Source organism: Endozoicomonas sp. 8E (assembly GCF_032883915.1).
Classification (GTDB): Bacteria; Pseudomonadota; Gammaproteobacteria; order Pseudomonadales; family Endozoicomonadaceae; genus Endozoicomonas_A.
Window position 1 is genome coordinate 5,795,573 of record NZ_CP120717.1, and the last position, 230,686, is coordinate 6,026,258.

The following is a 230,686-nucleotide window of genomic DNA, read 5'->3' on the forward strand; positions in this document are numbered from 1 at the left end:
ATGATGTGATGATCATCCATGGCGATGGCACGTTGAAAATCATTGAACTATGGATGGATAGCTGATTGTTTGCTGTCACTCAAGAGCCCAGACCCACATTATTCTTCTGCAACACCTGCTCAGCACGATAGCTGGAACGGACCAGGGCACCGGCTACGACTTCAACAAAACCTCTTTCCAGGCCCCATTGACGATACTTCTCAAACTCTTGTGGGGTCACGTAGCGCTCAATGGGTAAATGGTTTTTGGTGGGCTGAAGATACTGCCCCAGGGTCAGGATATCGCAATCAATGGCCCTGAGATCATTCATAGTCTCGATGATCTCTTCCTCGGTCTCGCCCAGGCCCAGCATCAAACTGGTTTTGGTGAGTACGTCAGGGCGATATTTTTTGGAGTGGGCCAGAACATTGAGCGTCTGTTCGTAGCTGGCACGCGGGTCACGAACAGGATGTGTCAGTCGTTTAACGGTTTCAACATTTTGGGCAAAAACGGCAATACCACTGTCGACCACCGTTTCAACATCAGCCAGAACACCGAGAAAATCCGGTGTCAGTGCTTCAACGTCGGTTTCAGGATTGACTTCCTTTACGCGTTTTACGACGGCGGCATAGTGACCGGCACCGCCATCTTCCAGATCATCACGGTTAACAGAGGTCAGAACCAGGTATTTCAGGTTCATCAGTTTTACGCTGTTGGCCGTATGGTCTGGCTCATCTTTATCCAGCCAGCCTTTGGGGTTACCAGTATTCACCGCACAGAAGCGACAGGCACGGGTACAGACATCGCCCATCAGCATGATAGTGGCGGTACCGGAACTCCAGCATTCATTAATGTTGGGGCACATGGCTTCTTCACAAACGGTACTCAGCTTGTGCTCATGAACCGTCCCTTGGACTTCTTTGAACTTACTGCCGTACCTGGGCTTGATTCTCAACCACTCCGGCTTGCGCATAAAAGGCTGAACCGCTTCCTCGGAGCGATTGCTGGCTTTGATGCCATTCTTAATGGCGGTAATGCCTTTTTCATTGACGAATTTCTCGCCACTCTGAATAGTAACAGCCGGAATCTGGACGGTTGGAATCAGGTTGCTATCGGTCATAGAGTCCCAGTCATATTGGTCAGTTGTACCGGTTTGTGAAGCCGTTCGTTCACTCACTTGAATTTGAAGACAGATTGCTCAGGCCTCTTGAGCCAGATCAGACTCTGTTGCTTCCTTTACTGTGTGAGCCTCATTATACCCAAGTTCCTTCATAAGGCACTCAAGTAAGCGATTGCTCACTTCATCCCATTGTACAGGATTTTGAAATTCCCTGAGCTGGGCGACCTGTAGATCCTTGTAACCGCAGGGGTTGATACGGGTAAAAGGCTCCAGATCCATATCCAGATTGAAACTCAGTCCATGGTAACTTTTCATCTGCCTGAATCGCAGCCCCAGGGCGGCAATTTTTGCCCCATCAATGTAAACGCCGGGAGCATCCGGCCTGGCGCAGGATTCAATACCATAGCTTGACAGTACTTTGATGATGGCCTTCTCAATAGCTGAAACCACCTGCCTGGGACCACTGCCTGAGCGGCGAACATCCATCAGCAGGTAGACCACCAGCTGACCCGGACCGTGATAAGTGACCTGGCCTCCACGGTCCACCTGGACCACAGGAATATCTCCGGGTGCCAGAACATGTTCAGGCTTGCCGGCCTGACCCTGAGTAAAGACAGGATCATGCTCGACAAACCAGAACTCATCAACCGTCTGCTCATCTCTGCGTTCGGTGAACGCTTTCATAGCCTCGAACACTGGCTCATAAGGCCGCCTGCCCAGGTAGCGGATGTTCAGTTTCATCAAAGTACCATTTGCACCCGGCCGGTCGCTTTCAGAGCTTCGAAGATCGCTTTCAGCTGAGGTTCTCCGGTGGCCCGAATAGTCACCATAACAGAAGTGTATTTGCCAGTTCGACTTTCTTTCAGCCGGAAGTTACCATCGTAATCCGAGGCATGCTGCTTGACGATAGCGCAGACAGCTTCCTGAAAATCCACAGCTGCATTACCCACAATACGGATCTCGTAATCGCAGGGAAATTCAATTTTTGGCGCTTCTTGATCGGTCATTTTTTACACTGATGATAAATGAAAGACCTTCAGATTCAGCGAGCCTGAAGGTATGGGTATTTCACTCACTGCTGCCACTGAATGTTCAGGACAGTCCTTTAAAGAACAGCACGATACTATCCCACAGACGTTTGAAGAAGCCACCACGCTCTATTGCAGTCTCTGCTCTGAGAGGGACTTCTTTAATAATCTCATCATCGATAGTCACTTTCAGTGTACCCAGCTGCTGGCCAGCTTCAACAGGTGCTTCAACAATTGGATCGATATCCAGAGTCGCTTTCAGCTTCTTACCCGTATGTCTGGGTACTGTGACAATCAGATCCTTGTCGATGGCGACGTCTACCTGATCCTGAGTACCTTTCCAGACCGGCACAGTTTCAAGTGTTACGCCACCTTTTTTAACATCCACATTTTCGAAGAAACGGAAACCATAGGTCAGCAGTTTCTGCGCCTCCGCAGCACGCTGCTTCTCACCTCTGGCACCCAGGATAACTGTAATCAGACGACGCCCATCGCGCTTTGCGGTTGCCGCCAGACCAAAACCACTGGCCTCAATATGCCCCGTTTTCAGACCATCAACATTAGGGTTAGTCCATAACAAACGGTTTCGGTTAGGCTGACGACGCAATGGCTTACCGGTTTTTTTGTTGGTACCGTATTGATAATACTTCTGAGCATAAAGCTCATAATACTCAGGGTAATCCTTGACGATATGACGAGACAATATCGCAAGATCCATTGCGGTGGAATAATGATCAGGCGCAGGCCAGCCCGATGCATTGACAAAATTGGAGTTAATCATTCCCAGTCGCCCGGCCGTATTGTTCATCAGCTCGGCAAAGGCGTCTTCGCTGCCAGCAATATGTTCAGCGATGGCGACACTGGCGTCGTTACCGGAGACGATGATAATACCTTTCAACAGCTCCTGTACCGGAACCCGCTCACCCACCTCAATGAACATGGTTGAGCCGCCCATTTTCCAGGCTTTTTCGCTGATCACCACTTCATCATCACGATGAATATTGCCAGACGCCAGCTCAACCTCGGCAATGTAAGCGGTCATCATTTTGGTCAGGCTGGCAGGGTGAACAGGGTCATCAGCATTCTCGGAGGCCAAGATCTCTCCGCTGTCGGCATCCATCAATACAAAGCTGTCGGCAGCAATCTTGGGTGCAGCGGGAATCAGGGCAGCGGCTTTAGCCTGAGCTGCGCCGGTGGCCAGAATAAATAGCATGGACACCCATCCGGCTAACCTTTTCAATCGCTCACGGTTGGCCCGGACAGGATTTAATCGTTTGATCATTATAGAAATTAGCTCTGAAATTCACTGTTGTCGGCCATTATAATGTTACCGACTAACGAGTTTAAGAGAAGCATTGAAAATAGAATGTAATGTGTTCATTGCCTGGTCAGTGAAAGTCTGTCAGGCCACGAGAGAATATCGGTCTGGCCGACAAAAAAAGACTGGCTCAAACTACTTCCCGGAAGCCTCAATAACCTCTTCGTAAATCAGGTAAGGCACGTCAAAATCGCCCTCATCCAGCTTCTCAAGGAGTTCTTCAAGATGCTCGATCGTCTGCACCGGCCCAATCCTGACGCGGTAAAAAGGATCTGGCTCCTCTTCCCCTTTCACCACTCTGATATCACTGCCTATGGTCTCAGCCACCTGCCGACGCAATATCTGGGCATAGTGATAATTCTTTAGCGCAGCCAGTTGTACGAAGAGCAGTTGATTATTACCACCCTCAGTAAGTGCTTCATTGCCTTTGGCGGCAGCAAGAGATCTGACATCTATCCCCTCTACCAGCACATCAGTGACTCCTTTATTAGCGAACCCCAGCTTGAGGGCAGCAGCATAGGAGAGGTCTATAATACGATCGCCGTGGAATGGTCCACGATCATTGACCCGAAGTACAACCGACTTGCCATTGTGACTGTTAGTGACCTTGACATAGGAAGGCAGGGGCAAAGTCTTGTGCGCCGCAGTCATACCGTAAAGATCGTAAACTTCACCGTTAGCTGTCTGCTTACCATGAAACTTGGTGCCATACCATGAGGCCTTGCCCTTTTCCTGATAGCCTTTGGCACTCTTCATAGGGGTATAGGTCACGTCATTGAGTTCATAAGGAGAATGCTTGAACCGACCATCATGGGCGACAGGGATAGCATCAGGAATCTGACTGACATCCCTTTTCTCGGTAGGAGGCCCGTCCTCAACGGTGACACAACCGTTTAACAGGAGAAGGGTCAGTCCCAAAAGGCTCCCTGCTACAGATCTTGCTCTGATTATCGATTTCATAGGATATGGTGCTTTAACGTTACCCTGCCTGAGGCCAGGAGCCTGAACGAATATCCGCGAGGCAAAAAAGAAAACCGCTTTTATGACCCAAGCATAAAAACGGTACCTTCATTAATGAACAGGTAGGCTCAGACTATTCAGACTGCTTTCCTGCCAATGTCTTCGCAGACTTTGATGCTGATGTTATATAGCCCGTTTTTACATCTCTTGCTAGCTGATAAACGGCCATTGCATAAAGCTTGCTGCGGTTATAGGTCGTAATGACATAAAAATTATGCATCCCCAGCCAGTACTCCGGCCCCTTATCCCCTTCAAGCTTGATGGCAGCTGCCTTGGCAGTCTCTGGTAAAAGGGCTTCAGGATGCCAGCCAGAACCTTCCAGCTGCTTTAGAGTTTTTTGCGGCCTGACAGAATCAGACACCGCTTTCTCATATTTGGTTCCGGTAACCTTCGCTTTACTGACGATAGGCTTGCCAACTTTCCAGCCATTTTCTCGCAGATAGTTAGCAACGCTGGCAATTGCATCTTCTTCATGCTTCCAGATGTTGGACTGACCATCGCCGGTATAATCTACCGCATAAGCCCTGTAACTGGAGGGCATAAACTGGGGTATACCCATGGCTCCAGCGTAAGAGCCGGTCAGATCTGAAGCATCCAGCTCCTGCTCACGGGTCAGAATCAGAAACTCCTTCAGCTGCTGAGTGAAAAACTTGCTGCGCGGAGGGTAATCAAAACTCAGGGTAGAAAGAGCATCGAGAACCTTAAACCCACCGGTCTGACGGCCATAGTATGTTTCTACACCGATAATGGCCACAATCACATCCGCTGGCACACCATACTCTTTTTCAACTCTGGAGAGCGTTTTCTCGTGAGCCTCCCAGAAATCCACACCAAGGTCTACTCGCTCCGGAGTCATAAAAATCTTTCGGTAATCTTTCCACTCCAGACGTTTCTCAGCAGGTCTGCTGATCAACTCAAGTACTCTTTCAGACTTGCTTGCCTTACCCAGAATGTCTTGCAGTTCCTTACGGGAAAACTGTTCGTTCTTCACCAGATCATCGATGAACGCCTTCACCTCCGGTTGAAGTGCATAGTCAGGCTGACTATCGACTGCCTTTTCAGTACCGGCAGCCGTTACCGATCCTGAAAGAAGACAGCCGCTCAATAATACGCCTGCAGCCATGAGTCGAAATGGCGGCAGTCCTAAAAATTCTTTTACCATTCTTAAGGCCATAAACCCTCCCTGCTACTACTCAAGTGAATGCCGTTAGCTGATATAACTTCATACGGGATAGTGCCTACTCTACAGCAGTCATGAAGAGACAACTAGCATACCGGCCCTGTTTAAGTTAAATGTTGTTTTGCCAATGCAGAAAAACTGATCTATGAAGCTCTCCTGTGAGATTGAAAGGATCTTAAGATATCGTTCCCGGCGGCAGGGACTCACCGGAGAGTCTTCCTGCTTGTCGGAGTCTGATAAGGGAGAAAGAGTTTTGTGAAGGACATTGATCTGATCGGCAGTAGTCGTTGCCCGCAGGGTGTCCTTAAACTGAATGGGCTGCATGACAAACATTCCAGATCATACGAACAACGGGTCGACCCTCATTATAGCTCATGCAGACAGCATCTAAAGTCAACAGAGCCAGCGAGCCTGCATAATAAATCTTTCTGGAGATAACGTACGGATAAAAGCTCTCTCTTTGATTATCGGCTTTGCCCCAGAAATGTTTTATGAGTATGTATCGACATCAACAGACCAAAGCCAGCCATCAGGGTAGCCAGCGAGGTTCCCCCCCGACTCACCAGAGGCAGAGGTACCCCGACCACGGGGAGCAGGCCGCTCACCATACCAATATTAACGAAGATGTAGACAAAAAACGTCAATGTAATACTACCTGCGAGCAGTCTGCCAAACAGAGTCTGAGCCTTCAGCGTTATAAACAGACCTCGACCAATAATCAGCGCATATAATGCCAGAAGAACCAGGCATCCCATCAGGCCAAACTCTTCTGCCAGTACTGCAATAATAAAATCAGTATGACTTTCTGGCAGAAAATCCAGATGCGACTGAGTTCCCAAAAGCCAGCCTTTCCCGTATAGCCCACCCGACCCTATGGCAATTTTTGACTGGATAATATTCCAGCCTGCACCCCATGGATCACTCTGGGGATTGAGAAAGGTCAATACCCGCTGCTTCTGATAATTGAGCATGACAAAATGCCAGAAGCCCCAGATAGAAGGAACAGCCAGCATAATGGCAGAAAAAATCAGCCGCTTCCTCAACCCGGCCAGTAATAATATAAACAGGCCTGAAGCACCAATCAGCAGAGAGGTTCCCAGATCGGGCTGTCTGGCAATCAACACGACCGGAATACCTATCAGAATCAGTACCACCGCAATATCCCTTATAGAAGGCGGCAACTGTCGTTTAGAAAGATAGCTCGCCACCACAATCGGCATAATCAGCTTAATGATTTCTGAGGGCTGAAATCGTATAAAAGGCAATTGAATCCAACGCTGCGCGCCCTTGGAATGAATGCCCATAAACAGCACAGCGATCAAGAGAATGACTCCACCGATATATATCCACGGTGACAACCGCATCAGCAGTCGGGGTGAAACCTGGGCAATGATGATCATTCCAACAAAACCAATGAGCATATAGACAGCCTGTCGAATAACAATGCTCATATCCTGTCCACTGGCACTATACAGAACGAACAGACCAGCTCCACAGACAATGACCACAAACCCTATCAGCATAAAGTCGATATGCAGGCGCTCTGACCAGTCCGGCACCCTGTGAAAGCCCTGTCCTTCATTCAGCTGGCGAACAAAATCCTGGCCGGTCATTGTGCGGTCCTCTTGTTTTCAGCACTGGCTTTCTCCTGTTCGGCCCTGGCGAGTTTGGGAAGCAGATAAAAGTCCATCACCTCCCGTGCTACGTTGGCAGCACCATTGTTGTTCTCCAATACCACAGCCATTGCTATCTGGGGATCTTCAACAGGCGCAAAGGCCACAAAAAGACTATGGTCCCGCTCGAACTCCTTGAGTTTCTCAGCATCATATTCTTCACCCTGAGGAATACTGACCACCTGGGCAGTACCTGTTTTTCCTGCCATTCGATACTTCAGGCCACGACCAATTCGCCAGTAAGCCGTGCCCCGATTGTAACTGACCACTTTTTCCATAGCATCGATGACCAAACCCCAATGCTGGTCGTCCAACTCAATATCCTCTCCCCATTCAGGGCTTTGCAACTCCGGAATGTCTTCCTTCACCAGTCGGGGCTCCACATGTTTCCCCCGGTTGGCAATCAGGGTAACCAGTTCGGCTAATTGCATGGGAGTCGTCAGCATGTAGCCCTGACCAATAATGGCAATAACCGTTTCCCCGGGATACCAGGGCTGACCATAAGCGCCCCGTTTCCACTCTGTTGAAGGCAGCAAACCTGCTCTTTCTTCATGAATATCAATACCGCTGCTGCGCCCCATCCCGAACTGGCTGAGAAAATCATGGAGGCGATCAATCCCCATTTTTTCAGCGACCTTGTAGAAGAAAGTATCGTTGGAACGCAGGATTGCCCGATTCAGATCAATCCAGCCGTCACCCTTACGGTTCCAGTTCCGGAAACGGTGCTCACTGCCCGGGAGTTGGAACCAGCCTTTGTCATAGATTTTGTCATTCTTATCCACCACGTTATTGTCCAGCAGGCCAAGAGCAACCAGTGGCTTGATCGTGGAAGCCGGTGGATACTCACCCAATGTCGCACGATTATAGAGCGGCTTTTCGATATCCGTATTCAGATCATTGAAAGTAGCGTAATCGATTCCGGTCACAAACAGATTGGGATCGAACGCCGGATTACTGACCATGGCCATCACACCACCGGTCTTGGGATCCAGAGCCACCACGGACCCCCTTCTTCCCTGCATTGCCTTAATAGCTGCATTTTGCAGATCGGTATCAATAAACAGCTGCAAATCTTTACCTGGGATCGGATTGACCCGGCTCAGAACCCTGGTCACCCTACCACGGGCATTGACTTCAACTTCCTGATAGCCTGGCTTACCTAACAATACAGGCTCATAAAAACGTTCCAGACCGATCTTACCGACAGTGTATGTGCCGGTATAAAGAGCCGGATCGAGGTTTTTTAACTCACGCTCGTTGATTCGCCCCACATAACCGACGCTATGAGCAAAAGCATCGCTTTCAGGGTATTCACGAACCAGTTCGGCATTAATCTCGACACCCGGCAGGCGAAACTGGTTTACTGCAATCAGCGCAACCTGCTCGTCGTTCAGGCGAAATTTGAGGGGGACCGATTCAAAAGGCCTGCGTCGATTTATCTGCTGCATAAAACGACTGCGTTCAGTCTCGGTAACATTAATTAATCGGGCAATATCATCGAGCAGCTGATCAAGATCTTCTACACGCTCCCGAACAATAGCCAGCGTCTGACTGGAGCGGTTGGTTGCCAGCAATCGGTCATTTCGGTCATAGATCAGTCCCCGAACCGGAGGCACTGTCTGTAAAAGAACACGGTTTTCTTCAGACTGGGTGGCCAATTCATCGTATTGAACCACCTGCAGATAGAAAAGTCTGGAAATCAGCACCATGACCAACAGGATCGTGAAGACCAGCGCTAACCAGACCCGAATGCTGACAATCCGTTGCTCTGCTTTGTGGTCCTTTAAGGTATTCACCGGCATCTGTATAACTGTCTATTTATGATAGGGGTGATTCTTGAGGATACTCCAGGCACGATAGACCTGTTCAGCAACAACTACCCTGACCAGGGGGTGAGGTAACGTCAATGGCGACAGCGACCATCGGAGATCAGCCCGGGCCATCACACTGGGATGAAGCCCTTCTGGCCCTCCGACCATCAGGCTGACATTACGGCCAGAATGCATCCACCCTCCTATATTGTCCGCCAGTTTCTCCGTCGACCAGGGTTTCCCTGTGATTTCCATGGTCAGTATCAAGTCACCCTGCCCGGCTGCCGCCAGCATTTGTCCGGCTTCTTTTTGCTGCAGGCGACTGATGTCAGCTCCCTTGCTGCGCCGATTCAGCGGAATCTCAATCAGATCCAGTTTTAGCTCAGACCCCAGACGACGACTGTACTCCCTGTAGCCTTCATCAACCCACGCTGGCATTTTCGAGCCAACGGAGATCAGACGAACACGCATCAGGACTGCTCGGTAGCCTGCTGTTCCTCGCTGGCCTCCCAGAGGCGTTCAAGATCATAGAATGCACGGGTAGCTGGCATCATAACATGCACTACAACATCACCCATGTCGACCAAAACCCATTCGGATTTTTCCTGACCTTCTGTACCCAGTGGACGGACACCATTTTTCTTGCACTTGTCAATTACATTGTCTGCCACAGACTTCACATGACGGTTGGAAGTACCGCTGGCGATAATCATGTAATCAGTCACGCTGGTCAGCCCAGAAACGTCAAGAGAGGTAATGTCGCTACCTTTCATCTCTTCAATAGCATCAACGACCAGTTGCTTCAGTTGTTCAGATTGCATATATCTCTTTAGAACTCGATAAAAACCAAAAGCCCGAACATGAATTGTACAGGCTTTTGTCATAATTGTTTGCTGATTAAGTACCTAAGTACCTAACCAGTGATTATTATGTACCATCATTAACCGCCACCTTGAGTGATGGCAATTCGTTATTTCCGGATATGACCATCGCCTAATACTACATATTTCCGGGATGTCAGCCCCTCCAGCCCCACAGGACCACGGGCATGAATTTTGTCCGTTGAAATACCAATCTCAGCGCCCAACCCATACTCAAAGCCGTCCGCAAACCGTGTAGAGGCATTGATCATAACAGAGCTGGAGTCCACTCTTCTCAGGAAGTCCCGGCCCCGGGTATAACTCTCGGTGATGATCGAATCGGTATGGTGAGAGCCATAGCGATTAATATGCTCGATAGCTTCATTCATATCAGCGACCAATTTAATGGATAGCACCGGTGCCAGATACTCTGTCTGCCAGTCTTCTTCGGTGGCAGCCAAAGCATCCGGAACCCTGGCACAAACCTCCGGACAGCCTCTCAGTTCAACCCCCAATTTCTGGTAGCGCTGAGCCAGTTCCGGCAGCATATCGGCAGCAACGCCTCTGTTTATCAGCAGGGTCTCCATGGCATTGCATACACCATAGCGGTGAGTTTTGGCATTCACAGCAATGGCCAGTGCTTTCTCCCGATCTGCCAGATCATCAATATAAACATGGCAAATGCCATCCAGATGTTTGATAACAGGCACCCTGGCATCACGACTGATGCGTTCAATCAGGCCTTTGCCACCCCTTGGAACGATGACATCTACATGTTCAGGCATACTGATCAGAGTTCCCACTGCTTCTCGGTCAGTGGTCTCTACCACCTGAACCGCTGCTTCTGGCAAGCCAGCCGATGCCAAACCCTTCTGAATGCACTGGGCAATCGCCTTGTTAGAAGCAATTGACTCACTGCCTCCGCGTAGAATCACAGCATTACCGGATTTCAGACAGAGACTGGCAGCCTCAATGGTTACGTTGGGTCGAGATTCATAGATAATGCCTATAACCCCCAAAGGGACTCGCATTTTACCCACCTGAATGCCACTGGGAACATATTTGAGGTCATCAATCGTACCCACTGGATCAGGCAACGAAGCCACCTGGTTCAGATTCTCGATCATGGTATCAATGCGGGCATCGGTCAGTTCCAGGCGATCCAGCAATGCTGCATCCAGCCCTCGCCCCCGTCCGTTTTCCAGGTCCACAGCGTTAGCTTCACGCAGTAGCGGTCGAGTTGCTTCCAGCTCAGTAGCGATCGCCAGCAGGGCCCTGTTTTTCACGCCCGTATCGGCTTTGGCTACTTCGGCACTGGCTTCCCGGGCCTTTTTGCCCAGTTCATGCATGTACTCTGTTACCTGTTCAGTCACTGCGTGCTCCTTGTTCACCCGACAGAAATCCAGAACATTGTTCAAGGCAGTCACAACATTCGGCTCAACCAGACTTTCCGATTTAGCAAAACAGCTGTTAACCGAACACAACCGTTTTTGTTCAGCCGGGCATTATAACCTGCCGACGGTTATACAGGAATGATGCTATGCCTGCATAGTGCCCCTGGACAGCAAACTTTCTGAACTTTACCCGTTTCACCTTAAAGCGTCGCCCGATAGCATAGCCTTTGCTGCTGGATGCGATCGAAGCAGCTTTAATCCTGAATGCAAATTGATTGGAATCAGGATGCTACGTGATCCGCTGGCAGCCTGTCGGACTTAAGCGTCCGTAGCGAGGATTGCAAGAAATTGAGGATAAAAATCTCTGTTTCTGAGGAGAATAGCGAGCTATTTGACGAAGAAACAGGTAACTATCTATGGATTCGGACCCCCCCCGATGGCAGTTACTATTGCAAACCGTCGTATGTTTCCCCCTTGGTCGGCGGTTATATTTATTTATGTTTCAAAGATGACTGCAGTTATTATGAAGTTCTTTCGTACAGTTGCCCCATCGAAGGTTCATATTATCCTCTGACTCACCCATCATTTGGCTGCCACTTAAGAGATGAGGCGGGGAGAGTCAGGCAATCGGCATTGTAAACTCAAAAATAGTGCCGCCCTCAGGGTGACGATTGAACGTCAATCGACCACCATGGGATTGAATAATCGAGTGGCAAACTGTCAGACCGATCCCCATACCATCTGACTTGGTGGTGTAGAAAGGCGTGAACAGTTTTTCTTCTGCGTCAGCAGCCAACCCATAACCCCGGTCAATGACGGATACCTTGACGAACTGATCATCGATCTGCTCTGCCTTAACCCAGACACCTATATCGCGGGTGTCCTGATCTCTCATGGCTTCCATACCATTGCGAATCAGGTTCAAAGCTACCTGCTGAATCTGCACCGGGTCCACTTTCACCTCTGGCAGGTCCTGGGCCACCTCAGTATGAATTTCCATACTGTTATTTCGAGCATCCACCTCAGCCAGCTTGACAGTATCGCTAATCAGCTTGATCGGATCGACACAACCCAGAACGTGATCAGGCTTTTTAACAAATGAGCGAATCCGGGCAATGATCTCACCGGCACGGCGGGCCTGGATATTAATTTTGTCCATAGCCTCATAAAGCGAATCGTAAATATCGTCGTCTTTATGTTCCAACCTGACCATCATGCGCTTGGCTACCTGAGCGTAGTTGGAAATTGCGGTCAGAGGCTGGTTCACTTCATGGGCAAAACCTGCGGCCATCTCCCCCATGATACTCAAACGGGAAACATGGGTCAGTTTTTCCTTCTGGGTTTCCAGTTCGTCCAGAGCCTTCTGCAACGCTGCCTGTCCACGCTTTTTGCTGCTGATGTCAGTAAAGACCACCACGGCACCACTGGGTTGCCCCTCTTCCATAATGGGAGTGCATGAATAACTGACCGGGAATGATGAACCTTCTTTATGCCAGAAGAGTGCATCGTCCACCCTTATGCTGACCCCTTTACTCAATGCCTCCTGAATGGGAGCCAGATGCAGACTGCGTGCTTCCTCTCCCGCTTCATCCAGCATCAGTTCAATCAGGCTACGATTGATGAGGGTGTCCATTGGCCAGCCCGTCATAATGGAGGCAGCTGCATTGGCAAAGGTGATTCGCCCCCAGCTGTCCAACCCGAAGATACCTTCGTTCATGCTTTCCAGAATACGGGCCTTGTCAGCTTCAAGCTGTCGATTGCGGGCAGAAAGCGCCCGCTCCAGTCGATGTATCTTGAGCTGGGTTTCTACCCGGGCAATCACTTCTTCTGCCTGAAAAGGTTTGGAGATAAAGTCAACGGCACCGGTTTCCAAACCCCGAACCTTGTCCTTGGTGTCATCAAGGGCTGATAGAAAAATCACGGTAATATTGCTGGTAGCCGGATCTTCTTTCAGCTGACGGCACACTTCATAGCCGTCCATGCCTGGCATCATGATATCCAGTAAAACCAGCGCTGGCTTGGCCTTGTGGGCAATCCTCACAGCACTTTCACCGTTTTTCGCAATAAGAAGCTTGTAGCCTCGTCCACTGAGGGTCTGCAGCAGCACCTGCAAGTTGGTAGGGTTGTCATCCACCAGGAGAATGCGTTCTACATCATCAACCGTTTCCGGAGGAGTGTCTGCCACGTACATAGTTTTCGCCAATTCGTTATTTACAGCTGGAAAAAGCATAGTCGAAGAAGTGAGCCATTCTGACAGAATTTGCCCTGCAGGGCATGGGATCTTTACATATTTTACGACGGTCCTTTTCGTGTTTTATGGCGCTCAACCAGGAGCGCTGATCGAGAATAGCGACCCAGTATCGAGAACGCTAAAGTCCGGCAGCTTCCCATGGCAATCAAATCTATTCACTTTATTTTCTGGAGGACTGAGTTCATCGTCCTGGTCCAGATCAGCAGGCTTGCGTTTTCGACCTTTTCTTTTGTGATCCGACAGGGCTCCAGCGCTCTTGAAGACCTTCCCGCATGGCCGCTGCTGACCATCCTGCTCGCCCACGATCACTTTACAGGCTCGTTGCCCGGAGTGTTCTCCTCTTTTGTGAACCGCCAGGGCTATAGCATTCTTGCAGATTTTCTCACATGGCTGCAGCTGACCATCCTCCCCGGCCACAATCACTTTACAGGCTTTATGCAAGGAGTGTTTTTTTCTTTTGTGATCTATCCGGGTTTTAGCATTTTTGAAGAGTCCCCCGCATGGCCGCTGCTGACCATCCTCCCCGAATACGATCACTTCACAGGCTCGTCGCCCTCGGTGGTATTTACTTTTGTGATCTGACAGGGCTTTAGCATTCCTGCAAAGCTTTCCGCATGGCCGCTGCTGGCCGTCCTCCCCGACTTCGGTCAGGTCACAGATTTTTTGCCCGGTGTGGGATACGACTTTGTGATTCGTCAGGGCTCCAGTACTCTTGAAGACCTTCCCGCATGGTCGCTGCTGGCCATCCTCCCCGACCACGATCAGTTCACAGGTTTTTTGACCACTGTGGTATTTGCTTTTGTGATTCGCCAGAGCTCCGGCATTCTTAAAGCCCCTCCAGCATGGCCGCTGCTGGCCGTCCTTCCCGACCACGATCAGCTCACAGGTTTTTTGACCGCTGTGGTATTTGCTTTTGTGATTCGCCAGAGCTCCGGCTCTCTTAAAGCCCCTCCAGCATGGCCGCTGCTGACCGTCCTTCCCGACCACGATCAGTTCACAGGTTTTTTGACCGCTGTCGGTTTTAGCTTCTGCTGCACCTGTCCGGAAAAGATGAGATTGGTTCTGATCCAACTGGGATGACTTAGAGGTGGTTTGTTCTGTTTCTGAAGGGTTAAGCGTAAAGGCAAGCTCGTCTTCTTTGAGAGGACACTGTAAATCGAGCGACCCATTAATGACCGCAAAATCATCAACAATGGAAGACAAATACCCGATCATTGGCGCATCACCATTCAGTGACTCATTAGCGTCAATGGCATTCTGGATTGAGTCTGCAAGATGACCATCAATGCCATCAAATGGTGACTCAGAATCGAATGGGAGCTGAATGTCAGAAAGATCATTCAATGTTTTGAAAAGAGGGTTTTGATCGGACTCCCTGGCATATGCGGGATCAAAATGCCTCATGCAACTTGAACAGTATCCAGTAGCCACGTGAACGCATGGGCTTCCCGGGGGATTCTGGGGCCATTCAGCAGGCTCACTGCTACCGGATATGGGGGACAATTGACAAAAGCCATGACAGGGATGGACGAAACAATTTAAACCCAAAGTGTGCAGGTGTTGCTGATTGCCTCCATTTCCGCCGCTATAGTCATTATTCAGTCGGCTAATAAAGGAGCTCATAGGCGGCAGGGTGGTTTTTGGGGCTGGCTGGCTGGATGATTCTGAAGACTGATATTGTGGTGAGTTCTCTCCAGAGCCAAACACTGCGGTGATGATTGCAAACCGGTGTCCCCACCGTGTCAACATAGATGTCGCCTGTTGTTCAATCGGGTTAAACAGCCGTGTATCAGGCTTCCAATAGTTTTTTAAAAGCCTGGCAACAGCGACAGGTACTTCCAAAGGCAGCCATAAATAAGACTCGGCGCTCATGTTGGTCACTTTTGTGGTAACGAACAGTTCGTAAGCAATCAGCAGATTCGAAGCGTAAAGCCATTGCCACGAAATCGACCCAATGATGGTCTTCTCTATTCCATAACCAGGAGCCCTATGTCGTTTTTTATCAGATGGCAAATCTGATTCTGCATGGTCGTTTACGTGGTCAATATCTGATGGGTTGCCCGACAACGTATGCCAGTCACGTTTTATAGTAAAGTTTTGTTTTGGCGAGCCTGCATCCCGTTCAAGCTCGACAATAAAACGTCTTGTCAACGATGCGGCCTGAGAGATGACAGACAACGACAGCAGCAGTAACAGCAGTGCCACAAAGAGTGAGTGTTTAATAATTCTATCCTTGCATTCCGGTTTACAGAGAGGAAGGATAGATCAAGAAAACAAGCCTGTTTTCTGTCAAAACGCTCAAAAATCATACTCCCGGCGGCAGAAGGGAAAACTGATAATGCCACTCGTTGGAGTACTCGTTCCATCACTGCTGTCAGCGGTGGCAGTGAAGCCAGCGTTCGACCAACCTGGAAGGCAAATGGCCTCTTGAAGAGACATTCAAAGTCTCTTTCTTACCTGATCAACTTGTCAGGTCGCTGATAACCTGACCAAAAAGGCGGCTGCCAGGACGTTGAAAGGTATTAGTCCGCCAGCTTCTCCTGGTAATCACACTTATTCACTTTATTTCCCGGAGGACTGAGTTCCTCGTCCAGATCAGCAGGCTTGCGTTTTCGATCTCTTCTTTTGTGATCCGACAGGGCTTTAGTGTTCTTGCAGACTTTTCTGCATGGCCGCTGCTGATTATCCGCCCCTAACACAGTCACTTCACAGGTTTGTTGCCCTCGGTGGTATCTACCTCTGTGGCTCGATAGAGCTCCAGCATTCCTACAGACCTTCCCGCATGGTCGCTGCTGGCCATCCTCAGCAAAAATGATCACTTTACAGGTTTGTTGCCCTCTGTGTTTTTTATTTTTGTGATCCGACAGGGCTTTAGCATTCTTGCAGAGCTTCCCGCATGGCCGCTGCTGGCCATCCTCCCCGAACGCGATCACTTTACAGGTTTGTTGCCCCCTGTGGTATTTACTTTTGTGGTCCGACAGAGCTTGCGCACTCTTACAGACCTTCCCGCATGGCCTCTGCTGACCTTCCTTGGCAAACACGATCACTTCACAGGTTTGTTGCTCGCCGTGGTGTCTACTCTTATGATTCAAAAGGGCTTGAGCATTTCCGAAGGCTCTCCCGCATGACCGCTCCTGACCATCCTCACCGACCACGATCACTTCACAGGCTTGTTGCCCGCTGTGGTATTTACTTTTGTGATCCGACAGGGCTTTAGCGTTCTTGTAGGCCTTCCTGCATGGCCGCCGCTGACCATCCTCCCCGACCACGATCACTGCACAGACTCGTTGCCCGGAGTGTGCTGTTCTTTTGTGATACCTCAGGGCTTCGGCATTCTTGCAGAGCTCCACGCATGACCGCTCCTGGCCGTCCTCCCCGACTAAGGTCACTCCACAGTTTTTTTGACCACTGCTTGCTTTAGCTTGAGCTGCGCCTGTCCGGGAAAGATGAGGTTGGCTCTGATCCAATTGGGATGACTTAGAGGTGGTTTGTTGTGTTTCTGAAGGGTTAGGCGCAAAGGCAAGCTCGTCTTCTTTGAGAAGACGCTGTAGATCAAGTGACCCATGAATGACCGCAAAATCATCAACAATGGAAGACAAATGCCCGAGCATTGGCACATCACCATTGAGTGACTCAGTAGCGTCAATGGCATTCTGGATTAAGTCTGTAAAGTGACCATCAATGTCATCAAATTGTGGATCAGAATCGAATGGAAGCTGAATGTCAGAAAAATCATTGAATGTTTTGAAAAGGGGGGGTTGACGGGACTCCATAGCTTTTGCAGGATCAAAATGCCCCATGCAACCTGAGCAGTGTCCGGTAGCCAGGTGAGGGCATGAGCTTTTCAGGGTATTCAGGGGCCATTCAGCGGGCTCACTGCTACCAGATAAGGGGTGCAATTGACAAAAACCATAACAGGGATGGACGAAACAATTTAAACCCAAAGTGTGCCGATGTACCTGATCGCCTCCGTTGCCACCGCTATAGTCATTATTCAGGGGGCTAATGAAAGAGCTTATAGACGGCAGGGTGGCTTTTGATGCTAGCTGGCCGGATGATTCTGACGACTGATATTGCGGTGAGTTGTCTCCGGAGCCAAACACTGCAGTGATGGTTGCAAACGGGTGATCCCCCTCTGTCATTATAGATGTCACCTGTTGTTCAATCGTGCTAAACAGCCGTGCATCGAGGTTCCAGTAGCTTTTTAAAAACCAGGCAACAGCAACAAGCACTTCTAAAGGAAGCGATAAAAAAGGGGTGATGATCCTGGTTGACGCTTTTGTGGTGACGCTCAGTTCGTAAACAATAAGCAAATTCGTAACGTAAAGCCATTGCCACGAAATCGACTCAATGATGGCTTTTTCTATTCCATAACCAAGTGACCAATGTCGTTTTTTATAAGGAGGAAAATCTGGTTGTTCATAGTCGTTTATGTGGACAATATCTGATGGGGTGCCCAACAACGTATGCAACTCAGGTTTTATAGGAATGCTTCGTTTTTGAGAGCCTGCATTCTCTTCAAGCTCGACAATAAAACATCTTGTCAACGACCCGGCCTGACAGGTGACAGACAACGACAGTAGCAGTGACAGCAGTGCCGCAAAGGGTGAGTGCTTGATAATTCTATCTCTGCATTCCGGTTTACAGAGAGGAAGGATAGATCAAGAAAATAAACATGCTTTCTGTCAAAACGCTCAAAAATCGTACTCCTATGTCCCCTGTGAGTCTAACCGAGAATAGCGCGCCCGGGCGATCCCGTATCGAGGACGCTTAAGTCTGATAATTTCCCGGGGCGTTGACAGATATCAGTCCGTCACCTCCCCTGGTAATCACACTTATTCACTTTACCTGCAGGAGGACTGAGTTCATCGTCCTCGCCCACAGCAGGCTTGCGTTTTCGATCTCTTCTTTCTTTGTGATACGACAGAGTTTGAGTTTTTTCGCAGACCGTCCCGGACGACCGTTGCTGGCCATCCTCGATTACGGTTAGGTTACATTGTTGTTGCTTGCTGTGGGCGATTCTTTTGTGAGACGACAGGGCTTGAGCATTCTTGCAGACTTTTCCACATGGCTGCTGACCATTCGTCCCGACCACAGTCACATCACAGGTTTTTTGCCCGGTGTGACATTTACTTTTGTGATTCGACAGGGCTTCCGCATTCTTGTAGACCCTCCTGCATGGTCGCTGCTGGCCATCCTCCTCGATAACGGTTGAGTCACAGGTTTGTTGTCCGGTGTGGCATGTGCCTTTATGTCTCGACAGGGCTCTAGCATTCTTGCAGAGCTGCCCGCATGGTCGCTGCCGACCATCCTCCCCAACCACACTCAATTTACAGGGTTCTTGTCTGCTGTGGTATTTAATCTTGTGATATATCAGCGCTCTGACATTCTTGCAGAGCTGCCCGCATGATCGCTGCTGACCATCCTCCCCGATCACGTTAACTTTGCAGGCTTCTTGCCCGCTGTGGAATTTACTTTTGTGGTCCGACAGGGCTCCAGCACTCTTACAGACCTTCCCACATGGTCGCTGCTGGCCATCCTCCACGAACATGATCACTTCACAGGTTTGTGGCCCGGAGTGTTCTCCTCTTCTGTGATTGGACAGGGCTTTAGCACTCTTGCAGAGCTTCCCACATGACCGCTGCCGACCATCGTTTCCGACCACGACTTCTTTACAGACTCGTTGCCCGCTGTGGCATTTACTTTTGTGGTCCCTGAAGGATACAGCATTCTTGCAGACCTTCCCGCATGGTCGCTGCTGACCATCCTCCCCGAACACGGTCACTTCACAGACTCGTTGCCCGCTGTGGTATTTACTTTTGTGGTCCGACAGGGCTCCAGCACTCTTACAGACCTTCCCACACGATCGCTGCAGGCCATCCTCCCCAAACATGATCACTTCACAGGTTTTTTGCCCGGCGTGGTATTTGCTTTTATGAACCGTCAGGACCCTGGCATTCTTGCAAAACTTTCCGCACGGCCGCTTCTGTCCATCCTTCCCGACTTCGGTCAGGTCACAGACTTTTTGCCCGGTATGGTATGTGTCTTTGTGATTCGTCAGGACTCCAGGACTCTTAAAGGCCTTCCTGCATGGGCGCTGCTGGCCGTCCTCACCGACCTCGGTCACCTCACAGTTTTTTTGATCACTGTCGGCTTTAGCTTGTGCTGCGCCAGTCCGGGAAAAATGAGATTGTCTCTGATCCAATCGGGATGACTTAGAGGTGGTTTGTTGTGTTTCTGAATGTTTAAGCGTAAAGGCAGTCTCGTCTTCTTTAAGAAGACGCTGCAGATCAAGTGACCCGTTGATGACCGAAAAATCTTCAGCAATGGCAGACAAATGCCCGAGCATTGGTACATCATCAACGAGTGATTCAGTAGCGTCAATGGCATTCAGGATTGAGTCTGCGAGCTGACCATCAATGCCATCAAATAGTGGCTCAGATTCGAACGGGAGCTGAATGCCAGAAAGATCATGCAATGTATCGAAAAAAAGGTTTTGACGGGACTCCGTAGCATATGCAGGATCAAAATGCTTCATGCAACTTGAGCAGTGTCCGGTAGCCAGGTGAACGCATGAGCTTTCCAGGGTATTCAGTGGCCATTCAGCGGGCTCGCTGCTCTCGGACAAGGGGTTCAATTGACAAAAGCCATGACAGGGATGAACGAAACAATTTAAACCCAAAGTATGCAGGTGTTGCTGATCGCCTCCGTTTCCGCCGCTATAGTCATTATTCAGGGGTCTGATAATAGAGCTTATAGGCAGCAGGGTGGCTTTTGAGGCTTGCTGGCTGGATGATTCTGACGACTGATATTGTGGTGGGCTCTCTCCAGAGCCAAACACTGCAGTGATGGTTGCAAACCGATGCCCCCACTGTGTCAACATAGATGTCGCCTGTTGTTCAATCGGGCTAAACAGCCGTGTATCGGGCTTCCAGTAGTTTTTAAAAAGCCAGGCGACAGCGACAGGCACTTCCAAAGGCAGCCATAAATAAGGGTCGGCGCTCATGGGGGCCACTTTTGTGGTAACGAACAGTTCGTAAGCAATCAGCAGATTCGAAGCGTAAAGCCATTGCCACGAAATCGACTCAATGATGGTCTTTTCTATTCCATAACCAGGTAACCTATGTCGTTTTTTATCAGGTGGCAAATCTGGTTCTGCATAGTCGTTTATGTGGGCAATATCTGGTGGGTTGCCCGACAACGTATGCCAGTCACGTTTTATAGTAAAGTTTTGTTTTGGCGAGCCTGCATCCCGTTCAAGCTCGACAATAAAACGTCTTGTCAACGATCCTGCCTGACAGATGACAGACAACGACAGTAGCAGTGACAGCAGTGCCGCAAAGAGTGAGTGTTTAATAATTCTATCCTTGCATTCCGGTTTACAGAGAGGAAGGATAGATCAAGAAAATAAACATATTTTCTGTCAAAACGCTCAAAAATCATGCTACCAGTTGCAGAAGGTAGGCCCGATACTGCTACTCGTTGGTGTACTCGTTTCATGAATGCTGTCAGGACGTTGACAGGTATCAGTCCGTCAGTTTCTCCTGATAATCACACTTATTCATTTTATCCGCTGAAGGACCTGGTTCATCGCCCTCGTCGAGATCAGCAGGCTTGCGTTTTCGATCTCTTCTTTTGTGATACGACAGGGCTTGAGGGTTTTTGCATACCGTCCCGGACGGCCGTTGCTGGCCATCCTCAATTACAGTTAAGTTACGGTTTTGTTGCTTGCCGTGGACGTTTATTTTGTGATTCGACAGGGCTTTGGCACTCTTGCAGACTTTCCCACATGACCGCCGCTGAAAATCCTTCCCAACCACGATCACTTTACAGGTTTGTTGCCCGCTGTGGTACGTACTTTTGTGATCCGACAGGGCTTTAACACTCTTGCAGACTTTCCCGCATGGCCGCTGCTGAAAACCCTCCCCAACCACGATCACTTTGCAGGTTTGTTGCCCGCTGTGGTATCTACTTTTGTGGTTCGACAGGACTCCAACATTCTTACAGACCGTCCCGCATGGGCGCTGCTGGCCAACCTCCCCGAACACGATCACTTCACAGGTTTGTGGCCCGGAGTGTTCTCCTCTTCTGTGATTGGACAGGGCTTTAGCACTCTTGCAGAGCTTCCCACATGGCCGCTGCCGACCATCGTTTCCGACCACGACCTCTTTACAAACTCGTTGCCTGCCGTGGCATTTACTTTTGTGGTCCGTTAAGGATACAGAATTCTTGCAGACCTTCCCGCATGGTCGCTGCTGGCCATCTTCCCCGAACACGGTCACTTCACAGAATCGTTGCCCGCTGTGGTATTTACTTTTGTGGTCCGACATGGCTCCAGCACTCTTACAGACCTTCCCACACGGTCGCTGCAGGCCATCGTCCCCGAAGGTGATCAATTCACAGGTTTGTGGCCCGGAGTGTTCTCCTCTGATGTGATTGAACAGGGCTTGAACATTCTTGCAGAGCTTCCCGCATGGTCGCTGCCAACCATCGCTCCCAACCACGATCACTTTACAGACTCGTTGCCCTCTGTGGTATTTACTTTTATGGTCCGTCAAGGCTATAGAATTCTTACAGATCTTCCCGCACGTTCGCTGCTGGCCATCATCCCCAAACAAGATCACTTCACAGACTCGTTGCCCGCTGTGGTATTTACTTTTGTGGTCCGTCAAGGCTACAGAATTCTTACAGATCTTCCCGCATGGTCGCTGTTCGTCATCCTCCCCATATATGATCACTTCGCAGGTTTTTTGCCCGCTGTGGTATTTGTTTTTATGAGCCGTCAGGGCCCTGGCATTCTTGCAAAACTTTCCGCACGGCCGCTTCTGGCCATCCTTCCCGACTTCGGTCAGATCACAGACTTTTTGCCCGGTATGGTTGTCTTTGTGATTCCTCAGGACTCCAGGACTCTTAAAGGCCTTCCTGCATGGGTGCTGCTGGCCGTCCTTACCGGCCTCGATCACCTCACAATTTTTTTGATCACTGTCGGCTTTAGCTTGTGCTGCGCCTGTCCGGGAAAAATGAGGTTGGCTCTGATCCAATCGGGATGACCTAGAGGTGGTTTGTTGTGTTTCTGAATGTTTAAGCGTAAAGGCAATCTCGTCTTCTTTAAGAAGACGCTGCAGATCAAGTGACCCGTTAATGACCGAAAAATCTTCAGTAATGGCAAACAAATGCCCGAGCATTGGCACATCACTATCGAGTGACTCAGTAGCGCCAATGGCATTCTGGATTAAGTCTGTAAGGTCATCATCAATGCCATAAAATTGTGAGTCAGAATCGAATGGAAGCTGAATGTCAGAAAAATCATTGAATGTTTTGCAAAGAGGGTTTTGACCGGACTCCATAGCATTTGCAGGATCAAAATTCCTCATGCAACTTGAGCAGTGTCCGGTAGCCAGGTGAACGCATGAATTTTTCAGGGTATTCAGGGGCCATTCAGCGGGCTCACTGCTCTCGGACAAGGGGTGCAATTGACAAAATCCATGACAGGGATGAATGAAACAATTTAAACCCAAAGTGTGCAGGTGTTGCTGATCGCCTCCGTTTCCGCCGCTATAGTCATTATTCAGGGGTCTGATAATAGAGCTTATAGGCAGCAGGGTGGCTTTTGAGGCTGGCTGGCTGGATGATTCTGACGACTGGTATTGCGGTGAATTCTCTCCGGAACCAAACACTGCAGTGATGGTTGCAAACGGGTGATTCCCCTCTGTCATTATAGATGTCACCTGTTGTTCAATCGTGCCAAAAAGCCGTTTATCGGGATTCCAATAGTTTTTTAAAAACCAGACAACAGCGACAAGTACTTCTAAAGGAAGCCATAAATAAAGAGTTGCGATCCTGGGTCCCACTTTTGTGGTCACGAACAGTTCGTAAGCAATCAGCAGATTGCCAGCGTAAAGCCATTGCCACGAAATCGACTCAATGATGGTCTTTTCTATTCCATAATCATGTGACCTATGTCGTTTTTTATCAGTTACCAAATCTGGTTCTACGTAGTCGTTTATATAGGCAATATCTGACAGGTTGCCCGACAACGTACGCCAGTCATGTTTTATAGAAAAGTTTTGTTTTGGGGAACCTGTATCCTGTTCAAGCTCCACAATAAAACGTCTTGTTAACGATCCTGCCTGACAGATGACAGACAACGACAGTAGCAGTGACAGCAGTGCCGCAAAGGGTGAGTGCTTAATAATTCTATCTCTGCATTCCGGTTTACAGAGAGGAAGGATAGATCAAGAAAATAAACACGTTTTCTGTCAAAGCGCTCAAAAATCATACTCCTGTGCTCCCGGGGCGTTGACAGGTATCAGTCCGCCAGCTTCCGCCCTGCTAATCACACTTGTTCACTTTATCTGCTGGCGGACTGAGTTCATCGTCCTCGCCCGCAGCAGGCTTGCGTTTTCGATCTCTTCTTTTGTGATACGACAGGGTTTGAGTTTTTTTGCAGACCGCCCCGGACGACCATTGTTGGCCATGCTCGATTACGGTCAGGTTACAGTGTTGTTGGTTGCTATGGGCGCTTCTTTTGTGATACAACATGGCTCTGACATTCTTGCAGAGTTTCCCGCATGGTCGCTGCTGACCATCCTCCCCAACCACGATCACTTTACAGCTTTGTTGCCCGCTGTGGTATCTACTCTTGTGTTCCGACAAGGCTAAAGCACTCTTACAGACCTTCTTGCATGGTCGCTGCTGACCATCCTTCCCGAAAAGGATCACTTCACAGGTTTGTTGCCTGGAGTGTTCTCCTCTTTTGTGATCCGTCAGAGCAACACCACTCTTAAAGACCTTCCCGCATGGTCGCTGCTGGCCACCCTCCCCAAACATGATCACTTCACAGGTTTGTTGCCCTCTGTGGTATTTGCTTTTGTGATTCGACAGGGCTTTAGCATGTTTGCAGAGCTTCCCGCACGGCCGCCGCTGACCATCCTCCCCGAACACGATCACTTCACAGGTCTGTTGCACGCTATGGTATCTGCTTTTGTGATTCGACAAGGCTGAAGAATTCTTAAAGACCTCCCCGCATGGCCGCAACTGACCCTCCTCCCCAACCACGATCGCTTTACAGGTTTGTTGCCCACTGTGGTATTTATTTTTGTGGTCCTTTAGGGCTTTCGTATTCTTTTGGACCTTACCGCATGGTCGCTGCTGGCCATCTTCCCCGAACACAGTCACTTTACAGGTTTGTTGCCCTCTGTGGTATTCACTTTTGTGGCTCGACAGGGCTCCAGCATTCTTACAGACCTTCCCGCATGGTCGCTGCTGGCCATCCTGCCCAACCACAATCACCTCACAGGTTTTTTGCCCGGTGTGGCATGTGCCTTTGTGATTCGACAGGGCTATGACATTCTTGCAGAGCTGCCCGCATGGCCGCTGCTGACCATCCTCCCCGAACACGATCAATTTACAGGTTTGTTGCCCACTGTGGTATTTATTTTTGTGGTCCTTTAGGGCTTTCCTATTCTTTAGGGCCTTACCGCATGGTCGCTGCTGGCCGTCTTCCCCGAACACAGTCACTTTACAGGTTTGTTGCCCTCTGTGGTATTCACTTTTGTGGCTCGACAGGGCTCTAGCATTCTTACAGACCTTCCAGCATGGCCGCTGCTGGCCGTCCTCCCCGACCACGGTCAACTCACAGACTTTTTGACTACTGTCGGCTTTAGCTTGTACTGCGCCTGTTCGGGAAAGATGAGGTTGGCGATCCAATTGGGATAATTTGGAGGTGCTTTGAAGTGTCTCTGAAGGGTTAAGCGTAAAGGTAGGCTCGTCTTCTTTGAGAAGACGCTGTAAATCGGGTGACCCATTAACGATCGAAAAATCATCAGCATTGGAAGACAAATGCTCGAGCATTGGCACATCATCATCGAGTGACTCAGTAGCGTCAATGGCATTCTGGATTAAGCCTGTAAGGTGACCATCAATGTCATCAAATGGTGGTACAGACTCGAACGGGAGCTGAATGTCAGAAAGATCATGCAATGTATTGAAAAAAGGGTTTTGATGGGACTCCGAAGCATATGCAGGATCAAAATGTTTCATGCAACTTGAGCAGTGTCCAGTGGCCAGGTGAACACATGAGATTTTCAGGGTATTCAGGGGCCATTCAGTGGACTCGCTGCTCTCGAACAAGGGTTTCAATTGACAAAATCCATGACAGGGATGAATGAAACAATTTAAACCCAAAGTATGCAGCTGTTGCTGATCGCCTCCGTTTCCACCGCTATAGTCATTATTCCGGGGGCTGATAAAAGAGCTTATAGACGCCAGGGTGGCTTTTGAGGCTGGCTGGCCGGATGATTCTGACGACTGATATTGCGGTGAGTTCTCTGTGGAGCCAAACACTGCAGTGATGGTTGCAAACCGGTGATCCCCCTCTGTCATTATAGAGTTCACCTGTTGTTCAATCGTGCCAAACAGCCGTGTATCGGGATTCCAATAGTTTTTTAAAAACCAGGCAACAGCGACAAGCACTTCTAAAGGAAGCGATAAATAAGGGGTGGTGATCCTGGTTGCCACTTTTGTGGTCACGGTCAGTTCGTAAGCAATAAGTAGATTCGTAGCGCAAAGCCATTGCCACGAACTCGACTCAATGATGGTCTTTTCTATTCCATAACCAGGTGATCCATGTCGTTTTTTATAAGGTGGCAAACCTGGTTGTTCATAGTCGTTTATGTGGGCAATATCTGATGGGTTGCCCGACAACGTACGCCAGTCACGTTTTAAAGAAAAGTTTTGTTTTGAGGAGCCTGCATCCCGTTCAAGCTCGACAATAAAACGTCTTGTCAAGGATCCGGCCTGACAGATGACAGACAACGACAGTAGCAGTAACAGCGGTACCACAAAGAGCGAGTGCTTAATAATTCTATCTCTGCATTCCGGTTTACAGAGAGGAAGGATAGATCAAGAAAATAAGCATGTTTCTGTCAAAACGTTCAAAAATGATACTCCTGGCTGCAAAAGGTAAAACCGATAATGCCACTCGTTGGAGTACTCGTTCCATGACTGCTGTCAGCGACGTAAGTGAAGCCAGTTTTCGACGAATCTGGAAGGCAAATGGCTTCTTGCAGAGACGTTCAAATTCTCTTTCTTATCAGGTCGCTGATAACCTGGCCGAAAAGGCAGCTGCCAGGACGTTGACAGCTATCAGTCCGTCAACTTTTCCTGGTAATCACACTTACTCACTTTATCTGCTGGAGGACTTGTTTCATCGTCCTTGTCTACATCAGCAGGCTTGCGTTTTCGATCTCTTCTTTTGCGATCCGACAGGACTTGAGGTTTTCTGCAGACCGCCATGAACTGCCGTTGCCGGGCATCCTCGATTACGGTTAGATTACTGTTTTGTTGCACTCTATGCGCGTTTTTTTTGTGATACGACATGGCTCTGGCATTCTTGCAGACTTTCCCGCATGGCTGCTGCTGACCATCCGCCCCGACCACGGTCACTTTACAGGTTTGTTGCCCTCTGTGGTATTCACTTTTGTGGTTCGACAGGGCTCCAGCATTCTTACAGACCTTCCCGCATGGTCGCTGCTGACCATCCTCCCCAAAGATGATCACTGCACAGGTTTTTTGCCCGCTGTGGCATGTACTTTTGTGATATATCAGGACTTTAGCATTCTTGCAGAGCTTCCCGCATGGCCGCTGCTGACCATCCTCCCCGAACACGATCACTCTACAGGTTTGTTGCCCGCTGTGGTATTTACTTTTGTGGTCCCAGAAGGCTTTGATACTCTTAAGGACCTTACCGCATTGTCGCTGCTGGCCGTCCTCCCCAAAAATGATCACTTCGCAGATTTTTTGCCGGGAGTGTTCACTTCTTTTATGATTCGTGAGGGCTTTAGCATTCTTGCAGAGCTTCGCGCATGACCGCTGCTGACCATCCTCTGCGAACACGATCACTTCACAGGTTTGTTGCCCTCTGTGATATCTACTTTTGTGATCCGACAGGGCTTTGGCATTCTTGTAAAGCTTCCCGCATGGCCTTTGCTGGCCGTCCTCTCCGACTTCGGTCAGGACACAGACTTTTGGCCCGCTGTGGCATGTACTTTTGTGATCCGCCAGGGATCCAGCATTCTTGTAGACAATCCCACATGGCCGCTGCTGGCCGTCCTCCCCGACCACGGTCACCTCACAGACTTTTTGCCCGGTGTGGTATTTACTTTTGTGGTCCGACAAGGCAAAAGCACTCTTACAGACCTTCCGGCATGGTCGCTGCTGGCCATCCTCCCCAACAATGATCACTTCGCAGGTTTGTTGCCCGGAGTGTTTGCCTCTTTTATGATTCGACAGGGTTTTAGCATTCTTGCAGAGCTTCCCGCATGGCCGTTGCTGACCATCCTCCCCAACCACCATCACTTTGCAGGTTTGTTGCCTGCTGTGGTATTTACTTTTATGATTCGCCGAGGCTCCATCACTCTCAGAGACCTTCCCGCATGGCCGCTGCTGGCCATCCTCCCCGGCCACGGTCGACTCACAGGCTTCTTGAGCGCTGTCGGCTTTAGCCTTTGCTGCGCCTGTCCGGGAGCGATGAGGTTGGCTCTGATCCAATTGCGATGACTTAGAGGTGGTTTGTTGTATTTCTGAAGGGGTAAGCGTAAAGGCAAGCTCGTCTTCTTTGAGAAGACACGGTAGATCGAGTGACCCACTAATGACCGCAAAATCATCAGCAATGGTAGAAAAATGCCCGACCATTGACGCATTATCATTGAGTGAGCCGTTAGCTTCGATGGTATTCTGGACTGCGTTTGTCAGGTGGACGTCAATGCCATCAAATTGTGATTCAGAATCGAATGGGAGCTGAATGTCAGAAAGATCATTCAATGTCTTGAAAAGAGGGTTTTGACGAGACTCCGCAGCATATGCAGGATAAAAATGCCTCATGCAACTTGAGCAGTGTCCAGAAGCCAAGTGAACACATGAGCTTTCCGGGGTACTCAGTGGCCATTCAGCGGGCTTACTGCTATCGGATAGAGGGTGCAATTGACAAAAGCCATGACAGGGATGGATGAAACAATTTAAACCCAAAGTGTGCAGGTATTGCTGATGGCCTCCGTTACCGCCGTTATAGTCATTATACAGTAGGCTAATAAAAGAGCTTATAGTCGGCAGGGTGCCTTTTGGGGCTGGCTGGCTGGACGATTCCGACGACTGGAATTGTGGTGCGTTCTCTCCGGAGCCAGACATTGCGGTGATGGTTGCAAACGGATGGTCCCCCTGTGTCAACCTTGATGCCGCCTGTTGCTCAATCGGGCTAAACAGCTGTTTATTGGGGTTCCAATAGTTTTTTAAAAGACAAGCAACAGTGACAAGCACTTCTAAAGGAAGCCATAAATAAGTGGTGGCGATCATGGGCGCTACTTTTGTTGTCACGGCCAGTTCGTAAGCAATCTGCAGATTTGTAGCGTAAAGCCATTGCCACGAAATCGACTCAATGATGGTCTTTTCTATTCCATGATCATTTGCACTATGTCGTTTTTTATCAGATGGCAAATCTGGTTCTACATAGTCGTTTATGTGGGCAATATCTAATGGGTTGCCCGACAACGTATGCCAGTTACGTTTTATAGAAAAGTTTTGTTTTGGGGAGCCTGCATCCCGTTCAAGCTCCACAATAAAACGTCTTGTTAATGATCCTGCCTGACAGATGACAGACAACGACAGTAGCAGTAACAACAGTGCCGCAAAGAGTGAGTGCTTAATAATTATATCCCTGCATTCAGGTATACAGAGAGGAAGGATAGATCAAGAAAATAAACATGTTTTCTGTCAAAACGCTCAAACTCCTATGCCCCCGGCAGCCTGTCGGACTTAAGACTGCCCTACGCGGCAACTGCTCCTGCATTGCTCTGGCTCCTGTATCGATGCATTCGTGCGGTTGCGATAAATCGGTTTAAAAATCCCTGCTCCCTCGTCAAATAGCTTGCTATTCTCCTCGGAATCAGAAATTCTTATCCTCAATTTCTCACAATCCTTGCTTCGGACGCTTAAGTCCGACAGGCTGCTAGGAGCGGGCCGCTATTCGTGCTTCAATAGCCTTTTAATCATTAAGCCTGTGATATTGGAATCCAAGTATGAAAATACTGGTCATCGGTCAAACCGGCCAGGTCGGCCATGAAGTCTGTGAAAGACTGACAGAGAAAGGTATTCCCTGGTACGCACCGGACAGAAAGGAACTGGACTTGTCCAGACCCGATCAGATTCAGAGCTGTCTCAACCGCCACCAGCCAGATCTGGTCATCAATGCTGCAGCCTATAACAATCCGGTCAAGGCCGAGAATGAGCCTTCCCGCTGTTTCAGTATCAACAGAGACGCCGTTGCAGAATTGGCAGACTGCTGCCAGCGTCAGGGCATTATTCTTTTCCAGCTATCAAGTTACAGGGTATTTGACGGTACCAAGCAGGAACCATATAACGAAAAAGATCCCACCAACCCGATCGGTGTTCTAGGTAACAGCAGGCTTCAGGCGGAGCAACAAATCCGTGAACGGTGTGAGCGACATATTATTCTGCGCCTGTCGTGGATCATCAGTGAGCGTCGTCCCAACATGCTCAGAAGACTGACAGAGCAGATTCTGGTTAACAGTGAAGTGTATGTTACTCCGGATCAGCTGGGCTGCCCGACACCGGCTGACGATGCAGCCCGGATCATTATCGCCATGGTTCAACAACTCGATTGCGGCGCCCAGGCCTGGGGCACTTACCACTACTCCACCACTGAATCGGTTTCTGAAAGCAACTTCGCAGAAATTCTTATTGCTGAGGCTTCCCAGCATCGCGACCTGAGCGTCCGAAAGCTGATCATGGCCAACATCGAATCCAGGGAAGGCATCAAACCCCCCGCCAATGGCACCCTGTCTTCCAATAAGGTGCTGAACACTTTTGGCGTACATGCCCGCCCATGGAGAAGTGCTGTGGCCCGTATTGTTCGTGAAGTATGTGAGCTGAGATCTTATCCACCGTAAACGACGGGGGATAGAAAAATAGCACAAGAGGCTTGCCCTGCAAGCCGGGCTTGCTGGTTTCAAAGTTGGTAGACACCTACTACATCGGTTACAAGATCGTATCGTTCGATTTGAGCAAGAACATCCAGTAGGTTGTTAAAGGTAATCCGGCCTTTCATTCTTTTCCATTTTTTCATCATTGCCTTTGCCTTATCATCAAACCTGTCGTTTTCAGCATCAATATCTCTTAGATGTTTTTCACTAAGAACACCGGTATTTTTGGCAAATTTTTGCCAATCTATGCCCAGTTTAGAACCAATACTCAGGAGTTCATCCTCTGCTACGGTAGAATCCAAAGTTAGATGTGCGGTGGCGTATGCAACGGTTTGGGTTGACGGAACAGTTTCGGGATCTGATAGCTCATTAGATAGCTCATTAGATAGTTCTCTGGGAACCATACCAAAGATCAAAAACATACTATGTATAAATTTGTCTTTTTTTTCAGGCTCAGCAGCTTCCAGAAGCTTAACAAGCTGTTCGTTGGCTTTAATGCTAAAGTTTTCTAAAAGCTCAAGTTGCTCACTGGGTACACCTTCAGCAAAACTGACATGCTCAGGAAACATATCTCTTAAACGTTGTCCGTGCATTGATCTTATAAGAACCATTGCAGTAAACATAGCTTCAGCATTTATAAAATCTCCAGATTCATTGACAGTAACTCTTAACCCCATAGAACGAAGTGTTTCACTGGGAAATCTACCTAAATATTTCCTGTTATATCGAGTAATAAAAGAATGTTCACCACAACTCCCACAGCCCCACATAATAATTCCTGATAAGTTCTCATAATCCATATCCGTATCCGGAAGACCAAAACCATACTTAGCATAAACATCTCTGGCTAATTTATTTAACATTGCTATTGTTGTAAATCTTGATGGGACTTTTTCATCGTTTAGCCACAAACTCGCTTCAAAAAATATGTCAAAGATAAAATTAATTAATTCTGCTTTCTCTTTCTGATCTAATTCGGAATAAAAAACTTTACCCGGGTCATCAGAAGCCAAAAGATTATTAGTCGTCAAGTGGTCCAGCAATTCGCTTCTGAATTGTTTCCAACTGGTTTCGTTCTCAAACTCATCCCTGTTAACAGCAAGTGCTTTGACAATTCTTGTCACCTCAACAAAATCTTCAATTCCCTGGGATTTTGCCAATTCAGCGACTTCTGAAATAACGTGGTAAAGAGACATACTGCCATTTAAAAATTCAACCCATTTCGAATGAAATTTACTTAGCGCATTGTTATCTGATGCAAAACTTTGCGTTAAAAGTCTATATAGTTCCGGGAGCTTATAGTTATCATTAGTGCGAAAACAATCACGTCTCTGCCTTCCATTTGAATTCAACGTTTTGAACCATTCAAATACTTGGATTGCTGAAGGATCAGCCTCTTCTGTGCCTGACACAAGTTCTTCACTGTCTTGTCCTGTTGCAGCAGACAGCTCTTCAGTCGATTCCTGCTCAGCGACAATGTTTCCTGACCCAGGTACTTCCTTATCTTGTCCTGTTGCAGAGAGCTGCTCTTTAGTCGGTTCCTGCTCAAGTTCACTGGATTCACGATCCAGACATTCTTTGCATTTATCGAAGGCGAGTACAGGTTTATTACAAATCTGGCATAAACCATTGTCTGATGACCCACCTGACCCATCATCTCCATCACTATCACTTCCTCTGCGGCTGCCTTGACTTTGATGACCAGAATCTCGTTGAGACTGGGCGTAAGAGGGTGGTCCAACGTTGGCGGTTTGCTTTCCAGCCTGAGTAGTTCCTCCGGAATGGCCGATCCCTGTAGGCACGTAGCCCGGAAAAACGGACACGCTGAGTAATTGTTTGGGACTGAAAATGAGCGCTTGCTGAGCATAACGACGGTAGTCTTCTGTTTTTAGCGGTTGTGCCAGGTTACTGTTCAGGTAATGATCAAATACGGCCTCCGGATTATCGGGATTTCTGGACAATGCCAGAAAAAACCCTGAACTCCTTTCAAGATTTGCACCTCTTATTTTATCCCAAAGTTCCCGCGAAATAATGATTGCCTGCTCATTCCAACCCTGCTTTATTTTGAGCACAATCCGGGTATCCCAAATCTGTTTTTTTACGGCCTGCCCGTCAGTGCCGGGTATCAGTATCATTCTGCTGACATGCTCACTGGTCCATTCAAAGGAGTAAAGAGGGCCCATCCCACTGCCCGGCCTTTTTTTGAATAAATCGTCTAAATCATCGCTGCCGCCAACACCGCCACCACCAGAGCTTGTATAGGGTTTGTTGTTATCGGCAGTATCAGGAACTCCGGGTATGCCACTGAAACGGCTGCTGACGTCCGAATTACCAGGCCCATTTTTTACAGCTTTTTTATTGCGGTAAAAAATATCGACAAATGATGTTTTTTTGTCAGCTGACGTATTACTGCCTGATGACGAAGGTAAAGCAGCGCTTTCTGAAAAAATACCGCTGCATTCCGGTTCTATAACCCATCCATTCTCGTTATCTTCAATGGTCAAAACCAACGCTTGATGACCAGCCGGTAGACGCCATCTGACTGAGTACTCATGCTGCCAGCGACCACTGTCGGGTGTCGATGCAACCCGTATCACGCTTCCATTTTGTATATCTGGCATACCCTGACCCGTTACAGGCTTTTTAATGACCGGGGGGGTGGGATAATTTCCTGTCAACAATGCGGGGGGCGTCCTGAAACAAAAATTAAATTGATCGCCCGGTTGACTATCAAGGATGACATAAATCTGATTGTTCGCCAGTTCAGAAACTGTTTTAACGTTCTCGTCAACCGCCTTGCGATCATAAGTAAGAAGGAGGGGCGGTTTGTTATCTCTAAACGATAGTTTATTAATCTCCCCCGATGTCTCAGTGACTTTGGAGAAGCTTCCCCAACCTGACCATTTCAACAGGCTGCTATAAAAAGCACAGTGACCAGAAAGCGGCAAAATGACAGACAAGATGAATAAAAAAAATAGGCGAACCATAGTCAGAGACTTCGCATTTTTCATGATGGAATTTTCCAGAAGATTTTATTGTTAAGGCATAAAAGTAGACCTTAAATTTGAATTTTTTAAATTTATTTCTGAAGCTCTGGTGTGTGATGAGGCTCACCTTTATTTGCCTCGTTGAGAGGTAAATCCTGTTGAAAAGTCACTCTCAGGGCATTAACCTTGATGAGGGTACTCCCTTTTGCACCGGGAAAGAGTTTGAACCTTATGGAGCTGTTTCTTCAAGAAACAAAAACTTTCATTCACTGGCTGGATCAGGGTACTGCCTCTCTGATGCCTGGCGGTCAGATCAGTACGGGCAAAACCATTCTTATCAATAAAGTGCTTAACAGCCGCGACAACTTTACGGACACCTGTCCCCACTTTGACTTTGGTATCACCAATCCAAAGCAAGGTGAATTCTTCGCCATTGCCCTGGCAAGGATTATTCGGACGGCTCTGAAAGTAGAAGTACACTCGTTTCACCTTCAATATCAGTTTTACCCTATCCCCAAAGCAAGAAAAACAGAAAAGCAGAAACTAAAAGAGCTGAACTACAGGACACTCCAGTCAAAATCACGATCCATTGATATTAAAACATTAATGGAAATCCCCGAGACAGATTAATGAGTTCCTATTTAATACGCTCAAGGAGTTCGAAATGCCACGCCCACTCTATCCAGCAACCCTGACAGCCAAACACCAGCTCAGCCAGAACACCGTACAACTGGACTTCAGGGTAGAAGCCGGTTTTGACTATCAGCCCGGACAATTTGTGCAATTACACCTCTCCTTTAAGGGGCAGGACTACAAAAGAAGTTACAGCATTGCCAATTCACCCGAGTCTTTCCAAAGCTCTCAACAGCTTGAGATAGCCATCAGCTTTGTTAAAGGGGGGGTTGCCTCTTCTCTGTTCAGCGAAGCAGAACCGGGTCTGGAACTGTCCATCGGTGGGCCTTTCGGCGTGCTCACCGCGCCGGAACACTTTGATGGGCGAATCGTACTGGCCGGTACCGGTACAGGTCTTGCCCCATATCGGGCCATGATACCTGCTCTGAAAAAGCTGGTCGGTGAAGGCACCCGGATTCTGATTATGATGGGTGTAAGAGACAGGGCCGATATGATTTACGAGCAGGATTTTCGTGATCTTGCTGCCTTATCCGAATCCATAGAATACAGGGCCTGTTATAGCAGGGAAAAGTCACTGAATTCCTCCGCCAACGAATACCCGGGTTACCTTCAGAATCAGTTTCCACAACTGAATCTTTCTCCCGAAAAAGACCTGGTTTACCTGTGTGGCAACCCTGCCATGATTGACGATGCTTCCGCAGAACTGAAAGAGCTGGGCTTTGGACCAAGACAGGTCAAACGTGAAAAGTATGTCTTTTCAAGTTAATCCTTCTTGAGACTGAGCCGGCAGGCTTCCTGTTTAGTTCCTGAGAACCGTTCGTCATCTTTTACCTGCAGCACCAATAAGTTAATACACACTCACTTAAAACCTGTGTATGATGAAGCTGCACCCCATTGAAACACAACGACAATCGTCAAGATTCAATTGCGGGTGAAACAATATAAAAATAATAAAAAAGGTAACTCCATGTCGAAACGGCTACTCAAGCTGCTGGTTCTTCACCTGGCATTGTCTCTCTTCCCTCTCCATTCCTTCGCATCCATACAGCCACTGTTTCAGTTCGCTGCGGGATTGCTGAATAATGGAAAGTTTCCAGAGTCTGACCGCTACACTACCGATGATGATATTGTCATTCTGACCAATGATGGCATAGAACTGACCGCTAATATCTTTGTACCCACCCAACTCACCGGGTCTGCACCCGCTATCGTATTTATTAACAGTTGGGGGATGAATGAGTACCAGTACCTGCAACAGGCTGCAGCACTGGCTGAACGAGGATATATTGTTCTTAGCTATTCTACCCGGGGCTTTGGCGAGTCTACCGGACAAATTGACACGGCTGGTCCTAAAGACATTGCCGACTACAGCCAGGTCATTGACTTTCTACTGAATAACTACCCTGTAAAACCCAATGCTGTTGGTACTGCGGGTATCTCTTACGGCTCAGGTATCAGCCTGATCGGAGCCGCTCAAGACGAACGGGTTAAAGCCGTTGCCGCCATGAGCAGCTGGGGAAGCTTGCTGGAAGCACTCTACGGCAATCAAACCCCCAGACTGGCCTGGGGAGAACTGCTCACTTTGTTGTCTGACCTCCGAGGCACCCCGGATCCTATCATTGCTAAAAACTGGGACATCATTAAAAACCAGAAGCTGGATCAGTTACCTGCCGTTATCGAGTGGGCAGATGAAAGGTCCCCTATCAGCTACGTCGAGCAACTGAATCAGAATAATACTGCCGTCTATTTTGCCAAAGCTTATGGCGATAACCTTTTCCAGGCAAACTCTCTGCTTGAGATGTATAGCCAGCTAAGCACTGCCAAATATATGGATCTGCTGACCGGAACCCATGCAACGGCGGAGCTGCTGCCTCCGCTGTTGGGCATTGGTGAAGACAGAGTCTGGAACAATGTCTACCAATGGTTCGACCTTCATCTGAAGGGAGAAAGTAATGAACTGAGTCAGGCCAGTCCGTTGCAGATGAAAGTGAAGTTCGAAGACAGGTATGAAGGGTTCGACGATTTTCCAATAAAAGAAGCTTTGGCGCAGAAGTTCTATCTTCACCCAAGGTCTGCATTTGATAACGGCGATTTGGAAACCTATCCCTATAAACCACCGTTCTGGATATCAAAAGACAACACTATCAACTCCTGGACGGGTACTTTATTCAGTACCCAGATTCCTGTTCTTTCACAACTTCTGGAACAGCTTGAAGTCCCGGTCGTCACTAACATTTATGCCGCATCCGATTTCAGAGGCATTTATTTCAACACCGATAAGCTCCAGAAAGTCATGAAAATAAGAGGTAATCCGGTCGTTAACCTTGTCGTACAACCACATTATGACAAGGCACAACTGGTGGGCTATCTCTATGACATGGACAGTTTGGGCAATGCAAGATTGATCACCCACGGTGTATCAACCTTGCCTCAGGCCGAATCCGGACAAAAAATCGAAATGTCCTTCGAGCTGGTCACCACAGCTTACGATGTACCGGAAGGGCACCGAGTTGTGTTGGCTATAGATACTATGGACCCTCAGTATAAGAGACCTACAAGCGACAATTACTTTATTGATTTCGAGTTCAGTCGCCAGAAGCAATCAACACTCACGATTCCAGCCCTTCAGACAAACTGAACCTACACAATTTCTTCTTCTGAACATCACTGCCCGGAACCATTCCGGGCAGTTTCTATCAGGATATTCGAGGCTTGAGGATTTTCTCGTTAAAGTAAACTCTCTCTGCAGCCACCGCCGCACTGAACCAGATACTTCCTAACAGCAAACCTGCCAGAACATCTCCAAACCAGTGGGCTTCAAGCACAAGTCTGGAGAGTGCTACCATCAGGGCAATCATCATGGCACAACTGTATGCACTGAACTTAACAATGCCTCTCTTGGCAGCCACCAGGTATAAGGTCACCAGCAGCCAGACAAAGGTAGCTTGAGTTGTATGCCCGGAAGGGAAGGAAAACTGATCCAGACCATCAAAGTCAGCTGGTCTGGGTTTATCAATCCCCCACTTCATCAACCAGAGTGTTGCCTCCATACCCGCCAGACAAGCTGACATAATCAACAATTTTTTATAGCGCCTGCACCAGAGAAAGTAGACAGCGCACAACACCAGGGGCATCCAGAGAATAAGGGCACTTCCCAGCCAGGTCACCAGACCCGATATATATTCAACTATCGGTACAGAAATACTGGCAATAAACGAGTGCATCCTGGCATTGTGGTCATCAAACTGACCACTGACGTCCATTACAGTCAGAAGTAATAAGCTGATATGCGCCATCACAACGAAGCTCACCGGTAACAGCAGTATCAACTTTTTCCTGCAGAACCTGCGATCCAGAATCAGCCCCAGATAAGCAATCAGCAACGAAACAAGGGTTAAACCGACTAACAGATAATAAAAAGATTGCGGCACGTCCAGCTTCAGGGCAGCACCGGTCAGATAGCCCGGCATGGTGTAGGCTACCGCCCAGGGCGCCGTCGAGAGCAGGTTGATGATATAAAAACGCAGGGGAGACATATCCATCATCCCGGCAACGGCTGGAATCACCGGACGGATAGGGCCTATAAAACGCCCCAGAGCAACACTGAGGCCACCGTATCGTTCAAAAAAGCGTTCGCCTTTTTCCAGCCAACCGGGATGCGTTGAAAATGGCCAGCAATTCCGAATTCGACCATGTAAATGATGACCCACCTGAAAGCTGATACCATCTCCCAGGGCCGCGCCCACAAAAGCCCAGGCCAACATGGGCAAGGGTTCCATCAACCCACTGCCAGCCAGAACCCCAAGGGCAAACAGCAGGGCAACGCCAGGAATGAGAAAACCGATGGCCACCAGCGATTCTACAAATGCAGCCAATGCTATAATCGGGCCCAGCCAGTACCCGTGATGGTGAAGCCATTCATGTACTGCTACAAAGCTATCCGATTCCACAAAAAGCCTCTTTCAGAGTCATCATTTTTGGCCAGAAGCCGCTACTCTCCTGCAAAGCAAGAAGGCTTATAACCCTACCTGAATTCATTGATGTAAAATACTCCCATCATAGCCACAAGAAATACCACGCAATACAATATTGAGAGCAGAGCCATGACACCGGAACGTTACAAGAAATTTAAAGACCTTCTGGATCGACGCCAGCCCGACCTGACGGTACTTACCGATCAGGTTCATAAACCCCATAACCTGTCAGCTATTATCCGAACCTGCGATGCCGTGGGCATTCCCGATATTCATCTCAGCCAGCCAAAAATGGGCTATCGAAATTTCCGCGGCAGGACTGTTGGCAGCCACAAATATGTCAATGTTCATCATCACAGCAGTGTAGAAGAAGGTATATCACAACTGAAAGCCAGCGGCTTTAAAGTTTATGCTGCGCATTTTTCCGACACTGCAATCCCCTATTCAGAAGTTGATTACACTTCACCTGTAGCCGTTATGATGGGCGCTGAGAAAAAAGGGATCAGCACCAAGGCAGCAGAGCTTGCTGACCAACACATTATTATTCCCATGCAGGGTATTGTGGCTTCTTTCAACGTCTCGGTAGCAGCAGCGGTCATCCTGGTTGAAGCTCAAAGACAGCGTCTGTTGAAGGGAATGTATGATAAACCCAGCCTGCCTCCCGAAATCTACACCCCAACCCTGTTTCGCTGGGGATACCCCGAACTGGCTCGATATTGTGACCTGCGGGGGCTAAAATATCCGCAAATGGATGACAACGGGCAGCTTATAGACCCATCTTCCTGGTATACCCGGGTACGGACTGATACCTGAGTCCCCAGGCAGCTTCTGCCCATTGAAACCAGTCTCTTTCATTGAGCTGACATTGCTTGCCAAACATACCGTAAATGCCTTAGTTTCAAACATTGAAACTCCCCATAAGCAGTCCTTGTACTCATTATTCACTCTTACTTTAAAAACAGAGGCTTCATGATCCCCCGCATAGCTTCCCGCATCAGGCAACTCAACCGCACTGCCTCCTTGCCCTTGAGAGGATTACTGGCCGCGGCTGCATTCATACCTTCACTGGCTATGGCAGCAGATAGCGCGGTTTTCCTGCAATATCATCACGTCAGTGACAAGACCCCGGCTATCACCAGCATTACGCCAGAGATGTTCAGGCAACATCTGGATTACCTGGATAAGAATGACTTTAACGTAGCCCCCATAGAGGCCACCACCAAAGCCATACAAAATGGCAACTCAGTACCCGATAAAACGGTAGTGATCACTTTCGATGATGCTTATAAGAACATCTACGAAAATGCTTTCCCGATGCTGAAAGAAAAGGGCTGGCCTTTTACCATTTTTGTCAGCACCCAGCCAGTAGACAGTGGCTTTGGCAACTTCCTGACCTGGCAGCAGATTCAGGAGATGACCCGCTCAGGCGCGACCATCGCCAACCACACCGTCAACCACCCTCATATGCCGGAAAAGCAACCCGGAGAATCTGATCAGGCCTGGCTCAAGCGTTCCAGAAAAGAGATCACTGAAACCGAACAACGCATCAGGAAAGAAACCGGTCAGAATGTGAAAATGCTGGCCTGGCCTTTCGGTGAGACAGACCCGCAACTGAGAAAGATGATCAAGGAGATTGGCTATATTGGATTTGGTCAGCAGTCTGGTGCCGTTGGCCCATTGTCAGACTTTACCCGTCTGCCCCGCTTCCCTATGTCCGGAAGTTATTCCGATATGAGTGGTTTCAGAACCAAAGTTAACAGCAGACCCCTGCCAGTGACGCAACAGGAACCCGATACCGCCATCATCGATCCGAAAAACCTGACACCCTCTTTAACCCTTACTCTGGCGGATGGCAGCTATCAGAAACAGCAACTCAATTGTTATGTCTCCGGACAGGGCAAAGTAGAGCTGAAATGGCTCGATGAAAAGAAAACCCGATTCACAACTCAGGCAAAATCGCCACTGCCGGTTGGTCGCAGTCGCTATAACTGCACGGCGCCTTCGATGGATGGAAGTCATTATTACTGGTTTTCTCACCAATGGCTTCGCTTTACGGAAGATGGAAAAGCCATTGATTAGAGTCACGTAATCGGAGTTTACTGCCTTCTGACAGAGAGTGATTCAAATGCTTAATCCGATTCAGCCATTCTGATATAACTGAACGGCTGAAACGGGATTAAGTGAATATTAAAGTGAGTCTCTTGGTAATAGCAGCCTTTGAGGTCTTTTTTCTACAAACTCATTGAGTACTCTACATTTCATCATTCAAAAAAATGAATGACTGGGAGGCTGACCTAGAATAGCACCCGTCCAGGCGACCCCGTAGCGAGGACGACTGTATGGATGCAGGAGCTAGAGCAACAAAGGAGCAATTCCCGCGTAGGACAGTCTATTCTCGGTCAGGCTCCTAGTTTATATAGGATGGCGTGAGAGACTCTGAAACAGGTGTTTTTTGAAGCTTACACTGCCGAATACTGTCTTGAATTTCTTTTTGCTTACCACTCAGTATTTCACATAAGATATTCATCACAATTCGTGAAATATCAGATGTCGAGCTTATACAAGAAACAATTAAAAGTCGCATACCTTCGGAAATTTTACATCCGCTGAAAAGACATATTGCATCGTAAAGGTCCAAATTTTTAATGAGCTCCATCCACGACGGAGCTAATAGAATTTTACCTGCAGTGTCGACAGATGTTGAGTCAACAACTCCTCCCTCAATAAAAAACACAATTCCATCTTTCCTTTGGCCTGCAATAGACCACTGTTCTCCTGTCCATGGTTCAATATCACAATTATAAAATACTACAGATTGAACAAGATCAATTTCAAATCTATCAATTGGAGAATATGAAAGCAAACCAGATAATGGTACTCCCTTTATAATAAACCATTGGCTATCGTGGCGAATTATATCTTCCTGCAAACAATTTGATAACCCATCAACCCACACTGTTTCTGGAACAAAAGAGAAATCGATATGGCTAACTTTATCAGCTATATCATTAGTTACCAGCACTACAGCTCTTTTCATACCCTCTAGATCCTGAATTGCCTCAACAAGATTTACTTCTTCCGGACAACTTAAATAGTTTAAAATAATTAAAAGCGGCACATCATATTTGAAAACATCTTTTAAGTTAATTGCTACCACACCTTGCACATTTAAAAGAAAAAAAACTGTTACTGCAATAAAAATTTTTTCAATCAAGTTCATAGCATAACACTTATAAAAACATCTCAATTTTAAGGCTGCCCGCACTACTACATGGTATATTCTCAATAATATCTATCCCAGGTCTTACATTAATCCTCATTCCTTTGGTAATAGGCGAAGTGAATAATCTATGCATTCACGGTTCATAAACCTCGTTACAAAATCCAACTTTAAAAAAATACCAAAACTTCCTTCTGGTGCTGTATATAAAAAAAGAGTCCAACTGTATAACCAGTGAACTGAAATCTGATCGGAGAAAGTAGATTCAACAAAGAGCAACGAAAGTATCAATACAACTATTTTATTCATCATCGAACTCTCCAAAATTTTTTGTTTTTACAGCTACACGTATATAGCAGAATTGGTTTGACACACCTACTTATTTAAAAATTGTTTACATTTTTTCGGGGAAAGATCACCAGCAACGAATAAATCCCCTGCTCGCAGCATCAAATTTCATCAAACATTTTTTGGAGATTCAGCCGGAGAAATGCAATAACCGCAATCAACCACTGAAAGGCAATATGCCCGACCTGAAAGCGCCAGGATGAAAACCTCTAAAGGGGTCATTCAGGGCAATAGTACCACCCCGCTGGGCGACACCCGCAATGTGCTGGACTCAGTCATTATCTCAACAGACAGTGGCTTCCACAACAGGGCTAATCTTCAGAAGTCAATGGATCGGGGCATGAGTATTTCAAATGCTCACTCTGATTTAAACGCTCTGATATAACCGCAAAAGAATGAAATAAATATTAAATTGAGTCTCTTGGAGATAGAAGCCTTTGAGGTGGTTTTTCTACAGACTCGTCAGCTGACACAACAGGACAAAACCTCTGCAGCAAGAAAAACAAAGGACTAAACTATTGCATACTTACAAACGACCAAGTAATTATATTTCTGACAGACTGCTTATATTAGTATATTCTTAACAGTAAAATTCAAGTCAAATAGTTGAAAATACTATGAAAACTTTTACTACAGTTTTTATTTCATTTATATTAACTATTCCACCTCCTTTTGTCTTTGCGATCAAAATAAGTAAAGAAACTATAGAGCAAGGACGACAGATTATAGACGACATTGACAGCGAAGGAAGTCAATTTCTAGAACTGGCTGAAAGAGTTCAAGCCATCATAACAAGTTATGGCCCCCAGTCCGCTTTCATCATCATTCCTCACTTAGTACCCATGAACAAATCTATAGAGAGAATTGTATCATCGCTATCAATTAGACAAGCTTATTTAATCTCACTTAGAACAACAGTCGAGAATGATCCTGAATGGAAATTCAAGAAGGCTCTTAAGGCGAAGTCATTACCAACTGGAACGCCAGGACAATCAATAGCAATAGCTAGTTTGGGCAGCGTTGCTGACCGCTCAATGGGCGCAGGTATTTTAGCTTTTTTGCAAGAGCAGAACGATGAGCGCATAACCGAATTAGCCCAAAAGGTAGACAAAGATAGTTCTGAATTTATACAGAAAGCCTTATCATACCAGACATTAAACAACAGTCTAAAAGAATATATTGACCAAAACGGCATAGATGACGTATTAATGATTTGGAATTATCTGGAAGAAATAAATAAGCTATTGAATGAATTAATTACTCTTACAAAGTCTTTCCCAATCAGCTTTAAATTATTTTTAGAACAAGCTTTTACTCATTTCAGTAGTTCCTGATTTTAATAAGCTGATGGATAAACCAGCTTAATTGGGTAGCGGAGGTTTCTAAGCTCCTGCCCCCACATTTCTGCGGCATGCAGTTCTGCACCGGACGATTTATCGAGGATGGTGAAGCCTGATCCGTAAGTCTTTCAGAGAAACAAGCCCAAGGTTTGCAAGAACAGTGTCGCTTAAATCAGAGGGCCTTGAAATCGATGGCTCGCGCCTTTGCAGACAGACTGCCTCCGCATAATCCCTCGCGAGATTGCACTTGCGTTATGCTAGTGGTTATTATCGATGGCAATATCCGATGCTGGTTTACCCACGGGGGACTTGCACCCCATAAGTTCATGCCTATGCTGGGCGTACTACTTTCCTCTTATCTCCACTGGGTGTTAAGAGAGGTATCTTGGGAAACATTATGAACATTAAGCCCTGGCTGACAATCAGCCTGTTCTCTGCTGTCCTGCTGGCCGGATGCGACCTGTCCGGGAACAAAAGCCCTGAATTTCGTCCGGTTGAAATGACTCCAAGGTTGGAAGCTGCGAAAAATAAGGCTCTGGTTCTGTGTTCCGGATGCCATGGCCCAGACGGCATAGGCACTGCTGACATGAACCCTAATCTGGCCTGTCAGAAGAAAGTCTATATGGTGAAACAGCTGAATGATTATCGGAATGGACTGCGTGGCAATCATATACCCATGATCAACATCGCCAGGATGCTGACCGGGGAAGAGGTCGATGCCATCAGTGAATGGTACTCGCTGCAAAGATGCCCAATCGATACTTTTTAAGCACCCGATGTTAGCCAAACTGACCGAGCCGTCAGTGAACCCTCTATTCAACCTATGTCATACTGCCTGTCGTGAAAAACCAACCCGCTCATGGATTATCAAGGAGGTATGCCATGGCTTACGGAACAGAAACGAATTATTCAGCGCCACCTGCGCTTCAGGATCATGAGTTCACCGGTGGAATAAATGATCATCTGGCGAATCAAACTGCCAATGCCCTGGTTAAAACTGGAGGTATAGCTCTTGAGCAAGTGGGCGCCAGAGCCAAAAGAACCTTTATGGGGCTGTCTGTGAACAGTATCAAAACACTAACCTTCATAAAGGACAAGATCAAGTCCATTGGAACGTCCAGAGTCTGGAAAAGCATCAAGCAGTACTCTGTACGCATCAATGAAGCCTGGGGAACCTTCGCCCGATGGGGAATGGGTGGTGCATTGGCGGGAGGCATCCTCTTTGGATCAACCGTAGGTGCTGCCTTCAGCATGGGTCTGGGTAGTGCGGTTGGGCTTTATTACGCCACCAGCACCTGGTCAAACGTTGCCAGACAACAGGAACAGGCCGACCAGGATGCCGTCAAACTGCACAGGTATCAGGATCTGTTTGGAGATATTAAACCTGATGAGCCTTACAAGCTGACAGCAGAAAATTTTCACAATTAAGAGAACAATAGACTGCTTTTGGTATGGCGTGGCATTTTGCCAATGCCACGCCTTGTGCTTCAAAAGCGAGCTCTCGAAAGGCAATGATGAACTTTCTCCCCGTTGACTATCAGAACCATAAGATAAAACGGAGGAGATTATAAGAGGGCTCAGTGCCGCCTTTTTTTATAAGACTGCCTCGATCACCCGATCTTAAAAGAACCCGCTTTACTTTGACCGAATCCAACCGATCTACACTGAAGATAGGAAAACACACAAGCTAAGGAAGTCCCATGAACGATGATACCGTCAAAAAACTGGCCCTGATGATTGCTGCTAACTGTACCCGAAATTCTGTTCTGGAGGAGGCTGAAAAAACCAGGGCTATCTCAGAAGAACAGATGGCAAAGTTTAATCATCAGATGTCCAACCGCATCTATACCTTTCTGACCTACCTTCTTAATAAACCGGCAGAAGAATATTCGGTCATGATTGCAGAACTTTCAAAAAACTACCCTGAAGCCTGGGCACTGCCCGATCTGGATCAGAGCCTGATCAATGCGGTAGCGAAATCTTCTTTGCCATCTTTACCACATTGAGTCAAAAACTGATCTATGCTGAGGTGCTTTAACTGGGTCCATCAATGGTCATGAACTTCAGCTCCTATCAACGCTATAAGCTCCAGCTATCAGGGCTTTTACTGACACTCTTCCTGACAGCCAAGACTCTGGCTGCTGATCCGGCATTAAGCCAGCAGCAGCTTGATACACTGTCAGCTCTGCTCTCTGAAACGGGCACTCCCCACAAGAAAGAGTTTAACTCCATGGTCGAAGCCACTCAGCAGTGGCGGAGAAAACCCGGCCAAGAGCGCTGGGAAGTGGCAGACCTGAATTTTTCTGCCGAACAGAAAAAAAAGGTTAGGAAGTATCTGGCAGCCCTGGGCCTAATCAATCAGCTCAAGCCCAACAAGAAACAGTTTGATTACGCTCTGCTGCTGGGTGCAACAGCACCACGAATGAAAAGTCGTTTTCAGCATCTGATCACACTCTGGAAGGAAGGCGTTCGGTTCGACCGGATCATTTTTTTATCCGGAGAGCGCCCCATTAACGACGACATCGACATGACAGAAGAACTGGTTTCTGAAGTGATTGGTAAAGAGGCTTCCAGGGATAAAAAACAAAAAGCACGTCCTACAACAGAAAAAGAGGCTGCCAGAATGGTCTATATGTCCACTGAAATGCCTGATGACATGCAAAATATCCCTGTTGAATTCTTCTCATCAAGCCGCACCTGGCGGGTGGATAGATGGCAACGGGGCAACACAAGAGACAGTTTCAAAAGCTGGGCAAAAAGCAACCCCAGACCCGGCTCTGCCCTGATCGTTTCGAACCAGCCGCATCTTCTTTATCAGCAGGAGGTCATCCGGCAGGAATTACCCCAGGGCTTCATCACCGAGGGAACGGCCCAACAAGCAGATCCTGACAGTCAAATCATCATGACCCTGGATGCCTTGGCCCTCTGGCTTCACAACCTGCAAATCAGAACCGCTCAGAAAGCAGGCCAGCAGGCTGACAGGTTATAGTCTAAATCACTCTTCTGCCCGGCCGAAAAATTCTATTACGGCTTTAGTAAGTACCTGGCCAGTTGGTTTTGCATATTCTGGCGAGTGGATTTTTTCATCCTTCAAGGCGCAACGACGGGCGCGTAGCCATAGCTACGCAACCAGAGTTGGAACGCAGAAGGATGGAAAAAGCCGCCGTCCAGAATATGCGAAACCAACTGGTTAGGTACTTAATGTTTTAACACCTGCCTTTTCCCATTCTGACTGATTCCATGGAAGGACTCTATGCAGCAACATACCCCCACCTCTGACAGCACGCTTCTGGACCAAGGCACAGTCATTAACCCTCTGAAACTGTCGGGCTTAGCCACTTTAATGGACGAAGTCGGTATCTCTCACTCAAATTCCCTCGACTCTCTGATCTGTGCTTCGCAACAGTGGCGCAGACACCCCGGCCAGGAACGCTGGGAGATGCAGGATCTGCCCCTGACAGCAGACCAGCATCTGGCAGTTATGGGTCACCTTAAAGCACTCAACTTCGTTCAGGAGTTACTCCCATCCTCTACAAACTATGAATACTCCTTATTCCTGGGGGCAACGGTTCCCGGAATGGAGCGAAGACTTAATCATCTCGCCAGACTCTGGCTAGAGGGTGTTCGGTTTAACAAAATTGTTTTTCTGGTAGGACAACGTCCACTGAAAGAGGGTATCGATAATATTGACAGTCTTATTGCCAACAGTATTGGTGAACAGGCCCGGGGAAAAGGTGCCAGAACCGCCCGCCCCATCACAGAGACAGAAGGCGCCATGCAACTGTTTGCCACCATGAAACTTCCCGGGGAGATGAAAAAGCTGCCAGTAGAGTTTGTTGACTCTCCCAGAGTCTGGAAACAGAATCACTGGCAGAGAGCCAACACGCGGGACACCCTGATTGAGTGGATGAAAGCAGTACCGGCTCCCGGCAGGACACTGGTTGTTTCTGACCAGCCCCATGCCCACTATCAACTGGAAGTGGTGAAACAGGAGCTTCCTGAAGCCTTCCAGCCTGAAGTAACCGCTCAGACTGCGGATGAAGGAACCCGGATAATACTTTATCTGGACGCACTGGCTCTCTGGCTTCACAATCTGCAGTCGCGAATTAACTAGTTAATATACGACTCCCCCCACCCGGGCATCAGTGTCTGCTCGATGTCCAGCTGGCTTAATATCCTGGCCACCACAAAATCCACCAGATCTTCCATGGTTTCAGGTTTGTTATAAAATCCAGGTGAGGCAGGCAAAATGACTGCCCCCATTCGGGTCAACTTGAGCATATTCTCAAGGTGAATCTCCGAATACGGCGCTTCTCTGGGCACCAGAACCAGCTTTCTGCGCTCTTTTAAAGCCACATCCGCTGCTCTCTCAATCAGATTATTACTGGCTCCATAGGCTATAGACGACAATGTGCCCGAGCTGCAGGGGCAGACCACCATTTTACTGGCAGCACCACTGCCAGAGGCTACGGGCGACATCCATTCTTCATGGCCCAATAATTTGATCTGACCGGCTCTGGCTTTGCAGTAATCAATCAAGGCAGCCTCTGCTTCCCGGTCGCCGTCAGGCAGATGAAGAGAGGTTTCAGTTTCAATTACCACTTTTGCGGCTCTTGAAATCATGCAAAAAACCTCTGCCCCAGAAGCAACAAGACACTGCATCAACCTGAGTCCGTACTGGGCCCCGGAAGCCCCGGTAATAGCAAGAGTAATTCTCTCAGCCAATGTATTAACCTTTTTTTGACGCTGCTGCATTATTAAGTTTCACCAGCAGACGCTGATGAATTCCCTCAAAGCCACCATTACTCATGATGACCAGATGATCACCCTCCTCAGAAGTTTCAATCAGGTAGTCGATGATCTCTTCAGTAGACGACATTACACGGGTAGATACAGGACTTTTATCAATAAACCCATCCTGCAACCACTCGATATTTGTGGGCTGAAACCAGATGACTTCAGACGCATTCTTGACACAGTCCGACAAGGCACCGCCATGAATGCCCATTTTCATGGTATTGGAGCGTGGCTCGATTATCGCCCGAATACGGTCATTCTGATGCCGGGCACGTAAGCCATTCAAAGTGGTTTCAATCGCCGTAGGGTGATGGGCGAAGTCATCATACACTTTGATGCCTTCTATATCAGCCAGCAATTCCATTCTGCGTTTGACCCCCTTGAAGAGGCTTAGAGCTTCACAAGCCAGAGCAGGCAATACCCCAACGTGCCGGGCAGCGGCTATAGCCGCCAGACCGTTGGCAACGTTATGATCACCTGTCTGCGACCAGTTGACCTGGCCAACCACCTTGCCCTGATAGATGACATCAAAAACACTGCCATCCGCTTCAATCAGGTGGGTCGTCCACTCAACTCCCAACTGCTCCTGTTGCGACCAGCAACCCATCTCCAGAACCCGGTTCAGGGCTTCGCAGTTCGCCGGAGATATAATTCGGCCATCACCCGGTATCGTTCTGACCAGATGGTGAAACTGCTTCTGGATTGCGGCAAGGTTTTCGAAGATATCAGCGTGATCAAATTCAAGGTTATTCAGAATGGCTGTGCGGGGATGATAGTGGACAAACTTGGAACGTTTATCGAAGAAGGCCGTATCGTACTCATCCGCTTCGACCACAAAAAACGGGGTCTTCCCCATTCTTGCCGAAATACCAAAGTTAGCCGGGATGCCACCAATCAGAAAACCCGGCGACATGCCTGCATATTCCAGAATCCAGGCCAACATGCTGCCGGTTGTGGTTTTGCCGTGAGTACCAGCGGCTGCCATCACCCATTTGTCTTTCAGAATGTGCTCGGCAAAAAACTGGGGACCCGAGGTATAAGCAAGCCCCTTGTTCAAGACGTGCTCCACAATCGGGTTCCCCCGGCTCATGGCATTCCCTATCACGACCAGATCAGGCTCATCGTCCAGGTGTTCGATATGGTAGCCCTGCATCAGCTGAATACCCTCAGCTTCCAGCTGTGTGCTCATGGGGGGATAGACATGTTCATCGGAACCACTGACCCTGATACCAATATCCCTGGCCAGAAGGGCGAGGCTTCCCATAAATGTACCGCAGATTCCCAGAATATGTATGCGCATACCATCCTTACTCATCGTCGGTCGCTGGCGGCTCTTCAAGGCCGCAAACGGTTCTGAAAACGTATGGCCAATGAGAAGTCATTCTGGCCGTGGACTTAAGACTCTTTCCTTACCTTTTTACAGAAAAAATTCCGCTAAATAAACGGACAAACAGTCTTGTTTTAAGTATTATGCGAATCGAAACCCGCTAAACCATAGAACAACAGAAACATACAAAGCCAAGATTACTATTCAGCGAGAGCTACTCAGGATGTCAATCAAACATGCATTTTATGCACAGTCAGGGGGCGTAACAGCAGTTATCAATGCCAGTGCCTGCGCCGTTATCGAGACCGCACGTCGCTATCCGAACCAAATTGGTAAGGTCTATGCGGGTTATAACGGCATTCTGGGAGCGCTGAGGGAAGAACTGATCGACACCAGTCAGGAATCCCATGAGACCATCGGGGCGCTTCACCGGACCCCCGGAGGTGCATTTGGATCATGCCGTTATAAACTCAAATCCTTCGAAGAGAGTGAAGCAGAATACCGCCGACTGATTGAAGTGTTTCAGGCACACAATATCGGCTACTTCTTCTATAACGGCGGTAACGATTCCATGGATACGGCGCTGAAGGTGTCTCAGCTCAGTGAAAACATGGGTTACCCCATCACCTGCATTGGCATTCCCAAAACCATCGATAATGATCTGGCGGTAACCGACAACTGCCCCGGGTTTGGTTCAGCCGCCAAATACCTTGCAGTTTCCACCAAAGAGGCCAGCCATGATATTGCCTCCATGTGCGATACCTCAACGAAGGTGTTTGTCATGGAAGTGATGGGCCGCCATGCCGGCTGGCTGGCAGCGGCCGCCGGACTGGCAGCTCGTCAGAATGGAGATCCTCCTCATATTATTGTGTTCCCGGAAACGCCACTGAATAAAGAAAAGTTTCTGGCCAAGGTCAAGAAAACCGTCGATGAAGAAGGTTACTGTGTCATTGTGGCCTCTGAAGGCGCCAAATACGCTGATGGCAGCTTTGTATCTGCCTCAACCACGGTCATTGACTCTTTTGGTCATCACCAGCTCGGTGGTGTGGCACCGGCACTGTGCACCATGATCAAGCGGGAGCACGGCTTCAAATACCACTATGCGGTGGCAGACTACCTGCAGCGTTCAGCCAGACATATTGCCTCCAGAGTGGATGTTGAACAGGCTTATGCCGTGGGTAAAGCAGCGGTTGAACTGGCGGTCACTGGCAAAAATGCCGTAATGCCCTGTATCACCCGCGAGTCCAATGCACCCTACCGCTGGTCTATCGGTGAAGTACAGCTGGAAGAAGTGGCCAACTTCGAAAAGAAAATGCCCATGGAGTTCATTGATGAGGAAGGCTTTGGCATTACCCCGGTCTGCCGGGAATACCTTGAGCCGCTGATTGAAGGTGAAGAATACCCGCCTTACCTCAATGGTCTGCCAAGATTCGCCAAGCTGAGAAAAATCATGGTTGAGAAAAAACTCAACAACACTTTTGATAGCTGAATCGAACACGCTCGGACAGGAAATCATGATATGTGGTGACCTGTCCCATGACACTTCTCCAGACGCCAAAACCTATTCTCAGCTACCCCTTGCATTCTGTTGGAGCACTATGACAAGTTTCACAACGACAGGGAAAAACATCAGGCAGCCGGAACTGGTCTGAAGGGCAATCTATCGAAGTTGTGGCAAAGGTTCTGTGCTGCGTTGAGTCGGAGCCAACCCAAGCCTGAAGCCCCATCAGGCAAGCAAAACAGACACGACCTGCTAGTCTGTGGCATTGAGATTGAGGGCTCGGGATGGCCGTGGTGCACGCGGACTTTCATAAATCCTCATCGTCTGATGCAGCACAGAAGGATGTATCATGGTCACAGGCCTGCTAGTGTGAACCAGCATAACCCAGCCTCAGAAAAGCAAAAAGAAGTCGGTAGCGATTAATAATCTGACGCTCGCCTTTTGCTCTTAACTCGTTCCCACGCTTTGCCCTCGTTCTCACACTTTCAGAGGGTGTCGCAAAACTCCAACAACTCGTTCCCACGCTCTGAAGTCGTCATTCCCCCGAAGGCGGGAATCCAGCACCAACAGTGGGTCTCTGCCTTCACAGGGATGACAAGGCCAGGGAGGGCGCCGGGCAGTATGGTTCTGGTGGTGAGTCAGTGTGGATTCCCGCCTTCGCGGGAATGACGAGAATGAAGCCGTGAATGACGGGAGTCAACTCGTTCTCACGCTGAAGAGAGTTTTGCGACACCCTCTTTCAGGCCCTGTAGGTAACAGCGTGGGAATGCATAAGCCCCTTCAGTAAAAAACAATAATCGTTTTGATAGGTACACAAAGCTATCCACCCACCACCGAATGGCTCGTGATTACTCGCTTCGGCCTCGCCAAAGGATACCGCAGCGCTTCAAAGAATTTTCTCGGACTACACTTGGCCTCGCAAGATTGATTGCAGAATATTTAAACCAGGATGCAAGAATAAATGATCAAACACCCACTCCCTGCAGTGCTGCTGTTGCTGCTATCATTACCGGTCACCTGCCAGGCTCAAATGCTGACAAAACGCTATATTGTCGAGCTGCAACAGAATACAGGCTCTCAAGACAAAAGCTTTCCTATCCAACAGCATTATCCACACACATTGCCTAACGACCCTACAATCATTGCCAAAACAAACGACTATGCAGAGTCAAATTACCCGACAAATAACATACCATTTGGACCCGGCGGTTACGGACTAAAAACAGGCATTATTGAGTCGATTTCGTGGAATTTGCTTTACGCTTCCCATCTGCTGGTTGCCTACGAACTGACCCTGACGACCAAGGACACTTATCTAAACTCCAACATTTATTCATGGCTACCCTTTATCGTTATCGGACCGCTTTTAAACAGCTATTGGAATCCCGACTCCCCCATGTTTAACACGATTGGACAACAAGAATTGAGTCAGGATTATCCGTTTGTGATCAACACCATGACGCACAGCCCCGGAGACAACCCACAGCAAGGCCAGCCATCAACATCATCCGATCAGCAAGCCCCACAAGCCACTAACAAACGCATAGGCTATTTCACTCCTCTTCTGTATTCTAACTCTGGCAATGGTAACGAAGACCCTGAAAAAGACTCACACACTTTAGGTTTAATTTGTTTCGTCCATCCCTGTCGTGGCATTTGTCGATTCCGACCATCATCCGACAGTGAAGAGCTGGCTGAAGCAGATGAGGATTGCCCTATATGCTTTGAAAAATTTAGCAATGCGACTATTACTCCCTGTTGCTCGAAGCAAATTGACACACACTGTTTACGAAGGATGTTTCTGACCACTCCAAGTTGGTCAATGAAAACCTGCCCACTTTGCAGAGCAGACATGAATTTTTTAGCACAATCACCAGGTTTTGCTGTAAACGAACAGGCACACCATAACTTACCAACATGTGATGTGCTCATAACCGGCAGGGATGGCCAGCAGCGCCGATGCGGGAAAATCTGCAGAAACGTCAGAGCACTTTCGGCTCACAGGCGCAGATACCACTACGAACAAGAAACCTGTGACGTGACCATAATCAGGCAGGATGGCCAGCAACAGCCATGCGGAAAAGTCTGCAGGAATGCCAGAGAACTGAGGAGGCATCAAAGAATAGACCACTCCGGGCAACAAACCTGTGACTTGACCATAATCAGGCAGGATGGCCAGCCAGGGCCATGCGGGAAAGTCTGCAGAAATATCAGAGCCCTGACGAGGCACCGAGTAATGGACCACTCCGGACAACAAACCTGTGATGTGACCATAACCAGGCAGGATGGCCTGCCAAGACCATGCGGAAAAGTCTGCACGAATGTCAGAGCCATGCTGCATCACAAAAGAAGAAAGCACAGTGCCACGAACCGGTGACGCAACCGTGGCCGGAGGGGGACGGCCAGCAGCGACCCTGTGGGTCCCGGCGTGGGAACGCCTGAGCCCTTCTTATAAAAGACATAAGTCGCATAAAAGATACACAGGATCTATCACCGAATGGCTCCTGATTAGGCTCCCTCGGCTTGCCAGAGGATAGCGCAGTGCTGCAATGAATTTTTCTGGTCTACACTCGGTCTCGCAAGATTACTAGCAGAACATGTAAACCGGGATGTAAGAATAAATGAACAAACAGTCACTCTATATGACACTGCTTTTACTGCTGTCGCTATCTGCCATCTGCCATGCCCAACGATCGACACGACATTTTGTTGTCAAACTTGAACAGAATACAGGTTCTCCAGACAAAAGCTTTTCTATTCAACAGCATTACCAGAATACATTGCCGAACAACCCTTCAATCATTGCCAAAATAAACAACTATGAAGAGTCAGATGCCCCGGCCAATAACATACCACCCGGACCCGGCTGTTACGGACTAAAAACAGGCATTATTGAGTCGATTTCGTGGAATTTGCTTTACGCTTCCCATCTGCTGGTTGCATACGAACTGACCCTGACTAGCAAAGACGCCTATCTAAACTCCAACATTTATTCATGGCTACCCTTTATCGTTGTCGGCTCGCTTTTAAACAGCTATTGGAATCCCGACTCCCTCATGTTTAACACGATTGGACAACAAGAACTGAGTCAGGATTATCCGTTTTTGATCAACACCATGACGCTCAGCTCCGAAGATAACCAACAGCAAGGCCAGCTATCCGCATCATCCGGTCAGCAGGCCTCAGGAACAACCACCCGAGTTACGGGTTCTTTCACCAGCTCACTGGACTCATGCTCTGGCGAAGGTAACGGAGACCCTGAACAACACCAGCACACTTACGGTTTGGATTGTTACGTCGATTCCTGTAACGGCGTCTGTCGATTCCGACCACCGCCCGATAGCCAAGAGCTGGCTGAAGCAGGTGAGAATTGCCCTATATGCTTTGATAAATTTAGCAAGGCAATGGTTACTCCCTGTTGTTCGCAGAAAATTGACACACACTGTTTACGAAGGGTGTTTCTGAACGCTCCACGATGGTCAACAAAAACCTGCCCATTTTGCAGAGCAGACATGAATTTTTTAGCACGATCGCCGGATTTAGCATTAAGCGTAGAGACACAGCAAGACTTACCAGCTCATTATAACGAGCCCCCGGGTATCCGTTCCTCAAGAACAGCCTTTATCGCTCTCACTGAGAGAGCATTCGGGCCAAGAACCTCTAACGAGGCCGAAATCGGCGGGGATGGCCAGCAACGGCGATGCGGGAGGGTCTGCAAGAATGCCGAAGCCCTGTCATACTACAAAAGCAAATATCACACAGGGCAAAAAGCCTGCGAACTGTCCGTGATCAGCAGAGATGGCCAGTCGCGGCCATGCTTGAAGGTATGCAAAAATGTCCAAGCTCTGGCATACCACAAAGTCAAGTGCCACAGCAGACAGAAAACCCGTGACGTAACCGATGTCGGGAAGGATGGACAGCAACGTCCACGCGAGAAGGTCTGCAGAAAGACCAGAGCCCCGGTGGAGCACAAAAGAGAACATCGAAATCGCTAGCCTGATCAACGCGTTCCCTCGCTTTTAGGCCTTTTGGATCACAGCGTCGGAATGCACAGGCCCTTTCACTAAAAGACATTAATCGTCTAAAAAGATGCTCAAAGCCAACCATCTATCACAGAATGGCTCTTAATTTCACCCACCGGGCTCGCCAAAGAATGCCGAAGTGCTGCAATGAATTTTTCTGGTCTACACTTGGTCTCGCAAGATTACTTGCAGAACATGTAAACCGGGATGTAAGAATAAATGAACAAACAGTCACTCTATATGACACTGCTTTTGCTGCTGTCACTGTCTGCCATCTGCCATGCCCAACGATCGACACAACATTTTGTTGTCAAACTTGAACAGAATACAGGTTCTCCAGACAAAAGCTTTTCTATCCAACAGCATTACCAGAATACATTGCCGAACAACCCTTCAATCATTGCCAAAATAAACAACTATGCAGGGTCAGATGCCCCGGCAAATAACATACCACCCCGACCCGGCGGTTACGGACTAAAAACAGGCATTATTGAGTCGATTTCGTGGAATTTGCTTTACGCTTCCCATCTGCTGGTTGCCTACGAACTGACCCTGACGACCAAGGACACTTATCTAAACTCCAACATTTATTCATGGCTACCCTTTATCGTTGTCGGATCGCTTTTAAGCAGCTATTGGAATCCCGACTCCCCCATGTTTAACACGATTGGACAACAAGAATTGAGTCAGGATTATCCGTTTGTGATCAACACCATGACGCACAGCTTCGGAAATAACCCACAACAAGGCCAGCCATCTGCATCATCCGGTCAGCAGACCACGGGAACAACCACCCAACTTGCAGGTACTCACATCAGCCCTCTGGATTCCGGCGCTGGCGACGGTAACGGAGACCCTGAACAACATCGACATACTTACGGTTTAAATTGTTTCGTCGATTCCTGTAATGGCGTTTGTCGATTCCGACCACCATCCGATAGCAGAGAGCCAGCTGAAGCAGACGAGGAGTGCCCTATATGCTATGAAAAGTTTAGCGATACAATGGTTACTCCCTGTTGTTCGCAGAAAATTGACACGCACTGTTTACAAAGGACGTTTCAGAACGCTCCAAGATGGTCAATGAAAACCTGCCCACTTTGCAGAGCAAACATGAATTTGTTAGCACAATCGCCGGATTTTGCTGTAAGCGAAGAGGGACAGCAGGACTTACCAGATCTTTATAACCAACCCTGGGGTTTTCGTTTGGCCCCTTTCGTTTTCACCGGGATAGCAGACAGTCTAACATGTGACAATGTCATAGTTGGCGAGGATGGCCAGCCACGACCATGCGGGAGGCACTGCAGGAATAGAAGAGCCTTGGCAGAACACGTAAGAGAGTACCACTCTGGGCAACAAACCTGTGAACTGACCGTGATCGGCGAGAATGGCCAGCAAAGGCCATGCAGCAGGATCTTCCGGAGTGCCAGAACCCTGAGTTTTCACAAGAGGATACACCACCGACGGCAATGAACCTGTGACACGACCACGCCCTGGGCGCGCAGCAGCCAGCGATAGAGTTTTTTTAACAGAAGGTCTTTGATAGAAAACACGCTTGTTTTCCTGGTCTACACTTCTTCGCTTTAAATCAGAATGTAAGAAAAAAGTGATTATAAACCCAATTTTTACGGCCCTGCTGTTACTCTTGTTGTTATCTGTCACCTGCCGGGCTCAAGCATTAACAGAACGTTATATTGTCGAGCTTCAACAAAATACAGATTCTCCAGACAAAAGCTTTTCTATCGAGCAGCTTGCCCAGAGTAGATTGCCGGGCGACCCTTCAATCATTGCCAAAATAAATAACTATGAAGGGTCAGATTCCCCAGCAAATAACATACCACCCGGACCCGGCGGTTACTTGTTAAAAACGACCATTATTGAGTCGATTTCGTGGCATCTGCTCTACGCTACCAACCTGCTGTTTGTTTACGAACTGATCCTGACCAGCCACATCACCTCACAAGGCTCCAAAACTTATTCGCAGCTACCTTTAGAAGCGTTTATCGCCGTCGGCTCGCTTTTAAACAGCTATTGGAACCCCGACTCGCCGATGTTCAACCCGATTGGACAACAAGAGTCGAATAAAGATTATCCGTTTGTGATCAACACTATGACACTCAGCCCCGGAGATAACCAACAACAAGGCCAACCGTCAGAATCATCCACCCAGCAAGCCTCAGGGACAACGTCACGGCTTAGAGGCACTATCAGCAGCCGCCAGCATTCTGACTCTGGTGGCGGTGACGAAGAACCTCAACATCACCGGCATACTCTGGGTTTAAATTGTTTCACAGACAACTGTAATGGCGTTTGTAAATTCCGACAATCTGGAGCAAGACCAAAAACAAGGTCAAGGCTCTATAAGGACTCAGATCCACAGAGCTTACCTTCTGAAAAAGTCGGGTTCTCCTTTTCGCTTACTCAGACAACTTCACCTTCCCCGGCAGGGTCTTCAGAAACACAACCAACAACAGCACAAACGACGGAATTATCCCAACCGGGTCAGAGCCAGGCTCATCTTTCCCAAACAGACACAGTAAAAGCTCCGTCAGTTTTCCGAAAAGGATACTTCAGCAGTCAAAAAACCTGTGACATGCCCACGAAACGGACGAGAAGCCGACTGAGACCATGGGGGAGAGTCTGTAAGAGTTCTCACTCCTTGTCGGTGCAAATAAGTGAGCATCACAGCCGCAGGGAAAGCCCGCAGGAAGCCCTGGCCAGTATAACGCCCCCGCCCGTATCGAGGCTGTGGAAAAAATTCTGCGCTGCTTTGGGTCGGAACCAACCTGATTTTCCCCAAACAGGCACCGTAAAAGCTCCGTCAGGTAACCAAAAAAGATACAGGACCGGATCGGAAACCTGTGACTTACCCGTAGATCAACGTCCGAGGCCATGCAGACGTCTTTGCAAGAATGCTCGTCAGCTGAACAAGCAAGCAAGAATAGCGCACCTTCGGATGCCTGTTGGTGCAAACCGGGGACTCAGTCCTCCTGAAGTAAATCAAAATCATCCAACCCCAAAAAGAGGAAGAGGATAGGGGTTAATACATGGCTCAGTTTTGCTCGCTACTTTTACGACACTCGGGCCACCAAACGATACAGCCATGTTTCAAAGAATTATTAACAGGCTGTCTGTGACAGGAAAACACGACAATTTTCTTGGTCTACACTTCTTCCTCCCATCAAACCAGGATGTAAGAATAAAATGATTAAGAAGCCTCTATTTGCGGCACTGCTGTTGTTGTCTGTCACCTGCCGGGCTCAGGTATTAACAGAACGTTATATTGTTGAGATTCAACAAAATACTGGCTCTCCAGACGAAAGCTTTTCTATCAAACAGCATGATCTGCATAAATTACTGCTCCCCCCTGCAACCATTGCTAACACCAACGGCCATCCAGTCCGGGATTTCCCGGTAAATGACACGGCATTTGGGCTCAGCGTTCACGGGCTGAAAACGGTCATTATTGAGTCGATTTCGTGGCATTTGCTTTACAGCACGCCTCTGCTGGTTGCTTACGAACTGTTCCTGACTACCCACGACACCTCTCAAAGCCCCAAAATTTATTCGCGACTAGCTGTGGAAGCGTTTATCGCTGTCGGCTGGCTTTTAAACAGTTATTGGAACCCCGACTCATCGATGTTTAACACGATTGGAGAACTGCAGGCGAGTCAGGATTATCCGTTCGCGATCAACACTATGATGCTCAGCCCCGCAGATAACCAACAGCATGACCTGCGGTCAAAATCATCCAGCCAGCAAGCTTCAGGGACGGGCACCCGGCTTATGGGCACTTTCACCAGCCACGAGCATTATGCCTCTTGCGGCCGTAAAAGAGACCCTGAACTAAACCAACACACTTTTGGTTTAAATTGTTTCGCAGATGACTGTAATGGCGTTTGTCAATTCCGACAGGCAGGAGCAAGACCGGGAAAGAGGTCAAGGCTCAATAAGGACTTCGACCGACAGCCCCCTTGCAATGAGTTACCGTCACCCTTCCCGCCAGGAACTTCAGAAACACAAGAAATAACAACACATACTACAAAATCATCCCAATTGGGTCAGAGCCAACCTCATTTTTCCAAAACAGGCACAATACAAACCCTGTCAGAAGACCAAGGTCTAACGGATTATGACCCTCCGTCGGATGACGATCCCCTGTCCGATGACGACCTCATTTCAGATGACGATCCTCTGCCCGATGACGACCCCATTTCGAATGATGATCCCCTTTCAGATGAAGAACCTCTGTCGGATGATGATGAACCCCTGTCGGATGATGATGAACCCCTGTCGGATGACGAGAGCGATTACTTCATTGAACCACCAACCTGTGACATAGTATTGGGCAGGAGGGACGGCCAGTGGGAGATATGCGGGAAGGTCTGCGAGCCTTTTGAATCCCTGTCGGAACACAAAAGCACTCACCGAAGACGCCAGCCTTTTGATATGGACGAGTAGGATAACCTCAGTCCTAATATGACACCTACTCTATCGAGACTCTCTTTTTTCATAAGGTGGTCTACCCTTCTTCTCTGTAAACAGGAATGCAAGTATAGAATCATTAATCACTCACTCGTTACAGCACAGCTATTGCTGCTACTGTTGTCTCTAATCTGCCAGGCCGAACCGTGGACAGGACGTTTTACCGTTGAACTTGAACAGAATGAATACTTTCCAAACCAAAGCTTTTCTATAAAGTGTGGCCAGCCTGCAGTGTCCGGAAAGCCATCAGGCATTGCCAGCGCAGACGCCTGTTTCGGATCAGCTTCGCCGTCTGATGACAAACGACACAAACCTGAGTGTAACGGGATAACAACGATCCTTATCGATTCGATTTCGTCGCAATGGTTTTATTCTACTAACCTGCTGGTTGCTTACGAACTGACCCTGACCACTAAAGATGCCGCTCTGAGTGCTAACCCCTATTCATGGCTACCTTTAGAAACGTTTGTCGCTGTCGGCTGGCTTTTAAAAAGTTATTGGAGCCCCGGTTCACCCCTGTTAAACACGATGGAACAACAGGGGCCATCTATGTTGTCACAGGTAGATAACGGGTTTTCAGTCATTACTGTGATGTTTAACTCTGGACATAACCAACAACAAGGCCAACCATCAGAATCATCCCGCCAACAAGCCCCTGCAGCCAACAACCAGCCCACTGGCTCTTTCGCAAGGCCACTGCATTCCGACTTTGGCGGCGGTAGCCAGAGCCCTGAACAAAACCAGCATACTTTGAGTTTAAATTGTTTCGTCCATCCCTGTTATGGCGTTTGTAAATTCCGACAAACATCCGAAAGCGCCGAGGCTGCTGAATGGCAGCTGAACATCCTGGAAAGTTTGACAAGCTACACTGAAAAAACACCCAAACAAAGCTCATGCCCTCATTTGGCCGGTGGATACTGCTTTAGTTGCATGGATCATTTTGATCCTGTAGATCCGGAACAAACCAAGCCTTTCAAAACAATTAATGATCTTGCTGACGTTCAATTCCAATGCAATTCTGGTCAACTATTTCAAGCGTATGGCTCTGATAGCAACCCAGACAATAGCTGCGATACAATAAGATCAATGAGCACAGTAGCAGTCTGCATAAAGCCCCCTGCCGAGTCACTCAACCTTCAAAGTCTTTCCGAAGAAGCGGGGATTCCCTATACGGTGAACCAGACAGGCATACCACAAGAGAGGGTAACGCCTGAGAACGCTCTATCCGGAATAACACATTGCTATCAAGCCCTCTCCTGTGACGTCAAAATGGTCGGGGAAGATGGGCAGCGGCTATGCGGGAGGCTTTTCAAGAATGCTCAAACCCTGTCAAATCACAAAAATAGATGCCACACCGGACAAAAAAGCTGTACTGCAACTATCGTCGGTAATGATGGCCTGCAACAGCCATGCGGGAGGCTATTCAAAAATGTTCAAGCTCTGTCAACTCACAAACAGAGATACCATACCGGACAAAAAAACTGTAATAAAACTGTCGTCGGGAATGATGGCAATCAGCATCCATGCGGGATGGCCTTCAAGAATGCTCAAGCCCTGGCGGATCACAAAAGACTAGTGCATACCGGACAACGAATTTGTAACGTAATCCTGGTCAGGGAGGATGGCCTGCAGCAACCATGCGGAAGGGTCTGCAAGAATTCCAGAGCCCTGTCGGATCATAGAAGCGTATACCACACCAGCCAAAGAGCCTGCAGTATCATAGTGTTCGGAGAAGATGGCCTTCAGCGGCCATGCGGAAAGCTCTGCAGGAATAATAAATCTCTGTCAGATCACAAAAGAAGTGTCCATAGCGGGCAAAAAACCTGTGATGTGATAGAAATCGGAGAAGATGGACGGTCGTCGCCATGCGGAAAAATTTGCACGAGTGCCAAAACCCTGGAGGATCACAGAAGAAAACATCGAAAACGCAAGCCTGCCAGTGTGGTCCGGAACAAACCTCAGACCTCAAAAAGTTATATTGAATAAGTAAAAATCTGATCTACCTCCCGCCCTTTCGAGGCTCTTGCAAAACTCTGGTTCCCATGCTCAGGAGGGTGGTCTACTCTTCCTCACTGTACACCAGAAAGCAAGGATAGAATTATTACTCACTCACTCTTTGCGACACCTCTGCTACTTATGCTGATGTTGCCTGTCGTCTGCCAGGCCGAAGCGTCAACAAGACGTTTTATTTTCGAGCTTGCACAGGATGCAAGCTCTTCAAACCAGATTTTTTCTATACAGCGTGAACTGCCTGTATTACCGATCAAAAGGTTAGACATTGTCGATACAAACGACTACACATGGTCAGATTTACCATCGAATGAAAAACGACAGAGACATGACGATTACGGGTTTAAAGCGACCACCATTGAATCGTTTTCATGGCAATGGCTTTACACCACGAATCTGCTGGCTGCTTATGGACTGATCCTGGCCAGAAAGGATAACCCTTTACCTTATTCATGGGTACTGGTGGAATCGGTTATCGCTGTTGGATGGCTTTTAAAGAGCTATTGGAACTCGTATTCACCACTGTTTAACCCAATTGGACAAAAAGAGGCAAGTCAGGAATACACCTTTACGATCATCACTATGATGTCCGGCTCTGAACACGCGCAACATCAGGGCCAACCTTCAGAATCATCGGGGCAGCAAGCTCCACAGGTCACCACTCATCCTATAGGTTATTTCACTGCTTCTCTTAATTCTGAGTTTGGCGACGGTAACCAGGAGCCTCAAGAAGACTTACATACTTTGGGTTTACATTGTTTCGTCCGCCCCTGTCGTGGCGTTTGTACATTGCGACCATCATCCCTTGTTAGTGAGCCCGCTGAATCGCCGCTGAACTCCATAGAAAGTTCGACAGGCGACCAGAAATTCTCAATAACAGCAGAAGCTGTCTCTACAATTGACCCTGCCTGGCCACTCGATGATGGTGACTTGATTATAATCAATGGGCTACTCAATCTTCGTGATCAAAGTCCTTTCAAAGGAACCGTTACTTCCCGTGCGCTCACTCATTGCCAACAAGCCCTCTCGAATCGAAAAGACAACACCGGACAGTATACCTGTGACGCCACCGTGGTCGCTGAGGATGATCAGCAGCGACCATGCGGAAAGGTTTCCAAGAATGCATCATCTCTAGCGGTTCACAAAAGCAAATACCACACAGGGCAACAAACCTGTGCCGAAAAAGTGTTCCGGGAGGATGGCCAGCTGCAGTCATGCGGGAAGGTCTTCAAGAATGCTCGTGCCTTGTGGAATCACAAAGAAAGATGCCACACCGGACAGCAAGCTTGTGACATGATCGAAGTCGGGGAAGATGGTCAGCAGCGGCCATGCGGGAAGGTCTGCAAGAATTCTCAAGCTCTGTCGAATCACAAATACAATTACCACAGCGGGCAACAAATCTGCAATGTAAAAATACTCAAAGAGGATGGCCAACAGCGGCTATGCGGGAAGATCTGCAAGAATGTCCAAGTCCTTTCGGATCATAAAAGAAGAGCCCACACCGGTAAACAAACATGTGACTTGATCATGATCAGGGAGGATGGTCAACCGCGGCCGTGCGGAACAGTCTGCAGGAGTTCCAGAAATCTGACGGATCACAAAAGAAGAAAGCACACCGGGCAACAAACCTGTAACCTAATAGTATTCGGGAAGGGACGTCGGCAGGGGCCATGCGGAAAGGTCTGCAAGGGTGTTCAAGCCCTATCGGATCACAAAAGAGTACATCGAAAGCGCAAGCCTGCGGACGTGGACCAGAACGATAACCTCGGTCCTCAAGAAAAAAATAAATCACTAATGCTCTGAATCCGCCCTTTCATGTAGTGATCTATCCTTTCTCTCTGAAGACCAGAAGGCAGGGATAGAACTATTAAACACTCACTCTTTTCAGCGCTGCTATTGCACATACTGTCGTTATCTGTCGTTTGTCAGACAGGACTATATACAGGACATCACATTGTAAAGTTTCAAAAAAATACAGATTCCCCTAATCAGAGCTTTTCTGTAAAGCCTGACCTGAATAGATTCCAGGGAACCTCTTCAGTCATTTCCCATATAAACGGCTATACAGAATCCGATTGGCCGCCTGACAACAAACGACAAAACTCGTTCAGTCACAAGATAAAAACGAACCTTATTCATTCGATTTCATGGCAGTTGCTTTCCACCATTCACTTGCTGTTCGCTTACCAACTGATCCTGACCACCAAAGACGCCTCACCAGGCCCGGCCCCTCTTTCATGGCTTCCCTCAGAACTGATTATCGATGTCGGTTGGCTTTTAAAAGGCTGCTGGAAACCCGATTTAGCAATTTTTAACCCAATGGAACAACTTAATCTGATCGAACGACAAGAGGCGAGTCAGGATCACACATTTACGGCTATTACCCTGATGTTTAGCTCTGGACATAGCCCGCAACAATACCCTCCATCAGCATCATACGGCCAACAAGTCCCACAAGTCACTACCCGGACTACCGGCTCTTTTCCCTCCTCTCAGTATTCTGGCTCTGGCAGCGGTGGGGAAGATCCTGAACAACACCGGCATACTTTGGGCTTAAATTGTTTCATCTATCCCTGTCATGGCTTTTGTCAATTTCGATCATCATTCGATAACCGGGGGTCAGATGAATGGCCTCTGAATTCCGTAGAAAGATCATGCCCCCATCTGGCTAACGGATATTGCTTTAGTTGCATGGATCGTTTTGATTCTGAAAACGCTACACATTCCCGACAAAGCTTATCTTTCGGAACATTGAATGATTCCACTCATCGCCAACACGACTCTGATCATCTATCTGTACCAAAGGACTATGACATTGACAGCAATCCAGCCAATAGCTGCAACCCTTCAGAATCAGAGAGTAAAGTGGGCAGCAAAACAACTTACCCTGCTGTACAACAAACCTGCGACGTGACTGTAGTCGGAAAATATGGCCAGCTAAATCAGTACAGGAAGGCCCGCAAAAATGCTCAAAATCTGTTATCCCACAAAAGGAACATCCACAGCGGGCAAAGAACCTGTTTCATGACAGTGGTCGGGGAAGACGGCCAACAGCGGTCATGCGGCAAGGTCTGCAGAAATGCTCAATCTCTTTCAACTCACAGAAGCAGATATCATTCCGGGCAAAAAACCTGCGGACTGACTACGTACGGGGAGGATGGCCAGCAGCGGCCATGCGGGATGATCTGCAAGAATATGCAGGCCCTCATTGTTCACAAAAACAACTGCCACACCGAGCGAAAAATCTGCAACGTAACAGTGGTCGGGAAGGATGGCCAAAAACAGCCATGCGGGAGGGTCTGCAGTACTGCCCAATCTCTGTGGGGTCATAAGAGCAGATACCATACCGGGCAAAAAACCTGTGAAGAGATCGTGGTCCGAGAGGATGGTCAGCAGAAGCCATGTGGGAAAGTCTGCAGGAATACTCAAGCCCAGTTGGATCACAAAAAAAATGTCCACACCGGACCAAAAATCTGTGATGTGACCGTGAACTGGAAAGATGGTCAGCAGCAGCCATGCAGGAAAGTCTGCAAGAATGTTCAAGCCCTGGTGGACCACAAAAGAAAAGTCCATACCAGACAACAAACCTGTAACATGACAGTGATCGGAAAGAATGGTCTGCAGCAGCCATGTGGAAAAGTATCCAGAAATGCCATGGCTCTGTCGATACACAAAAGCAAATTCCACAGCGGGCAAAAAACCTGTGAAGTAACCATAGTCGGGGAAGATGACCAACCGCGACCATGCAGGACGGTCTGCAAAAATGCAAGCGCCCTCTCATATCACAAAATCAAAGTCCATAGTGGGCAAAAAGTCTGTCATGCGATGCTGGTCGGAAAAGATGATCCACAACAACCATGTGGAAAGATGGGCAGGAATACCAGAGCGCTGACTGATAACAAAAGAGCACATCGAAAACGCAAGCCTGATAGCACATAACTTCAAACCTTAATCTAAACAACACCTTTATGAGGAAGACACAAAAACAATCCTATTTTCTTGATATATCCTTCGTCTCTGTCAGTCATAAGGCAAGGCTAGAATTATCAAACACTTACTCTTTACGACACTGTTGTTGGCGCTTTTGTTGTCTGTTATTTGTCAAGCCGATGCGTTGACAAGACGTTTTATTGTCGAACTCGGACAGGATGCAGGCTTGCCAAATCAGAACTTTTCTATAAATTCTGACCGGCAGACATTGTCTGGCAACCCGACAGACATTGATCTTGAAAACGGCTACGCAGCCTCAGATTCGCCGCCTGATGACAAACGACACAGATCTTATAGTTACAGAGTAAAAACGCCACTTACTGAGTCGATTTCGTGGCAATTGCCTGACATCAGGAATCTTCTGGTTGCTTACGAACTGATCCTGACCGTCAACCCCAAACCTCTTAGACCCAACCCTTATTCCGGACTACCTGTCGAAGTGGGTATCGCTCTCGGCTGGCTTTTCAAAAGCTATTGGAACCCCGACTCAATGCTTTTTAATCCTACTAGACAACATTTTTTATCTATATTGAAACAGGGGAAAAACCTGTTCCAGATCGTCACTGTGATGTATGGCTCTGGATATGACCCAGCAAAATACCCGTCATCAGAATCATCCGGACAACAAACCCCGAGAACCCATACCCACACTAAAGGCACTTTCACTAGCCTCTTGAATCATGGGTATAGCGACGGTGACGAAGGCCCTGAACAAGAACAACATACATTGGGTTTAAATTGTTTCGTCTACCCATGCCGTGGCGTTTGTAGATTCAGATCATCATTTGATAGCAGAGAGCCCGCTGAAAAGGCTTTGAATTCCGAAGAAAGATCGACAGGCGACAAAGGAGAAACACCCGGACAAAGTTCATGCTCTCATTTAGCCAATGGATACTGTTTTAGTTGTCTGGATCACTCTTATTCTCTAAACATTGCTTGTTCGCAACAAAACACACGTCCAGAAACAAGGGATTATTTTCCTGGCATACAAACCCAATACACTTCCAGCCAGCTATCAGAGCCACAGAACCATGACATTGATAACAACGCTTCAAACGATGTCGCCATTGACAAGGTCGTCTTAGATCAGGCCGACTTTAATTTTATAAGTACACTAGCCGCCTTTAAAACTGTCGCTAACGAGCCACTCGGTGATGAAGTAACAATGCCTGTTAATTTGTCTTCAATCACTGATAATTTTGCGGTCATGGATGAGTCAGTCAGTCCTGAAAGTCTACCCGAAGAAATCGGGATTTCCTTTACACCAACCCAGACGGGTACAGTACAAACTTCTTCAGTATCTGACAATGTCCTGCTCGAAACGGCACATTTTCAACAAGAAGCTCAGTCGATTCACAAAAGCAAATACCACAACTGGCAAGTCTGTGACTACAAAACAGCTGGAAAGGATGGCCAGTCGCGACTCTGCGGAACAGTCTGCAAGAATGCCAAGGCCCTGACGTGTCACAAGAGCAGATATCACAGCGGGAAAAAAATCTGTGACATAATCGTGGTCGGGGAGGATGGCCAGCAAAGGCCATGCTGGAAAGCCTGCAAGAATGCTAAAGCTCTGTCGGATCACAGGAAAAGAGACCACACCGGACCACAAATCTGTCAGGTGACTGTCGTCGGGGAGGATGGCCAGCAGCGGCCGTGCGGGAAGTCCTGCAAGAATGTTCCGGCCCTGTTGACTCACAAAAGCGCATACCACAACGGCCAGCAACGAATCTGTAACATGATCGTGGTCGGGAAGGATGGCCAGCGAAGGCCATGCTTGAAAGCCTGCATGCATGCTAAAGCTCTGTCGGATCACAGGAACAGATACCACACCGGACCACAAATCTGTGAGGTGACTGTCGTCGGGGAGGATGGCCAGCAGCGGCCATGCGGGAAGGCCTGCAAGAATATTCTTGCCCTGTACACTCACAAAAGCGGATACCACACCGGCGAGCCAATCTGTGATGTATCCGTGTTCGGGGAAGATGGCCAGCGTCGGCCATGCGGGAAGGTCTGCAATAGTGCCGCGGCCCTGGCACGCCACAAAAACAAATGCCACACCGGGACAAGAACCTGTAACATGCCCGTGATTGGGGAAGATGGCCAGAAAAGGCCATGCGGAAAGGTCTGTAAGAATAAACTTGTATTTGCGTATCACAAAACCGCATACCACTGCGTGCAGCCAACCTGTGACGTAATCGTAATCGGGGAAGATAGCCAGCAACGACCATGCGGGATGGTCTGTAAGAATGTTCGATGTCTGTCATCTCACAAAAGCAGATATCACGGCGGGCAACAAACCTGTGATGTGGTAATCGTCTCAGAGGATGGTCAGACGCAGTCCTGTGGGACAGTCTGCCCTCATCCTTTAGCCCTTTGGAATCACAAAAAAAGAAATCACTGCGAACAAAAAAACTGTAACCTGACCGTGATCGGGAAAGATGGCCGGCAGCAGCCATGCGGGAAGGTCTTTAAGAATGCTCAATATCTGTCATCTCACAAAGGCAGATACCACGGAGGGGAGAAAACCTGTGACGTGCCAGTCGTCTCAGAGGATGGCCAGACGCAGCCTTGCAGGACGGTCTGCATCAATGCTCAAGCCCTGAAGAATCACAAAAGAAGAGATCACGGGGAGAAACAAACCTGTTACCTGACATTAGTCGGAGAAGATGGCCAGAAAAGGCCATGCGGGGTGGTCTGCAAGAATGCTTCATCCATGTCTGATCACATGAGAAGACATCGAAAACGCCAACATGTTGATGTGAACCAGAACGATGAACACCGTCCTTGAACTGACATCGACCCTTTCATGAGGTGATCTATCCTTCCTCCTTTAAACAGATAAGGATAGAATTATTAAACATTCACTCTTTGCTGTAACGCTTTTACTGCTGCTGTCATTATCTGTCTTCAGTCAGACCGAGCCTGGAACAGGACGTTTTATTGTCAGAATTGAAGTAACAGCAAGTTATCAAAAACAAAACTTTTCTATAAAGCCTTACCGTCGTGCATTGTCGAGCTCACCGTCAGACATTGCCAACACAATCAGCTTCACAGGACCAGATTCGCTGCTTGATGACAAAGGAGACAGACTGGGTTCTTACGGAGTAAAAACGCCCGTTATCGAATCATTTTCCTGGCAACTGCTTTACCTCACGAATCTACTGGTTTCTTTCGAGCTGATCCAGACCACCAAAGACGTCCTTCAAATCCCTGATTCTTATCTATGCCTACCTGTAGAAATAGTTATCGCTGTCAGTTGGCTTTTAAAAGGCTGTTGGCCCCCTGATTCACGATTGTTTAACCCGATTAAACCACTGATCGAACAACAAGAAGCGAGTCAAAACCAACCGTTTATGATCACCATTGTGATGATTGGCCCCAGACAGCAACAACAGAGCCAGCCATCAGATTCAACCTGCCAAGAGTCTGCAGGAACAACCATTCATTATAAAGGCTCCTTCACTCCTCCCATAAATTCTGGCTCTGGTGATGGTGAAGAAGATCCTCAACAACACTCACATACTTTCGGTTTCAATTGTTTCGCCTATCCCTGTCATGGTATTTGTCTATTCCGACCATCATCCGATAGTGGCGAACCAGATGAATGGCTAGTGAATTCCATAGAAAGATCATGCCCCCATTTGGCTGGTGGATATTGCTTTAGTTGCATAGATCATTTTCATTCTCAAAACACCACAGATTCCCGGGAAAGCTCGCCTTTCGGAACACCGGATGATCTTTTTGACATTCAGCGTCAATATGACTTTGATCTGCTATTTAAGCTGCCGTCACACGACACTGGCAGCCACTTTGCCAATATCTGCAACCCTGAACAATCAGCAAGTGCAGGGGACGCTCATACGACTCCTGACGACGGGCAAAAAACCTGCAACGCATTCGTAGTGGGGAAAGATGGCCAGCTGCGGCCATGCAGGAAGGTCTGCAAGAATGCTAAAACTCTGTCATCTCACAAAGCCAACGTGCACAATGGGCAAAGAACCTGCGAGCTAACAGTGGTCGGAAAAGATGGCCAGCAGCAGCCATGCGGGAAGGTCCTCAAAAATGCTCAATCTCTTTCATCCCACAAAAACAGATACCACTCCGGACATAAAACCTGTGACGTATACGTGATCGGTGAGGATGGCCAGAAACGGCCATGCGGGACGAACTGCAAGAACGCTCAGGCCCTGACGGTTCACAAAAAAAAACACCACACAGGACAACAAGCCTGTAGCGTGATCGAGGAGGGGATGGATAAACAGCTGCAAAAATACGGGTCGATCTGCCTGAATGCCCAGACCCTGCAGATTCACAAAAGCAATTACCACACCGGGCAAAAAACTTGTGACGTATCCATGGTTGGGGAGGACGGTCAGAAGCGACCATGCGGTAAGATCTTCAAGAATCATCGAGACCTGTGGGATCACAAAAAAAAAGATCACTCCGGGCAACAAACCTGTGACTTGACAGTGCACGGGGAGAATAGACAGCCGCGGCCATGCGGAAAAGTCTGTAAGAATGCCAAAGCCCTGACGGACCACAAAAGCAGAGGCCATAGCGGACAACAAACCTGTGCCATAAATGTGATCGGGGAAGATGGTCAACCTCGTCCATGTGGGACGGCCTGCAAGAATGCGCGTGTCCTCAGATATCACAAATTAAGCGCCCACACCAGCCAACAAACCTGTGAAGTGAACCTAGTCGGGGAGAATGGTGAGCCACGGCCATGCGGAAAAGTCTGCAAGAATGCCAAAGCTCTGACGGATCACAAAAGAAGACATCGGAAACGCAAACGTGCTGATGTGGATCAGGAGGATAAACTCCATCCCCGAACTGATACCCATCCTTTCATAAAATGATCTATCCTCCCCGTCAGTAGAGAACAATGCAAGGATAGAGTTTCACTCTTTTCAGCACCGCTTTCGCTGCTACTCTTGTCTGTCAGCTGCCGGGCAGTCACTCATAAATTGCCCATAAAGCGGTTATGATGACCCAGCTTCGCCGCCTGATGAAAAACGACACAAATTGGGCATCAACGGGCTTTCTGTAAACCAGAATACAGGGATAGAATTATTAAACACTCCCTCTTTGCAATACTTCTATTGCTTTTGCTGTCGTTATCCTTCGTCTGCCAGGCCAGACCCTTGACAAGATATTTTATTGTCGAGCTTGGCCAGGATGCAGATTTTCCAGACCAGACCTTCTCTATAAAGCGTACGCAGAACTCACTGCCCGGCAACCCGTCAGTGATTACCGAAACAAACGGCCATGAAGAATCAGATTCGTTGCCTGATCACAAGAGACACAGTTCGAGAGGTTTCCGGATAAAAACCACCCTTATTGAGTCAGTTTCATGGCAGTTGCTTTACGTCACAAACCTGCTGTCTGCTTACGCACTGATCCTGAACATCGAAGACGCTCCACTGTGCCCAACCCCTTATTCGTGTTTACCTTTAGAAGTGATTGTCGCTGTCAGTTGGCTCTTAAAAAGCTATTGGTATCACGATTCAACGCTGTTTAGGCCAATTGAACAACTGGCGACGTTTGCAACCATCACAGCGATGTTCGGCTCAGGATCTAGCCTGCCACAATGCCAGCCATCAGGATCATCCGGTCAGCAAGCCTCAAATTTAGCTCCTCAGTTTACAGACTATTCCACCAGCTTCCATTATTCTGGCTCTGGCCGACGATAAGGGAGATCCTCAACAACACATGCATACTATGGGTTTAAATTGTTACGTGTATCCCTGTCAAGGTGTTTGTACATAGCGGGTATCTTCCGGTAGCAGAGATTCAGTTGAATGGCTGCTGAATTTCGAAACAAGTGCAACAGGCTACACAGGAGCAATATCCGGACAAAGCTCATGCCCTCATTTGAACAGTGGACACGACTATAGTTGCGTAAGTCATTTTAAGCCTCTAAACGCTAGAGATACCCAACAAAGGTCGCTTATCGAGCTATGGAACAATCTTACTTGCATTCAACCCCTATTCGACTCTGAACAACTCTCGGAGGCAACTACATATGACGTTGATGACAGCCCGTCCAAGCCAGCCGATGCCAATTGTCTTCTCGAAGAAATCGGCATTTCCATTACGCTTAACCATTCAGAAACACAACCAAAAACCACCGAATCGTGCCAATTGGGTCAGCCCCAACCTTACCTTTCTGAGACAGACGCATTACAGGTCCCGTTAGCAAGCAACGACACTACCTATAACCTCACCGTTGTCGAGGAGAATGGCCAGTCGCGACCATGCGGGGCGGTCTGCAAGAATCCCAAGGCTCCGGCTTGTTACAAAAGCAGATACCACAACAGGCGACAAACCTGTAGCATGATCGTGGACGGGCAGGATGGCCACCAACGGCCGTGAGGAAAATTCTTCAAGAATGCGCAATCTCTCTACTCTCAAAAAAAGCAGAATCCACAAAGGGCAAAAAAAAATTCGTGACATACCCATGGGAAGATGATGATCAGCAGCCGAGCAGAATTTGCAATAAGTAACTGGTTAGGTATTTAATAACAATATTCTGTGAGATCATGTTCTGTGGATCAGAAAAAAACACATCAGAAGCACAAGTCTGTTGATGCAAGTCAGGACGATGACTTCGATTCTCAAGAAGGCAAAGTAAACACAGTAAAGTGAATAAGTAACGATCTGATACTCATCCTTTCAAACACATTTATTTTCTTGATCTATCCTTCATCTCTGTAAACCATAATACATTGACAGAATTATTAAACACTCACTCTTTACAACACTGCTGTTGTTACTTTCGCTGTCTGTCGTCTGTCAGGCCAAACCTTTGACAAGACGTTTTATTGTCGAACTTGGACAAGATGCAGGCTTTCCAAACCAGAGCTTTTCTATAAAGCTTAAGCTGAACACGTTGCCGGGCAACCCGTCAGTCATTGCTGAAAAAAACAGCTATGGAAGACAAGATTCGCCGCCTGATAATAATCGACAAGAATCATTCGGTTACGAAATAAAAACGAGCATCATTCAGTCAAGTTCCTGGCAGTTACTTTACGCTACTTACCTTCTGGTTGCGTTCGAACCGATCCTTACCACCAAAGACGCCCCTCTATGCGCCACCCCTTATTCATGGCTACTTGTAGAAGTGGTCTTCGCTTTCAACTGGCTTCTAAAGAACTATTGGAATCGCGACTTATTGCAGTTTAATCGGGTTGAACAACCAGCGACGTATACAACCATCACTGCGATGTTTAGCCCGACACACAATCCATCACAAACTCAACAATCAGAATCATCATGCCAGGAACCCTCAAAGGCAACTACCCACTCCACAGACTATTTCAATAGACTCCTGTATTCTGGCTCTGGCAACGGTAACGGAGACCCTAAACGACATCTGCATACTATGGCTTTCAGTTGCTATGTCTATCCTTGTCATGGTGTTTGTAAATACAGTCCATCATACGGAACGACACCCGAACAAAGCTCATGCCCTCATCTGACCAGTGAATACTGCTATAGTTGCGTAAGTCATATTAAACCTGTTAACGCTACAGATATCGAACAAGAATCGCTTTTCGAACGATGGAATGATCATTCTTACATTCAACCCCTATTCGATTTTGACCAACTATCCGAGCCAGATCTGCATGACATTGATGTCAACCCAACAGAAACACTCGACCACGAATTACCAATGCCCGGGAGTTTGCTGTCTGGCATCGTTAATTTCGCAAACACTAATCGGCCAATCTATGTAAATAGTTTTCTCGAAGATGTCAGTATTCCTATTAGGCTTAATCATTCAGAAACACAACAAAAAACTACCGAATCATCCCAATTGAATCAGAACCAACCTCATCTTTCTGAGACAAACGCACTACAGTTGCCGCCAGCAATTAAAGACCACACTGGGCAGGTGGCTTGTAGCGTGACCGTGGATGAGGAGGGTAGCCGACCGCGACCATGCGGTGTAGTCTGCAAAAATGCCATTGCCCTGAGAAATCACAAAAGCAGATGCCACACTGGGCAAAAAACCTGTCACGTAACAGTGGTTGGCCAAGATGGCCTGAAGCGGCCTTGCGGGACGGTCTACAAGAATGCTCAATCCCTGTCGTCCCATAAAAGGAGAGCCCACAACCAGCAGAAAAAAACCTGTGAACTGGGCGTGATCGGGAAGGATGGTCTGCCACGGCCATGCGGGAAAGTCTGCAAAAATGCGCCATCTCTGGCGGTTCACAAAAGCAGATACCATACCGGGCAACAAATCTGTGATGCCGCCCTGGTCGGGGAGGATGGCCAACAGTGGACATGCGGGATGATCTGCAAGAATGCTCAAACCTTGTCGGATCACAGAAAAAGAGACCATAGTGTGCAAAAAACCTGTGGCACAATAGTGGTCGAGGACAATGGCCTGCGGCATATATGCGGCAAAACCTACAAAAATCCTTATGCCCTGTCGGCTCACAAAAGAAAAGATCACTGCGAGCAAAAAACCTGTTATGTGACAGTAATCGGACAGGATGGCCTGTCGCGGAGATGCGGGTTGGTCTGCAGCAATGCACGGACCCTGTCACATCACAAAAGAACACATCGAAAACACAACACTTTTAATATCAGTGACGACAAGTAACTCAGCCCCTGATCTGACACTCACCCTTTCATAAGGTTGTGCCCGTTACAGCCTTAGTTTTTTAATAGAGTTTTTTTAACATAAGGTCTTTGACAGAAAAACACTCTTATTTTCTTGATCTATCCTTCCTCTCTGTAACCCGTAAAACAAGGATAGAATTATTAAACACGCATCCCTTGCAACCCTGCATTTGCTGGTATTGTTCTTATCTGTCTTCTGTCAGGCTGAAGCATTGACAAGACATTTTATTGCCGTGCTTGAACTGGATACAGGTTTTCCAAATCAGAACTTTTCTATGAAGAATAACCCGCGTACTTTGTCAGGCAGTCCAACAGACATTGACGACATACCCAGCTATGCAGGATCTGATTCGCCGCATGATCACAAACGACACAAATCTGGTGGTTATAAAGCAAAAACGATAATCATTGAGTCGACTTCGTGGCAATGGCCTTACATCACTCATCTGCTGGTTGCTTTCGAACTGATCCAGACCAGCAGAGACATCCCTCTAAGCTCACACAGTTATTCATGGCTACCTGTAGAAGCGTTTATCACGGTCGGTTGGCTTTTAAAAAGCTATTGGAACCATGGTTCACCACTGTTTAAGCCAATTGAACAACAAGAGGCGACATCTTTGCTGACACAGGGGGATCAGTCCTTTGCGATCACGACTATGATGTCTGGCTCTGGACATAACCAACAACAAGGCCAGCCATCAGCATCATCTGTCCAGCAAGCTTCACATTATTCCACTCAGCCTACAAACTATTTCACTGGTCTCATGTATTTTGACTCAAGCGGGGGTAGGGGGGGCTCTGGACTACACTCACACACCTTTGGTCTAAATTGTTTCGTCCATCCATGTCGTGGCGTTTGTCAATTGCGATCATTATCCTATCACCACTTATATTCTTTATACGGTTTGACTGGTTTATCCGACTCGTCCGATTCGTCTGACTCGTCCGATTCGTCTGACTCGTCCGATTCGTCCGATTTATCCGATTCATCCGACTTATCCGATAGCGAAGAGCTGAATCCCGAAGAAAGTTCGACAGGGCACGCAGAATATAATTGCAACTATATGTACGGAGCCCTCTTAAACGAGGTCGCATCAGACTCAGTAGATGCAGAGAAGACCGATAGAGTTGGCCCTGCCGGGCAAAAAATCTGTAACTTATCAGTGACCGGGAAGGATGGTCAGAAGCAGCCATGTGGGTCAGTCTTCAAGAATGCTCGATCACTGTCTTCACACAAAAGCAGATACCACAGCGGCCAAAAAATCTGTAGTCTAACCGTGTTTGAGGCGAATAACCGGCCGCGACCATGTGGGAAGCTCTGCAAGAATGCTAAAGCCCTGTCGGATCACAAAGGAAAATTCCACTCCGGACAGAGAATCTGTAAAGTGATCATTGTCGGGAAGGATAGTCAAAAGCAGCCATGCGGGGTAGTCCTCAAAAATGCTCAATCACTGTCTTCACACAAAAGCAGATACCACAGCGGCCAAAAAATCTGCAGTCTAACCGTGTTTGAGCCGAATAACCGTCCGCGACCATGTGGGAAGCTCTGCAAGAATGCTAAAGCTCTGTCAGATCACAAAGGAAAATACCACACCGGGCAAAGAACCTGTAACTCAAAATTGATCAGGGAGGATGGTCGGCAGAAACTGTGCCAGATGAACTTCAGAAATTCCAGAGTCCTGTTGGATCACAAAAGCAGATACCACTCAGCGCAAAAAAACTGTGACTTCACTGTGTTCGCAGAGGATGGCCAGCCACGACCATGCGGGAGGATCTGCATGAATACCAGAGCCCTGTTGGATCACAAAAGAAAAGACCACACTGGACAAAAAACCTGCGACGTGACATTGGTCGGGGAGGATGGCCAGCCGCGATCATGCGGGAGGGTCTATAAGAATGCTAAAGCCCTGTCGGATCACAAAAGCAAAAGCCACAGCAAGCAAAAAATCTGTGACGTAATCATTTTCTCAGAGCACAGCCAGCCTCGACCCTGCGGGAAGGTCTGCAAGACTTCTCAGGTCCTGTCAGCTCACAAAACCAGAGTCCACAGCGGGCAACGAACCTGTGACCGGACCGTGATCGGTGAAGATACTCGTCCACGCCCATGCGGGGCGGTCTGCAAGAGTTCCAAAGCCCTATCGGATCACAAAAGACAAGAGCACAGCGGGCAACAAACCTGTGACGTGGCCGTGATCGAAGAGGATGGCCGGCAGCAACTGTGCGGGAAGATTTACAAGAGTCCTCAAGCCCTGTCGAATCACAAAAGAACACATCGAAAACGCAAGTCCGTTGATGTGGAACAAGACCAGGACCTCCGTTTTCAAGAAGTTAAAGTGCATAAGTAACAGTCTGATAATCGACCTGTCATAAACACACTTATTTTCTTGATCTATCCTTTGTCACTGTACGCCGGAACGCAAGGATAGAATTATTAAACACTTACTCTTTACGGCACTGCTGTTACTGCCGCTGTCTGTCATCTGCCAGCCCAAACCGTTAACAAGACGCTTTGTTATCGAGCTTGAACAGAATGCAGATTTTTCAAACCAGAACTTTTTTATAAAGCTTGACCGACAAACATTGTCAGACAACTACTCAGACTTTGATGATACAAACGGCTATACAGAACCCGGTTCACTGCCTGATAACAAACGACACAAACCTGACATTTACGGAATGAAAGGAACCCTGATTGAGTCGATTTCCCGGCAATGGCTAAACGCTACGAATCTGCTGGTTGCTTATGAACTGATCCTGACTACCAAAAACATCTTTCAATGCCCAGCCCTTTATTCATGGCTACCTCTGGAAGCAGTTATCACTGTTGGCTGGCTTTTAAAAAACTATTGGAACCCCGACTCACAGTTGTTTAACAACACTAAACAACAAGAGGCGAGTCCAAATCACCCGTTTGCCATCACCACTCTGATGACTGGCTATGAACAGAACCAACCTCAATATCAGTCACCACAATCATCGGGGCAACATACCCCACGGGCCAGTACCCATATTACAGGCTATTTCACCAGCCTTCTTTATTCTGACTCTGGCAGCGGTAATGAAGACCCTGAACAACACCTGCATACTTTGGGTTTAAATTGTTTTATCTATCCCTGTAACGGTGTTTGTCGATTTCGACAATCCTCCGATCCATCCAATAGCGTAAACGGGGTCGCCTCAGACTCAATGATTGCAAGGACAGCCGATACAACTACCCCTGTCGGACAAGAAACCTGCAACGTGATCCTGATCGGAGCTGATGGCCAGCTGCGACAATGTGGGAAGGCTTTAAAGAATAAAAAATCACTTTGGTCTCACAAAAGCAAATACCATACCGGGCAAACAACCTGTGACGTGACAGTAGTCAGCAAGGATGACCAGCCGCAGCCATGCGGAATAGTCTGCAGTAATGCCAAAAAATTGGCATCTCACAAAAAGAGAGTCCATAGCGGGCAACAAATCTGTAATGCGACCGTGGTCAGGAAGGATAGTCAGCCGCAACCATGTGGGAAAATCTGCAAGAGTCCTAAAGCCCTGTCGGAGCACAAAAGCAAAGTCCACAGTGGGCAACGAACCTGTGCTGCGACCGTTATCGGGAAAGATGGCCAGAAGAGACCGTGTGGGAAGATCTGCAAGAGTGCGCAGAGCCTGTCGGATCACAAAAGCAAATACCACACCGGGCAAAAAGCCTGTAACCTGACAGTAATCGGTGAGGATGGCCAGCTAAGGCTGTGCGGATTGGTCTGCAAGAATGCTCAAAACCTTTGGGCTCACAAAAGGTATGTCCACACCAGACAGCAAACCTGTGGTGCCAACGTGGTTGGGGAAGATGGCCAGCTGCACCGATGCGGTAAGGTCTGCAAGAGTTCCAGAGCCCTGTCGAATCACAAAAACGCATACCACACCGGGCAAAAAACCTGTGACGTAAAAGTCGCCGGGGAGGACGGCCAGCCACGGCGATGTGGAGAGGTCTGTCAGAATGCTAAAGCTCTGTCGAATCACAAACGCAACTTACACACCAGTCAACGAAGTTGTGATGTGAGCGTGGTTGGGGAGGACGGCAAGCAGCGGAGATGCGGGAAGGTCTTCAAGAATGCACAATCACTGTCAACTCACAAAAGCGCCATCCATTCCGGACGACAAGCCTGTGAAATAACCATAATCGGAGAGGATGGCCAGCCAAGGCCGTGCGGGACTCTCTGTAAGACTGCTAAGGCCCTGTCAAATCACAAAAGAACAGCTCACACGAGACGACAAACCTGTGACTTGGCTATGACCGGGAAGAATGGCCGGCTGCAGCCTTGCGGGAAGGTCTTCAAGAATGCACAATCACTGTCAACTCACAAAAGCGCCATCCATTCCGGACGACAAACCTGTGAAATAATCATAATCGGAGAGGATGGCCAACCAAGGCCATGCTGGAAAATCTGCAAGAGTCTCAAAGCCTTGTCGTATCACAGAAGAAGCTTGCACAGCGAGCAACAAGTCTGTAATGAAACCGTGGTCGGCGAGGATGGCCAGCCAAGGCCATGCGGGAAAGTCTGCAAGAATATTCCAGCCCTATCGGATCACAAACTCAGATACCACAGCAGGGAAAAAACCTGCAAGGAGACCGTGGTCGGGTTAGATGGTCAACCCCGGCCGTGCGGGAAGGTCTGCAAGAATGTCAAAGCCCTGTCGGACCACAAAAGAAAACACCGTAAACGCAAGCCAGTTAATGTGAACCGGGACAATGAACTCACTCCTTGAACTGATAAACGCCCTCCTAATGGGAAAGGTAAAACAACACACTTATTTTCTTGATCTATCCTTCCTCTCAGTAAATCAGAAGACAGGGATAGAATTATTAAACACTCACTCTTTGCAGCACTGCTGTTACTGTCGTTGTCTGTCATTTGTCAGGCTAAACCGTTAACAAGACGCTTTGTTATCGAGCTTGAACAGAATGCAGATTTTTCAAACCAGAATTTTTTTATAAAGCTTGACCGACGAACATTGTCAGACAACCCGTTGCCTGACAACAAACGACATAAACATTACATTTACGGGATGAAAACCACCCTGATTGATTCGATTTCGTGGCAATGGCTACACGCTACAAATCTGCTGGTTGCTTATGAACTGATCCTGACCCCCAAAGACACCTTTCAATGCCCAACCCTTTATTCATCGCTACCTCTGGAAGCGGTTATCACTATCGTCTGGCTTTTAAAAAACTATTGGAACCCCTACTCACCGCTGTTTAACCCAATTGAACATCAAGAGGCGAGTCAGAAGCACCCGTTTGCCATCACTACTCTGATGCCCGGCTCTGAACAGAACCCACCTCAATATCAGCCCTCACAATCATCGGGTCAGCATACCCCACAGGCAACTGCTCATATTACAGGCTATTTCACCAGCCTTCTGTATTCTGACTCTGGCAGCGGTAATGAAGACCCTGAACAACACCTGCATACTTTGGGTTTAAATTGTTTTATCTATCCCTGTAACGGTGTTTGTCGATTTCGACAATCTTCCGATCCGTCCAATAGCGTAAACGGGGTCGCCTCAGACTCAATGATTGCAAGGACAGCCGATACAACTACCCCTGTCGGACAAGCAACCTGCAACGTGATCCTGATCGGAAATGCTGGCCAGCTGCAAAAATGTGGGAAGGTTATAAAGAATAAAAAAGCACTACGTTATCACATAAAAAAATACCATACCGGGCAAAAAACCTGTGACATAACATCATTAGGAGAAGATGACCGGCCGCGCCCCTGTGGAAAGGTCTTCAGAAGTGCTCAAGCCTTATATGAACATAAAAGCAAAGTCCACAGTGGAAAAAAAACCTGTGACGTAACAGAAGTAGCGGAGGATGGCCAGCTAAGGCTATGCGGATTGGTCTGCAAGAATTCTCAAAGCCTGTCTAATCACAAAAGGTACGTCCACACCAGACAACAAACTTGTGATGCCAATGTGGTTGGGGAGTATGGCCGGCTATACCCATGCGGGAAGCTCTGCAAGAATGCTAAAGCCCTGTCGAATCACAAAAACCAATATCACACCGGGCAAAAAACCTGTGACGTAAAAGTCGTCGGGGAAGATGGCCAGCCACGGCCATGTGGAGTGGTCTGTCAGAATGCTAAAATTCTGTGGAATCACAAAGCCAGATACCACAGCAAGGAAAAAATCTGCAAGGAGACCGTGGTCGGGTTAGATGGTCAACCGCGGCCGTGCGGGAAGGTCTGCAAGGGTGTCACAGCCCTGTCGGACCACAAAAGAAAACACCGTAAACGCAAGGCTGTTAATGTGAACCAGGACAATGGCCTCACTCCTTGAACTGATAACCGCCCTCTTAATGGGAAAGGCAAACAAACACACTTATTTTCTTGATCTATCCTTCCTCTCTGTAAACCAGAAGGCAGGGATAGAATTATTAAACACTCACTCTTTGCGGCACTGCTGTTACTGTCGTTGTCTGTCATTTGCCAGGCTGAACCGTTAACAAGACACTTTGTTATCGAGCTTGAACAGAATGCAGAGTTTTCAAACCAGAACTTTTTTATAAAGCTTGACCGGCGAACATTGTCAGGCAACCCCTCTGGCTTTGACGATACAAACGGCTATAAAGAACCCGGTTCACCGCCTGATATCAAACGACACATACCTTTCATTTACGGGATGAAAACGACCCTGATTGAGTCGATTTCGTGGCAATGGCTACACGCTACGAATCTGCTGGTTGCTTATGAACTGATCCTGACCACCAAAGACACCTTTCAATGCCCAACCCTTTATTCACGGCTACCTCTGGAAGCGGTTATCACTATCGGCTGGCTTTTAAAAAACTATTGGGACCCCTACTCACCGCTGTTTAACCCAATTGAACATCAAGAGGCGAGTCAAAATCACCTGTTTGCCATCACCACTCTGATGCCTGGCTCTGCTCAGAACCAACCTCAATATCAGCCATCACAATCATCGGGTCAGCATACCCCACAGGCAACTGCTCATATTACAGGCTATTTCACCAGCCTTCTTTATTCTGACTCTGGCAGCGGTAATGAAGACCCTGAACAATACCTGCATACTTTGAGTTTAAATTGTTTTATCTATCCCTGTAGCGGAGTTTGTCGATTCCGACAATCTTCCGACTCATCCAATAACGTGAACGGGGTCGCCTCAGACGGGGTCGCCTCAGACACAATAGTTGCAAGGGTAACCGATACAGCTCCCCCTGTCAGACGGACAACCTGCAATGTGATCCTGATCGGAGATGATGGCCTGCGACAATGCGGATTCGTCTGCAAGAATGCCAGAGCCCTGTCGAGTCACAAAAGGTACGTTCACACCAGGCAACAAACCTGTGTTACCAACGTGCTTGGGGAGGATGGCAAACTGCACAGATGCGGGAAAGTCTGCAACAATGCTCAAGCCCTGTCGAATCACAAAAACCAATATCACACCGGGCAAAAAACCTGTCTCGTAAGAGTAGTCGGGGAGGATAGTCAGCTAAAGCCATGCGGAACAGTCTGTAAGAATATTCCAGCCCTGTCGTATCACAAAAACAAATGCCACACCGGGCAAAAAACCTGTCACGTAACAGTAGTCGGGGAGGACGGTCGGCCTCGGCCATGTGGCATGGTCTGCCGGAATAAAGAAGTCCTGTCGAATCACAAAAGGTACGCCCACACCGGGCAAAAAACCTGTTATACCAACGTGGTTGGTGAGGATGGCCAGCTGTACCCATGCGGGAAGGTGTGCAAGAATGCTCACGCTCTGTCGAATCACAATAACCAATATCACACTGGGCAAAAAACCTGTTATGTGAGAGTCGTCGGGAAGGATGGCCAGCCACGGCCATGTGGAATAGTCTGTAAGAATGCTAAAGCTCTGTCGAATCACAAAGGCAACTTCCACACCGGTCAACAACGCTGTAATACTAGCGTAATTGGGGAGGACGGCCAGCAGCGGCCATGCGGGAAGGTCTTCAGGAGTGCTCACTCTCTGTCGTCTCATAAAAGCAACACCCACACCGGGCAAAAAGCCTGTGACTTAACCGTGCTTGGAGAGGATGAACAGCCACAACCATGCGGGGCTCTCTGTAAGAGTGGACAGGCCCTTTCGGATCACAAAAGAATGGTTCACTCGAGAGAAAAAACCTGTGACTTGCCTATCCTCGGGGAGAATGGCCAGCCACAGCCTTGCGGGAAGGTCCTCAGGAATGCACAAGCCCTTTCGAGTCACAAAAGGTACCTCCACACCAGGCAACAAACCTGTTATGCCAGGGTAGTTGGGGAGGATGGCCAGCTGTCCCCATGCGGTAAGGTCTGCAAGAATGCTCAAGCCCTGTCGAATCACAAAAACCAATATCACAGCGGGCAAAAAACCTGTGATTTCAGAGTCGTCGGGAAGGATGGCCAGCAGCGGCCATGCGGTAAGGTCTGCAAGAATGCTCAAGCCCTGTCGAATCACAAAAACCAATATCACAGTGGGCAAAAAGCCTGTGACGTAAGTGTCGTCAAAGAGGATGGCCAGCCGCGACCGTGTGGAATGGTCTACGATAATGTCAAAAAACTGGTATCTCACAAAAAAAGAGTCCACAGCAGGCAACAAACCTGTTATACGACACTCGTCGGGGAGGATGGCCAACAGCGTACATGCGGTAAGATCTGCAAGAATGCTCAAGCCCTGTCGAATCACAAAAACCAATATCATACCGGGCAAAAAGCCTGTGACGTAAGGGTCGTCGGAGAGGATGGCCAGCTGCGACCATGTGGAATGGTCTGCAATAATGCCAAAAAATTGTCATATCACAAAAGTACTGACCACGGCGGGCAACGAGCCTGTTATGCTACCATGGTCGGGGAGGATGGCCAGCTGCGTCCATGCGGTAAGGTCTACAAAAGTGCTCAAGTTCTGTCGGTGCACAAAAGTACAGTGCACTCCGGACAAAAAACCTGTAACCAAACAGTAGTCGGGGAGGATCGCCAACCACGGCCTTGCGGAGTGGTCTGCCATAATGCTAAAGCCCTTTCAAATCACAAAAGAAGGCATCGAAAGCGCAAACCTGTTGATGTGAACCAGGTCAATGACCTCTCTCCTTGAACTGAGAATCGCCCTTAATGGGAAAGACAAAAAAACACACTTATTTTCTTGATCTATCCTTCCTCTCTGTATACCAGAAGGCAAGGATAGATTTATTAAACATTCACTCTTTGTGGCACTGTTGTTGCTGTCGTTGTCTGTCATCTGTCAGGCTAAACCCTTGACAAGATGCCTTGTTATCGAGCCTGAACAGAATGCAGATTTTTCAAACCAGAATTTTTTTATAAAGCTTGACCGACGAACATTGTCAGGCAACCCGTCGGACATTGCCGACACAAACGGTTATACAGAACCCGACTCACCGCCTGATAAAAAACGACTCAAACATTACAGTTACGGGATGAAAACGACCCTGATTGAGTCGATTTCATGGCTACCTCTGGAAGCGGTTATCACTGTCGGCTGGCTTTTAAAAAACTATTGGAACCCGGACTCACAGTTGTTTAATCCCATTAAACTACAAGAGGCGAGTCCTAATCACCCGTTTGCCATCACCACCCTAACGCCTGGTTCTGAACAGGACCAACCACAATTTCAGCCATCACAATCATCGGGTCAGCACGCCACACAGGCGACTGCTCATATTACAGGCTATTACACCAGCCTTCTGCATTCTGACTCTGGCAGCGGTAATGAAGACCCTGAACAATACCTGCATACTTTGAGTCTAAATTGTTTTATCTATCCCTGTAACGATGTTTGTCGATTCCGACAATCTTCCGATCCACACAATAGCGGAGCGCCAGTTTGTGAGAAAAGTTCGACAGACAACCCTGGACCCCCCCCCGTATCAGACTCATACCCTCATTTGGCCAATACACACTGCTTTGGTTGTATGTCTGTAGACGGGGTCGCCTCAAACTCTTCGGTTGCAGGAGCAGCCGATACAACGCCCCCTACCGGACAGGCAACCTGCAGCGTGATCCAGGTCGGAGATGATGGTCAGGTGCGGCAATGCAGCAAGGTATTCAAGAATAAACGGAAGCTATCGCTTCACAAAGGCAAATACCATACCGGGCAAAAAACCTGTAACGTTATATTATTCGGAGAAGATGACCAGCCGCGACCCTGTGGTAAGGTCTACAAAAGCGGTCAAGCCTTGTCTGAACATAAAAGCAAAGTCCACAGTGGAAAAAAAACCTGTGACTTGACCGTGCCCGGTGAGGACCGGCAACCAAAACCATGCGGGACGATCTGCAAGAGTGCTCAGGCCCTGTCCTATCACAAAGGAATAGCTCACACCGGACAACAAAGCTGTGACTTGACCATGCTCTGTGAGGATGGCCAACGGAGACCGTGCGGGAGAACCTACAAGAGTCCAAAAACCCTCTTTGATCACAAAGCCAAATACCACACCGGGCAAAAAACCTGTGAGGTGACAAAAATCGGTGAGGATTGCCAACCAAGGCCATGCGGATTGGTCTTCAAGAATTCCAGAGCCCTGTCACATCACAAAAGGAGCGTCCACACCAGGCAACAAACCTGTGATGCCAACCTGATTGGTGAAGATGGCCTGCTGCATCCATGCGGGAAGGTCTGCAAGAATGTTCAAGCCCTGTCAAATCACAAATACAAATACCACAGCGGGCAAAAAATCTGTAACGTAAGAGTCGTCGGGGAGGATGGCCAGCCACGGCCATGTGGGATGGTCTGCCAGAATGCTAAAGTCCTGTCGACTCACAAAAGTAACTTCCACAATGGGCAACGAAGCTGTGATGCGAACGTGCTTGGGCAGGATGGCCAGCAGCGAACATGCGGGAAGGTCTTCAGGAGTGCTCAATCTCTGTCGGTTCATAAAAGCAGCATCCACACCGGGCAAAAAATCTGTGACTTGACTGTGCCCGGGGAGGACGAGCAACCAAAACCATGCGGGACGGTCTGCAAGAGTGCTCAGGCCCTGTCGGATCACAAAAGAATAGCTCACACCGGACAACAGAGCTGTAACTTGACCATGCTCTTTGAGGATGGCCAGCCGAGGCCGTGTGGGAAGACTTACAAGAGTGCAAAAGCCCTCTTGGATCACAAAACCAAATATCACAGCGGGCAAAAAACCTGTATAGAAATCGTGATCGGGGTGGATGGTCAGCCATGGCCGTGCGGGAAGCCCTGCAAGACTGCTCAAGCCCTGTCGGATCACAAAGCCAGACACCACACCGGGAAAAAAACCTGTAAGGAGGCCGTGGTCGGGGTGGATGGCCAACTGCAGTCGTGCGGGAAGATCTGCAAGAGTCTCAGAGCCCTGACGGATCACAAAAGAACACATCGAAAACGCAAACCTGTTAATGTGAATCAGGACAATGACCTCACTCCTTGAACTGATAACCGCCTCTGATGGTAAAGACAAAAAAACATACTTATTTTCTTGATCTATCCTTCCTCTCTGTATACCAGAAGGCAAGGATAGATTTATTAAACACTCACTCTTTATGGCACTGATGTTGCTGTCATTGTCTTTCATCTGCCAGGCTAAACCATTAACAAGATGCTTTGTTATCGAGCTTGGACAGAATGTCGATTTTTCAAACCAGAACTGTTTTATAAAGCTTGACCGACGAACATTGTCAGGCAACCCGTCTGACATTGCCGACACAACGGGTTATACAGAACCATACTCACCGCCTGATAAAAGACGACACAAACCTTACTATTACGGAATGAATACGACCCTGATTGAGTCGACTTCCTGGCAATGGCTATACGCTACGAATCTGCTGGTTGCTTATGAACCGATCCTGACCACCAAAGACACCTTTCAATGCCCACCCCTTTATTCATGGCTACCTCTGGAAGCGGTTATCACTGTTGGCTGGCTTTTAAAAAACTATTGGAACCCCTACTCACCACTGTTTAACCCAATTGAACATCAAGAGGCGAGTCCAAATCACCCGTTTGCGATCACCACTCTGATGACTGGCTCTGAACAGGACCAACCACAATATCAGCCATCACAATCATCGGGTCAGCCCCCCCGACAGACCACTACTCATATTACAGGCTATTCCACTAGCCTTCTGTATTCTGACTCTGGCAGCGGTAATAAAGACCCTGAACAACACCCGCATACTTTGAATTTAAATTGTTTTATCTATCCCTGTAGCGGAGTTTGTCGATTCCGACAATCTTCTGATCCATCCAATAGCGTAAACGGGGTCACCTCAGACTCAATGGCAGCAGGGGCAGCCAATACAAATCCACCGGTCGGACAAGCAACCTGTAACGTGATCCTGATCGGAGAGGGTGGCCAGCTGTACTCATGTGGGAAGGTCTGTAACAGTGCTCAAGCCCTGTCGTGTCACAAATACAAATACCACAGCGGGCAAAAAACCTGTGACGCAAGAGTCGTCGGGGAGGATGGCCAGCTGCACCCGTGCAGGAAGGTCTGTAAGAATGGTCAAGCCCTGTCGAATCACAAGCACAAATATCATACCGGGCAAAAAACCTGTGACTTAAGAGTCGTCAGGGAAGATGGCCAGCCACATCCATGCGGGACAGTTTGCAAGAATATTCAAGCCCTGTCGTATCACAAAAAAAATACCACACTGGGCAAAAAACCTGTGACGTAAAAGTAGTTGGGAAGGGGGGCCTGCTGCATCCATGCGGGAAGGTTTGCAAGAATGCTCATTCCCTGTCGAGTCACAAAAGCCAATATCATACAGGGCAAAAAACCTGTGACGTGAGAGTCGTCGGGGAGGATGGCCAGCCACGGCTGTGCGGAACAGTCTTCAAGAATATTCCAGCCCTGTCGTATCACAAAAGCAAATACCACAGCGAGCAAAAAACCTGTGACGTGAGAGTCTTCAGTGAGGATGGCCAGCCAAAGCCATGCGGGACAGTCTGCAAGAATATTCCAGCCCTGTCGTATCACAAAAGCAAACACCACAGCGGGCAAAAAAACTGTAAGGAAACCGTGATCGGGGTGGAGGGCTTACCGCAGTCGTGTGGGAAGATCTGCAAGAGTGTCAAAGCACTGTCAGATCACAAAAGAATACATCGAAAACGCAAGCCTGTTGATTGGAACCGGAACGATGACCTCACTCCTTGAACTGCCTCCCTTTGATGAGGAAGCCAAAATAACACACTTATTTTCTTGATCTATCCTTCCTCTTTGTAAACCATAAAGCAAGGATAGAATTATTAAACACTCACTCTTTGCGGTACTGCTGTTACTGTCGCTGTCTGTCATCTGCCAGGCTAAATCGTTGACAAGAGGCTTTGTTATCGAGCTTGAACAGAATGCAGATTTTTCAAACCAGAATTTTTTTATAAAGCTTGACCAACGAACAATGTCAGGCAACCCGTCTGACATTGCCGATACAAACGGCTATACGGAACCTGATTCACCCCCTGATAAAAAACGACATAAACCTGACAATAACGGGATGAAAACCACCCTGATTGAGGCGATTTCCTGGCAATGGCTATACGCTACGAATCTGCTGGTTGCTTATGAGCTGATCCTGACCACCAAAAACACCTCGCTATGCCCAGCCCTTTATTCATGGCTACCTCTGGAAGCGGTTATCACTGTCGGCTGGCTTTTAAAAAACTATTGGAACCCCGACTCACAGTTGTTTAACCCCACTAAACAACAAGAGGCAATCCCTAATCACCCGTTTGCCATCACCACTCTGATGCCTGGCTCTGAACAGGAGCAACCACAATTTCAGCGATCACAATCATCGGGTCAGCATACCCCGCAGGCGACTACTCATATTACAGGCTATTACATCAGCCTTCCGTATTCTGACTCTGGCAGCGGTAATGAAGGCCCTGAACAACACCTGCATACTTTGAATTTAAATTGTTTTATCTATCCCTGTAACGGTGTCTGTCGATTTCGACAATCTTCCGATACATCCAATAGCGGAGCGCCAGTTTGTGAAAACAGTTCGACAGACAACACTGGATCACCCTCCGTATCAGACTCATACCCCCATTTAGCCAATACACACCGCTTTGGTTGTATTTCAGTAGACGGGCTCGCGTCAAACTCTATGGTTGCAGGGGCAGCCGATACAATGCCCCCTACCGGACAGGCAACTTGTAGCGTGATCCAGGTCGGAGATGATGGTCAGGTACGACAATGCAAGAAGGTATTCAATAATAAACGGAAACTGTCGCTTCACAAGGACAAATGCCATACCGGGCAAAAAACCTGTGACTTAACATCAATCGGAGAGGATGGCCAGCCAAGATCCTGTGGGAAGGTCTACAAAAGTGCTCAAGCCTTGTCGAATCACAAAAACCAATATCACACCGGGCAAAAAATCTGTAACGTAACAGAAGTAGGGAAGGATGGCCTACAGCGACCATGCGGGAAGGTCTGCAAGAATACTCAAGCCCTGTCGGCTCACAAAAGCAAATACCACACCGGGCAAAAAGCCTGTGACATAACAGTAGTCGGTGAGGATGGCCAGCCCGAGCCATGCGGATTGGTCTGCAAGAATTCCATAGCCCTGTCGAGTCACAAAAGGTGCGTCCACACCAGACAGCAAACCTGTGACGCCAACCTGGTTGGGGTGGATGGCCTGCTGCATCCATGCGGGAAGGTCTGCAAGAATGCTCAAGCCCTGTCGAATCACAAAAGCAATTACCACACCGGGAAAAAAACCTGTGGCATGACTGTGCTCGGAAAGGATGGTCAGTTGCGGACATGCGGGAAGGTCTTCAAAAATGTATCATTACTGTCGTCTCACAAAAGCAGCGTCCACACTGAGCAAAAAACCTGCGAAGTTACTGTGATTGGGAAGAATGGCCAGCCTCTGCCATGCGGGACAGTCTGCAAGAATGCCAAAGCCCTGTCGAATCACAAAAACAATTATCACACCGGGCAACAAACCTGTGAATTCATCTCAGTCGGGGAGGATAACCAGCAGCGGCCGTGCGGTAGGATCTTCAGCAGTATTGCATCACTGTCGGTTCACAAAAGTAAATATCACAGCAAGCAAGAAACCTGTGACTTAAAGGTGCTCGGCAAGGATGATCCGCTGCGACCATGCGGGAAGGGCTGCAAGGATACTCAAGCCCTGTCGAAGCACAAAAGAAGACATCGAAAACGCAAGTCTCTTGATGCGGACCGGAACGATTACCTGACACTTTGAACTGAAACCCGCCCTTTCATGGGGAAAACACAAAAACATACTTATTTGCTTGATCTATCCTTGCTCTTTGTAAACCTGAATACAAGGATAGAATTATTAAACACTCACTCTTTGCAGCGCTGCTGATACTATCGCTGTCCGTCACCTGCCAGGCTAAAACTTTGACGAGACGTTATATTGTCGAGTATGAACAGAATGCAGATTTTCCAAACCAGAACTTTTTTATAAAGCTTGACCGAAATGCATTGTCAGGCAACACATCAGACATTGTCGACACAAACGGCTATGCAGAACCCTATTCACAGCCCGATGACAAACGACACATGACTTATAGCTACAGATTGAAAACGTTCTTCATTGAGTCAATTTCGTGGCAGTGGCTTTATGCTAAGAATCTGCTGGTTGCCTATGAATTGTTCCTGACCACCAGTGACATCCCTTTAAGCTCAAACCCTTATTCATGGATATCTGTAGCAACAGTTATCGCTGTGGGTTGGCTTTTAAAAAGCGATTGGAATCCCTATTCATCCCTTTTTAACCCGATTAAACCACAAGAAGCGAGTCAGAATCCCCCGTTTGCAATTTCTGCTATGATGGCTGGCTCTGAACATGCTCCGCAACAAGGCCAGCCATCAGAATCATCCGGCCAAAAGCCCCCACACACCCCCACTCAAATTAAAGGCTATTTCTTCAGCCTCCTTTATTCTGACTCTGACGACGGTAACGAAGACCCTGAACAACACTCGCATACTTTAGGTTTAAATTGTTATATCTCCCCCTGTAATAGTGTTTGTCAATTCCGACAATCTTCCAATCCATACAATAGCGGTGCGTTGATTTTTGAAGAAAGTTCGACAGACCACACAAAGACAAACCCAGAACCAGACTCATGTCCCAGTTCGGCAAATACACACCACTATCGTTATAAATTTGAAGACGGGGTCGCCATAGACGGGGTCGCCATAGACGGAGTCGCCACAGATGGGGTTGTTCTGAACCCAATGGGAGCAGGGGCAGCGGACCCAACTCACCTTGCAGGGCAAGCAAAGTGCAATGCAATAATACCAGGGAAGGATGGCCAGCAACGACAATGTGGGAAAGTCTGCAAAAATGCCAGAGCTCTAGCATCTCACAGAAGCAAATACCATAGCGGAAAAAAAACCTGTAACTATACAGTAACCGGCGAAGATGGCCGACCTCAGCCATGCGGATTGCTCTGCCAGGATAACAGAACCCTGTATAATCATAAAAACACCGTTCATATCGGGCAAAAAACCTGTGGTGTGACAGTGGTCGGGGAGGATGGTCAGCAGCGACCATGTGGGAAAGTCAGCAAGAATGCTCAAGCCCTGTCATCTCACAAAAGCGCATACCATACCGGGCAAAAAATCTGTGATTTGACCGTGCTCTGGAAAGATGGCCAGCTGCGACCATGCGGTCAGGTTTTCAAGGCTTCACGATCACTGTCGTTTCACAAAAACAGCGTCCATAGCGAGAAAAAAATCTGCAAATTTACAGTGATTGGAGATAATGGCCAGTCGCGACCATGCGGAACTGTATCCAAGAATGCTGAAGCCCTATGGAGTCACAAAAACAATTACCATACCGGGGAAAAAACCTGTGGCATGACTGTCCTCGGGGAGGATGGTCAGCAGCAGGCATGCGGGAAGGTCTTCAAAAATTTAGCATCACTGTCGTCTCATAAAAGCGGCGCCCACACCGGCAAAAAAACCTGCCTGACAGTGGTCGAGAAGGCTGGCCTGCTGCGCCCATGCGGAAAAGTCTGCAATAGTGCACGAGCCCTCTCATCTCACAAAAGCAACTGCCACTCAGGGCAAAAAACCTGTGAACTGACCCTGGTCGATAAGGATGGCCAGCCGCAACCATGCGGAAAGGTCTGCAATAGTGCGCGAGTCCTCTCATCTCACAAAAGCAACTACCACTCAGGGCAAAAAACCTGTGAACTGACCCTGGTTGATAAGGCTGGCCAGCCGCAACCATGCGGAAAGGTCTGCAAAAATGCTCAAGCCTTGTCGAATCACAAAAAAATACATCGAAAACGCAAATCTGTTAATGTGAATCTGGACGATCGCCCTTGATCTGAAACCCGCCCTTTCATATGGAAGACACAAAAGCACTCTTATTTTCTTGACCTATCCTTCCTCTCTGTAAACCAGAAGAGAAGGATAGCACTATTAAACACTCACTCTTTGTAACACTGCTGTTGCTATCGTTGTCTGTCATCTGCCAGGCTGAACCGTTGACAGGACGTTTTATCGTTAAGCTTGAACTAGATGCAGATTCTTCAAACCAGAACTTTTCTATAGTGCGTGAACGGCCTGCATTATCGGGCCCCCCATCAGACATCGTCAACAGAAACAGTAATGAAAAACCAGATTCAGCGTCAGATGACAAACACCACAGACCTGACAGTTACAATTTGAAAACGCCCCTCATTGAGCCGGTTTCATGGCAATGGTTTTACACGACGAATCTACTGCTTGCTTATAAACTGACCCTGACCAGTAAAGACAGCTCTCTATACCCAACCCCTTATTCATGGCTACCTTTAGAACTGGTTATGTTTGCAATCAGCACTATGATGCCTGGCACTGAACATGCTCCTCAACGAGGCCATTCATCAGAATCATTCCACAAGCCCCCCCCACAGCTCCCCAAACATATTAGAGGCTATTTCTTCAGCCTCCTTTATTCTGACTCTGACGACGGTAACGAAGACCCTGAACAACACTCGCATACTTTAGGTTTAAATTGTTATATCTCCCCCTGTAATGGTGTTTGTCAATTCCGACAATCTTCCAATCCATACAATAGTGGTAAGTTGACTTTTGAAGAAGGTTCGATAGACCAAACACACGCAAACCCCGAACCAAACTCATGCCCCCATTCGGCAAAGAGACACTGCTATCGTTGCAATTTTGTAGACGGGGTCGCCTCAGACGGGGTTGTCCTGAACTCAATGGGAGCAGGGGCAACTTATACAACTCACCTTGACGGGCAAACAAACTGCAATGCATTAGTATTAGCTGAGGATGGCCAGCTGCGAGAATGCGGGAAAGTCTACAAAAATGCTAAAGCCCTGTCGTCTCACAAAAGCAATTACCATACCGGACAAAGAACCTGTAACCTGACAGTGGTCGGGGAGGATGGCCTGCCGCGGCCATGCGGCTTGCTCTGCCAGAATGCCAGAGCCTTTTACAATCACAAAAACACCTTTCATACCGCGCAAAAAACCTGTGATGAGATCGTGGTCGGGGAGGCTGGCCGACGCCCATGCGGGAAAGTCTGCAAGAATAATCAAGCCCTGTCATCTCACAAAAGCACATGCCATAGCGGACAAAAAACTTGTGACTTGACCGTGCTCCGGAAAGATGGCCATCTGCAACCATGCGGGAAAGTTTTCAAAAGTGCACGTTCACTGTCGACTCATAAAAGCGGCTTTCACACCAGGCAAAAAAACTGCGAAGTTCTGATGATCGGGAAAGATAGACAGCCACGGCCATGCGGTAGTGTCTGCAAGAATGCTCAGGCCCTGTCAAATCACAAAATAAGGCACCACACCGGGCAAAAAAGCTGTCAAGTAACCGTGGTCGGGAATGACAGCCTGCCAAGGCCTTGCGGAAAGGTATTCAGTAATGCTATATCTCTGTGGGCTCATAAAAAAAGCATCCACAGCGGACAAAGAATCTGTGACTTGACTGTGCCCGGGTTGGATAGCCAGCGGCGGCCATGCGGGAAGATTTACGAGAATAGTCAAGCCCTGATGGATCACAAAAAAAAAACTCACAAGAGGCCACAAACCTGTGGGCTTAGTGTACTCGGGGAGGATGGCCAGCTGCAGCCATGCGGGAAGATTTTCAAAAATGCACGATCACTGTCGACTCACAAAAGCAGCGTCCACACCGAGCATAAAACCTGTAAAGCCAGAATGATCGGGGAGAATGGTCAGTGGCAGCCATGCGGGAGAGTCTGCAGGAATGCTAAAGCCCTATTTAATCACAAAAACAATCACCACACTGTCCAACAAACCTGTAAGGAAACCGTGATCGGGGACGACGGCAAGAGACGGCCATGCGGGAAGGTCTGCAAGAGTACTAGAACACTATCAGATCATAAAAGAAGACATCAAAAACGCAAGCTTGTTAATATGGAGCGGGACGATGAACTCCCCCCTTGAACTTAAACCCACCCTTTAATGAGCAAGGCACAAAAGCACACTTATTTTTTGATCTATCCTTCCTCTCTGTGTACAGAAGGCAAGGATAGAAATATTAAACTCTCACTCTACGCAGCACTGCTCTTACTGTCTTTGTCTGTTATCTGTCAGGCTAAACCGTCGGTTAGACGTTTTATTGTCGAGGTTGGACAGAATTCTGATTTTTCAAGCCAATGCTTTTCTATAAAAAATGACAGACTTACATTGTCAGATAACTTGTCAGACATTGCTGAAACAAATTGCCATGAAGAACCCAATTCATCACCTTATGTAAAACGACACAAACTTGACAGCTACGAGTTGAAAACGCCCCTCATTGAGTCCATTTCGTGCCAATGGCTATACGCTACGAATCTGCTGGTTGCTTATGAACTGATCCTGAACAACAAAGCCCCCCCTATAAACTTAAATCCTTATTTATGGCTGCCTTTAGAAGCGGTTATCACTATCGGTTGGCTTTTAAAAAACTATTGGAAACTCGATTCACCGCTGTATAACCCCATTGAACAACAAGAGGCGAGTCAATCCCTCCCGTTTGCAATCACTGCTATGATGCCCGGCTCTGAACACACCTCGCAGCAAGGCCAGCCATCAGAATCATCCGGCCAGCTTAACCCACAGGCTACCACTAAAATTACAGGCTATTTTAGCAGCCTCCTGTATTCTGACTCTGACTCTGCCGACGGTAACGGAGGCCCTCAACAACACTCACATACCTTGTGTTTAAATTGTTATGTCTATCCTTGTCATGGTCTTTGTCAATTCAAAAAATCTTCCTGTTCGTACAATAGCGGAACGCCGGATTGTGAAGAAAATTCGGCAGGCTACGCAGAAGCTACTCCCGGACAAAGCTCGTACTCTCCTCTGGCCAATAGACACTATCATAATTACAACTCTTTAGACGGGGTCGCCTTAGACGGGGTCGCCTCAGACGGGGTCGCCTCAGACGGGGTCGCCTTTGACTCAATGGTTACAGGGGCAGCCGATGCCACCAGCCCTGCCCAGCAGGCAACTTGCAATGTGATAGTCTTCGGAGAGGATGGTCTGCTCCGACAGTGCGGAAAGGTTTACAAGAATAAAAAAATTCTTTTGTCTCACAAAAGCGGATACCACACCGGGCAAAAAGCCTGTGACGCAATAGTGACTGGGGAGGATAACGAGCCGCGGCTATGCGGAGCGTCCTACCAGAATGCCAAAACTCTGTGGTATCACAAAAGCGTTGCCCACAGTGGGCAACAGACCTGTGTCTTAAGCATGATAGGGGAAAATGGCCAGCAGCGGCCATGTGGGAAAATCTGCGAGAGTATTCGATCTCTGACGGTTCATAAAAGCAGATACCACACCGGACAAAAAACCTGTTGCGTAAACGTTATCTGTGAGGATGGCCAGCAGCGGCCATGTGGAAAGGTATGCATCAATACTGCTGCCCTGATGCATCACAAATCAAAAGAGCATTGCAGGCAACAAACCTGTAGCGTAGCCGTGATCGGGGATGATGGCCAGCTGCAGCCGTGCGGAAGAGTATGCAAGAGTGGTCGATCCCTGTCATCTCACAAAAGCAACGTCCATTCAGGGGAAAAAAACTGTGACATGATAGTGGTTGCTGAGAATGGCCAGAAGCGAGCATGCGGAAAAGTCTGCAAGAATGCTCAAGCCCTCTCGGAGCACAAAAGCAGCAACCACTCCGAGCGGAAAACCTGTGACGTGACCGTGGCTGGAGAGGATGGTCAACAGTGGGCATGCGAGAAGGTCTGCAACAGTGCCAAAGCCCTCCGGGAGCACAAAAGAATATTCCACACCGGGCGACAAACCTGCGACATACCAGTAGTGGGAAAGGATGGTCAGTCACGGCCGTGTGGGAAGGTCTACAACAATGCCAGAGCCATAATGGATCACAGAAGAAGAGTCCACACCGAGAAAAAAAGCTGTGACTCAACAGTAGTCGCAGAGGATGGTCAGCTGCGGCAATGCGGCAAGGTCTGCAAGAATGCTCATGCTCTCTCGCAGCACAAAAGAAGACATCGAAAACGCAAGCCTCTTAATGTGGGCCAGGAAGATGACCTCAGTCCTTTAACTGACACGCACCGTCATGAAGAGATAAAAACACATTTATTTTTTTAATCTATCCTTCATCTCTGTAAACCTGAACACAAGGATAGACTTATTAAATCCTCACTCTTTGCAGCACTTCTGCTAATGTCTTTACTTGCCATCTGCCAGGCCAAACCGTTGACAAGACGTTTTATTGTCGAGTTTGAACAAAATGCAGGTTTTCCAAACCGGAACTTTTCTATAAAGATTGACCGACACACATTGTCGGAAAACCCATCAAATACTGTCGAAATAAACGACTGTCCAGAACCTGATTTACCATCAAATGATATACGACAAAAAACTTACAGTTGCAGAGTAAAAACAACCCTGATTGATTCGATTTCGTGGCAATGGCTTTATACGATAAATCTGCTGGTTGTTTATGAACTGATCCTGACTAGAAGAGACATCTCTTCAAGCTCCAATCTTTATTCATGGGTATCTCCAGAAGCAGTTATCGCTGTCAGCTGGCTTTTAAAAAGCGACTGGAACCCCGATTCATCGCTGTTTAACGCGATTGAAACACAAAAAGCAGTAACTATGTTGACACTGTTGGGTCACCCATTTGCAACCATCACCGCGATGTATGGTTCTGGAAATAGCCAACAACAATCCCGGCCATCAGTATCACCGGGACAGAAAGCACGAAAGACAACAACCCACCGTAAAGGCTCTCTCAATAGCCTCATGATTACAGACTGTGGCGACGGTGATAAATCTCCTCAACGACACCTGCATACTTTAGGTTTAAATTGCTTCATCCATCCCTGTTATGGCGTTTGTCAATTACGACAATTATCCAATAGCAGAGGGTCCGCTGAGTTAGAATACCAGCAGCCCAATGAGTCGTTAACGACTCCGGTGGCGGTGGCAGAAATAAAAATCTACCAATCAGGAGAAACACCCCGACAGGGCTCATGCCCTCATCTGGTTGTTGGATACTGCTTTAGTTGCATGCCCCATTTTAATTTTTTAGACGCTAAAGATTCCCACCAAAACTCACCTTTGGGAACATTGGGTAAAGGTTCAGTCTGTGAAACAGACTCTGCCGGGCAGGCAACCTGTGACGTGATACTGATCGGGAAGGATGGCCAGCAACAACCATGCAGGAAGGTCTTAAAGAATGCCAAATACCTGCAAAAGCATAAAAGAAGCATCCACACCGGACCACAAACCTGCAAGGTAACAATGGTCGCTGAGGATGGTCAGGAGAGATATTGTGGGAAGCTCTGCAAGCATCTTCAAGCTTTGTGGGATCACAAAAGGAGAGACCACTTCAGACCAAAAATCTGCAACGCAAAAGTAGTCACAGCGGTTGGTCAGCAGCAACAGTGTGGGGAAGTCTGCAAGAATGCACGAGCCCTGCTGGATCACATGAAGGTCGAGCACACATGGAAACAAACCTGTAACGAAACCGTTGCCGGAAGGGGTGGCAAGCAGCGGCCATGCGGAAAGACCTTCATCAAAAAAAATGCCCTGTGGCATCACAGAAAAAGACAGCACAGCGGGCAACAGACCTGCAACGTGACCATGATCGGGGGAGATGGCAGACTGCGGCCATGCGGAAAGGTCTGCAAGAGTGTTCAAGCCATGTCCTCTCACAAAAGCAGATACCACGGCTTGCAACGAACCTGTGACGTAACCGTGACCGGGGAGGACGGTCAGCCGTGCCTGTGTGGCGTGGTCTGCAAGAGTGCTAACGCCCTCTCGGATCACAAAAGAAACGAACACACCGGGCAACAAACCTGTGACGCAATCGTGGTCGGGAAGGATGGCCAGAAACGGCCATGTGAGAAGGTCTTCAAGAGTCTTCAAGCTTTTTCGGTTCACAAAAGCAAGTACCACACCGGGCAAAAAATCTGTGACGCAACCGTGATCGGGAAGGATGGTCGGTCGCAGCCATGCAGGAAGACTTGCAAGCATCTTCAGGCACTGTGTTATCACAAAAGAAAAAACCACAGCGGACAACAAACCTTTGACGCAACCTTGATTGAGGAGTACGGCCAGCAGCGGGCGGGCGGGAATGTCTGCAGCAATGCCGCAGCCCCCTTGAACCACAAAAGAAGTCATCGAAAACGCAAGCTTCTTGTGGGCCAGGGCGATGACCTCCTTTCTCAAGAAAGTAAAGTGAAGAAGTAGCTATCTGTTACTTGCCCTTTCAAAAACACATTTATTTTCTTGATCTACCCTTCCTCTCTGTAAATCATAAGGCAAGGATAGAATTATAAAATACTCACGCTCTGCAACACTGCTGTTACTGATATTGTCGTTGTCTGTCTTCTGCCTGGCGAAATCGTTGAAAAAACGTTTTGTGGTCGAGCTTAAACAAAATAAAGATTCTACAAACCCGGGCTTTTCTGTAAAACGTGATCTGGGCATATCGCAGAACAGGCCGTCAGATATTGCCGAAACAAACGGCTATGCCGAACCCGATTTGTCAGTGGATAACTAACAGCACAAACCTGACTGTTACGAGTTGAAAACAACCCTCACTGAGTCGATTTCGTGGCAATGGCTTTGTGCGACGAATCTGCTGGTTGTATATTCTTGATCTATCTTTCATCTCGGTAAACCAGGAATGCAAGGATAGTACTATTAGACTCTCGCGCTTAACAGAAATGCTGCTGCTAATGCTGTTGTCGCCTGTCTTCTGTCAGGCAGAACCGTTGACAAAACGTTTTATTTTCGAGCTTAAAGACAATACAGCTTCTTCAGACCAGAACTTTTCTATAATACGTGACTTGGATACATTGCTGAACAACCCGACTGATATTGTCGAAACAAGCGGCTGTGCAGAACGTGATTTGCCATTGGATAACAAACGACACAGAACTTACAGTTACGATGTGAAAACAACCTTCATTGAGTCGATTTTCTGGCAATGGCTTTACGTGACGAATCTGCTGGTCGCTTTTGAACTGTTCCTGACCACCAAAGACGCCTCTCCAGACTCCAATCCTAATTCATGGCTACTTTTAGACGCAGTTATTGCTGCAGGTTGGCTTTTTAAAAGCGATTGGAGCCCTGATTCGGCACTTTTTAACCCTATTGGACAACAGGCGGCATCTAAGTTGAAACGGGTGGATCTTTCGCTTGCGATCACCACCATGATGCCTGGCTCTGAACATGGCCCACAAAGAGGCCAACCACCTGAATCTTCCGACCAACAAACCCCACAGGCCATCAGCTGCGCTACAGGCTATTTCACTCATCTCTTTTGTTCTAACTCTGGCGACGGTAACGAAAGCCCTCAACAACACTCACATACTTTGGGTTTAAATTGTTTTGTCTATCCCTGTAATGCCGTTTGTCAATTCCGAAAATCTTCAGATTCATCCGATAGCGCAGCGCTGGAATGTGAAGGAAGTTCGACAGACTACACAGGAGCCATACCCGGACAAAGCACATACTCCCATCTGACCAATGCACAGTGTAATAGCTGCAACTCTGAAGACGGGGTCGCCTTAGACGGGGTCGCCCCTGACTTATTGGCTACAGGGGCAGCCCATAGAACGAAACCTGCCGGGCAAAAAGCCTGCAACCTGGTCTTGATCGGTGAGGATGGCCAACTGCTGCAATGCGGAAAGGTCTTCAAGAACACACAATCTCTGTCGTCTCATAAAAGCACATATCATACCGGGCAAAAAACCTGTGACGTATGTGTGGTCGCGGAAGATGGCCAGCTGCGAACATGCGGGAAAATCTTACGGAACGTCAAAAGCCTTAATTATCACAAAAAGAGATACCACACCAAGCAAGAAACCTGTGATGTGACTCTGGTTGGAGTGGATGGCCAGCAGCGGCTGTGCGGGAAAGTCTGCAAGAGTGCTCTGTCTCTGACGGTTCATAAAAGCACAGTCCACACCGGGCAAAAAACCTGTAGCGTAGCTGTGGTCGGGGAGGGTGGCCAACAGCGGCCATGCGGGAAGATCTGCAAGAATGCTCAAGCCCTGTACGATCACAAAAAAAGCAACCACAGCGGGCAAAAAAACTGTAACGTAACTGTGGTCGGGGTGGATGGACAGCAACGATCATGTGGAAAGGTTTGCAAGAGTGCCAGAACCCTGACAATTCACAAAAGCAAAGACCACAGCGAGGAACGAGCCTGTAACAGGACCGTGGTCACGGAAGATGGCCAGCAGCTGACATGTGGTAAGATCTGCAAGAATCTTCAAACTCTGTCTTATCACAAAAGAAAAGACCACACTGGACGACAGACCTGCAACGCAATCGTGATTGGAGAGGATGGCCAGTCGCGGCCATGCGGTATGACCTGCAAGAATGTTGTAAACATGGAAGCTCACAGAAGAAGCTTCCATACCAGGCAACAAACCTGTGACGTGGCAGTCATCGGCCAACCGCAGCCCTGCAGTAAGGTCTGCAGGAATGCTCGAGCCCTGTCTGATCACAAAAGCAAATTCCACACTGGGCAACAAACCTGTACTGTGGCAGTAGTTGGGAAGGATGGTCAGCAGCAGCCATGTGGGACGGTCTTTAAGAATACTCATGCCCTTTGGGATCACAAAAGCAGAATCCACAGCGGGCAAAAAACCTGTGACTTAAGCGTGATCGGAGAAGATGGCCAGCAGCTGCCATGCGGGAAAGTCTACAAAAATGCCGAGGCCCTGAGGAGTCACAAAAAAATCCATCGAAAACGCAAATCTGTTGATGTGGTTCGCGATAGTGACCCCAGACCTTAAACTGACACCCGCAACTCATGAAGAAGATACAAAAACACCTTTATATTCTTGATCTATCCTTCTCCTTTGTAAACCAGGAGGCAAGGATAGAATTATTAAACTCTCACGCTTTGCAACGCTGCTGTTGCTGATACTGTCATTATCTGTCTTCTGTCAGACCGAACCGTTGACAGAACGTTTTATTGCCGGAACAAACGACCGTACAGTGTCCGATTTGCCATTGGATGACAAACGACACAGACCTTTCAATTACGGGATAAAAATAAACTTCATTGACTCGATTTCGTGGCAATGGCTTTACGCGGTGAATCTGCTGGTTACTTATCAACTGATCCTGACCAGCAAAGACGCCTCTTTAAGCTCCAATCTTTATCCATGGCTATCTGCAGAAGCGATTATCGTTGTCGGTTGGCTTTTAAAAAGCAATCGGTGCCCTGATTCAGCGCTGTTTAAGCCTCTTGAACAACAGGCGACATTTATGTTGACAGAGGTTAATCTCTCGTTTGCGATCAACACTATGATGCCTGGCTCTGAAAATAACCCACAACAAGGTTTATCATCAGAATCGCCCGGCCAGCAAGCCCCTCAAGCCATCAACTGCCCTGTAGGCTATTTCGCTCGTCTCTTTTATTCAGACTCTGGGGACGGTAACGAAAACCCTCAACAACAGTCACATACTTTGGGTTTAAATTGTTTCGTCTATCCCTGTAATGGCTTTTGTCAATTCCGAAGTTCTTTAGATTCATCCGTTAGCTTAGCGCTGGAATATGGAGAAAGTTCAGCAGACCACACAAGAGCAAACCCCGGACAAACTTCATACCCCGATTTGGCTAATACACAATGTTATCGTTGGAACTCTTCAGACGGGGTCGCTATAGACTCACTGGCTGCAGGGACAGCCCATACAACGAAACCTCTCGGGCGAAATGCCTGCAACGTGATCGTTGTCCGGCAGGATGGCCAGCAACTGCCGTGCGGGAAGGTCTTCAAGAGTGTTAAATCTCTGTCAGTTCATAAAAGCTCATACCACACCGGGCAAAAAGACTGTAACGTAACTGTGGTCGGGGAGAATGACCAGCTGCGACCATGCGGAAGGCTCTTCCAGAACGCCAAGAGCCTGTATTATCACAAAAAGCGATACCACACCGAGCAAACAAACTGTGATGTAACCGTGGTTGGGGAAGATGGCCAGCAGCGTTTCTGTGGGGAGGTCTGCAAGAGTGCTCAATCTCTGTGGACCCATAAAAGCATACACCACACAGGGCAAAAATCCTGTGACGTAACTGTGATCGGAGAGAATGGCCAGCTGCAACCGTGCGGGCAAGTCCTTCAGAACGCCAGATGCCTGATTTATCACAAAAAGAGATATCACGGCGTACAACAAAACTGTGACGTGGCAGTAATCAGGGAAGATGGCCAGCAGTGGCCATGTGGGACGTTCTGTAAGAATGCTCAAGCCCTATCGGTTCATAAAAGCAGATACCACACCGGGCAACAAACCTGTAACAAGGCGGTAGCCGGGGAGGGTGGTCAGCAGCGGCCATGCGGAAAGGTCTTGAATAGTATCCAAGCCCTGTGGGAGCACAAAAGCAAAATCCACAGCGGGCAAAAAACCTGTGACCTGAACATGGTTGGAGAGGATGGTCAGCAAAGACCATGCGGAACGGTTTGCAAGAATGCCAAAGCCTTGGCGAATCACAAAAGAAGAGGCCACCGCAGGCAAAAAAACCGCTACGAGACAGTGGTCAGGGAAGATGGTCAGCAGCAATCATGCAGGAAGGTCTGCAAGAATATTCATGGCCTGTCGAGTCACAATAGAAGACATCGAAAACGCAGGCTTTTTAATATGGACCTGGACGATGACCCCAATCCTTGAAATGAAACCGGCTCTTTCATGAAAAAGACGAAAAAACACTTATTTTCTTGATCTATCTTTCGTTTCTGTATGACGGAAGGCAAGGATAGAATTATTAAACACTCACTTTTTGCAACACTGCTGTCACTGTCGTTGTCTGTCATCTGCCAGACTAAACCGTTGACAAGAACTTTTATTGCCGAGCTTGAGCAAAATTCAGATTTTCCAAAGCAGAAATTTTCTATAACAAAAGATTGCCGTACATTGTTGGACAACCCATCAGACATTGTCGACATAAACGGCTATCCAGAACCTGATTCGCCGACGAATGACAAACGATACAGCACATTCAGTTACACGCTGAAAACAACCTTCATTGAGCCGATTTCGTGGCAATGGCCTTACGCCACGAATCTGCTGGTAGCTTTTGAACTGATCCTGACCACCAGAGACGCCTCTCCAGTCTACAACACTTATTCATGGCTACCTGTAGAAGCGTTTATCGCTGTCGGCTGGCTTTTAAAAAGCGACTGGAACCCTGATTCACCGCTGCTCAATTCTTTTAGACGACAGTATTTATCTATGTTGTCGCAGGGAGATCACCTGTCTGCGATCACCACTATGATGCCTGGCTCTGAACGTGATCAATCACAAGCAAAGCCCTCAGAATCATCCATCCAACAAGCCCCACAAATCACAACCTACCCTATAGGCTATTTCACCAGTCTTCTGTATTCTGACTTTGATGACGGTAACGAAGCCCCTCAACAACACTCACATACTTTGGGTTTAAATTGTTTCGTCCATCCCTGTAATGATGTTTGTCAATTCGGAAAACCTTCAGATTCATCCGGTAGCGGAGCGCTGGAATATCAAGAAAGTTCGGCAGACCACACAGGCGCACCACCCGAACAAAGCTCATACCCCCATCAGACCAATGCACAGTTTGATAGCTGCGCCTCTACAAAAGGGGTCGCCTTAGACGGGGTGATCATAGACAGGCTCGCCCTTAACTCAAAGGGTACTGATGTAGCCGATACAATTAATCCACCCCGGCAAACAATCTGCAGAGAGTTATTAGTCGGGAAGGATTCTCAACCGCGGCAATGCGGGAAGGCCTTTAAGAATGAAAGATTACTTTCATCTCACAAAAGCGGATACCATACCGGGCAAAAAACCTGTGAGCTAACCCTGGCTGGGGAGGACGGACAACGGCGGTCATGCGGGAAGGTCTGCAAGACTGCTCAAGCCCTGTACTATCACAAAAAAAGCGTCCACAGCGAGCAAAAAACCTGTGGCTTTAGTATGGTCGGAGAGGATGGCCAGAAGCAGGTATGCGCCATAGTCTGCAAGAATGTTCAATCTCTTGCGAATCACAAAAAGCAAAAACACTGCGGGGAACAAACCTGTAGAGTAACCGTAGTCACAGAGGATGGCCTGCAGCAACCATGCGGGAAGATCTACAAGAATTTTCAGGCTCTGTTTTATCACAAAAGAAAAGAGCACACCGGTATACAGACCTGTAACATAACCGTGGTTGGAGAGGATGGCCAGTCGCGGGCATGCGCTATGACCTACAAGAATGTCGCAGCCTTTGGGACTCACAGGAGCATCTACCATACCGGGCAACAAACCTGTGACGAGACATTAGTCGGGAAGGATGTTCAGCAAAGGCCATGCGGGACGGTCTGCAAGAATGCTCTAGCCCTCCGGATTCACAAAAGCAAAGTCCACAGCGGGCAAAAAACTTGTGATATGGCAGTGGTCGGAAAGGATGGTCAGCAGCGGTCATGTGGGAGAGTTTTTAAGAGTGCCCATACCCTGTGGGATCACAAAAGCAAAATGCACAGCGGGCAAAAAACCTGTGACGCAACGGTGGTCGGGGAGGATGGACAGCAAAGAGCATGCGGAACGGTTTGCAATAATGCCAGAGCCCTGACAAACCACAAAAGAAGAGACCATAGCGGGCCAAAAGCCTGTGAAGTGACAGTGGTCGGGAAGGATAGTCAGAAGCGGTTGTGCGGGAAGATCTGCGAAAATGTCCAAGCCCTGTCGAATCACAAAAGAATTCATCGAAAACGCAATCCTGCTGATGTGGATCGGGAAGATGAGCTCAATCCTTGAGCTGAAACCCGCTACTAAAAAAAACACAAAATCCTTTATATTCTTGATCTCTCCTTTCTCTCTGTGACCAGAAGACAAGGATAGAATTATTAAACTCTCACGCTTTGCAACAATGCTGTTGTTTATGCTGTCGTTGTCTGTTTTCTGTCAGATAGAACCGTTGACAAAGCAATTCATTGTCGAACTTAAACAGAATACAGGTTCCTCAAACCAGAGATTTTCTATAAAACCTGACCTGAACACATTGCTGAACAACCCGTCAGATATTGCCGAAACTTACGGCTATGAAGGATCCGGTTTGCCATCGGGTGAAAAACGACACAAACCTGACAGTTACGGATTCAAAACAACCTTCATTGAGTCGATTTCGTGGCAATGGCTTTGCACCACGAATCTGCTGGTTGCTTATCGACTGATTCTGACCACCAAAGGCACCCTTTTAAGCTCCAAGCTTTATTAATGGGTACCTTTAGAAGCGGTTATCGCTGTGGATTGGCTTTTAAAGAACTATTGGAACCCCGATTCACCGCTGCTTAATCCTCTTGAACAACAGACCTCACCTGTGCTGACACGGGGAGTTCACCCTTTTGCGATCATCACTATGATGTCTGGCTCTGAACGAAGCCAACCGCAAGGCCAGCTATCAAAATCATCCGGCAAACAAGCCCTGCAAACCACCACCTGCCCAAAAGCCTATTTCACTCATCTTCTTTATCCTGACCCTGGTGACGGTGCCCCCTATACAACACTCACATACTTTAGGTTTAAATTGTTCTATCTATCCCTGTTATGGCGTTTGTCAATTCCGACAATCTTCCCACTCATCCGATAGCGGAGCATTCAACTCAGGAGAGAGCTCAACAGACTCCCCAGAGTCAACAACCGAACCGAACTGTGCTCCTACTTGTTCGATAGATACCTCCATAGCTGTAAATCTGAAGATAAGGCCAGCTGAAACTTGGGTGCAGCTGCCGCCGATACAGTTACTCCTGCCGGACAAGCAACCTGCAACTTGATCACGTTCTGCAGATGTGGCCAGCTAATGCAATGCGGGAGGATCTTCAAGAATAAAAAAACACTGCTCTCTCACAAAAGTAACTATCACGCCGGGCGAAGAACCTGTAACGTCACTATGGTCGGGGAAGATGGCCTACAACGGCCGTGCATAGTTGTTAGGAAGGATGATCTGCCGCGACCATGCGCAAAGGCTTACTCGAATACTAAAGCCTTATCAACTCATAAAAGCGGACACCATACCGGGTAACGAACCTGTGACTTTACCTTAGTCGGGGAAGATGGCCGGTTGCGATCATGCGGGGCGGTCTGCAAAAATGCCCTGCCCCTGTCGAAGCACAGAAAGATCCATCGAAAACGCAAGCCTTTTGATGTGAATTTAGACCATGACCTTAATCCTTGAACGGAAAACTGCGCTTTCATGAGGAAGTTACAAAAACACACTTATATTCTTGATCTATCTTTCCTTTCTGTATGACAAGAGGCAAGAATAGAATTATTAAACACTCACTCTTTGTAGTACTGATGCTGCTGTCTTTATCTGTCATCATCCGGGCCAATCCATTAACAAGACGATTTATTGTCGAGCTTGAACACAATACAGATTCTCCAAACCAGAACTTTTCTATAAAGCCTGACTGGCATATTTTGTCAGACAACCTGTCAGACATTGCCGAAAAAAAAGACTATACAGAGACCGCTTTGTCATCAGATGACAAACGACACAGACCTAACGACTACGGGGTAACAACGCCCTTTATTGGATCGATTTCGTGGCAATGGCTTTACGCGACAAATCTCCTGGTTGCTTACGAACTTATCCTGACCACCGGAAACAACCGTGAAAGCTCCCACCATTGTTCATGGGTACCTGTAGAAGCGGCTATCGCTGTCGGTCAGCTTTTAAAAAGCTATTGGAACCCGTATTCACCGCTGTTTAATCCGATTGAACCAAGAGAGACGAGTGAAAACCACACGTTTGCAATCACCACTATGATGCATGGTTCTATAGATGACCAACAACAAGGCCAGCCATCGAAATCATCAGGCCAGCAAGCCCCACAAGTAACTACCCATTCTGCAGGCTCGTTCAATCATTTCCTTTATTCTGACTCTGGTGAAGGTAACCAAAGCCCACAGCAACACTCACATACCTTGGGTTTGAATTGTTTCGTCCATCCCTGCAACGGCCTTTGTCAATTTCTACAACCTTCCGATTCATCCGATAGCGGAGCAATCAAATCAGTAAAAATCTCGAAAGACTACACAGGAGCCACACCCAAACCAAGATCATGTCCCCATTTAGACAATAGACACTGCTATAGTTGTAATTCTGCAAATGGGGTCGCCTCAAACCCGCTGGCTGCAGGAACAGCCAATACAGCTCCCGCACCAGCAGGGCTAGCAACCTGCAACGTGATAGTGTTCAGGGAAGGTGGCCAGTTAATACAATGCGGGAAGATCTGCAAGACTAAGAGATCACTGTCCTCTCACAAAAGCAACTACCACACCGGGCAAAAAACCTGTTACATGACCATGGTCGGGGAAGATGGCCTGCAGCGATCATGCGGGAGGATCTGCAAGAATGCTCAAACTCTGTCGGATCACAAAAAAAGCGTCCATACCGGACAACAAATCTGTGACGTAACCCTGGTTAGAGAGGATGGCCAGTCTCGCCAATGTGGAGCGGTCCGCAAAAGCGCTAAAGCCCTGTCGGATCACAAAAGCAAATACCATACGGGACAGAGAACCTGTGAAGTAAAAATGGTCGGGGAGGATGGCATTCAGCGAATATGCGGGATGGTTTGCAAGAGTGCTCAGAACCTGTTGGATCACAAAAGAAGAAACCACACCGGGCAAAAAATCTGTGACGCGACCGTGGTCGGGGAGAATGGTCAGCAATGCCGATGCGGAAAGGTCTGCAAGAGTGCTAAAGCCTTGGTAAATCACAAAAGAGTAGACCACAGCGGACAAAAAACTTGTGACGAGACCGTGGTCGGAAAGGATGGTCAGCAGCGGCCATGTGGGACAACCTGCAAGAATGCTGCAGCTCTTTCGACTCACAAAAGCAGTTTCCACAGAGGGCAAAAAACCTGTGACCTGACCGTGGTCGGGGAGGATGGTCAGCAGCTGCGATGCGGGACAACCTTAAAGAATGCTAAAGCCCTGTACGCTCACAAAAGAGCACATCGAAAACGCAAGCCTGTTGATGAGAATTGAGACGATGACCTTCATCCTTGAATGGACACCTGCCCTTTTAGAGGGTGTCGCAAAACTCTCTCCAACGTGCGAACGAGTTGACTCTCGTCATTCCCGACTTCATTCTCGTCATTCCCGACTTCATTCTCGTCATTCCCGACTTCATTCTCGTCATTCCCGACTTCATTCTCGTCATTCCCGCGAAGGCGGGAATCCACACTGATTCACCACCAGAACCATACTGCCCGGCGCCCCCTGGCCTTGTCATCCCCGAGAAGGCAGAGATCCACCGTTGGCGCTGAATTCCCGCCTTCGCGGGAATGACGACCTCAGAGCATGGGAACGAGCTATTGGAGTTTTGCGACACCCTCTTTATGAGGAAGACACAAAAACAATTGTCTTGATCTATCCTTCCTCTCTGTATTCCAGAAGACAGGGATAGAATTATTAAACACTCACTCTGTGCAACACTGCTGTTGATATCGTTGTCTGTTATCTGTCATGCCAAACCATCTACAGAACGATTTATTGTCGAGCTTGAACAGAATGCTTATTTTACAAACGAGAGCATTTCTATAAGGTCTGCCTACCACACTCTGTTGGACAACCTGTCAGCAGTTTATAAACGACAAAGAACTGACAGTTACGAGGTCAAAACGCCCCTTATTGAATCGATTTCGTGGCAATCTTTTTACGCCACGAATCTGCTGGTTGCTTATGAACTCATCCTTACCCCCAGAGACACCCGTCCGGGCTCCCACCACTGTTCCTGGATACCTATAGAAGTGGTTATCGCTATCGGCCAGCTTTTAAAAAACTATTGGAACCCGGATTTACCATTGTTTAACCCGGCTGGACAACAAGAGTCGAGTGAAAATCACACGTTTGCGATCACTACAGCGTTGCCCGATGCTAGAAATGACCAACAACAAGGCCAGCCATCAGAATCATCCGACCAGCAATCCCGGCAAGTCCCCCCCCACCCTATAGGCTATTCCAACCATCTCCTTTATTCTGATTCTGGTGACGGAAACGAAGGCCCTCAACAATACTCACATACTATGGGTTTAAATTGTTTCGTCCTTCCCTGTCATGGCGTTTGTCAATTCCGACAATCTTGCGACTCTTCCGGTAGCGGAGCACTCAACTCAGTAGCAAGCTCGGCAGACTCCACAGGAGCAACAGCCGAGCCTGGATCATGCCCCTATTTGACCAGCAGACACTGTTATAGTTGCAACTCTGTAGCCGGGGTCGCCTCATACTCAATGGCTACCGGGGCAGTCGATTTAACGCCCCCTGCAGGGCAAGCAAACTGCAATGTTGTAGTGTTTAGCGAAGGTGGTCAGATACGGCAATGCGGGAAGGTCTGCAAGAATGAAAAAGCACTGTCCAGTCATAAAAGAAACTACCACTGCGGGCAACAAATCTGTAACCTGACCCTGGTCAGTGAAGATGGCCAGCAACAGCAATGCGGAAAGGTCTGCAAGACTGTTAAAGCCCTGTCGAATCACAAATACAAAAAACACAGCGGACAAAAAACCTGTGAAGTAAAAATGGTCGGGGAGGATGGCCAGCAGCGGTCATGCGCAAGAATCTTCAGGAACGCTGAATCTCTGTCGAATCACAAATGCAAAAAACACAGCGGACTAAAAACCTGTGAAGTAAAAATGGTCGGGGAGGATGGCCAGCAGCAGTCGTGCGGAACAATCTTCAGGAACGCTCAATCTCTGTCGAATCATAAACGCATCGTCCACGGCGGGCAAAAAATCTGTGACTGGAAAGTACTCGGTGAGAATGGCAAGCTGCGGCCATGCGGGCAGGTCTGCAATAATGTTCTAAATCTGTCGAATCACAAAAGAAAGGCTCACTCGGGGCAAAAAATCTGTGACGTAACCGTGCTTGGGAAGGATAGCCAGCAGCGGCCATGCGGAAAGGTCCTCAAGAACGCAGGATCACTGTCGACTCACAAAAGCCTCATCCACAGCGGGTATAGAACCTGTGATGTAAAAGTAGCTGAGGAGGATGGCATTCAGCGACTATGCGGTTCGATCTGCAGTAATACTCGAGCCCTCTTGAGTCACAAAAGCAAAGTCCACAGCGGGCAAAAAACCTGTAACGTGGTCATAAACGGGAAGGATGGCCAACGACGGCGATGTGGGATGACCTGCAAGAATCATTCAGTCCTGTGGGATCATAAAAGAAGAGACCACTTCGGGCAAAAAACCTGCAGCATGACCGTGACCGGGAAAGATGGTCAGCAGGGACCTTCTGGAAAGGTCTGCAAAAATGCCATAGACCTGTCAAATCACAAAAGAACACATCGAAAACGCAAGCCTGTTGATGTGAATTAAAACGATGACCTTAATCCTTGATAGGACACTCGCCCTTTCACAAGGAGAATACAAAAACACACTTATTGTCTTGATCTATCCTTTCTCTCTGTACCCCAGAAGGCAAGGATAGAATTATTAAATGTTCACTTTTTGCAGCACTGCTGTTGCTGTCGTTGTCCATCATTTGCCAGGCCAGGCCATTGACAAGACGATTTATTGTCGAGCTTGAACAGAATGCTGATTTTCCTGACCAGCACTTTTCTATAAAACATGACTGGCATACATTGTCGGACAGCCCTTCAGACATTGTCGACAAACAAGGCTGTGCAGAGCACGGCTTGCCATCGCATAAAAAACGACATAAATCTTACAGTTGCGCAGTAAAAACCACCTTCATTGAGTCGATTTCGTGGCAATGGCTTTACACTACGAATCTGTTGATTGCTTATGAACTGATCCTGACCATCAAAAACAACTCTCCACACCCAAACCCTTATTCATGGCTGCCTCTAGAAGCAGTTATCACCGTCAGCTGGCTTTTAAAAAGCTATTGGAACCCCAATTCGCCGCTGTTTAACCTGATTGAACAAAAAAAGGCAATGCAAGAACACCCCTTTGCGATCACCACTATGATGGCTGGCTCTGAACATGACCCACAACAAACAACACCATCAGAATCGTCCGGCCAGTCAGTCCCACAGGCCATCACCTTCCCTAAAGGCTATTTCACTCAACTTCTTTATTCTGACTCTGCCGATGGTAACGAAAACCCTCAACAACACTCACATACTTTGGGTCTGAATTGTTTCCTCCACCCCTGTAATGACGTTTGCCAATTCCGACAATCTTCGGATTCATCTCCTGGCGAAGTGCTGGATTGTGAAAAAAGTTCAGCAGACCACACAGGAGCAACACCAGAACAGGGCTCATGCTCTCATTTGGCAAGTACACACTGTTATCGTTGCAACTCTAAAGACGGGCTTGCCTCAGTCTCAGAAGATACAGGGGAAGCCCATACAACTGACACTGCCGGGCAAACAACCTGCAACGTGATAGTGCCCGGGAAGAATGGCCAACAACGACCATGCGGGAAAGTCTGCAAGAATGCTCGAGCCCTGTCGGTTCACAAAAGAAAAATACACTCCGGGCAACAAACCTGTAATGAGACCGTGGCCGGGAAAGATGGCCAGCTGCGGCCATGTGGGAAGGTCTACAAGTGTGCTAAAGCCCTGTCGGGACACAAAGCCAAATACCACACCGGGCAAAAAACCTGTGTCGTAATAGTAGTCAGGGAGGATGGCCAGAAGCACCCGTGCGGGAAGATCTACAAGTGTGCTCAAGCACTGTCGGATCACAAAGCCAAATACCACACCGGGCAAAAAACCTGTGTCTTGACAGTAGTCAGGGAGGATGGTCAACCACGGCCATGCGGGAGGGTCTGCAAGAATTCTCAAGCCCTGATGGATCACAAAAGAAAAGTTCACACCGGACAACAAACCTGTGACGTGACCGTGGTCACGGAACATGGCCAGCAGCGACCGTGCGGGAAGGTCTGCAAGAATGCTCAATCTCTTTCGAGTCACAAAAGCAAAGTCCACAGCGGGCAACAAACCTGTGACTTGATCGAGGTCGGGAAGGATGGTGAGCAGCAGGCATGCGGCAAGGTATTCAAGAATACTAACTCTCTGTCAACTCACAAAACTATATACCACACCGGGCAAAAAACCTGCAGCATGACCGTGATCGGGGAAGATGGCCAGCAACGACCGTGTCGGAAGGTCTGCAAAAATGCCATAGACCTGTCAAATCACAAAAGAACACATCGAAAACGCAGGCCTGTTGATGTGAATTAAAACGATGACCTTAATCCTTGATAGGACACTCGCCCTTTCACAAGGAGAATACAAAAACAGACTTATTGTCTTGATCTATCCTTCCTCTCTGTGTACCAGAAGGAAAGGATAGAATTATTAAATGTTCACTTTTTGCAGCACTGCTGTTGCTGTCGCTGTCCTTCATTTGCCAGGCCAAGCCATTGGTAAGACGTTTTATTGTCGAGCTTGAACAGAATGCTGATTTTCCTGACCAGCACTTTTCTATAAAACGTGACTGGAGTACATTGTCGGGCAACCCGTCAGACATTGTCGACAAAAACGACTATGCAGAGCCGGGTTTGCCATCGCATAACAAACGACATAAACCTGACAGTTATGGAGTGAAAACCACCTTCATTGAATCGATTTCGTGGCAATGGCTCTACACCACGAACCTACTGATTGCTTATGAACTGATCCTGACCACCAAAGACAGCTCTCTCTGCCAAAACGCTTTTTCATGTCTGTCTTTAGAAGCAGTTATCACTGTCAGCTGGCTTTTAAAAAGCTATTGGAACCCCAATTCGCCGCTGTTTAACCTGATTGAACAAAAAAAGGCAATGCAAGAACACCCCTTTGCGATCACCACTATGATGGCTGGCTCTGAACATGACCCACAACAAACCACACCATCAGAATCGTCCGGCCAGTCAGTCCCACAGGCCATCACCTTCCCTAAAGGCTATTTCACTCAACTTCTTTATTCTGACTCTGCCGATGGTAACGAAAACCCTCAACAACACTCACATACTTTGGGTCTGAATTGTTTCCTCCACCCCTGTAATGACGTTTGCCAATTCCGACAATCTTTGGATTCATCTCCTGGCGAAGTGCTGGATTGTGAAAAAAGTTCAGCAGACCACACAGGAGCAACACCAGAACAGAGCTCATGCTCTCATTTGGCAAGTACACACTGTTATCGTTGCAACTCTAAAGACGGGCTTGCCTTAGCCTCAGAGGATACAGTGGTAGACCATTCAACTGGCACTGCCGGACAAACAGCCTGCAAATTGATAGTGCTCGGGAAGAATGGACGACAGCAACCATGCGGGAAGGTCTGCAAGAATGAAAAAGTACTTTCATCTCACAAAAGCCAATACCATACCGGACAAAGAACCTGTGTCATGACAGTCGTCAGGGATAATGGCCAACAGCTGCTATGCAGGAAGGTCTTCAAGACTGCTCAAGCCCTGTCGGTTCACAAAAGAAAAATACACTCCGGGCAACAAACCTGTAATGAGACCGTGGCCGGGAAAGATGGCCAGCTGCGCCCATGTGGGAAGGTCTACAAGTGTGCTCGAGCCCTGTCGGATCACAAATCCAAATATCACACAGGGCAAAAAACCTGTGTGGTAACAATAGTCAGGGAGGATGGCCAGCCACAGCCGTGTGGGAATGTCTGCAAGAATGCTCACGCCCTGTCGGTTCACAAAAGAAAAATACACTCCGGGCAACAAATCTGTAATGAGACCGTGGTCGGGAAAGATGGCCAGCTTCGGCCATGCGGGAAGGTCTGCACGTGTGCTGAAGCCCTGTCGGGACACAAAGCCAAATACCACACGGGGCAAAAAACCTGTGTCGTGACAGTAGTCACGGAGGATGGTCAGCCACAGCCATGCGGGAAGGTCTGCAGGAATGCTCACGCCCTGACGATTCACAAAAGAACAATCCACTCCGGGCAACAAACCTGTAGCCTGACCGTGGCCGGGAAGGATGGCCAGCTGCGGCTATGTGGAAAAGTCTACAAGAGTGCTCAAAGACTGTCGGATCACAAAGCCAAATACCACACCGGGCTAAAAACTTGTCTAATGACAAAAGCCTGCGAGGATGGCCAAAAGCGACCATGCGGGAAGGTCTGCGAGACTGCCCAAGCCCTGTTGGATCACAAAAGAAAAGCGCACACCGGGCAACAAACCTGTAACGTGCCCGTGGTCGGGGAGGATAGCCTGCTGCGGCCGTGCGGGAGGGTCTACAATAATGCCCAAAATCTGTCGGATCACAAAAGAGTAGCCCACACCGGGCAAAAGATCTGTGACGTGATCCTGATCGGAGATGATGGCCAGCGGCAGACATGCGGCAGGGTCTTCAGTAATGCTAAATATCTGTCTTCTCACAAAACCAAATACCACTCCAGGCAAAAAACCTGTAACCTGCCCGTGATCGGGGATGATGGCCTGCAGCGACTTTGTGGGAAGGCATGCAAAAATGCCATAGAGCTGACGAATCACAAAAGAACACATCGAAAACGCAAGCCTGTCGATGTGAATTGAGACGATGATCTAAATCCTTGACAGGACACTCGCCCTTTCACGAGTAAGATACAAAAACACACCTATTTTCTTGATCTATCCTTCCTCTCTGTATACCGGAAGGCAGAGATAGAATTATTAAACACTCTCTCTTTGCAGCACTGCTGTTGCTGTCGTTGTCGGTCATTTGCCAGGCCAGGCCATTGGTAAAACGTTTCATTGTTGAGCTTGAACAGAATGCTGATTTTCCTGACCAGCACTTTTCTATAAAACGTGACTTGAGTACACTGTCGTACATCCTGTCAGACATTGTCGAAAAAAACGACTATACAGAGCCGGTTTTTCCATCGCATATCAAACGACACAAACCTGACAGTTACGGAGTAAAAACCACCCTCATTGACTCAATTTCGTGGCAATGGCTTTACACCACGAACCTACTGATTGCTTATGAACTAATCCTGACCACCAAAGGCAACTCTCTATGCCCAACCCTTTATTCATGGCTGCCTTTAGAAGCGGTTATCACTGTCAGTTGGCTTTTAAAAAGCTATTGGAACCCTGGTTCACCGCTGTTTAACCCGTTTGAACAAAAAAAGAAGATTCAAGATCACCCGTTTGCGATCACCACTATGATGGCTGGCTCTGAACAAACTCCACAACAAGCACCTCCATCAGAATCCTCCGGCCAGCCAGTCCAACAAGCCATCACTTTCCCCAAAGGCTATTTTACTCAACTTCTTTATTCTGACTCTGCCGACGGTGACGAAAACCCTCAACAACACTCACATACTTTGGGTCTGAATTGTTTCGTCCATCCCTGTAATGACGTTTGCCAATTCCGACAATCTTCGGATTCATCCGATAACGGAGCGTTGGCAACACACGGACAAAGTTCATGCCCCTGTTTGACCAATGCACACTGTTATTGTTCTACAAATGGAGCCCCCTCGGACGGGTTCGCTTCAGACTCAATAGTTACAGGGGCCGCAGATAACCCCCCTCCTGCCAGGCAGACAATCTGTAACGTGATCATGATCGGAGATGATGGCCAGCTGCAGCAATGCGGGAGGGTTTTCAAGAATGAAAAAAGTATGTCATGTCACAAAAGCTTAAACCATCGTGGGCAAAAAACCTGTGTCGTAAAAGTATTCAGTGAGGATGGCCAACAGCGGCCATGCGGGACGGTCTGCAAGACTGCACAAGCCCTGTCGGATCACAAAAGAAAAGTTCACACCGGACAACAAACCTGCAATGTGACCGTGATCAGGGAGGATGGCCAGGAGCGGCCATGCGGGAAACTCTGCAAGAGTGCTCAGTCTCTCTCGCTTCATAAATCCAGACACCACTACGGGCAAAAAACCTGCGACGTAATCCTGGTCGGAGAGGATGGCCAGCAGCGACCTTGCGGAACGGTCTGCAAGAATGTCGACACTCTACGGTATCACAAAAATAACATTCACATCGGGCAACAAACCTGTGACGTTATGATGGTCGTGGAGGATGGCGAGCGACAGCCATGCGGAAAGGTTTTCAAGAATGCCTATACCCTGTCAGCTCACAAAAAAAGAAAGCACAGCGAGCAAAAAGCCTGTGATGTGATCGTGACCGATGAGGATGGTCAGGAGCGACCGTGCAGGAAGGTCTGCAAGAGTGTCAGCGTTCTACAGGAGCACAAAAGACGCACTCACATCGGGCAACAAACCTGTGACGTTATGATGGTCGGGGAGGATGGCGAGCGACGGCCATGCGAAAAGGTTTTCAAGAATGCCTATACCCTGTCAGCTCACAAAAAAAGAAAGCACAGCGAGCAAAAAGCCTGTGATGTGATCGTGACCGATGAGGATGGTCAGGAGCGGCCGTGCAGGAAAGTCTGCAAGAGTGTCAGCCTTCTACAGGAGCACAAAAGACGCACTCACATCGGACAACAAACCTGTGACGTTATGATGGTCGGGGAGGATGGTGAGCGACGGCCATGCGAAAAGGTTTGCAAGAATGCCTATACCCTGTCAGCTCACAAAAAAAGAAAACACAGCGAGCAAAAAGCCTGTGATGTGATCGTGACCGATGAGGATGGTCAGGAGCGGCCCATGCGGGATTCTCTGCAAGAATTATAAAACTTTGCCGGTCCACAAAAGAAGCTTCCACTCCCGGGAACAAAACTGTGACGTGACCGTGGTCGGGGAGAATGGCCAAACTCGGCCATGCGGTAGGGTCTGCAAGAATATTTCAGCCCTGTCGGACCATAAAAGAAGGGACAACTCCGAGCATAAAACCTGTAACCTGCCCGTGATCGGGGATGATGGCCTGCAGCGACTTTGTGGGAAGGTTTGCAAAAGTGCCTTAGACCTGTCGAATCAAAAAAGAATACATCGGAAACGCAAGCCTGTTGATGTGAATTGAGGCAGTGACCTTAATCCTTAAGCAGACACTCACCCTTCTCCGAGCAATATACAAAAACACACTTATTTTCTTGATCTATCCTTCCTCTCTGTATACAGGAAGGCAGAGATAGAATTATTAAACACTCTCTCTTTGCAGCACTGCTGTTGCTGTCGTTGTCCGTCATTTGCCAGGCCAAGCCATTGACAAGACGTTTTATTGTCGAGCTTGAGCAGAATGCTGATTTTCCTAAACAGCACTTTTCTATAAAAAATGACTTGCGTATATCGTCGGGCCCCCTGTCAGACATTGTCGACTTACTCGGCTGTGCAGAGCCCGGTTTGCCATCGCATAACAAACGACATAAACCTGACAGTTACGCAGTGAAAACCACCTTCATTGACTCGATTTCGTGGCAATGGCTCTACACCACGAACCTACTGATTACTTATGAACTGATCCTGACCACCAAATGCACCTCTCTACGCCCAACCCTTTATTCATGGCAGCCTTTGGAAGCGGTTATCACTGTCAGTTGGCTTTTAAAAAGCTATTGGAATCCCAGTTCACCGCTGTTTAGCCCGTTTGGACAAAAAAAGAAGATTCAAGATCACCCGTTTGCGATCACCATTATGATGGCTGGCTCTGAACAAGCTCCAAAACAAGCACCACCATCAGAATCGTCCGGCCAGCCAAGCCCACAGGCCACCACCTTCCCCAAAGGCTATTTTACTCAACTTCTTTATTCTGACTCTGCCGACGGTGGCGAAAACCCTCAACAACACTCACATACTTTGGGTCTGAATTGTTTCGTCCATCCCTGTAATGACGTTTGCCAATTCCGACAATCTTCGGATTCATCCGGTAGTGGAACGCTGGCAACACCCGGACAAAGTTCATGCCCCTGTTTGACCAATACACACTGTTGTTGTTCTACAAATGGAGCCCCCTCGGACGGGTTCGCCTCAGACTCAATAGTTACAGGGGCCGCAGATAAAACGCCTCCTGCCAGGCAGACGACCTGTAACGTGATCATGATCGGAGATGATGGCCAGCTGCAGCAATGCGGAAGAGTTTTCAAGAATGAAAAAAGTATGTCATGTCACAAAAGCTTATACCATAGCGGAAAAAAAACCTGTGTCATAAAAGTAGTCAGGGAGAATGGCCAACAGCGAACATGCGGGAAGGTCTGCAAAAGTGCACAAGCCCTGTCGGATCACAAAAGAAAAGTACACACCGGAGAACAAACCTGCAACGTGACCGTGATCGGGGAGGATGGCCAGGAGCGGCCATGCGGGAAGACCAGCAAGAATGCTCAGGCCTTGTTGTCTCATAAAGGAAGATACCACTGCGGGCAAAAAACCTGTGACAAGATTGTGAGCGGGGAGGATGACCGGCAACGGCCATGCGGAAAGGTCTTTAAAAATGCTTTAGCCCTGTTTAATCACAAAAACAGGGACCACACCGGACAAATAACCTGTGACGAGATCGTGATCGGGAAAGATGGCCAGCAACGACTATGCGGAAAGCTCTTCAAGAACCTTCAAGCTCTGACAAATCACAAAAGAACCCATACCGGGCAAAAAACCTGCGTGGTGACAGTGATCGGGAAAAATGGTCAGCGGCGGCCATGCGGAAGGGTCTACAAGAATGAAAAAGCACTTTCATCTCACAAAAGCCAATACCATACCGGACAAAAAACCTGTGTCAAAACAGTAGTCAGGAAGGATGGCCAGAAGCACCCATGCGGAACGGTCTGCAAGAATGCTATGGCCCTGACGCTTCACAAAAGAATACGCCACTCCGGACAACAAACCTGTAAACTGACCGTGACCGGAAAAGATGGCCAGCTGTGGCCATGCAGGAAGGTCTGCAAGAATGCTCACGCCCTGACGTTTCACAAAAGAACACTCCACTGTGTGCAACTAGCCTGTGACATGACCTTGACCGGGAAGGATGGCCAGCTGCAGCCATGTGGAAAGGTCTACAAGAGTGAGCAAGCCCTAGAGAATCACAAAAAAAAAGTTCACACCGGGCAAGGAGCCTGCAAAGTGACCGTGATCGGGGAGGATGGCATTGAACAACCATGCGGTTCGGTCTGCATGAGTGCTCAAGCCCTTCTGGATCACATAAGCAAAGTCCATAGTGGACTAAAAATCTGTGACGTGATCGAGGCAGGAGAAGGTGGCCAGCAGGTATGCGGCAGGGTATTCAGTTATGCTAAATCTCTGTCATCTCACAAAACCAAATGCCACTCCGGACAAAAAACCTGTATCCAGGTCATAGTCGGGAAGGATGGCCAGCGACGACCATGCGGTAAGGTGTGCAAGAATATTTCAACCCTGGCGGACCATAAAAGAAGAGACCACTCCGGGCAAAAAACCTGTAACCTGCCCGCAGTCGGGAAAGATGGCCAGCAGCGACTTTGCGGGAAGGTCTGCAAAAGTGCCTTAGACCTGTCGAATCACAAAAGAATACATCGAAAACGCAAGCCTGTTGATGTGAATTGAGACAATGATCTTGATTCCTGAACGGACACTCACCCTTTCATGAGGAAAATACAAAAACACACTTATTTTCTTGATCTATCCTTCCTCCCTGTATTCCGGAAGGCAAGGATAGAATTATTAAACGCTCACTCTGTTCTGTACTGCTGTTGCTGTGGGCATCTGTCATTTGCCAGGCCAAGCCATTGACAAGACGTTTTATTGTCGAACTTGAACAAAATGCTGATTTTTCTAACCTGAACTTTTCTATAAAACATGACTGCCGTACATTGTCGGGCAGCCCATCAGAAATTGTCTACAAACACAGCTATTCAGAGCCCAGTTTACCATCAGATAACAAACGACATAAACCTTACAGTTATGGCGTGAAAACCACCTCAATTGAGTCGATTACGTGGCAATGGCTGTACACTACGAATCTGCTGATTGCTTGTGAACTGACCCTGATCACCAAAAGCCCCCCTCCGCGCTCAATCTCTTATTCATGGCCGCCTGTAGAAGCGTTTATCACTGTCAGTTGGCTTCTAAAGAGCTATTGGAACCCCGATTCACCACTGTTTTATCCGATTGAACAAAAAAAGGCGACTCTAAATCAACCACTTGCCATCATCACTATGATGGCTGGCTCTGAAGATATCTCACAACAAGCCCCACCATCAGAATCGTCCGGCCAACCATTCCCGCGGGCTATCACCATCCCTTCAGGCTATTTCACTCAGTTCCCCTATTCAGACTCTGGCGACGGTAACGAAAACCCTCAACAACACCCACATACCCTGGGTCTAAATTGTTTCGTCTATCCCTGTCATGGCATTTGTAGATACGGGTTATCATCCACTGGCAGAGAACTCAGAGAATCGCCGCTGAATTCCCTGGAACATTCGGCAGGCCACTCAGGGCCAGTTAGTTACGATGTGCCAGACTCCGGACAACTGCCTCTCAGCACTGATGATCTGGTTGCAATCAATGGGTTACTCAATCTGCATGGTTTGGGCCTTCACAAAGCAACCGGAATTTCCTGTGCGCTCCCCCCTGTCACTCCCCCAACAGGGACTTCTGAAACAGGGCAAACATCAGGATCAGCCCAATGCGGCCAGAGCCTGCCTCGTCTTTCCCCTACAGGCGCAACAGACAACAGTGGGCAACGAGCCTGTGACCCAACCCTGGTCGGGGCAGATGACCAGCAACGAGCGTGCGGGAAGGTCTGCAAAGATAAAACAGCGCTGATCTCTCACAAAAGAAGCTACCACACCGGGCAAAAAAACTGTGACGAGACCTTGGTCGGTGAAGATGGCCTGCAGCGGTCATGCGGAAAGGTCTGCAAAACGGCTAAAGCCCTTACGGAACACAAAAGCAAATACCACAGCGGACGAAAAATCTGTGAAGTTAAAGTGGTCGGGGAGGATGGCCAGCAGATACCTTGCGGGAAGATCTTCGTCTGTGCTCAATATCTGTACACTCATAAAAGCAGCATCCACGCCAGGCAAAAAAGCTGTGACTTGAAGGTGCTCGGGGAGGATGGCCAGCTGCGGCAATGCGGGAATGTCTGCAAGAATGGTCTAGTCTTGGCGAATCACAAAAGAAAAGCACACTCCGGGCAAAAAACCTGTGACATCTTTTTGGTCTCAGAGGACGGCCAGCAGCGACCATGTGGGAAGACCTGCAAGAATTCTCAAATCCTGTCAAATCACAAAAGGAAAGACCACACAGGCCAACAAATCTGTAGCGCGACAGTGGTCGGGAAGGACGGTCAGCCGCAACCATGCAGAAAGGTCTGCCTGAATACTAAAGCCTTGTCAGATCACAAAAGCAGATACCACAGCGGACAACGAACCTGTGACTTGCTCCTGATCGGGGAGGATGGCCAACAACAGCTATGCGGGCAGGCCTGTATGAATGCTCAAGCCCTGTCGGATCACAAAAAGAAGCATCGAAAGCGTAAGCCAGTGGATGTGGACCAAGACAATGACCTCGTTCTCAAGAAGAAAAAGTGAATATCTAGCGATCTGGTACTCGCTTGTGCAACACACACTTATTTTCTTGATCTATCCTTGCTCTCTGAAAACCAGAAGGCAAGAACAAAATTATTAAACACTCACTCTTTGCAGCACTAATGCTGTTGTTGTCGTTGTCTGTCATTTGCCAGGCTTGGCCAATGACTGGATGGTTTATTGTCGAGCATGGACAGAATGCTGATTTTCCTAATCAGAACTTTTCTATACAGCATGACCAACGTACATTGTCGGGCAACCCGTCAGATATCGACGACAAAAACGTTTACGCAAGGTCCGATTTGCCATCAGATAAAAAACGACATAACCCTTTTAATTACGAGGTGAATACGATCCTCATTGAGTCAATTTCGTGGCAATGGCTTTACGCCACGAATTTTCTGATCGCTTATGAACGGACCCAGACCACCAGAGACACCTCTCCAAGCTCAAAACTTTATTCAAGGCCACTTCTAGAAGCGGTTGTCGCTGTCGGCTGGCTTTTAAACAGCTATTGGAATCCCGACTCACCGTTATTTAACCCAATTGAACGACGGTCGGCATTTATGTTGACACAAGAGGATCACCCGTTTGCGCCCATCGCTGTGATGTTTGGCTCCGGATATGACCAGCAACGCCAACAGCCAACAGCATCTTCCGACCGGCAAGCCTCAAAGGCCAGCCTTCGTTCTGGAGGCTCTTTCAGCAGTCCTGTGAATACCGACTATGGCGACAGTGACGATAAAGGAGGCCCTGAAAAACACTTACATACCCTGGATTTTCATTGTTTCATCTATCCCTGTCATGGCGTTTGTCGATTCCGGCCATTGTCTGATAGCAGAGGAACTGCTGAATGGGCACTGGATTTCCAGAATAGCTTATCTATGGACGGAGCTGCCAATACAAATGACGCTGCTGAGTCACTCGATGATGATATGGCAAGGTTCTGGAACTTGTCATCCACCTCGAGGGATTTTGAGGTTATTAATGGGGTGTTCGATCCACAGTGCCTTCTCGAAGATCGCAAGCTTTTTATTCCGCCTAATCATTCAGAAACACAACCAACAACCACTGAATCATCCCAATTGGATCAGAGCCAACATCATCTTTCCGAGACAGGCACAGTACAAGCCACAGCCCATATCGGGCAGAAAGTCTGTGACGCAATAATAATCGGAAAAGATGGCCAGCAGCGGCTATGCGGGAAAATTTGCAAGAATGCTCGTGCCCGGTCATCTCACAAAAGCAAACTACACACTGGGCAAAAAACCTGTCAAGTGACCGTGATCACAGAAGATGGCCAGCCGCGACCGTGCGGGATAATCTGCAAGAATAATCAGAGCCTTATGAATCACAAAAGAAGTAGGCACAGCGAACAACAAAACTGTAAGTTGACGGTAGTCGGGAAGGATGGCAAGCAGCAGCCATGCGGTAGGCTCTTCAAAAGTGCCAGAGCTATGTCGGATCACAAAACAAGATTCCACGGCGGACAAAAAACATGCAACGTGATCATGATTGGGGAGGATGGCCAGCAGCGTCCATGCGGAAAAGTCTGCATCAATGTTAATACCCTGCGGCATCACAAAGGCAAATACCACGGCAGGCAACGAACCTGTGACATGACTGTGATTGGGGATGATGGCCAACCGCGCCCATGCGGAGCAGTCTGCAAGAGTGCTCAAGCTCTGTCTGAGCACAAAAGAATACATCGAAAACGCAAACCTGTTGTGGTTCAGAACGATGATTTACATTCTCAAGAAGGTAAAGTTAAGAAGTAACAATCTGATATTCGCTCGTGCAAAAACACACATATTCTCTTGATCTATCCTTCCTCTCTGTAGACCTGAAGGCAGGGATAGAATTATTAAACACTCACGCTTTTCAGCACTGCTGTTACTATTATTGTCTTTGTCTGCCATCTGCCAGGCCAAATCGTTGACAAGGCGTTTTATTGTCGAGTTTGTAGAGGATGCTGCGTTTACCGGGCAGAGCCTTTTTACAAAGCCTGAGCATCATACATTGTCGGGTAACTCGTCAGACATTGCCGACAAAAACGGTAATATTGAGCCCTGTTTCTCATCAGATAAAAAACGACAGAAAACTTGCAGTTACGGGGTTAAAACGCCCCTTATTGAATCGATTTCATGGCAATGGCTTTATGCCACAAATCTGCTGGTTGTTTTTGAACTGATCCTGACCACCAAAGATGCCCCTCCGGGTTTCAACCTTTATTCATCATTACCTCTGGAAGCGGTTATAGCTGTCGGATGGCTTTTAAACAACTATTGGAACCCTTGGTCATCCTTGTTCAACCCGTGTGAACAACAGGAGGCGAGTCAAAATCACCTGTTTTCGATCATCACTATGACGCCTGGTTCTGAACACAATCCATCACAATATCAGACATCACAATATCAACCTTCACAAGCATCCGGCCAACAGGCTCCAAAAGCCCCCCCCTATCCTGAAGGGTCTTTTACCAGCCCCTCGCATTCTGGCTTCGGTGACGATAACGAGGACCCCCAACCACATCGACATACATTGGGTTTAAATTGTTTCGTGAATCCCTGTAATGGCGTTTGTCGATTCCGGCCATCATTCGATAATGCACATTCATTAAGTGCAGGAGCCGCCTGTACTTTACAAACCCGGCAACTCACGATGCCTGGGCATTTGCCTGTCACTACCGATGATTTGCTCATAATCAATGGGTTAATCAATCTGGGTAGTCATGGTCTTGCCGAAAAAAAACCGTTTTCCGTTTCACTTACTCATTGCATTCCCCCAGCAGGAGCTTCGGAAGCACAACAAACAACGGCATCAACCCAATGGAATCAAAACCTGATTCATCCTCCCCGGGCAGCCCTGGCAACACCTGATAAGATTATATTTACCACGTCAGACCATAAAGACTCTCAGACGGACGCCATTGAATGGGCAGAGGCTTCGTCTTCGGGCTGTCTTCCCTATACAGGCGCTAACCATTGCCGACAAGCCCTTTTGGATCAAAAAAGAAGATACCACTCCGGGCAACAAACCTGTGTCGACAAAGTGCTTGGGGACAATGGTCGGCAACGACTATGTGGAAGAGTCTGCAACAGTATCAAAGCCCTGTCAGATCACAAAAGAAGACACCACACCGGGCCTCGAACCTGTGGCGAGACAGTGCTCGGCGAGGATAGCCAACCGCAACTATGTGGAAGGGTCTGCAACAGCATCAAAGCCCTGTCAGATCACAAAAGAAGACATCACACCGGACAACAAACCTGTGGCGAGACAGTGCTCGGGAAGGATGGCCAACCGCAACTATGTGGAAAGGTCTGCAACAATATCAAAGCCCTCTCAGATCACAAAAGAAGACACCACTGCGAACAAAAAACCTGCGGCGAGACGGTGCTCGGGGAGGATGGCCAACCTTGTCAATGCGGGAAGGTCTTCAAAAGTAGTCAAATCCTGGCGGACCACAAAAGAAGAATACACTCCAGACAACAAACCTGTCTTGCCCCTGGTCGGGGAGGATGGACTGCAGAGGCCATGCGAGACAATCTGCAAAAATGTTGCTGCTCTGTCGACTCACAAAAGCAGTGTCCACAGCGGACAAAAAACCTCTGACCTGAAGATGGTCGGGAAGGATGGTCGACAGCGGCTGTACAGGAAAATCTGCAAGAATGCTCAAGCTCTGAGGGATCACAGAAGAACACATCGAAAGCACAACCCTGTTGATGAGAGCCGGGACGATGACTTCAGCCCTTGAACAGAGACCTGCCCTTTCATGAGAAAGACACGAGAACACGCCTATTTCCTTGATCTATCCTTCCTGTCTGTACACAAGAAGGGCAGGGACAGAATTATTAAACACTCAATCTTTGCAGCACTGCTATTACTGTCATTGTCTTTCATCTGTCAGGCCAAATCGTTGACAAGACATTTTATTATCGAGCTTGAACAGAATACAGATTTTCCAAACCAGAACTTCTCTATAAAGACTGACCGGCAAACACTGTCGGGCAACCCGTCAGACATTGCCGACACATACTGCTATGCAGAACCTGTTTTGCCATCAGATGACAAACGACACAGACTTGACAGTTACGGGATGAAAACGCCCCTCATTGAGTCGACTTCGTGGCAATGGCTCTTCGCCACGAACCTGTTGGCTGCTTACGAAATGATCCTGACTATCAAAGACGCTCCTCTGTACCCCACTCTTTATTCATGGCTACCTGCAGGAGCGGTTGTCGCTGATGCCTGGCTTTTAAAAAGCTATTGGAACTCTGACTCACTGCTGTTTAACCCAATTAAACAAAAAGAGGCGAGTCAAAATCACAGACTTGCGATCATCACTATGATGCCCGGTTCTGAATACAATCCATCACAATATCAGTCATCACAATATCAGCGATCACAATCATCCGGCCAACAAACCACAGAAGCCACCAGCCAGCTCACAGGAGCTTATAATAACCCCCTGCATTCTGGCTCTGGCGACGGTAACGAAGACTCTCAACCACATCGACATACTTTGGGGTTAAATTGTTTCGTCAATCCCTGTCATGGCATTTGTCGATTCCGACACTCATCCGATAGCAGAGAGTCCGCTGAATGGCCGCTAAAGCCCGAAGAAAGCTTACCTATGGACGAGGTCGCCTATACAACTGACATTGCCGGGTCATTCAGAAATGATTTGACTCACCCGGGGAGCATGCTTTGGAGCATGAGTGATTTTGAGGACATTAATGCACTGTTCGATCCACAATGTCTTCTCGAAGAAGAAGATATTTTCGTTAAGCTTAACCATTCAGAAACACAACCAACAACCATTGAATCATTCCGACTTGATATGAGCCAACATACTCTCTGCGAGACTGATCTTTACAAGACAGCCACAACACAAGTCACAACCAACAGCGAGCAAAAGGTCTGTGACACAATAGTAATCAGAGAAGATGGTCAGCCGCGGCCCTGCGGGGCAGTCTGCAAGAATAGTTATGTCCTCTCGAACCACCGTAGAAGAATCCACAGTGGTCAAAAAGTCTGTCACGTCACTGTGATCGGCGAAGATGGTCAGCAGCAGCCATGCGGGACAGTCTGCAAGAATGCTCAAGCCCTGACGGATCACAAAAGAAAAAAGCATACCGGGCAACAAACCTGCCAATTAACTGTGGTCGGGGAAAATGGTCGACAGCAGCCATGCGGGAGGGTCTGCAGCAGTGCCAGAGCGCTATCGGATCACAAAAGAAATTCCCACACCGGAAAAAAAACCTGCGACTTTACAGTCTTTAGGGAGGATGGCCAGCCGGAACTATGCGGAAAGGTCTGCAAGAATGCCAGTATGCTGTCGGACCACAAAAGAAGAAGACACAGCGGACAACAAACCTGCGCCGTGACCGTAGTTGGAGAAGATGGTCAACAGCGGCCATGCGGGAGGGTCTTCAAGAATCTTTCGGTTCTGAGCAATCACAAAAGGGGCCTCCACTCCGGTCCAAAAACCTGTGCAGATAACGTGATCGGAGAGGATGGTCAGCCGCAGCCTTGCGGGAAAGGCTGCAAGAGTCTTCAAGCCCTGGCATCTCATAGAAGCAGATACCACAACAGCCAACATACCTGTACTGCAACCCTGGTCGGCGAAGATGATCAACTGCGACCATGCGGATTGGTCTTTAGCAGTGTCAGAACCCTGTCGAACCACAAAAAAAAAGTTCACAGCGGGCAAAAAACCTGTGGCGTAGCCGAAATCGGAAACAATGGCCAGCACCGGTCATGCAGTAAGACCTTCAATAATGCTCGAGCCCTGACGAACCACAGAAGAAAAATCCACAGCGGACAAAAAACCTGTCGCGTGAAAGTAGTCGGAGAGGATGGCCAGCAACGGCCATGCGGGAAAACCTGCAGGAGTGCTCAAGACCTTTCGGATCACAAAAGAAGAAACCACACCGGGCAACAAACCTGCGACCTGACCGTGGTCGGGGAGGATGGTCAGCAATGGCTATGCGGAAAGGTCTGCAACAATGCCATAGCCCTGGTCAGTCACAGAAGAATAAGCCACAGCGGAAAACAAACCTGTGACGTGACCGTGGTTGGGGAGGATGGTCAACAGCGGCGATGCGGGACAACCTGCAAGAGTGCTGCACTTCTTTCGAATCACAAAAGCAATCTCCACAGCGGGCAAAAAACCTGTGACGTAACCGTGATCGGGGAGGATGGTCAGCAGCGACAATGCGGAAGAATCTGCAAGCATGCCAGAGCCCTTTACGGTCACAAAAGAACACATCGAAAACGCAAGGCTGTCGATATTGAACCGGACGATGATGTCACTCCTTGAACGGACCCCCGCCCTTTCATGAGCAAAACACAAAAACACACTTATTTTCTTGATCTATCCTTCCTCTCTTTAAACCAGAAGGCAGGGATAGAATTATTAAACACTCACTCTTGGCAGCACTGTTGCTGTCGTTGTCTGTCATTTCTCAGGCCAAAACGTTGACAAGACACTTTATTGTCAAGCTTGAACAGAATGCAGATTTTCCAAACCTGAACTTTTTTATAAGGCCAGACTGGCCTGCATCGTCGAGCAAAGCCTCAGACATTGCCGACACAAACGGCTACCCGGTACACGATTTGCCATCGGATAACAAACGACATAGGACTGACAGTTACGAGGTAAAAACGCCCCTCATTGATTCGATTTCGTGGCAATGGTTTTATACGACGACTCTTATGGTTGCTTGCGAACTGATTCTGACTACGAAAGACTTCCTTCCAGTCTCCAAGCGTTATTCATCATTACCTCCAGAAGCAGTTATAGCTTTCGGTTGGCTTTTAAAAAGCTATTGGAACCGCGTTTCAACGCTGTTTAAGCCGATTGAGCAACAAAAGACGGGTCAGAGTCACCCATTTGCGATCATCACTATGATACCCGCTTCTGAACATCCCTCTCCCCAATATCAGTCATTACAACCATCCAGACAGCCAGCGCAGGAAGCCAGCATACAACGAACAGGCTCTTTCACCAGCCCGTTGCGCTCCGACTCTGGCGAAGGTAACGAAGATCCTCAACCACATCGACATACTTTGGATTTAAATTGTTTCGTCTATCCCTGTCATGGTATTTGTCGACTCCGACCATCATCCGATAATGCTCATTCGTTTAGTGCTGGGGCCGCCCACACTGACCCTCGCCAACCACTTAATGATGATGTAATAAGGCATGAGCATTTACCTGTTGACGATTTGATTATAATCAACGGGCTACTCAATCTGGGTAATCATAAACTTGTCGAAAAAACCGGGATTTCCTCTACGCTTCCCTGTCTCCCCTCCCCGACAGCACCCGGTAAGGCTATATCCACGACATCAAACGATTACACTTCTCAAACGGGCACACTTGAATGGGCAGAGGCTAGCCATTCCCAACAAGCCGGGTCGAAGCAAAAGGGAAAAAACCACACCGGGTATCAAACCTGTTTAGAGACAGTGGTTGGCAGAGAGGGCCTTCAGCAGCCATGCGGGAAGTCCTGCAAAACTGCCAAAAGCCTGTCGTCTCACAAAAGCAGATACCACAGCGGGCAAAAAACCTGTTACGTGCCCATAAGCGGGAAAGATTGTCAGCAATGGCCATGCGGGAAGGTCTGCAAAAATGCTCAAAACCTGATAGATCACAAAAGAAGAGAACACACCGGACAACAAACCTGTACCATAACCGTGGTCGGGGAATATGGCCAGCAATGGCCATGCGGGAGGATCTGCAAGAATGCTCAAACCCTGATGGATCACAAAAGAAGACACCACACCGAGCAAAAAACCTGTGACATGACCGTGGTCGGGGAAGGTGGCCTGCAGCGTCGATGCGGGAGGCTCTGCAAGAATTCCAAAGATCTGTCGGATCACAAAAGAAGATACCACACCGGGCAACAAGTCTGTTTCGAGAAAGTGCCCGCAGAGAATGGCCAGCTGCGGCCATGCGGGATGGTCTACAAGAATGCACAATCTCTAGCCACCCACAGAAGCCAATACCACACCGGGCAACAAACCTGTCGCGCAACCGTGGTCGCGGAAGATGGCCAGTCATGGCCATGCGCAAGGGTCTTCAAGAATGCTCAAGCCCTGGCGCATCATAAATATAGAGAGCATAGCGGGCAAAAAGCCTGTGTCGTGAAGGTGGAAGGGAAAGATGGTCAGCAGCGAATATGCGGGAAGGTTTGCAAGAATGCAGGTGCCTTGCAGGATCACAAAAGCAGATATCACAGCGGACAAAAAATCTGTGATGTGACCGTGGTCGGGGTGGATGGTCAGCAGCGGCCATGCGAGAGGGTCTGCAAGAGTTCTAAAGACCTGGCATATCACAAAAAAAGACTACATCGAAAACGCAAGCCTGTTGACGTGGATCAGGACAATAGCCCCTGATCTGACCTATACCCTCTCGAGGCTGCCGCAAAAGTGCTGCGCTTCACTGATAGTGCGTTTAAAAAGTGGCCCAAAATGCTCGTTTACTTGCTCTAAGCTGCGCTTTTTCACTATTTTTCACCCTATCTCGGCTTTGCTCACTACTTTTGTGACAGTTTCTCTCATGAGGTGATCTATCCTTCCTCACTGTAAACCAGAACGCAAAGATAGAATTATTAAAGACTATCTCTTTACAGCGCTCCTATTGCTGTTACTTTCGTTCCCTATCACCTGTCAAGCCAAGCCGTTGACAAGACGTTTTATTGTTGAACATGAACAAAATGCAGATTTTACAAACCAGAACTTTTCTATAAAGTCCGGCCAGCATAGATTGTCAGTCAGACCGACAGCCACTGCCCACACACACAGCCATACTGAACCCAATTTGCCATCGCATAACAAACGACACAGAACTGACACTTATGGTCTGAAAACATCCCTCATTGAGTCAATTTCGTGGCAATGGCTTTATGCGACAAATCTACTGGTTACTCACGAAGTGATCCTCACCACCAGAGACATGCCACTAAGCTCAAGCCATTATTCATGGCTGCCTTTTGAAGTGGTTATTGCTGTTGGTTGGCTTTTAAAAAACTATTGGAACCCGGATTCACTGCTGTTTAACCCGACAGAACAACAAGATGTGAGTCAAAATCATCCCTTTGCTATCACCGCCATGATGACTGCCTCTGAACATAACCCACCACAATATCAGCCAACAGAATCAAACGGCCAGCAAGCTCCAGGAGCCAACAGCCAACTTACAGGCTCTTTCATCAACCCCGTGCATTCTGACTCTGGCGACGGTAAAGAAGACCCTCAAGCACATCGACATACTTTGGATTTAAATTGTTTCGTCTATCCGTGTCACGGCATTTGTCGATTCCGATCATCATCCGATAATGCACATTCAATAAGTGCAGAGGCCACCTGTACTGATTCTGCCCAGCAACTGAATGATGATGTGGCAATGCCTGGGCATTCGCCTGTCAAGTCTGACGATTTGGTCATAATCAATTGGCTAATCAATCTGGGTAATCATGGCCTTGTTGAAGCACCCGGTAAGGTTATATTAACGAGATCAAATCCTAAAACCTCTAAAACGGGCGCAGTTAAATGCTCAGGGGCTTCACCTACGGGCTATCTTGCTTTTGATGGGGCTTCCCATTGCGGAAAAACCAGGTTGAATCAAAAAAGAGAAGACCGCGCCGGGCAAATAACCTGTGTCGAGACATTGCTACTGGAGGATGGCCAGCAACGATTATGTTGGAAGGTCTGCAAGAATGCTCAGACTCTCGCGGATCACAAAAGCAAAAACCACACCGGGCAACAAACCTGTGACGTGTCTGTGGTCAGCAAGGATAATAAGCAGCGGACATGCGGATTGATCTGCAAGAGTGTTCAAAACCTGTTATATCACAAAAGGAGAGACCACACCGGACAACAAACTTGTGATATGACCGTGATCGCGGAGGATGGCCAGCTGCGGCCATGCGGGATGGTTTTGAAGAATGCTCCACTTCTATCAGCTCACAAAAACGGATATCACACGAGGCAAAGAATCTGTGGCGAAACAGTGGTTTTGGAGGATAGCGAGCAGCGGCCATGCGGGAAGCTCTGCAAGAATACTATAGCCCTGACGGAACACAAAAGAAGAGAACACAGTGGACAAAAAACTTGTTATATAACCGTGGTTGGGAAGGATGGTCAACAACGTCAATGCGGGAAAATCTGCAAAAGTGCTGCCGCTCTGTCGACTCACAAAAGCAGTATCCATAGCGGGCAAAAAACCTGTTACGAGACTCTGAACGGGAAAGATGGCCAGCAGCGGCCATGTGGGAAAGTCTTTAGTAATGCCGGAGCCCTTTATGAACACAAAAGAGTTCATCGAAAACGCAAGCCTGTTAATTTGGACCAGAACGATGATATCTGCCCTTGAACTGACACCCGCCCTTTCATGAGGTGATCTATCCTTCCTCTCTGTACACCAGAAGGCAAGGATAGAATTATTAAACCCTCATTCTCTGCAACATTGTTATTGCTGTTATTGTCGTTGACTGCCATCAGCCAGGCAAAATCGTTGACAAAACGTTTTATTGTCGAGCTTAAACAGAGTGCGGATTTTACAAACCAGAACTTTTCTATGGCGTCTGACCGGCACACATTGTCGGACGAACCGTCAGACATTGCCGATACAAACGACTACGCAAAACCTGATTTGCCATCGAATGACAAACAACACAGACCTGACAGTTCTGGGTTGAAAGCCACTCTCATTGAGTCGATTTCATGGCAATGGCTATACGCCACGAATCTGCTGGTTACTCACGAACTGATCCTGACCATCAACGAGGCTCCCCTACACTCTAATGCGTATTCATGGCTAGCTGCTGAAGCGGTTATTGTTATCTGGATTTTAAAAAACTTCTGGAACCCCGACTCACCGTTTTTTAACCCAAAGGGACAACAAGAGGCGAGTCAAAACCACCCGATTGCAATCATCACCAAGAAGCCAGGCTCTGAAAACAACCCGGTCCAATATCGGACATCACAACCATCCGGCCAGCAAGCGCCAGCAGCCTCCACCCAGGGTAAAGATGCTTTCACCAGTCTGCTACATTCCAGCTCTGGTGACGGTAACGGAGACCCTCAAGCACATCGACATACTTTGGGTTTAAATTGTTTTATCTACCCCTGTCATGGCATTTGTCGATTCGGACCATCGTCCGATAATGCGTATCCAATAAGAACAGGAGGCACCTATGCTAGCCTTGCCCAGCCACCCAACCATAGTGTGACAATACCCGGGCACTTGCCTGTCAGCAGTGACGATGTGGTCATAATCAATGGGTTACTCAATCTGGATAATCATGGCCTTGTCGAAAAAACCTGGATTTCCTGTACGCTTCCCCATTTCACACCTCCAACAGGAACCTTAAAAACACAACAAACAATAGAGTTATTCCAATGGGGGCAAAGCCCAACTCATCTTTCCCGGACAGCTGCTGTACCATCCCCGACAGCGTCCGGTAAGGTCATATTCACGACACCAAACCATAGAGCCTCACAAACGCGCACTCTTGAATCGACAGGGGCTACCTATAACCGACAAGTCAGGTTGAAACACAAAAGAAGCAATCTGGACGGGCAACAAGCCTGTAATGCGATCATGTTCGGGGAAGGCGGCCTTAAGCAACCATGCGGGAAGTCCTACAAGAGTCCCGGGGACTTGTCAGTTCACAAAAGCAAAGTCCACACCGGGAAAAAAACCTGTCACACGAGCGTAATCAGGAAGGATGGCCAGCAGCGGCCCTGTGGAACCGTCTGCAAGAATGCTCAATCTCTGGCGCATCATAAGAGCAAAGAACACACAGGGCAACAAATCTGTAATGCGATCGTAGTCGGGAAAGGTGGCCTGCAGCAACCATGCGGGAAGACCTGCAAGAGTGCCAGAAACCTGTCGATTCACAAAAGCAAATACCACACCGGGCAAAAAACCTGTTACCTGAGCGTAATCGGGAAGGATGGCCAACAGCAGCCATGTGGAGCCGTCTGCAAGAATGCTCAGGCCCTGTCCCATCATAAGAGCAAAGACCACAGCGGACAACAAACTTGTGAAGTGACTGTGATCAGCGAGGATGGCCAGCCGCGACCATGCGGAGTGGTCTGCAAGAGTACTCAAAGTCTGATTTATCACAGACGAAGAGACCACAGCGGACAACAAACCTGTGATGTGACCGTGATTGGGGAGGATGACCAGCTGCGACCGTGCGGGATGGTCTTCAAGAATGCTCCAAATCTGGCGGCTCACAGAAGCAGATTTCACACAGGGCAAAAAATCTGTGACATAACATTGGTCTCAGAGGATGGCACTCAGCGGCCATGCGGGACGGCCTGCCAAAGTGCCAGAGCTCTGATAAATCACAAAAGAAGAAGCCACAGTGTACAAAGAGCCTGCTACATGACCGTGGTCAGGAAGGATGGTCAGCAGCTGAGATGCGGGAAAATCTGCAAAAATGCTGCAGCTTTGTCGACTCACAAAAGCAGTGTCCACAGCGGGCAAAAAACTTGTTACGTGACCGTGGTCGGGGAAGATGGCCAGCAGCGGCCATGTGGCAAGGTCTGTAGTAATGCTGGAGTCCTGTATGATCACAGAAGAAAACATCTAAAACGCAAACCTGTCGATGTGGGAACAAAACGATAAACTCAGTCTCTGAAATAATACCCGCCCTTAGATGTGATGATCTATTCTTCCTCTGCGTAAACCGGAAAGCAAGTATAGAATTATTAAACATTACCTCTTTATAGCATTGCTGTTACTGTCGTTGTCTGTCACCTGTCAGGCAAAAACGTTGACACGACTTTTTATTGTCGAGTTTGAGCAGAATGCAGACTTTCCAAACCAGAACGTTTCTGTAAAGCCTGGCCAGCTTAGATTGTCGGGAAAACCATCAAACATTGCCAACAAAAACGGCTACGCAGAACCTCGTTTCCCATCGGATAAAAAACGACACAGACCTTACAGTTACGGGGTAAAAACGATCCCCATTGAATCAATTTCGTGGCAATGGCTTTATGCCACGAATCTGCTGATTGCATACGAACTGATACTGACTACCAAAGATGACCTTCTATACCCAAGCCCATACTTATGGCTACCTATAGAAGCGGTTGTCGCCGCAGTCTGGCTTTTAAAAAGCTATTGGAATCCGAATTCACCGTTGTTTAACACGATTGAACAACAGGCGGCATCTATATTCACACAGGAGGATTACCCTTTTGCGACCATCACCATGATGTTTGGCTCCGGACATGACCAGCAACAATACCTGCCATCAGCATCTTCTGACCGGCAGGCCCCACAGGCCACCATCCATTCTGGAGGCTCTTTCAGTAGTCCTATGAATACTGACCATGATGATGGTAAGGGAGGCTCTCAAAAACACTCACATACCCTGGATTTAGATTGTTTCATCTATCCCTGTCGTGGCGTTTGCCGATTCCGGCCATTATCTGATGGCACAGAGCCTGCTGCACCGGCAATGTATTTCCAGAAGCGCTCATCTATGGCCGAAGCCGCCAATACAAATGATGCTACCGAGTCACTCAATGATGATATGGCAAGCTTCTGGAACTTGTCATCCATCATGAGTGATTTTGAGGACATTAATTGGAAGTTCGATCCAGAGTGTCTTCTCGAAGATGATGAGGTTTTCATTCCGCTTAATTATTCAGAAACACAACCAAAAACCACTGGATCATCCCAATTGGATCAAAGCAAATCTCTTCTCTACAAGACAGCCACAGCAGAAGCTCCAGCTCACAGAAGGGATAAATACTGTGATGCAACAATCACGGGGGAGGACGGCCGGCCTCAGCAGTGCCGGACGATTTGTAAGAATGCTCTTACCCTGTCGGATCACAAAAAAAGAAAACACAGCGGACAACAAACCTGTAGCGCGATCTTAACCGGAGAGGGTGGTCAACAGCGGCCATGCGGGAAGATCTGCAAGGATCTTTCAGCCCTGAGCTGCCACAAAAGAAGCGTCCACACCGAACCCAAGTCCTGTGACGAGTCAATACTCGGGGAGGATGGTCAACCGCGTTCATGCGGAAAATTATGCAAGAATCTTCAAGCCCTGGCATCTCACAGAAGCAGATACCACAAAGGGCAACGAGCCTGTAACACGATCATGATCGGCGAGAATGGCCAACCGCGATCATGTGGAGTGTTCTGCAGCAATGTTTACACCCTGTCGCATCACAAAAAAAAATATCACACCGAGCCACAAACCTGTGATATGACCGTGATCGGGGAAGCTGGTCAGAAGCGACCATGCGGAAAGACCTGCAAGAGTGCTGAAGCCCTGATGGATCACAAAAGAATCATCCACAGTGGTCGAAAAACCTGTAATGTCACTGTGGCCGGGAAAGATGACCAGTCGAAGCCATGCGGGAAGGTCTGCAAGAATATTGAAGCCCTGTCGTATCACAAACGAAGATACCATACCGGGACACAAACCTGTATCGAGCCTGTGGTTAGAAAAGATGACCAGTCGAAGCCATGCGGGAAGGTCTGCAAGAATACTGAAGCCCTGTCGTATCACAAACGAAGATACCATACCGGGCCACAAACCTGTATCGAGCCTGTGGTTAGAAAAGATGGCCAGCCGCAGCCATGCAGGAAGGTCTGCAATAATGTTATAGCCCTGTCCTATCACAAAAAAAGAGAGCACACCGGGCCACAAACCTGTTTCGAGTCTGTCATCGAGGAGGATGGCCAGACGCGGCGATGCGGGGCAGTCTGCGAGAATGCTAAAGCCCTGTCGAATCACAAAAAAAGACATCGAAAACGCAAACCTGTTAATGTAGGCTGGAATGATAACCTCAGTCCTTGAATGAATACCCACGCTTTCATGAGTTGATCTATCCTTCCTCTCTGTAAACCAGAAGGCAAGGATAGAATTATTAAACATTCAATCTTTGCAGCACTGCTATTGCTGCTGATGTTGTTGTCTGTCATCTGTCAGGCCAAATCGCTGACAAGACGATTTATTGTCGAGCTTGAACAGAATTCAGATTTTCCAAACCAGAGCTTTTCTATAAAGTCTGGCTGGCATACATTGTCGGGCACCCCGTCAGGCATTGTCGACACAAACGGCTACGCATGGCCCGATTTGCCATCAGATTACAAACGACACAGACTTTTCAGTTACGGAGTTAAAACATCCCTCATTGACTCGATTTCGTGGCAATGGCTTTACGTCACTAACCTGCTGGTTGGTTACGAACTGATCCTGACCGCCAAGCATAGCACTCTATTCTTCAACACTTATTCATGGCTACCTTTAGAAGTGGTCGTTGCTGCCTTTTTTTTAAAAAGTTATTGGAATCCCGAATCACCCTTCTTTAATCCTATTAAACGACAATCGGATTGTATTTTGACACAGGGGGATCACCCATTTGCGACCATTGTAATGACCTTTGGCTCCGGACATGACCAGCAACAATACCCGCTATCAGCAGCGTCCGACCAGCAAACCCCGGAAACCAACAGCCGACCCCGGGGCCCTTTCACCAGCCCCCTGAATAATGACTACGGTAGCGGTGACGGAGGCTCTCAACAACACTCACACACATTGGATTTACATTGTTTCGTCTACCCCTGTCATGGCGTTTGTCGACTCCGATCATCATCCGGCAGCAGAGAGCCGGGTGAATGTTGGCTGAACTCCGAAGAAAGCGCCTCTGTAGGCCAGATCGCCTATAAAACAGACGCCGCAGGATCACACAATAATGACAGGGCAAGTTGCGAAAGCTTGCCCTCCACTACGAATGATTTTGAGGCCATTAATACGGCGTTCGATCCGGAGTATCTTCTCGAAGAAGACGAGATGTTCATTGCGCTTAACCATTCAGAAACAAAACCAACCACGACTGAATCAGCCCAATTGGATCAGAGCCAACATCATTTTTCCGGCACAGGCAGAATACAAGCCACAACCCACAGCAATCAAAAAGTCTGTGATGCAACAGCAATCGGAGACGATGGTCAGCCGGGACCATACGGGAAAGTCTGTAATAGTGCTCATGCCCTGACAGACCTCAAAAGAAACGCCCACAGCGGAATAAAAACCTGCAACTTGATAGTCATCAGGGAGAATGGCAAGCCGGGGTTATGCGGGGCGGTCTGCAAGAGTGCCGGTGCCTTGTCGGATCACAAAAGAAGAAGACACAGCGGGCAACAAACCTGTGACGAGCCCCTGGTCGGGGAGGATGGTCAACAGCGGCCATGCGGGAAGATTTGCAAGAATCTTTCAGTCCTGCTCAGTCACACAAATAGCGTGCACTGCAAGCCAAGAACCTGTGAAGAGATCTTGGTCGACAAGTTTGGGCAACCGCGACCGTGCGGGAAAGTTTGCAAGAATCTTCAATCCCTGTCATCTCACAAAAGCAGATACCACAGCGGGCAACAAACCTGTAACGTGACCGTGGTCGACGAGGATGGCCAGCGGCAGTCATGCGGGGGGATCTACAAAAACTTCAGTAGTCTGACGGATCACAAAAGAAGAGATCACAGCGGACAACGAACCTGTAATGCGACCGAGGTCAGCGAGGATGGCCAGCCGATATCATGCGGGATGGTCTGCAGCAGTCTCAGAACACTATTGAAGCACAAAAAAAGCTACCACAGTCGGCAACAAACCTGTGACTTGATCGTAGTCGGGAAGAATGGCCAGTGGCTGCGATGCGGGAGGGCCTGCAAGAATGCTGATGCCCTGTCGAGTCACAAAAGCAAATACCACACCGGGCAAAAGATCTGTGACCTGTCCGTAGTCGGGCAGGATGGCCAGCAGCGGCCATGTGGGACGGTCTTTGATAATGCAAATGCCCTGTCGTATCACAAAAGAAGACATCGAAAACGCAAACCTGTTGATGTGGACCAGGACCATGACTAAGTTAGAATACAAGGATGGAAGGGGTAAACACTCACTCTTTACAACACTATTGCTACTTTTACTGTCGTTGTCTTTCATCTGCCAGGCCAAAGCTTTGACAAGACCTTTTGTTGTCGAGCTTGAACAGAATGCAGATTTTCCAAACCAGACATTTTCTATAAAACCTGACCAACACACATTGTCGGGCAATCCCTTAGGCATTGTTGGCACAGGCTACTACTCGGAACCCGGTTTACGATCGGATAACAAACGACGCAGACCTGTCAGTTATGGAATGAAAACGACCCTCATTGAGTCGATTTCCTGGCAATGGCTTTACACCACGAATCTGCTGGTTGCTTACGAACTGATTCTGACCACTAAAGAACCCCCCCTATCCTGTTTATGGGTACCTGTAGAAGTTGTTATCGCTGTCGGTTGGCTTTTAAAAAGCTATTGGAACCCCGATTCACCCATGTTTGAGCCGATTGAACGACAAGGGGCGAGTCAAAGTGAACCGTTGATGATCACCACTATGATGCCCGGCCCTGGACAACACACACCACACTATCAGTCATCAGAATTATCTGACCAGCAAGCGCCAAAAGCCATCACCCAACGAACAGGCGCTTTCAACAGCCCGCAGCATTCTGGCTCTGGTAACGGTAAAGGTAACGAAGACCCTCAACCAAACCGACATACTTTGGGTTTAAATTGTTTCGTCTATCCCTGTCATGGCATTTGTCGACTCCGACCATCATCCGATAATGCATATCCACCGATTGCAGAGGCCAGTTATACTGATTCTGCCCAGCCACTCAATCATTATGTGTCAATGCATGGGCATTTACCTGACAACAATGACGATTTGGTCATAATCAGTGGGTTACTCAATCTGGGTAGTCATGGCCTTGTGGAAAAAACCGGGATTGCCTTTGCCCTTTCCCAATTCAAACTCTCAGCAGGATCGTCCCAGTGGGATCAAGGCTCAATTCATCCTTCCCTGGCAGCAACAATTCAGGCTCCGACAGCTCATGATAAGGTTATATTCACGGCATCAAACCAGAACACCTCTCAAACGGACACACCTGAATGGGCAGGGGCTTCACCTTCGGGCTGTCGTCCTTTCAGAGGGACGGCCCATTGCCGACAAGTCAGGTCGACTAAGAGAAGAGAAAACCATACCGTGAGACGAACCTGTCTCGAGAGAGTACTCGGGACGGATGGTCAGCAACGGCCATGCGGAATGGTCTATAAGAATGCTCAAGCTCTGGCGGGTCACAAAAGAAGAAACCACACTGGACGACAAATCTGTGATTTGATCGTGGAAGGGGAGGATGGCCAGTTACGGCCATGCGGGACTGTCTGCAAGAATGTTCAAACTCTGTTGGGTCACAAAAAGAGAAACCACAGCGGGCAACAAATCTGTGACGTGATCGTGATGGGAGAAGGTGACCTGAAGCAGCCATGCGGGACACCCTGGAGGAGTACCAAGGCACTGTCGGATCACAAAAGAAGAGACCACACCGGCCAACAAACCTGTGGCGTGACCGTGCCCGGTGAGGATGGTCGTCAGCGGCCATGCGGGAAGGTCTGCAAGAATGCTCAATCTTTATCCGCCCACAAAAGCCAATACCACACCGGGCAGCAGATCTGTGACTTCATCCTGGTCGGGGAAGATGGCCAGCAACAACCGTGCGGGAGGGTCTGCAAGCACTCTCGAGGCCTGACAGATCATAAAAAAAGGGGCCACAGCCGGCAACAAACCTGTGAATTTAAAGTGGTCGGAAAAGATGGCCAGCTGCGGCCATGCGGGGTAGTCTGCAAGAATGCTGCAGTTATGTCGACTCATAAAAGCAGTATTCACAGCGGGCAAAAAATCTGTGACCTGACCGTGTTCGGGGAGGATGGTCAGCAGTCGCTATGCGGGAAAATCTGCAGGAATGCTGCGTCTCTCTGGTCTCACAAAAGCACTCGCCACAGCGGACAAAAAACCTGTAATCTGACCGTGGTCACAGAGGATGGTCAGCAGCGTCGATGCGCAAAAATCTGCAAGAACGCCAAAGCCCTGTCTAAGCACAAAAGACTGCATCAAAAGCGCAAGTCTGTTGACGTGGACCAGAGCGATAGCCTCAATCCTTGAACTGACAAACGCCCTTCCATGAAGTGATCTATCCTTCCTCTCTGTGAACCGCAAGGCAAGGATAGAGTTATTAAGCACCCTCTCTTTGCAGCACTGCTATTGCTTTTACTGTCTTTGTCTGTCACCTGTCAGGCCAGACCGTGGACAAGACATTTGATTGTCAAGCTTGAACAAAATGCAGACTTTCCAAACCAGAACTTTTATATAAAACCCGGTCGGCATACATTGTCGGGCAAACCGTCAGATATCAACGACAAAAACGGTCCTGCAGAGCCCGGTCTCAGGGTGCCCCTTCCCCTCATTGAATCGCTTTCCTGGCGATGGCTTTACGCAACGAATCTGCGGGTTGCTTACGAACTGATCCTGACCACCGGAGACAACTCTCCGGGCTCAAACTCTTATTCATGGCTACCTGCAGAAGCGGTGCTCGCTTCTGTCTGGCTTTTAAAAAGCTATTGGAATCCCAACTCATCGTTGCTTAACCCGATTGAAAAAGGGGCAGCACTTATATTGACACAGCAAGATCACCCGTTTGCAATCATCACTATGATGTTTGGCTCCACAAATGACCAGCGACAATGCCTGCCTTCAGCATCACCCAACCAGCAAGCCCCGCAGGCCCACCCCCATTCTGAAGGTTCTTTCACCAGCCCCCTGAATAATGACTACGGTGGCGGTAACGGAGGCTCTCAACAACACTCACACACATTGGATTTATATTGTTTTGTCAATCCCTGTCATGGCGTTTGTCAATTCCGACCCGGTAGCAGAGGACCGAATGAATGGTCGCTGGATTGCGAAAAAAACTCATCTATAGGCCGGGTCGCCGACATGACTGACGCCGCTGGCTCAAGCAATGATGACTGGGCAAAGTTCCGGAGCTTGCCTTTCAGCATTGGTGATTTTGAGGTCATTAATGGTACGTTAGATTCACAATGCCTTCTCAAACTAGACGAGATTTTCAGTAGGTTTAACCATTCAGAAACACAACCAGCAACCACTGAATCATACCAATCGGAACAGAGTCTGGATCATCTTTCAGAGACAGGCTCAATACAACCCAAAGCCGTCAGAGAGCAAACCTGTCACCTGACAGTGGTCTGGGAGAACGGCCAGCAGCAGCCATGCGGGACGGTCTGCAAAAATGCCCTGGCCCTGAGCTATCACAGAAATAAAGACCACAGCGGGCAAAAAACCTGCGACTTAACCGTGGTCACTGAGGATGGCCAGCCTCGGTCATGCGGAGTGGATTGCAAAAATATTCGAGCCCTGTCATTTCACAAAGCCAGATACCACAACAGGCAACGAATCTGTGACGTAACCAGGGTCGCAGAGGATGGCAGGCTGCGGCCTTGTGGGAAGGCCTACAAGAATTCTAAAGCCCTATCGGATCACAAAAGAAAATACCACATCGGGCAGCAAACCTGTGACATCACCTCTATTGGGGAAGATGGACAGCCACGGCCCTGCAAGACGGTCTGCAAAAACCCTCAAGCCCTGGCAGATCACAAAAGAACAAAGCACAGTGGGCAAAAAACCTGCGACCTAACCGTGGTTGACAAGGATGGCCAGCAGCGAGCATGCGGGCTAGCCTGCAAAAATGCCAAATCCCTGTCAGATCACAGAAGAAGAAAGCACAGGATGCAACCAGCATGCCGCGTGATTGTAGTCGGGGAGGATGGTCAGCAGCGGCAATGCGGGAATCTCTACAGGGATGCTCGAGCCCTGTCAGAGCACAAAAGATTACATCGAAAACGCAAGCCTCTTGAAGCCGACCAGGATTAACAGAAGCTCTTTGATAGAAAAATACACTTATTTTCTTGATCTATCCTTCCTCATTGCATATCAGAATCCAAGGATAGAATTATTAAACACTTATTCTTTGCGGCAACGCTGTTGCTGCTTTCGTTTTCTGCCTTCTGTCAGACTGAACTGTTGAAAAGTCGATTTATTGTCGAGCTTGAACAGCATGAAAGTTTTCCAAACCAGCGCTTTTCTATAAAGCCGGACCGTTTCACATTGCTGGGCAACCCGTCAGATATTACCGACACAAAAAACTATGCAGGATCAGATTCGATGCCTGATAAAAAACGACACAGATTAAGCGGTTACGAAATAAAAATAACCACCATTCAGTCGATCTCGTGGCAGTGGATTTACACCACTAACCTGATGGCTGCATACGAACTGATCCTCACTACTAACGATGCGTCTCCAGACAGCAGCCCTTATTCATGGCTACCTGTAGAAGTGGTTTTCACTGTCGGTTGGCTTCTAAAAAGCTATTGGAAACCGGACTCATCGTTGTTTAACCCAATTGAACTACAGGCGCCATCTATCTTGGAAGAGCAGGATCAGCCGTTTACGATTATCAATACAATGTTTGACTCTGGGCATGACCAACAACAGGTCCAGCCTTCAGAATCATCTGGTCAACAAGCCCCAAAAGCTACCATCCAGACTACCGGCTATTTCGCTCATCGCCCCTACTCTGACTCTGACGACGGTGACGGAAACCCACCACAGTACTCACACACTATGGGTTTAAACTGTTTCGTCCATCCCTGTCACGGTGTTTGTCGATTCCAACCAACATCCGAAAGCAGAGAAGCTGCTGAATGGCTGCTGAATTTCAAAGAAAGTTCGAAAGGTTGCACAGAAGTGATATTCGGACAAAGCCCAAGCACTCCTTATGGCATTAATGACAAACCGACAAATAACTGTAACCCGAAACAATCAGGGCGTGCAGAAGCAGCACATACTGACCCTGCCGGGTCACTCAATCACGATGTGCCAATACCCGGGCATTTGCCTCTCACCGCTGAAGATTGGGTTATAGTCAATGGATTACTCAATCTGAGTTGTCACAGTTTTCGCGTAAAAACAGGGATTTCCTTTATTCGTGAACATTTCCGCCCCCCAATGGAGACTTCAGAAACACAAAAAACAACGGAGGGATTAACCCAATTCGCTCATAACCCACTTCATTTTTCCCGGAAAGGCACAGTGCAAGCCAAAAACCACATAAGGCAAAAAAGCTGTAAAGCAATAGTGATCGGGAAGGATGGCCAGCAGCGATTGTGCGGAAAGGTCTGCTGGAGTGCCGCAGCTTTATCGGTTCACAAAAGCAGTTACCACAGCGGGGAAAAAATCTGCCTTAAGACCGTGATCGCAGAGGATGGCCAGCTAAGACAATGCGGTAAGGTCTGCAAGCATAATAATGCCTTGTCAGATCACAGGAGAAGAGACCACACTGGGCAACAAACCTGTGAAGTAACCGTGGTTGGGGAAGATGGCCAGCAGCAGCCATGTGGAAAAGTCTGCAAAAATGCTCAAGCCCTGACGGATCACAAAAGCGGTTACCACACCGGACAAAGAACCTGCAACGCTACCATGGTTGGGGAGGATGGCCAGCCTCAGCTATGCGGGAAGATCCTCAAGAATACTATTGCCCTGATGCATCATAAAGAACACTTTCACAGCAGAAAAAAAATCTGTGACCTAACCGTGATCGGTGAGGATGGTCTGCTTCGGCCATGCGGAATGGTCCTCATTAATGCTCGATACCTGAAGAATCACAAAAAAAGGGTCCACACCGGACAACAAACCTGCGACGAGCCCCTGATCGGAGAGGATGGTCAGCAGCGACCATGCGGGAAAGCCTGCAAGAATGTTGAAGCCTTGCGGCAGCACAAAAGAAAACATCGAAAACGCAAGCCTGTTGATACGAATCTGGATTAACAAGAGCTCTTTGGCGGAAAAACAAACTTATTTTCTTGATCTATCCTTCCTCTTTGTAAACCAGAATCCAAGGATAGAATTATTAAATATTCACTCTTTTCGACACCGTTGTTTCTACTATCTATTTCCGTCGTCTGTCAGGCTGAACCGTTGACAAGTCGTTTTATTGTCGAGTTTGAACAGAATGGAGGTTTTCCAGACCAGAGTTTTTCTATAACGCCTTACACCTCTTCAGATATTGCCGACACAAACGGCTACACAGGATCATCTTCGCTGCCTGATGAAAAGCGACACTGGTCAGGCATTTACGGGGTAAAGCCAACTCTCATTGAGTCTATTTCGTGGCAATGGGTTTACACCACTAACCTGCTGATTGCTTACGAACTGATCCTCACCACTCAAGACACTCCTCTGAGAGCCAACCCCTATACATGGCTACCTGTAGAGGCCGTTTTCGCTGTCGGTTTGCTTTTAAAAAACTACTGGAGCCCCAACTCACCGTTGTTTAAACCGGTTGAGCAACAGGCGGCATCTATGTTGAGACACTGGGATCAGCCGTTTGCAAGCATGATTACAATGTTTGGCTCCGGACATAACCAGCAACAAGGCCAGCATTCAGAATCATCCAGCCAGCAAGCCCCAAAGGCCACCACCCAGCCTGGAGGCTATTTCATTAATCACCTCTATTCTGTCTCTGGCGAAGGTAAAAGAAACCCTCAGCAAGAATCTCACACTTTAGGTCTAAATTGTTTCGTAGATCCCTGTCGAGGCATTTGTCAATTCCGACCATCAGCCAGCAGCAGAAGGCTTGCTGAATCACCATTGAATTTAGAAAAAAGTTCAACAGGTCCCACAGGAGCAATACCCGGACAAAGCTCATGCCCTCCTTTGGCGATTAAACACGGTCTCAGTTGCACAGGCTATTATGATTCTGTCAACACTACAGAGCCACAAAAAAAACCGCCTGCAAAAACATTAAATGATCGCTTTTCTTTTCAATTCCAATGCACTTCTGGTCAAACCTTTCTGCCTCAGACGCATCAGGCTCAGCCCCATGATGTTAAAGACAACCCGACAAACAGCAGCAACCATGCCCTCTCGATGAATGCAGGGAAAGCACAGTCTAACTCTGACCAGCCACTCCATGATAATGCGCCAAGGCATAAGTGTTTGTCTATCACTGATGATGATTTGGTTATAGTCAATGGTTTACTCAATCTGCGTGATCATAGTCTTCTCAAAAAAACCAGGAATTCCTGTGCCCGTAAGCCTTTCAGACGTCCAGCGGGGGCGTCAAAAACACAACAAATAACAGGATCTCCCCAATTGGATCATAACCCACCTCATATTTCCCGGACAGGCAGAGAACAAGTCACAAACCTCAGCGGGCAGAAAATTTGTAACGCAACAGTGGTCACAAAGAATGGCCTGCAGCAACCATGCTGGAAGGTCTGCATGAATACTTCTGCCCTTTCGATTCACAAAAGCAAATACCACACCGGGCAAAAAAACTGTATCGATACCGTAATCGGAGTGGATGGTCAACCGCAGCCATGCGGAAGAGTCTTCAAGCATGCTAATGCTCTTTCAGATCACAGAAGAAGAGAACACACTAAACAAAAAACCTGCGCTGAGGTAGTGGCTGGAGAAGATGGCCAAACGCAGTCATGCGGGAAGATCTTCAAAAATACTTATGCCCTGACGCATCACAAAAGAACTCTCCACAGCGGGCAAAAAACCTGTCCCGTGGCAGTGATTGGTGAAGACGGCCAGCTGCGGCCGTGCGGAAGAATCTTCAAGAATGCTGAATCTCTGTCATCTCACAAATGCAAATACCATACCGGACAAAAGACCTGTGACGTGACTGTGTTCGGGAAGGATAACCAACAGCAGCCATGCGGATCCGTTTTTAACAGTCTTCAAGCCCTCTCCGATCACAGAAGAAGGAACCACAGTAGCAAAAAAATCTGCGACGAAACCATAATCGGGAAGGATGGCACGCGGCAGCAATGCTGGACGATCTGCCAGAATGCTAAAGCCTTCTCGGATCATAAAAGAAGACACCGAAAGCGCAAGCCTGCTGATGTGGACCAGAAAGAGGACCTCAGTCTTCAAAAAGGCAAAGTATTTAAGTAACAATCTGGTTCTGACACTCGCTATTTGATGAAGTTAGCGATTTTACCGGAGCAGACCGGGTCTGCTCGTTCAGATAAGGAAGGCCTTCTTGCGGTGATCTTCAACGTGTTCCCAAGCTGGAACCAGAGCTTTACGACCCCTTCAATCATGGGTGTGGTCTATCCTTCCTTTCTGCAAACCAGAAGGCAAGGATAGAAATATCAAACTTTCACTCTTAGGTGCACTGCTGTCGCTGCTGGTGATGTTGCCTGTCGCCTGTCATACCGAACCTCTGACAAGCCGTCTTATTTTGGAGTTTGAACAGAATGAAGGTTTTCCAAACCGGAGCTTTTCAATAAAGCGTGACCTGCATACACTGAGGGGCAACCCGTCGGACATTGCCCACGCAATTGCCCACACAATCGGCTATGCAAGATCAGATTCATCGCCTGATGAGAAACGCTACAGAACCGGCGGTTACCGGGTAAAAACAACCATCACTGAGCCGGTTTCATGGCAATGGCTTTACGCCACTCGTCTTCTGGTTGCTTACGAATTGATCCTGACCACAAAAGAGGCCCCTCTGTGCGCTACCTCTTATTCGCGGCTGCCCATAGAAGCCGTTTTCGCTGTTGTTTGGCTATTAACAAACTATTGGAACCTGAACTCGCTGCTGTTTAATCCGATTGAACAACAAGTGGCATCTATGTTGACACAGGGGAATCAACCATTTGTGAGCATCACCACAATGTTTGGCTCTGGAGGCACCCAACAAATCCAGCCTTCAGAATCATCTGGCCAGCAAGTTCCAGAAGCCACTACCCACCCTACAGATTTATTGACTGGCCGCCCCTATTCTGGCTCTGGTTCTGGCGATGGTAACAAAGACCCTCAACAACACTCACATACTCTGGGTTTAAATTGTTTCTTCTATCCCTGCAATGGCGTTTGTCAATTCCGAACATCTTCTGATAGCTCAGAGCCCGCTGAATGGCCGCTGAATTTTGAAGAAAGCCTGACAGGCCAAACAAGAGCAATACCCAAACAAAGCTCATGCCCCCATTTGGCCAACGGATACTGCTTTAGTTGTTTGGATCACTTTGATTTTCTAAATCCTGCAAACGCTGAAATCTCGCCGTCAGAAATAGTAGATGATCCCTCTGACATTCCGACCCAATGCCCTTATGGCCTGTCTTCCACCACTAATGATTTTGCGGTCATTAATGGGCCACTCAATCTAAAGAATCTTCGCGAAAAAATCGGAATTTCCATCAAGCTTACCCGAACAGACAGAGCACAAGCCCCGGTAGCACCCGAGAATGCCATATTCGGCACGGCACATTGCCAACAAACCCTGTCGGATGACCAAAGAAGCATCCTCAAGGAGCAAATCTGTAATGAAACAGTGGTCGGGAAAGACGGCCGACAGCGACCATGTGGGAGCGTCTGCAAGCATGCCAGGTCTCTGGCATGTCACAAAAGCAAATACCACACCGGGCAAAAAACCTGTAAGGTCACCATTGTCGGAGAGGGCGGCCGGCGTCGAACATGTGGGAGGGTTTTCGAGCATGCTCAAGCTTTATTTGACCACAGAGCAAATGACCACAGTAAGCAACAAAACTGTGACGTGATCGTGGTCGGGAAAGATGGGCAGCAGCGGCCGTGCGGGGCAACCTGCAAGAATGCCAAAACCCTGTGGTATCACAAAAGCAAAAGCCACTCAGGACAACAAGTCTGCGATTTAATGGTAATCGGGGAGGATGGCCAGCTGCAACCATGCAAGAAGGTCTTCTCCAGTGAAAGAAGTCTGACGAATCACAAAAGCGCCTATCACACCAGGCAAAAGGTCTGTCTCGAAACCGTGATCGGGAAGGATGGCCAGCCGGGGCCATGCGGCATAGTCTGCAAGAATTCTCAAGCTTTCTCGGATCACAAAAGACTCGCCCATACCGGGCAAAAAACCTGTAATGCAATCGTGATTGGAAAGGATGGGCAGCCAGGGCCATGCGGAAAGGTCTACAAAAATGCCAAAGCCCTGACCAGTCACAAAAGCCATACCCACAGCGGACAAAAAACCTGTGGCGTAATCGTGGTCGGGGAGGACAATCGGCAGCGGCCATGCGGGAAGGTCCTGAAGAATAGTGAAGCTCTTTCGAATCACAAAAGAAAAGACCACGCCGGACAACAAATCTGTGACCTGATGATGATTGGGAAGGATGGCCAACAGCGACCATGCGGGATTATCTGCAAAAATGCTAAAATACTTTCGGAGCATAGAAGCAGGCATCGAAAACGCAAACCTGTCGACGCGGATCAGAATTAAAAAAGGTGTGTGAGAGCAAAACACGCTAATTTTCTTGATCTCCCCTTCCTTTCTGTAAATCAGAACGCAAGGATAGAATAATTGAACATTCACTCTTTGCTCTAACGCTGTTGCTGGTACTTTCGTTGTCTGTCGTCTGTCAGGCCGACCCCTTGGCCAGACGCTTTACTGTGGAGTTCGGACAGGATGCAGATTTTCCAAACCACAGTTTTTCTATAAAGCGAAACCTTAGCATATTGCCAGATAACTCTCCGGTCATGGCCGACACTAAAGGCTATTCAGAACCCGATTTGCCATCGGATAACAAACGACACAAACATGACAGACACGGCGTAAAAACGACCGACATTAAGTCGATTTCCTGGCAATGGCTTTATGCGTCGAATCTGCTGATTGCTTATGAAGTGATCCTGATCACCAGAACACTCTCTGTACGCTGACACTTATTCACGGATACCTGTAGAAAAGGTTTTCGCTGTCGCTTGGCTTTTAAAAAGCTATTGGAATCCAAATTCACCGATATTTAGCCTGATTAAACAACAGACGACATCTATTTTGACAGAAAGAGATGTCGTCTGTTTGCAATCACCAACATACTGCACAGCTCAGAAGATAACCTGCAACCAGGTCAGCCCTCAGAATCATGTGGCCAGCAGGCCCTGAAAGTCGCCCCCCAGCCTGGAGGCTCTTCCACCAACCCCTTGCTTTCTGGCTCTGGGGACGGTAACAGAGACTCTCAACAAAACGCACATAGTTTAGCTTTAAATTGTTTCGTCCCCCCCTGTCATGGCGTTTGTAAATTAAGACCCTTACCCGAGAATACACAGACAGTGATTGCAGGTGCAGAAGCTACTGACTGTTTTTAACCCTGACGGGCGAGCCAATGAACATGCATCAATGCCCGGGAATTTGCCTGCCAACACCGATGATTGGATTATAATCGAAGGGCTGCTTGATCTGGGTGGTCATGGTCTTCCAGAAGCATTCGGGATTTTCTGTAAGCTAACCCATTCCCTCTCCTCAATGTTGACTTCTGAAACACGAAAGACAACAACAAGATCACCCTATTCGGGTCGTAGCCCATCTCATCTTTCCCCGGCAGTTGAAGCACAAAACCAGCCTGACGCCAAAAGCAGACTCCATACCGGGCAGCGAACCCGTGACATGACAGTGATCGGGCAGGATGGTCGGCAGCGACCATGCGGGAGAATCTGCAAGAATGACAAGGTCCTGTCAGATCACAAAAGAAGAGTCATACTGGGCAAAAAACCTGTGATATAACAGTAATCGGTAAGGATGGCGAGCAGCATCCATGTGGAACAGTCTGCAATAATGCTGACGCTATGTCTAAGCACAAAAGAAGACATCGAAAACGCAAGCCTGTTGATACAAACCAGGACGATGGCTTCAGCTCTCAAAAAGACTAAGTGAATAAGTAAAGGGTTTTGCCCATTGCAGCCTCTCGTCTATGACAAAGGTCTTTGATAGAAAAGCACACTTATCTTCATAACCTATCCTTCCTCTCTGAATAGCAGAGTGCAAGGATAGAGTTATTAAACGCTCACTTTTTCCAGCATCGCTATTGCTGCTGGTTTCATTTTCTTTCGTCTGTCAGGCTGAAGAGTCAACGAGGTACTTTGTTGTCGAGCTTGGACAGAATGCAAATTTTCCAAACCGAAGCTCTTCTATAAAGTGTGCCAGACACGCATTGTCAGAAAAACCATCAAACGCTGTCGACACAAGCGGCAATGCAGGATCAGATTTGTCGCCTTACGACAAGCGACAGAAACCTGACAATTACGGGGTCAAAACAACTTTTCTTGAATCGATCTCTGGGCAATGGCTCCACACTACCAAGCTGCTTGTTGCTTACGAACTGATCTTCACTACCAAGGGTCCCACCCTCAGTGCTATAACTTCTTCATGGCTGCTCATAGAAGTGGTTGTCGCTGTCGCCCGGCTTTTAAAAAACTATTGGGCCCCCTATTCATCGCTGTTTAACCCGATTGAACAACAGGCGACTCAGAGACATCCGTGTGCGGCCATCACTATAGTATTTGGCTCTGGAGACGAGCAACAACAATACCAGCCATCAGAATCATCCTGCCGGAAAGCCCGTGAGACAACTACCCACTATAGAGGCTCTTGCGCTGGCCACCTGAACAATGATTATGAAGACGGTAATGAAGGTCTTCAGCCAAACCTGCATACTTTGGGTTTAAATTGTTTCGTCTCTACCTGTCGCGGCATTTGTCGATTCAGATCATCATTCGATAGCAGAGGGCCAAATGAATGGCCGCTCAACTCCATAGAAAGTTCGATAAACCATAGATGGGAAACGTCCTTAACGGGCGCGTGCCATCATTTGGCCAATGGACACTGTTTCAGTTGCATAGGCCATTTTAATCCTGAAGACAGTGCAGATTCTCAACAAAACTCAGCTTTCGAAGATTTCAATGGTATCCTTGACATTCAACTCTCGGGCGATTCTGGCCAACAGCTTCATTCACTGTCATATCAGCCACAGACGCATAACATTGATAGCAACCCGATCGACAGCTGCAACTATGCAGACTGGGTCTCCTCAGACGGAGTCGCATGCACAATAAATTCAGAGGCAGCCGATACAACTGAACCTGCCAGACAGGCAATCTGTAACCTGACAGTGGCCGGAGAGGATGCCCAACAACAAACCTACGGAGCGATCCGCAAGTATACCCGAGCCCCGGATTCTCACATAAAAATTGTCTACACCGAACAACAAACTTGCGGCGAAACAGTGATCGGACAAAATGGTCAACAGCTGCCATGCGGGAAGATCTACCAGAATACTATAGCCCTGCTTAATCACAAAAAAAGTGTCCACACCGGGCGAAGAAACTGTTACGTGACGGTGGTTGGGAAGGATGGCCAGCAGCAACCATGCGGGAGAGCCTTCAAGAATGCTCGATCTCTGTGGTCTCACAAAAGCAAGACCCACAGCCGACAACAAAGCTGTAAGGTAACCGTGGTCGGGAACGACGGTCGACCGCAATCATGCGGGAGGGTCTGCAGTAATACTAAATCCTTGTTGGATCACAAAAGAACTGCTCACACCGGTCAACAAACCTGTAACGTGGCTGTCATCGGAAAGGATGGCCAGCGGCAGGCATGTGGAAAAGTCTGCAAGAATGCTCAAGCCCTGTCGGTTCATAAAAGCTGCTATCACAGCGGGCAAAAAACCTGTGACGTAAACGTGGTCGGGAAGGATGGTCTGCAACGTCCATGCGGAAGTGTCTGCAAGAATGCCAAAGCCCTGCAGATCCACAAAGGCAAGTATCACACCAGGCAAAAAACCTGCAACTTGATCATAGTCGGGAAGAATGGCCAACCGAGGCCTTGCCGGGTAGTCTGCAAGAATGCTGGATCACTGGCGTCTCACAAAAGCAGCTTCCACACTGGACAACAAACCTGTCACTTAACATTGGTCGGGGAGGATGGCCAGCAGCAGCCATGCGGGGTGGTCTGCCACAATGCTCGAGCCCTGGCGTCTCACAAAAGAAGATACCACGGCAAACAAAAAACCTGTAACGAAGCCTTGGTCGGGGAGGATGGCCAGCCGCAACCATGCGCAAAGGTCTGCATGAATGACATAGCCCTGTCTAATCACAAAAGAAGAGAGCATACCGGGCAACAAACCTGTGACGTGAGCGTTGTCGGGCAAAATGGTCGGCGGCGACCATGTGGGAAAGTTTGCAAGAATGCTGGTGCCCTGGCGTCTCACAAAAGCAGCCTCCACACCGGGAAACAGACCTGTCGCTTGACATTGGTCGGGAAGAGTGGTCAGCCGCATTCCTGCGGGAAGGTCTGCAAGACTGCTAAAGCCCTGTCAGATCACAGAAGAACACACCATAGCGGGCAACAAATCTGCAACATCATAGTGGTCGGGGAGGATGGCCAGCGCCGGGCATGCGGAAAGGTCTGCAAGAGTGCTACGACTTCGGCGTATCATAAAAGAACACATAGAAAACGCAAAACAGCTAAAGGCGCACAGGAGGATGCCTCAGCCCTCAAAAAGTAAAGTGAATAAATAACGATCTGAGATCAGCACTTTTATTCAGTTTTCCCTGTAACCCCCTGATTTATACCAGAAGATCTTCGACCGAAAAACAGGCTTATTTCATAATCTATCCTTTCCTCCTGTAACCCGGAAAGCAAGGATAGAATTATTAAACATTCACCCTTTGCAGCACCGCTGTTCTTACTATTGTCGTTTTCTTTCGTCTGTAAGGCCGAACCTTTGACAGGACGTTTTATTGTCGCGCTTGAAGTGAATACAGACTCTCAAGAACAGATCTTTTCTGTAAAGCCTGACCGGAATACATTACCGGGCCCGCCAGACATCGACCATGCAAGTAGCTACGCAGTATCAGATTCGCCCCCTGATAACAAACGATACAGACCTGACAATGACACGATAAAAACAACTCTCATGGAGTCGACTTCGTGGCAATCGCTTTATGCCACGAACCCGCTGGTTGCTTATGAACTGATCCTGACCGCCAGGGGCGCCACTGTGGTTGCCACCCTTTATTCATGGCTACCCGCCGAAGGAGCTATCGCTGTCGGCTGGCTTTTAAAAAACTATTGGAAGCCCGATTCATGGCTCTTTAACCCAATGAAGCAACAAGAGATAAATCAGGATCACCCGTTTGTCATCACCACTATGATGCACGGCTCGAGACATGACCAGCAACAACGACAGCCGTCAGAGTCATCCCGCCATCAAGCCCCAAAAGCCACTACCCGTCCTGAAGGCTGTGCCTCCAGCCTCCTGCATTCTGAATCTGGCGACGATAACGGAGACCCACAACAACACTCACATACTTTGGGCTTAAATTGTTTCGTCTATCCCTGTCATGGCGTTTGTAGATTCCGACCATCATCTGATTCATCCGATAGTAGAACGTCGGACTGTGAGGCAGACCATACGAGAGAATTAGCCGAAGAAAGCTCATGCCCTCATTTGGCCAATAGACACTGCTATCGTTGCCAGTTAGTGATCGGGGTCGCCTCAGACGGGATCGCTTCAGACTCAGTGGGCGCTGATACAGCCAATAAAACTCAGCCCAATGTGACAGCAAACTGCAACGTAATAGAGATCGATGAAAATGGCCAGCTGCGCCAGTGCGGGAAGTTCTACAAGAAAGTCCAAACCCTGTCGGCTCACAAAAGAAGATACCACACCGAAGAACAGGCCTGTGAAACGACTGTGGTCGGACAAAATGGCCAGCCGCGGCCTTGCGGGGCAGTCTGCAAGAATGCTGGAGCCCTGATGGTTCACAAAAGCAGCGTCCACACTGGACAACAAACCTGTCACTTAACATTAGTCGCCGAGGATGGCCAGCTGCGCCAATGTGGGAAGCTCTACAAGAATGCCGGAGCCCTGTCAGCTCACAAAAGAAGAGAGCATACCGGACAACAAACCTGTCACTTAACATTGGTCGGCGAGGATGGCCAGCAACAGCCATGTGGAGTGGTCTGCCGCAATGCTCGGGCCCTGACGTCTCACAAAAGAAGATATCACACCGGACAAAAAGTCTGCGATCTAAGAGTGGTCACAGAGAATGGCCAACTACGATCATGTGGGACGGTCTGCAAGAGCGCTCAAGCCCTCTCGGTGCACAAAAGATTTACTCACACCAGTCAACAAGTCTGCGATACAACCGTGGTCACAGAGGATGGCCAGCAGCGGCCATGCGAAAAGGTCTGCAAGAATGCTAAAACCTTGTCAGAGCACAAAAGCAAGTACCACACCGGGCAAAAAACCTGTGACGTAAACGTGGTCGGGGAGGATGGCCAGCAGCGGCCATGCGAAAAGGTCTGCAAGAATGCTAAAACCCTGTCAGAGCACAAAAGCAAGTACCACACCGGGCAAAAAACCTGTGATGTAAACGTGGTCGGGGAGGATGGCCAGCAGCAGCCATGCGGAAAGGTCTGCAAGAATGCTCAAACTTTGTCAGAGCACAAAAGCAATTACCACACCGGGCAAAAAACCTGTAACGTAAACGTGGTCGGGGAGGATGGCCAGCAGCAGCCATGCGGAAAGGTCTGCAAGAGCGCTCGAGCCCTGACGTCTCACAAAAGAAGATATCACACCGAACAAAAAGTCTGCGATCCAAGAGTGGTCACAGAGGATCGCCAACAGCGGTCATGTGGAACCATCTGCAAGGATTCTCAGGCCCTGTTTCATCACAAGAACAGACATCACACAGGGCAACAAACCTGTCAAAAGACTGTGTTCGGGGAGGATGGCCAGCATCGGACATGCGGGAAGCTCTGCAAGAATAGTACAGTTATGGCATATCACAAAAAAACACACAGAAAACGCAAACCAACTGAAGGAGAACAGAACGCTGCGCCAGCCCTCAAAAAGTAAAGTGAATAAATAACAATCTGAGATCAACACTTTTATTCAGTTTTCTCAGTAATGCTTTGGTTTATTGCAGAAGATCTTCGATTGAAAAACATGCTTATTTCATAATCTATCCTTTCTCTCCTGTAACCCGGAAAGCAAGGATAGAATTATTAAACATTCACCCTTTGCAGCACCGCTGTTCTTACTATTTTTGTTTTCTGTCGTCTGTAGGGCCGAACCTTTGACAGAACATTTTATTATCGCGCTTGAGGAGAATACAGGTTCTCAAAAGCAGATCTTTTCTGCAAAGCCTGACCAGCTCAGGTTACCGGGCCCGTCAGACATCGACCATGCAATTAGCTGCGTAATATCAGATCCGCCCCCTGATAATAAACGACACAGATCTGACAATTACAGGATAAAAAAATCTCTCATTGAGTTGATTTACTGGCCAGGGCTTTATGCCACTAACCTTCTGGTTGCTTATGAACTGATCCTGACTGCCAGAGAAGTCACTCTGAGTGCCACTCCTTATTCATCGCTACCCGCCGGAGGAGCTATCGCTGTCGGCTGGCTTTTAAAAAACTATTGGAACCCCGAGTCACCACTGTTTAACCCGATTAAGCAACAAGAGATAAATCAGGATCACCCTTTTGTCATCACCAATGTGATACCCGGCCCAGGACATGACCAGCAACAACGCCAGCCGTCAGAACCATCCCGCCATCAAGCCCCAAAAGCCGCTACCCGTCCTGCAGGCTATGTCACCAGACTCCCGCATTCTGAATCTGCCGACGGTGACGGAGACCCACAACAAAACTCACATACTTTGGGTTTAAATTGTTTCATCTATCCCTGTCATGGCGCTTGTAGATTCCGATCATCATCCGATTCACCCGATAGCGTAACGTCGGATTGTGAGGCAGACTACACGGAAGAAATAGCCGAACAAAGCTCATACCCCCATTTGGCCAATAGACACTGCTATCATTGCCAGTTAATGGTCGGGGTCGCCTCAGACTCAGTGGGTGCTGATGCAGCCGATAATACTCAGCCCATCCGGCAAGCAATCTGTAACCTGATAGGGTTCGATGAGTATGGCCAGCTGCGCCAATGTGGGAAGCTCTACAAAAATGCCCAAGCCCTTGCGTCTCACAAAAGAAGATACCACACCGGGCAACAAACCTGTGACGCGATTGTGATCGTGCATAATGGCCAGCCGCGGCCTTGCGGGGCAGTCTGTAAGAACGCTGGAGCCCTGATGGTTCACAAAAGCAGCGTCCACACTGGACAACAAACCTGTCACTTAACATTAGTCGGGGAGGATGGCCAGCTGCGCCAATGTGGGAAGCTCTACAAGAATTCCGCAGCCCTGTCGGCTCACAAAAGAACAGAGCATACCGGGCAACAAACCTGTCACTTAACATTGGTCGGCGAGGATGGCCAACAACAGCCATGCGGAGTGGTCTGCCGCAATGCTCGAGCCCTGGCGTCTCACAAAAGAAGATATCACACCGGACAAAAAGTCTGCGATGTAAGAGTCGTCACAGAGGATGGCCAACTGCGCTCATGTGGGACGGTCTGCAAGAGCGCTCAAGACCTCTCGATGCACAAAAGATTTACTCACACCGGTCAACAAGTCTGCGATACAACCGTGGTCACAGAGGATGGCCAGCAGCGGCCTTGCGAAAAGGTCTGCAAGAATGCTAAAACCTTGTCAGAGCACAAAAGCAATTATCATACCGGGCAAAAAACCTGTGACGTAAACGTGGTCGGGAAGGATGGCCAGCAGCAGCCATGCGGAAAGGTCTGCAAGAGCGCTCGAGCCCTCTCGTCGCACAAAGGCAGATTCCACACAGGGCAAAAAACTTGTCACGTAAACGTGGTCTGGGCGGATGGCCAGCAGCGGCCATGCGAAAAGGTCTGCAAGAATGCTAAAACCTTGTCAGAGCACAAAAGCAATTATCATACCGGGCAAAGAACCTGTGACGTAAACGTGGTCGGGAAGGATGGCCAGCAGCAGCCATGCGGAAAGGTCTGCAAGAGCGCTCGAGCCCTCTCGTCGCACAAAGGCAGATTCCACACAGGGCAAAAAACTTGTCACGTAAACGTGGTCTGGGAGGATGGCCAGCAGCAGCCATGCGGGAGAGTCTGCAAGTCACTCAGAGCTCTATCGGATCACAAAAGAAGACACCATAGCGGGCAAAAAACCTGCAATACAAAAGTGGTCACAGAGGATGGCCAGCATCGGATATGCGGGAAGGTCTGCAAGAATGCCAGGGCTATGGATTCTCACAAAAGAACACATAGAAAACGCAGACCAGCCGAAGGAGAACGGGGCGGTGCCTCAACCCTGAAAAGGTAAAGTAAATAAAGACCTGAGATCAGCACTTTTATTCAGTTTTCACAGTAACCCCCTGGTTTATAGCAGAAGATCTTCGACCGAAAAACATGCTTATTTCATAATCTATCCTTTCCCTCCTGTAACCCGCAAAGCAAGGATAGAATTATTAAACATTCACCCTTTGCAGCACCGCTGTTCTTACTATTGTCGTTTTCTGTCGTCTGTAAGGCCGAACCTTTGACAGAACGTTTTATTATCGCGCTTGAGGAGAATACAGGTTCTCAAAAGCAGATCTTTTCTGAAAAGCCTGACCAGCTCAGGTTACCGGGCCCGTCAGACATCGACCATGCAATTAGCTGCGTAATATCAGATCCGCCCCCTGATAATAAACGACACATATCTAATAATTACAGAATAAAAAAATCTCTCATTGAGTTGATTTACTGGCCAGGGCTTTATGCCACTAACCTTCTGGTTGCTTATGAACTGATCCTGACTGCCAGAGACGTCACTCTGAGTGCCACTCCTTATTTATTGCTACCTGTCGAAGGAGCTATTGCTGTCGGTTGGCTTTTAAAAAACTATTGGAACCCCGATTCATGGCTTTTCAACCCGATTAAGCAACAAGAGATAAATCAGGATCACCCGTTTGTCATCACCACTATGATGCGCGGCTCGGGACATGACCAGCAACAACGTCAGCCGTCAGAATCATCCCGCCATCAAGCCCCAAAAACCACCACCTGTCCTACAGGCTATGTCTCCAGCCTCCTGCATTCTGAATCTGGCGACAGTAACGGAGACCCACAACAACACTCACATACTATGGGCTTAAATTGTTTCGTCTATCCCTGTCATGGCGTTTGTAGATTCCGATCATCACCCGATTCATCCGATAGCAAAACGTCGGATTGTGAGGCAGACCACACGAGAGAAACAGCCGAACAAGGCTCATTCCCCCAATGGGTCAATAGATACAGCTATCGTTGCCAGTTAGTGGTCGGGGTCGCCTCAGACGGGGTCGCCTCAGGCTCAATGGGTACTGATACAGCTGATAAAACTCAGCCCACCGGGTTGGTAATCTGTAACCTGATAGAAGTCGATGAGGATGGCCAGCTGCGCCAATGTGGGAAGTTCTACAAGAATGCCCGGGGCCTCTGGACTCACAAAAGAAGATACCACACCGGACAACAAACCTGTGACGCGACTGTGATCGGGCAGAATGGCCAACCGCGGCCTTGTCGGGTAGTCTGCAAGAATGCTGGAGCCCTGTCGTCTCACAAAAGCAGCTTCCACACTGGACAACGAACCTGTCACTTAACATTGGTCGGCACTGATGGCCAGCAGCTGCCATGCGGGACGGTCTGCAAGACCGCAAAAGCCCTGTCGGATCACAGAAGAAGACACCACTCAGAGCAAAAAGCCTGTAACCTGACGGTGGTTAGGGAGGATGGTCAGCAGCGGACATGCGAAAAGATCTGCAAGAGCGCCAAAGCCCTGTCGTATCACAAAAGAAGAGAGCACACCGGGCAACAAACCTGTGACGTGACCGAGGTCGGACAGAATGGTCAGCCACGGCCCTGCGGGAAAGCCTGCAAGAATGCTGTAGCCCTGTCGTCTCACAAGAGAAGATACCATACAGGGCAAAAAACCTGTAATTTAATGATGTTCCGGGAGGATGGCCAACAGCAGCCATGTGGAACCATCTGCAAAAATGCCCAAGCCCGGTTGCATCACATGAGCAGAGACCACACCGGGCAACAAACCTGTCAAGTGACTATAGTCGGGAATGATGGCCAGCAGCGGACATGCGGAAAGGTCTGCAAGAATTCTCAAGCCTTGTCGGAGCACAAAAGCAGTTACCATACCGGGCAAAAAACCTGTGCCCTAACCGTGGTCGGGGAGGATGGTCAGCCGCGACCATGCGAAACCGTCTGCAAGAATGCCAAAGCCTTGTCGGATCACAAAAGAATATACCACACCGGGCAACAAACCTGCGACGCGACCTTGTTCGGGGAGGATGGCCGCCCGCGATCATGCGCAATGGTCAGCAAGAATGTTAAAGCCTTATCGAATCACAAAAGAACATTCCACACCGGGCCACAAAACTGTGACGTCACTGTGGTCGGACAGAATGGTCAGTCACGGCCCTGCGGGAAAGTCTGCAAGAATGCTGTAGCCCTCACGTCTCACAAAAGAAGCTTCCACACTAAACAACGAAACTGTCACTTAACCTTCGTCGGGAAGGGTGGCCAACAGCGGCCATGCGGAGTGGTTTTCAATAATGCTAAAGCCCTGGCTAACCACAAAAGAATACATCGTAAGCGCAAGTCTGTTGATGTGGACCAGGACGATGATCCTCAGTCCTCCAAAAAGTAAAGCAAGAAATTAACGATCTTTAACAGAAAGTATTTGACAGAAAAGCACTCTTATTTTCTTGATCTATCCTTCCTCTCTGTAAACCGGAATGCAAGGATAGAATTATTAAAGACTCACTCTTTGCGGCACTGCTGTTGCCGCTAATGTTGTTGCCCTTCACCAGCCAGGCGGAACCGTTGACGGAGCGTTTTATTGTCGAGCTTCAACAGGATGCAGGTTTTCCAAACCAGAGCTTTTCAATAAAGACAGACCGGCGTCTATTGTCCGTTAACCCGTCAGTCATTGCCTACATAAACGGCGATGCAGGACCAGATTTACCTCCTTATTATAAACGACAGAAGAATATCAGTTACGAGGTAATAACACCCCTCATTGAGTCGATTTACTGGCAGTTACTTTACTCCACGAATCTGCTGGTTGCCTTCGAGCTGATCTTTACCACCAGAGACACCTCTCCCAACCCCGCTCCTTATTCATGGCTACCGGTAGAAACGGTTGTTGCTGTCGGTTGGCTTTTAAAAAGCTATTGGACCCCCGATTCACCGCCGCTGAATCTGGTTCAACAACAAGAGATAAGTCAGGATCACCCGTTTGTAATTACTGCTATGATGCCTGGCTCTGAACATAACCAACAACAAGATCAACCATCAGGTTCATCGGACCAGCCCCCCGAAACACCCTTCAACCCTCTAAGCTATTTCATTAGACTTTTTTATTTCAGCTCCGGCGAAGGTAACGGAGACCCTCAACAACAGTCGCATACTTTGGGTTTAGATTGTTTCGTCCATCCCTGTAATGGCGTTTGTATATTCCGGCCACCTTCCGAAAGTCTGGCAAGCCCTGCAGGATCTGAACCCGGACAAAACTCATGCCCTCATTTGACCAATAATCACTGCTATCGTTGCATCAGGCATTCTGACCCTGAAATCGAAACATCGAATCCCCCCCTTGCCATTCAGCTCCAATCCGCTTCTGGCCAGCAATCTCACATATATACCATTAATAACAGACCGGCCAATAGGTGCAACGTAATAGTGTTAAACAGTGATGGCCACCTGCAACCTTGCGGAAAGGTCTACAAGACAGCACAATCCCTGTCGGAACATAAAAGAGGTATTCACAGCAAGCAACAAACCTGTGAAGTAACCGTGGTTGGGGAGGATGGTCAGCGGCGGCCATGCGGCTTGGTTTGCAGAAATTCCAGAGCCCTGTCATCTCATAAACTCAGGCACCACACCGAGCAACCAGTCTGTGACATAACAGTGGTCACAAAGGATGGCCAGCAGCGACCATGCGGGATGGTCTGCAAGAATCCTAAAGCCTTCTGGGATCACAAAAGAAGACTCCACACCGGGAAAAAAGCCTGTGACGCAATCGTGGTCGGAAAAGATGGTCGGCCAAGGCCATGCGGGAGGGTCTGTAAAAATATCAGCTCCCTTTCGGATCACAAAGGCAGGCAGCACAGCGGGCAAAAAGCCTGTGACGTAAACATGGTCACAGAGAATGGTCAGCAGCAACCATGCGGGAAGATCTGCAAGAGTGCTGGAGCCCTGTCGGAACACAAAAAAAGAAACCACAATCGACCAAGAATCTGTGACGAGCACATTGTTGGAGAAGATCCGGAGTCGCAACCATGCGGGAAAATCTTCATTAGCGCTCAAGCACTGTGGTTTCACAAAAGAAAAGACCACACCGGGGAACAAACCTGTAACTCTACGATGGTCGCAAAGGATGGCCAGCAGCGGCGATGCGGGAAGGTCTACCGGAATATTAAATCCCTATCTGAGCACAAAAGTAGATATCATCAAAAACGCAAGCTTGTTGATCTGGAGCAGCATGATGACCTCAGCCCTCCAAAAGGTAAAGCAAGTAACGATCTTTGACAGGAGGCTTTTGACAGAAAAACACGCTTATTCTTGATCTATCCTTCCTCTCTGTAGACCAGAATGCAAGGATAGAATGATTAAACACTCACTTTTTGTAGCATCACTATTACTGCTACATTCGCTGTTTGCCATCGGTCAAGCCGATCCGTTGACAAGACGTTTTATTTTCGAGTCTCAACAGGATTCAGGTTTTCCAATAAACAAAGACCGGAGATTATCGGGTAACCCGTCAGTCATTGCCGACACAAGTCGCTATACAGGACAATATTTACCATCTTATTATAAACGACAAAAACATTATGAGGTAAAAGTAACCTTCATTGAGTCGATTTCCCGGCAGTTGCTTTACGCCACGAATCTGCTGGTTGCCTTCGAAGTGATCCTGACCTCCAGAGATGCCCATCTGAGCTCCGCCCCTTATTCATGGCTACCGGTAGAGACGATTGTCGCTTTCGGCTGGATTTTAAAAAGCTATTGGAACCCAGATTCAGCGCTGCTTAATCTGATTCGACAACAAGAGATAAGTCAGGATCCCCCGTTTGTGATTACTACTATGATGCCTGGCTCCGGAAATAACCAACAGCAAGGTCAACCTTCAGGATCATCGGGCCTGCAGACCCCCGCAGCCCCCGGCCATCCGATAGGCTATTTCACCAGCCTTCTGTATTCCGAATCTGGCGAAGGTAACAGGAACCCTCAACAACAGCAACATACTCTCGGTTTAGATTGTTTCGTCGACCCCTGTTATGGCGTTTGTAAATTTCGATCACCCTTTGAAAGCATGACAAATCTTGCAGAAGCAACACCCGAACAAAACTCATGTACCTATGTGGCCAATACACACTACTATCTTTGCATCAGGCATTCTGATCCTATAAACGAAACATCGAATGATTCCCCTGCCATTACACTCCAATGCTTATCTTGCGAACTATCCCGGGCACATGGCATTGATGGCAATCCAACCAATAGCTGCAACTCTGAAGGAGTCGCCTCAAACTCAACGGGTGCAGGCACAACCGATATAAGAGCTTCTGCCGAGCAAGCAACCTGCAGTGCGATAGTGGTCGGGGAAGATGATCATCTGCAACAATCCGGGAAAGCCTTTCAAAGTGCTAAAGCCCTGTCGAATCAGAAAAGAAGAATCCATACAAGGCAAAAAAACTGTGAGGTGACCGCGGTCAGGGAGAATAGCCAGCAACAGCCATGCGGAGTGGTTTGCAAAAACGACAAATCTTCGGCGCCTCACAAAAGCAAATACCCTTGTGGGCTAAAAACCTGTGACGTCACTGTGGTTGGAGATGATGGTCAGCAGCGGCCATGCGGAAAGGTCTGCAAGAACTCTGGTTTCCTGTCGGATCACAAAGTCAGATGCCACACCGGGCCACAAAACTGTGACGTCACTGTGGTCGGACAGAATGGTCAGCCACGGCCCTGCGGGACAGTTTGCCAGAATGTTAAAGCCCTTTTGACTCACAAATGCAGATACCACAGCGGGCAAAAAACCTGTGCCGCAACAGTGATCGGGAAAGATGGCCAACAACAGCCATGCGGGAAAGTCTGCAAAAATGCTTCAAACCTTTTGAGTCACAAAATAAGGAAGCACAGCGAGCAAAAAACCTGCAACGTAGCAGTGGTCGGAGAGAATGGCCAGCAACGACCATGCGGGACGATCTGCAAGAATGCTGGAATCCTGTCGGATCACAAAAAAAGAAAACACACCCCACAAAGAACCTGTGACGTGGAGATTGTTGGAAAACATGGCCAGCCTCAGCCATGCGGGATGTTCTGCAAGAATTCTCATGCCCTCTGGGCTCACAAAAGCAGAGCCCACGGCGAGCAACAAACCTGCGACGTGATCGTAACTGGAAAAGACGCTCAGCAAAGGCGATGCGGAAAGGTCTTTAAGAATAATCTGACCCTTTCTGAGCACAAAAGAAAATATCATCTAAAACGCAAGTCTGTCGACGTGGAACAGGATGGTGACCTCAGCCATCCAAAAGGTAAAGTAAGTAACGATCTTTAACAGGAGGCTTTTGACAGAAAAACACGCTTATTTTTTTGATCTATCCTTCCTCTCTGTAGACCAGAACGCAAGGATAGAATGATTAAACACTCAATTTTTGCGGCATCGCTATTACTGCTACATTCGCTGTTTGCCATCGGTCAGGCCAATCCGTTGACAAGATACTTTATTGTCGAGTTTCAACAGGTTTCAGGTTTTCCAAATCAGAGTTTTTCAATAAAGCAAGACCGATGCTCATTGTCGGGTAGCCCGTCAGTCATTGCCGACACCAGCGCCTGTACAGGACAAGATTTACCACCTTATTATAAACGACAGAAACCGATCCGTTTTGAGGTAAACGCAGCCTTCATTGAGTCGATTTCCTTGCGGTTGCTTTGCCTCAGAAATCTGCTGGTTGCCTTTGAACTGATCCTGACCTCCAGAGACGCTCCTCTGAGCTTCGCCCCTTATTCATGGCTACCGATAGAAACGATTGTCGCTTTCGGCTGGCTTTTAAAAAGCTATTGGAAGCCCGATTCAACGCTGCTTAATCTGATTCGACAACAAGAGATGAGTCAGGATCACCCGTTTGTGATTACCGCTATGATGCCTGGCTCCGGAAATAACCAACAACAAAGTCAACCTTCAGGATCATCGGGTCTGCAAACCTCCGCAGCCACTATCCAACCGCAAGGCTATTCCACCAGCCTTCTGCATTCCGGCTTTAACAAGGGTAACGAAAACCCTCAACAACAACACCGGCATACTCTGGGTTTAGATTGTTTCGTCCATCCCTGTTACGGCATTTGTAAATTCCGACCACCGTCTGAAAGCGTGGCAAGCTCTACAGAAGCAACACCTGGACAAAACTCATGCCCCCGTTTGGCCAATAGATACTCCTATCTTTACATCAGGCATTCTGATCCTGCAAAAGAAACATCCAATGATTCCCCTGCCATTCGACTCCAATACGTTTCTGGCCAACTATCCCGGGCACACGGCATTGATGGCAACCCAGCCAATAGCTGCAACTCTATAGGGTTCGCCCCGGATTCAACGGGTGCGGTGACAACCGATATAGCGGCTCTTGCCGAGCAAACAACCTGTAATGCGACAGTGATCATGAAGGACGGCCATCTGCGGCAATGCACGAAAGCCTTTAAAAGTGCTCAAACCCTGTCGAATCACAAAAAAAGAATCCACACAGGGCAAAAAAACTGTGAGGTGACCGTAGTCGGGGAGAATGGCCAGCAGCAACCATGCGGGGTGGTTTGCAAAAATGACCAATCTCTGGCGTCTCACAAAAGCAAATACCATCGTGGGCCAAAAACCTGTGACCTGACCGAAACCGATGAAGATGGCCTGCAGCGGAGATGCGGGAAGGTCTGCAAAAATGCTGAAGCCCTTTCGAGTCACAAAAGAAGACACCACACCGCTCTAAAAACCTGTGACGTGTTCCTGATCGGAAAGGATGGCCAGCAACGGCCATGCGGAACAATCTGCATGAATCCTCAAGCCCTGTGGTATCACAAAAGACGCACCCACACCGGGCAACAAACCTGTGACGTTATTACGGTCGGGAAGGATGGCCAGCAGCAAGCATGCGGGAAAGTCTACAAAAATATTCAAACCCTGTCGGATCATAAAAGAAAATACCATACCAGGCAAAGAACCTGTAACTTGGCTGTAGTCGGGGATGATGGTCGTCAGCGGCCATGCGAACAGGTCTGTAAGAACTCTGGTTTCCTGTCGGTTCACAAAAGAAGATACCACACCGAGCAAAAAATCTGTGGCCTGCCCAAGGTCGGGAAAGATGGCCAGCAACGGCCGTGCAGAAAGATCTGCATGAATGCTCAAATCTTTTCGGAGCACAAAAGTAAAGTCCACAGTGGGCAAAAAACTTGTGGCTTGGCCGTTGTCGGAAAAGATAGCAATCCGCAGCCATGCGGAAAACTCTGCAAGAATGCAAGAGCCCTGTCAGATCACAAAAGAAGAAAACACACCGGGCAACAAACCTGCAACCTGATCTTGGTCGATGAGGATGGCCAGCAACGGCCATGCGGAAGGGTCTGCAAAAATACCAGAGTCCTGTCCGATCACAAAAGAACACATCGAAAACGCAAGTCTGTTGATGTAAACATGAATAATGAGCTCAGCTCTCCAAAAGTTGAATCGATTGAATAACGATCTTTAACAGAAAATTTTTGAAAGAAAAACACGCTTATTTTCTTGATCTATCCTTCCTCCCTGTAAACCGGAATGCAAGGATAGAATGATTAAACACTCACTCTTTGCGGCACCGCTGCTGCATCTATTGTTGATGTCTTCCATCTGCCAGGCCGAACCGTTGACAAAACGTTATATCGTCGATTCTCAACAGAACTCAGGTTTTTCATACCAGAGCTTTCCAATAAAGCCAGACCTGCGTTCAGTGTCGGGCAGTCCGTTGTTCAATGCCGAAATAAACGGCGATGCAGGACCAGATTTACTCGCTTATTATAAACGACAGAAACTTATCAGTTACGAGGTAACAGCAACCTTCATTGAGTCGATTTCCTGGCAGTTGATTTTCGACACGAATCTGCTGGTTGCCTTCGAACTGATCCTGACCAGCAGAGACGACCCTCTGAGCCCTACCTCATATTCATGGCTACCGTTAGAAACGTTTGTTGCTGTCGGCTGGCTTTTAAGATGCTATTGGAAGCCCGATTCATCGCTGTTTAATCTGATCCAACAAGAGACAAGTCAGGATCACCCGTTCGTGATTACCACTGCAATGCCTGACTCCGGAGATGACCAAAAACAGGCTCAAGCATCAGAATCGTACGGCCAGCAAGCCCTCGAAACACCCATCCACCCTATAGGTTATTTAACCAGTCTTCTGAATTCTGACTTTGATGACGGTAACGAAGCCCCTCAACAACACTCACATACTTTGGGTTTAGATTGTTTCGTACATCCCTGTCATGGCGTTTGCAGGTTCCGACGATCAACCGACAGTTCACATTCAATGTCTGCAGGAACTGCATATAGCGACCTTGACGGGCCACTCGACGATGATAGACCAATACCCTGGGATTTGTCTGTCACTGCCGATGATTTGGCTATAGTCAGAGGGTTACTCAGTTTACGTGGTCATAGTCTTCTAAAAGAAACCGAAATTTCCTCCAGACATACCGATTTAATCCCTCAAATGGAAACTTCAGAAACACAACTAACAACAAGATCATCCCAATTGGGTCAAAAACCATCTCATCTTTCTCGTACAGTCAAGGTACCAGCCACGAACCAAACCGGACAACGACCCCATGATGTAACCGCAACTGGGGAGAATAGCCAGCAGCAACAATGTGGGGTGGCCTGCAAGAAGACTCAATCTCTTTGGAGCCACAAAAGCAACTACCACACCAGGCAAAAAATCTGTAACGCGACAGTGGTAGGGAAGGACGGCCAGCAGTCGCTATGTGGAAAGACCTACAAAAATATTCAAGTCCTTTCAACTCACAAAAGAAAATACCATACCGGGCAAAAAATCTGTAACTTTGCGGTAGTCGGGCAGGATGGGCAACAGCGACCATGCGGGACGGTCTGCGAGAATACTCTAGCCCTGTCGAATCACAAAAGAAAAATACATACCAGACAAAAAACCTGTAACCTGGCCTTGGTCGGGGAAGACGGCCTGCAGCGGACCTGCGGGAAGGTCTGCAAAAATGCTATAGCCCTTTCGGATCACAAACGCAGATACCACAGCGGGCAACGAACCTGTAAATTGACCGTGGTCGGGGAGGATGGCCAGCAACGGCCATGCGGGACGGTCTGCAAGAATGCCTGTGCCCTTTCAGATCACAAAAGAAAAGGCCACACCGGGCAAAAAACCTGTAACTTGATCGTGGTCGGTGAGGATGGCCAGCAACGGCCATGCAGGATGACCTGCAAGAATGCTGGAGCCCTGACGAATCACAAAAGCAGATACCACACCGGGCAACAAACCTGTAAAGTGACCGAGGTTGGGGAAAATGGCCAACCCCGGGCATGCGGAAAGATCTGCAATAGTCTTAAAGCCCTGTCATCTCATAAAAGCATATACCACACCGGGCATAAAACCTGCAAAGTGACCATGGTGGGAGAGGATGGTCAGCAACGTTCATGCGCGACGGTGTGCAAAAATACTGTAGCTCTGTGGACTCACAAAAGCAGATACCATACCGAGCAACAAACCTGTAAAGTGACCGTGGTCGGGGGGGATGGCCTGCAACGGCTATGCGGGACTCTGTGCAAGAATTCCAAAGCCCTCTCAGATCACAAAAGCAGATACCACACTGGACAACAAACCTGTAAAGTAACCATGGTCTGTGAAGATGGCCAGCAGCGGCCATGCGGGGCCGCGTGCAAGAATTCTAAAGCCCTGTCAGATCACAAAAGAAACAAGCACACCGGGCAACAAACCTGCAACCTGATCGTGGTCGATGAGGATGGTCGGCAACGGCCATGTGGAAGGGTCTGCAAAAATATCAGAACCCTGTCTGATCACAAAAGAAGACATCGAAAACGCAAGTCTGTTGATGTAAATCAGGATAATGAGCTCAGCTCTCCAAAAGTTAAATTGATTGATTAACGATCTTTAACAGAAGACTTTAGAAAGAAAAACAGGCTCATTTTCTTGATCTACCCTTCCTCTCTGTAAACCAGAAAGCAGAGATAGAATGATTAAACACTCACTCTTCAAGGCAATGCTGTTGACGCTATTGTTGTTGTCTTTCATCTGTCAGGCTGATCCGTTGACAAGACATTTTATCATCGAGCTTCAACAGGATTCAGGTTTTCCAAACCAGTGCTTTTCAATAAAACCGGACCGGCGTTCATTGCCGGGCAACCCGTCAGACATTGCCGACATAAACGGTGATTCAGGACCAGACTCAGCACTTTATTATAATCGACAGAAACCTATCAGTTACGAGGTAATAGCGACCCTCATTGAGTCAGTTTCCTGGCAGTTACTTTACGCCACGAATCTACCGCTTGCCTTCGAACTGATCTTGAACACCAGAGCCGCCCCTCTGAGCCCCACCCCTTATTCATGGCTGCCAGAAGAAATGGTTTTTGCTGTTGGCTGGCTTTTAAAAAACTACTGGAACCATGATTCACTGCGGTTAAACCCGATTGAGCAACAAGAAATGACTTCTATGTTGACACAGTGGGATCAGCCTTTTGTGAGCACCATTATGCTGCATGGTAACAGAGATGACCAACAACAAGGCCAGCTACCAGAGTCATCTGGCCAACAGACCCAACAAGCCACCACCCAAACTACAAGCTCCTTTACCAGCGCCCTATATTCTGGCTTCGGCGAAGGTAACCTGGATCCTCAACAACGACCACATACTTTGGGCTTAGATTGTTTCATCCATCCCTGTCATGGCTTTTGTAGATTTCGACCACCTTTTGAAAACATGGCAAACCATACAGACGCAATACACGGACAAAATTCATGCACTCACTTGGCCAACAGACACTGCTATCGTTGCATCAGACATTCTGACCCTGCAAACGAAACATCAAATGACCCCCTTGCCATTCTGCTCCAATGCGCTAAGACACGACGATCTCAGGCACGCGACTCAGTCAAGACAACGGCCCCTGCCGGGCAAGCAACCTGCAAACTGATAGTCATTGAGAAAGATGGTGGGATTCGGCAATGCGAGAAAGCTTTTAAGAGTACTCGAGCCCTGTCGAGTCACAAAAGGAGAATCCATACCGGACAAAAAACCTGTGAGGTAACCGTGGTCGGGAAGGATGGCCAGCAGCAACCATGCAGGGTAGTTTGCAAAAATGCCCAATCTCTGGCATCTCACAAAAGCAAGTACCATTGCGGGCTAAAAACTTGTGACACGGCCTTGGTCGGGGAAAATGGCCTTCGGCGGACATGTGGGACAGTCTGTAAAAATGCTGTTGCCCTTTCGGCTCACAAACTCAGACAACACGCCGGACAACAAACCTGTCACGTTATAATGGTTGGAGACTATGGCCAGCAACGGCCATGTGGGGTGATCTGTAAGAATGCCAAAGCCCTTTCGGAACACAAAAGAAAAAGCCACGGCGTACAAAAAGCCTGTAAAGTGATCGTGGTCGAGGAGGATGGCCAGCGACGGCCATGCGGGAAAGTCTGCAAAAATGCTTTAGCCCTGTCGAATCACAAGCGCAGATATCACACCGGGCAACAAACCTGTAAAGTGACCGTGGTCGGGGAGGATGGCCAGCAACGTCCATGCGGGAAGGTCTGCAGGAGTGTCTGTGCTCTTTCAGATCATAAAAGAAAAGGCCACACCGGGCAAAAAACTTGTAAAGTAATTGTGGTCGGAGAGGATGGCCAGCGACAGCCATGCAGGAAGGTCTGCAAGAATGCTGGAGCCCTTACGAATCACAAAAGCAGATTCCACACCGGGCGACAAACCTGTGATGTGATCGTGGTCGGGGAGGATGGGCAGCCGCGGCCATGTGGAAAGGTTTACAAGAATTCATATACCCTGTCCAAGCACAAAAGAATACTTCACAAACGCAAGCCTGTTGATGGGGACCAGAAGGACGGTCCCAGCCCTCTATAAGGTAATGTGAATAAGTAACCACCTTTAGCAGAAGGTTTTTGACAGAAAAACACGCCTGCTTTCTTGATCTATCCTTCCTCTCTGTATATCTGAGGCTAGGATAAAATCATTAAGTACTTACTCTGTGCGGCGCCCCTGCTGCTACTTTCTCTGACTGTCGCCTGTCAGGCCGAAACGTTGACCAGACGTTTTATTGTCGAGCTTCAGCAGGATACAGCTTTTTCAAACCAGAGTTTTTCCATAAAGCCAGACCAACGTGCGCTGTCCGATAACCCGTCAGATATTGCCAACAAAAACGGCTTTAAAAGACCAGATTTACCCTCTGATTATAAACGACAGAGTTTTTTTTAGTTACGAAGTAAAAACAACCCTTATTGTGTCGATTTCCTGGCAGTTGCTTTATGCCACGAATTTGCTGGTTGCTTACGAACTGACCATGACCAACAAAGCCCACCCTCTGGGTGCTACCTCTTATTCATGGCTCCCCGTAGAAGGAATTGTCACTGTCGGCTGGCTTTTGAAAAGCTATTGGAACCCCGACTCACCACTGTTTAAACCGATTGAACAATCAGAAATGAGATTGACACAGGGGAATCAGCCTTTTGCAATCACTACTATGATGCACGGCTCCGGATATGACCAACAACAACCACAACAACAACCACTACAACAAAGCCAGCCACCAGATTCATCTGGCCAACAAGCTCCACAAGTCACGAGCCAACAAACAGGCGCTTTCACCAAACCTCTGTTTTCTGGCTCCGGTGACGGCTACGGAGACCCTCATCAAAACGCACACACTCTGGGTTTAGATTGTTCCGTCCCCCCCTGTCATGGCGTTTGTAAATACCGATCATCTTCCGAAAACATGGGGCCAGCTGAAAGGTCGCTGAATTCTGAAGAAAGTCTGGCTAGCCGTACAAGAGCAACACCCGAAAAAAACTCATGTCCCCATAATTGTCAATGCTATCGTTGCACCTGGCATTCTGATCCTGCAAATGAAACATCAAATGATCCCTTTGCCATTCAACTCCAATGCACTTCTGGCCAACTGGCACACGGCATTGATGACAACCCGGTCAATACAACCGCCCCTGCAAAGCAAATCGCCTGTAACCTGAAAATGGTCGATAAGGATGGCCAGCTACGGAATTGCGAGAAAGTCTACAAGAGTGCTCAATCCCTTTTGAATCACAGAAGAGCATACCACTCCGGTAAAAAAACCTGTCTTGCGCCCGTGGTCGGGAAGGATGGCCGGCTGCGACCATGCGGGGAGGTCCGGAAAAATGCCGTTGCCCTGTCGTATCACAGAAGAACGGCGCACACCGGGCAACAAACCTGTAACGTCATAATGGTCACAGAGGATGGCCAGGAACGGCCATGCGGAAAGGTCTGCATGAATGCCAGCACCCTGTCGTATCACAGAAGAACGGCGCACACCGGGCAACAAACCTGTGAAGTAATCGTGGTCGGCAAGGATGGTAAACCGCAACCATGCGGGAAGGTCTGCAAAAATGCCAGTGCCCTGTCGAAGCACAAAGGAAGTGCGCACACGGAGCAAAGAAACTGTGACGTGACCGTGGTCGAAGAGGATGGCAAGCAGCGACCTTGCGGAATGGTCTGCAAGAGCGCCAAAGCCCTGTCGTCTCACAAGCTTGGATACCACAGCGGGCAAAAAATCTGTGAAATAATCGTGGTCGACAAGGATGGTAAACCGCAACCATGCGGGAGGGTCTGCAAGAATGCCTATATCCTGTCGAATCACAAAAATAGGGCCCACACCAGGCAAAGAACCTGTGATCTGACCGTGGTCGGCAAGGATGGAAAACCGCAACCATGCGGGAGGGTCTGCAAGAATGCCTATATCCTTTCGAAGCACAAAAATAACGCCCACACCGGGCAAAAAACCTGTGACCTGACCGTGGTCGAAGAGGATGGCCGACAGCGACCTTGCACAACGGTCTGCAAGAGCGCCATGGCTCTGTCATCTCACAAGCTTGGATGCCACAGCGGGCAAAAAACCTGCGAAGTCATCGTGGCCGACAAGGATGGTAAACCGACACCATGCGGGAGGGTCTGCAAGAATGCCTATATCCTCTCAGATCACAAAAAAAGGCAACACAGCGGGCAAAAAACCTGCGATGTGATCGTGGCCGATAAGGATGGCCAGCAGCGGCCATGCGGGAAGGTCTGCAAGAATGTCAGCGCTCTACACTATCACAAAACAAGCGCTCATACCGGGCAACGAACCTGTGACGTCATAATGGTCACAGAGGATGGCCAGCAGCGGCTATGTGGAAAGGTTTACAAGAGTATATATACCCTGTCTGTGCACAAAAGAATACATCGAAAACGCAAGCCTGTTGATGCGGACCAGAAAGACGGTCTCAGCCCTCTTTAAGGTAATGTGAATAAGCAACCACTTTTAACAGAAGGTTTTTGACAGAAAAACACACTTACTTTCTTGATCTATCCTTCCTCTCTGTATATCTGGAGGCAAGGATAACATCATTAAATACTCACTCTTTGCGGCACCTCTGCTGCTACTTTCGCTGACTGTCGCCTGCCAGGCCGAAACGTTGACCAGACGTTTTATTGTCGAGCTTCAGCAGGATGCAGTTTTTTCAAACCAGAGTTTTTCTATAAAAACAGACCAACGTTCACTGTCGGATAACCCGTCAGATATTGCTGACAAAAACGGCTTTAAAAGACCAAATTTAGCCTCTGATTATAAACGACAGAGTTTTTTTAGTTACAAAGAAAAAACAACCCTCATTGAGTCGATTTCCTGGCAGTTGCTTTACGCCACGAATTTGCTGGTTGCCTTCGAACTGATCATGACCAGCAAAGCCCCTCCTCTGGGTGCTACCTCTTATTCATGGTTAGCGATAGAAGGGATTGTCACTGTCGGCTGGCTTTTGAAAAGCTATTGGAACCCCGACTCAGAACTGCTTAAACCGATTGAACAATCAGTAATGAGGTTGACACAGAGGAACCAGCCTTTTGCAATAACTACTATGATGCACGGTTCCGGCTATGACCAACAACGACCACAACAACAAAGCCAGTCACCAGAACCATCTGGCCAGCAAGCCCCCAGCCAGCCAACAAGCGCTTTCACCAACCCTCTGTCTTCTGGCTCCGGTGATGGCCATGGAGATCCTCAACGAAACGCACATACTTTAGGTTTAGATTGTTTCGTCCAGCCCTGTCATGGCGTTTGTAAATTCCGATCATCTTCCGAAAACATGGAGCCAGCTGAAAGGTCGCTGAATTCTGAGGAAAGTCTGGCTAGTCGAACAGGAGCAACATCCGTACAAAACTCATGTCCCCATAATTGTCAATGCTATCGTTGCAACTGGCATTCTGATCCTGCAAATGAAACATCAAATGATCCCTTTGCCATTCAACTCCAATGCACTTCTGGCCAACTATTTCAGGTACACGGCATTGATGACAACCCGGTCAATACAACCGCCCCTGCAGAGCAAGTCAACTGTAACCTGACAATAGTAGATAAGGATGGCCAGCTACGGAATTGCGAGAAAGTCTACAAAAGTGCTCAATCCCTTTTGAAGCACCAAAAAAGAGTCCACAGCGGCAAAAAAACCTGTCTTGTGCCTGTGGTCGGAAACGATGGTCAGCTGCGACCATGCGGGGAGGTCCGGAAAAATACCGTTGTCCTGTCTTATCACAGAATAACAGCGCACACCGGGCAACAAACCTGTGAAGTCATAATGGTCACAGAGGATGGTCAGGAACGGCCATGTGGAAAGGTCTGCATGAATGCCAGAGCCCTGTCGGATCACAAAAAAAGTGCCCACACCGGGCAAAGAACCTGTGATGTCACCGTGGTCGGGGAGGATGGTCTGCAGCGGCCATGCGGGAAACTCTGCAAGAGTTCTCAATCTCTCTCGTGTCATAAATTCAGACAACACAACGGAAATAAAACCTGTGACGTGAACATAGTCTCAGAGGATGGCCAGCAACGACCTTGCGGAACAGTCTGCAAGAATGTCTGCGCTCTAAGGTATCACAAAAAAACCACTCACTCCGGGCAAGAAACCTGTGACGTTATGATGGTCAGGGAGGATGGCCGACGACAGCCATGTGGAAAGGTTTGCAAGAATGCCCGTAGCCTGTCAGATCACAAAAAAAGAAATCACAGCGGGCAAAAAGCCTGTGATGTGATCGTGACCGATGAGGATGGCCATCAGCGGCCATGTGGGAAGGTCTGCAAGAGTGTCGGCATTCTGCAGGAGCACAAAAGAAGAGCTCACACCGAGCAACAAACCTGTGACGTTATGATGTTTGGGGAGGATGGCCAGCGACGGCCATGCGGAAAGGTTTTCAAGAAGAGCCGGGATCTTGGTAATCACAAAAGAAGAACCCACACCGGGCAACAAACCTGCGACGTTATAATACTCGAAGAGGACAGCCAGCCACGACGCTGTGGAACGATCTGCAGGAGTGCCGATGAGCTGTCGAAACACAAAAGAAGAGAGCACTCCGGGCGACAAGCCTGTGACGTCAAAATAGTCACAGAGGATGGCCAACGGCGACAATGCGGGAAGGTCTACAAGAATAAGCATGTCCTCTGGAATCACAAAAAAAAAGGTCACATCGCGCAACCAATCTGTGACTTCATAATGGTCGGGGAGGATGGTCAAACATACCCATGTGGAAAAGTCTGCAGGAGCACTAAAAGACTGTACATTCATAAAAGAAGCGTCCACATCGTGCAAAGAACCTGTGATGTGATCGTGGCCGATGAGGATGGCCAGCAGCGGCCATGCGGGACTCTCTGCAAGAATTATAAAAAGTTGTCGGTCCACAAAAGAAGCTTCCACACCCCAGAACAAAACTGTGATACGACCGTGATCGGGGAGAATGGCCAACCTCGCCCATGCGGAAAAGTCTGCAAGAGTGTTCGAGCCCTGTCATGTCACAAAAGCAGATACCACACCGGGCAAAAAACCTGCAACGCTATATTGGTCGGCGAGGATGACCAGCAAAGGCCGTGCGGGAGGGTCTGCAAGAATAGCCAGGTCCTGTCGGATCACAAAAGAAGCACCCACACCGCGCAAAAAACCTGTGATGTGACCTTGGTCGGGGAGGATGGTCAGCCGCAGCCATGTGGAAAGGTTTTCAAGAATATATATACCCTGTCTAAGCACAAAAGAATGCATCGAAAACGTAAGCTTGTTGGTGCGGACCAAAGTATGATGGTCGGGGGAGATGGCGAGCGACGGCCATGCGGAACAGTTTGCAAGAATAGCCCATCCCTTTGTAATCACAAGAGAAGTACCCACACCGGGCGACAAACCTGCAAGGTTATAATACTCGGGGAGGACAGCCAGCCACGAGCATGTGAAAAAGTCTGCAAGAATGCTCGAGCCCTAATATGTCACAAAAGCAAATACCACACCGGGCAACAAACCTGCAAAGCTATAATGATCGACGAGAAGGACGAGCAACGGCCGTGCGGGAAGGTCTTCAAGAATAGTCAGGCACTCTCGAGTCACAAAAGACGCCACCACACCGGGCAACAAACCTGTGATGTGACCCTGGTCGGGGAGGATGGTCAGCCGCGGCTATGTGGTAAGGTTTACAAGAATGCAATTACCCTGTATCAGCACAAAAGAATACATCGAAAACGCAAGCCTGTTGATACGGACCAGAAAGACGGTCTCAACCCTCCATGAGGTAATGTGAATAAGTAATGACCTTTAGCAGAAGGTTTTTGACAGAAAAACACGCCTGCTTTCTTGATCTATCTTTCCTCTCTGTGCGTCTGGAAGCAAGGATAAAATCATTAAATACTCACTCTTTGCGGCACCTCTGCTGCTACTTTCCCTGACTGTCGCCTGTCAGGCCGAAACGTTGACCAGACGTTTTATTGTCGAGCTTCAGCAGGATGCAGTTTTTTCAAACCAGAGTTTTTCTATAAAAACAGACCAACGTTCACTGTCGGATAACCCGTCAGATATTGCTGACAAAAACGGCTTTAAAAGACCAGATTTAGTCTCTGATTATAAACGACAGAGTTTTTTTAGTTACAAAGAAAAAACAACCCTCATTGAGTCGATTTCCTGGCAGTTGCTTTACGCCACGAATTTGCTGGTTGCCTTCGAACTGATCATGACCAGCAAAGCCCCTCCTCTGGGTGCTACCTCTTATTCATGGCTACCGATAGAAGGGATTGTCACTGTCGGCTGGCTTTTGAAAAGCTATTGGAACCCCGACTCACTACTGTTTAAACCGATTGAACAATCAGAAATGAGGTTGACACAGGGGAGTCAACCCTTTGCGATCACTGCTATGATGCACGGCTCCGGAGATGACCAACAACAACCACAACAACAAAGCCAGACACCAGAGTCATCTGGCCAGCATGCCCTCAGCCAGCCAACAGGCGCTTTCACCAGCCCTCTCTATTCTGGCTCCGGTGATGGCCATGGAGACCCTCAACGAAACGCACATACTTTAGGTTTAGATTGTTTCGTCCACCCCTGTCATGGCGTTTGTAAATTCCGATCATCTTCCGAAAACATGGGGCCAGCTGAAAGGTCGCTGAATTCTGAAGAAAGTCGGGCTAGCCGTACAGGAGCAACATCCGGACAAAACTCATGTCCCCATAATTGTCAGTGCTATCGTTGCACCTGGCATTCTGATCCTGCAAATGAAACATCAAATGATCCCTTTGCCATTCAACTCCAATGCACTTCTGGCCAACTGGTACATGGCATTGATGATAACCCGGTCAATACAACCGCCCCTGCAGAGCAAATCGCCTGTAACCTGAAAATGGTCGATAAGGATGGCCAGCTACGGAATTGCGAGAAAGTTTACAAGAGTGCTCAATCCCTTTTGAATCACAGAAGAGCATACCACACCGGTAAAAAAACCTGTCTCGCGCCCGTGGTCGGGAAGGATGGCCGACTGCGACCATGCGGGGAGGTCCGGAAAAATGCCGTTGCCCTGTCGTATCACAAAAGAACAGCGCACACCGGGCAACAAACCTGTAACGTCATGATAGTCACAGAGGATGGTCAGGAACGGCCATGCGGAAAGGTCTGCATAAATGCCAGCGCCCTGTCGGATCACAAAAAAAACGCCCACAGCGAGCAAAAAGCCTGTGAAGTCATCGTGATCGGCAAGGATGGTAAACCGCAACCATGCGGGAAGGTCTGCAAAAATGCCAGAGCCCTGTCGAATCACAAAAGAGACACCCACAGCGGGAAAAAAGCCTGTGAAGTCATCGTGGTCGGCAAGGACGGTAAACCGCAACCATGCGGGAAGGCCTGCAAAAATGCCAGTGCCCTGTCGAAGCACAAAGGAAGTGCGCACACGGAGCAAAAAAACTGTGACGTGACCGTGATCGAAGAGGATGGCAAGCAGCGACCTTGCGGAACGGTCTGCAAGAGCGCCAAAGCCCTGTCGTCTCACAAGCTTGGATGCCACAGCGGGCAAAAAACCTGTGAAGTCATCGTGGTCGGCAAGGATGGTAGACCGCAACCATGCGGGAGGGTCTGCAAGAATGCCTATATCCTGTCGAATCACAAAAATAGCACCCACACCGGGCAAAGAACCTGTGATCTGACGGTGGTCAGCGAGGATGGTCAACCGCAGCCATGCGGGAGACTCTTCAAGAGTGCTCAATCTCTCGCGTGTCACAAATTGAGACACCACAGCGGGCAAAAAACCTGTGACCTGATCATGGTCGAAGAGGATGGCCAACAGCGACCTTGCGGAGCTGTCTGCAAGAACGCCAGAGCCTGGTCGTCTCACAAGCTTGGATACCACAGCGGGCAAAAAGCCTGTGAAGTCATCGTGGTCGGCAAGGATGGTAAGCCGCAACCGTGCGGGAAGGTCTGCAAAAATGCCAGTGCCCTGTCGAAGCACAAAGGAAGGGCGCACACGGAGCAAAAAAACTGTGACGTGACCGTGGTCGAAGAGGATGGCAAGCAGCGACCTTGCGGAAGGGTCTGCAAGAGCGCCAAAGCCCTGTCGTCTCACAAGCTTGGATACCACAGCGGGCAAAAAACCTGCGAAGTCATCGTGGTCGGCAAGGATGGTAAACCGCAACCATGCGGGAGGGTCTGCAAGAATGCCTATATCCTGTCGAAGCACAAAAATAACGCCCACACCGGGCAAAAAAACTGTGACCTGACCGTGGTCGAAGAGGATGGCCGACAGCGACCTTGCGGAACGGTCTGCAAGAGCGCCATAGCTCTGTCGTCTCACAAGCTTGGATACCACAGCGGGCAAATGACCTGTGAAGTCATCGTGGTCGGCAAGGATGGTAAACCGCAACCATGCGGGAGGGTCTGCAAGACTGCCTATACCCTGTCAGATCACAAAAAAAGACAACACAGCGGGCAAAAAACCTGCGATGTGATCGTGGCCGATAAGGATGGCCAGCAGCGGCTATGTGGAAAGGTTTACAAGAATATATATACCCTGTCTGTGCACAAAAGAATACATCGAAAACGCAAGCTTGTTGATGCGGACCAGAAAGACGGTCTCAGCCCTCTTTAAGGTAATGTGAATAAGTAACCACCTTTAACAGAAGGTTTTTGACAGAAAAACACGCTTACTTTCTTGATCTATCCTTCCTCTCTGTATATCTGGAGGCGAGGATAAAATCATTAAATACTCAGTCTGTACGGCACCCCTGCTGCTACTTTCCCTGACTCTCGCCTGCCAGGCCGAAACGTTGACCAGACGTTTTATTGTCGAACCTCAGCAGGATGCTGTTTTTTCAAACCGGAGTTTTTCTATAAAAACAGACAAATGTTTACTGTCGTATAAACCGTCAGGTATTGCCAACAAAAACGGCTTCAAAAGACCAGATTTACCCTCTGATGATAAGCGACAAAGATTTTTCAGTTACGAAGTAAAAACAACCCTCATTGAATCGATCTCATGGCATGTGCTTTACGCCACAAATTTGCTGGTTGCCTTCGAACTGATCATTACCAGCAAAACCTCCTCTCTGGGTTCCAGTGCCTATTCAAGGCTACCGATAGAAGAGATTGTCACTGTCGGCTGGCTTTTGGAAAGCTATTGGAACCCCGACTCACCGCTGTTTAAACCGACTGAACAAGCAGAGGTGAGGTTGACACAGGGGAGTCAACCCTTTGCGATCGCTGCTATGATGCACGGCTCCGGAGATGACCAACAACAAAGCCAGCTATCGGAGTCATCTGGCCAACAAGCCCCAGAGGCCACCAGCCAACCAGCAAGTGTTTTCACCAGCCCTCTGTCTTCTGGCTCCGGTGACGGCTACCGAGACCCTCAACAACACGTACATACTTTAGGTTTAGATTGTTTCGTCCACCCCTGTCATGGCATTTGTAAATTACGACCACCTTTCGAAAACATGGGGCCAGCCGAAAGGTCGCTGATTTCTGAAGGTAGTCTGGCAAGCCATACAGGAGCAATTGGCATTGTTGACAACCCGGTCAATACAACCGCTCCTGCAGTGCCAGTCCCCTGTAACCTGACAATGCTTGATGAGGATGGTCAGCTTCGGAATTGCGAGAAAGTCTACAAGAGTGTTCAATCCCTTTTGAATCACCAAAGAAAAATCCACACCGGTAAAAAAACCTGTCTTACGACCGTGGTCGGAAACGATGGCCGGTTGCGACCATGCGGGGAGGTCTGGAAAAATGCCGTTGCCCTGTTGCATCACAGAAGAACGGCGCACACGAGTCAACAAACCTGTGACCTCATAATGGTCACAGAGGATGGCCAGGAACGGCCATGCGGAAAGGTCTGCATGAATGCCAGCGCCCTGTCGAGTCACAGAACAAACATCCACACCGGGCAAAGAACCTGTGATGTGACCCTGATCGGGGAGTATGGTCAGCCGCGGCCATGCGGAAAGGTTTGCAACAATACTCAAGCCCTTTATTATCACAAAAGAAGAGAACACACCGGGCGACAAACCTGTGTCGTTATGATGGCTGGGGAGGATGGCGAGCGACGGCCATGCGGAAAGGTATGCAACAATGCCCAAGCCCTTAATAATCACAAAAGAAGAGAACACACCGGACGACAAACCTGTGGCCTTATGATGGTCACAGAGGATGGCCAGCGGCGACCATGCGGGAAGGTCTACAAGAATAGAAAGACCCTCTGGGATCACAAAAAAAATGCCCACACCGGGCAAAAAGCCTGTGATGTGATCCTGGCCGATGAGGATGGCCAACAGCGGCCATGTGGAAAGGTTTACAAGAATGCCAAAGACCTGTCTGTGCACAAAAGAACACATCTCAAACGCAAGCCTGTTGATACGAACCAGAAAGACGGTCTCAGCCCTCCATAAGGTAAAGTGAATAAGCAACGACCTTTAGCAGAAGGTTTTTGACAGAAAAACAAACTTACTTTCTTGACCTATCCTTCCTCTCTGTGTATATAGAGGCAAGGATAAAATCATTAAATACTCACTCTTTGCGGCACCTCTGCTACTTTCGCTGACTGTCGCCTGTCAGGCCGAAACGTTGAAAAGACGTTATATTGTCGAGCTTCAACAGGATGCAGCTTTTTCAAACCAGAGTTTTTCCATAAAGCCAGACCAACGTGCGCTGTCCGATAGCCCGTCAGATATTGCCAACAAAAACGGCTTTAAAAGACCAGATTTACCCTCTGATTATAAACGACAAAGATTTTTCAGTTACGAAGTAAAAACAACTCTGATTGAATCGATCTCATGGCAGTTGCTTTACGCCACGAATTTGCTGGTTGCCTTCGAACTGATCACGACCAGCAAAGCCCCCCCTTTGGGTATTACCTCTTATTCATGGCTACCGATAGAAGGGATTATCACTGTCGGCTGGCTTTTGAAAAGCTATTGGAACTCAGACTCACCGCTGTTTAAACCGACTGAACAAACAGAGGTGAGTTTGACACAGGGGAGTCAACCGTTTGCGATCATTGCTATGATGCACGGCTCCGCATATGACCAACAACAAAGCCAGCTATCAGAGTCATCTGGCCAACAGGCTCCAAAGGCCAACAGCCAACCAGCAAGTGTTTTCACCAGCCCTCTGTCTTATGGCTCCGGTGACGGCTACGGAGACCCTCAACAACACTCGCATACCTTGGGTTTAGATTGTTTCGTCGACCCCTGTCATGGCGTTTGTAAATTCCGATCATCTTCCGAAAACACAGGGCCAGCTGAAGGGGCGCTGAATTCTGGAGAAATTCTGGCAAGCCATACAGGAGCAATACCCGGACAAAACTCATGCCCCCATAATTGTCTCTGCTATCGTTGCATCTGGAATTTTGATCCTGCAAATGAAACATCAAGTGATCCCTTTGGCATTCAACTCCAATGGGCTTCTGACCTACTATTTCAGATACACGGCATTGATGACAACCCGGTCAATACAACCGCCCCTGAGGATACAGTCAGCTGTAACCTGACAATGGTCAATGAGGATGGCCAGCTACAGTATTGCGAGAAAGTCTACAAGAGTGTTCAATCCCTTTCGAATCACCAAAGAAAATTCCACACCGGTAAAAAAGCCTGTCTCGCGCCCGTGGTCGGGAAGGATGACCGGCTGCGACCATGCGGGGAGGTCTGCAAAAATGCCAGTGCCCTGTCGAATCACAAAAGAAGGGCCCACACCGGGCAACAGACCTGCGACGTGACAGTGATCGAAGAGGATGGCCAGCAGCGACCTTGTGGGAAGGTCCGGAAAAATGCCGGAGCCCTATCGAATCACAAGATAAGGGCCCACACCGGGCAACAAACCTGCGACGTGACAGTGATCGAAGAGGATGGCCAGCAGCGACCTTGCACAACGGTCTGCAAGAGCACTATAGCCTTGTCGTCTCAAAAGGTCAGCTGTAACCTGACAATGGTCGATGAGGATGGCCAGCTACGGTATTGCGAGAAAGTCTACAAGAGTGTTCAATCCCTTTCGGATCACCAAAGAAAAGTCCACACCGGTAAAAAAAACTGTCTCGCGCCCGTAGTCGGGAAGGATGGTCGGCTGCGACCATGCGGGAAGGTCTGCAAAAATGCCAGTGCCCTGTCGAATCACAAAAGAAGGACCCACACCGGGCAACAGACCTGTGACGTGACAGTGGTCGAAGAGGATGGCCAGCAGCGACCTTGTGGGAAGGTCTGGAAAAATGCCGGTGCCCTGTCAAATCACAAGATAAGGACCCACACCGGGCAACAAACCTGCGACGTGACAGTGATCGAAGAGGATGGCCAGCAGCGACCTTGCGGAACGGTCTGCAAGAGCTCCAGAGCCTTGTCGTCTCACAAGCGTGGATGCCACAGCGGGCAAAAAACCTGTGAAGTAATCGTGGTCGGCAAGGATGATAAGCCGCAACCATGCGGGAGGGTCTGCAAGAGCGTCATCGCCCTGTCGAGTCACAAAAGAAACGCCCACACCGGGCAAAGAATCTGTGACCTGACCGTGGTCGGGGAGGATGGTCAGGCGCGGCCATGCGGAACACTCTGCAAGAGTGCTCAATCTTTCTCGTGTCATAAATTCAGCCACCACACCGGGGAAAAAATCTGTGACGTGACCGTGGTCGACGAATATGGCCAGCCGAGGTTATGTGGAAAGGTTTACAAGAATGCATGTACCCTGTCTAAGCACAAAAGAGCACATCAAAAACGAAAGCCTGTTGATGCGGACCTGAAAGACGGCCTCAACCCTCCATAAGGTAATGTGAATAAGCAACCACTTTTAGCAAAAGATTTTTGACAGAAAAACACGTTTGCTTTCTTGATCTATCCTTCCTCTCTGTATATCTGGAGGCAAGGATAAAATCATTAAATACTCACTCTTTGCGGCACCTCTGCTGCTACTTTCGCTGACTGTCGCCTGTCAGGCCGAAACGTTGACCAGACGATATATTGTCGAGCTTAAACAGGATGCAGTTTTTTCAAACCAAAGTTTTTCTATAAAGCCAGACCAACGTGTATTGTCGTATAATACGTCGGATATTGCCCACAAAAAAGGCTCTATAAGATCAGATTTACCCTCTGATTATAATCGACAAAAATTTTTCAGTTACGAAGTAAAAACAACCCTCATTGAGTCGATTTCCTGGCAGTTGCTTTACGCCACGAATTTGCTGGTTGCCTTCGAACTGATTATGACCAGCAAAGCCCCACCTCTGGGTGCTACCTCTTATTCATGGCTACCGGTAGAAGGGGTTGTCACTGCCGGCTGGCTTTTGAAAAGCTATTGGAACCCCGACTCAGAGCTGCTTAAACCGATTGAACAATCAGAAATGAGGTTGATACTGGGGAATCAGCCCTTTGCGATCACTACTATGATGCACGGCTCCGGATATGGCCAACAACAAAGCCAGCTACCAGAGTCATCTGGCCAACAGGCCCCACCAGCCACCAGCCACCAGCCAACAAGCGCTTTCACCAGCCCTCTGCATTCTGGCTCCGGTGACGGCTACGGAGACCCTCAACAAAACGCACATACTTTAGGTTTAGATTGTTTCGTCCCCCCTTGTCATGGCGTTTGTAAGTTCCGATCATCATCTGAAAACATGGAGCCCGCTGAAAGGTCGCTGAATTCTGAAGAAAGTCTGGCGAGCCCTGCAGGAGCAGCACCCGGACAAAGCTCATGCCCCCATAATTGTCTCTGCTATCGTTGCATCAAACATTCTGATCCTGCAAATGAGACATCACATAATCCCTTTGCCATTCAACTCCAATGCGCTTCTGGCCAAGTATTTCAGATACATGACATTGATGACAATCCGGTCAATACAACCGCTCCTGCAGTGCCAGCCCCCTGTAACCTGAAAATCGTCGATCAGCATGGCCAGCTGCACAATTGCGAGAAAGTCTACAAGAGTGTTCAATCCCTTTTGAATCACCAAAGAAAAATCCACACCGGCCAAAAAACCTGTCTCGCGCCCGTGGTCGGGAAGGATGGCCGACTGCGACCATGCGGGAAGGTCTGGAAAAATGCCGGTGCCCTGTCGAGTCACAAAAAAAAGACCCATACCGGGCAACAAATCTGTGCAGTCATAATGGTCACAGAGGATGGTCAGGAACGGCCATGCGGAAAGGTCTGCGTGAATGCCATCGCCCTGTCGAGCCACAAAAAAAGCGCCCACTCCGGACAAAGAACCTGTGATATGGCCGTGGTCGCAGAGGATGGTCAGCCGCGGCCATGCGGGAAACTCTGCAAAAGTGCTCAATCTCTCTCGTGCCATAAATTCAGACAACACACCGGGAAAAAAACCTGTGACGTAACCGTGGTCGGAGAGGATGGTAAACTGCAACCATGCGGGAGAGTCTGCAAGAGCGCCAAAACCCTGTCGTCTCACAAGCTTGGATGCCACAGCGGGAAAAAAACCTGTGACCTGACCCTGGTCGGAGAGGATGGCCAGCAGCGGCCATGCGGGAAGGTCTGCGTGAATGTCAGGGCTCTAAAGTATCACAAAACAAGTGCTCACACCGGGCAACAAACCTGTAGCGTAATGATGGTCGGGAAGAATGGCGAGCAATGGCCATGCGGTAAGGTTTGCAAGAATAGCCAGGCCCTTTATGTTCACAAAAGAATTCCCCACACTGGGCAACAAACCTGTGACGTCAAAATGGTCGGGGAGGATGGCCAACAGTGGCTATGTGGAAAGGTTTACAAGAATGTCAAAGCCCTGTCTGTGCACAAAAGAATACATCGCAAACGCAAGCCTGTCGATGCGAAACAGAAAGACGGTCTCAGCCCTCAAGTGAATAAGTGACGACCTTTAGCAGAAGATTTTTGACAGAAAAAACACGCTTACTTTCTTGATCTATCCTTCCTCTCTGTAGATCTGGAGGCAAGGATAAAATCATTAAATACTCACTCTTTGCAGCACCTCTGCTGCTACTTTCGCTGACCGTTGCCTGTCAGGCCGATACGTTGACCAGACGTTATATTGTCGAGCTTAAACAGGATGCAGTTTTTTCAAACCAGAGTTTTTCTATAAAGCCAGACCAACGTGCACTGTCGGTTAATCGATCGGATATTGCCGACAAAAACGGCTCTATAAGATCAGATTTACCCTCTGATTATAATCGACAAAGATTGTTCAGTTACGAAGTAAAAACAACCCTCATTGATTCGGTTTCCTGGCAGCTGCTTTACGCCACGAATTTGCTGGTTGCCTTCGAACTGATCATGACCAGCAAAGCCCCCCCTCTGGGTGCTACCTCTTGTTCATGGCTACCGGTAGAAGGGATTGTCACTGCCGGCTGGCTTTTGAAAAGCTATTGGAACCCCGACTCACCGCTGTTTAAACCGACTGAACAAGCAGAGGTGAGGTTGACACAGGGGAGTCAACCCTTTGCGATCACTACTATGATGCACGGCTCCGGATATGACCAGCAACAAAGCCAGCTACCAGAGTCATCTGGCCAACAGGCCCCACCAGCCATCAGCCACCAGCCAACAAGCGCTTTCACCAGCCCTCTGCATTCTGGCTCCGGTGACGGCTACGGAGACCCTCAACAAAACGCACATACTTTAGGCTTAGATTGTTTCGTCCACCCCTGTCATGGCGTTTGTAAGTTCCGATCTTCATCTGAAAACATGGAGCCCGCTGCATGGTCGCTGAATTCTGAAGAAAGTCTGGCAAGCCCTGCAGGAGCAACACCCGGACAAAACTCATGCCCCCATAATTGTCTCTGCTATCGTTGCATCAGACATTCTGATCCTGCAAATGAGACATCACATAATCCCTTTGCCATTCAACTCCAATGCGCTTCTGGCCAGGTATTTCAGGTACATGACATTGATGAGAATCCGGTCAATACAACCGCTCCTGCAGTGCCAGTCCCCTGTAACCTGAAAATCGTCGATAAGCATGGCCAGCCGCGCAATTGCGAGAAAGTCTACAAGAATACTCAATCCCTTTTGAATCACAAAAGAAAAGTCCACACCGGTAAAAAAACCTGTTTCTCGCCCGTGGTCGGGAAGGATGGCCAGCTGCGACCATGCGGAGAGATCTGGAAAAATGCCCTTGCCCTGTCGAATCACAGAAGAAAGGTGCACAGCGGGCAACAAACCTGTAACGTCATAATGGTCATAGAAGATGGTCAGGAACGGCCATGCGGAAAGATCTGCATGAATGCCAATGCTCTGTCGAGTCACAAAAAAGGTGCCCACACAGGGCAAAGAGCCTGTGATGTGACCGTGGTCGCAGAGAATGGCCAGCAACGGCCTTGCGCAAAGGTCTGCAAAAGCGCCAGAGCCTTGTCGACTCACAAGCTTGGATACCACAGCGGGCAAAAAACCTGTGAAGTAATCCTGGTCGGCAAGGATGGTAAACAGCAACCATGCGGGAGGGTCTGCAAGAATGCCAGCGCCCTGTCGAGTCACAAAAAAAACGCCCACACCGGGCAAAGAACCTGTAATGTGACCGTGGTCGGGAAGGATGGTCAGCTGCGGCCATGCGGGAAACTCTGCAAGAGCACTCAATCTCTCTATTCTCATAAGTTCAATCAACACAGCGGGCAAAAAACCTGTGACGTAACCCTGGTCGTAGAGGATGGCCAGCAGCAACCTTGCGGAACGGCCTGCAAGAGCGCCAGAGCCTTGTCGGCTCACAAGCTTGGATGCCACAGCGGGCAAAAAATCTGTGAAGTAATCGTGATCGGCAAGGATGGTAAACCGCAGCCATGCGGGAGGGTCTGCATGAATGCCAATGCTCTGTCGAGTCACAAAAAAGCTGCCCACACAGGGCAAAGAGCCTGTGATGTGACCGTGGTCGCAGAGGATGGTCAGCCGCGGCCATGTGGGACAATCTGCAAGAGTGCTCAACTTCTCTCGTCTCATAAATTCGATCAACACAGCGGGCAAAAAACCTGTGACTTAACCGTGGTCGGAGAGGATAGCCAGCAGCGACCTTGCGGAACCGCCTGCAAGAGCGCCAGAGCCTTGTCGTCTCACAAGCTTGGATGCCACAGCGGGCAAAAAACCTGCAATATGCTCGTTGCCGATGAGGATGGCCAGCAGCGGCCATGCGGGAAGGTCTGTATGAATATCAACGCTCTGCGGTATCACAAAAAAAGCGCTCACACCGAGCAACGAACCTGTAACGTTATGATGGTCGGTGAGGATGGCCAGCAGCGGCCATGCGGGAAAGTCTGTATGAATATCAACACTCTACGGTATCACAAAAAAATCACTCACACCGGGCAACAAACCTGTAGCGTTATGATGATCGGGGAGGATGGCGAGCAACGACCATGCGGTAAGGTTTGCAAGAATAGCCAGGCCCTTTATGATCACAAAAGAATTCCCCACACTGGGCAACAAGCCTGTGGCGTCAAAATGGTCGGGGAGGATGGCCAGCAGTGGCTATGTGGAAAGGTTTACAAGAATGCCAAAGCCCTGTCTGTACACAAAAGAATACATCGCAAACGCAAGCCTGTCGATGCGAAAGAGAAAGACGGTCTCAGCCCTCCAGTGAATAAATGACGACCTTTAGCAGAAGATTTTTGACAGGAAAACACGTTTACTTTCTTGATCTATCCTTCCTCTCTGTACATCTGGAGACAAGGATAAAATCATTAAATATTCACTCTTTGCGGCACCTCTGCTGCTACTTTCGCTGACTGTCTCCTGCCAGGCCGAAACGTTGACCAGACGTTTTATTGTTGAGCTTCAACAGGATGCCGTTTTTTCAAACCAGAGTTTTTCTATAAAGCCAGACAAACGCTCACTGTCGCATAATATGTCAGGTATTGCCGACAAAAACGGCTTTATAAGATCATATTTACACTCTGATTATAAACGACAGTTTTTTTTCAGTTACGAAGTAAAAACAACCCTCATTGAGTCGATTTCCTGGCAGTTACTTTACACCACGAATTTGCTGGTTGCCTTCGAACTGATCATGACCAGCAAAGCCCCTCCTCTGGGTGCTACCTCTTATTCATGGCTACCGATAGAAGGGATTGTCACTGTCGGCTGGCTTTTGAAAAGCTATTGGAACCCCGACTCACCGCTGTTTAAATCGACTGAACAAACAGAGGTGAGGTTGACACAGGGGAGTCAACCCTTTGCGATCACTGCTATGATGCACGACCCCGGAGATGACCAACAACAACCACAACAACAAAGCCAGCTACCAGAGTCATCTGGCCAACAACCCCCACAGGCTACCAATCAACCAACAAGTACTTTCGCCAGCTCTCTGTATTCTGGCTCCGGTGACGGCTACGGTGACCCCCAACAACACTCACACACTTTGGGTTTAGATTGTTTCGTCCACCCCTGTTATGGCGTTTGTAAATTCCGATCACACTCTGATTCAGCAAATGAAAGGTCAAATGATCCCTTTACTATTCAACTTCAGGTGCATGGCATTAATGACAACCCGGTCAATACAACCGCTCCTGCAGTGCCAGTCAACTGTAACCTGACAATGGTCGATGAGGATGGCCAGCCTCGGAATTGCGAGGGAGTCTACAAGAGCGTTCAATCCCTTTTGAATCATCAAAGAAAAGTCCACTCCGTTAAAAAAACCTGTCTCGCGCCCGTGGTCGGGGAGGGTGGTGTACAACGGCCATGCGGGAAGGTCTGCAAGAATGCCAGAGCCTTGTCGTCTCACAAGTTTGGACTCCACAGTGGGCAAAAAACCTGTGACGTAACCCTGGTCACAGAGGACGGCCAGCAGCGAACTTGCGGAACGGTCTGCAAGAATGTCGACGCTCTACGGTATCACAAAAAAAGCACTCACACCGGGCAACAAACCTGTGACGTTATGATGTTTCGGGAGGATGGCCAGCAACGACCTTGCGGAACGGTCTGCAAGAGCACCAGAGCCTTGTCGGCTCACAAGCTTGGATGCCACAGTGGGCAAAAAACCTGTGACGTAATTGTGGTCGGTAAGGATGGTAAAGCGCAACCATGCAGGAGGACCTGCAAAAATGCCGGCGCCCTGTCGTATCACAAAAGAAGCGCCCACACACGGCAAAGAACCTGTGATGTGACCGTGGTCGGAGAGGATGATCAGACGCGGCCATGCGGGACACTCTGCAAGAGTGCTCAACTTCTCGCGGGTCATAAATTCGATCACCACACCGGGCAAAGAACCTGTGATGTGACCGTGGTCGCGGAGGATAGCCAGCAGCGACCTTGCGGAGCGACCTGCAAGAGCGCCAGAGCCTTGTCGGCTCACAAGCTTGGATTCCACAGCGGGCAAAAAACCTGCAATATGCTCGTTGCCGATGAGGATGGCCAACAGCGGCCATGCGGGAAGGTCTGCATGAATGTCAACGCCCTGAAGTATCACAAAAGAAGCGCTCACACAGAGCAACGAATCTGTAACGATATGGTGGTCGAGGAGAGTGGCCTAAAACGACCATGCGGGATTCTGTGCAAAAATTCCAAAGCCCTGTCAGATCACAAAAGCAGATACCACTCCAGACAACAAACCTGTATAGTAACCGAGACTGGGGAAAATGGCCAACCTCGGGCATGCGGCAAGGTCTTCAAGAATGTCAGTGCTCTATGGTATCACAAAAAAAGCACCCACACCGGGCAACAAACCTGTGACGTTATGATGGTTGGAGAGGATGGCGAGCGACAGCTGTGCGGAAAGGTTTGCAAGAATAGCAAGGTCCTTTATCATCACAAAAGAATTACCCACACCGAACGACAAACCTGTGACGTCATAATGGTCTCAGAGGATGGCCAGCGTTGGCCATGTGGAAAGGTTTACAAGAATACCAAAGCCCTGTCTGCGCACAAAAGAGTACATCGCAAACGCAAGCCTGTCGATGCGAAAGAGAAAGACGGTCTCAGCTCTCCAGTGAATAAGTGACGACCTTTAGCAGAAGGTTTTTGACAGAAAAGATTGCCACTGTCGGCTGGCTTTTGAAAAGCTATTGGAACCCCGACTCAGCGCTGTTTAAACCGACTGGACAAACAGAGGTGAGGTTGACACAGGGGAGTCAACCCTTTGCGATCACTGCTATGATGCATGGCTCCGGAGATGAGCAACAACAAAACCAGCCATCAGAATCATCTGGCCAACAAGCTCCACAGGCCATCAGTCAACCAACAAGTGCTTTCACCAGCCCTCTGTATTCTGGCTCCGGTGACGGCTACGAAGACCCTCAACAACACTCACACACTTTGGCTTTAGATTGTTTCGTTCACCCCTGTCACGGCGTTTGTAAATTCCGACCATCTTCCGAAAACATGGGGCCAACTGAAAGGGCCTGAATTCTAAAGAAAGTCTTGCAAGCCGAACAGCTGCATCACCCGGACAAGACTCATGCCCCATAATTGCCTCTGCCATCGTTGCATCAGGCATTCTGATCCTGCAAATAAAACATCAAATGATCCCTTTGCCATTCAACTCCAATGCACTTCTGGCCAACTGGCACATGGCATTGATGACAACCCGGTCAATACAACCGCCCCTGCAGAGCAAATCGCCTGTAACCTGAAAATGGTCGATAAGGATGGCCGGCTACGACCATGCGGGGAGGTCTGGAAAAATGTCAGTGCTCTGGCGAATCACAGAATAAAGGCGCACACCGGGCAACAAACCTTTAACGTCATAATGATCACAGAGGATGGTCAGGAACGGCCATGCGGAAAGGTCTGCATGAATGCCAGAGCCCTGTCGAATCACAAAAAAAGCACGCACACCGGGCAAAGAACCTGTGACGTAACCCTGGTCGGACAGGATGGCCAGCAGCGACCCTGCGGAACGGTCTGCAAGAGCACAAAAGCCTTGTCAGCTCACAAGCTTGGATGCCACAGCGGGCAAAAAACCTGTGAAGTAATTGTGGTCGGTAAGGAGGGTAAAGCGCAACCATGCGGGAGGACCTGCAAGAATGCCGGCGCCCTGTCGAATCACAAAAGAATACACCGAAAACGCAAGCCTTTTGATGCGAACCAGAAAGACGGCTCAAGCCCTCCATAAGGTAAAGTGAATAACCAGGAACCTTTAGCAGAAGGTTTTTGACAGAAAAACACGTTTACTTTCTTGATCTATCCTTCCTCTCTGTATATCTGGAGGTAAGGATAAAATCATTAAATACTCACTCTTTGCAGCACCTCTGCTGCTACTTTCGCTGACTGTCGCCTGTCAGGCCGAAACGTTGACCAGACATTATATTGTCGAGCTTCAACAGGATGCAGTTTTTTCAAACCAGAGTTTTTGCATAAAGCCAGACCAACGTTCACTGTCTTATAATCCGTCAGATATTGCCGAAAAAAAAGGCTTTATAACACCAGATTTACCCTCTGATGATAAACGACAAAGATTTTTCAGTTACGAAGTAAAAACAACCCTCATTGAGTCGGTTCCCTGGCAGTTGCTTTACGCCACGAACTTGCTGGTTGCCTTCGAACTTATTGCGACCAGCAAAGCCCCCTCTCTGGCTGCTACCTCTTATTCATGGCAACCAATAGAAGGGATTGTCACTGTCGGCTGGCTTTTGAAAAGCTATTGGAACCCCGGCTCAGCAATGTTTAAACCGATTGAACAATCAGAAATGAGGTTGACACAGGGAAATAAGCCCTTTGCGATCACTACTGTGATGCACTGCTCCGGATATAACCAACAACAACCACAACAACAAAGCCAGCTATCAGAATCATCTGGCCAACAAGCCCCACAGGCCATCAGTCAACCAACAAGTGCTTTCACCAGCCCTCTGTCTTCTGGCTCTGGTGACGGCTACGAAGACCCTCAACAACACGCACATACAATGGGTTTAGATTGTTTCGTTCACCCCTGTCATGGCATTTGTAAATTCCGACCATCTCCCGAAAACATGGGGCCAGCAGAAAGATCGCTGAATTCTGAAGAAAGCCTTGCAAGCCATGCAGCACCACCACCCGGACAAAACCCATGCCCCGATAATTGTCTCTGTTATCGTTGCATCAGACATTCTGATCCTGCAAATGAGACATCACATAATCCCTTTGCCATTCAACTCCAATGCGCTTCTGGCCAAGTATTTCAGGTCCATCGCATTGATAACAATCCGGTCAATACAACCGCTCCGGTGCCAGTCCCCTGTAACCTGACAATGCTTGATAAGGATGGTCAGCTACGGAATTGCGAGAAAGTCTACAAGAGTGTTCAATCCCTTTTGAATCACCAAAGAAAAGTCCACGCCGGAAAAAAAACCTGTTTCGCGCCCGTGGTCGGGGAGGATGGCCGACTGCGACCATGCGGGGAGGTCTGGAAAAATGCCGGTGCCCTGTCGAGTCACAGAAGAAAGGCCCACACCGGGCATCAAATCTGTGAAGTCACAATAGTCACAGAGGATGGTCAGAAACGGCCATGCGGAAAGGTCTGCATGAATGCCAGCGCCCTGTCGAATCACAAAAAAAACGCCCACACCGGGCAAAGAACCTGTGATGTGACCGTGGTTGGGGAGGATGGTCAGCCGCGGCCATGCGGGAAACTCTGCAAGAGTGCTCAATCCCTCTCGAGTCATAAATTCAGACAACACACCGGGAAAAAAACCTGTGACGTAACCGTAGTCGGAGAGAATTGCCAGCAGCGGCCTTGCGGAAAGGTCTGCAAGAGCGCCAGAGCCCTGTCGTCTCACAAGCTTGGATGCCACAGCGGGCAAAAAACCTGTGACGTGACCCTGGTCGAAGAGGATGGCCAGCAGCGACCTTGCGGAACGGTCTGCAAGAATGTCAACGCCCTGGGGTATCACAAAAGAAGTACCCACACCGGGCAACAAACCTGTGACGTTATGATGGTCACAGAGGATGGCCAGCGACGGCCATGCGGAGAGGTTTGCAAGAATGACTATAGCCTGTCAGATCACAAAAATAGAAAGCACAGCGGGCAACAAACCTGTGATGTGACGGTGGTCGGGGAGAATGGTCAGCCGCGGCCATGTGGAAAGGTTTACAAGAATACATGTACCCTAAATAAGCACAAAAGAACACATCGAAAACGCAAGCCTGTTGATGCGAACCAGAAAGACGGCCTAAGCCCTCCATAAGGTAAAGTGAATAAGTAAGAACCTTTAGCAGAAGGTTTTTGACAGAAAAACACCTTTATTTTCTTGATCTATCCTTCCTCTCTGTATATCTGGAGACAAGGATAAAATCATTAAATACTCACTCTTTGCGGCACCACTGCTGCTACTTTCGCTGGCTGTCGCCTGTCAGGCCAAAACGTTGACCGGACGTTTTATTGTCGAGCTTCAACAGGATGCAGTTTTTTCAAACCAGAGTTTTTGCATAAAGCCAGACCATCGCGCACTGTCGGATAATCCGTCAGATATTGCCGACAAAAAAGGCTTTATAACACCAGATTTACCCTCTGATGATAAACGACAAAGATTTTTCAGTTACGAAGTGAAAACAACCCTCATTGAGTCGGTTTCCTGGCAGTTGCTTTACGTCACGAATTTGCTGGTTGCCTTCGAACTTATTACGACCAGCAAAGCCCCCTCTCTGGGTGCTACCTCTTATTCATGGCAACCAATAGAAGGGATTGTCGCTGTCGGCTGGCTTTTGAAAAGCTATTGGAACCCCGACTCACTGCTGTTTAAACTGACTGGACAAACAGAGGTGAGGTTGACACAGGGGAGTCAACCCTTTGCGGTCACTGCTATGATGCACGGCTCCGGAGATGACCAGCAACAAAGCCAGCTATCAGAGTCATCTGGCCAACAACCCCCACAGGCTACCAGTCAACCAACAAGTGTTTTCACCAGCCCTCTGTCTTCTGGCTCCGGTGACGGCTACGGAGACCCTCAACAAAACGCACATACTTTGGGTTTAGATTGTTTCGTCAACCCCTGTTATGGCGTTTGTAAATTCCGATCACCTTCCGAAAACATGGGGCCAGCTGAAAGGTGGCTGAATTGTGAAGAAAGTCTGGCAAGCCACACAGAAACAACACCCGGACAAAACTCATACCCCCATAATTGTCTCTGCTATCGTTGCGTCTGGCATTATGATCCTGCAAATAAAGCATCAAATGACCCCTTTGCCATTCAACTCCAATGGGCTTCTGACCAACTATTTCAGGTACATGATATTGATGACAACCCGGTCAATACAACCGCTCCTGCAGTGCCAGTCCCCTGTAACCTGACAATGCTCGATGAGGATGGTCAGCTACGGAATTGCGAGAAAGTCTACAAGAGTGTTCAATGCCTTTTGAATCACAAAAAAAAAGTTCACACCGGTAAAAAAACCTGTTTCGCGCCCGTGGTCTGGAAGGATGGCCGGTTGCAACCATGCGGGGAGGTTTTGAAAAATGCCGGTGCCCTGTCGAATCACAAAAGACAAGCCCACACCGGGCAACTAACCTGTGAAGTCATAATAGTCACAAAGGATGGTCAGGAACGGCCATGCGGAAAGATCTGCATGAATGCCATCGCCCTGTCGAATCACAAAAGAAGCACGCACACAGGGCAAAGAGCCTGTGATGTGACCGTGATCGAAAAGGATGGCCAGCAGCGACCTTGCGGAACGGTCTGCAAGAGTGCCAAAGCCTTGTCATCACACAAGTTTGGATGCCACAGCGGGCAAAAAACCTGTGAAGTAATCGTGGTCGGCAAGGATGGTAAACAGCGACCATGCGGGACACTCTGCAAGAATGCCAACTGCCTCAGGGATCACAAAAAAAACGCCCACACTCGGCAAAGAACCTGTGACGCAACCATGGTCGGAGAGGGTGGTCTGCAGCGACCATGCGGAACGGTCTGCAAGAGCGCCAAAGCCCTTTCATCTCACAAGGCTGGATACCACAGCGGGCAAAAAACCTGTACAGTACTTGTGGTCGGCAAGGATGGTAAACCGCAACCGTGTGGGAGTGTCTTCAAGAATGCCTATATCCTGTCAGATCACAAAAAAAGAGAGCACAGCGGGCAAAAAACCTGTGATGTGATCTTGGCCGATAAGGATGGTCAGCAGCGGCCATGCGGGACATTCTGCAAGAGTGCTAAATCTCTCTACTCCCACAAGTTCAATTACCACACCGGGCAAAAAACCTGTGACGTGACCCTGGTCGGAAAGGATGGCCAGCAGCGGTCATGCGGGAAGGTCTGCATCAATGTCTGGGCTCTAAGGTATCACAAAAAAAGCGCTCACACCGGGCAACAAACCTGTGACGTTATTATGGTCGGGGCGGATGGCGAGCGACGGCCATGCGGAAAGGTTTGCAAGAATAGCCAGGCCCTTTATGATCACAAAAGAACTCCCCACAATGGGCAAGCCTGTGATGTGATGGTGGTCGGAGAGGATGGTCAGCCGCGACCGTGTAGAAAGGTTTACAAGAATGTATTTACCCTGTCCAAGCACAAAAGAATACACCGAAAACGCAAGCCTGTTGATGCGAACCAGAAAGACGGTCTCAGCCCTCCATAAGGTAATGTGAATAAGTAACAACCTTTAGCAGAAGGTTTTTGACAGAAAAAACACGCTTGCTTTCTTGATCTATCCTTCCTCTCTGTATATCTCGAGACAAGGATAAAATCATTAAATATTCACTCTTTGCGGCACCTCTGCTGCTACTTTCGCTGACTGTCGCCTGTCATGCCGAAACGTTGACCAGACGTTATGTTGTCGAGCTTCAACAGGATACAGCTTCTTCAAACCAGAGTTTTTCTATGAATCCATACCAACGTTTACTGCCGTATAACACGTCAGACATTGCCAACAAAGACGGCTTTAAAAAACCAGATTTACCCTCTGATTATAAACGACAAAGATTTTTCACTGACGAAGTAAAAACAACCCTTATTGAATCGATCTCATGGCAGTTGCTTTACGCCAAGAATTTGCTGGTTACCTTCGAACTGATCACAACCAGCAAAGCCCCCCCTTTGGGTACTACCTCTTATTCATGGCTACCGTTAGAAGGGATTGTCACTGTCGGCTGGCTTTTGAAAAGCTATTGGTATCCCGACTCACCGCTGTTTAAACCGACTGAACAAACAGAGGTGAGGTCGACACAGGGGAGTCAACCCTTTGCGATCACTGTTATGATGCACAGCTCCAGAGCTGACCAACAACAAAGCCAGCTATCAGAGTCATCTGGCCAACAACCTCCACAGGCTACCAGTCAACCAACAAGTTCTTTCGCCAACTCTCTGTATTCTGGCTCCGGTGACGGCTACGCAGACCCTCAACAACACTCACACACTTTGGGTTTAGATTGTTTCGTCCACTCTTGTCATGGCGTTTGTAAATTCCGATCACATTCTGATTCGGCAAATGAAAGGTCAAATGATCCCTTTGCCATTCAACTTCAGGTACATGGCATTGATGACAACCCGGTCAATACAACCGCCCCTCCAGTGCCAATCCCCTGTAACCTGACAATGGTCGATAAGGATGGCCAGTTAAGGAATTGCGAGAAAGTCTACAAAAGTACTCAATCCCTTTTGAAACACCAAAAAAGAGTCCACAGCGGCAAAAAAACCTGTCTCGCGCCCGTGGTCGGGAAGGATGGCCGGCTGCAATCATGCGGGGAGGTCTGGAAAAATGCCGGTGCCCTGTCGGACCACAAAAGAAAGGCGCACACCGGGCAACAAACCTGTAAGGTCATAATGGTCACAGAGGATGATCAGGAACGACCATGTGGAAAAGTCTGCATGAATGCCAGCGCCCTGTCGAGTCACAAAAAAAGCGCCCACACCAGGCAACAAACCTGTGATGTGACCGTGGTCGGGGAGGGTGGTCAGCTGCAGCCATGCGGGACACTGTGCAAGAGTGCCCAATCTCTCTCGTGTCATAAATCCAGACACCACTACGGGCAAAAAACCTGCGACGTAATTCTGGTCGCAGAGGATGGCCAGCAGCGACCTTGCGGAACGGTCTGCAAGAATGTCGACGCTCTACGGTACCACAAAAAAAGCACTCACACCGGGCAACAAACCTGTGACGTTATGATGGTCATGAAGAATGGCGAGCGACGGCCATGCGGTAAGGTTTGCAAGAATAGCCAGGCCCTTTATGATCACAAAAGAATTTCCCACAATGGGCAACAAACCTGTGATGTGATGGTGGTCGGAGAGGATGGTCAGCCGCGACCGTGTGGAAAGGTTTACAAGAATGTATTTACCCTGTCTCAGCACAAAGGAATACACCGAAAACGCAAGCCATTTGATGCGAACCAGAAAGACGGTCTCAGCCCTCCATGAGGTAATGTGAATAAGTAACAACCTTTAGCAGAAGGTTTTTGACAGAAAAACACGTTTAATTTCTTCATCTATCCTTCCTCTCTGTATATCTGGAGACAAGGATAAAATCATTAAATATTCACTCTTTGCGGCACCTCTGCTGCTACTTTCGCTGACTGTCTCCTGCCAGGCCGAAACGTTGACCAGACGTTATATTGTCGAGCTTAAACAGGATGCAGTTTTTTCAAACCAGAGTTTTTCTATAAAGCCAGAGCAACGTGCACTGTCGGATAATCCGTCAGATATTGCCGACAAAAACGGTTTTATAAGATCAGGTTTACCCTCTGATTATAAACGACAGATTTTTTTCATTTACGAAGTAAAAACAACCACCATTGAGTCGATTTCCTGGCAGTTGCTTTACACCACGAATTTGCTGGTTGCCTTCGAACTGATCATGACCAGCAAAGCCTCCTCTTTGGGTATTTCCTCTTATTCATGGCTACCGATAGAAGGGATTGTCACTGTCGGCTGGCTTTTGAAAAGCTATTGGAACCCCGGCTCAGCAATGTTTAAACCGAATGAACAATCAGAAATGAGGTTGACACAGGGGAATCAGCCCTTTGCGATCACCACTATGATGCACGGCTCCGGATATGACCAACAACAACCACAAAGCCAGCTATCAGAATCATCTGGCCAACAAGCCCCACAGGCCACCAGCCAGTCAACAAGCGCTTTCACCAGCCCTCTGTCTTCTGGCTCCGGTGACGGCTACGGAGACCCTCAACAACACGCACATACTTTGGGTTTAGATTGTTTCGTTCACCCCTGTCATGGCGTTTGTGAATTCCGACCATCTTCCGAAAACATGGGGCCAGCTGAAAGATCGCTGAATTCTGAAGAAAGTCTGACTAGCCATACAGGAGCAACATCCGGACAAAAATCATGCACCCATAATTGTCAATGCTATCGTTGCATCTGGCATTCTGATCCAGCAAATGAAACATCGAATGATCCGTTTGCCATTCAACTGCAATGCACTTCTGGTCAACTATCTCAGGCACACGGCATTGATGACAACCTGGTCAATACAACCGCCCCTGCAAAGCAAGTCGCCTGTAACCTGAAAATGGTCGATAGGAATGGCCAGCTTCGGAATTGCGAGAAAGTCTACAAGAGTGCTAAATCACTTTTGAATCACAGAAGAGGATACCACACCGGGAATAAAATCTGTCTCGCGCCCGTGGTCGGGAAGAATGGCCGACTGCGACCCTGCGGAGAGGTCTGGAAAAATGCCAGTGCCCTGTCGAGCCACAGAAGAAGGAGGCACACCGCGCCACAAACCTGTGAAATCATAATGGTCACAGAGGATGGTCAGGAACGTCAATGCGGAAAGGTCTGCAAGAATGCCAACGCCCTGTCGAGTCACAAAACAAGCGCCCATTCCGGGCAAAGAACCTGTGATGTTAGCGTGGTCGGTGAGGATGGTCAGTTGCGGCTTTGCGGGAAGGTCTGCAAGAATGCCAGCGCCATTTCGGATCACAAAAGAGACGCCCACACCGGGCAACAAATCTGTGACGTGACCCTGGTCGGAGAGAATGGCCGGCAGCAACCTTGCGGAAAGGTCTGCAAAAGTGCCAGAGCCTTGTCGTCTCACAAGTTTGGATGTCACAGTGGGCAAAGAACCTGTGAAGTAATCGTGGTCGGCGAGGATGATAAACCGCAACCATGCGGGAGGGTCTGCATGAATACCAGCGCCCTGTCGAGTCACAAAAAAAGCGCTCACACCGGGCAAAGAACCTGTGATGTGACCGTGGTCGGGGAGGATGGTCAGCCGCGGCCATGCGGGAAACTCTGCAATAGTGCTGATTCTCTCTCGTGTCATAAATTCAAACAACACACCGGGAAAAAAACCTGTGACGTAACCATGTTCGCAGAGGATGGCCAGCCGCGACCTTGCGGAACTGTCTGCAAGAATGTCGGCGCTCTACAGTATCACAAAAGAAGCACCCACACCGGGCAAAAAACCTGTGACGTTATGATGGTCGGGGAGGATGGCCAGCAACGGCCATGCGGAGAGGTTTGCAAGAATGACTATAGCCTGTCAAATCACAAAAATAGAAAGCACAGCGGGCAAAGAGCCTGTGATGTGACCGTGGTCGGGGAGGATGGTCAACCGCGGCCATGCGGGAAGGTCTGCAAGCATGCTGGCATTCTGCAGGAGCACAAAAGAAGTGCTCACGACAGGCAACAAACCTGTGACGTTATGATGGTCGGGAAGGATGGCCAGCGACGGCCATGCGGAACAGTTTGCAAGAATCGCCGAGCCCTTTGTAATCACAAAAGAAATGCCCACACAGGGCAACAAACCTGTGACTTAATGATAGTCGGGGAGAATGGTCAGCGACGACCATGCGGGAAGGTCTACAAGAATAAGCCGGTCCTTGCGGATCACAAAAAAAACGCCCACCACACCGGGCAACAAACCTGTGACGTTATGATAGTCGGGGAGGATGGTCAACAACGACCATGTAGAAAGGTTTACAAGAATGGCAAAACCCTGTCTAAACACAAAAGAATTCATCGAAAACGCAAGCCTGTTGATGCGAACCAGAAAGACGACTCAAGCCCTCCATAAGGTGAAGTGAATAAGTAAGAACCTTCAGCAGAAGGTTTTTGAAAGAAAAAACTTACTTTCTTGATCTATCCTTCTTCTCTGTATATCTGGAGGCAAGGATAAAATCATTAAATACTCACTCTTCGCGGCACCTCTGCTGCTACTTTCGCTGACTGTCACCTGTCAGGCCGAAACGTTGACCAGACGTTATATTGTCGAGCTTAAACAGGATGCACTTTTTTCAAACCAGAGTTTTTTTATAAAGCCAGAGCAACGTGCACTGTCGGATAATCCATCAGATATTGCCGACAAAAACGGCTTTGTAAGATCAGGTTTACCTTCTGATTATAAACGACAAAGATTTTTCAGTTACGAAGTAAAAACAACCTTCATTGAGTCGATTTCCTGGCAATTGCTTTACGCCACGAATTTGCTGTTTGCCTTCGAACTGATCACCACCAGCAAAGCTCCCCCTTTGGGTACTACCTCTTATTCATGGCTACCGATAGAAGGGATTGTCACTGTCGGCTGGCTTTTGAAAAGCTATTGGAATCCCGACTCAACGCTGTTTAAACCGAGTGAACAAACAGAGGTGAGGTTGACACAGGGGAGTCAACCCTTTGCGATCACTGCTATGATGCATGGCTCCGGAGATGAGCAACAACAAAGCCAGCTATCAGAGTCATCTGGCCAACAACCTCCACAGGCTACCAGTCAGCCAACAAGTGCTTTCGCCAGCTCTCTGTATTCTGGCTCCGGTGACGGCTACGGAGACCCCCAACAACACTCACACACTTTGGGTTTAGATTGTTTCGTCCACCCCTGTCATGGCGTTTGTACATTCCGATCACATCCTGATTCGGCAAATGAAAGGTCAGATGATCCCTTTGACATTCAACTTCAGGTACGTGGCATAAATGACAACCCGGTCAATACAACCGCTCCTGCAGTGCCAGTCAACTGTAAACTGACAATCGTCGATGAGGATGGCCAGCTTCGCAATTGCGAGGGAGTCTACAAGAGCGTTAAATCCCTTTTGGATCACCAAAGAAGAGTCCACTCCGGTAAAAAAACCTGTCTCGCGACCGTGGTCGAGAAGGATGGCCGACGGCGCCCATGCGGTAAGCTCTGCAAGAATGCCAAGACCCTGTCGGATCACAAAAGAAGGGCGCACTCCGGGCAAAAAAAATGTGTCGTGACCGTGGTCGGGAGGGATGGTCTGCAACGGCCATGCGGGAAGATCTGCAAGAGCACCAAAGCCTTGTCGTCTCACAGGCTAGGATTCCACAGCGGGCAATAAACCTGTGACCTAACCCTGATCGGAGAGGATGGCCAGCAGCGACCTTGGGCAACGGTCTGCAAGAATGCCAAAACCCTGCCTGTGCACAAAAGAACACATCAAAAACGCAAGCCTGTTGATGCGAAACAGAAAGACGGTCTCAGCCCTCCAGCGAATAAATGACGACCTTTAGCAGAAGGTTTTTGACAGAAAAACAAACTTACTTTCTTGATCTATCCTTCCTCTCTGTATATCTGAGGCAAGGATAAAATCATTAAATACTCACTCTTTGCGGCACCTTTACTGCTACTTTCGCTGACTGTCGCTTGTCAGGCCGGAACGTTGACAAGACGTTATGTTATAGAGCTTCAACAGAATGCAGTTTTTTCTAACCAGAGTTTTTCTATAAAGCCAGACCAACGTGCACTACCGTATAACCCGTCAGACATTGCCAACAAAAACGGCTTTAAAAAACCAGATTTACCCTCTGATTATAAACGACAAAAATTTTTCAGTTACGCAGTAAAAACAACCCTCATTGAATCGGTTTCCTGGCAGTTGCTTTACGCCACGAGTTTGCTGGTTGTCTTCGAACTGATCACGACCAGCAAAGCCCACCCTTTGGGAGCTACCTCTTATTCATGGCTACCGATAGAAGGGATTGTCACTGTCGGCTGGCTTTTGAAAAGCTATTGGAACCCCGGCTCGCCGCTGTTTAAACCGACTGGACAAACAGAGGTGAGGTTGACACAGGGGAGTCAACCCTTTGCGATCACTGCTATGATGTACGGCTCCGGGGATGACCAACAACAAAGCCAGCTATCAGAGTCATCTGGCCAACAACCTCCACAGGCTACCAGTCAACCAACAAGTGCTTTCACCAGCCCTCTGTATTCTGGCTCCGGCGACGGCTACGAAGACCCTCAACAACACTCACACACTTTGGGTTTAGATTGTTTCGTCCACCCCTGTCATGGCGTTTGTAAATTCCGATCACATTCTGATTCAGCAAATGAAAGGTCAAATGATCCCTTTGCCATTCAACTTCAGGTACATGGCATTGCTGACAACCCGGTCAATACAACGGTCCCTGTAGTGCCAGTCCCCTGTGACCTGACAACAGTCGATAAGGATGGCCAGCTACGGAAATGCGAGAAAGTCTACAACAGTGCTCAATCCCTTTCGAATCACCGAAAAAGAGTCCACAGCGGCCAAAGAACCTGTCTCGCGCCCGTTGTCGGGAAGGATGGCCGGCTGCGACCATGCGGGGAGGTCTGGAAAAATGCCGGTGCCCTCTCGGATCACAAAAGAAAGACGCACTCCGGGAAAAGAAACTGTGTCGTGACCGTGGTCGGGGAGGATGGTATGCAACGGTTATGCGGAAAGGTCTGCAAGAGCGCCAAAGCCTTGTCGGCTCACAAGATTGGATTTCACAGCGGGCAAAAAACCTGCAATATGCTCGTTGCCGATGAAGATGGCCAGCAGCGGCCATGCGGGACGGTCTGCATGAATGTCAACGCCCTGAAGTATCACAAAAGAAGCGCTCACACCGAGCAACGACTATGCGGGACTCTGTGCAAGAATTCCAGAGCCCTGTCAGATCACAAAAGCAGATACCACTCCAGACAACAAACCTGTAAAGTAACCGAGACTGGAGAAAATGGCCAACCTCGGACATGCGGCAAGGTCTTCAAGAATGTCAGTGCTCTATGGAATCACAAACAAACCGCTCACACCGGGCGACGAATCTGTAACGTTATGATGGTTGGAGAGGATGGCGAGCGACAGCCATGCGGAGAGGTTTGCAAGAGTAGCAAGGTCCTTTATGATCACCAAAGAGTTGCCCACACCTTACCAACCTGTGACATCATAATGGTCACAGAGGATGGCCGACAGCAGCCATGTGGAAAGGTTTACAAGAATGCCAAAATACTGTCTGTTCACAAAAGCACACATGGCAAACGCAAGCCTGTTGATATGCACCGGAAAGACGGTCTCAGCCCTCTATAACGTAATGTGAATAAGTAACGACCTTAGCAGAAGGTTTTTGATAGAAAAACACGCTTGCTTTCTTGATCTATCCTTCCTCTCTGTATATCTGGAGGCAAGGATAAAATCATTAAATATTCACTCTTTGCGGCACCTCTGCTGCTACTTTCGCTGACTGTCGCCTGTCAGGCCGAAACGTTGACCAGACGTTTTATTTTCGAGCTTCAGCAGGATGCAGTTTTTTCAAACCAGAGTTTTTCTATAAAACCAGACCAACGTTTACTGTCGTATAATCCGTCAGATATTGCCGACAAAAACGGATTTAAAAGACCAGACTTACCCTCTGATTATAAACGACAGAGTTTTTTTAGTTACAAAGAAAAAACACACCTCATTGAGTCGATTTCCTGGCAGTTGCTTTACGCCACGAATTTGCTGGTTGCCTTCGAACTGATCATCACCAGCAAAGCCCCTCCTCTGGGTGCTACCTCTTATTCATGGCTACCGATAGAAGGGATTATCACCGTCGGCTGGCTTTTGAAAAGCTATTGGAATCCCGACTCCCCCCTGTTTAAACCGACTGAACAAACAGAGGCCAGGTCGACACTGGGGAGTCAACCCTTTGCGATCACTGTTATGATGCACGGCTCCGGAGATGATCAACAACAAAGCCAGCTATCAGAGTCATCTGGCCAACAACCTCCACAGGCTACCGGTCAACCAACAAGTGCTTTCGCCAGCTCTCTGTATTCTGGCTCCGGCGACGGCTACGAAGACCCTCAACAACACTCACACACTTTGGCTTTAGATTGTTTCATCCACCCCTGTCATGGCGTTTGTAAATTCCGATCACACTCTGATTCGGCAAATGAAAGGTCAAATGATCCCTTTGCCATTCCACTTCAGACACATGACATTGATGACAACCCGGTCAATACCCCTCCCCCTGTAGTGCCAGTCCCCTGTAACCTGACAACGGTCGATAAGGATGGCCAGCTACGGAATTGCGTGAAAGTCTACAAAAGTGCTCAATCCCTTTTGTATCATCAAAAAAGAGTCCACAGCGGCAAAAAAACCTGTCTCGCGCCCGTGGTCGGGAAGGATGGCCGGCTGCAACCATGCGGGGAGGTTTGTAAAAATGCCGGTGCCCTGTCTGACCATAAAAGAAAGGCGCACACCGGGCAAAAAACCTGTAACGCCATAATAGTCACAGAGGATGGTCAGGAACGGCCATGTGGAAAGATCTTCATGAATGCCAGCGTCCTGTCGTATCACAGAAGAAAGGTCCACACTGGGCGACAAACCTGCGACATGACCCTGGTCGGAGAGGATGGCCAGCAGCGACCTTGCGGAACGGTCTGCAAGAGCGCCAAAGCCTTGTCGGATCACAAGCTTGGATGCCACAGCGGGCAAAAAACCTGTGAAGTAATCGTGGTCGGCAAGGATGGTAAACAGCGACCATGCGGGAGGGTCTACAAGAGTGCCAACGTCCTGTCGAGTCACAAAAGAAACGCCCACACCGGGCAAAGAACCTGTGATGTGGCCGTGGTCGGGGAGGATGGTCAGCTGCGTCCATGCGGGGCACTCTGCAGGAGCGCTCAATCTCTCTCGTGTCATAAATCCAGGCAACACACCGGGCAAAAAACCTGTGGCGTGACCCTGGTCGGACAGGATGGCCAGCAGCGACCCTGCGGAACGGTCTGCAAGAGCGCAAGAGCCTTGTCAGCTCACAAGTTTGGATGCCACAGCGGGCAAAAAACCTGTGAAGTCATTATGGTCGGTAAGGATGGTAAAGCACAACCATGCGGGAGGACCTGCAAGAATAGCAGCGCCCTGTCGAATCACAAAAGAAACGCCCACACCGGGCAAAGAACCTGTGATGTGACCGTGGTCGGAGAAGATGGTCAGACGCGGCCATGTGGGACACTCTGCAAGAATGCTCAAGTTCTCTCGTGTCATAAATTCGATCACCACACCGGGCAAAAAACCTGTGTCTTAACCGTTGTCGGAGAGGATGGCCAGCAGCGACCTTGCGGAACGGTCCACAAGAGCGCCAGAGCCTTGTTGGCTCACAAGCTTGCACGCCACAGCGGGCAAAAAACCTGCAACACGCTCGTTGCCGATGAGGATGGCCAGCAGCGGCCATGCGGGAAGGTCTGCATGAATGTCAACGCTCTGAAGTATCACAAAAGAAGCGCCCACACCGAGCAACGAATCTGTAACCTCATGGTGGTCGGGGAGGCTGGCCTACAACGACCATGCGGGATTCTGTGCAAGAATTCCAGAGCCCTGTCAGATCACAAAAGCAAATACCACTCCAGGCAACAAACCTGTAAAGTAACCGAGACTGGGGAAAATGGCCAACCTCGGGCATGCGGCAAGGTCTTCAAGAATGTCATCGCTCTTCAGCATCACAAAAAAAGCACCCACACCGGGCAACAAACCTGTGACCTTGTGATAGCCGGTGAGGATGGTCAACAGCGGCCATGTAGAAAGGTTTGCAAGAATGCCAAAACCCTGTCTGCGCACAAAAGAATACATCGAAAGCGCAAGCCTGTTGATGCGAACCAGAAAGACGGTCTCAGTCCTCCATAAGCTAAAGTGAATAAATGGCGACCTTTAGCAGAAGGTTTTTGACAGAAAAACAAACTTACTTTCTTGATCTATCCTTCCTCTCTGTATATCCAGAGGCAAGGATAAAATCATTAAATACCCACTCTTTGCGGCACCTCTGCTACTTTCGCTGACTGTCGCCTGTCAGGCCGAAACGTTGAAAAGACGTTATATTGTCGAGCTTCAACAGGATGCAGCTTTTTCAAACCAGAGTTTTTCCATAAAGCCAGACCAACGTGCGCTGTCCGATAACCCGTCAGATATTGCCAACAAAAACGGCTTTAAAAGACCAGATTTACCCTCTGATGATAAACAACAAAGATTTTTCAGTTACGAAGTAGAAACAACCCTCATTGAATCGATCTCATGGCAGTTGCTTTACGCCACGAATTTGCTGGTTGCCTTCGAATTGATCACGACCAGCAAAGCCCCCCCTTTGGGTACTACCTCTTATTCATGGCTACCGATAGAAGGGATTGTCACTGTCGGATGGCTTTTGAAAAGCTATTGGAATCCCGACTCACCGCTGTTTAAACCGACTGAACAAACACAGGTGAGGCTGACACAGGGGAATCAGCTCTATGCGATCACTACTATGATGTACGGCTCCGGAGATGACCAACAACAAAGCCAGCTACCAGAGTCATCTGGCCAACAAGCCCCACAAACTACCCGCCAGCCAACAAGCGCTTTCACCAGCCCTCTGTCTTCTGGCTCCGGTGACGGCTACGAAGACCCTCAAAAACACTCACACACTTTGGGTTTAGATTGTTTCGTCCACCCCTGTCATGGCGTTTGTAAATTCCGATCATATTCTGATTCGGCAAATGAAAGGTCAAATGATCCCTTTGCCATTCAACTTCAGGACCATGACATTAATGACAACCCTGTCAATACAACCGCATCGGCAGTGCCAGTCCACTGTAACATGAAAAAGGTCGATGATGATGGCCAGCTACGGAATTGCAGGGCAGTCTTCAAGAGCATTCAATCCCTTTTGAATCATCAAAAAAAAGTCCACTCCGGTAAAAAAACCTGCCTCGCGCACATGGTCGGGAAGGATTGCCGGCTGCGACCATGCGGTAAGTTCTGCAAGAGTGCCAAGACCCTGTCGGATCACAAAAGAAGGACGCACTCCGGGCAAAAAAACTGCGTCGAGACCGTGGTCGGGGAGGATGGTCTGCAACGACCATGCGAGAAGGTCTGCAAGAATGCCATGACCCCGCCGGATCACATAAAATTCGCCCACAGCGGCGAAACAACCTGTGATCTTACCGTACTCGGGGAGGATGGTCTGCAACGGCCATGCGGGAAGATCTGCAAGGATGCCATCGCCCTGTCGGATCACAAAAAAAACGCCCACACCAGACAGAGAACCTGTGACCTGACCATAGTCGGGGAGGATGGTCTGCAGCGGCTATGCGGGAAGCTCTGCAAGGATGCCAAGGCCCTGTCGAATCACAAAAAAAAACCCACCCACACCGGACTAAGAAGCTGTGACGTAACTCTGGTCGGAAAGGATGGCCAGCAGTGGCCTTGCGGAAGGGTCTGCAAGAACGACAGAATCTTATCGTTTCACAAGCTCAGATACCACAGCGGAAAAAAAACCTGTGAAGTAATCGTGGTCGGCAAGAATGGTAAACAGCAACCATGCGGGAAGGTCTGCAATAATGCCTACGTCCTGTTAGATCACAAAAAAAGAAAGCACAGCGGACAAAGAACCTGTGTTGTGAACGTGTCCGATGATTTTGGCCGACCGTGGTCATGCGGGAAGGTCTGCAAGAATGCCAGCGCTCTGCGGGATCACAAAAGAGGCACTCACAACAAGCAACAAACCTGCGACATAGCAGTGGATGGCAAGGATGGTCGGCAGCGGCCATGCGGGACGGCCTGCAAGAATGCTCAGACCCTTTCAATTCACAAAAAAACACATCGAAAACGCAAGCCTGTTGATGTGGACCAGAATGATGACCTCAGCCCTCCAAAAGCTAAAGAGAGTAAGTAACGATCTTTAACAGAAGATTTTTTGCAGAGAAACAAAATTACTTTCTTGATCTATCCTTCCTCTCTGTAAGCCAAAAAGCAAAGATAGAATTATTAAACAATCTCTCTTTACGGCATTGCTGTTGCCGCTGTTGTTGTCTTTCGTCTGCCGGGCCGAATTGTCGACGAGGCATTTTATCGTCGCGCTTCAACAGGATGCAGGTTCTCCAAACCAGAGTTTTTCTATAAAAACATACCGTCGTGTATTGGTGGGTGCCCCGTCAGACATTGACGATATCTACGGCTATTCAGGATCAGATTTTCTATTTTATGACAAACGACAAAAACCAGACGGTTATAGTGTCAAAACGCCCCTCGTTGAATCGATTTCCTGGCAATGGCTTTACGCCACCAACTTGCTGGTTGCATACGAACTGATACTGACCACCAAAGAGCCCCCTTTGGGTCCCTTTTCATGGCTACCTGTAGAAACGGTTTTCGCTGTCGGCTGGCTTTTGAAAAGCTATGGGAACCTGGATTTACCGCTGTTTAACCCGATTCAACAACCGGAGGCAACATCAATGTTGACACAGGGGGGGCAACCGATTGCGATCACCACTATGATGCCAGGCTCTGGACACGACCAACAACAGGGCCAGCAACCAGAATCATCCTGTGAACAGGCCTCACAAGCCACCAGCCTACCTACAGGTTCTTTCACCAGCCCACTGTATTCTGGCTCTGACGACGGTGACGGAGACTTTCAAGAACACTCACATACTTTGTGTTTAAATTGTTTCGTCCATCCCTGTCATGGCGTTTGCAGGTTCCGAACATCATCCGATAATACACATTCACCGGGAACAGAGGCTGCATACACTGACTCTAAAGAGTCGCTCAATAATAAAGCGCCAATGCCCGGGAATTCGTCTCTCTCCACTAATGACCTGGTTATAGTCAACGGTTTACTCAAACTCCGTAGTCGCAGGCTTTTAAAAGGAGCCGTAACTTCCTGTCCGCTTGACCATTTCCCTCCCCCAATGGTGACTCCAGAAACACAACATACAACAATAGTATCATCCCGATTAGGTGGAACCCCATCTTATCTGTCTCGTAGTGGCAAGGTACCAGCTACCGGCTCCGATGGACAACGAGCCTGTGATGTGACAGTGGTCGGGCAGAATGGCCAGCAACAACCATGCGGAAAAATCTGCAACAATATTCAAGCCCTGTCGAATCACAAAATAAGAAATCACAGCGGTCAACAAACCTGTGACGTGATCCTGATCGAGGAGGATCACCAGCAGCAGCCTTGCGGGGTTATTTGTAAGAATATCAGAGCCCTTTCGGCTCACAAAAGCAACTACCACTCCGGACCCAGAACCTGCAATGTGGCTATAGTCGGAGAGGATAGCCAACAGAAACCATGCGGGATGGTCTGCAAGAATAGTCATGTCTTGTCGGAACACAAAAGAAAAGCCCACAGCGGACAAAAAATCTGTGACATAATATCAGTCGGGAAGGATGGCCGACAACAGTCGTGCGGGAAACGCTGCAATAGCTCTAAATCCCTGTCGCATCACAAAAGCAGATACCACACTGGGCAGCATACCTGTCAAGAGACTCTGATCACAGAGGATGGCCAACAACGACCATGCGGGAAAGTCTGCATGCATGCCCAGGCTCTGGCTGATCACAAAAGAAGACACCACACCGGACAAAAAACCTGTGAAGTGGAAGTGACCGCGATGAATGGCGAACTGCGGCCATGTGGTAAGGTCTTCAAGGGTGCTCAAGGCCTGTCGGAGCACATAAGAAGACATCGAAAACGCAAGCCCGTCGATCTGGACCAGAACGATGACCTCAGTCCTTCAAAAGGTAAAGTGAATAAGTAATTATCTTTAACAGAAGGCTTTTAAGAAACAAACACACTTATTATCTTGATCTATCCTTCCTCTCTGTAAACCAGAATGCAAGGATAGAATTATTAAACACTCACTCTTTGTAGCACTGCTGTTGCTGACACTGCCATTATCCGTCGCCTGTCATGCCGAACCTTTGAAAAGACGTTTTGTTATTGATCTTGAACAAGGTGCTGGTTTTCCTAACAGGAGCTACTCTACAAGCCATGACCAGCATAGATCGTCGGTTAACCCGTCAGTCATTGCTGGTGCCAACGGTTATCCAGAATCAGAATTTCCAGCTTATTATAAACGACAAAGACATTACAGTTACAGGGTAAAAACAACCCTCATTGAGTCGATTTCGTGGCAGTTGCTTTACGCCGCGAATCTGCTGGTTGCCTTCGAACTGTACCTGACCAGCAAAGATATCCGTTTCAGAACCACCCCTTACTCATCGCTGCCGATAGAAGAGATTGTCGCTGTTTGTTGGCTTTTTAAAAGCTATTGGAATCCTGATTCAATGCTGTTTAACCCGATGAAACAACAAGAGTTGAGACAGGATGAGCCGTTTACAATTTCCACTATGACTGGCTCCGGACATGACCAACAACAAGGCCAGCTATCTGAATCGTCTGGCCAACAAACCTCACAAGACACCCGCCAAACTACAAGCTCTTCCACCAGCACCCGGTATTCCTGCTCTGGCCAGGGTAACGGTAACGGAGACTCTCAACAACACTCACATACTTTGGGGTTAGTTTGTTTCGTCCATCCCTGTCGTGGCGTTTGTAAATTCCGTTCATCACCTGATGATGAGCACTCAATGAGAACAGGGGGAGCATATACTGCCACTGACGGGCCAAACCATGATGATGCACCAATGCTCGGAAACTTGCCTGCCACCGCTGATGATTTGATTATAATCAACGGGTTACTCATTCTACGTGGTCATGGTCTTCACAGAGGAAACAGAATTTCCAGCACAATTACTCATTCTCCCTCTCTGATAGAGGCTTCAGAAATACAACAAGCAACAACAGGATCATCCCGTTCGGGTCAAAGCCCACCTCGTCATTCCCGGACAGTCACAGTGCAAGACCTGCCAGATCACAAAAACAGAGTCCACAGCGGGCAACCAACCTGTGACGAAACAGTGGTCGAGGAGAATGGTCAGCAGCGGCCATGCGGGAGATTATGCAAAAACGTTCGGGCCCTGTCGCAACACAAAAGAAGAATTCATAGCGGGCAAAAAACCTGCAACATGACAGTGATTGGGGAGGATGGCCAACAGCGACCATGCGCAAAAGTATGCAACAATTTTAAAGCTCTGTTGAATCATAAAAGCAGCCACCATACCGGACAAAAAACCTGTCAATTACCCTTGGTTGGGAAGGATAGCCAACAGCGGTCATGCGGGAAGCTCTGCAGGAGTGCCAGAGCCCTGTCAGATCACAAAAGCAAATACCACTCCGGGCAAAAAACCTGTGACATGAACTTGATCGGGAAAGATGGCCAACCAGAACCGTGCTGGGCTGTCTGCAGGAATACCAGAGCCCTGATTGCTCACAGAAACAGATTCCATAGAGTGCAAGAAACCTGTGACGTAACCGTGGTCGGAGAGAATAACCAGCCGCAACCATGCGGCGCAGGCTTCGAAAATGCTCGAGCCCTGTCAAATCACAAAATCAGCTTCCACAGCAGGCAACTAATATGTGACGTAACCGTGGTCAGGAAGGATGGCAAGCAGCGACCATGCGGGATGGCCTGCAAGAATGCTAAAGGGCTGTCGAATCACAAAAGAGCACATCGAAAACGCAAGCCTGTTGATGTGGATCAGGATTAGCAAAAGGTTTTTGACAGAAAAACAAGCTTATTTTCTTGATCTATCCTTCCTCTCTGTATGCCAGAATGCAGGGATAGAATTATTAAACACTCTCTCTTTGCGGCACCACTGCTGCTATTGTTGCCTGTCATCAGTCAGGCCGAACCGTTGACAAAGCGTTTTGTTGTCGAGCTCCAGCAGGATCCAGGTTCTCCAAACCAGGTTTTTTCTATAAAGCCAGTCCGGCGTAAATTGGCGGGTAAACCATCAGACATTGTCGGCATAAAAGGATATTCAGGACCTTTTCTACCTTATGAAAGACGACTAAGGCCATATAGTTATCGCATAAAAACGTTCCTCATCGAGTCGATTTCCTGGCAATGGTATTACGCCACCAACCTGCTGGTTACTTACGAACTGATACTGACCACAAAAGATACCCCTCTGAGCCCCGACCTTTATTCATGGCTTCCGTTAGAAACAGTTGTCGCTGTCGGCTGGCTTTTAAAAAGCTACTGGAACCCCTATTCACCACTGTTCAAACCAATTGAACTACAGTCGGCTTTTATTTTGGCACTGGGGGAGCATCCTTTTTCGGTCACAACTATGATGCCTGGCTCTGGAGATGAACAACAAAAAGGCCAACCATCAGGATGCTTTGACCAACAAACCCCCGTCACAACCACCCATCCTATAAGCTATCTCACCAGACTTCAGTATTCCGACTCTGGTGATGGTGATAAAGCCCCCCGACAACATACGTTGGATTTAAACTGTTTTGCCTATTCCTGCAATGGCGTTTGTAGATTTCGATCAGCACCTAATAGCAGAGGAGCCACCGAATGGCCACTGAATTCCGAAGAAAGTGCAACAGGCTTCACGGGAGCAGCAGCCGGACCAGGCCCACACTACAATTTGACTGAAGGGGACTGCTCGAGATGGATAAATGATTTTGATACTTTAAACGCCACGGATTCACGACAAAACCCACTTTTTGAAACATTGAATGGTCTACCTGACATTCAACACCGATGTGATTCTGTCCAGCCTTTTCAGACTCAGACTCATCTGCATGATAAAGCGCGAATGCCCGGGAATGAATCTGCCACCACTGATGATTTGATTATAATCAACGGATTACTCAATCTTCGTAATCAAAGATTTTTTAAAGTAACACGACAAACAACAACAGGCATCAGGCATGTCAGTCGTCACAGTGGGAAACTAACCTGTGTTGCGACAGTGATTAGAGAAGATGGCCTACAGACGCCATGCGGGATTGCCTTTAAGAATACTCAATCTCTGTCGTCTCACAAAAGTAGAGTCCACACCGGACAGAAAACCTGTAACAAAAAACTGGTCGGGGAGGATGGTCGTCAGCGGCTTTGCGGTTCGCTGTACAAGAATGCCGGGGCTCTATCGAATCATAAAATCAGAGACCACACCGAACAAAAAACCTGTGACGCGACAGTGGTTGGAGAGGATGGCCAGCCGCAGGCATGCGGGATGCTCTGCAAAAATGCCAGAGCAATGTCAGATCACAAAAGCAAATACCACACTGGGCAAAAAACCTGTGACGCAATCATGGTCAAAGAGGATGGCCGGCAGCGTGCATGCAGAAAGGTCTTTAAGAATTCTAATTTACTGACGTATCACAAAAGGCAGGCCCATAGCGGAAAACAAACCTGTGACGAGACCCAAATCGGGGATGATGGAGTGCCACGGCCATGCAGAATGGTCTGCAAGAATGCCAATGCCTTGTCGAATCACAAAAGAGTACATCGAAAACGAAAGCCTGTTGATGAGGATCAGGATTAGCAAATGTTATTTGACAGAAAAACACGCTTATTTTCTTGATCTATCCTTCCTCTCTGTATACCAGAAGGCAAGGATAGAATTATTAGACACTCACTCTTTGCGGCAGCGCTGTTACTGCTATTGTTGTCTGTCATCAGCCAGGCCGAACCGTTGACAAAGCGTTTTATAGTTGAGCTGCAACAGGATGCAGGTACTCCACACCAGAGTTTTACTATAAAGCCGGACCGACTTAGATTGGCTAGTAACCCGTCAGACGTTGCTAACACAAATGTAAAACGGCAAATATCATATAGTTATGACGTAAAAATGACCTTCATTGAGTCAATTTACTGGCAATGGCTTTACGCGACTAACCTGCTGGTTGTTTACGAGCTGATCCTGACCACTATAGAATCTCCAGTGAGTCCCAACCCTTATTCAAGGCTACCGATAGAAACGGTTGTTGCCGTCGGCTGGCTTTTAAAAAACTATTGGAACCCCAACTCACTGCTGTTTAAACCGATTGAACGACAGTCTGAATATATATTGACACAGGAGGGACACCCGTTTGTGGTCACCACTATGGTGACTGATTCCGGAGATGAACAACAAGGCCAACCCTCAGGATCATCTGACCAGCAAGCACCCGAAACACCTATGGGCTCTATAGACTATTTCACCAGCGTTCAATATTCCAACTCTGGTAATGGTGACGAAGCCCCTCAACAACACCAACATACATTGCATCTAAACTGTTTCGTCTATCCCTGTCATGGCGTTTGCAGGTTTCGATCATTGAATAGTCTTCAGCGCCAATGTAGTTCTGGCCAAACCTTTCAGCCTCAGGCTCATCAACCTGATAATCTGCGAATGCCCGGGAATGTGTCTGTCACCTCTGATGATTTGATTATAATCAACGGATTACTCAGCCTTTGTAATCAACGCCCTCTTAAAGAAACCGTAATTTCCTATGCGCCTGGCCATTACATCCCGTCAATGGAAACTTTAGTAACACAACAAACGACAGGACCATCCCAATGGGGTCAAAGACCACCTCATCTCTCTCAGACAGGCAACAGAAAAACCAGAAGCCGCAGCGGGAAACGAACTTGTGACTGGATGCTGGTCGAGGAGAGTGGCCAGCAACGACGATGCGGGAAGGTCTTCAACAATACTCACTCCTTGGCAGCCCACAAAAGCAGATACCACAGCGGCCAAAGAACTTGCGAAGCATTAGTGGTCGGGAAGGATGGTCTGCGGCGACCATGCGGAAAGGTCTGCCAGAATGCTCGCGTCCTGACGGATCACAAAAGAAAAACCCACAGCGGACAACGAACCTGTCATGTAATGGTGATCGGAGAAGATGGCCTGCAGCAAAAATGCGGAAAGGTCTGCCAGAATGCTCGCATCCTGACGGATCACAAAAGAAGGACCCACAGCGGACAACAAACCTGTAATGTGGTGGTGATCGGAGAAGATGGCCTGCAGCAAAAATGCGGGAAGATCTGCAAAAGTACTATAACCCTATCGGATCATAAAATCAGAAGCCACAGCAAACAAAAAACCTGTGAAGTCATCGTGGTCGGAGAGGATAGACGGCAGCGGCCATGCGGTAAGGTCTACAGGAGTATCAGAGCCCTGTCAGATCACAAAAGCAAATACCATACCGGGCAAAAAACCTGTGACGTGACATTGGACGGGGATGACGACAAGGAGCGGCCATGCGGTAAGGTCTGCAGGAATGCTCAAGCCCTGCGGGATCACAACAGAAGGTACCACACCGGACAACAAATCTGTGACATAAAACTGGTCGGAGAGGATAGCCAGCAGCGAACATGCGGGAAGGTCTGCAAAAATTCTGCGGCCCTATCGAGTCATAAAGTCAGAGACCACAGCGAACAAAAAACCTGTGAAGCAACCGTGGTCGGAGAGGATGGCCAGCAGCGGACATGCGGTAGGGTCTACAATAGTGCCAGAGCCCTGTCGGATCACAAAGGCAAATACCATACCGGGCAAAAAACCTGTGACGTGATAGTGGTCGGCAATGACGGTAAAGAGCGACCATGCGAAAAGCTCTGCAACAATGTTCAAGCCCTGTCGGATCACAAAAAAAAAGACCATACCGGGCAGCAAATCTGTGTCGCAAGAGTGGTCGGGAAGGATGGCCAGTGGCGAGCATGCGCAGAGGTCTGCCAGAATGCCCGGGCCATGACGAGTCACAAAAGAAAAAAACACACCGGGCAAAACATCTGTGAAGTGGCCGTGTTCGGAATGGACGACCGGCCACGGCCGTGCGGGATACTGTGCAAGAATGCCAGAGCCCTGTCAGATCACAAATACAAATACCACTCCAGGAAAAAAACCTGTGACGCAGCGTTGGTCACAAGGAATGGCCAGCAGCAGACATGCAGGAAGGTCTTCAAAAATTCTTATGTACTGGCGTATCACAAAAGACAAGCCCACAGCGGGCAACAAATCTGTGACATGACCGTGGTCGGGGAGGATGGCGAGCCGTGGCCATGCGGAGTGGTTTGCAAGAATGCTAATGCCCTGTCGAATCACAAAAGAATACATCGAAAACGCGGGCCTCTTTATGTGGATCAGGATTAGCAACAAGTTTTTGATAGAAAGGCAGGCTTGTTTTCTTGATCTATCCTTCCTCTCTGTATACCAGAACGCAGGGATAGAATTATTAAACTATCACTTTTTGCAGCATCCCTGCTGCTACTGTTGTTGTCTGTCATGGGTCAGGCAGAACCCTTGACAAGGCTTTATATTGTCGAGCTTCAACAGGATGCAGGTTCTCCAAACCAGAGTTTTTCTATAAAACCGGACTGGCATAGATTGGCCGGTAACCCGTCAGACATTACCGACACAAAAAGCTCTTCAGGATCAGACTGTCCACCTTATGACAAACGACGAAGACCAGTTGGTTATGGTGTAAAAGCGACTCTCATTGGATCGATTTTCTGGCAATGGCTTTACGCCATAAACCTGCTCGTTGCTTACGAGCTGATTCTGACCACCAAAGACACCCCTCTTAACCCCACCCCTTATTCGTGGCTACCGATAGAAAAGGCTATCGCTGTCGGCTGGCTTTTAAAAAGCTATTGGACCCCCTATTCACCGCTGTTTAAAGCAATTGATCGACAAAAGGTATCTATGTTGACACGGGGAGGACACCCGTTCGCGGTCACCACTATGGTGCCTGGTTACGGAGATGACCAACAACAAGGCCAACCATCAGGATCATCTGATCAACAAGCCCTCGAAACACCCAACAGCCCTGCAAGCTATTTCATCAGCTTTCAGTATTACGACTCTGGTGATGGTGACGAAGCGCCCCAACAACACCAACATACCCTGGGTTTAAATTGTTTCGTTTATCCCTGTCATGGCGTTTGTAGATTTCGATCAGAATCTAATAGCAGTGAGACCGCAGAGTGGCCGCTGAATTCAGAAGAAAGTCGGACAGGCCAAACGGCAGCGACAGCCGGACAAAACTCACGCTCCCATTTGACTGAAGGACCCCGCCTGAGCTACACAAGTGATTTTGATGCTTTAAACGCGTCGGATTCCCGACAGAGTCCACCTTTAGAAATATTGAATAGCCCCTCTTACGTAGAGTTCCAATGCGTTTCTGATCAACCCTTTCAGGCTTATCAATCTGAAGATGCGCAAATGTACAGGAACGAATCAGTCACCGCTGATGATTTGACTATAGTCGACGGGTTACTGAGTCTTCGTAATCATGGTCCTCTTAAAGAAAGAGAAATTTCCTTCACGCCTGCCCATTCCCCCACCCCAATGGAGACTTTAGAAACACAACAAACAACAAGATCATTCCAATGGGTTCAAAGCCCACCCCATATTTCCCAGACCGGCACCAGTCAAACCACTGACCAGATGAAATCAACCTGTGACTTGTCCGTGGTTCAGGAGAATGGCCCGCAGCAACCATGTGGGAAGTTCTTCAGGAATACTCATGCCCTGAAGCTTCACAAAAGCAGAGTCCACTCTGGGCGAAGAACCTGTGACGTGACAGTGATTGGGGATGATGATACAGGGCGACCTTGCGGGAAAAACTTCAAGAATATTCTCGCCTTGAGGGTTCACAAATGCAGATACCACTCCGGTCAAAAAACCTGTTATATGACAGTCGTCGTAGAAGGTCGGAAGGAGCGGCCATGTAAAAAAGTCTTCAACAACGCTCAGGCCATGTTAGATCACCAACAAAGAGATCACACAGGGTATCAAAGCTGTGACACAAGAGTGCTCGGAAAGGACGGCCAACGGCAACCATGCGGAAAGGTCTGCCTGAATGCTCGTGCCTTGACGGATCACAAAAGAAGATACCACTCCGGACAAAAAACCTGTGACATAAAGGTGATCGGGGAGGATAACCAGCAGCGACCATGCGGGAAGGTCTTCAAGAATACTCCATCTCTGTCGTTCCACAAAAAAAGATACCACAGCGAAAAAAAAACCTGTGATATAGAGCTGGTCGGGGAGGATAACCAGCAGCGACCATGTGGGAGAGTCTTAAAGAGTGCTTATGCTCAGTGACTTCACAAAAATAGAGTCCACACAGGGCAAAGAGTCTGTGACGTGACATTGGTCGGGGATGATGCTGAAGAAGGACCATGCGGGATGCTCTACCAGAATGCTCGCGCCCTGAAGGATCACAAAAGAAAACATCGAAAACGCAAGCCTGCTGATTTCGAGCAGATGCACCACAGCCCTCCAAAAAATAAAGCAAATAAGAAACGATCTTTAGCAGAAGGTTTTTGACAGAAAACATAGTTGCTTTCTTGATCTATCCTTCCTCTCTGTTAGCCAGAAAGCAAGGATAGAATTATTATACACTCACTCTATTCGGCACTGCTGTTGCCGCTACTGTTCTTGTCTTCCATCTGCCAGGCCGAACCATTGACAAGACATTTCATTGCTGGGCTTCAACAGAATGCAGGTTTTCCAAATCAGAGCTTTTCTATAAAGCCAGTCCGCTATAAATTGCCAGGTAGACCGTCGTGCATTGCCAATATAAACGGCTACACAGGACCAGATTCAGCACCTTATAATATACGCCACAAATTTAACAGTTACGAGATAGTAACAACTCTCACTGAGTCGATTTCCTGGCAATTGCTTTACGCCAAGAATCTGCTGATTGCCTTCGAACTGATCCTGACCAACAGAGATATCCCTCCGGGCCTCAGCTCTTATTCATGGCTAAAGATAGAAACGGATGTCGCTGTCGGTTGGTTTTTAAAAAGCTGGTGGAACCTCGATTCAGTGCAGCTTAATCTGCTTCAACAACAAAAGATAAGTCAGGATCAACCGTTTGTGATTGCCACCATGATGCATGGCCCTGTAAATTACCAACAACAAGGCCAAGCATCAGGATCAGCTGACCAACAAGCACCAACATCACCCGCCCACCCGATAGGCTATTTCAACAGTCATCTCTATTGCGACTCTGGCGAAGGTAAAGGAGACCCTCAACAACACAGACACACTTTGAGTTTAAATTGTTTCGTTCATCCCTGTTATGGGGTTTGTCAACTGCGACCATCATCTGATAGCGAAACGCAGAATTCTGAAGAAACTTTGACAGGCTTCAGAGAAGCAAGACCCGGACAAAACTCGTGCCCACACCTGGCGAATGGATCCTGCTTTAGTTGCACAGATAATTTTAACCCTGTAGACGTTATATATTCTGAACAAAACACACCTTTCGAAAGATTGGATATTCATTCTGGCATTCAAGCCCCATTCGATTCTGGCCAACCATCTCAGGGGGAGGACCTTGATGAGAACTCAAAGAATAACTGCAACCCCCGAGCAGAGGTCGCCATAGACTTAATGAGTGCTGAAGCAACCTATACTATTGACACAACCGGGCCACTCAATCATGAACTCTCAATATCCCCGAATTTAACTGCCACCAGTGATAATTTGGGATGTATTGGTGAGCCACTCGATGTAAAGACTCTTCTCAAGGAAGAAGAAATTACCTCTACCCTACCCCATACGAATAAACGACTGACAACCAATGAATCATCCCAACCGGATCAGAGCCATCCACATCTTTCACAGACAGGGCCAACACCAGCCAAAGACAACTTTGGTCAACTAATATGTAAAGTAGTCGTGGTCAGGAAGGATGGTTACCAACAACCATGCTGGACTTTCTGCAAGAATGCTCGTGCCATGTCGACTCACCAAAGCAGATACCACCGAGGACAACGAACCTGTGAGTTGATGGTGGTCAGGAAGAATGGTCAGCAAAGACCATGCGGAAAGCTCTGCCAGAATGCCAATGCCCTATGGACTCACAAAAGAAGAGATCACAGCGGACAACAAACTTGTGACGAAACCGTGGTCGGGAAGGATGGCCGACTGCGGCCATGCGGAGTGGTCCTCAAGAACGCTCTATCTATGTCATGTCACAAAACCAAATACCACACTGGGGAAAAAATCTGTGACAAGCCCCTGGTCGAGGAGGATGGCTGGCAGCGGCCTTGTGGGGCGGTCTGCAAGAATGCTGTATCTTTGTCGTATCACAGAAGAAAAAAGCACACCGAGCAAAAAACCTGCGTCGTAACAGTGATCGGGGAGGATGGCCAGCCGAGGCCATGCATGAAGGTCTTGAGCAGTTCTCAATGTCTGTCGTTTCACAAAAAAAGATACCACTCCGGACAAAAAACCTGTGACGTGCCCGTGGTCGGGACGGATGGTCAGCAGCAACCATGTGGAAAGGTCTACAAGAATCTTGCGTCTCTGGCGACTCACAAAAGCGGATACCACAGCGGAAAAAAAATCTGTGACATAGCTGTGGTCGCGAAAGGTGGCCAGCAGAGATCATGCGGAAAGGTCTTCAGCAATTCTGCATCTCTGTCGGAGCACAAAAGAAAACATCGAAAACGCAAGCCTGATAGTGTAGCGCAGGACGATGATCTCCCTCCGCAAGATAAAGCGAATAAGTAACGGTCTTCAACAGAGGTTTCGACAGAGAAACACGCTTATTTTCTTGATCTATCCTTCCTATCTGTATAATGGAACGCAAGGACAGGATTATTAAACACTCACTTTTTTCGACACCGCTGTTGCTGCTACTGTTCTTATCTGGCATCGGCAAGGCCGAACTGTTGACCAGACGTTTTATTGTCGAGTTTCAACAGAATGCAGGTTTGACAAACCAGATTTTTTTCATAAAGCCAGACCGGCCTTCACTGTCAGGCATTGCTGGTACAGACGGCTATGCAAGACCATATTTACGCCCTGACTATATACGTCAATGGCATTACTGTTGCGAAATAAAAACAACCACTATTGAGTCGATTTCCTGGCAATGGCTTTACGCCAGGAATCTGCTTGCCGCTCATGAACTGATTCTGACCACCAGAAACCCTCTTCGCAGTCCCCCCACTTATTCATGGCTACCAATAGAAGCGGCTATAGTTGTCGGTTGCTTTTTAAAAAGCTATTGGAACAACGATTTATCCCTGTTTAACTCTATTGAACAACAAAAGTCGACATCTACCTTTACACAGGTAAGACACCCATTTACCAGCTCCACTGTGATGTTTGGCTCTGGAAATGACCAGCAACCCTATCAGCAACAAGAACAGCCATCAGAATCATCCGGCCAGCATGCTCCGGCAGCCACAGACTATATAACCAGCGTCCTGCATGCTCGTTCGGGTGACGGTAACGAAAGCCCTCAACAAGAGCAACATACTTTGAGTTTGAATTGTTTCGTCCGCCCCTGTCATGGCGTTTGTCAATTCCGACTATCTAACGAAAGCATGTGGCCAGCTGAATGGTCACTGAATTGTGAGGAAGATTTCACAGCCCAGACAGGATCAACACCCGGACAAAGCTCAAGCCCTCATTTAGTCGATGAAGACAACCCTGAATATATAATCCATATCAGTTCTGTAAACGCTGCAGATTCTCAACAAGATTTGGGCTCGAAAATACTGAGCGAGATCTTTGACATTAAAGTCGGACTCAATCCTGACCAACTTTTTCAGCCACCAGCGCATCAGTCGCAGTCTCATAGCATGGATGCAGGCCTGACGAGTGCACAGGCAGTCTGCACAATTGCCCCTTCCAGGCAAAAAAACTGTGACCCGACTTTAGTCGGGGAGGATGGCCAGCAGCAGCCATGTGGAAAGGTCTGTAAAAATCCTCAATCTATCTCATCCCACAAGGCAAGCACCCACAACGGGCAACAAACCTTTTTAATGCCCGTGTTCGGGGAGGTTGGCCTTATGTGCCCATGCGGGAGGATCTACAAGAATGCTAAAGCGCTGTCAGCTCACAAAAGCAGAGTACACACCGAGCCAAAAAGCTGTGTCGTGTCTGTATTCGGGGAGGATGGTCTCATACATCCATGCGGAAGGGTCTGCAAGAATGCACAAGCTCTGTCAATTCACAAAAGCAGAGATCACACTGGGACAATGTTCTGCAAAGCATCCGTGCCCGGGGAAGATGGCCTCCTTCGGCCATGCGGGAAGCTCTACAGCAATGCCAAAGCCCTGTCGTCTCACAAATACTCATACCACACCGGGCAAAAAACCTGTGACCTGATGGTGATCGGTGAGAATGGTCAGCAGCAGTTATGTGGGACGATCTTTAAGAATAAAAAAAGCCTCCATGAACACAAAAGAAGGTACCACAGCGGGGAAAGAACCTGTCTCACAAACGTAGTCGGGGAGGATGGCCGACAGCTGCCATGCGGGATAATCTGCAACAATTCCGGAGCCCTGTCGGAACACAAAAGAAAACATCACACCGCGCAGCAAACCTGTTTTGAGACTGTGGTCGGCAAGGACGGCCAACAACGGCCATGCGGTAAGGTCTGCAACAATGCCAAAGCCTTTTCGGGTCACAGAAGAGTGCATCGAAAATGCAAGCCTGCTGATGTGGAGCATGACGATGACTTTACTCCTCCAAAAGCTAAAAAAACGAAGCAGTAATGATCTTTAACTGAGGGTCTTTAACGGAAGGTCTTTGACAGAAAAACTCCTTTATCTTCTTGTTCTATTCTTCTTCTCTGTATACCAGAACGCAAGGATAGAATTATTAAACACTCACTTTTTGCGGCAGCGCTGTTGCTGCTTCCGTTGCTGGCAGTCATCGGCCAGACCCAACCGCCGACAAAGCGTTTTATTGTCGAGATTCAACAGAGCCCGAGTCTTCCAAAACGGAGCTTTTTAATAAAGACATACCGGAAAAAATGCTCGGATAACCCGTCGGGCCCTGCTGACACCAATGGCCATGCAAGACTGGATTTACCATCCGATAATATACGTCAGAAATCTAACAGTTACGAAGTAAAAACAACTATCATTGAGTCGATTTTCTGGCGATGGCTTTACGCCACGAATCTGCTGGCTGCCGTCGAACTGATCTTTACTGCCAGAGTCTCCCCTCTTAGCTCCACACCTTGTTCATGGCTACCGGTAGAAGCTGCTATAGCTGCCGGTTGGTTTTTAAAAGGCTATGGGAGCCCCTATTCACTGCTGTTTAACCCGATGGAACAACAAGAGGCGAGATCCATCTCGAGACAGAGGGATCAACCAGTTACCAAAATCGCTATAATGTATGGCTCAGGAAACAACCAACAACCTTGTCAGCAGCAAGAGCAGCCGTCAGAATCATCCGACCAGCAGGCTCCGGCAGCCCCGGGCTTCTCTACCAGTGTCCTGCATTCTCACTCGGGTGACGGTAACGAAGACCCTCAACAGCAGCATACTTTGGGTTTAAATTGTTTTGTCCAGCCCTGTTATGGCATTTGTATATTCCGACCATCTTCCAAAAGCATGGAATTGCCTGAATGTTCGCTGAATTATGAAGACGGGTTCGCCCCGGATTCAATAGACACAGGGACAACCGATACAACGGCCCCCGCCGGGCAGGCAAGCTGCAACGTGGTAATGGTCGGGAAAACTGGCCAGCTGTGGCAATGCGAGAGAGCCTTCAAAAGTGCTCAAGCCCTGTGTAAACACAAAAAAAAAGACCATTCCCAAAAAATCTGTGACGTGGCCGTGTTCAGGAAGGATGGCCAGCTGCGGCCATGCGGGATGGTCTGCAAGAGTTATAAGGCACAGTTGGATCACAAAAGAAGATTCCACACTGGTGAACAAATCTGTAACGTGACTGTGGTTGGCGAAGATCACCAACCACGGCTATGCGGAAAGGTCTGCAAGAATGCTCAAACCCTGTCAGTTCACAAAAGCAAATTCCACAGCGGCCAAAAAACCTGTAACTTGATCGCGGTTGGGGAAGATGGCCAGCCGCGGCGATGCGGGGCGGTCTACAAGAATTCTGGAGCTCTGTCGGATCACAAAAGAAAAGACCACACCGGGCAACAAACCTGTGACGTGAACTTAGTCGGAAAGGAGGGTCAGCAACAGCCATGTGGGAAAGTCTGCAAGAATGCCAGTGCTCTCTCCGTTCACAAAAGCAGATATCACACCGGGCAACAAACCTGTGACGTGAACGTGGTTGGGGAGGATGGTCAGCAACAGCCATGCGGAAAAGTCTACAAGAATGCCTGTAACCTCTCTATTCACAAAAGCAGATATCACACCGGGCAACAAAACTGTGCCATGATCGTGGTCGGGGAGGATGGTCAGCAGCAGCCATGCGGGAAAATCTGCAAAAATGCCATTGCCCTCTCCGTTCACAAAAGCAGACACCACACCAGACAACAAACCTGTGACGTGACCGTGGTCGGGGAGAATAGTCAGCAGCAGCCATGCGGGACGGTCTGCAGAAGTGCTCAAGATCTCTCGAATCACAAAAGAATACACCAAAAACGCAAGCCTGTTGATGTTAGCCAGAATGATGACCTCACTACTCCAGAAGGTAAAGCCAACAGGTAACGATTACTGACAGAAGTCTTTTGACAGAAACGCATCTTTATTTTCTTGATCTATCCTTCCTTTCTGTAAGCCGGAGCGCAAGGATAGAATTATTAAGCACACACCCTTTGCGGTAATACTGTTGCTGCTAACGTTGTTACCTGCCATCGGCCAGACCGAACCGCTGACAAGGCGTTTTATTGTCGAACTTCAACAGAGTTCAGGTCTTCCGAAACAAGGCTTTTCAATAAAGCCATACCGGAGTAAATGGTCGGATAACCCGTCAGGCCTTGCCGACAACAATGGCTACGCAAGACTAGATTTAGCCTCTAATTGTATACGTCAGATATCTAATAATTATGAAGTAAAAACAACTATCATCGAGTCGATTTCTTGGCGGTGGCTTTGCGCCACGAACCTGCTGGCTGCCGTCAAACTGATCTTTACCACCAGATTTTCTCCTCTGAGCTCCACACCTTGTTCATGGCTACCGGTAGAAGCCGCTATAGCTGTCGGTAGGCTTTTAAAAGGCCATTGGAACTCCGATTCACCGATATTTAACCCGATTGAACATCGCAATGAGACAACAGCGTTGACACAAAGGGGACACCCATTTGCCATCATCACTATGATGTTCGGCTCTGGAAATAATCAACAAACCTGTCAGCAAAAAGACCAACCACCAGAGTCATCCTGCCAGTCCCCACCGGTGGCCACTGGCTACTTCACCAGTGTCCTTTATCCTTGGTCGGGTGACGGTAACAAGGGCCCTCAACAACAGCAACATACTTTGAGTTTAAATTGTTTCGTCCAGCTCTGTTATGGCGTTTGTAAATTCAGACCATCTTCTGAAAGCCCAGGGCCAGCTGAACGGTCGCTGAACTGTGAAGAAGGAGTCGCCTCAGACGGAGTCACTCCGGACTCAACACGGGCAACCGCCACAACCTCCCCTGCCGGGCAGGCAACCTGCTACCTGATAGAGGTTGGGAAGGATGGCCAGCTTCGACAATGCGAGAAAGTCTACAAAAGTACTCAAGCCCTATCGAATCACAAAAGAAGAGTCCATTCCAGACAAAAAACCTGTAACGTGACCGTCTCCATGGAGGATGGCCAGCTGCAGCCATGTGGAAAGGTCTGCAAAAATGCTCACTCTCTGACGTCTCACAAAAGAAACTTCCATACCGGGGAAAAAACCTGTGAGGTAACTATGATCGGGGGGAATGGCCAGCTGCGGCCATGTGGAAAGGTCTGCAAGAGTGCTCAAGACCTGTCGATTCACAAAAGCAAATCCCATAGCGGGCAAAGAACCTGTGACATGACCATTATCGGGAAAAATAATCAGCCGCAACCCTGTGGGAAGGTCAACAAGAATGCTTATACCCTGTCGCTTCACAAATGCAGAGTTCACGGCAGGCGAAGAATCTGTTACGAAACAGTGATCGAAGAGGATGGCCAGCAGCGACCATGCAGAACAGTCTGCAAGAATGCTAGAGTTTTTTCGGATCACAAAAGAAGTTTCCACACTGGGCTTCAAACCTGTGACGTGACCGTGGTCGGGAAAGATGGCCAGCAACAGCCGTGTGGAAAGACCTACAAAAATGCTAAATCTCTATCCAGCCACAAGAGCCATTACCACACCGGACAAAGAACCTGTGACGTGATTTTTGTCGGAAAGGATGGGCAATTGCAGCTATGTGGAAGGGACTACAAGAATGCTAAGGCCTTGTCAGATCACAAATCAAAAGTTCATAGAGGGAAAAAAAACTTTGACATTGCAATAGTTGGAGAGGGTGGCCAGCAGCGGACGTGCGAAAAAGTCTTTAAGAACGCTAAAGTCATGTCTGAGCACAAAAGAAAACATCGAAAACGCAAGCTTATTGATGTGGAGCAGAATGATGACCTCAGCCCTCCAGAAGGTAAAGCGAATGAGTAACAATCTTTAACAGAAGTTTTTTGACAGAGAAACACGCTTATTTATTGATCTATCCTTCCTCTCTGTAAATCAGAAGGCAAGGATAGAATTATTAAGTACTCATTCTTTCCGGCACCGCTGTTGCTGATACTGTTATTGTCTTTCAGCGGCCAGGCCGAACCGTTGACAAGACGCTTTATTTTCGAGCTTCAACAAGTTGCAGGTTCTTCAGACCAGAGCTTTTCCGTAAAGTCAGACAGGCCTGCATTGTCGGGTTATCCGTCAGTTATTGTCGGCACTGACGGCAAATCAGGATCAGATTTCCCATCTGATTATAAACGACAAAAGATTAACAGTTTCGAGGTAAAAACAACCCTCATCAAGCCGACTTCCTGGCAGTTGCATTACACCATGAATCTGATGATTTCCTTTGAACTGATCCTGACCACCAAAGACACCCCTCTGATCCCCATCACTTATTCATGGCTACCAATAGAAACGGTTGTCGCTATAGGCTGGCTTTTAAAAAGCTATTGGAATCCCGATTCACCTCTGTTTAACCCGGTTGAACGAAACGAGGCGACACCCGCATTGACACAGCGGGAACATCCATTTGCCACTATCACTATGATGTTTGGCTCTGGAAATAAGCAACAGCCCTGTCAGCAACAGGGCCAAGCATCAGAATCATCTAACCGACAGGTCCCGTTAGCCAAAGGCTATTTCACCAGCGTACTGTATTCTCGCTCGGGTGACGGTAACGAGGACCCTCAACAACAGCAACATACTTTGGGTTTAAATTGTTTTGTCCACCCCTGTCATGGCGTTTGTCGAATCCCACCAGCATCCGATGATAAAGAGGCTGCTGAATGGCCAATGAATTCCGAAGAAAGTTCGACAGGCCATATGGGAGCAACTCCCGGACAAAGCTCACGCCCCCATTTAACCGAAGGCCACTGCTTGAGTTGCATAGGTAGTTCTTATGCTTTAAAGGCCAGAGATTCACGACAAAACCCGCCTCACAAAATATTGAATAGTCTCTCTACCATTCAACGCCAATGCCCTTCTGAGCAACCCTTTCAGCCTCAGGTTCATCAGCCTGATGATACGCGAATGAACAGGAATGTGCCTGCCACCTCTGATGATATGATTATAATCAAAGGGTTACTCGATCTACATAATCATAGACCTCTTGAAGAAGCCGAAATTTCACATTCTCCTGCCCATTTCACTACCTCAATAGAGAATTCAGAAAGACAACAAACGACGACAGGATCATTTCAATTGGCTCAAAGCCCAACTCATCTTTCTGAGACACGCACGAAGCAGGCCACAGACAACAACGGGCAACAAACCTGTTTCAAGACATTGACCGGGAAGGATGGCCAGCAACGGCGATGCGGAAAGATCTGCAATAATGCTCGAGCCCTGTCGAATCACAAAAAAAGAGACCACACCGGGCAACAAACCTGCAACCTGACAGTAATCGGAAAAGATGGCCACCAACTGCGATGCAGGAAGGTCTGCAATAATGCTCGCGCCCTTTTGGATCACAAAAGAAACTCCCACACCGGGCGACAAACCTGCAACTTAACAGTCACAGGGAAGGATGGTCAGCCGAGCCTGTGCGCAGCAGTCTTCAAGAATCTTAGATCGTTTACATCTCACAAAACCAGAATCCACACCGGGCAAAAAAAATGTGAAGTGATCGTGGTCGGGGAGGAGGGTCATGAACGGCCATGTGGTATGGTCTGCAAGAATTCTCAAGCCCTTTGGGATCACAAACAAAAAAAACACACCGGACAAAAAATCTGTCACGCGACAGTGGACGCAGAGGATGGCCAGCAGCAACCATGCGGGAAGATCTGCCAGAATGCTCGTTCCCTGTCGGATCACAAAAGCAAATACCACAGTGGACAAAAAATCTGTGGTGTAATATTGGTCGGTAAGGATGACCAGCAGCGACCGTGCGGGAAGCTCTGCAAGCATTCCAGAGCCCTGGAGCTTCACAAAAAAAGTGCACACGCCGGGCAAAAAACCTGCCACTCAGCAATAGTAGGGAAGGATGGTCAGCCAAAGCCGTGCGGAGTAGTCTTTAGGAATCTTCAATCTCTGACATCTCACAAACGCAGATTCCACAGCGGGCAAAAAACCTGTGGTGTGATAGTGGCAGTGGAGGATGGCCAGCCTCAGCCATGCGGGATGGTCTGCAGGAGTTCTGGAGCTCTGTCGGATCACAAAAGAAGAGACCATAGCGGGCAAAAAACCTGTTATGTGATGCTGGCAGAGGAGGATGGCCAGCCGCAGCCATGCGGCATGGTCTGTAAAAGTGCTCAAGATCTCTCGAATCACAAAAGAATACATCGAAAACGCAAGCCTGTTGATGTCAGCCAGAGTGATGACCTCAGTGCTTCAGGAGGTAAAGCCAACAGGTAAAGATCACCAACAGAAGTCTTTTGACAGAAAAGCACCTTTATTTTCCTGATCTATCCTTCCTCTCTGTAAGTCGGAACACAAGGATAGAATTATTAAGCACACACTGTTTGCGGCGCTGCCGTTGCTGCTACCGTTGTTGTCTGCCATCAGCCAGACCGAACCATTGACAGGGCGTTTTATTGTCGAGCTTCAACAGAGTTCAAGTCTTCCAAAACAGAGCTTTTCAATAAAGCCATACCGGAGTAAATGGTCGGATAACCCGTCAGACCCTGCCGACACTTACTCAAGACTGGATTTACCATCCGATAATATACGTCAGATATCTAACAATTACGAAGTAAAAACAACTATCATTGAGTCAATTTCCTGGCGATGGCTTTACTTCACGAATCTGCTGACTGCCGTCGAACTGATCTTTACCACCAGAGTCTCCCCTCTGAGTTCCACGCCCTGTTCATGGCTACCAGTAGAAGCCGCTATAGCTGTCAGTTGGTTTTTACAAGGCTATTGGAGCCCCAGTTCACTGCAGTTAAATCCGATGGAGCATCAAGAGGCAACATCCATCTTGAGACAGGGAGATCAACCATTTACCAACATCGCTATAATGTTTGGCTCTGGAAATAACCAACAACTTTATCAGCAACAAGATCAGCCATCAGAATCATCCGGCCAGCACGCTCCGGTTGCCACGGGCTACTCTACCAGTATCCTGTATTCTCGCTCGGGTGACGGTAACGACGACCCTCCACAGCATCATACCTTGGGTTTAAATTGTTTTGTCCAGCCCTGTTATGGCGTATGTAAATTCCGACCCTCTTTCGAAAGCATGGAATTAGCTGAATGTTCGCTGAATGATGAAAACGGAGTCGCCTCGGATTCAATAGACGCTGGAACAACCGATAAAACGGCCACTGCCGGGCAGGAAACCTGCAACATAGTAGTGGTCAGGGGGAGTGGCCAGCCGCGGCAATGCGAGAAAGTCTTCAAAAGTGCTCAAGCCCTGTGTAGACACAAAAAAAGAGTCCATAGCAGGCAAAAAATCTGCGCCCTGGCCGTGTTCAGGGAGGATGGCCAGTTGCGAACATGCGGAAAAATTTGTAAAAATGCCGACTCGTTGAGGTCTCACAAAAGACGCTTCCACAGCGGAGAGCAAACCTGTGATGCCACCGTGATCGGGGAGGATGGCCAGCTGGAGCCATGCGGACAGGTCTGCGAGAGTGCTCAAACCCTGTCAACTCACAAAAGCAAAGTCCATAGCGGGCTGAAAACCTGTGACTCGACCGAGGTTGGGGAGTACGGCCAGCTAAAGCCATGCGGGGTGGTCTGCAAGGGTAATAAGGCACTGTCGGATCACAAAAGAAGATTCCACACTGGTGAACAAATCTGTGACGTGACCTTAGTTGAGAAGGATCACCAACCGCGGCTATGCGGAAAAGTCTGCAAGAGTGCTCAAGCCCTGTCAACTCATAAAAGCAAACTCCACAGCGGCCAAAGAACGTGTAACTTGACTGTGGTTGGGGAAGATGGGCAGCCGCGGCGATGCGGGGTGGTCTTAAGGAGTTCTCAAGCTCTGTTGGGTCACAAAAGACGAGACCACTCCGGGCCACAAACCTGTGACGTAAAATTGGTCGGAAAGGAGGGTCAGCAGCTACTATGTGGGAAAATCTGCAAGAATGCCAGTGCTCTTTCCGTTCACAAAAGCAGATCTCACAGCGGGCAACAAACCTGTGAAGTGACCGTGGTCGGGGAGAATCGTCAGCAACAGCCATGCGGAAAAGTCTACAAGAATGCCAGTAGCCTCTCCGTTCACAAAAGCAGATATCACACTGGGCAACAAACCTGTGACGTGAACGTGATCGGGGAGGATGGTCAGCAGCAGCCATGCGGGAAGGTCTGCCAGAATGCTCGTGCCCTGTCGGATCACAAAAGAACAAGCCACACCGGGCAACAAACCTGCAACGCGATCCTGGCCGCAGAGAATGGCCGACCGCAGCCATGCGGGATGGTCTGCAAAAATGCTCAACATCTCTCGAATCACAAAAGAATACATCGAAAACGCAAACCTGTTGATGAGGAACAGGACGATGACCTCACTCCTCCAGAAGGTAAAACGAAAAAGTAATGATCTTTAGCAGAAGGTCTTGAACAGAAAAACACCCTTATTTTCCTGATCTATCCTTCTTCTCGTAAAGTCAGAAAGCAAGGATAGAATTATTAAACATTCATTTTTTGTGGGGCCGCTGTTGCTGCTAGCGTTGTTGTTTGTCAGCGGCCAGGCCGAATCGTTGACAAAGCATTTTATTGTCGAGTTTCAACAGAGTTCAGGTCTTCCAAACCAGGGTTTTTCTATAAATCCAGACCAACGAACATGGTCGGATAGCCTGTCAGGCCTTGCCGACACAAACAGTTATGCAAGACCAGACTTACCACCCGATAATAAACGACATATATCTATCAATTACGGAATAAAAACAACCATCATTAACTCGATTTCCTGTCGATGGCTTTACGCCACGAATCTGCTGGTTGCCTTCGAACTGATCCTGACCACCAGAGCCCCCCCTCTGAGCTCCTCACCTTATTCATGGCTACCGGTAGAAGCGGCTGTCGCTTCTGGCTGGCTTTTAAAAAGCTATTGGAGCTCCTATTCACTGTTGTTTAACCCGATCGAACAACAAGAGACGACATCCATCTTCAGACAAGAGGATCAGCCATTTACCAATATCGCTATAATGTTTGGCTACGGAAATAATCAACAACCCTGTCAGCAACAGGACCAGCCATCAGAATCATCCAGTCGGCAAGCTCCGACAGCCAGAGGCTATTTCTCCAACGTCGTATCTTCTCGCTCGGGTGACGGTAACGAAGGCCCTCAACA

137 protein-coding genes (1 of these 137 only partly in view) are annotated in these 230,686 nt (G+C 48.5%); 112 read left to right on the top strand and 25 right to left on the bottom strand.

Annotation, left to right across the window (positions count from 1 at the left end; translation table 11 throughout):
- Positions 1-79: 79 nt before the first annotated feature.
- From lipA to P6910_RS20420, 19 genes are all read right to left on the bottom strand, one after another.
- Entirely contained in the window at positions 80-1,099 is a 1,020-nt protein-coding gene (gene lipA / locus P6910_RS20330; protein WP_317146574.1) for a lipoyl synthase, read from the bottom strand.
- A 78-nt stretch (positions 1,100-1,177) separates the two neighbouring features.
- Entirely contained in the window at positions 1,178-1,840 is a 663-nt protein-coding gene (gene lipB / locus P6910_RS20335; protein WP_317143077.1) for a lipoyl(octanoyl) transferase LipB, read from the bottom strand.
- Positions 1,840-2,106 (bottom strand): DUF493 domain-containing protein, encoded by a 267-nt coding sequence (locus P6910_RS20340; RefSeq protein ID WP_317143078.1) that lies wholly within the window; start codon positions 2,104-2,106, stop codon positions 1,840-1,842. Before P6910_RS20340 ends, lipB begins: the two co-directional genes overlap by 1 nt.
- Positions 2,107-2,191: 85 nt before the next feature.
- The gene (locus P6910_RS20345; protein ID WP_317143079.1) at positions 2,192-3,409 is read right to left on the bottom strand and encodes a D-alanyl-D-alanine carboxypeptidase family protein; all 1,218 of its coding nucleotides are present in this window, start codon (positions 3,407-3,409) and stop codon (positions 2,192-2,194) included.
- Between the two features lie 171 nt (positions 3,410-3,580).
- Complete coding sequence (locus tag P6910_RS20350; protein WP_317143080.1) at positions 3,581-4,363, bottom strand: septal ring lytic transglycosylase RlpA family protein; 783 nt, start codon at positions 4,361-4,363, stop codon at positions 3,581-3,583.
- A 175-nt stretch (positions 4,364-4,538) separates the two neighbouring features.
- Entirely contained in the window at positions 4,539-5,639 is a 1,101-nt protein-coding gene (gene mltB / locus P6910_RS20355) for a lytic murein transglycosylase B (protein WP_317143081.1), read from the bottom strand.
- A 78-nt stretch (positions 5,640-5,717) separates the two neighbouring features.
- A complete protein-coding gene (locus P6910_RS20360) occupies positions 5,718-5,969 on the bottom strand; it encodes a hypothetical protein (RefSeq protein WP_317143082.1) in 252 nt (83 codons plus the stop codon).
- A 140-nt stretch (positions 5,970-6,109) separates the two neighbouring features.
- Positions 6,110-7,258: a rod shape-determining protein RodA gene (rodA, locus tag P6910_RS20365; protein WP_317143083.1), complete on the bottom strand. Its 1,149-nt coding sequence runs from the start codon at positions 7,256-7,258 to the stop codon at positions 6,110-6,112.
- Positions 7,255-9,120 carry a penicillin-binding protein 2 gene (gene mrdA, locus P6910_RS20370; RefSeq protein WP_317143084.1) on the bottom strand — a complete coding sequence of 622 codons (1,866 nt, stop codon included), beginning with the start codon at positions 9,118-9,120 and terminating at the stop codon, positions 7,255-7,257. Before mrdA ends, rodA begins: the two co-directional genes overlap by 4 nt.
- A gap of 12 nt (positions 9,121-9,132) precedes the next feature.
- Positions 9,133-9,600 (bottom strand): 23S rRNA (pseudouridine(1915)-N(3))-methyltransferase RlmH, encoded by a 468-nt coding sequence (gene rlmH, locus P6910_RS20375; protein ID WP_317143085.1) that lies wholly within the window; start codon positions 9,598-9,600, stop codon positions 9,133-9,135.
- Positions 9,600-9,950 carry a ribosome silencing factor gene (rsfS, locus tag P6910_RS20380; protein WP_317143086.1) on the bottom strand — a complete coding sequence of 117 codons (351 nt, stop codon included), beginning with the start codon at positions 9,948-9,950 and terminating at the stop codon, positions 9,600-9,602. Before rsfS ends, rlmH begins: the two co-directional genes overlap by 1 nt.
- 149 nt (positions 9,951-10,099) lie before the next feature.
- On the bottom strand, positions 10,100-11,362 hold the full coding sequence (locus P6910_RS20385; RefSeq protein WP_317146575.1) for a glutamate-5-semialdehyde dehydrogenase: 1,263 nt from the start codon (positions 11,360-11,362) through the stop codon (positions 10,100-10,102).
- 640 nt (positions 11,363-12,002) lie between these two features.
- Positions 12,003-13,574: a response regulator gene (locus P6910_RS20390; protein ID WP_317143087.1), complete on the bottom strand. Its 1,572-nt coding sequence runs from the start codon at positions 13,572-13,574 to the stop codon at positions 12,003-12,005.
- A gap of 132 nt (positions 13,575-13,706) precedes the next feature.
- Positions 13,707-15,812 carry a hypothetical protein gene (locus P6910_RS20395; RefSeq protein WP_317143088.1) on the bottom strand — a complete coding sequence of 702 codons (2,106 nt, stop codon included), beginning with the start codon at positions 15,810-15,812 and terminating at the stop codon, positions 13,707-13,709.
- A 344-nt stretch (positions 15,813-16,156) separates the two neighbouring features.
- Positions 16,157-18,208, bottom strand: coding sequence for a hypothetical protein (locus P6910_RS20400; RefSeq protein WP_317143089.1), 2,052 nt, complete (start codon positions 18,206-18,208; stop codon positions 16,157-16,159).
- 239 nt (positions 18,209-18,447) lie between these two features.
- Positions 18,448-20,919, bottom strand: coding sequence for a hypothetical protein (locus P6910_RS20405; RefSeq protein ID WP_317143090.1), 2,472 nt, complete (start codon positions 20,917-20,919; stop codon positions 18,448-18,450).
- A gap of 241 nt (positions 20,920-21,160) precedes the next feature.
- Positions 21,161-23,782, bottom strand: a complete 2,622-nt coding sequence (locus P6910_RS20410; protein ID WP_317143091.1) for a hypothetical protein — start codon at positions 23,780-23,782, stop codon at positions 21,161-21,163.
- Between the two features lie 184 nt (positions 23,783-23,966).
- A complete protein-coding gene (locus P6910_RS20415; RefSeq protein WP_317143092.1) occupies positions 23,967-26,423 on the bottom strand; it encodes a hypothetical protein in 2,457 nt (818 codons plus the stop codon).
- A 357-nt stretch (positions 26,424-26,780) separates the two neighbouring features.
- On the bottom strand, positions 26,781-29,291 hold the full coding sequence (locus P6910_RS20420; RefSeq protein ID WP_317143093.1) for a hypothetical protein: 2,511 nt from the start codon (positions 29,289-29,291) through the stop codon (positions 26,781-26,783).
- Positions 29,292-29,707: 416 nt separating this feature from the next.
- Between P6910_RS20420 and P6910_RS20425 the strand changes: the two genes are divergently transcribed.
- A complete protein-coding gene (locus P6910_RS20425; protein ID WP_317143094.1) occupies positions 29,708-30,598 on the top strand; it encodes an SDR family oxidoreductase in 891 nt (296 codons plus the stop codon).
- 59 nt (positions 30,599-30,657) lie between these two features.
- Here P6910_RS20425 and P6910_RS20430 read toward each other — a convergent pair whose 3' ends face one another.
- The gene (locus P6910_RS20430; protein ID WP_317143095.1) at positions 30,658-33,642 is read right to left on the bottom strand and encodes a hypothetical protein; all 2,985 of its coding nucleotides are present in this window, start codon (positions 33,640-33,642) and stop codon (positions 30,658-30,660) included.
- Positions 33,643-33,849: 207 nt separating this feature from the next.
- On the opposite strand from P6910_RS20430, the gene P6910_RS20435 reads away from it, so the two are divergent.
- The 3 genes from P6910_RS20435 to P6910_RS20445 all read left to right on the top strand — a co-directional run bounded on the left by P6910_RS20435 (position 33,850) and on the right by P6910_RS20445 (position 36,889).
- Positions 33,850-34,248: a hypothetical protein gene (locus P6910_RS20435; protein WP_317143096.1), complete on the top strand. Its 399-nt coding sequence runs from the start codon at positions 33,850-33,852 to the stop codon at positions 34,246-34,248.
- A 34-nt stretch (positions 34,249-34,282) separates the two neighbouring features.
- Complete coding sequence (locus P6910_RS20440; RefSeq protein WP_317143097.1) at positions 34,283-35,017, top strand: ferredoxin--NADP reductase; 735 nt, start codon at positions 34,283-34,285, stop codon at positions 35,015-35,017.
- A 201-nt stretch (positions 35,018-35,218) separates the two neighbouring features.
- Positions 35,219-36,889, top strand: a complete 1,671-nt coding sequence (locus P6910_RS20445; RefSeq protein ID WP_317143098.1) for an alpha/beta fold hydrolase — start codon at positions 35,219-35,221, stop codon at positions 36,887-36,889.
- Between the two features lie 58 nt (positions 36,890-36,947).
- Here the strand turns inward: P6910_RS20445 and P6910_RS20450 are convergent, their stop codons facing one another.
- Entirely contained in the window at positions 36,948-38,201 is a 1,254-nt protein-coding gene (locus P6910_RS20450) for a VTT domain-containing protein (RefSeq protein WP_317143099.1), read from the bottom strand.
- A 153-nt stretch (positions 38,202-38,354) separates the two neighbouring features.
- Between P6910_RS20450 and trmH the strand changes: the two genes are divergently transcribed.
- Positions 38,355-39,038, top strand: coding sequence for a tRNA (guanosine(18)-2'-O)-methyltransferase TrmH (gene trmH / locus P6910_RS20455; RefSeq protein WP_317143100.1), 684 nt, complete (start codon positions 38,355-38,357; stop codon positions 39,036-39,038).
- 156 nt (positions 39,039-39,194) lie between these two features.
- Positions 39,195-40,304 carry a polysaccharide deacetylase family protein gene (locus P6910_RS20460; protein WP_317143101.1) on the top strand — a complete coding sequence of 370 codons (1,110 nt, stop codon included), beginning with the start codon at positions 39,195-39,197 and terminating at the stop codon, positions 40,302-40,304.
- Positions 40,305-40,632: 328 nt separating this feature from the next.
- Here P6910_RS20460 and P6910_RS20465 read toward each other — a convergent pair whose 3' ends face one another.
- On the bottom strand, positions 40,633-41,445 hold the full coding sequence (locus tag P6910_RS20465) for a hypothetical protein (protein ID WP_317143102.1): 813 nt from the start codon (positions 41,443-41,445) through the stop codon (positions 40,633-40,635).
- Positions 41,446-41,992: 547 nt separating this feature from the next.
- Between P6910_RS20465 and P6910_RS20470 the strand changes: the two genes are divergently transcribed.
- The 7 genes from P6910_RS20470 (at position 41,993) to P6910_RS20500 (ending at position 47,247) form a co-directional block, all read left to right on the top strand.
- Positions 41,993-42,178, top strand: a complete 186-nt coding sequence (locus P6910_RS20470; protein ID WP_317143103.1) for a hypothetical protein — start codon at positions 41,993-41,995, stop codon at positions 42,176-42,178.
- A 232-nt stretch (positions 42,179-42,410) separates the two neighbouring features.
- Complete coding sequence (locus P6910_RS20475; RefSeq protein WP_317143104.1) at positions 42,411-43,127, top strand: hypothetical protein; 717 nt, start codon at positions 42,411-42,413, stop codon at positions 43,125-43,127.
- Positions 43,128-43,530: 403 nt separating this feature from the next.
- Positions 43,531-43,902 carry a c-type cytochrome gene (locus P6910_RS20480; RefSeq protein ID WP_317143105.1) on the top strand — a complete coding sequence of 124 codons (372 nt, stop codon included), beginning with the start codon at positions 43,531-43,533 and terminating at the stop codon, positions 43,900-43,902.
- A gap of 113 nt (positions 43,903-44,015) precedes the next feature.
- Positions 44,016-44,561 (top strand): hypothetical protein, encoded by a 546-nt coding sequence (locus P6910_RS20485; protein WP_317143106.1) that lies wholly within the window; start codon positions 44,016-44,018, stop codon positions 44,559-44,561.
- A gap of 272 nt (positions 44,562-44,833) precedes the next feature.
- Positions 44,834-45,139 carry a hypothetical protein gene (locus tag P6910_RS20490; protein ID WP_317143107.1) on the top strand — a complete coding sequence of 102 codons (306 nt, stop codon included), beginning with the start codon at positions 44,834-44,836 and terminating at the stop codon, positions 45,137-45,139.
- Between the two features lie 50 nt (positions 45,140-45,189).
- Entirely contained in the window at positions 45,190-46,122 is a 933-nt protein-coding gene (locus tag P6910_RS20495) for a hypothetical protein (RefSeq protein ID WP_317143108.1), read from the top strand.
- A gap of 264 nt (positions 46,123-46,386) precedes the next feature.
- Entirely contained in the window at positions 46,387-47,247 is an 861-nt protein-coding gene (locus tag P6910_RS20500) for a hypothetical protein (RefSeq protein WP_317143109.1), read from the top strand.
- Here P6910_RS20500 and P6910_RS20505 read toward each other — a convergent pair.
- Complete coding sequence (locus P6910_RS20505) at positions 47,244-47,888, bottom strand: flavin prenyltransferase UbiX (protein ID WP_317143110.1); 645 nt, start codon at positions 47,886-47,888, stop codon at positions 47,244-47,246. The genes P6910_RS20500 and P6910_RS20505 overlap by 4 nt on opposite strands.
- Entirely contained in the window at positions 47,863-49,230 is a 1,368-nt protein-coding gene (gene mpl / locus P6910_RS20510) for a UDP-N-acetylmuramate:L-alanyl-gamma-D-glutamyl-meso-diaminopimelate ligase (protein WP_317143111.1), read from the bottom strand. Before mpl ends, P6910_RS20505 begins: the two co-directional genes overlap by 26 nt.
- A gap of 250 nt (positions 49,231-49,480) precedes the next feature.
- Between mpl and P6910_RS20515 the strand changes: the two genes are divergently transcribed.
- Positions 49,481-50,746: a 6-phosphofructokinase gene (locus tag P6910_RS20515; protein WP_317143112.1), complete on the top strand. Its 1,266-nt coding sequence runs from the start codon at positions 49,481-49,483 to the stop codon at positions 50,744-50,746.
- Between the two features lie 595 nt (positions 50,747-51,341).
- On the opposite strand, the gene P6910_RS20520 is transcribed toward P6910_RS20515, so the two are convergent.
- Positions 51,342-51,491, bottom strand: a complete 150-nt coding sequence (locus P6910_RS20520; RefSeq protein WP_317143113.1) for a hypothetical protein — start codon at positions 51,489-51,491, stop codon at positions 51,342-51,344.
- Positions 51,492-51,719: 228 nt separating this feature from the next.
- On the opposite strand from P6910_RS20520, the gene P6910_RS20525 reads away from it, so the two are divergent.
- The 98 genes from P6910_RS20525 to P6910_RS21010 all read left to right on the top strand — a co-directional run.
- Complete coding sequence (locus P6910_RS20525; protein WP_317143114.1) at positions 51,720-53,135, top strand: hypothetical protein; 1,416 nt, start codon at positions 51,720-51,722, stop codon at positions 53,133-53,135.
- A gap of 244 nt (positions 53,136-53,379) precedes the next feature.
- Positions 53,380-54,753, top strand: coding sequence for a hypothetical protein (locus P6910_RS20530; protein ID WP_317143115.1), 1,374 nt, complete (start codon positions 53,380-53,382; stop codon positions 54,751-54,753).
- Between the two features lie 246 nt (positions 54,754-54,999).
- On the top strand, positions 55,000-56,250 hold the full coding sequence (locus P6910_RS20535; RefSeq protein WP_317143116.1) for a hypothetical protein: 1,251 nt from the start codon (positions 55,000-55,002) through the stop codon (positions 56,248-56,250).
- A 172-nt stretch (positions 56,251-56,422) separates the two neighbouring features.
- Positions 56,423-57,814: a hypothetical protein gene (locus P6910_RS20540; protein ID WP_317143117.1), complete on the top strand. Its 1,392-nt coding sequence runs from the start codon at positions 56,423-56,425 to the stop codon at positions 57,812-57,814.
- A gap of 167 nt (positions 57,815-57,981) precedes the next feature.
- Positions 57,982-59,238 (top strand): hypothetical protein, encoded by a 1,257-nt coding sequence (locus P6910_RS20545; RefSeq protein WP_317143118.1) that lies wholly within the window; start codon positions 57,982-57,984, stop codon positions 59,236-59,238.
- Between the two features lie 144 nt (positions 59,239-59,382).
- A complete protein-coding gene (locus P6910_RS20550) occupies positions 59,383-61,248 on the top strand; it encodes a hypothetical protein (RefSeq protein ID WP_317143119.1) in 1,866 nt (621 codons plus the stop codon).
- A gap of 156 nt (positions 61,249-61,404) precedes the next feature.
- On the top strand, positions 61,405-63,075 hold the full coding sequence (locus tag P6910_RS20555; RefSeq protein WP_317143120.1) for a hypothetical protein: 1,671 nt from the start codon (positions 61,405-61,407) through the stop codon (positions 63,073-63,075).
- 93 nt (positions 63,076-63,168) lie between these two features.
- Positions 63,169-65,211, top strand: a complete 2,043-nt coding sequence (locus P6910_RS20560) for a hypothetical protein (protein ID WP_317143121.1) — start codon at positions 63,169-63,171, stop codon at positions 65,209-65,211.
- A 148-nt stretch (positions 65,212-65,359) separates the two neighbouring features.
- Positions 65,360-68,050, top strand: a complete 2,691-nt coding sequence (locus tag P6910_RS20565; RefSeq protein ID WP_317143122.1) for a hypothetical protein — start codon at positions 65,360-65,362, stop codon at positions 68,048-68,050.
- 220 nt (positions 68,051-68,270) lie between these two features.
- Positions 68,271-70,121 carry a hypothetical protein gene (locus P6910_RS20570; RefSeq protein ID WP_317143123.1) on the top strand — a complete coding sequence of 617 codons (1,851 nt, stop codon included), beginning with the start codon at positions 68,271-68,273 and terminating at the stop codon, positions 70,119-70,121.
- A 285-nt stretch (positions 70,122-70,406) separates the two neighbouring features.
- Complete coding sequence (locus tag P6910_RS20575) at positions 70,407-70,955, top strand: hypothetical protein (protein ID WP_317143124.1); 549 nt, start codon at positions 70,407-70,409, stop codon at positions 70,953-70,955.
- Positions 70,956-71,136: 181 nt separating this feature from the next.
- Complete coding sequence (locus P6910_RS20580) at positions 71,137-71,637, top strand: hypothetical protein (protein ID WP_317143125.1); 501 nt, start codon at positions 71,137-71,139, stop codon at positions 71,635-71,637.
- 433 nt (positions 71,638-72,070) lie between these two features.
- Positions 72,071-73,873 (top strand): C2H2-type zinc finger protein, encoded by a 1,803-nt coding sequence (locus P6910_RS20585; protein ID WP_317143126.1) that lies wholly within the window; start codon positions 72,071-72,073, stop codon positions 73,871-73,873.
- A 232-nt stretch (positions 73,874-74,105) separates the two neighbouring features.
- On the top strand, positions 74,106-76,238 hold the full coding sequence (locus P6910_RS20590) for a hypothetical protein (RefSeq protein ID WP_317143127.1): 2,133 nt from the start codon (positions 74,106-74,108) through the stop codon (positions 76,236-76,238).
- A gap of 235 nt (positions 76,239-76,473) precedes the next feature.
- Positions 76,474-78,642, top strand: coding sequence for a hypothetical protein (locus P6910_RS20595; RefSeq protein ID WP_317143128.1), 2,169 nt, complete (start codon positions 76,474-76,476; stop codon positions 78,640-78,642).
- Positions 78,643-78,777: 135 nt separating this feature from the next.
- Positions 78,778-80,217, top strand: coding sequence for a hypothetical protein (locus tag P6910_RS20600; RefSeq protein WP_317143129.1), 1,440 nt, complete (start codon positions 78,778-78,780; stop codon positions 80,215-80,217).
- A gap of 135 nt (positions 80,218-80,352) precedes the next feature.
- Entirely contained in the window at positions 80,353-82,986 is a 2,634-nt protein-coding gene (locus tag P6910_RS20605) for a hypothetical protein (protein WP_317143130.1), read from the top strand.
- A 112-nt stretch (positions 82,987-83,098) separates the two neighbouring features.
- Positions 83,099-85,300, top strand: a complete 2,202-nt coding sequence (locus P6910_RS20610) for a hypothetical protein (protein ID WP_317143131.1) — start codon at positions 83,099-83,101, stop codon at positions 85,298-85,300.
- Between the two features lie 112 nt (positions 85,301-85,412).
- Positions 85,413-86,549, top strand: a complete 1,137-nt coding sequence (locus P6910_RS20615) for a hypothetical protein (protein WP_317143132.1) — start codon at positions 85,413-85,415, stop codon at positions 86,547-86,549.
- Positions 86,480-87,028, top strand: a complete 549-nt coding sequence (locus P6910_RS20620; RefSeq protein WP_317143133.1) for a hypothetical protein — start codon at positions 86,480-86,482, stop codon at positions 87,026-87,028. Before P6910_RS20615 ends, P6910_RS20620 begins: the two co-directional genes overlap by 70 nt.
- 157 nt (positions 87,029-87,185) lie before the next feature.
- A complete protein-coding gene (locus P6910_RS20625; RefSeq protein WP_317143134.1) occupies positions 87,186-89,087 on the top strand; it encodes a hypothetical protein in 1,902 nt (633 codons plus the stop codon).
- 161 nt (positions 89,088-89,248) lie between these two features.
- Positions 89,249-91,186 carry a hypothetical protein gene (locus P6910_RS20630; RefSeq protein WP_317143135.1) on the top strand — a complete coding sequence of 646 codons (1,938 nt, stop codon included), beginning with the start codon at positions 89,249-89,251 and terminating at the stop codon, positions 91,184-91,186.
- A 134-nt stretch (positions 91,187-91,320) separates the two neighbouring features.
- Entirely contained in the window at positions 91,321-93,285 is a 1,965-nt protein-coding gene (locus P6910_RS20635; protein ID WP_317143136.1) for a hypothetical protein, read from the top strand.
- A gap of 48 nt (positions 93,286-93,333) precedes the next feature.
- On the top strand, positions 93,334-95,445 hold the full coding sequence (locus tag P6910_RS20640; RefSeq protein ID WP_317143137.1) for a hypothetical protein: 2,112 nt from the start codon (positions 93,334-93,336) through the stop codon (positions 95,443-95,445).
- A gap of 75 nt (positions 95,446-95,520) precedes the next feature.
- Complete coding sequence (locus P6910_RS20645) at positions 95,521-97,557, top strand: hypothetical protein (RefSeq protein WP_317143138.1); 2,037 nt, start codon at positions 95,521-95,523, stop codon at positions 97,555-97,557.
- 157 nt (positions 97,558-97,714) lie between these two features.
- Positions 97,715-97,870, top strand: a complete 156-nt coding sequence (locus P6910_RS20650) for a hypothetical protein (RefSeq protein ID WP_317143139.1) — start codon at positions 97,715-97,717, stop codon at positions 97,868-97,870.
- A 178-nt stretch (positions 97,871-98,048) separates the two neighbouring features.
- Positions 98,049-100,118 carry a hypothetical protein gene (locus P6910_RS20655; protein ID WP_317143140.1) on the top strand — a complete coding sequence of 690 codons (2,070 nt, stop codon included), beginning with the start codon at positions 98,049-98,051 and terminating at the stop codon, positions 100,116-100,118.
- Between the two features lie 166 nt (positions 100,119-100,284).
- The gene (locus P6910_RS20660; RefSeq protein WP_317143141.1) at positions 100,285-101,994 is read left to right on the top strand and encodes a hypothetical protein; all 1,710 of its coding nucleotides are present in this window, start codon (positions 100,285-100,287) and stop codon (positions 101,992-101,994) included.
- A gap of 69 nt (positions 101,995-102,063) precedes the next feature.
- Complete coding sequence (locus tag P6910_RS20665; protein ID WP_317143142.1) at positions 102,064-104,097, top strand: hypothetical protein; 2,034 nt, start codon at positions 102,064-102,066, stop codon at positions 104,095-104,097.
- A gap of 112 nt (positions 104,098-104,209) precedes the next feature.
- Positions 104,210-104,557 carry a hypothetical protein gene (locus tag P6910_RS20670; RefSeq protein ID WP_317143143.1) on the top strand — a complete coding sequence of 116 codons (348 nt, stop codon included), beginning with the start codon at positions 104,210-104,212 and terminating at the stop codon, positions 104,555-104,557.
- Positions 104,558-104,584: 27 nt separating this feature from the next.
- Positions 104,585-104,929, top strand: a complete 345-nt coding sequence (locus P6910_RS20675; protein WP_317143144.1) for a hypothetical protein — start codon at positions 104,585-104,587, stop codon at positions 104,927-104,929.
- A gap of 126 nt (positions 104,930-105,055) precedes the next feature.
- The gene (locus P6910_RS20680; RefSeq protein WP_317143145.1) at positions 105,056-105,361 is read left to right on the top strand and encodes a hypothetical protein; all 306 of its coding nucleotides are present in this window, start codon (positions 105,056-105,058) and stop codon (positions 105,359-105,361) included.
- A gap of 275 nt (positions 105,362-105,636) precedes the next feature.
- Positions 105,637-107,331 carry a hypothetical protein gene (locus tag P6910_RS20685; protein ID WP_317143146.1) on the top strand — a complete coding sequence of 565 codons (1,695 nt, stop codon included), beginning with the start codon at positions 105,637-105,639 and terminating at the stop codon, positions 107,329-107,331.
- 44 nt (positions 107,332-107,375) lie between these two features.
- Positions 107,376-107,612 (top strand): hypothetical protein, encoded by a 237-nt coding sequence (locus P6910_RS20690; protein WP_317143147.1) that lies wholly within the window; start codon positions 107,376-107,378, stop codon positions 107,610-107,612.
- Complete coding sequence (locus P6910_RS20695) at positions 107,603-107,752, top strand: hypothetical protein (RefSeq protein WP_317143148.1); 150 nt, start codon at positions 107,603-107,605, stop codon at positions 107,750-107,752. The genes P6910_RS20690 and P6910_RS20695 overlap by 10 nt, the downstream gene beginning before the upstream one ends.
- Before the next feature lie 43 nt (positions 107,753-107,795).
- Positions 107,796-109,661: a hypothetical protein gene (locus tag P6910_RS20700; RefSeq protein ID WP_317143149.1), complete on the top strand. Its 1,866-nt coding sequence runs from the start codon at positions 107,796-107,798 to the stop codon at positions 109,659-109,661.
- 155 nt (positions 109,662-109,816) lie between these two features.
- Positions 109,817-111,496, top strand: a complete 1,680-nt coding sequence (locus tag P6910_RS20705; RefSeq protein WP_317143150.1) for a hypothetical protein — start codon at positions 109,817-109,819, stop codon at positions 111,494-111,496.
- Between the two features lie 146 nt (positions 111,497-111,642).
- Complete coding sequence (locus P6910_RS20710) at positions 111,643-113,787, top strand: hypothetical protein (protein ID WP_317143151.1); 2,145 nt, start codon at positions 111,643-111,645, stop codon at positions 113,785-113,787.
- Between the two features lie 155 nt (positions 113,788-113,942).
- Complete coding sequence (locus P6910_RS20715) at positions 113,943-115,883, top strand: hypothetical protein (protein ID WP_317143152.1); 1,941 nt, start codon at positions 113,943-113,945, stop codon at positions 115,881-115,883.
- The gene (locus tag P6910_RS20720) at positions 115,840-116,169 is read left to right on the top strand and encodes a hypothetical protein (RefSeq protein ID WP_317143153.1); all 330 of its coding nucleotides are present in this window, start codon (positions 115,840-115,842) and stop codon (positions 116,167-116,169) included. The genes P6910_RS20715 and P6910_RS20720 overlap by 44 nt, the downstream gene beginning before the upstream one ends.
- 155 nt (positions 116,170-116,324) lie before the next feature.
- Positions 116,325-118,658, top strand: a complete 2,334-nt coding sequence (locus tag P6910_RS20725; protein WP_317143154.1) for a C2H2-type zinc finger protein — start codon at positions 116,325-116,327, stop codon at positions 118,656-118,658.
- A 182-nt stretch (positions 118,659-118,840) separates the two neighbouring features.
- Positions 118,841-120,649, top strand: coding sequence for a hypothetical protein (locus P6910_RS20730; protein WP_317143155.1), 1,809 nt, complete (start codon positions 118,841-118,843; stop codon positions 120,647-120,649).
- A gap of 161 nt (positions 120,650-120,810) precedes the next feature.
- Positions 120,811-122,424, top strand: a complete 1,614-nt coding sequence (locus P6910_RS20735; RefSeq protein WP_317143156.1) for a hypothetical protein — start codon at positions 120,811-120,813, stop codon at positions 122,422-122,424.
- 157 nt (positions 122,425-122,581) lie between these two features.
- The gene (locus tag P6910_RS20740; RefSeq protein WP_317143157.1) at positions 122,582-124,258 is read left to right on the top strand and encodes a hypothetical protein; all 1,677 of its coding nucleotides are present in this window, start codon (positions 122,582-122,584) and stop codon (positions 124,256-124,258) included.
- A gap of 7 nt (positions 124,259-124,265) precedes the next feature.
- Positions 124,266-124,400, top strand: coding sequence for a hypothetical protein (locus P6910_RS20745; protein WP_317143158.1), 135 nt, complete (start codon positions 124,266-124,268; stop codon positions 124,398-124,400).
- Between the two features lie 18 nt (positions 124,401-124,418).
- Entirely contained in the window at positions 124,419-126,968 is a 2,550-nt protein-coding gene (locus P6910_RS20750) for a hypothetical protein (RefSeq protein WP_317143159.1), read from the top strand.
- Positions 126,969-127,078: 110 nt separating this feature from the next.
- Positions 127,079-129,049 carry a hypothetical protein gene (locus P6910_RS20755; RefSeq protein WP_317143160.1) on the top strand — a complete coding sequence of 657 codons (1,971 nt, stop codon included), beginning with the start codon at positions 127,079-127,081 and terminating at the stop codon, positions 129,047-129,049.
- A 286-nt stretch (positions 129,050-129,335) separates the two neighbouring features.
- Positions 129,336-131,027: a hypothetical protein gene (locus tag P6910_RS20760; RefSeq protein WP_317143161.1), complete on the top strand. Its 1,692-nt coding sequence runs from the start codon at positions 129,336-129,338 to the stop codon at positions 131,025-131,027.
- A gap of 141 nt (positions 131,028-131,168) precedes the next feature.
- On the top strand, positions 131,169-133,292 hold the full coding sequence (locus tag P6910_RS20765) for a hypothetical protein (protein WP_317143162.1): 2,124 nt from the start codon (positions 131,169-131,171) through the stop codon (positions 133,290-133,292).
- Positions 133,293-133,413: 121 nt separating this feature from the next.
- The gene (locus P6910_RS20770) at positions 133,414-135,486 is read left to right on the top strand and encodes a hypothetical protein (RefSeq protein WP_317143163.1); all 2,073 of its coding nucleotides are present in this window, start codon (positions 133,414-133,416) and stop codon (positions 135,484-135,486) included.
- Positions 135,487-135,594: 108 nt separating this feature from the next.
- Positions 135,595-137,547, top strand: coding sequence for a hypothetical protein (locus tag P6910_RS20775; RefSeq protein WP_317143164.1), 1,953 nt, complete (start codon positions 135,595-135,597; stop codon positions 137,545-137,547).
- The gene (locus tag P6910_RS20780) at positions 137,540-139,669 is read left to right on the top strand and encodes a hypothetical protein (RefSeq protein WP_317143165.1); all 2,130 of its coding nucleotides are present in this window, start codon (positions 137,540-137,542) and stop codon (positions 139,667-139,669) included. The genes P6910_RS20775 and P6910_RS20780 overlap by 8 nt, the downstream gene beginning before the upstream one ends.
- A gap of 99 nt (positions 139,670-139,768) precedes the next feature.
- Positions 139,769-141,454, top strand: coding sequence for a hypothetical protein (locus P6910_RS20785; protein WP_317143166.1), 1,686 nt, complete (start codon positions 139,769-139,771; stop codon positions 141,452-141,454).
- 150 nt (positions 141,455-141,604) lie between these two features.
- Positions 141,605-143,410 carry a hypothetical protein gene (locus P6910_RS20790; RefSeq protein ID WP_317143167.1) on the top strand — a complete coding sequence of 602 codons (1,806 nt, stop codon included), beginning with the start codon at positions 141,605-141,607 and terminating at the stop codon, positions 143,408-143,410.
- Positions 143,411-143,560: 150 nt separating this feature from the next.
- The gene (locus P6910_RS20795) at positions 143,561-145,546 is read left to right on the top strand and encodes a hypothetical protein (RefSeq protein WP_317143168.1); all 1,986 of its coding nucleotides are present in this window, start codon (positions 143,561-143,563) and stop codon (positions 145,544-145,546) included.
- A gap of 151 nt (positions 145,547-145,697) precedes the next feature.
- The gene (locus P6910_RS20800; RefSeq protein ID WP_317143169.1) at positions 145,698-147,848 is read left to right on the top strand and encodes a hypothetical protein; all 2,151 of its coding nucleotides are present in this window, start codon (positions 145,698-145,700) and stop codon (positions 147,846-147,848) included.
- Positions 147,849-147,973: 125 nt separating this feature from the next.
- The gene (locus tag P6910_RS20805) at positions 147,974-148,288 is read left to right on the top strand and encodes a hypothetical protein (protein ID WP_317143170.1); all 315 of its coding nucleotides are present in this window, start codon (positions 147,974-147,976) and stop codon (positions 148,286-148,288) included.
- Between the two features lie 400 nt (positions 148,289-148,688).
- Entirely contained in the window at positions 148,689-149,129 is a 441-nt protein-coding gene (locus tag P6910_RS20810; RefSeq protein ID WP_317143171.1) for a hypothetical protein, read from the top strand.
- A 301-nt stretch (positions 149,130-149,430) separates the two neighbouring features.
- The gene (locus tag P6910_RS20815; protein WP_317143172.1) at positions 149,431-151,908 is read left to right on the top strand and encodes a hypothetical protein; all 2,478 of its coding nucleotides are present in this window, start codon (positions 149,431-149,433) and stop codon (positions 151,906-151,908) included.
- A gap of 186 nt (positions 151,909-152,094) precedes the next feature.
- Entirely contained in the window at positions 152,095-154,266 is a 2,172-nt protein-coding gene (locus tag P6910_RS20820) for a hypothetical protein (protein ID WP_317143173.1), read from the top strand.
- 418 nt (positions 154,267-154,684) lie between these two features.
- Positions 154,685-156,610 carry a hypothetical protein gene (locus P6910_RS20825; protein ID WP_317143174.1) on the top strand — a complete coding sequence of 642 codons (1,926 nt, stop codon included), beginning with the start codon at positions 154,685-154,687 and terminating at the stop codon, positions 156,608-156,610.
- Between the two features lie 216 nt (positions 156,611-156,826).
- Positions 156,827-158,968: a hypothetical protein gene (locus P6910_RS20830; RefSeq protein WP_317143175.1), complete on the top strand. Its 2,142-nt coding sequence runs from the start codon at positions 156,827-156,829 to the stop codon at positions 158,966-158,968.
- A 143-nt stretch (positions 158,969-159,111) separates the two neighbouring features.
- A complete protein-coding gene (locus tag P6910_RS20835) occupies positions 159,112-160,851 on the top strand; it encodes a hypothetical protein (RefSeq protein WP_317143176.1) in 1,740 nt (579 codons plus the stop codon).
- Between the two features lie 76 nt (positions 160,852-160,927).
- Positions 160,928-162,880, top strand: coding sequence for a hypothetical protein (locus P6910_RS20840; protein ID WP_317143177.1), 1,953 nt, complete (start codon positions 160,928-160,930; stop codon positions 162,878-162,880).
- Between the two features lie 78 nt (positions 162,881-162,958).
- Positions 162,959-165,043: a hypothetical protein gene (locus P6910_RS20845; protein ID WP_317143178.1), complete on the top strand. Its 2,085-nt coding sequence runs from the start codon at positions 162,959-162,961 to the stop codon at positions 165,041-165,043.
- An 88-nt stretch (positions 165,044-165,131) separates the two neighbouring features.
- On the top strand, positions 165,132-167,474 hold the full coding sequence (locus tag P6910_RS20850; protein ID WP_317143179.1) for a hypothetical protein: 2,343 nt from the start codon (positions 165,132-165,134) through the stop codon (positions 167,472-167,474).
- Between the two features lie 88 nt (positions 167,475-167,562).
- Positions 167,563-169,461 carry a hypothetical protein gene (locus P6910_RS20855; RefSeq protein WP_317143180.1) on the top strand — a complete coding sequence of 633 codons (1,899 nt, stop codon included), beginning with the start codon at positions 167,563-167,565 and terminating at the stop codon, positions 169,459-169,461.
- Between the two features lie 256 nt (positions 169,462-169,717).
- Complete coding sequence (locus tag P6910_RS20860) at positions 169,718-171,862, top strand: hypothetical protein (protein ID WP_317143181.1); 2,145 nt, start codon at positions 169,718-169,720, stop codon at positions 171,860-171,862.
- A 178-nt stretch (positions 171,863-172,040) separates the two neighbouring features.
- Complete coding sequence (locus tag P6910_RS20865) at positions 172,041-175,166, top strand: hypothetical protein (RefSeq protein ID WP_317143182.1); 3,126 nt, start codon at positions 172,041-172,043, stop codon at positions 175,164-175,166.
- Between the two features lie 178 nt (positions 175,167-175,344).
- Positions 175,345-178,002 carry a hypothetical protein gene (locus P6910_RS20870; protein WP_317143183.1) on the top strand — a complete coding sequence of 886 codons (2,658 nt, stop codon included), beginning with the start codon at positions 175,345-175,347 and terminating at the stop codon, positions 178,000-178,002.
- 178 nt (positions 178,003-178,180) lie between these two features.
- A complete protein-coding gene (locus P6910_RS20875) occupies positions 178,181-179,794 on the top strand; it encodes a hypothetical protein (RefSeq protein ID WP_317143184.1) in 1,614 nt (537 codons plus the stop codon).
- A gap of 175 nt (positions 179,795-179,969) precedes the next feature.
- On the top strand, positions 179,970-182,153 hold the full coding sequence (locus P6910_RS20880; RefSeq protein WP_317143185.1) for a hypothetical protein: 2,184 nt from the start codon (positions 179,970-179,972) through the stop codon (positions 182,151-182,153).
- 178 nt (positions 182,154-182,331) lie between these two features.
- A complete protein-coding gene (locus P6910_RS20885; RefSeq protein ID WP_317143186.1) occupies positions 182,332-184,206 on the top strand; it encodes a hypothetical protein in 1,875 nt (624 codons plus the stop codon).
- Between the two features lie 161 nt (positions 184,207-184,367).
- Complete coding sequence (locus tag P6910_RS20890; protein ID WP_317143187.1) at positions 184,368-186,926, top strand: hypothetical protein; 2,559 nt, start codon at positions 184,368-184,370, stop codon at positions 186,924-186,926.
- Between the two features lie 160 nt (positions 186,927-187,086).
- Entirely contained in the window at positions 187,087-189,276 is a 2,190-nt protein-coding gene (locus tag P6910_RS20895; RefSeq protein WP_317143188.1) for a hypothetical protein, read from the top strand.
- A 20-nt stretch (positions 189,277-189,296) separates the two neighbouring features.
- The gene (locus tag P6910_RS20900) at positions 189,297-189,680 is read left to right on the top strand and encodes a hypothetical protein (RefSeq protein ID WP_317143189.1); all 384 of its coding nucleotides are present in this window, start codon (positions 189,297-189,299) and stop codon (positions 189,678-189,680) included.
- A 52-nt stretch (positions 189,681-189,732) separates the two neighbouring features.
- Entirely contained in the window at positions 189,733-190,389 is a 657-nt protein-coding gene (locus P6910_RS20905; protein WP_317143190.1) for a hypothetical protein, read from the top strand.
- A 178-nt stretch (positions 190,390-190,567) separates the two neighbouring features.
- Entirely contained in the window at positions 190,568-192,439 is a 1,872-nt protein-coding gene (locus P6910_RS20910) for a hypothetical protein (RefSeq protein WP_317143191.1), read from the top strand.
- A 178-nt stretch (positions 192,440-192,617) separates the two neighbouring features.
- Positions 192,618-194,819 carry a hypothetical protein gene (locus P6910_RS20915; RefSeq protein WP_317143192.1) on the top strand — a complete coding sequence of 734 codons (2,202 nt, stop codon included), beginning with the start codon at positions 192,618-192,620 and terminating at the stop codon, positions 194,817-194,819.
- Positions 194,820-194,998: 179 nt separating this feature from the next.
- Positions 194,999-196,597: a hypothetical protein gene (locus tag P6910_RS20920; RefSeq protein WP_317143193.1), complete on the top strand. Its 1,599-nt coding sequence runs from the start codon at positions 194,999-195,001 to the stop codon at positions 196,595-196,597.
- 178 nt (positions 196,598-196,775) lie between these two features.
- Positions 196,776-199,217, top strand: a complete 2,442-nt coding sequence (locus tag P6910_RS20925; RefSeq protein WP_317143194.1) for a hypothetical protein — start codon at positions 196,776-196,778, stop codon at positions 199,215-199,217.
- A 175-nt stretch (positions 199,218-199,392) separates the two neighbouring features.
- Positions 199,393-200,496, top strand: coding sequence for a hypothetical protein (locus tag P6910_RS20930; RefSeq protein ID WP_317143195.1), 1,104 nt, complete (start codon positions 199,393-199,395; stop codon positions 200,494-200,496).
- A 321-nt stretch (positions 200,497-200,817) separates the two neighbouring features.
- On the top strand, positions 200,818-202,485 hold the full coding sequence (locus P6910_RS20935; RefSeq protein WP_317143196.1) for a hypothetical protein: 1,668 nt from the start codon (positions 200,818-200,820) through the stop codon (positions 202,483-202,485).
- Between the two features lie 177 nt (positions 202,486-202,662).
- The gene (locus P6910_RS20940) at positions 202,663-205,059 is read left to right on the top strand and encodes a hypothetical protein (protein ID WP_317143197.1); all 2,397 of its coding nucleotides are present in this window, start codon (positions 202,663-202,665) and stop codon (positions 205,057-205,059) included.
- A gap of 175 nt (positions 205,060-205,234) precedes the next feature.
- Entirely contained in the window at positions 205,235-207,082 is a 1,848-nt protein-coding gene (locus P6910_RS20945) for a hypothetical protein (protein ID WP_317143198.1), read from the top strand.
- Positions 207,083-207,203: 121 nt separating this feature from the next.
- The gene (locus P6910_RS20950) at positions 207,204-208,955 is read left to right on the top strand and encodes a hypothetical protein (protein WP_317143199.1); all 1,752 of its coding nucleotides are present in this window, start codon (positions 207,204-207,206) and stop codon (positions 208,953-208,955) included.
- Between the two features lie 121 nt (positions 208,956-209,076).
- Positions 209,077-210,807 (top strand): hypothetical protein, encoded by a 1,731-nt coding sequence (locus P6910_RS20955; RefSeq protein ID WP_317143200.1) that lies wholly within the window; start codon positions 209,077-209,079, stop codon positions 210,805-210,807.
- A gap of 120 nt (positions 210,808-210,927) precedes the next feature.
- Positions 210,928-212,604, top strand: coding sequence for a hypothetical protein (locus P6910_RS20960; protein ID WP_317143201.1), 1,677 nt, complete (start codon positions 210,928-210,930; stop codon positions 212,602-212,604).
- Between the two features lie 150 nt (positions 212,605-212,754).
- Positions 212,755-215,193, top strand: coding sequence for a hypothetical protein (locus tag P6910_RS20965; protein WP_317143202.1), 2,439 nt, complete (start codon positions 212,755-212,757; stop codon positions 215,191-215,193).
- A gap of 120 nt (positions 215,194-215,313) precedes the next feature.
- Positions 215,314-217,149: a hypothetical protein gene (locus P6910_RS20970; protein WP_317143203.1), complete on the top strand. Its 1,836-nt coding sequence runs from the start codon at positions 215,314-215,316 to the stop codon at positions 217,147-217,149.
- Positions 217,150-217,191: 42 nt separating this feature from the next.
- Positions 217,192-217,374, top strand: coding sequence for a hypothetical protein (locus P6910_RS20975; RefSeq protein ID WP_317143204.1), 183 nt, complete (start codon positions 217,192-217,194; stop codon positions 217,372-217,374).
- A 138-nt stretch (positions 217,375-217,512) separates the two neighbouring features.
- Entirely contained in the window at positions 217,513-219,573 is a 2,061-nt protein-coding gene (locus P6910_RS20980) for a hypothetical protein (RefSeq protein ID WP_317143205.1), read from the top strand.
- 68 nt (positions 219,574-219,641) lie between these two features.
- Positions 219,642-221,570 carry a hypothetical protein gene (locus P6910_RS20985; protein WP_317143206.1) on the top strand — a complete coding sequence of 643 codons (1,929 nt, stop codon included), beginning with the start codon at positions 219,642-219,644 and terminating at the stop codon, positions 221,568-221,570.
- Between the two features lie 135 nt (positions 221,571-221,705).
- Positions 221,706-223,481, top strand: a complete 1,776-nt coding sequence (locus P6910_RS20990; protein WP_317143207.1) for a hypothetical protein — start codon at positions 221,706-221,708, stop codon at positions 223,479-223,481.
- Between the two features lie 133 nt (positions 223,482-223,614).
- Positions 223,615-225,393 (top strand): hypothetical protein, encoded by a 1,779-nt coding sequence (locus P6910_RS20995; RefSeq protein ID WP_317143208.1) that lies wholly within the window; start codon positions 223,615-223,617, stop codon positions 225,391-225,393.
- A 120-nt stretch (positions 225,394-225,513) separates the two neighbouring features.
- Positions 225,514-227,808, top strand: a complete 2,295-nt coding sequence (locus P6910_RS21000) for a hypothetical protein (protein ID WP_317143209.1) — start codon at positions 225,514-225,516, stop codon at positions 227,806-227,808.
- A gap of 121 nt (positions 227,809-227,929) precedes the next feature.
- Positions 227,930-229,930, top strand: a complete 2,001-nt coding sequence (locus P6910_RS21005; protein ID WP_317143210.1) for a hypothetical protein — start codon at positions 227,930-227,932, stop codon at positions 229,928-229,930.
- 163 nt (positions 229,931-230,093) lie between these two features.
- On the top strand, positions 230,094-230,686 hold the 5' end (the start) of the coding sequence (locus tag P6910_RS21010) for a hypothetical protein (protein WP_317143211.1). Its footprint extends 1,402 nt past the window's final position; 593 of the gene's 1,995 nt are visible here — the first part of the coding sequence; it begins with the start codon at positions 230,094-230,096; its stop codon lies off the right edge, out of view.

Bases quoted from the DNA above. Each gene is read 5' to 3' on its own strand.
- mpl (WP_317143111.1), bottom strand. From the start codon at position 49,230: ATGCGCATACATATTCTGGGAATCTGCGGTACATTTATGGGAAGCCTC.
- rsfS (WP_317143086.1), bottom strand. From the start codon at position 9,950: ATGCAATCTGAACAACTGAAGCAACTGGTCGTTGATGCTATTGAAGAG.
- P6910_RS20490 (WP_317143107.1), top strand. From the start codon at position 44,834: ATGAACGATGATACCGTCAAAAAACTGGCCCTGATGATTGCTGCTAAC.
- P6910_RS20345 (WP_317143079.1), bottom strand. From the start codon at position 3,409: ATGATCAAACGATTAAATCCTGTCCGGGCCAACCGTGAGCGATTGAAA.
- P6910_RS20720 (WP_317143153.1), top strand. From the start codon at position 115,840: ATGGTCAGGAGCGGCCCATGCGGGATTCTCTGCAAGAATTATAAAACT.
- P6910_RS20485 (WP_317143106.1), top strand. From the start codon at position 44,016: ATGGCTTACGGAACAGAAACGAATTATTCAGCGCCACCTGCGCTTCAG.
- P6910_RS20360 (WP_317143082.1), bottom strand. From the start codon at position 5,969: ATGCAGCCCATTCAGTTTAAGGACACCCTGCGGGCAACGACTACTGCC.
- P6910_RS20545 (WP_317143118.1), top strand. From the start codon at position 57,982: ATGATTAAGAAGCCTCTATTTGCGGCACTGCTGTTGTTGTCTGTCACC.
- P6910_RS20735 (WP_317143156.1), top strand. From the start codon at position 120,811: ATGACTGGATGGTTTATTGTCGAGCATGGACAGAATGCTGATTTTCCT.
- P6910_RS20685 (WP_317143146.1), top strand. From the start codon at position 105,637: ATGCTGCTGTCTTTATCTGTCATCATCCGGGCCAATCCATTAACAAGA.
- lipA (WP_317146574.1), bottom strand. From the start codon at position 1,099: ATGACCGATAGCAACCTGATTCCAACCGTCCAGATTCCGGCTGTTACT.
- rlmH (WP_317143085.1), bottom strand. From the start codon at position 9,600: ATGCGTGTTCGTCTGATCTCCGTTGGCTCGAAAATGCCAGCGTGGGTT.
- P6910_RS20515 (WP_317143112.1), top strand. From the start codon at position 49,481: ATGTCAATCAAACATGCATTTTATGCACAGTCAGGGGGCGTAACAGCA.
- P6910_RS20505 (WP_317143110.1), bottom strand. From the start codon at position 47,888: ATGCAGCAGCGTCAAAAAAAGGTTAATACATTGGCTGAGAGAATTACT.
- P6910_RS20530 (WP_317143115.1), top strand. From the start codon at position 53,380: ATGAACAAACAGTCACTCTATATGACACTGCTTTTACTGCTGTCGCTA.
- P6910_RS20445 (WP_317143098.1), top strand. From the start codon at position 35,219: ATGTCGAAACGGCTACTCAAGCTGCTGGTTCTTCACCTGGCATTGTCT.
- P6910_RS20855 (WP_317143180.1), top strand. From the start codon at position 167,563: ATGATTAAACACTCACTCTTCAAGGCAATGCTGTTGACGCTATTGTTG.
- rodA (WP_317143083.1), bottom strand. From the start codon at position 7,258: ATGACCGGCCAGGATTTTGTTCGCCAGCTGAATGAAGGACAGGGCTTT.
- P6910_RS20480 (WP_317143105.1), top strand. From the start codon at position 43,531: ATGAACATTAAGCCCTGGCTGACAATCAGCCTGTTCTCTGCTGTCCTG.
- P6910_RS20665 (WP_317143142.1), top strand. From the start codon at position 102,064: ATGACGGAAGGCAAGGATAGAATTATTAAACACTCACTTTTTGCAACA.
- P6910_RS20470 (WP_317143103.1), top strand. From the start codon at position 41,993: ATGAAAACCTCTAAAGGGGTCATTCAGGGCAATAGTACCACCCCGCTG.
- P6910_RS20750 (WP_317143159.1), top strand. From the start codon at position 124,419: ATGAGAAAGACACGAGAACACGCCTATTTCCTTGATCTATCCTTCCTG.
- P6910_RS20440 (WP_317143097.1), top strand. From the start codon at position 34,283: ATGCCACGCCCACTCTATCCAGCAACCCTGACAGCCAAACACCAGCTC.
- P6910_RS20475 (WP_317143104.1), top strand. From the start codon at position 42,411: ATGAAAACTTTTACTACAGTTTTTATTTCATTTATATTAACTATTCCA.
- P6910_RS20745 (WP_317143158.1), top strand. From the start codon at position 124,266: ATGGTCGGGAAGGATGGTCGACAGCGGCTGTACAGGAAAATCTGCAAG.
- P6910_RS20645 (WP_317143138.1), top strand. From the start codon at position 95,521: ATGTCTTTACTTGCCATCTGCCAGGCCAAACCGTTGACAAGACGTTTT.
- mrdA (WP_317143084.1), bottom strand. From the start codon at position 9,120: ATGCCGGTGAATACCTTAAAGGACCACAAAGCAGAGCAACGGATTGTC.
- P6910_RS20655 (WP_317143140.1), top strand. From the start codon at position 98,049: ATGCTGTTGTCGCCTGTCTTCTGTCAGGCAGAACCGTTGACAAAACGT.
- P6910_RS20905 (WP_317143190.1), top strand. From the start codon at position 189,733: ATGCCCCATAATTGCCTCTGCCATCGTTGCATCAGGCATTCTGATCCT.
- lipB (WP_317143077.1), bottom strand. From the start codon at position 1,840: ATGAAACTGAACATCCGCTACCTGGGCAGGCGGCCTTATGAGCCAGTG.
- P6910_RS20845 (WP_317143178.1), top strand. From the start codon at position 162,959: ATGATTAAACACTCAATTTTTGCGGCATCGCTATTACTGCTACATTCG.
- P6910_RS20495 (WP_317143108.1), top strand. From the start codon at position 45,190: ATGAACTTCAGCTCCTATCAACGCTATAAGCTCCAGCTATCAGGGCTT.
- trmH (WP_317143100.1), top strand. From the start codon at position 38,355: ATGACACCGGAACGTTACAAGAAATTTAAAGACCTTCTGGATCGACGC.
- P6910_RS20850 (WP_317143179.1), top strand. From the start codon at position 165,132: ATGATTAAACACTCACTCTTTGCGGCACCGCTGCTGCATCTATTGTTG.
- P6910_RS20500 (WP_317143109.1), top strand. From the start codon at position 46,387: ATGCAGCAACATACCCCCACCTCTGACAGCACGCTTCTGGACCAAGGC.
- P6910_RS20775 (WP_317143164.1), top strand. From the start codon at position 135,595: ATGTTGTTGTCTGTCATCTGTCAGGCCAAATCGCTGACAAGACGATTT.
- P6910_RS20615 (WP_317143132.1), top strand. From the start codon at position 85,413: ATGGCACTGATGTTGCTGTCATTGTCTTTCATCTGCCAGGCTAAACCA.
- P6910_RS20835 (WP_317143176.1), top strand. From the start codon at position 159,112: ATGTTGTTGCCCTTCACCAGCCAGGCGGAACCGTTGACGGAGCGTTTT.
- P6910_RS20465 (WP_317143102.1), bottom strand. From the start codon at position 41,445: ATGAACTTGATTGAAAAAATTTTTATTGCAGTAACAGTTTTTTTTCTT.
- P6910_RS20555 (WP_317143120.1), top strand. From the start codon at position 61,405: ATGTTGCCTGTCGTCTGCCAGGCCGAAGCGTCAACAAGACGTTTTATT.
- P6910_RS20435 (WP_317143096.1), top strand. From the start codon at position 33,850: ATGGAGCTGTTTCTTCAAGAAACAAAAACTTTCATTCACTGGCTGGAT.
- P6910_RS20460 (WP_317143101.1), top strand. From the start codon at position 39,195: ATGATCCCCCGCATAGCTTCCCGCATCAGGCAACTCAACCGCACTGCC.
- P6910_RS20535 (WP_317143116.1), top strand. From the start codon at position 55,000: ATGAACAAACAGTCACTCTATATGACACTGCTTTTGCTGCTGTCACTG.
- P6910_RS20340 (WP_317143078.1), bottom strand. From the start codon at position 2,106: ATGACCGATCAAGAAGCGCCAAAAATTGAATTTCCCTGCGATTACGAG.
- P6910_RS20430 (WP_317143095.1), bottom strand. From the start codon at position 33,642: ATGAAAAATGCGAAGTCTCTGACTATGGTTCGCCTATTTTTTTTATTC.
- P6910_RS20840 (WP_317143177.1), top strand. From the start codon at position 160,928: ATGATTAAACACTCACTTTTTGTAGCATCACTATTACTGCTACATTCG.
- P6910_RS20425 (WP_317143094.1), top strand. From the start codon at position 29,708: ATGAAAATACTGGTCATCGGTCAAACCGGCCAGGTCGGCCATGAAGTC.
- P6910_RS20525 (WP_317143114.1), top strand. From the start codon at position 51,720: ATGATCAAACACCCACTCCCTGCAGTGCTGCTGTTGCTGCTATCATTA.
- P6910_RS20390 (WP_317143087.1), bottom strand. From the start codon at position 13,574: ATGTACGTGGCAGACACTCCTCCGGAAACGGTTGATGATGTAGAACGC.
- P6910_RS20670 (WP_317143143.1), top strand. From the start codon at position 104,210: ATGCTGTTGTTTATGCTGTCGTTGTCTGTTTTCTGTCAGATAGAACCG.
- P6910_RS20780 (WP_317143165.1), top strand. From the start codon at position 137,540: ATGACTAAGTTAGAATACAAGGATGGAAGGGGTAAACACTCACTCTTT.
- mltB (WP_317143081.1), bottom strand. From the start codon at position 5,639: ATGGCCTTAAGAATGGTAAAAGAATTTTTAGGACTGCCGCCATTTCGA.
- P6910_RS20985 (WP_317143206.1), top strand. From the start codon at position 219,642: ATGGAACGCAAGGACAGGATTATTAAACACTCACTTTTTTCGACACCG.